The sequence below is a fragment of the Streptomyces chromofuscus genome (assembly GCF_015160875.1).
Lineage (GTDB): Bacteria > Actinomycetota > Actinomycetes > Streptomycetales > Streptomycetaceae > Streptomyces > Streptomyces chromofuscus.
In genome coordinates this window covers 3,091,053-3,320,869 of record NZ_CP063374.1, presented here as the reverse complement: position 1 = coordinate 3,320,869, position 229,817 = coordinate 3,091,053, and the positions used below count along the sequence as shown (strand labels likewise).

Annotated in this window: 190 protein-coding genes, 1 tRNA gene, 3 rRNA genes, 1 other RNA gene, 9 pseudogenes and 1 riboswitch (2 of these 205 cut by a window edge); of the genes and pseudogenes, 116 read left to right on the top strand and 88 right to left on the bottom strand. The window is 70.9% G+C overall.

What is annotated here, in order from left to right:
- On the top strand, positions 1-280 hold the final stretch of the coding sequence (hutI, locus tag IPT68_RS14850) for an imidazolonepropionase (RefSeq protein WP_194074091.1). It extends 935 nt beyond the left edge of the window; only the last 280 of its 1,215 coding nucleotides appear in the window; its start codon lies off the left edge, out of view; the stop codon is at positions 278-280.
- Between the two features lie 7 nt (positions 281-287).
- Here hutI and IPT68_RS14845 read toward each other — a convergent pair whose 3' ends face one another.
- Together IPT68_RS14845 and IPT68_RS14840 are read right to left on the bottom strand one after the other, a co-directional pair.
- Positions 288-2,099, bottom strand: coding sequence for an RICIN domain-containing protein (locus IPT68_RS14845; protein ID WP_189700379.1), 1,812 nt, complete (start codon positions 2,097-2,099; stop codon positions 288-290).
- Positions 2,100-2,311: 212 nt separating this feature from the next.
- Positions 2,312-3,262 carry an RNA polymerase sigma factor SigF gene (locus IPT68_RS14840; RefSeq protein WP_189700378.1) on the bottom strand — a complete coding sequence of 317 codons (951 nt, stop codon included), beginning with the start codon at positions 3,260-3,262 and terminating at the stop codon, positions 2,312-2,314.
- A gap of 239 nt (positions 3,263-3,501) precedes the next feature.
- Here IPT68_RS14840 and IPT68_RS14835 point away from each other — a divergent pair, with 239 nt between their 5' ends.
- The gene (locus IPT68_RS14835) at positions 3,502-3,885 is read left to right on the top strand and encodes an STAS domain-containing protein (protein ID WP_189700377.1); all 384 of its coding nucleotides are present in this window, start codon (positions 3,502-3,504) and stop codon (positions 3,883-3,885) included.
- 175 nt (positions 3,886-4,060) lie between these two features.
- Entirely contained in the window at positions 4,061-4,597 is a 537-nt protein-coding gene (locus IPT68_RS14830) for an ATP-binding protein (RefSeq protein WP_189700376.1), read from the top strand.
- A 439-nt stretch (positions 4,598-5,036) separates the two neighbouring features.
- Here the strand turns inward: IPT68_RS14830 and IPT68_RS14825 are convergent, their stop codons facing one another.
- Positions 5,037-6,530, bottom strand: coding sequence for a peptide MFS transporter (locus IPT68_RS14825; protein ID WP_189700375.1), 1,494 nt, complete (start codon positions 6,528-6,530; stop codon positions 5,037-5,039).
- Between the two features lie 489 nt (positions 6,531-7,019).
- On the opposite strand from IPT68_RS14825, the gene IPT68_RS14820 reads away from it, so the two are divergent.
- The gene (locus IPT68_RS14820; protein WP_189700374.1) at positions 7,020-7,697 is read left to right on the top strand and encodes a response regulator transcription factor; all 678 of its coding nucleotides are present in this window, start codon (positions 7,020-7,022) and stop codon (positions 7,695-7,697) included.
- A 51-nt stretch (positions 7,698-7,748) separates the two neighbouring features.
- Positions 7,749-9,020 (top strand): ATP-binding protein, encoded by a 1,272-nt coding sequence (locus IPT68_RS14815; protein WP_189700373.1) that lies wholly within the window; start codon positions 7,749-7,751, stop codon positions 9,018-9,020.
- 60 nt (positions 9,021-9,080) lie between these two features.
- Here IPT68_RS14815 and IPT68_RS14810 read toward each other — a convergent pair whose 3' ends face one another.
- Entirely contained in the window at positions 9,081-9,620 is a 540-nt protein-coding gene (locus IPT68_RS14810; RefSeq protein WP_189700372.1) for a GtrA family protein, read from the bottom strand.
- Positions 9,621-9,761: 141 nt separating this feature from the next.
- Between IPT68_RS14810 and IPT68_RS14805 the strand changes: the two genes are divergently transcribed.
- From IPT68_RS14805 to IPT68_RS14790, 4 genes are all read left to right on the top strand, one after another.
- A complete protein-coding gene (locus IPT68_RS14805) occupies positions 9,762-10,901 on the top strand; it encodes a 5-(carboxyamino)imidazole ribonucleotide synthase (protein ID WP_189700371.1) in 1,140 nt (379 codons plus the stop codon).
- Entirely contained in the window at positions 10,898-11,422 is a 525-nt protein-coding gene (purE, locus tag IPT68_RS14800) for a 5-(carboxyamino)imidazole ribonucleotide mutase (protein ID WP_189700370.1), read from the top strand. Before IPT68_RS14805 ends, purE begins: the two co-directional genes overlap by 4 nt.
- 47 nt (positions 11,423-11,469) lie before the next feature.
- On the top strand, positions 11,470-12,648 hold the full coding sequence (locus IPT68_RS14795) for a dipeptidase (protein ID WP_189700369.1): 1,179 nt from the start codon (positions 11,470-11,472) through the stop codon (positions 12,646-12,648).
- Between the two features lie 167 nt (positions 12,649-12,815).
- Positions 12,816-13,934: a dipeptidase gene (locus IPT68_RS14790; RefSeq protein WP_189700368.1), complete on the top strand. Its 1,119-nt coding sequence runs from the start codon at positions 12,816-12,818 to the stop codon at positions 13,932-13,934.
- A gap of 59 nt (positions 13,935-13,993) precedes the next feature.
- Here IPT68_RS14790 and IPT68_RS14785 read toward each other — a convergent pair whose 3' ends face one another.
- Together IPT68_RS14785 and IPT68_RS14780 are read right to left on the bottom strand one after the other, a co-directional pair.
- Positions 13,994-14,386: a VOC family protein gene (locus IPT68_RS14785; protein WP_189700367.1), complete on the bottom strand. Its 393-nt coding sequence runs from the start codon at positions 14,384-14,386 to the stop codon at positions 13,994-13,996.
- A 16-nt stretch (positions 14,387-14,402) separates the two neighbouring features.
- Positions 14,403-14,762, bottom strand: a complete 360-nt coding sequence (locus IPT68_RS14780; protein ID WP_189700366.1) for a VOC family protein — start codon at positions 14,760-14,762, stop codon at positions 14,403-14,405.
- A gap of 85 nt (positions 14,763-14,847) precedes the next feature.
- Between IPT68_RS14780 and IPT68_RS14775 the strand changes: the two genes are divergently transcribed.
- Complete coding sequence (locus IPT68_RS14775) at positions 14,848-15,354, top strand: CGNR zinc finger domain-containing protein (RefSeq protein WP_189700365.1); 507 nt, start codon at positions 14,848-14,850, stop codon at positions 15,352-15,354.
- Between the two features lie 797 nt (positions 15,355-16,151).
- Here the strand turns inward: IPT68_RS14775 and IPT68_RS14770 are convergent.
- Positions 16,152-17,495 (bottom strand): UDP-glucose dehydrogenase family protein, encoded by a 1,344-nt coding sequence (locus IPT68_RS14770; protein ID WP_189700364.1) that lies wholly within the window; start codon positions 17,493-17,495, stop codon positions 16,152-16,154.
- A 184-nt stretch (positions 17,496-17,679) separates the two neighbouring features.
- On the opposite strand from IPT68_RS14770, the gene IPT68_RS14765 reads away from it, so the two are divergent.
- Together IPT68_RS14765 and IPT68_RS14760 are read left to right on the top strand one after the other, a co-directional pair.
- Positions 17,680-18,837, top strand: coding sequence for an acyl-CoA dehydrogenase (locus IPT68_RS14765; RefSeq protein WP_189700363.1), 1,158 nt, complete (start codon positions 17,680-17,682; stop codon positions 18,835-18,837).
- A gap of 236 nt (positions 18,838-19,073) precedes the next feature.
- Positions 19,074-19,424 carry a four-helix bundle copper-binding protein gene (locus tag IPT68_RS14760; RefSeq protein WP_189700362.1) on the top strand — a complete coding sequence of 117 codons (351 nt, stop codon included), beginning with the start codon at positions 19,074-19,076 and terminating at the stop codon, positions 19,422-19,424.
- Between the two features lie 26 nt (positions 19,425-19,450).
- Here IPT68_RS14760 and IPT68_RS14755 read toward each other — a convergent pair whose 3' ends face one another.
- Both IPT68_RS14755 and IPT68_RS14750 read right to left on the bottom strand, forming a co-directional pair.
- Positions 19,451-20,074, bottom strand: coding sequence for an HAD family hydrolase (locus IPT68_RS14755; RefSeq protein ID WP_189700361.1), 624 nt, complete (start codon positions 20,072-20,074; stop codon positions 19,451-19,453).
- Complete coding sequence (locus IPT68_RS14750) at positions 20,067-21,365, bottom strand: LCP family protein (RefSeq protein WP_189700360.1); 1,299 nt, start codon at positions 21,363-21,365, stop codon at positions 20,067-20,069. The genes IPT68_RS14755 and IPT68_RS14750 overlap by 8 nt, the downstream gene beginning before the upstream one ends.
- A 119-nt stretch (positions 21,366-21,484) precedes the next feature.
- On the opposite strand from IPT68_RS14750, the gene IPT68_RS14745 reads away from it, so the two are divergent.
- Positions 21,485-22,051 (top strand): acyl-CoA thioesterase, encoded by a 567-nt coding sequence (locus tag IPT68_RS14745; protein WP_189700359.1) that lies wholly within the window; start codon positions 21,485-21,487, stop codon positions 22,049-22,051.
- 629 nt (positions 22,052-22,680) lie between these two features.
- Here IPT68_RS14745 and IPT68_RS14740 read toward each other — a convergent pair.
- Complete coding sequence (locus IPT68_RS14740; protein WP_189700358.1) at positions 22,681-24,144, bottom strand: LCP family protein; 1,464 nt, start codon at positions 24,142-24,144, stop codon at positions 22,681-22,683.
- A 135-nt stretch (positions 24,145-24,279) separates the two neighbouring features.
- Between IPT68_RS14740 and IPT68_RS14735 the strand changes: the two genes are divergently transcribed.
- Positions 24,280-25,314, top strand: a complete 1,035-nt coding sequence (locus tag IPT68_RS14735) for a glycosyltransferase family 2 protein (RefSeq protein WP_189700357.1) — start codon at positions 24,280-24,282, stop codon at positions 25,312-25,314.
- 40 nt (positions 25,315-25,354) lie between these two features.
- Here IPT68_RS14735 and IPT68_RS14730 read toward each other — a convergent pair whose 3' ends face one another.
- From IPT68_RS14730 to IPT68_RS14715, 4 genes are all read right to left on the bottom strand, one after another.
- Positions 25,355-27,058 carry an LCP family protein gene (locus IPT68_RS14730; RefSeq protein ID WP_189700356.1) on the bottom strand — a complete coding sequence of 568 codons (1,704 nt, stop codon included), beginning with the start codon at positions 27,056-27,058 and terminating at the stop codon, positions 25,355-25,357.
- Between the two features lie 63 nt (positions 27,059-27,121).
- On the bottom strand, positions 27,122-28,870 hold the full coding sequence (locus IPT68_RS14725; RefSeq protein WP_189700355.1) for an LCP family protein: 1,749 nt from the start codon (positions 28,868-28,870) through the stop codon (positions 27,122-27,124).
- Positions 28,871-29,116: 246 nt separating this feature from the next.
- Complete coding sequence (locus IPT68_RS14720; RefSeq protein WP_189700354.1) at positions 29,117-30,364, bottom strand: LCP family protein; 1,248 nt, start codon at positions 30,362-30,364, stop codon at positions 29,117-29,119.
- A 491-nt stretch (positions 30,365-30,855) separates the two neighbouring features.
- Positions 30,856-31,611, bottom strand: coding sequence for a TIGR03089 family protein (locus IPT68_RS14715; RefSeq protein ID WP_189702297.1), 756 nt, complete (start codon positions 31,609-31,611; stop codon positions 30,856-30,858).
- Between the two features lie 111 nt (positions 31,612-31,722).
- Here IPT68_RS14715 and IPT68_RS14710 point away from each other — a divergent pair, with 111 nt between their 5' ends.
- Positions 31,723-33,174: a peptidoglycan recognition protein family protein gene (locus IPT68_RS14710; protein WP_189702300.1), complete on the top strand. Its 1,452-nt coding sequence runs from the start codon at positions 31,723-31,725 to the stop codon at positions 33,172-33,174.
- Between the two features lie 242 nt (positions 33,175-33,416).
- Complete coding sequence (manB, locus tag IPT68_RS14705) at positions 33,417-34,499, top strand: mannose-1-phosphate guanylyltransferase (protein WP_189702296.1); 1,083 nt, start codon at positions 33,417-33,419, stop codon at positions 34,497-34,499.
- A gap of 420 nt (positions 34,500-34,919) precedes the next feature.
- Here the strand turns inward: manB and IPT68_RS14700 are convergent, their stop codons facing one another.
- The 4 genes from IPT68_RS14700 to IPT68_RS14685 form a co-directional block, all read right to left on the bottom strand.
- Positions 34,920-35,957 (bottom strand): DNA-3-methyladenine glycosylase family protein, encoded by a 1,038-nt coding sequence (locus IPT68_RS14700; RefSeq protein ID WP_373300774.1) that lies wholly within the window; start codon positions 35,955-35,957, stop codon positions 34,920-34,922.
- Between the two features lie 64 nt (positions 35,958-36,021).
- A complete protein-coding gene (locus IPT68_RS14695; RefSeq protein ID WP_189702294.1) occupies positions 36,022-37,317 on the bottom strand; it encodes a coenzyme F420-0:L-glutamate ligase in 1,296 nt (431 codons plus the stop codon).
- Entirely contained in the window at positions 37,314-38,294 is a 981-nt protein-coding gene (cofD, locus tag IPT68_RS14690) for a 2-phospho-L-lactate transferase (protein WP_189702293.1), read from the bottom strand. The genes IPT68_RS14695 and cofD overlap by 4 nt, the downstream gene beginning before the upstream one ends.
- Positions 38,295-38,335: 41 nt before the next feature.
- Positions 38,336-38,827 (bottom strand): cysteine dioxygenase, encoded by a 492-nt coding sequence (locus tag IPT68_RS14685; RefSeq protein WP_189702292.1) that lies wholly within the window; start codon positions 38,825-38,827, stop codon positions 38,336-38,338.
- A 713-nt stretch (positions 38,828-39,540) separates the two neighbouring features.
- On the opposite strand from IPT68_RS14685, the gene IPT68_RS14680 reads away from it, so the two are divergent.
- The 3 genes from IPT68_RS14680 to IPT68_RS14670 all read left to right on the top strand — a co-directional run bounded on the left by IPT68_RS14680 (position 39,541) and on the right by IPT68_RS14670 (position 45,206).
- Positions 39,541-39,804: a WhiB family transcriptional regulator gene (locus IPT68_RS14680; RefSeq protein ID WP_003975777.1), complete on the top strand. Its 264-nt coding sequence runs from the start codon at positions 39,541-39,543 to the stop codon at positions 39,802-39,804.
- A 237-nt stretch (positions 39,805-40,041) separates the two neighbouring features.
- Positions 40,042-43,746, top strand: a complete 3,705-nt coding sequence (locus IPT68_RS14675) for a glycosyltransferase family 2 protein (protein WP_189702299.1) — start codon at positions 40,042-40,044, stop codon at positions 43,744-43,746.
- The gene (locus IPT68_RS14670) at positions 43,743-45,206 is read left to right on the top strand and encodes a DUF5719 family protein (protein WP_189702291.1); all 1,464 of its coding nucleotides are present in this window, start codon (positions 43,743-43,745) and stop codon (positions 45,204-45,206) included. The genes IPT68_RS14675 and IPT68_RS14670 overlap by 4 nt, the downstream gene beginning before the upstream one ends.
- A gap of 16 nt (positions 45,207-45,222) precedes the next feature.
- Here the strand turns inward: IPT68_RS14670 and IPT68_RS14665 are convergent, their stop codons facing one another.
- The gene (locus IPT68_RS14665) at positions 45,223-45,672 is read right to left on the bottom strand and encodes a metallopeptidase family protein (RefSeq protein ID WP_189702298.1); all 450 of its coding nucleotides are present in this window, start codon (positions 45,670-45,672) and stop codon (positions 45,223-45,225) included.
- A gap of 294 nt (positions 45,673-45,966) precedes the next feature.
- Between IPT68_RS14665 and IPT68_RS14660 the strand changes: the two genes are divergently transcribed.
- The 7 genes from IPT68_RS14660 (at position 45,967) to IPT68_RS14630 (ending at position 53,769) form a co-directional block, all read left to right on the top strand.
- Positions 45,967-46,389 carry a DUF3499 domain-containing protein gene (locus IPT68_RS14660; protein ID WP_053760356.1) on the top strand — a complete coding sequence of 141 codons (423 nt, stop codon included), beginning with the start codon at positions 45,967-45,969 and terminating at the stop codon, positions 46,387-46,389.
- 132 nt (positions 46,390-46,521) lie between these two features.
- Positions 46,522-48,138 (top strand): L-lactate permease, encoded by a 1,617-nt coding sequence (locus IPT68_RS14655; RefSeq protein WP_189702290.1) that lies wholly within the window; start codon positions 46,522-46,524, stop codon positions 48,136-48,138.
- 102 nt (positions 48,139-48,240) lie between these two features.
- On the top strand, positions 48,241-49,605 hold the full coding sequence (locus IPT68_RS14650) for a phosphomannomutase/phosphoglucomutase (RefSeq protein WP_189702289.1): 1,365 nt from the start codon (positions 48,241-48,243) through the stop codon (positions 49,603-49,605).
- Between the two features lie 358 nt (positions 49,606-49,963).
- A complete protein-coding gene (locus IPT68_RS14645) occupies positions 49,964-50,134 on the top strand; it encodes a Trm112 family protein (protein WP_115508402.1) in 171 nt (56 codons plus the stop codon).
- 89 nt (positions 50,135-50,223) lie between these two features.
- Complete coding sequence (locus IPT68_RS14640) at positions 50,224-51,354, top strand: SIS domain-containing protein (protein ID WP_189702288.1); 1,131 nt, start codon at positions 50,224-50,226, stop codon at positions 51,352-51,354.
- A 150-nt stretch (positions 51,355-51,504) separates the two neighbouring features.
- Positions 51,505-52,656: a mannose-6-phosphate isomerase, class I gene (manA, locus tag IPT68_RS14635; RefSeq protein WP_189702287.1), complete on the top strand. Its 1,152-nt coding sequence runs from the start codon at positions 51,505-51,507 to the stop codon at positions 52,654-52,656.
- A 132-nt stretch (positions 52,657-52,788) separates the two neighbouring features.
- Positions 52,789-53,769 (top strand): cation diffusion facilitator family transporter, encoded by a 981-nt coding sequence (locus IPT68_RS14630; protein ID WP_194074089.1) that lies wholly within the window; start codon positions 52,789-52,791, stop codon positions 53,767-53,769.
- A 107-nt stretch (positions 53,770-53,876) separates the two neighbouring features.
- Here the strand turns inward: IPT68_RS14630 and lepB are convergent, their stop codons facing one another.
- Positions 53,877-54,545: a signal peptidase I gene (gene lepB / locus IPT68_RS14625; RefSeq protein WP_228040463.1), complete on the bottom strand. Its 669-nt coding sequence runs from the start codon at positions 54,543-54,545 to the stop codon at positions 53,877-53,879.
- A 644-nt stretch (positions 54,546-55,189) separates the two neighbouring features.
- Between lepB and ahcY the strand changes: the two genes are divergently transcribed.
- Both ahcY and IPT68_RS14615 read left to right on the top strand, forming a co-directional pair.
- A complete protein-coding gene (gene ahcY / locus IPT68_RS14620; protein WP_189702284.1) occupies positions 55,190-56,647 on the top strand; it encodes an adenosylhomocysteinase in 1,458 nt (485 codons plus the stop codon).
- A gap of 172 nt (positions 56,648-56,819) precedes the next feature.
- Positions 56,820-57,434 (top strand): hypothetical protein, encoded by a 615-nt coding sequence (locus IPT68_RS14615; protein WP_189702283.1) that lies wholly within the window; start codon positions 56,820-56,822, stop codon positions 57,432-57,434.
- 50 nt (positions 57,435-57,484) lie between these two features.
- Here the strand turns inward: IPT68_RS14615 and IPT68_RS14610 are convergent, their stop codons facing one another.
- Positions 57,485-58,492 carry an RDD family protein gene (locus IPT68_RS14610; RefSeq protein WP_189702282.1) on the bottom strand — a complete coding sequence of 336 codons (1,008 nt, stop codon included), beginning with the start codon at positions 58,490-58,492 and terminating at the stop codon, positions 57,485-57,487.
- A 132-nt stretch (positions 58,493-58,624) separates the two neighbouring features.
- Here IPT68_RS14610 and IPT68_RS14605 point away from each other — a divergent pair, with 132 nt between their 5' ends.
- The 4 genes from IPT68_RS14605 to rrf all read left to right on the top strand — a co-directional run bounded on the left by IPT68_RS14605 (position 58,625) and on the right by rrf (position 65,329).
- Positions 58,625-59,632, top strand: a complete 1,008-nt coding sequence (locus IPT68_RS14605; RefSeq protein ID WP_189702281.1) for a stage II sporulation protein M — start codon at positions 58,625-58,627, stop codon at positions 59,630-59,632.
- Positions 59,633-60,187: 555 nt separating this feature from the next.
- Positions 60,188-61,707: ribosomal RNA gene (locus IPT68_RS14600) — 16S ribosomal RNA — on the top strand.
- Between the two features lie 308 nt (positions 61,708-62,015).
- A 23S ribosomal RNA gene (locus IPT68_RS14595) occupies positions 62,016-65,131 on the top strand.
- Between the two features lie 81 nt (positions 65,132-65,212).
- Positions 65,213-65,329 (top strand): 5S ribosomal RNA (gene rrf / locus IPT68_RS14590).
- Together the 16S, 23S and 5S rRNA genes form the textbook arrangement of a ribosomal RNA operon.
- Positions 65,330-65,419: 90 nt before the next feature.
- On the opposite strand, the gene IPT68_RS14585 is transcribed toward rrf, so the two are convergent.
- The 5 genes from IPT68_RS14585 to IPT68_RS14565 are packed head-to-tail and all read right to left on the bottom strand — an operon-like array spanning position 65,420 to position 71,081.
- Positions 65,420-66,730 carry a DUF58 domain-containing protein gene (locus IPT68_RS14585; protein WP_189699194.1) on the bottom strand — a complete coding sequence of 437 codons (1,311 nt, stop codon included), beginning with the start codon at positions 66,728-66,730 and terminating at the stop codon, positions 65,420-65,422.
- Positions 66,730-67,719 (bottom strand): AAA family ATPase, encoded by a 990-nt coding sequence (locus tag IPT68_RS14580; protein WP_189699209.1) that lies wholly within the window; start codon positions 67,717-67,719, stop codon positions 66,730-66,732. Before IPT68_RS14580 ends, IPT68_RS14585 begins: the two co-directional genes overlap by 1 nt.
- Entirely contained in the window at positions 67,719-68,930 is a 1,212-nt protein-coding gene (locus tag IPT68_RS14575; RefSeq protein WP_189699193.1) for a DUF4350 domain-containing protein, read from the bottom strand. Before IPT68_RS14575 ends, IPT68_RS14580 begins: the two co-directional genes overlap by 1 nt.
- Positions 68,927-69,742, bottom strand: coding sequence for a DUF4129 domain-containing protein (locus tag IPT68_RS14570; RefSeq protein WP_189699192.1), 816 nt, complete (start codon positions 69,740-69,742; stop codon positions 68,927-68,929). Before IPT68_RS14570 ends, IPT68_RS14575 begins: the two co-directional genes overlap by 4 nt.
- Before the next feature lie 4 nt (positions 69,743-69,746).
- Positions 69,747-71,081, bottom strand: coding sequence for a glycerophosphoryl diester phosphodiesterase membrane domain-containing protein (locus IPT68_RS14565; protein ID WP_189699191.1), 1,335 nt, complete (start codon positions 71,079-71,081; stop codon positions 69,747-69,749).
- A 140-nt stretch (positions 71,082-71,221) separates the two neighbouring features.
- Here IPT68_RS14565 and mtnA point away from each other — a divergent pair, with 140 nt between their 5' ends.
- The 7 genes from mtnA to IPT68_RS14530 all read left to right on the top strand — a co-directional run bounded on the left by mtnA (position 71,222) and on the right by IPT68_RS14530 (position 80,331).
- Complete coding sequence (gene mtnA, locus IPT68_RS14560; protein WP_189699190.1) at positions 71,222-72,361, top strand: S-methyl-5-thioribose-1-phosphate isomerase; 1,140 nt, start codon at positions 71,222-71,224, stop codon at positions 72,359-72,361.
- Positions 72,362-72,535: 174 nt separating this feature from the next.
- The gene (mtrA, locus tag IPT68_RS14555) at positions 72,536-73,225 is read left to right on the top strand and encodes a two-component system response regulator MtrA (protein WP_187283109.1); all 690 of its coding nucleotides are present in this window, start codon (positions 72,536-72,538) and stop codon (positions 73,223-73,225) included.
- Position 73,226: 1 nt separating this feature from the next.
- On the top strand, positions 73,227-75,299 hold the full coding sequence (gene mtrB, locus IPT68_RS14550) for an MtrAB system histidine kinase MtrB (RefSeq protein ID WP_189699189.1): 2,073 nt from the start codon (positions 73,227-73,229) through the stop codon (positions 75,297-75,299).
- Positions 75,289-77,127: an LpqB family beta-propeller domain-containing protein gene (locus IPT68_RS14545; RefSeq protein ID WP_189699188.1), complete on the top strand. Its 1,839-nt coding sequence runs from the start codon at positions 75,289-75,291 to the stop codon at positions 77,125-77,127. Before mtrB ends, IPT68_RS14545 begins: the two co-directional genes overlap by 11 nt.
- Before the next feature lie 376 nt (positions 77,128-77,503).
- Positions 77,504-78,373, top strand: a complete 870-nt coding sequence (locus tag IPT68_RS14540; protein WP_189699187.1) for a ComF family protein — start codon at positions 77,504-77,506, stop codon at positions 78,371-78,373.
- Positions 78,374-78,686: 313 nt separating this feature from the next.
- Positions 78,687-79,379, top strand: coding sequence for a ribosome hibernation-promoting factor, HPF/YfiA family (gene hpf / locus IPT68_RS14535; protein WP_228040461.1), 693 nt, complete (start codon positions 78,687-78,689; stop codon positions 79,377-79,379).
- Between the two features lie 205 nt (positions 79,380-79,584).
- Positions 79,585-80,331 carry a response regulator gene (locus IPT68_RS14530; protein ID WP_189699185.1) on the top strand — a complete coding sequence of 249 codons (747 nt, stop codon included), beginning with the start codon at positions 79,585-79,587 and terminating at the stop codon, positions 80,329-80,331.
- A gap of 34 nt (positions 80,332-80,365) precedes the next feature.
- Here the strand turns inward: IPT68_RS14530 and IPT68_RS14525 are convergent, their stop codons facing one another.
- Positions 80,366-81,562: a winged helix-turn-helix domain-containing protein gene (locus IPT68_RS14525; protein WP_189699184.1), complete on the bottom strand. Its 1,197-nt coding sequence runs from the start codon at positions 81,560-81,562 to the stop codon at positions 80,366-80,368.
- Between the two features lie 76 nt (positions 81,563-81,638).
- Positions 81,639-82,217 (bottom strand): GNAT family N-acetyltransferase, encoded by a 579-nt coding sequence (locus IPT68_RS14520; protein ID WP_189699183.1) that lies wholly within the window; start codon positions 82,215-82,217, stop codon positions 81,639-81,641.
- A gap of 317 nt (positions 82,218-82,534) precedes the next feature.
- Between IPT68_RS14520 and secA the strand changes: the two genes are divergently transcribed.
- On the top strand, positions 82,535-85,345 hold the full coding sequence (secA, locus tag IPT68_RS14515) for a preprotein translocase subunit SecA (protein ID WP_189699182.1): 2,811 nt from the start codon (positions 82,535-82,537) through the stop codon (positions 85,343-85,345).
- Positions 85,346-85,533: 188 nt separating this feature from the next.
- Here the strand turns inward: secA and IPT68_RS14510 are convergent, their stop codons facing one another.
- A complete protein-coding gene (locus IPT68_RS14510; RefSeq protein WP_189699181.1) occupies positions 85,534-86,061 on the bottom strand; it encodes an Rv3235 family protein in 528 nt (175 codons plus the stop codon).
- A gap of 313 nt (positions 86,062-86,374) precedes the next feature.
- Between IPT68_RS14510 and IPT68_RS14505 the strand changes: the two genes are divergently transcribed.
- Both IPT68_RS14505 and IPT68_RS14500 read left to right on the top strand, forming a co-directional pair.
- Entirely contained in the window at positions 86,375-86,893 is a 519-nt protein-coding gene (locus IPT68_RS14505; protein WP_189699180.1) for a DUF6912 family protein, read from the top strand.
- 94 nt (positions 86,894-86,987) lie between these two features.
- Positions 86,988-87,653 carry an HAD family hydrolase gene (locus tag IPT68_RS14500; protein ID WP_189699179.1) on the top strand — a complete coding sequence of 222 codons (666 nt, stop codon included), beginning with the start codon at positions 86,988-86,990 and terminating at the stop codon, positions 87,651-87,653.
- Positions 87,654-88,183: 530 nt separating this feature from the next.
- Here IPT68_RS14500 and IPT68_RS14495 read toward each other — a convergent pair.
- A complete protein-coding gene (locus IPT68_RS14495) occupies positions 88,184-88,750 on the bottom strand; it encodes a DJ-1/PfpI family protein (protein WP_189699178.1) in 567 nt (188 codons plus the stop codon).
- A gap of 738 nt (positions 88,751-89,488) precedes the next feature.
- On the opposite strand from IPT68_RS14495, the gene IPT68_RS14490 reads away from it, so the two are divergent.
- A complete protein-coding gene (locus tag IPT68_RS14490; RefSeq protein ID WP_189699177.1) occupies positions 89,489-94,417 on the top strand; it encodes an NAD-glutamate dehydrogenase in 4,929 nt (1,642 codons plus the stop codon).
- A gap of 117 nt (positions 94,418-94,534) precedes the next feature.
- On the opposite strand, the gene IPT68_RS14485 is transcribed toward IPT68_RS14490, so the two are convergent.
- A complete protein-coding gene (locus IPT68_RS14485) occupies positions 94,535-95,386 on the bottom strand; it encodes an ABC transporter ATP-binding protein (RefSeq protein WP_189699176.1) in 852 nt (283 codons plus the stop codon).
- Entirely contained in the window at positions 95,379-96,308 is a 930-nt protein-coding gene (locus IPT68_RS14480; protein ID WP_189699175.1) for an ABC transporter permease, read from the bottom strand. Before IPT68_RS14480 ends, IPT68_RS14485 begins: the two co-directional genes overlap by 8 nt.
- Before the next feature lie 189 nt (positions 96,309-96,497).
- On the opposite strand from IPT68_RS14480, the gene IPT68_RS14475 reads away from it, so the two are divergent.
- Positions 96,498-97,124 carry a TetR/AcrR family transcriptional regulator gene (locus tag IPT68_RS14475; RefSeq protein WP_228040459.1) on the top strand — a complete coding sequence of 209 codons (627 nt, stop codon included), beginning with the start codon at positions 96,498-96,500 and terminating at the stop codon, positions 97,122-97,124.
- 105 nt (positions 97,125-97,229) lie between these two features.
- Here IPT68_RS14475 and IPT68_RS14470 read toward each other — a convergent pair.
- Positions 97,230-97,466: pseudogene (locus IPT68_RS14470) on the bottom strand (NAD-dependent epimerase/dehydratase family protein); the annotation flags it as partial.
- A 252-nt stretch (positions 97,467-97,718) separates the two neighbouring features.
- On the opposite strand from IPT68_RS14470, the gene IPT68_RS14465 reads away from it, so the two are divergent.
- Entirely contained in the window at positions 97,719-99,596 is a 1,878-nt protein-coding gene (locus tag IPT68_RS14465) for a glycosyltransferase family 39 protein (protein ID WP_308438788.1), read from the top strand.
- Here the strand turns inward: IPT68_RS14465 and IPT68_RS14460 are convergent.
- Entirely contained in the window at positions 99,535-100,017 is a 483-nt protein-coding gene (locus tag IPT68_RS14460; RefSeq protein WP_189699173.1) for a MarR family winged helix-turn-helix transcriptional regulator, read from the bottom strand. The genes IPT68_RS14465 and IPT68_RS14460 overlap by 62 nt on opposite strands.
- Before the next feature lie 122 nt (positions 100,018-100,139).
- On the opposite strand from IPT68_RS14460, the gene IPT68_RS14455 reads away from it, so the two are divergent.
- A complete protein-coding gene (locus IPT68_RS14455) occupies positions 100,140-100,553 on the top strand; it encodes an organic hydroperoxide resistance protein (RefSeq protein WP_189699172.1) in 414 nt (137 codons plus the stop codon).
- Here IPT68_RS14455 and IPT68_RS14450 read toward each other — a convergent pair.
- The 6 genes and pseudogenes from IPT68_RS14450 to IPT68_RS14425 form a co-directional block, all read right to left on the bottom strand.
- Positions 100,554-101,516 (bottom strand): annotated as a pseudogene (locus IPT68_RS14450) (glycosyltransferase family 2 protein); the annotation flags it as partial.
- A 413-nt stretch (positions 101,517-101,929) separates the two neighbouring features.
- A pseudogene (locus tag IPT68_RS34045) lies at positions 101,930-102,491 on the bottom strand (glycosyltransferase family 2 protein); the annotation flags it as partial.
- Positions 102,492-102,649: 158 nt separating this feature from the next.
- Positions 102,650-103,525, bottom strand: coding sequence for a carbohydrate ABC transporter permease (locus IPT68_RS14440; protein ID WP_189699171.1), 876 nt, complete (start codon positions 103,523-103,525; stop codon positions 102,650-102,652).
- A complete protein-coding gene (locus tag IPT68_RS14435; RefSeq protein WP_373300624.1) occupies positions 103,522-104,871 on the bottom strand; it encodes a carbohydrate ABC transporter permease in 1,350 nt (449 codons plus the stop codon). Before IPT68_RS14435 ends, IPT68_RS14440 begins: the two co-directional genes overlap by 4 nt.
- Positions 104,872-104,878: 7 nt before the next feature.
- A complete protein-coding gene (locus IPT68_RS14430; RefSeq protein WP_189699169.1) occupies positions 104,879-106,258 on the bottom strand; it encodes an ABC transporter substrate-binding protein in 1,380 nt (459 codons plus the stop codon).
- Positions 106,259-106,418: 160 nt separating this feature from the next.
- Positions 106,419-110,150, bottom strand: coding sequence for an FHA domain-containing protein (locus IPT68_RS14425; RefSeq protein ID WP_189699207.1), 3,732 nt, complete (start codon positions 110,148-110,150; stop codon positions 106,419-106,421).
- A 352-nt stretch (positions 110,151-110,502) separates the two neighbouring features.
- Here IPT68_RS14425 and IPT68_RS14420 point away from each other — a divergent pair, with 352 nt between their 5' ends.
- The 4 genes from IPT68_RS14420 to IPT68_RS14405 all read left to right on the top strand — a co-directional run bounded on the left by IPT68_RS14420 (position 110,503) and on the right by IPT68_RS14405 (position 115,712).
- The gene (locus IPT68_RS14420) at positions 110,503-112,182 is read left to right on the top strand and encodes a serine/threonine-protein kinase (protein WP_189699168.1); all 1,680 of its coding nucleotides are present in this window, start codon (positions 110,503-110,505) and stop codon (positions 112,180-112,182) included.
- Positions 112,183-112,290: 108 nt separating this feature from the next.
- Positions 112,291-113,523, top strand: a complete 1,233-nt coding sequence (locus IPT68_RS14415; RefSeq protein ID WP_189699167.1) for a serine/threonine-protein kinase — start codon at positions 112,291-112,293, stop codon at positions 113,521-113,523.
- Between the two features lie 132 nt (positions 113,524-113,655).
- Positions 113,656-114,762 (top strand): peptide chain release factor 2, encoded by a 1,107-nt coding sequence (prfB, locus tag IPT68_RS14410; protein ID WP_189699166.1) that lies wholly within the window; start codon positions 113,656-113,658, stop codon positions 114,760-114,762.
- Between the two features lie 296 nt (positions 114,763-115,058).
- Positions 115,059-115,712 (top strand): LPXTG cell wall anchor domain-containing protein, encoded by a 654-nt coding sequence (locus IPT68_RS14405; RefSeq protein WP_189699165.1) that lies wholly within the window; start codon positions 115,059-115,061, stop codon positions 115,710-115,712.
- Between the two features lie 92 nt (positions 115,713-115,804).
- On the opposite strand, the gene IPT68_RS14400 is transcribed toward IPT68_RS14405, so the two are convergent.
- Positions 115,805-115,996 (bottom strand): hypothetical protein, encoded by a 192-nt coding sequence (locus tag IPT68_RS14400; RefSeq protein WP_189699164.1) that lies wholly within the window; start codon positions 115,994-115,996, stop codon positions 115,805-115,807.
- 274 nt (positions 115,997-116,270) lie between these two features.
- Between IPT68_RS14400 and ftsE the strand changes: the two genes are divergently transcribed.
- From ftsE to IPT68_RS14370, 6 genes are all read left to right on the top strand, one after another.
- Positions 116,271-116,960: a cell division ATP-binding protein FtsE gene (gene ftsE / locus IPT68_RS14395; RefSeq protein ID WP_189699163.1), complete on the top strand. Its 690-nt coding sequence runs from the start codon at positions 116,271-116,273 to the stop codon at positions 116,958-116,960.
- Positions 116,961-116,999: 39 nt separating this feature from the next.
- Complete coding sequence (gene ftsX / locus IPT68_RS14390) at positions 117,000-117,917, top strand: permease-like cell division protein FtsX (protein ID WP_189699162.1); 918 nt, start codon at positions 117,000-117,002, stop codon at positions 117,915-117,917.
- A 67-nt stretch (positions 117,918-117,984) separates the two neighbouring features.
- Positions 117,985-119,148, top strand: coding sequence for a S41 family peptidase (locus tag IPT68_RS14385; protein ID WP_189699161.1), 1,164 nt, complete (start codon positions 117,985-117,987; stop codon positions 119,146-119,148).
- Between the two features lie 61 nt (positions 119,149-119,209).
- Complete coding sequence (gene smpB, locus IPT68_RS14380; RefSeq protein WP_189699160.1) at positions 119,210-119,689, top strand: SsrA-binding protein SmpB; 480 nt, start codon at positions 119,210-119,212, stop codon at positions 119,687-119,689.
- Between the two features lie 143 nt (positions 119,690-119,832).
- Positions 119,833-120,201, top strand: a transfer-messenger RNA (tmRNA) gene (gene ssrA / locus IPT68_RS14375).
- 107 nt (positions 120,202-120,308) lie between these two features.
- The gene (locus IPT68_RS14370; RefSeq protein WP_189699159.1) at positions 120,309-121,292 is read left to right on the top strand and encodes an extracellular catalytic domain type 1 short-chain-length polyhydroxyalkanoate depolymerase; all 984 of its coding nucleotides are present in this window, start codon (positions 120,309-120,311) and stop codon (positions 121,290-121,292) included.
- Between the two features lie 457 nt (positions 121,293-121,749).
- On the opposite strand, the gene IPT68_RS14365 is transcribed toward IPT68_RS14370, so the two are convergent.
- Positions 121,750-122,955 carry an MFS transporter gene (locus tag IPT68_RS14365; protein ID WP_189699158.1) on the bottom strand — a complete coding sequence of 402 codons (1,206 nt, stop codon included), beginning with the start codon at positions 122,953-122,955 and terminating at the stop codon, positions 121,750-121,752.
- 83 nt (positions 122,956-123,038) lie between these two features.
- On the opposite strand from IPT68_RS14365, the gene IPT68_RS14360 reads away from it, so the two are divergent.
- The 3 genes from IPT68_RS14360 (at position 123,039) to IPT68_RS14350 (ending at position 126,933) form a co-directional block, all read left to right on the top strand.
- Entirely contained in the window at positions 123,039-124,004 is a 966-nt protein-coding gene (locus tag IPT68_RS14360; RefSeq protein WP_189699157.1) for a LysR family transcriptional regulator, read from the top strand.
- Positions 124,005-124,271: 267 nt separating this feature from the next.
- Positions 124,272-125,657, top strand: coding sequence for a nitrate/nitrite transporter (locus IPT68_RS14355; protein WP_189699156.1), 1,386 nt, complete (start codon positions 124,272-124,274; stop codon positions 125,655-125,657).
- A 103-nt stretch (positions 125,658-125,760) separates the two neighbouring features.
- On the top strand, positions 125,761-126,933 hold the full coding sequence (locus IPT68_RS14350; RefSeq protein WP_189699155.1) for a uroporphyrinogen-III synthase: 1,173 nt from the start codon (positions 125,761-125,763) through the stop codon (positions 126,931-126,933).
- Here the strand turns inward: IPT68_RS14350 and IPT68_RS14345 are convergent.
- Positions 126,882-127,418 carry an anthrone oxygenase family protein gene (locus IPT68_RS14345; RefSeq protein ID WP_189699154.1) on the bottom strand — a complete coding sequence of 179 codons (537 nt, stop codon included), beginning with the start codon at positions 127,416-127,418 and terminating at the stop codon, positions 126,882-126,884. The two genes, IPT68_RS14350 and IPT68_RS14345, sit on opposite strands and share 52 nt — an antisense overlap.
- Before the next feature lie 246 nt (positions 127,419-127,664).
- Here IPT68_RS14345 and IPT68_RS14340 point away from each other — a divergent pair, with 246 nt between their 5' ends.
- The 6 genes from IPT68_RS14340 (at position 127,665) to IPT68_RS14315 (ending at position 134,950) form a co-directional block, all read left to right on the top strand.
- Positions 127,665-128,258: a CGNR zinc finger domain-containing protein gene (locus IPT68_RS14340; RefSeq protein ID WP_189699153.1), complete on the top strand. Its 594-nt coding sequence runs from the start codon at positions 127,665-127,667 to the stop codon at positions 128,256-128,258.
- Between the two features lie 268 nt (positions 128,259-128,526).
- Complete coding sequence (locus tag IPT68_RS14335; RefSeq protein WP_030167252.1) at positions 128,527-129,111, top strand: sigma-70 family RNA polymerase sigma factor; 585 nt, start codon at positions 128,527-128,529, stop codon at positions 129,109-129,111.
- A gap of 50 nt (positions 129,112-129,161) precedes the next feature.
- Positions 129,162-129,929: an anti-sigma factor family protein gene (locus tag IPT68_RS14330; protein WP_189699152.1), complete on the top strand. Its 768-nt coding sequence runs from the start codon at positions 129,162-129,164 to the stop codon at positions 129,927-129,929.
- A gap of 139 nt (positions 129,930-130,068) precedes the next feature.
- A complete protein-coding gene (locus IPT68_RS14325) occupies positions 130,069-132,414 on the top strand; it encodes a HelD family protein (RefSeq protein ID WP_189699151.1) in 2,346 nt (781 codons plus the stop codon).
- 382 nt (positions 132,415-132,796) lie between these two features.
- Positions 132,797-134,230, top strand: coding sequence for an NAD-dependent malic enzyme (locus tag IPT68_RS14320; RefSeq protein ID WP_189699150.1), 1,434 nt, complete (start codon positions 132,797-132,799; stop codon positions 134,228-134,230).
- Between the two features lie 438 nt (positions 134,231-134,668).
- The gene (locus tag IPT68_RS14315) at positions 134,669-134,950 is read left to right on the top strand and encodes an HU family DNA-binding protein (RefSeq protein WP_189699149.1); all 282 of its coding nucleotides are present in this window, start codon (positions 134,669-134,671) and stop codon (positions 134,948-134,950) included.
- 172 nt (positions 134,951-135,122) lie between these two features.
- Here the strand turns inward: IPT68_RS14315 and murA are convergent, their stop codons facing one another.
- Complete coding sequence (gene murA / locus IPT68_RS14310; protein ID WP_189699148.1) at positions 135,123-136,463, bottom strand: UDP-N-acetylglucosamine 1-carboxyvinyltransferase; 1,341 nt, start codon at positions 136,461-136,463, stop codon at positions 135,123-135,125.
- A 264-nt stretch (positions 136,464-136,727) separates the two neighbouring features.
- Between murA and IPT68_RS14305 the strand changes: the two genes are divergently transcribed.
- From IPT68_RS14305 to IPT68_RS14235, 15 genes and pseudogenes are all read left to right on the top strand, one after another.
- Positions 136,728-137,300 carry a YqgE/AlgH family protein gene (locus tag IPT68_RS14305; RefSeq protein ID WP_189699147.1) on the top strand — a complete coding sequence of 191 codons (573 nt, stop codon included), beginning with the start codon at positions 136,728-136,730 and terminating at the stop codon, positions 137,298-137,300.
- 51 nt (positions 137,301-137,351) lie between these two features.
- Positions 137,352-137,636, top strand: a complete 285-nt coding sequence (locus tag IPT68_RS14300) for a DUF3039 domain-containing protein (RefSeq protein ID WP_189699146.1) — start codon at positions 137,352-137,354, stop codon at positions 137,634-137,636.
- A 516-nt stretch (positions 137,637-138,152) separates the two neighbouring features.
- Positions 138,153-138,449 (top strand): annotated as a pseudogene (locus tag IPT68_RS14295) (sugar ABC transporter permease); the annotation flags it as partial.
- A gap of 14 nt (positions 138,450-138,463) precedes the next feature.
- Positions 138,464-139,290, top strand: a pseudogene (locus tag IPT68_RS14290) (carbohydrate ABC transporter permease).
- A gap of 4 nt (positions 139,291-139,294) precedes the next feature.
- A complete protein-coding gene (locus IPT68_RS14285) occupies positions 139,295-140,935 on the top strand; it encodes a beta-N-acetylhexosaminidase (protein ID WP_189699145.1) in 1,641 nt (546 codons plus the stop codon).
- Positions 140,936-141,292: 357 nt separating this feature from the next.
- Entirely contained in the window at positions 141,293-142,186 is an 894-nt protein-coding gene (locus tag IPT68_RS14280; protein ID WP_189699144.1) for an FAD binding domain-containing protein, read from the top strand.
- Complete coding sequence (locus IPT68_RS14275) at positions 142,183-143,955, top strand: 2Fe-2S iron-sulfur cluster-binding protein (protein ID WP_189699143.1); 1,773 nt, start codon at positions 142,183-142,185, stop codon at positions 143,953-143,955. The genes IPT68_RS14280 and IPT68_RS14275 overlap by 4 nt, the downstream gene beginning before the upstream one ends.
- Entirely contained in the window at positions 143,952-146,261 is a 2,310-nt protein-coding gene (locus IPT68_RS14270) for a xanthine dehydrogenase family protein molybdopterin-binding subunit (RefSeq protein ID WP_189699142.1), read from the top strand. Before IPT68_RS14275 ends, IPT68_RS14270 begins: the two co-directional genes overlap by 4 nt.
- A 388-nt stretch (positions 146,262-146,649) precedes the next feature.
- Entirely contained in the window at positions 146,650-147,828 is a 1,179-nt protein-coding gene (locus tag IPT68_RS14265) for an SUKH-4 family immunity protein (RefSeq protein ID WP_189699141.1), read from the top strand.
- A gap of 247 nt (positions 147,829-148,075) precedes the next feature.
- On the top strand, positions 148,076-149,539 hold the full coding sequence (locus IPT68_RS14260) for an MFS transporter (protein WP_189699140.1): 1,464 nt from the start codon (positions 148,076-148,078) through the stop codon (positions 149,537-149,539).
- Between the two features lie 48 nt (positions 149,540-149,587).
- Positions 149,588-149,926, top strand: coding sequence for a hypothetical protein (locus tag IPT68_RS14255; protein ID WP_189699210.1), 339 nt, complete (start codon positions 149,588-149,590; stop codon positions 149,924-149,926).
- Positions 149,923-150,327 carry a type II toxin-antitoxin system death-on-curing family toxin gene (locus IPT68_RS14250; RefSeq protein WP_189699139.1) on the top strand — a complete coding sequence of 135 codons (405 nt, stop codon included), beginning with the start codon at positions 149,923-149,925 and terminating at the stop codon, positions 150,325-150,327. Before IPT68_RS14255 ends, IPT68_RS14250 begins: the two co-directional genes overlap by 4 nt.
- A 177-nt stretch (positions 150,328-150,504) precedes the next feature.
- A complete protein-coding gene (locus tag IPT68_RS14245) occupies positions 150,505-152,295 on the top strand; it encodes a DEAD/DEAH box helicase (RefSeq protein ID WP_189699138.1) in 1,791 nt (596 codons plus the stop codon).
- Between the two features lie 326 nt (positions 152,296-152,621).
- Complete coding sequence (locus IPT68_RS14240; RefSeq protein ID WP_189699137.1) at positions 152,622-153,263, top strand: IclR family transcriptional regulator; 642 nt, start codon at positions 152,622-152,624, stop codon at positions 153,261-153,263.
- A gap of 57 nt (positions 153,264-153,320) precedes the next feature.
- Positions 153,321-154,112, top strand: coding sequence for a S16 family serine protease (locus IPT68_RS14235; protein WP_189699136.1), 792 nt, complete (start codon positions 153,321-153,323; stop codon positions 154,110-154,112).
- On the opposite strand, the gene IPT68_RS14230 is transcribed toward IPT68_RS14235, so the two are convergent.
- The 7 genes from IPT68_RS14230 to IPT68_RS14200 are packed head-to-tail and all read right to left on the bottom strand — an operon-like array spanning position 154,109 to position 159,142.
- Positions 154,109-154,297, bottom strand: a complete 189-nt coding sequence (locus IPT68_RS14230; protein ID WP_189699135.1) for a hypothetical protein — start codon at positions 154,295-154,297, stop codon at positions 154,109-154,111. The genes IPT68_RS14235 and IPT68_RS14230 overlap by 4 nt on opposite strands.
- Before the next feature lie 11 nt (positions 154,298-154,308).
- On the bottom strand, positions 154,309-154,881 hold the full coding sequence (locus IPT68_RS14225) for an ArsR/SmtB family transcription factor (protein ID WP_189699134.1): 573 nt from the start codon (positions 154,879-154,881) through the stop codon (positions 154,309-154,311).
- Positions 154,882-154,927: 46 nt separating this feature from the next.
- A complete protein-coding gene (locus IPT68_RS14220; RefSeq protein ID WP_189699133.1) occupies positions 154,928-155,887 on the bottom strand; it encodes a glycine betaine ABC transporter substrate-binding protein in 960 nt (319 codons plus the stop codon).
- The gene (locus IPT68_RS14215; RefSeq protein WP_189699132.1) at positions 155,884-156,744 is read right to left on the bottom strand and encodes an ABC transporter permease; all 861 of its coding nucleotides are present in this window, start codon (positions 156,742-156,744) and stop codon (positions 155,884-155,886) included. The genes IPT68_RS14220 and IPT68_RS14215 overlap by 4 nt, the downstream gene beginning before the upstream one ends.
- Complete coding sequence (locus IPT68_RS14210; protein ID WP_189699131.1) at positions 156,741-157,973, bottom strand: betaine/proline/choline family ABC transporter ATP-binding protein; 1,233 nt, start codon at positions 157,971-157,973, stop codon at positions 156,741-156,743. The genes IPT68_RS14215 and IPT68_RS14210 overlap by 4 nt, the downstream gene beginning before the upstream one ends.
- Positions 157,966-158,613 (bottom strand): ABC transporter permease, encoded by a 648-nt coding sequence (locus IPT68_RS14205; RefSeq protein ID WP_189699130.1) that lies wholly within the window; start codon positions 158,611-158,613, stop codon positions 157,966-157,968. The genes IPT68_RS14210 and IPT68_RS14205 overlap by 8 nt, the downstream gene beginning before the upstream one ends.
- 58 nt (positions 158,614-158,671) lie before the next feature.
- Entirely contained in the window at positions 158,672-159,142 is a 471-nt protein-coding gene (locus IPT68_RS14200) for an Lrp/AsnC family transcriptional regulator (protein WP_189699129.1), read from the bottom strand.
- 123 nt (positions 159,143-159,265) lie between these two features.
- Here IPT68_RS14200 and hppD point away from each other — a divergent pair, with 123 nt between their 5' ends.
- Positions 159,266-160,411: a 4-hydroxyphenylpyruvate dioxygenase gene (gene hppD / locus IPT68_RS14195; RefSeq protein WP_189699128.1), complete on the top strand. Its 1,146-nt coding sequence runs from the start codon at positions 159,266-159,268 to the stop codon at positions 160,409-160,411.
- A 190-nt stretch (positions 160,412-160,601) separates the two neighbouring features.
- On the opposite strand, the gene IPT68_RS14190 is transcribed toward hppD, so the two are convergent.
- Positions 160,602-162,068 (bottom strand): tetratricopeptide repeat protein, encoded by a 1,467-nt coding sequence (locus IPT68_RS14190; protein WP_228040452.1) that lies wholly within the window; start codon positions 162,066-162,068, stop codon positions 160,602-160,604.
- 92 nt (positions 162,069-162,160) lie between these two features.
- On the opposite strand from IPT68_RS14190, the gene IPT68_RS14185 reads away from it, so the two are divergent.
- Positions 162,161-163,567 (top strand): FAD-binding oxidoreductase, encoded by a 1,407-nt coding sequence (locus IPT68_RS14185; RefSeq protein WP_189699127.1) that lies wholly within the window; start codon positions 162,161-162,163, stop codon positions 163,565-163,567.
- A gap of 43 nt (positions 163,568-163,610) precedes the next feature.
- Here the strand turns inward: IPT68_RS14185 and IPT68_RS14180 are convergent, their stop codons facing one another.
- Entirely contained in the window at positions 163,611-164,021 is a 411-nt protein-coding gene (locus tag IPT68_RS14180; RefSeq protein ID WP_189699126.1) for an SsgA family sporulation/cell division regulator, read from the bottom strand.
- Positions 164,022-164,246: 225 nt separating this feature from the next.
- Between IPT68_RS14180 and IPT68_RS14175 the strand changes: the two genes are divergently transcribed.
- Both IPT68_RS14175 and IPT68_RS14170 read left to right on the top strand, forming a co-directional pair.
- A complete protein-coding gene (locus IPT68_RS14175) occupies positions 164,247-165,821 on the top strand; it encodes an RDD family protein (RefSeq protein WP_189699125.1) in 1,575 nt (524 codons plus the stop codon).
- A gap of 112 nt (positions 165,822-165,933) precedes the next feature.
- On the top strand, positions 165,934-166,662 hold the full coding sequence (locus IPT68_RS14170) for an RDD family protein (RefSeq protein ID WP_189699124.1): 729 nt from the start codon (positions 165,934-165,936) through the stop codon (positions 166,660-166,662).
- A gap of 73 nt (positions 166,663-166,735) precedes the next feature.
- On the opposite strand, the gene IPT68_RS14165 is transcribed toward IPT68_RS14170, so the two are convergent.
- On the bottom strand, positions 166,736-167,005 hold the full coding sequence (locus IPT68_RS14165; protein ID WP_189699123.1) for a hypothetical protein: 270 nt from the start codon (positions 167,003-167,005) through the stop codon (positions 166,736-166,738).
- 391 nt (positions 167,006-167,396) lie between these two features.
- On the opposite strand from IPT68_RS14165, the gene IPT68_RS14160 reads away from it, so the two are divergent.
- Both IPT68_RS14160 and IPT68_RS14155 read left to right on the top strand, forming a co-directional pair.
- The gene (locus IPT68_RS14160; RefSeq protein ID WP_189699122.1) at positions 167,397-169,751 is read left to right on the top strand and encodes an immune inhibitor A domain-containing protein; all 2,355 of its coding nucleotides are present in this window, start codon (positions 167,397-167,399) and stop codon (positions 169,749-169,751) included.
- 120 nt (positions 169,752-169,871) lie between these two features.
- Positions 169,872-170,213 (top strand): hypothetical protein, encoded by a 342-nt coding sequence (locus IPT68_RS14155; protein WP_189699121.1) that lies wholly within the window; start codon positions 169,872-169,874, stop codon positions 170,211-170,213.
- A gap of 822 nt (positions 170,214-171,035) precedes the next feature.
- On the opposite strand, the gene IPT68_RS14150 is transcribed toward IPT68_RS14155, so the two are convergent.
- Entirely contained in the window at positions 171,036-171,620 is a 585-nt protein-coding gene (locus tag IPT68_RS14150; protein ID WP_189699120.1) for an isochorismatase family protein, read from the bottom strand.
- A 213-nt stretch (positions 171,621-171,833) separates the two neighbouring features.
- Positions 171,834-173,171 (bottom strand): nicotinate phosphoribosyltransferase, encoded by a 1,338-nt coding sequence (locus tag IPT68_RS14145; RefSeq protein ID WP_189699119.1) that lies wholly within the window; start codon positions 173,169-173,171, stop codon positions 171,834-171,836.
- Positions 173,172-173,307: 136 nt separating this feature from the next.
- On the opposite strand from IPT68_RS14145, the gene clpS reads away from it, so the two are divergent.
- From clpS to IPT68_RS14115, 7 genes are all read left to right on the top strand, one after another.
- Complete coding sequence (gene clpS, locus IPT68_RS14140) at positions 173,308-173,625, top strand: ATP-dependent Clp protease adapter ClpS (RefSeq protein WP_189699118.1); 318 nt, start codon at positions 173,308-173,310, stop codon at positions 173,623-173,625.
- Positions 173,626-173,636: 11 nt separating this feature from the next.
- Positions 173,637-174,230 (top strand): DUF2017 domain-containing protein, encoded by a 594-nt coding sequence (locus IPT68_RS14135; protein WP_189699117.1) that lies wholly within the window; start codon positions 173,637-173,639, stop codon positions 174,228-174,230.
- A gap of 342 nt (positions 174,231-174,572) precedes the next feature.
- Entirely contained in the window at positions 174,573-175,991 is a 1,419-nt protein-coding gene (locus tag IPT68_RS14130) for an amino acid permease (protein ID WP_194074087.1), read from the top strand.
- Between the two features lie 132 nt (positions 175,992-176,123).
- The gene (locus tag IPT68_RS14125) at positions 176,124-176,546 is read left to right on the top strand and encodes a Mov34/MPN/PAD-1 family protein (RefSeq protein WP_189699115.1); all 423 of its coding nucleotides are present in this window, start codon (positions 176,124-176,126) and stop codon (positions 176,544-176,546) included.
- Positions 176,547-176,648: 102 nt separating this feature from the next.
- Complete coding sequence (locus IPT68_RS34815; protein ID WP_322734600.1) at positions 176,649-176,744, top strand: putative leader peptide; 96 nt, start codon at positions 176,649-176,651, stop codon at positions 176,742-176,744.
- A 113-nt stretch (positions 176,745-176,857) separates the two neighbouring features.
- Positions 176,858-177,136 carry a MoaD/ThiS family protein gene (locus tag IPT68_RS14120; protein ID WP_189699114.1) on the top strand — a complete coding sequence of 93 codons (279 nt, stop codon included), beginning with the start codon at positions 176,858-176,860 and terminating at the stop codon, positions 177,134-177,136.
- A 14-nt stretch (positions 177,137-177,150) separates the two neighbouring features.
- Positions 177,151-178,101: a PLP-dependent cysteine synthase family protein gene (locus IPT68_RS14115; RefSeq protein WP_189699113.1), complete on the top strand. Its 951-nt coding sequence runs from the start codon at positions 177,151-177,153 to the stop codon at positions 178,099-178,101.
- Positions 178,102-178,117: 16 nt separating this feature from the next.
- Here the strand turns inward: IPT68_RS14115 and IPT68_RS14110 are convergent, their stop codons facing one another.
- Positions 178,118-178,564: a type II toxin-antitoxin system PemK/MazF family toxin gene (locus IPT68_RS14110; protein ID WP_189699112.1), complete on the bottom strand. Its 447-nt coding sequence runs from the start codon at positions 178,562-178,564 to the stop codon at positions 178,118-178,120.
- 236 nt (positions 178,565-178,800) lie between these two features.
- Between IPT68_RS14110 and IPT68_RS14105 the strand changes: the two genes are divergently transcribed.
- The gene (locus IPT68_RS14105) at positions 178,801-179,553 is read left to right on the top strand and encodes an MBL fold metallo-hydrolase (protein WP_189699111.1); all 753 of its coding nucleotides are present in this window, start codon (positions 178,801-178,803) and stop codon (positions 179,551-179,553) included.
- Between the two features lie 80 nt (positions 179,554-179,633).
- Here the strand turns inward: IPT68_RS14105 and IPT68_RS14100 are convergent, their stop codons facing one another.
- Both IPT68_RS14100 and IPT68_RS14095 read right to left on the bottom strand, forming a co-directional pair.
- A complete protein-coding gene (locus IPT68_RS14100) occupies positions 179,634-180,899 on the bottom strand; it encodes a PTS transporter subunit EIIC (RefSeq protein WP_189699110.1) in 1,266 nt (421 codons plus the stop codon).
- Between the two features lie 164 nt (positions 180,900-181,063).
- Positions 181,064-182,350: a PTS transporter subunit EIIC gene (locus tag IPT68_RS14095; protein WP_189699109.1), complete on the bottom strand. Its 1,287-nt coding sequence runs from the start codon at positions 182,348-182,350 to the stop codon at positions 181,064-181,066.
- Positions 182,351-182,534: 184 nt separating this feature from the next.
- Between IPT68_RS14095 and IPT68_RS14090 the strand changes: the two genes are divergently transcribed.
- The 4 genes from IPT68_RS14090 to rdgB all read left to right on the top strand — a co-directional run bounded on the left by IPT68_RS14090 (position 182,535) and on the right by rdgB (position 184,806).
- The gene (locus tag IPT68_RS14090) at positions 182,535-182,768 is read left to right on the top strand and encodes a glucose PTS transporter subunit EIIB (protein WP_189699108.1); all 234 of its coding nucleotides are present in this window, start codon (positions 182,535-182,537) and stop codon (positions 182,766-182,768) included.
- Positions 182,769-182,863: 95 nt separating this feature from the next.
- Entirely contained in the window at positions 182,864-183,601 is a 738-nt protein-coding gene (rph, locus tag IPT68_RS14085; RefSeq protein WP_189699107.1) for a ribonuclease PH, read from the top strand.
- Positions 183,602-183,757: 156 nt separating this feature from the next.
- Positions 183,758-184,159, top strand: coding sequence for a hypothetical protein (locus IPT68_RS14080; RefSeq protein ID WP_189699106.1), 402 nt, complete (start codon positions 183,758-183,760; stop codon positions 184,157-184,159).
- 44 nt (positions 184,160-184,203) lie between these two features.
- The gene (rdgB, locus tag IPT68_RS14075; RefSeq protein ID WP_189699105.1) at positions 184,204-184,806 is read left to right on the top strand and encodes an RdgB/HAM1 family non-canonical purine NTP pyrophosphatase; all 603 of its coding nucleotides are present in this window, start codon (positions 184,204-184,206) and stop codon (positions 184,804-184,806) included.
- A 45-nt stretch (positions 184,807-184,851) separates the two neighbouring features.
- Here the strand turns inward: rdgB and IPT68_RS14070 are convergent.
- The 3 genes and pseudogenes from IPT68_RS14070 to bcp form a co-directional block, all read right to left on the bottom strand.
- Positions 184,852-184,934, bottom strand: a tRNA-Leu gene (locus IPT68_RS14070).
- Between the two features lie 15 nt (positions 184,935-184,949).
- A pseudogene (locus IPT68_RS34040) lies at positions 184,950-185,045 on the bottom strand (HNH endonuclease); the annotation flags it as partial.
- 158 nt (positions 185,046-185,203) lie between these two features.
- Entirely contained in the window at positions 185,204-185,671 is a 468-nt protein-coding gene (bcp, locus tag IPT68_RS14065; protein ID WP_189699104.1) for a thioredoxin-dependent thiol peroxidase, read from the bottom strand.
- A 93-nt stretch (positions 185,672-185,764) separates the two neighbouring features.
- Between bcp and IPT68_RS14060 the strand changes: the two genes are divergently transcribed.
- From IPT68_RS14060 to sugE, 3 genes are all read left to right on the top strand, one after another.
- Positions 185,765-186,094 (top strand): DUF3618 domain-containing protein, encoded by a 330-nt coding sequence (locus tag IPT68_RS14060; protein ID WP_189699103.1) that lies wholly within the window; start codon positions 185,765-185,767, stop codon positions 186,092-186,094.
- 44 nt (positions 186,095-186,138) lie between these two features.
- Positions 186,139-186,495, top strand: coding sequence for a GroES family chaperonin (locus IPT68_RS14055; protein WP_189699102.1), 357 nt, complete (start codon positions 186,139-186,141; stop codon positions 186,493-186,495).
- A gap of 107 nt (positions 186,496-186,602) precedes the next feature.
- Positions 186,603-186,670, top strand: a riboswitch (guanidine-III (ykkC-III) riboswitch).
- 34 nt (positions 186,671-186,704) lie between these two features.
- Complete coding sequence (gene sugE, locus IPT68_RS14050; protein WP_189699101.1) at positions 186,705-187,025, top strand: quaternary ammonium compound efflux SMR transporter SugE; 321 nt, start codon at positions 186,705-186,707, stop codon at positions 187,023-187,025.
- A gap of 11 nt (positions 187,026-187,036) precedes the next feature.
- Here the strand turns inward: sugE and IPT68_RS14045 are convergent, their stop codons facing one another.
- Positions 187,037-189,421 (bottom strand): transglycosylase domain-containing protein, encoded by a 2,385-nt coding sequence (locus tag IPT68_RS14045; RefSeq protein ID WP_189699100.1) that lies wholly within the window; start codon positions 189,419-189,421, stop codon positions 187,037-187,039.
- A gap of 197 nt (positions 189,422-189,618) precedes the next feature.
- On the opposite strand from IPT68_RS14045, the gene IPT68_RS14040 reads away from it, so the two are divergent.
- From IPT68_RS14040 to IPT68_RS14025, 4 genes are read left to right on the top strand one after another with little or no spacing between them, the layout of a single operon-like run.
- The gene (locus tag IPT68_RS14040; protein WP_189699099.1) at positions 189,619-190,419 is read left to right on the top strand and encodes an ABC transporter permease; all 801 of its coding nucleotides are present in this window, start codon (positions 189,619-189,621) and stop codon (positions 190,417-190,419) included.
- Positions 190,412-191,251 carry an ABC transporter permease gene (locus IPT68_RS14035; protein ID WP_228040450.1) on the top strand — a complete coding sequence of 280 codons (840 nt, stop codon included), beginning with the start codon at positions 190,412-190,414 and terminating at the stop codon, positions 191,249-191,251. The genes IPT68_RS14040 and IPT68_RS14035 overlap by 8 nt, the downstream gene beginning before the upstream one ends.
- Before the next feature lie 4 nt (positions 191,252-191,255).
- Positions 191,256-192,260 carry an ABC transporter ATP-binding protein gene (locus IPT68_RS14030; protein ID WP_228040448.1) on the top strand — a complete coding sequence of 335 codons (1,005 nt, stop codon included), beginning with the start codon at positions 191,256-191,258 and terminating at the stop codon, positions 192,258-192,260.
- Between the two features lie 33 nt (positions 192,261-192,293).
- Positions 192,294-193,022, top strand: a complete 729-nt coding sequence (locus tag IPT68_RS14025) for a DUF1707 SHOCT-like domain-containing protein (RefSeq protein ID WP_189699098.1) — start codon at positions 192,294-192,296, stop codon at positions 193,020-193,022.
- Between the two features lie 80 nt (positions 193,023-193,102).
- Here IPT68_RS14025 and IPT68_RS14020 read toward each other — a convergent pair whose 3' ends face one another.
- Positions 193,103-194,467, bottom strand: coding sequence for an SGNH/GDSL hydrolase family protein (locus tag IPT68_RS14020; protein WP_189699097.1), 1,365 nt, complete (start codon positions 194,465-194,467; stop codon positions 193,103-193,105).
- A 244-nt stretch (positions 194,468-194,711) separates the two neighbouring features.
- Between IPT68_RS14020 and IPT68_RS14015 the strand changes: the two genes are divergently transcribed.
- From IPT68_RS14015 to IPT68_RS14000, 4 genes are all read left to right on the top strand, one after another.
- Positions 194,712-196,103 (top strand): DUF445 domain-containing protein, encoded by a 1,392-nt coding sequence (locus IPT68_RS14015; RefSeq protein ID WP_189699096.1) that lies wholly within the window; start codon positions 194,712-194,714, stop codon positions 196,101-196,103.
- A gap of 72 nt (positions 196,104-196,175) precedes the next feature.
- Positions 196,176-197,675 carry an MFS transporter gene (locus IPT68_RS14010; protein ID WP_189699095.1) on the top strand — a complete coding sequence of 500 codons (1,500 nt, stop codon included), beginning with the start codon at positions 196,176-196,178 and terminating at the stop codon, positions 197,673-197,675.
- Positions 197,676-197,767: 92 nt separating this feature from the next.
- Positions 197,768-198,646: an alpha/beta fold hydrolase gene (locus tag IPT68_RS14005; protein WP_189699094.1), complete on the top strand. Its 879-nt coding sequence runs from the start codon at positions 197,768-197,770 to the stop codon at positions 198,644-198,646.
- A 37-nt stretch (positions 198,647-198,683) separates the two neighbouring features.
- Positions 198,684-199,046: a VOC family protein gene (locus IPT68_RS14000; RefSeq protein ID WP_189699093.1), complete on the top strand. Its 363-nt coding sequence runs from the start codon at positions 198,684-198,686 to the stop codon at positions 199,044-199,046.
- Between the two features lie 29 nt (positions 199,047-199,075).
- On the opposite strand, the pseudogene IPT68_RS13995 reads toward IPT68_RS14000, so the two are convergent.
- Both IPT68_RS13995 and IPT68_RS13990 read right to left on the bottom strand, forming a co-directional pair.
- Positions 199,076-199,345: pseudogene (locus IPT68_RS13995) on the bottom strand (hypothetical protein); the annotation flags it as partial.
- 83 nt (positions 199,346-199,428) lie between these two features.
- Positions 199,429-199,731 (bottom strand): hypothetical protein, encoded by a 303-nt coding sequence (locus tag IPT68_RS13990; protein WP_189699092.1) that lies wholly within the window; start codon positions 199,729-199,731, stop codon positions 199,429-199,431.
- A gap of 221 nt (positions 199,732-199,952) precedes the next feature.
- On the opposite strand from IPT68_RS13990, the gene IPT68_RS13985 reads away from it, so the two are divergent.
- Positions 199,953-200,372: an Hsp20/alpha crystallin family protein gene (locus tag IPT68_RS13985; protein WP_189699091.1), complete on the top strand. Its 420-nt coding sequence runs from the start codon at positions 199,953-199,955 to the stop codon at positions 200,370-200,372.
- Positions 200,373-200,568: 196 nt separating this feature from the next.
- Positions 200,569-201,054, top strand: a complete 486-nt coding sequence (locus tag IPT68_RS13980; RefSeq protein WP_189699090.1) for a DUF2267 domain-containing protein — start codon at positions 200,569-200,571, stop codon at positions 201,052-201,054.
- A 160-nt stretch (positions 201,055-201,214) separates the two neighbouring features.
- On the opposite strand, the gene IPT68_RS13975 is transcribed toward IPT68_RS13980, so the two are convergent.
- From IPT68_RS13975 to IPT68_RS13960, 4 genes are all read right to left on the bottom strand, one after another.
- Positions 201,215-201,808 (bottom strand): NAD(P)H-dependent oxidoreductase, encoded by a 594-nt coding sequence (locus IPT68_RS13975; RefSeq protein ID WP_189699089.1) that lies wholly within the window; start codon positions 201,806-201,808, stop codon positions 201,215-201,217.
- A gap of 133 nt (positions 201,809-201,941) precedes the next feature.
- Complete coding sequence (locus IPT68_RS13970) at positions 201,942-203,255, bottom strand: vanadium-dependent haloperoxidase (protein WP_228040446.1); 1,314 nt, start codon at positions 203,253-203,255, stop codon at positions 201,942-201,944.
- Between the two features lie 285 nt (positions 203,256-203,540).
- A complete protein-coding gene (locus IPT68_RS13965) occupies positions 203,541-203,759 on the bottom strand; it encodes a DUF397 domain-containing protein (RefSeq protein WP_189699087.1) in 219 nt (72 codons plus the stop codon).
- The gene (locus tag IPT68_RS13960; protein ID WP_189699086.1) at positions 203,756-204,604 is read right to left on the bottom strand and encodes a helix-turn-helix domain-containing protein; all 849 of its coding nucleotides are present in this window, start codon (positions 204,602-204,604) and stop codon (positions 203,756-203,758) included. Before IPT68_RS13960 ends, IPT68_RS13965 begins: the two co-directional genes overlap by 4 nt.
- Before the next feature lie 219 nt (positions 204,605-204,823).
- Here IPT68_RS13960 and IPT68_RS13955 point away from each other — a divergent pair, with 219 nt between their 5' ends.
- On the top strand, positions 204,824-205,423 hold the full coding sequence (locus IPT68_RS13955) for an ATP-binding protein (RefSeq protein ID WP_189699203.1): 600 nt from the start codon (positions 204,824-204,826) through the stop codon (positions 205,421-205,423).
- A gap of 234 nt (positions 205,424-205,657) precedes the next feature.
- Here the strand turns inward: IPT68_RS13955 and IPT68_RS13950 are convergent, their stop codons facing one another.
- Together IPT68_RS13950 and IPT68_RS13945 are read right to left on the bottom strand one after the other, a co-directional pair.
- Positions 205,658-206,089 carry a DUF5959 family protein gene (locus tag IPT68_RS13950; protein WP_189699085.1) on the bottom strand — a complete coding sequence of 144 codons (432 nt, stop codon included), beginning with the start codon at positions 206,087-206,089 and terminating at the stop codon, positions 205,658-205,660.
- A gap of 73 nt (positions 206,090-206,162) precedes the next feature.
- Positions 206,163-207,334: pseudogene (locus IPT68_RS13945) on the bottom strand (IS256 family transposase).
- Positions 207,335-207,727: 393 nt separating this feature from the next.
- Here IPT68_RS13945 and IPT68_RS34035 point away from each other — a divergent pair.
- On the top strand, positions 207,728-208,138 hold the full coding sequence (locus tag IPT68_RS34035; protein ID WP_228040436.1) for a VOC family protein: 411 nt from the start codon (positions 207,728-207,730) through the stop codon (positions 208,136-208,138).
- A gap of 3 nt (positions 208,139-208,141) precedes the next feature.
- On the opposite strand, the pseudogene IPT68_RS13940 reads toward IPT68_RS34035, so the two are convergent.
- From IPT68_RS13940 to IPT68_RS13900, 9 genes and pseudogenes are all read right to left on the bottom strand, one after another.
- A pseudogene (locus IPT68_RS13940) lies at positions 208,142-209,029 on the bottom strand (IS5 family transposase).
- A 64-nt stretch (positions 209,030-209,093) separates the two neighbouring features.
- Positions 209,094-210,446, bottom strand: coding sequence for a DNA cytosine methyltransferase (locus IPT68_RS13935; protein ID WP_189699084.1), 1,353 nt, complete (start codon positions 210,444-210,446; stop codon positions 209,094-209,096).
- 9 nt (positions 210,447-210,455) lie between these two features.
- Positions 210,456-212,282: a DNA cytosine methyltransferase gene (locus IPT68_RS34810; protein ID WP_322734599.1), complete on the bottom strand. Its 1,827-nt coding sequence runs from the start codon at positions 212,280-212,282 to the stop codon at positions 210,456-210,458.
- Between the two features lie 24 nt (positions 212,283-212,306).
- Positions 212,307-213,200 carry a hypothetical protein gene (locus tag IPT68_RS34020; RefSeq protein ID WP_228040434.1) on the bottom strand — a complete coding sequence of 298 codons (894 nt, stop codon included), beginning with the start codon at positions 213,198-213,200 and terminating at the stop codon, positions 212,307-212,309.
- Positions 213,197-215,179 (bottom strand): hypothetical protein, encoded by a 1,983-nt coding sequence (locus IPT68_RS13920; protein ID WP_189699083.1) that lies wholly within the window; start codon positions 215,177-215,179, stop codon positions 213,197-213,199. The genes IPT68_RS34020 and IPT68_RS13920 overlap by 4 nt, the downstream gene beginning before the upstream one ends.
- Positions 215,176-216,204: a PD-(D/E)XK motif protein gene (locus tag IPT68_RS13915; protein ID WP_189699082.1), complete on the bottom strand. Its 1,029-nt coding sequence runs from the start codon at positions 216,202-216,204 to the stop codon at positions 215,176-215,178. The genes IPT68_RS13920 and IPT68_RS13915 overlap by 4 nt, the downstream gene beginning before the upstream one ends.
- Complete coding sequence (locus IPT68_RS13910; protein WP_189699081.1) at positions 216,201-218,756, bottom strand: Z1 domain-containing protein; 2,556 nt, start codon at positions 218,754-218,756, stop codon at positions 216,201-216,203. The genes IPT68_RS13915 and IPT68_RS13910 overlap by 4 nt, the downstream gene beginning before the upstream one ends.
- A 277-nt stretch (positions 218,757-219,033) precedes the next feature.
- Complete coding sequence (locus IPT68_RS13905) at positions 219,034-219,426, bottom strand: very short patch repair endonuclease (RefSeq protein WP_189699080.1); 393 nt, start codon at positions 219,424-219,426, stop codon at positions 219,034-219,036.
- Between the two features lie 461 nt (positions 219,427-219,887).
- Complete coding sequence (locus IPT68_RS13900; protein ID WP_189699079.1) at positions 219,888-220,904, bottom strand: hypothetical protein; 1,017 nt, start codon at positions 220,902-220,904, stop codon at positions 219,888-219,890.
- A 241-nt stretch (positions 220,905-221,145) separates the two neighbouring features.
- Here IPT68_RS13900 and IPT68_RS13895 point away from each other — a divergent pair, with 241 nt between their 5' ends.
- Together IPT68_RS13895 and IPT68_RS13890 are read left to right on the top strand one after the other, a co-directional pair.
- Entirely contained in the window at positions 221,146-221,577 is a 432-nt protein-coding gene (locus IPT68_RS13895) for a VOC family protein (RefSeq protein WP_189699078.1), read from the top strand.
- Positions 221,578-222,165: 588 nt separating this feature from the next.
- Positions 222,166-223,023 (top strand): fumarylacetoacetate hydrolase family protein, encoded by an 858-nt coding sequence (locus tag IPT68_RS13890; protein WP_189699077.1) that lies wholly within the window; start codon positions 222,166-222,168, stop codon positions 223,021-223,023.
- 164 nt (positions 223,024-223,187) lie between these two features.
- On the opposite strand, the gene fmdA is transcribed toward IPT68_RS13890, so the two are convergent.
- From fmdA to IPT68_RS13855, 7 genes are all read right to left on the bottom strand, one after another.
- Positions 223,188-224,435 (bottom strand): formamidase, encoded by a 1,248-nt coding sequence (gene fmdA / locus IPT68_RS13885; RefSeq protein ID WP_189699076.1) that lies wholly within the window; start codon positions 224,433-224,435, stop codon positions 223,188-223,190.
- A 61-nt stretch (positions 224,436-224,496) separates the two neighbouring features.
- Positions 224,497-225,144, bottom strand: coding sequence for an AmiS/UreI family transporter (locus IPT68_RS13880; protein WP_189699075.1), 648 nt, complete (start codon positions 225,142-225,144; stop codon positions 224,497-224,499).
- 65 nt (positions 225,145-225,209) lie between these two features.
- Positions 225,210-225,488, bottom strand: coding sequence for an FmdB family zinc ribbon protein (locus IPT68_RS34985; RefSeq protein ID WP_189699074.1), 279 nt, complete (start codon positions 225,486-225,488; stop codon positions 225,210-225,212).
- A gap of 282 nt (positions 225,489-225,770) precedes the next feature.
- The gene (locus IPT68_RS13870; protein WP_189699073.1) at positions 225,771-226,199 is read right to left on the bottom strand and encodes a hypothetical protein; all 429 of its coding nucleotides are present in this window, start codon (positions 226,197-226,199) and stop codon (positions 225,771-225,773) included.
- A 167-nt stretch (positions 226,200-226,366) separates the two neighbouring features.
- On the bottom strand, positions 226,367-227,242 hold the full coding sequence (locus IPT68_RS13865; RefSeq protein WP_189699072.1) for an LLM class F420-dependent oxidoreductase: 876 nt from the start codon (positions 227,240-227,242) through the stop codon (positions 226,367-226,369).
- Between the two features lie 105 nt (positions 227,243-227,347).
- Complete coding sequence (locus IPT68_RS13860) at positions 227,348-227,863, bottom strand: heme-degrading domain-containing protein (protein WP_189699071.1); 516 nt, start codon at positions 227,861-227,863, stop codon at positions 227,348-227,350.
- A complete protein-coding gene (locus tag IPT68_RS13855) occupies positions 227,860-228,945 on the bottom strand; it encodes a Gfo/Idh/MocA family protein (protein ID WP_189699070.1) in 1,086 nt (361 codons plus the stop codon). Before IPT68_RS13855 ends, IPT68_RS13860 begins: the two co-directional genes overlap by 4 nt.
- Positions 228,946-229,015: 70 nt before the next feature.
- On the opposite strand from IPT68_RS13855, the gene IPT68_RS13850 reads away from it, so the two are divergent.
- Positions 229,016-229,817, top strand: partial view of an ROK family transcriptional regulator gene (locus IPT68_RS13850; RefSeq protein ID WP_229818428.1) — the 5' portion only. It continues 329 nt past the right edge of the window; the window shows 802 of its 1,131 coding nt (coding positions 1-802); its start codon is at positions 229,016-229,018; its stop codon lies off the right edge, out of view.

Below are 229,817 nucleotides of genomic sequence, written 5' to 3'. Positions count from 1 at the left end.
GCTGTCGACGGACTGCAACCCCGGCTCGTCGTTCACCTCGTCCGTCCCGTTCTGCATCGCCCTGGCGGTACGGGACATGCGGATGACCCCCGACGAGGCGCTCTGGTCCGCCACGGCGGGCGGCGCCCGTGCCCTGCGCCGCGACGACGTCGGCCGCCTGAGCCCCGGCGCCTACGCCGACCTGGCCGTTCTCGACGCCCCCAGCCACGTCCATCTGGCGTACCGGCCGGGGGTGCCCCTGGTGAGCGAGGTGTGGCGGCGCGGACGGCGGGCCGCCTGACCTGCGGTCACGCCGCTCCCGCCCGCCACCGCTGGTCCGGGTCCCCGTCCGAGTCGTCGAGCGAACGGAACACCAGCCCGTCCCCGCCGTCCGGCGTCACCGCCGTCTCCACGGCGATGGCGGGCCGGATCAGTCCGCTGTCGTCGACGACGAACTTCAGGTTCTGCGCGTTCCTGCCCTCCACCGAGGAGCAGGTCCAGATGCCCACACCCCGGTCGGTCGAGCCGCGGCTGTCCAGGCAGTAGTCCGGGTCGGCGGCCGACTGGAGCACGCCCCGCCCGGCGTCGACCCGCCAGCGCTGCGTCGCGGCCGACGAACAGGGCGCCGTGACGACGTCCACGCCCTTGTCCAGGACGCCGTCCCGGATGTCCAGGCACAGCCCCGAGGCGACGTTCACGACCTGGGCGTAGGCGCTGCCCGGCGGGTGCGTGGCCGGAGGCGGCGGCGGGGTCGGGGACGGCGTCGGCGGGCGGGTCGTGCGCGACGGGGTCGGACTCCCCGTCGGGGAGGGTGACTTGGAGTTCCTGGAGGGCGTCGGCGACGGGGTGGCCGAGGGCACCGGCACCGTCGCGGTCACCGTCACCGCGGGCGGCGGCACGGCGGTGATCAGGTCCGAGGCGTTGCCTGCGGGGGAGTCGTCCGGGGACAGCAGGAAGAACAGCAGCGGGGTGAGCGCCACACCCAGTCCCGCCGAGGCCAGCGCGCCCCGCCGCGACGGTGACCAGGCCCGCTCCCGCCCGTCACGGCCCCCCGCGGCCGTCGCACCGGACCACCCTCGCCCACCGGGGCCTCCCGTGCCCGTTCCCACGGACCACCCCCGCCCACCAAGGCCTCCTGCTCCCTGTTCGCCGGACCGCGACCGCGCGCCAGGGCCGCCCGCGCCCGTCGCGCCGGACCACCCCCGCCCGCCGCGGCCCTCCGACCCCGTTCGGCCGGACCGCTCCCACGCAGTACGGCCCCCCGCACCCGTCGCGCCGGACGGCTCCCCCTCCGTACGGCCTTCCGCCGTCGCCCCGCCGGTGATCCGCGCCGCGTACGCCGCACCGGCCCACGGCATCAGTCCCTCGGCCAGCGCGGTGCGCGGGGCGTCGCGCAGGGCGGTCAGTTCCTCGTATGCGGTCGTGCAGTGCGGGCAGCGCGCCCGGTGCGCGGCCAGATCGGGGCTGTGCCGGGGCGAGTCCGGCCGTACCGACTCCTCGATCAGCCGCTGGAAGTCCTGGCAGTCCGGGTCGTCGGAGGCGGCCAGCCGGGCCCGCAGCAGCGACCGGCCGAGCGCGCCCAGCGCCGGTTCGATCCCGTAGGTCACGTCCTCCGGGGTGACGCCCAGCAGTACGGCGGTCCGCTCGGCGCTCTCCTGCTCCACGACGCCGTACCAGATCAGTCCGCAGGTGCGGGCCGGCAGCGTCCGGTACGCGGCGAGCATGGGCGGTACGGGCCCGCCGGGGCCGGAGGTGTTGAGGACCAGCAGCAGGCCCGCGTCGAGGGCCGCCGAGCGGTCGCCCTCGGCCCACGTCGCGGCCACGCCGCCGGTCAGCAGCAGGAGTTGGTGCCGCCACGGGACGGCCGGATCGGTGCCGCGCGCCGTCTGACGGGCCGCCAGCGTGAATGCCTGGGCCGCCAACTGGCGGGCCGCCGCGTCGCCGGTCGTGCACAGCCGGGCATAGGCGAGGACCGACGCGCGATGGCGGGCGCGAAGTTCCTGCAGCGCGGGGTAGGCGACGGCGGTGTCGGCGCGCAGCAGTTCGGTCAGCCGCGCGTCGGACGTGCCGGAGTGCCCGCCGTGCGTCGCGTCGCCGTCGGTTCCCTCGGGCCGAGCCATGCACCCGCCTCCTCGCGTCCCCACCGGTGCCGGGCCGGGCACCTGACGTACCGGCCGGTTTGGCGGGTGACCATAGTGGTGGAGAGGAGCTCGTGGGGAAAGGCGTTACCGAGGGTAATGATCGGACGGGAGAGGTGAGTTCGGGGCGGCCTGGAAACGGCTCGTCCGGCGCCCGGGGGGCGCCGGACGGCAAGCCTTTCGCGGGGCCGGTGTCAGTCCTCGGCCGTCAGTCCCTTGCGCAGCCGCCCCAGGGTCCGCGACAGCAGCCGCGACACGTGCATCTGCGAGATGCCCAACTCCTCGCCGATCTCCGACTGGGTCATGTTGGCGACGAAACGCAGGGAGAGGATCTTCCGGTCCCGGTGCGGGAGTTCGGCGATCAGGGGCTTGAGCGACTCCACGTACTCGATGCCCTCGATCCCGTGGTCCTCGTAGCCGATCCGGTCCGCGAGCGCGCCCTCGCTGTCGTCCTCCTCGGGCTGCGCGTCCAGCGAGGAGGCGGTGTAGGCGTTGGAGGCGGCCATGCCCTCGACGACCTCGTCGTGGGACAGCCCCAGCCGCTCCGCGAGCTCCGCCACCGTGGGCGCGCGGTCGAGCTGCTGGGCCAGCTCGTCGCCGGCCTTGGCCAGGTCGAGCCGGAGCTCCTGCAGGCGGCGCGGGACGCGCACGGACCAGGAGGTGTCACGGAAGAAGCGCTTGATCTCGCCGATGATGGTTGGCATGGCGAAGGTGGGGAACTCGACGCCACGGCTGAGTTCGAAGCGGTCGATCGCCTTGATGAGGCCGATGGTGCCGACCTGGATGATGTCCTCCATCGGCTCACTGCGGGAGCGGAAGCGGGAGGCGGCGAACTTGACCAGGGCCAGATTGAGTTCGACGAGCGTGTTGCGCACGTAGGAGTACTCGAGCGTGCCTTCCTCGAGCGTTTCCAGCCGCTCGAAGAGGGTCTTGGACAGGGCCCGCGCATCGACGGGACCGACCTCGTCGTACGGGGGGATCTCCGGAAGTCCGGCCAGTACGTCGTCCTGGACGCCGGGGGCGTCCTCGTGGACCGCGTACGTCTCGCTGTCCTGCGCGATGGGATCCAGATGTTCCGAAGAGGGTGTCGACGTCGCCGTCCGGGTATGCGATGCGTCGAGCCGGGGTGACATGATGTCCTCCATCGTTCTCGGCATAAGGCTGCCGAAGCCAGTACGTGCACTGCGGTGTGCGGCGCCTCCGAAGCCGGCCGTGTCGGTTACGTGTCTCTACTAGCCCTACCCGCTTTCCTGAAGCCTTCGCAAGTGCGTTCTGTGGATATATGTCCGTTTCTGGGCGGATGTTCGGGTGTTGAAGGGCGTGGGGAAGGCGTAGTGTTCGATGGCGACAGTCAGCAGCCACGACCTCGGGAGAGAGAGACGGCATGGACCACGGGACGGTCGGCAGCGCACAGTCGGGCCGGCTTCTGGTGGAGGTGCGGGAAGAAGGCCGTAGTGCCGTCGTGACTCCGGCGGGTGAGCTGGACCACCACACCGCAGACCTGTTGCGCGAGCCACTCGACGAGTGCCTTGCCAAGGGATTCAGCCGCCTGGTCGTCGACTGCTCGCGGCTGGAGTTCTGCGACTCCACCGGGCTCAACGTGCTGCTCGGCGCCCGCCTGAAGGCGGAGGACGCAGGGGGCGGAGTGCACCTCGCGGGCATGCAGCCCGTGGTGGCTCGTGTGTTCGAGATCACGGGGGCGGACGCGGTCTTCACCGTGCACGACACGGTCGAGGAGGCCCTGGCCGACGAAGGCGAGGCCGACTGAGTGTGCCGGGTCGTGCCGAAGTGAGGGGTGTTCCCCCGGAACGGTCGGGCAGGAGACAACCTGAACATGTCGGCGGCGATCACGACCGAGCGCGCGGACACTGGTACTGAGCACCGACTTATTCGTAACTGAACTCTTGAATTGTGAACTGGTGAATCGGTGAGGTGAAGCGCTGATGAGCACCACCCGGCCCTACTCGCCGGGCGACCGCGGCCCGGAGCCCAGCGGCGCTTCGGGGGCGTCCGAGGGGGGCGTGCCGGGGACCGGGGCGTCCGCGGGGGGCGCGGCCGTGTCGTCGGGGGCGCGTCAGGTCCGCAGGCTGACCTTCGAGGGGGAGAGCGGCGTCGTGCCGCTGGCCCGCGACTTCGCGCGCCAGGCCCTGTACGCGTGGGGCTGGCTGCCGGCCGCGACCGCGGATCAGCGGGCGGCCGCCGAGGATGTGCTGCTCGTCGTGTCCGAGCTGGTCACCAACGCGTGCCTCCATGCCGAGGGGCCGGACGAGCTGTGGATCGCCTGTGACAACAAGGTGATCCGGATCGAGGTCTCCGACCGGGGCACGGGACAGCCGGCGCCACGGACGCCGCACCGGGCCGGACGGCCCGGCGGCCACGGCATGTTCATCGTGCAGCGCCTCTGCCTGGACTGGGGGGTCGTGCGGACTCCCGGTGTCGCCGGCAAGAAGGTGTGGGCCGAGCTGGGGGCTCCCGCCTGAATCGCCCGCGGTGAGCCGCGGGCTTCGTGCGTCGCTTGTCGTGTGGCCGTCCGCTCTGCGGCCGTTCGGTTCTGCGGCTGTTGTGTTCTGTGCTCATCCGCACGGTTCCCCGCACCCTCCTGAGGGGCGTCTTCCATTCCCACACGTTCCACCACGCATCGCGTCTTCCCCCCCACCGCGTCCTGGCGAACGCACCGCAGCGCTCGCGTCCGCGGCCCGGTCGAGTGGGCGAGGGTCCTGTCGGCGGGCGCGCTGTCACTGACGCGTCGGAACCGGGCGGTGGGAACGTGCCGCTGAGCCATCGTCAGCAGGCGGGATGCCGCCGGCCGTCGGAGCACGACCTCTGACGGGGGGTGATGCTGCATCCGGTTCCCGGGAACGACGCGGGCCACCGCATCCGGCGAGGATGCGGTGGCCCTGCGTGCTGTCGGGGCGTGCCTCAGCGCACGTCGCCCATGAGTTCCTTGACGCGCTTGCGGTACATGAAGACCGCCACGCCGGCGAGGACCGCGAGGGCGGCCTCCGCGGCCACGACGCCGGTCTTGTTCAGGTCGACGCCGTAGGTGGAGAGCAGACCGGTGACCGCGTCGCCCGCGGTGACCGCGAGGAACCAGACACCCATCATCTGGGAGGCGTACTTCGCGGGGGCCATCTTCGTGGTCACCGACAGACCCACCGGGGAGAGCATCAGCTCACCGGCCGTCTGGCAGAAGTAGATCAGGACGATCCACCACGGCGAGACCTTGCCGCCGTCGGACGCCACCAGGGGCAGCAGGAACACGAAGAACGAGATGCCGACGAGCACCAGACCGCCCGCGAACTTGGTGATCGTGCTCGGTTCCTTGCTGCCGCGGGCGAGCGACAGCCACACCGTGGCGAAGACCGGGGCCAGCGCCATCACCAGGACGGGGTTGACCGACTGGAACCAGGAGACCGGGAACTCCCAGCCGAAGACGTGGTTGTCGACGTGCTCGTCCGCGAAGAGCGACAGGGTCGAGCCGCCCTGGTCGTAGATCATCCAGAACACGGCCGCGGCCACGAAGAACCAGATGTATCCGGAGACACGGGACTGCTCCGCGCCGGTCAGCTCCTTGTCGCGCTTGATGCGCGCCAGGACGGTGATCGGGACGATGAGGCCGATGATGAGCAGCGGGACCGTCACCCAGTTCAGGGTGTAGTTGCCGGTGGCCACCACGACGGCGTAGAAGACCACCGCGATCAGCAGCCAGATCATGGACTTGCGCAGCGTGCTGTTGCGCTCGTCCCTGCTCAGCGGCTTCGGGACCACGCTGGAGCGGTCCGACAGGTGGCGGCTGCCGAGCAGGAACTGGGCCAGACCCAGCGCCATGCCGAGCGCGGCGAGCGCGAAGCCGAGGTGCCAGTCGACCTTCTGGCCGACGGTGCCGATGATCAGCGGCGCGGCGAAGGCACCGAGGTTGATGCCCATGTAGAAGACCGTGAAGCCGCCGTCGCGGCGCGGGTCGTTCGGGCTGTCGTAGAGATGGCCCACCATGGTGGAGATGTTCGACTTCAGCAGGCCGGAGCCGATGGCGACCAGCAGCAGGCCGAAGTAGAAGGTGCCCGAGGTGGGCAGGGCCAGGACCAGGTGACCAGCCATGATGACCGAGCCCGCGATCGCGACCGTCTTGCGCGGACCCCAGATGCGGTCGCCGAACCAGCCGCCCGGCAGCGCCAGCAGGTACACCGTCGAGACGTAGACGGAGTAGATGGCGATCGCCGTACCGGCGTCCAGGCCGAGCCCGGCGGGGGCGACCAGGTAGAGGGGAAGCAGTGCCCTCATGCCGTAGTAGGAGAACCGCTCCCACATCTCGGTCATGAAGAGAGTGGCCAGTCCGCGGGGGTGGCCGAAGAAGGTCTTCTCGGAACCGGGGGTGCCCGGTGAGACCGAGTCCTTCGTCAGGCTGGACGCCATGGTCGATCCTTGCTGGTCGGGACGCGCTCACAGAAGCGATGCGCGCCCGGTGGGGGACGGCCGGCACCGGCGGATCGGTCGTCCACCCCACGCCCACGGGGAGTCCGCTCCGCATCACGGAGCGGTGGACGGCGCCCACCGGGATCCACGCCTCGCGCGCCTCACTGCGCGCGCGGCCCGGCCACAGGTCATTCCTCTCAAGGCCGACCGGAGCCGGCCCGCACACAAAAGTGACCTCCGGCGCGAAAGCGTCGCCGAAGGTCCCCGTGGTGCTACAGGCGTTCAATCACCATACGTCAGAACAGTGTCGGAAATGGAAGGACTTGAGACGCGGATCACAGGTGCCGCGGGAACCGCACCCGCCCTTTCGAAGGTCATTGTCGTAATCACACGGTACGGCAAATGGTTCATACCATTGCAACTGCGGGTAAGAATCCGGGCCCGGCCATCGCCGCCCGGCTCCGGGCACGGGCGGACTACCATCACCTCATGACCCGTGTACTGCTCGCCGAGGACGACGCCTCCATCTCGGAGCCGCTGGCGCGCGCACTGCGCCGCGAGGGTTACGAGGTCGAGGTGCGCGAGGACGGACCGACCGCGCTCGACGCGGGCATCCAGGGCGGCGTCGACCTGGTCGTGCTGGACCTCGGGCTGCCCGGCATGGACGGTCTGGAGGTGGCCCGCCGACTACGTGCCGAAGGCCACACCGTGCCCATCCTGATCCTCACGGCGCGGGCCGACGAGGTCGACACCGTCGTCGGTCTGGACGCCGGCGCCGACGACTACGTCACCAAGCCGTTCCGCCTCGCCGAGCTGCTGGCCCGGGTACGGGCCCTGCTGCGGCGCGGCGCCGCCGAGCCCCAGCAGCCGCCCGCCACGCACGGGGTGCGGATCGACGTCGAGTCGCACCGCGCCTGGATGGGCGACGAGGAGCTCCAGCTCACCGCCAAGGAGTTCGACCTGCTGCGGGTCCTGGTCCGGGACGCCGGGCGGGTCGTCACCCGCGACCAGCTGATGCGCGAGGTCTGGGACACCACCTGGTGGTCGTCCACCAAGACCCTCGACATGCACATCTCCTGGCTGCGCAAGAAGCTGGGTGACGACGCCGCGAACCCCCGGTACATCGCGACGGTGCGCGGCGTGGGCTTCCGCTTCGAGAAGAACTAGCCCCGCGCCGGGCCCCCGGGTGAGCCGCGGGTAATACACGGGTAAGAGGACATGCGCCGCCGACTGATCCAGTCCACGCTCGCCGTGGTGCTCGTCGTGATCGCCGTCTTCGGCGTCTCCCTCGTCGTGGTGGAGACCCGGACGATCAGCGCCAGCGCCCAGGAACGCGTGGAGTCCGAGGCGGTGCGGCTGGCCGGCATCGTCGACAGCCGCATCCTCGGCCGCGAGCAGATCACCTCCGAGATACTGGTCGACCAGGTCGGCGACGACCGGTATGCCGTCGTGCGCATCCCCGGCCAGCCGCCCGTCGAGATCGGCCAGAAGCCGTCGGGCGACGTCATCGAGTCGACCCGGCGGGGCGAGGAGGGCGAGACGGTCACCGTGCAGGAACCGCGCTCCGCGGTGACCCGGGAGGTCGGGCGGACCCTGATGATCATCGGCGCGGTGGCGCTGCTGGCCGTCATCGCCGCCGTGCTGCTCGCCCTGCGGCAGGCCGACCGCCTCGCCTCGCCCCTCACCGACCTCGCGGAGACCGCCGAACGCCTCGGCTCCGGCGACCCGCGCCCCCGCCGCAAGCGGTACGGGGTCCCCGAGCTGGACCGCGTCGCCGACGTCCTGGACGCCTCCGCCGAACGCATCGCCCGGATGCTCACCGCCGAGCGCCGGCTCGCCGCCGACGCCTCGCACCAGCTGCGCACCCCGCTCACCGCGCTGTCGATGCGTCTGGAGGAGATCACCGTCACCGACGACCCGACCACCGTGAAGGACGAGGCGACCATCGCGCTCACGCAGGTCGAACGCCTCACGGATGTCGTCGAACGGCTGCTGACCAACAGCCGCGACCCTCGCACCGGCTCCGCGGTCACCTTCGACCTCGACGAGGTGATCCAGCAGCAGCTCGCCGAATGGCGCCCGGCCTACCGCAGCGTCGGCCGCGCGATCGTCAGCTCCGGCAAGCGGCATCTGAAGGCGGTGGGCACGCCCGGGGCGGTCGCACAGGTGCTGGCGGCGCTGATCGAGAACTCCCTGATGCACGGCGGCGGCACGGTCGCCCTGCGCACCCGCGTCACCGGCAACCAGGCGGTGATCGAGGTCACCGACGAGGGCCCCGGCGTCCCGGCGGACCTCGGCGCCCGGATCTTCGAGCGCGCGATCAGCGGCCGCAACTCCACCGGCATCGGCCTCGCCGTCGCCCGCGACCTGGCGGAGGCCGACGGGGGCCGCCTGGAGATGCTCCAGGCCAAGCCGCCCATCTTCGGGCTGTTCCTGTCACGGACGCCGGTGAAGAAGTCGTCGGAGGAGGAGGAGCGGACGGTCCGGTAGGAAGCAGGGGCAGGGGCAGGGGCAAGGGGCAGGACCTGATGCCGAGGCCGCGCCCCGGTCTCACACCCGGGCCCGCTGCGGCCGGACCGGCTCCGGGGCCTCCAGGAACGCTCCCGCGCTGTCCTTCACGCTGTCGACGACGTTCGCGCGGGACGGCACCCCCGCGGCCTCCCGCGGCGGCAGCGCCCGGAACACCCAGGTGCGGTAGGACCAGAACCGGAACAGCGTCGCGACACCGATGCCGAGGAACTTGAAGACGTTGCTCTGCAGCGGGCTGTCCCAGCCGAAGCCGTACGTCGCCGCGTACAGCACGCCGTTCTCGACCACCAGGCCGGCCGCGCTGAACAGCAGGAACAGCGTCAGCTCCCTCGTCCGGCCGCTCTTGTCGCGGTCGCGGTAGGCGAAGTAGCGGAAGCCCACGTAGTTGAAGGCGATCGCCACCACCGTCGCGATCACGCTCGCGCGCACCACCTGGAGGTCGGTCACGTGCCGCACCAGGTTGAACACGGCGAGGTTGACGAGAAGACCCGCGCCGCCCACGGCGCCGAACCTGGCGACCTCCCGCACGAGCCTGCGCAGCCCTGAGGAACCACGTCCCATGGTCGTACAGGCCCCCAGTCGGTCGGTTCCGTCAACTCCGCCATGCTAACCACCGCGCTTCTGTGATCGCCTGTGGATGACGTCACGGCCGTCGAAGGAGGCGGAAACCGGCCCACCCGGAGTGGCCGATACCCTGGGGGCGTGACGTTCCCGGTAGTCGGCATGGTCGGCGGGGGCCAGCTCGCGCGTATGACGCACGAGGCGGGCATCCCGTTGGGCATCAGGTTCAAGCTCCTCAGTGACACCCCGCAGGATTCCGCGGCGCAGGTGGTCTGCGATGTCGTCGTCGGCGACTATCGCGACCTCGACACGCTGCGTGACTTCGCGCGCGGGTGCGACGTGATCACGTTCGATCACGAACACGTACCCACCGAGCACCTACGCGCCCTGGAGGCGGACGGCATTCCCGTGCGCCCCGGGCCCGACGCGCTCGTGCACGCCCAGGACAAGGGCGTGATGCGCGCGAAGCTCGACGCGATCGGCGTGCCGTGTCCGCGCCACCGCATCGTGAGCGACCCGCAGGACGTCGCCGCGTTCGCGCAGGAGGGCGACGGCTTCCCCGTCGTCCTCAAGACCGTCCGCGGTGGCTACGACGGCAAGGGCGTGTGGGTCGTGGACTCCGTGGAGGAGGCCGCCGAGCCGTTCCGCGCCGGTGTCCCCGTCCTCGCCGAGGAGAAGGTCGACTTCGTACGGGAGCTCGCGGCGAACGTCGTCCGCTCCCCGCACGGCCAGGCGGTCGCGTACCCCGTCGTCGAGTCCCGCCAGGTCGACGGCGTCTGCGACACGGTCATCGCGCCCGCCCCCGACCTCGACGAGGCCCTCGCCCTCGAGGCCGAGCGGATGGCGCTGGACATCGCCAAGGAACTCGGCGTCGTCGGCCACCTCGCCGTCGAGCTGTTCCAGACCCGCGACGGACGGATCCTGGTCAACGAACTGGCGATGCGACCGCACAACTCCGGTCACTGGTCGATGGACGGCGCCATCACGTCCCAGTTCGCCAACCACGTCCGGGCCGTCCTGGACCTCCCGCTCGGCGACCCGCGTCCGCGTGCGAAGTGGACGGTCATGGTCAACGTCCTCGGCGGCGACTACCTCGACATGTACTCCGCGTACCTGCACTGCATGGCCCGCGACCCCAAGCTGAAGATCCACATGTACGGCAAGGACGTGAAGCCCGGCCGCAAGGTCGGCCACGTCAACACCTACGGCGACGACCTGGACGACGTTCTCGAGCGCGCACGTCACGCTGCCGGCTACCTGAGAGGCACGATCACCGAATGAGCCCCGTTGTTGGCATCGTCATGGGGTCGGACTCCGACTGGCCCGTCATGGAGGCCGCCGCCAAGGCCCTGGACGAGTTCGAGATCGCCTACGAGGTCGACGTCGTCTCCGCGCACCGCATGCCCCGCGAGATGGTCACCTACGGCGAGCAGGCCGCGGACCGAGGGCTGAAGGTGATCATCGCCGGGGCGGGCGGCGCCGCCCATCTGCCGGGCATGCTCGCGTCCGTGACCCCGCTGCCGGTGATCGGCGTCCCCGTCCCGCTGAAGTACCTGGACGGCATGGACAGCCTCCTGTCCATCGTGCAGATGCCGGCCGGTGTGCCGGTCGCCACGGTCTCGGTCGCGGGCGCCCGCAACGCCGGCCTGCTCGCGGCCCGTATCCTCGCCGCCCACGACGAGGAGCTCCTCGGCCGGATGCGCGACTTCCAGCAGGAGCTGAACGACCAGGCCACCGAGAAGGGCAAGCGCCTGCGCGCCAAGGTCGAGGGCGCGGGCGGCGGCTTCGGCTTCGGCAACTGACGGTGAGGACGTTCGGACAACCGATGGCGACAAACAGGGGGACGGCGATGACCGCACTGGACGAGGCCCGGGAACTGCTGCGCGAGTTCCCGGTGGTCGACGGGCACAACGACCTGCCGTGGGCGCTGCGCGAGCAGGTCCGCTACGACCTCGACGCCCGGGACATCGCCGCTCCCCAGGGCGCACACCTGCACACCGACCTGCCAAGGCTGCGCCGGGGCGGGGTCGGGGCGCAGTACTGGTCGGTGTACGTCCGCTCGGACCTGCCCGACGCGGTGCCCGCGACGCTGGAACAGATCGACTGCGTACGGCAATTGCTCGCCCGGTACCCGGACGACCTCGCGCCCGCCCTGACGGCCGCGGACATGGAGGCGGCGCGCGCCCAGGGCCGCATCGCCTCCCTCATGGGCGCCGAGGGCGGCCACTCCATCGCCGACTCCCTCGCCACGCTGCGGGCCCTGTCCGCGCTCGGCGTCCGCTACATGACGCTCACCCACAACGACAACGTGGCCTGGGCGGACTCCGCGACGGACGAGCCCGGCGTGGGCGGCCTGTCGGCCTTCGGCCGCGAGGTGGTGCGGGAGATGAACCGCGAGGGCATGCTGGTGGACCTCTCGCACGTGGCCGCGACGACCATGCGGGACGCGCTGGACACCTCCGCCGCGCCGGTGATCTTCTCGCACTCCTCCGCCCGCGCCGTCTGCGACCACCCGCGCAACATCCCCGACGACGTCCTGGAGCGCCTCCCCGCCAACGGGGGCGTCGCCATGGTGACGTTCGTGCCGAAGTTCGTGCTCCAGGCCGCCGTCGACTGGACGGCCGAGGCGGACGAGAACATGCGCGCGCACGGCTTCCACCACCTCGACACCACAGCCGAGGCGATGAAGGTGCACCGGGCCTTCGAGGAGCGCACCCCGCGCCCGGTCGCGACCGTGGCGACCGTCGCCGACCACCTCGACCACATGCGCGAGGTGGCCGGCGTCGACCACCTGGGCATCGGCGGCGACTACGACGGCACCGCGTTCACCCCCGAGGGCCTCAACGACGTGTCCGGTTACCCGAACCTGATCGCGGAGCTGATCGACCGCGGCTGGTCCCGGTCCGACCTGGCCAAGCTCACCTGGCAGAACGCGGTGCGCGTGCTGGGCGCGGCGGAGGACGTGGCCCGCGACCTCCGGGCCACGCGCGGGCCGTCCAACGCCACCATCGAGTCGCTCGACGGGTGACCGGAGAGGGCGGGGCGGTCGTCGAGGGCGGGGCGGCCGGCGCAGCGGCCCGGGGTCGCTGAACCGGGCCCCGCCCCTACTCCGAACGCCCCGCCCACCAGGAGCCCTTCGGCGGCCCGTGCGACGGTGACCGTACAGCGATCGCCCGCGCATGTATGGAGCCCGCCATGGCCGATCTCCGGAACGACCTGCACACCCCCACCGAGGTCGGCGAGTTCGACGCCCTGTCCCTGGAGCCCTCGTTCCCGGCGGATCCGTACCTCGTCGACGCCCCGGACAACGACCTGCTGGACCGGGCGCACGCCCTGCTCGCCGCCCACCCCGTCGCCGACGGCTACAGCGGACTGCCGTGGGCGCTGCGGCACCTGCCCTGGTACGACCTGGAGCTGGGGGAGATCGCCGTCGACACCGACGTCCCCCGGATGCGGCAGGGACACGTCGGCGCGCTGTTCTGCTCGCTGCACCTGCCCGAGGGACTCGCCGCCGACCGGGCCGTCGGCGCGACCCTGGAGCAGCTGGACCTGGTCCGCACGGTGATCGCCAACCACCCCGAGGGCCTGCGCCTGGCCCGCACCGCCGGCCAGGTCATCGACGCCCGCAACTGCGGCCGCACCGCCGTGCTGCTGGGCCCGGCCACCGCCGCCGCGCTGGACGACTCCGTGAGCCTGCTGCGCGTCCTGCACGCCCTCGGCCTGCGCATCCTGACCCTCGACGGCACCTCCTGGGCGAGCGAGGCGGGGCTGACCCGGTTCGGCGAGGAGGTCGTGCGGGAGATGAACCGCCTCGGTGTGCTCGCCGACCTCTCCGGCGCCTCCGACCGGACCGTCGAACGCGTTCTCGCCGCGTCCAAGGCCCCCGTGCTGTGCACCCGCTCCGGCGCCCGCGCCCTGCGCCCTCACCCCGCCAACCTCCCCGACGACCTGCTCGCCGGGCTGGGCAAGACCAAGGGGCTGTGCCTGGTACCGCTGACGGCGGAGCAGACCGGGCCGACGGTCCGGGACGTCGCCGACCACCTCGACCATGTCCGCACCGTCGCCGGGCCCGGCTGCGTCGGCCTGTCCGGCACCTACGACGCCGGCTGCGCACACCCGCAGGAGCTGACCGACGCCTCCTGCTACCCCCACCTCGTCGCCGAGCTGCTGCGCCGCGGCTGGTCGGAAACCGACCTGGCACTGCTCACCTGGGGAAACGTGCAACGCGTCCTGCGCACGGCCGACACCACCGCCCGGGCGGCCCAGGAGCGGCGCGCCCCGTCGACGGCACGCATCGCGGAGCTGGACGGCTGAGCGGCCACGGGAGCGGCGGGAAGAGAGGGCTGTCGATGCCAGGGACGCGGATCTCGACGTCAGGCGTGCTCGATCCGGCAGAGGCAGAACGGGTGCCCCGCCGGATCGGCGTAGACACGGAAGTCCTTGTTCTCGTAGTCCTCCGCGTCCAGTACCCGCGCGCCCAGTTCCAGCACCCGCTTCTCCGCCCGGTCCACCTGCTCCCAGGTGGACCCGGCGTCGATGTCGAGGTGGAACTGCTGCGCGTTGCGGTCGGCCCGCGGCCACTCCGGCGGCGTCAGGCCGTCCACGCGCTGGAAGGCCAGACGCGGACCGTCGGGGACGTGCAGCACCACCCAGTCGGGATCGGTGTCCTCCGGGGTGCCGCCGACGATCCCGGCGTAGAAGCGGGCGAGCCCGCGGGGGTCGGGGCAGTCGAGGACGACGGAGCGGAACCGTGCGACGGGCGCCATGGTGTTACCTCCCGGGTCAGCAGGCGCAGAGGCAGAACGGGTGCCCGGCCGGGTCGGCGTACACACGCCACGTGCGTGAGCGGTCCTCGGCGTCCAACACCCGGGCGCCCAGCGCCAGCACGCCCGCCTCGGCCGCGTCCAGGTCCTCGACCGTGAGGTCGAGGTGGTACTGCTGCGACTGCTCGGGGGACGGCCACTTCGGCGGGACGAATCCGGGGGCGGCCTGGAAGGCCAGTTGCTGCCCGCCGGGGACCTTGAGGTCCACCCACTCGCCGTTGTCCTCGATCGTGCCGCCCAGCACCTCGGCGTAGAAACCGGCCAGCGTGCGGGGGTCGGGACAGTCCAGGACGACGACACCGAGTTTCGCGAGAGCCATGACCACTCCTCTTCGAGTTACTCATAGACCGGATCGACCGGTAACGGTTACCCCATGCTCGCGCAGTGGGGGTAACGTCGCAAGCATGAGCGACAGATTGCCCGCGCCCGGCGGCCTCGCCCTGGTGGAGGCCCTGGTCAACACCGTCGACCTGGAATCGGGCAGGGACGCGCTCGACACGGCCGAGGGCAGGACGCCCTTCGGGATCGGTGAACGGGACCTGGCGCAGGCGCGCGAGCTGCGCGAATCCCTGCGCGCCGCCTGCCTCGCGCACGCCGGGCACCCCCCGCACCGCGCGGTGACCCCGCTGGGCGACCTCCTGGCGCGCGCGCCGCTCTACGTGGCCGTCGACGCACGGGACGGGTCGGCGCGCCTCACGCCGGTCGAGGAGGGGCCGCTGCTGTCACGAGTGGCCGGGGCGGTCGCACAGGCGCTCACCGAGGGCACCTGGCAGCGGCTGAAGGCGTGCGAGCTGCCCGACTGCCACTGGGCCTACTACGACCGCAGCCCGGCCGGCCGTGGCCGCTGGTGCTCGATGGCGGTCTGCGGGGCGCGCGCGAAGATGCGGCGGTACCGGGCGAAGGGCGCCTGAGGGGCGGGCCGGTGGTGCAGAATGCGTGAAGACGCCGGTTCGGCCGACTGAGCCTCGGCCGAACCGGCGTCGCCCGCCGCTGGGGGCGGGCGCTCGGCCCACGGTTCCGCCCGTCGTCCGCCCAGGCGATCGTCTGAACGGCGTCGCCCGGTGTGCGGGCCGGGTGGTCGGCTCAGCGATTGCGCCCGTCGTCCGGCCGAGCGGTCGGCTGGATGGTGTCGCCGGGTGTGCGCGCCAGGTGGTCGGCCCATCGGTTCTGCCCCGGCCGGACGGCCGACCGAACGGTGTCGCCCGTCGTCCGTGCGGGGCGCTCGGCCGACGGCGTTGCCCGTACTCCCCGGGTCGGATGGTCGCCCCAACAGGTTCTGCCCGTCGTCCGGTCGGCGCTCGACCGAACGCTCACGCCCGGTGTCCCGGTCGGGCGCTCGGCCTCACGGTTGCGCCGACGTCCGGGGTCAGGCGCTCGGCCTCACGGTTGCGCCGACGTCCGGGGTCAGGCGCTCGGCCTCACGGTTGCGCCGACGTCCGGGGTCAGGCGCTCGGCCTCACGGTTGCGCCGACGTCCGGGGTCAGGCGCTCGGCCTCACGGTTGCGCCGACGTCCGGGGTCAGGCGCTCGGCCTCACGGTTGCGCCGACGTCCGGGGTCAGGCGCTCGGCCTCACGGTTGCGCCGACGTCCGGGGTCAGGCGCTCGGCCTCACGGTTGCGCCGACGTCCGGGGTCAGGCGCTCGGCCTCACGGTTGCGCCCGGCGTCCAAGGCCAGGCGCTCGCCCGAGCGGTGTCGTCCGTCGGTCCGTCAGGCGGTCGGGCGGCCCATCGCTCGGTACGACCACCCCGCCCGCCGCCACAGCTCCGGGTCGAGGGCGTTGCGGCCGTCCAGGATGACGCGGGACTGCGCGACCTCGCCCAGCGCGGCCGGGTCGAGCTCGCGGAACTCCCGCCACTCCGTCAGGTGCAGCACGACGTCGGCACCCCGTACCGCCGCCCGAGCCGAGTCGGCGTACCCCAGCGTGGGGAAGAGGCGCCGGGCGTTGGCCATGCCCTTCGGGTCGTAGACCGTCACCTGGCCGCCCTGGAGGTGGATCTGCCCGGCGACGTTCAGCGCGGGCGAGTCACGGACGTCGTCCGAGTCGGGCTTGAACGCGGCGCCGAGCACCGCCACCCGCTTGCCCAGGAAGGACCCGCCGCCGAGCGCCTCCCGCGCCATCTCGACCATCTGCCCGCGCCGCCGCATGTTGATGGAGTCGATCTCCCGCAGGAAGGTCAGCGCCTGGTCGGCCCCCAGCTCACCGGCGCGCGCCATGAACGCCCGGATGTCCTTCGGCAGGCAGCCGCCGCCGAAGCCGATCCCGGCCCGCAGGAACTTCTTGCCGATCCGGTCGTCGTACCCGATCGCCTCCGCCAGCTTCACCACGTCGCCGCCCGCGGCCTCGCACACCTCCGCCATCGCGTTGATGAAGGAGATCTTGGTGGCGAGGAAGGAGTTCGCGGAGGTCTTCACCAACTCGGCGGTCGGGAAGTCGGTCACCACGAACGGCGACCCCTCGGCGACCGGCGTCGCGTATACCTCCCGCAGCAGCTTCTCGGCCCGGTCGCTGTGCACGCCGACCACGATCCGGTCCGGTCGCAGGGTGTCCTGCACGGCGAACCCCTCGCGCAGGAACTCCGGGTTCCAGGCCAGCTCGGCGTCCGCCCCGGCCGGCGCGTGCTCGGTGAGGTAGGCGGCGAGACGGTCGGCGGAGCCCACGGGTACGGTCGACTTGCCGACGACCAGAGCCGGGCCCGTCAGATGCGGGGCGAGGGAGGCGAAGGCGGAGTCGACGTAGCTCATGTCGCAGGCGTACTCGCCGTGCTTCTGCGGGGTGTTCACGCAGACGAAGTGCACGTCGCCGAACGCCGCCACCTCGGCGTAGTCCGTGGTGAACCGCAGCCGTCCGCTGGACCCCTCGATCCCGGCGACGTGCTTGCGCAGCAGCTCCTCGAGGCCCGGCTCGTACATCGGGACCTCGCCCCGACGCAGCATCTCCACCTTCTCCGGGACGACGTCGAGCCCCAGCACCTCGAACCCGAGCTCGGCCATCGCCGCGGCGTGTGTGGCGCCGAGGTAACCGGTACCGATCACGGTGATTTTGAGGGCCATGGGGACTCCACTGGGTAGCGTCGGCAGTGCGGGGCCGAGCATAGCCGTCGGGCCTGGCGGGCAGTTTTCCCGCTGTCGTCAAGCTCACGTACCCCCGGGCGTGGGACGACCCCTAAAATTTGGGTTACTTAACGGTAATTAGCGCCAGCAGCATCACAGCGTCTTCCTTGGAGCGTGAGAGACCTTGGCCGGATCGGCTGACTTCGACCTGTACCGCCCGTCCGAGGAGCACGAACTGCTCCGCGACACCGTTCGCGCGCTGGCCGAGGCGAAGATCGCGCCGTACGCCGCCGCCGTGGACGAGGAGGCCCGCTTCCCGCAGGAGGCCCTGGACGCGCTGGTCGCCAACGACCTGCACGCGGTGCACGTACCCGAGTCGTACGGCGGCGCGGGTGCCGACGCGCTCGCCACGGTGATCGTCATCGAGGAGGTGGCGCGCGTGTGCGCCTCCTCCTCGCTCATCCCGGCGGTCAACAAGCTGGGCTCCCTGCCGGTGATCCTCTCCGGCTCCGAGGAGCTGAAGAAGAAGTACATGACCCCGCTCGCCAAGGGCGACGGCATGTTCTCGTACTGCCTCTCCGAGCCCGAGGCGGGCTCCGACGCGGCCGGCATGAAGACGCGCGCGGTCCGCGACGGCGACCACTGGGTCCTCAACGGCGTGAAGCGCTGGATCACCAACGCGGGCGTCTCCGAGTACTACACGGTGATGGCCGTGACGGACCCGGAGAAGCGCTCCAAGGGCATCTCCGCCTTCGTCGTCGAGAAGTCGGACGAGGGCGTCTCCTTCGGCGCCCCCGAGAAGAAGCTCGGCATCAAGGGCTCCCCGACCCGCGAGGTCTACCTCGACAACGTCCGCATCCCCGCCGACCGCATGATCGGCGAGGAGGGCACCGGCTTCGCCACGGCGATGAAAACCCTGGACCACACCCGCATCACCATCGCGGCCCAGGCCCTCGGCATCGCCCAGGGCGCCCTCGACTACGCCAAGGGCTACGTCAAGGAGCGCAAGCAGTTCGGCAAGCCGATCGCCGACTTCCAGGGCATCCAGTTCATGCTCGCCGACATGGCCATGAAGATCTCGGCCGCCCGCGCCCTGACCTACCAGGCCGCCGCCGCCTCCGAACGCGGCGACGCCGACCTCACCTACCTGGGCGCCGCCGCCAAGTGCTTCGCCTCCGACGTGGCCATGGAGGTCACCACGGACGCCGTCCAACTCCTCGGCGGCTACGGCTACACCCGTGACTACCCGGTGGAGCGCATGATGCGCGACGCGAAGATCACCCAGATTTACGAGGGCACGAACCAGGTCCAGCGGATCGTCATGGCCCGCAACCTGCCGTAGTCGTCGAAGCCCTGGCCGCCCGGCCGTCGTCTGGCGGCCGTTCGGCCTATCGGCACGTCAGCCCCCGGAACTCGTCCGGGGGCGTTTACCGCTTTGCCGCACCTTTGTGCCGTTCGGCGCGCATCGCATTTGGGGGTGTATATCCCGTCCGCCCGATGGCGCGGTGCGGCGGTGGGGCGTACGACGGAAGGGCATGGGGTCCGACCACGGACCCCTCCCGCCCCACAGGAGGAGCCATGACCCAGCCCGGGACCATGACCGCGATGAGCAAGGCGATGCAGGACTGCGTCGAGGCGTGCATGTCCTGCCACACCGTGTGCGAGGAGACCATGAGCTCCTGCCTGCACATGGGCGGACAGGCCCAGATGCAGATCATGCGGGCCCTGATCGACTGCTCCGAGATGACCCGCATGTGTGCGGACATGATGATGCGCCGCTCGCCGATGTCGGCCGAGATGTGCGCGCTGTGCGCCAAGGCCTGTGACATGTGCGCCGAGGCGTGCATGTCCATGCCCGACGACGCGCAGATGATGCGCTGCGCCGAGTCCTGTCGCCGCTGCGCCGAGATGTGCCGCGCGATGGCGTGAGCCCCGCCGACGGGCCCTGGCGCCGCTCAGAGCAGCGGCGCCAGGGCCCGTCGCAGGTCGTCCGGTTCGCGGAAGTGCACGACGCTCATGCCGAGCGCTGCCGCCGTCTCGACGTTCTCCAGGGTGTCGTCCACGAACAGGCACCGGTCGAGCGGTACGCCCGCCAGATCGGCGGCGATGCGGTAGATCCGCGGGTTCGGCTTGACCAGCCCGACGCGGGCGCTACTGACGAGGTGGTCGGCGAGGTCGGACAGACCGAGGGCGTCCAGGTCGGCCTCCAGGGTCACCGGGGCGTTGCTGAGCAGGACCAGCGGCATCACGGTCCGGGCGCGGCGCAGCAGCGACACCACGGTGTCGTCGGCGTGGAAGGGCGCCTCGGCGAGCGCGGTGGCCAGTTCGAACGCCACCGGCTCGGGGGCGAGCCCGGCGAAGCCGGCCACCACCTCGTGCACCCACTCCTGCATGCCGATCCGGCCCAGCATCAGCGGATGGTCGGTCTCCGGCGCGAACGCCACCTTCATCGTGATGCCCTCGGCCAGCCCGGCGGCCCGTTCCAGCGCGGTCACCCGGGAGGCGTCGTAGAACCGGATCACGTTGTCGACGTCGCAGAGCACCGCGTCGAAGGGCCGCCGGCCCCGGGCGTCAGTCACCCGAGACCGTGACCTTCTCGTCGTTCTTCAGCTGCTCGACGAGGGTCTTCACCTTGTCCTTGTCCCACAGCAGGTTGCCGCCGGTGCTGCCCGCGAGCGGCATGTTCATCGACTTTCCGTCGCCGCCGCTGACGCCCTTCATCGCCCAGAACATGTCGGCCAGGTCGAACAGGCCCATCTCCTTGTCGACGATGAGCGAGTCGAGGCCGGCGCCCATGGTCGGGTACAGCTTGAAGGGGTTGAGGACCGTGCCCGGCGTGGCCACCTGGTTGGCGAGCGCGGCGAGGAACTTCTGCTGGTTCTTGGTGCGGTCGAGGTCGGAGCCCGCGAGCGCGTACCGGGTGCGGACGAACGCGAGGGCCTCCTCGCCGTTCAGGGTCTGCTTGCCCTTCTTGAAGTCCGCGCCGGACTTGGTGTCCTTGATGTCCTGCGGGATGTCCATCTCGACGCCGCCGACCGCGTCCACGATGTTCGCGAATCCGGCGAAACCGATCTCGACGTAGTGGTCGATGTGCAGCCCGGTGTTGAACTCGACCGTGCGGACCAGCAGTTCGGGGCCGTCCTCGGCGTACGCCGCGTTCAGCTTCACACGCCGGCCGGTGCCCTGGTACGTCTTGCCGGACTCGGAGCCGACGAACGTCGGGATCTCCACGTCCGAGTCGCGCGGCAGCGAGATCAGCGTCGGGGCGCCGCCGCCGGTGTGCAGGATCATCATCGAGTCCGTGCGCTTGCCCTCGGAGGAGCCGGTGTGCAGCGCCTTCTTCTGCTCGTCGGTCATGCCCTCACGGCTGTCGGAGCCGACGATGAGGTAGTTCGTGCCCTCGCCCGCCTCCGGTCTGTCGATCACCTTCGACAGGTCGACCTCGCGGTTGAGCTTGGAGTCGGCCCAGAAGTACGTGCCGACGAGCGTGACGACGAGCACGGTCACCACCGTGATCGACGTCACCTTGATGCGGCGCCGCCAGTTCGGCGCGGGCCGTGGCGCGCCCCCGCCGTAGCCGTCGCCCCCTCCGTCGGGGCCGCGGCCGCCCGGACTGCCGTAGACCTGGCCGGTGTTGTAACCGCTGTCGTAGGCGTCGTACTGGTCGTACCCGCCGTGTCCCTGCCCGTCGACGTACGACGGCTGCTGCGGGACTCCGTACGGCGGTGCCGACTGGCCGCCGGGCGGGACCCCCGGGCCGCGCCGCACCTGGCGCATCACGCGGGCACTTTCCGGCTGCGCGCCCGCGCTGCCGCTGCCGTACCGGGTGCCGCGGTTGTTGTCGGACCATCCCTGGGGCCAGTCATTCATGCGCCCCAGTGTGCAGGGCGCGGATATGTGCCTCACAAGGGGTGGCGGAAAATCACAGCGGTGCTGTTGCCAAGCTGACACAAAGTTCGCGGCCTCCGGCTCGGCATAAGGTGGAGGCCATGACAGACCAGGCCAGCGCCCCGGAGCCGGAAAACCCGGATGCTTCGGACATACCGGGTAAGCCCACTTCCGCGTCCCGGACCACTCTCAGCCACATCATGACCCACAACGACACGAACCTGCTGGGCACCGTGCACGGCGGCGTGATCATGAAGCTGGTCGACGACGCGGCGGGCGCGGTGGCCGGCCGGCACAGCGGCGGGCCCGCCGTCACCGCGTCCATGGACGAGATGGCCTTCCTGGAGCCGGTCCGCGTCGGTGACCTGGTCCACGTCAAGGCCCAGGTCAACTGGACCGGCCGGACCTCGATGGAGGTCGGCGTCCGGGTCCTCGCCGAGCGCTGGAACGAGTCCGCCCCGCCCACCCAGGTCGGCTCCGCCTACCTCGTCTTCGCCGCGGTCGACGCCGACGGCAAGCCCCGCCGGGTCCCGCCGGTCCTACCGGAGACGGAGCGCGACAAGCGCCGCTACCAGGAGGCCCAGATCCGCCGCACCCACCGCCTGGCACGCCGCCGGGCCATCATGGATCTACGGGCGAAGCGGGCGGCTCAGGGCTTCGAAGACTGAGCCGCCCCTACCGGCCGACAGCCCCCGGGCCGGGGGTCTGGCGGCCGGAGGTCTAGCGGGTCGGAGGTCTCGGGGGTCGGGAGTGTCGCGGGCGGAAGCCTCGTGGAAGTCGCGCCGACCGAACGCCTTACCGGCCGAGAGCCTCGCCGACCGAAAGCTCGGCGGGTCGAAGTCCGGCGAGCCGGAAGTCCCGTCGGCAGGCGCTCGCACCGAACGCGAGGCTCACCGGCCGGGAGTGCTTCCGGGTCGGAAGTGGCATTGGCCGGGGGCGGGGAGCCTGACGGGCCGGACGTGTCACGGGCCGGACGCCTCACTGGCCGGGAGTGCTTCCGGGTCGGAAGTGGCATTGGCCGGGGGCGGGGAGCCTGACGGGCCGGACGTGTCACCGGCCGGACGCCTCACCGGCCGGGAGTGCTTCCGGGTCGGAAGTCGTATTGGCCGGGGCCGGGGCCGGGAGCCTGACCGACCGGACGCGTCACCGGCCAGACATCATCGACCGGACGACGCGTCACCGGCCGGACACATCACCGACCGGACGACGCGTCAGCGGCCGGACACATCATCGACCGGACGACGCGTCACCGGACGGACGCCTGACCGGCCCCGAGTGCTTCGCCGGTCGCCGCGCGCTACGAGCACTTCACCTCGTCGCCCCGCACCACCCCGAACTCCCCCTCCCGGACGTCCGCCGCCTTGACCTTCCGCACCTGTCGGTAGTCCGTCCCGACGATCACCTTCAACGTCGGGCCCTGTCCCTTGACCGGACGCAGTTCGCTGCCGGGGAGGGCCGCCGCGAGGGACTTCGCCGAGCGGTCCCAGCGGGGGTCGTAGGCGACGACGGTCCGGCGTACGGAGCGGTTCGCGGCGTTCCTCGGCTGCCGGGTGGTGCGGAAGCCCGTCGCCGCGAGGGCGGCGTCGGCGCGGCGGGCGAGGCCCGGGGTCGTCGTACCGTTCTCGACCTGGACGCGGACCTGCTGGGGTGCCACGTCCACGCGCACCGACGTGTCCCGGGGGCGGTTCGCGGCCAGCGGCTTGTCCTCGCGCAGGGACTGGAAGAGGCGGCCGGACTTCACGGGGTCCCACTTCAGGGTCGAGCCGATGCCCTTCACCGCGTATCCCATCCGGCCGATGGGGACCGTCGCGAACTCCGAGGAGGACGGGGAGAAGTTGCGCATCGCCCGCCCCAGGTCGAGCAGTTCGTCCGTGCCGAAGCCCTTGTCCGCGCGCACCGAGCCGAGCACCGCCCGCGTCACGTCCCGGAACCTCATCGGGTTCAGCAGCACCCCGGACGAGGTCGACTGGTCGATCAGCGCGGCCAGGAAGTGCTGCTGGCGCTGCATCCGGCCGAGGTCGGACGCCCCGTCGACGTACCGGGCGCGGACGTACTGCAGGGCCTGGCCGCCGGAGAGCCGGTGCCTGCCGGCGGCGAGATTGAGACCGGTGTGCGAGTCCTTCAACGGGCGGGCGGTGCAGACCTGCACGCCGCCCAGCACGTCCACGGTCCGCATGAAGCTGGTGAAGTCGATCTCCAGATAGTGGTCGATCTTGACCCGTGTCATGTGCTCGACCGTCCGCACGGTCAGCTGCGGCCCGCCCTCCGCGTAGGCGGCGTTCAGCTTGACCGGATGCGCCGCGTGCGGCTTGCCGGTGTTGCGGTCGACGTGCGCCGGCAGCTCGGCGTAGGAGTCGCGCGGAAGGCTCACCACGCTGGCCCGTCCCCGGTCCTCCGAGATGTGCACGATCATGATCGTGTCGGTGCAGTGGCAGGGCGCCCCGCCGAGGCGGTACTTGCGCCGCTCGGCCTCGGAGATCTTGTCGCGGCCGTCGGTGCCGACCAGCAGCACGTTCATGCCGTGCCCGGCACGCGGCCGGTTCTTCATGTCCTTGAACGGGTCGATCCGCGAGATGCCCGCGTCCAGGCTGCTGACCACCGCGTGCCCGATCCCGGCCGAGGCGAGGATCACCACGGACAGCGTCGTCACCGCCCGCATGGCCCAGCGTGGCTTCTTCCGCCGTACGGGCGGACGCACCGCACGGCGGGGTTGCGGGCGGCGCTGCGGCCGTACCGGGGACCGAGGCGGCGAGGCGGGCATGGGTGGACCTCCGCTGGGGGCGCTGCGGCCGTACGTGGGATCATGAGCACCGTAGGCCCATACGATCTGTGGACCGCTGCACCGCCACGGGCGGGGCGGCTCGCTGTCCCCCGTTCGCGGTAACGTGAGCCCCCTATGAACGCCAATCCCGACGTGCAGCTCCCCGCCGTGTCCGTCATCATGCCCGTCCTCAACGAGGAGCGGCATCTGCGCGGCGCCGTCCACGCGATCCTCGCCCAGGAGTACGCCGGCGAGATGGAGGTCGTGATCGCCCTCGGCCCGTCCACGGACCGCACGGACGAGATCGCCGCCGAACTGGTCGCCGAGGACCCCCGTGTGCACACGGTCCCCAACCCGACCGGCCGGACCCCCGCCGCGCTGAACGCCGCGATCAAGGCCTCCCGGCACCCGATCGTGGTCCGCGTCGACGGCCACGGCATGCTCTCCCCGAACTACATCGCGACCGCCGTACGCCTCCTGGAGGAGACCGGCGCGCAGAACGTCGGCGGCATCATGCACGCCGAGGGCGAGAACGACTGGGAGCACGCGGTCGCCGCGGCGATGACGTCGAGGATCGGCGTCGGCAACGCCGCGTTCCACACCGGGGGACAGGCGGGGCCCGCCGAGACCGTGTACCTCGGCGTGTTCCGCCGCGCCGCCCTGGAGCAACAGGGCGGGTACAACGAGGAGTTCATCCGCGCCCAGGACTGGGAGCTGAACTTCCGCATCCGCGAGGCGGGCGGGCTGATCTGGTTCTCGCCCGAGCTGAAGGTGTCGTACCGCCCGCGGCCGAGCGTGCGGGCGCTGGCCAAGCAGTACAAGGACTACGGCCGCTGGCGGCACGTCGTCGCCCGCTACCACGCCGGCTCCATCAACCTGCGCTACCTCGCCCCGCCGACCGCTGTGTGCGCGATCGCGGCCGGGCTGGTCGTGGGCGCCGCGCTGACGCCGTGGGGGCTGGTGGTCCCCGGCGGCTATCTGGCGGCGATAGCCCTGGGATCCGTACCCGCGGGCAAGGGGCTGCCGCTGAAGGCCCGGCTGCAGATCCCCGTCGCCCTCGCGACGATGCACATGTCGTGGGGGTACGGCTTCCTGACCAGCCCCAGGTCCCTGGCGCGGCGGGTCATCGCCTCCCGCCGCCCGGCCGTGCGGGACTCCGCCACCGCGTGAGCGTGCGGGGGCGCGCCCGCCGGGCCCGCCCCCGCTGCGGCTACCAGCGGTAGGGCGCGTACACGTCCATGCACTGGCTGCGGTCCGACCCGTTGATCGCGCCCGCCGACTCGGGCACGTCCCCGGCCTCCGGCTCGGCCTGCTCCGGGTACGTCGTCCCGCTGCGCCAGTCGGCGCCCACGACGAGGGTGACCCCGGTGACGTCGGTCGACCTGCGCACCGAACTCGCCGGGATCCCGAGGGACTCGGCGACCCGCCGGGCGTCGCCCTCCAGTTCGGCGCTCGGGTAGCGCACGACCGTCTTCTCCGCGGACAGCCCGATCGTGGTGTCCGCCGCCGCCCGGGTGAAGCCCTTCCCCACCAGGGCCCCGGCCAGCGCGCTCGCCCGGCCGTCGACCGCGCCCTCGGCGTCGGTGCGGGTGGCGTTCTGCACCAGGACGCCGATCTCGGCGTCGTCCGCGGCGGGGTCGGCGGACGCCTTCTCCTTGCTCCCGTCCGTGTTCCGGGGTTTCTTGGCGGTGGCCTTGCCGTTCTTGTCGAAGGCCACGTCGTCCCGGATCATCGACCAGATCTTCTCGGCGTCCGCGTCGGCCGGCAGCAGATGGTTGGCGTTCTGCGGGTCGACCTTCGTCGGCATGGTCGTCATGGTGATGCGGTTCGTCGGCACCGTCTTCAACTGCATGGCGAGGTCGTACAGCTGCTTGACCGTGCCGATCTCCTCCGACACCTTCAGCGCCTCGGTGGCCGTCTCGGCGAGGTCCATCAGCCGGGTGGTGTCCGTGAAGACGTTCTGCTGCTTCAGGGTGCGGATCATCGAGTTCATGTACATGTGCTGGGCCTTGGCCCGGCCCACGTCGCTGTAGAAGGCGTGCCGGGTGCGCAGCCACTGCAGTGCCTGCTTGCCCTGCACCTTCTGCCTGCCGGACTCCAGCTTCAGTCCGGAGCCGCCGGGGACGCCGGGCAGCGGGCGGTCCCACACGTTCTGTTCCACACAGACCTCGACGCCGCCGACCGCGTCGGCCATGCTCACCACACCCGCGAAATCGATCATCATCCAGTGGTCGATGTAGACCCCGGTGAGGTTCTCCCAGGTGGCCAGCGTGCAGCCGGCGCCGCCGCGGGCGAGGGACTCGTTGATGATCCGGTTGGTCGCCGGGTGGGTGTCGCCGGTCTCCGGGTCCGTGCACTCGGGTATGTCGACCCGGGTGTCACGCGGAATGCTCACCACGGAGGCGCTCTCGCGGTCCGCGGAGAGGTGGATCAGCATCTGCACGTCCGCGAGCGGCTTGCTGCCGACGCTGCTCCTGCTGCCGCCGAGTTTCAGGTTCGCCGCCGAGTTCCGGCTGTCGGAGCCGATCACCAGGATGTTCAGCGGTGTCTGCCCGGCCGCGTTCGGCTGCGGCTTCTCGGCCTTGGAGTCGCCGTTGCTGCGTCGGCCGGTCTCCAGGTTGTCGTTGAGGTGCCGGTAGTAGAGGTAGCCCGCTCCCGCGGTGCCGAGTATGACCACCGACAGCACCGTCGCCGACCAGCGCAGCACACGCCGTCTGCGTGGGCTGCGCGCGGTGCCGCGACGCCCCCCGTCGCCGTGCCGTCCGCCGTCGTGCCGCCCGCGGCCGTTCGCCGCGTCCTTGAACTGCTCGTCCCGCGTGGTGAGGGACCCCGTGCCCTCGTCCTCCACCACGGGCACGTCTTTGCGCACACCTGTCTGCGCCACCTGCCTGCCCTCCCACCCCTGCGCCTTCATCAGTGAGTCCGCCCCGCGCCAAGTCAGACGCGCGACGGACCCTTTGGGTTACCCCCCAATTCACTACTCGGCGCACACGACCTTGTCCGCCGTGGACTTCTCGACGTCCGGCGCCTTCGTCGGAGCGGTGAGTGAGACGCCCGCACCCTTGAAGTCCTTGCCCAGCGTCAGCGTCATCGTGGGCAGGCCCTGGGAGTTCAGGACGCTTTCGCCGGGCTTCATCGCGGACCCGGACAGGCCCAGGATGTCGGCCAGTCTGCGCGCCTGGTCCGCCTGGTCGGGGGCGTACTCCAGGGTGGTCTTGCTCAGTTCGGCGTCGGCGTTGCCCGCGTTCTCGGACTTCGTGACGCCCTCGTCGTTCTGCAGCCAGGTGAGGGTCGCCGAGGCGCTGCCTCCCGGAGCGCCGCCGTTGAGAATCCGCACCCGCACCTCGGACGGGTCGGCCCTGGTGCCCTTCAACCGGGCGGCCACCTCGGCCTTCTCCTTGGCCTTCTCCTCGGCCTTCTGCTGCTTGACCTCGGTGAACGAGACGTCGTTCTTGATGGCCTCGAAGACCGCGGGCGCCATCGCAGCGTTGACCACGACGGTCGTCTTCACCGTCTCGGTCGGGTTGTCGAGGACCGGCACGGTGGTGAAGGTCAGGTTCTTGGTGTCGAGCTTGCCCAGCTCCAGACCGAGGTCCTTGAGCTTGCCGATGCTGTCGAGCTGGGAGTCGACGGTCAGCGCCTTGGTGCCCGCCTCGGCCAGCTTCAGCATCTTCGAGGGATCGGTGAGCGTGTCGTTGGACTTCAGCTTGCGCATCAGCGCGCTGAGGAACTGCTGCTGGAGGTTGATCCGGCTCAGGTCGCCGCCGGTGCCGACGGAGTGCCGGGTGCGGACGAAGGCGAGCGCCTGCTCGCCCGCGATGGTGTGCGTGCCGGCCGTCAGGTCGAGCTTGGAGTCCGGGTCGTCGATGTCCTTGCCCAGGCACACCTCTACGCCGCCCACCGCCGTGGTCAGCGTCTTCACCGCGTTGAAGTCGGCGACCATGAAGTTGTCCGGCTTGATCCCGGTCAGCTCGGTGACCGTGCGCATCGTGCAGGACGGCGTACGTCCGCCCTGGCCGAGGCTGGTGTTGAAGCGGACGCCGGTCGAGCCGGGGATCACCTCGGTGCTGCCGTCCTCCTGGGTGGTCGGGCAGTCCGGGATGTCCACGATGAGGTCGCGGGGGATGCTCAGCGCGGTGGCGTTGGAGCGGTCCTTGGAGACGTGCAGCAGGATCGTCGTGTCGGCATGGCCGGGGCTGCCCGCGTCGCCGTAGGACTCGTTGCCCGCGCCGGTGCGCTTGTCGGTGCCGATCAGCAGGATGTTGATGGCCTTGTCCTTCTGGAAGCCACCGGTGCTGGCACCGTCGTCGGCGACGGAGGTGATGTTGTCGTTGAGGTGCTCGATGTAGAGGTATCCGGCGCCCGCCGCCGCGACGAGGACGAACGCCAGGGTGCCGCCGGTCCACAGCACGGCCTTCTTCGCCTTGGTCTTCTTGGCGGGCCGGCGGCCGCGCCGGCCGGGCGGGGGTTCGGCGGGCGCGCCGCGTCGCCTGCGCGGCCCCGGCACCTCGCCGTCCGGCGCCTCCTGCTGCTCACGGGCGGGGCCCGGCCTGCGGGCGCGGGGTGCTCCGCCGGAGCCGCGGGTGCCTGCCCGGCGCGGACCGGGAACCCTCGACTGCGGTGCGGAAGGGCTCAGTCGCAGTTCGTATTCGCCGGTGTTCGGATTGAGTACCCACTGGTCTGCGGGGTCGATGTTCTCCGCCCGCCCACGGCCTTGCGCGTCCACGGTTGCCTGAATCCTCCGTCGGGGCCACGCGGCGCCTTCCCCCTCGAGGCGCTCGGTCTCGTACAAACCACGTAACACAGTGCGCGACCCCGGAAATGGACCGCGTGGCCGGGGGTCAGGTGCACGAAGCGCTCACACTATCCGCCCAGTTCGATGTCGAGCGACGACGGTGACGGATTCCACGTCCCTACAACTGGGCAATCCGCCCATTTCCTGGAACGAAAGTTTGCCGAGCCCGCTCGCGCTTCACTCGCAGCCGTCCTCGACGGCGGTTTTTCCGCTGAATGTGGGGGCCGGAGACGGGGGTGACAGAACGGAACGGGCGTACTCCCCGTAACCGAACGACTGCGCATCCGCACCATTGGCGCCCTCGTACGCGCTTGCGGTGGAATTGAGCGCGGCTTTTCCGGAGACCTGCACCGGTGCGTCGGAACGCAAGCGTTCGAACAATTGCTCGGCCGCGGGCTCCATCAACTGGTCGCGATTGACATTGCGGGCGTACGACTCCCGCGGCACCGTCAGGAACTGCACCCGTTCGGTGGGGATGTCACGCAGGCCGCGGACAAGATCGTACAAACCGCGCAGACTCGCCAGTCCCGGGTCCGTGGTGAGCGCCGAGGTGGCCGCGTCCAGAACCGGGTAGAGCTTCACGGGGTTCAGCAGTACGTCGTTGCTGCGCAGCTTCTGCACCAGGGCCGCGAGGAATTGCTGCTGGCGGTCCATCCGGTCGGTGTCGCTGCCGTTGCCGAGGGACTTGCGGGCGCGGACGTAGCCGAGGGCCTTCTCGCCGTCGAGCGTCACGGGGCCCGCGGGCAGCCGCAGCTTGGCCTCCTTGTCGACGATCGGCTCGGCCACGCAGATCCGTACGCCGCCGACGGCGTCGACCAGCTTCTTGAACCCGCTGAAGTCGACGACCACGTGATGGTCGATGCGGATGTCCGTCATCCGCTCGACGGTGCGGATGGTGCAGGCCGAACCGCCCGTCTCGAAGGCGTAGTTGAACATCGCGAACATCGGCTCGGTGCGGCGGCCGTCCGGGCGCAGGCAGCTGGGGACGTCCACCATCAGGTCACGGGGGATGGAGACGGCGGTGGCGCTGCGGCGCCCGGCCGACAGGTGCAGCAGGATGGTCGTGTCGCTCCGCTCGGTCCCGGAGTCCCGCCCGTACTTGCCGTTGTCCTCCCCGGCCCGGGAGTCCGACCCGATGAGCAGGATGTTCTGCGCGCCCCGCACCAGCGCGGTGGGCCGCTCCCGCTCGTAGCGCGCGAGCTCCGCGGCCGCGGCCTCGTCGGGCGTGATGTTCCGGTCGAGCTTCGTATAGACGACCCACCCGGCGACCAGCGCGCCGGCCAGCACCCCCGCGATCCCCGCCGTCCCGCCCCACGTCCAGCGCCGACGGCGCCTGCGTATGAGCCCGTCGCCGGTCGCCGACGCTCCGGCGCCCGGTCCCAGAGCCACCGCCGGCGTCTCGTCGTCCGGACCTCCGGATGGCACGACTGCGGTGTCCCTCACGACGGAATCCACCCCTCATGGAGTACGAGCGTGTACGAACGGTCGGAGCGTGTCGCGCTGCTCTTACTGCTGTTACGACCATGACCCGGATGGGGTGGGGACGCGGGTGGGGGTGAGCCGATCGGGTGACGCGGGAGTGTCGGACGCAGGGTCGCCGAGGCCCGGCCGGACCTGCCCCCAGCGGGCTTCTCGCCGAGGGCTGACCGACCGGCCCCGGTGGGTGGTTTTGCGGGGTCCGGCCGGAGTGGTTCTGGTGGGGGGTTTGCCGGGGTCTGGCCGGGGTGGTTCTGGTGGGGGGTTTGCCGGGGTCTGGCCGGGGTGGTTCTGGTGGGGGGTTTGCCGGGGTCTGGCCGGGGTGGTTCTGGTGGGGGGTTTGCCGGGGTCTGGCCGGGGTGGTTCTGGTGGGGGGTTTGCCGGGGTCTGGCCGGGGTGGTTCTGGCGGGCGGTCTCGCCGAGGCCCGGCCGGAGCGGTCCTAGCGGGCCGTCGCGGTGACGCGCTCGGACTCGATCCGCCTGGCCAGCGACTCGCCGTCGAGCCGGTCCAGGTTCCGGCACAGCACCACCGAGCCGCCGATGGAGAGCGGCGCGTACAGGCCGGCGCTCAGGCCCTCCCAGGTGTCGTACGGCAGCGCGCTCAGGATCCGCGATCCGGGCCCCGTCAGATCCAGGCCAGGTGCGTCGGCGCCCGCCCGCTCCACGACCTCGGCCCCGGTGTACTCGGCCCCGGCGACGATCAGCGCGGGCGCCTCCGGGTCCGCCGGCGCGTACGGCACGAACCGGTCGCCGTGACTCGGCACGTCCACGGCGTAGTCGGCGTACCCCTCGGGCGGCGTCGGGAAGCGCCGGCCCAGCGGCGCCAGCGACAGCGCGTACCGCTCGCCGCGGCAGGCGAGGCCGTCCTCGAACCGGCCGGGCCCGGCCACGACGTGGTCCGCCCGCGCCGGATCGCCGTCCATGTCCGCGAGGACTCCCACCGACGAACACGCCAGCAGCCACACCGCGGTCTGCCAGTGCGCGGGCAGCAGCAGCGCGATGCGGTCGCCGGGCTCGGCCGACAGTCCGTCCTGGATCAGGTTCGCTGTCTTGGCCACCCAATTGGCGAAGGTGGCCACGGACAATTCGACCCGTTCTCCGGTGGCGTCGTCGTAGAACGTGAGCAGGGGGCGCGCGGGGTCCGCGGCGAGCGCGGAACGCAGCAGGTCGGCAGGGGTGCGATCGGTGGCGTTCACCCGCGCAAGCGTACGCGCGCGGCCGGTCGCGCATCGAGCGGCGGGGCCACCGGATCGGGCGAACGCGCCCGGACGGAGCGTCAATTCCCCGATGGACAGATATGCATGGCTATGTCCAGGATCAGGAGCATGCGTAGACACCTTGCTTCCTCCATCGGCGTGACCTGCGCGGCCGCCCTCGCCCTGCCGCTGACCCTGCCCACGACGAACGCGAACGCGATATCCGGACCGGACGCGCGAGCGAGGACGAAGACCGTCGAGCGGACCGTGCCGCCCGGTGTCCCCGGCAACACCCAGTCGCTCCCCCTGGTCCCCCTGGCCGATGAGCGCGCCACGGGCGCACCCGCCGAACAGGGCCTGCCCCGCAAGGACGTACGGCCGTTCTCGCTCGTCGGCGTCGTCTGGGACGACCCCGGCACCGAACTGCACGGCCGCGTCCAGGTCCGTACCCGCGCCGCCGGAACCGGCGCCTGGTCCGACTGGCAGGACGTCGAGACCCACAACGCCGAGCACGCACCCGACCCCGGTACTCCCGAAGCCGCCTCCGACCGCCTGCGCGGCGCCACGGCACCGCTGTGGGTGGGGGACTCGGACGGCGTGGAGATACGCGTCCGGCCCGAGAGCTCCGCGCGCACCGCCGCCCCGCTGCCCGCCGGCCTCCGCCTCGAACTCGTCGACCCGGGCAGCGCGGTCCCCGACCGTGCGGGTGCGGCTACGGGCGAGGGTGCCGGTGCCGACGAGGGTGCGGGTGCGGGTGCCGACGAGCGTGCCGAGGCCGGAGACCCCCCGCTCAACGGTCCCCTGAGCGCCGAGACGACCGCCTCCTCGGCGGTCAACGTCCCGCTCGCGCCGCTCGGCGCCACCAAGATCCCGGAGTTGAACCAGGCGGACACCGAGGACGAGCTGGTCGTGCTGCGCCCCCCCGAACTGACCGAGGAACAGCTGGCCGATCCGCACATCGGCCCGCGCCCGGGCATCACCACCCGGCGAGGCTGGGGCGCCGACGAGAGCCTGCGCGAGAAGGGCTTCCTGTACACGAAGTCGGTCAAGGCGGCCTTCGTGCACCACACCGCCACCGGGAACAACTACACCTGCGCACAGGCCCCGTCCGTCATCCGCAGTATCTACCGCTACCACGTGGTGAGCATGGGCTGGCGGGACATCGGCTACAACTTCCTCCTCGACAAGTGCGGAAACATCTACGAGGGGCGCGCCGGGGGCGTGGCGAACGCGGTCATGGGCGCTCACACCCTCGGCTTCAACGACGACAGCATGGGGATCGCCGTTATCGGCACGTTCAACTCCACGTCACCGTCGGAGACAACGGTGAAGGCCATCGCGCAGTTGGCGGCCTGGAAGCTCGGCCTGTTCGGAGCGGATCCCGGAGCCAAGACCTACCTGAAGTCCGGGGGTGGCAACCTCTTCAAAAAGGGTACGAACGTGCGACTGAATGTGATCTCGGGCCATCGGGACGGTTTCGCGACGGACTGCCCAGGCAAGCTCCTGTACGGCAAGCTCGGAGCGATCCGTGAGCATGCGTCACGCTTCCAGGGGCGGCTCTGAGAGCCGGGAGCGTGTCGTGAGGCCGGGGCGTGCGGCGGGGGGGCGTGCGAAAGGGCGCATTCGACGGACGTGTTCGGCACAGATGCGCAGCGGGCGCACTTGGCGGACCCATGGGGCGGACATGTTCAGGGGAGGGCTTTCGGTGAGGGCGTACTGCCGTCGAAGGCACCGGACATCGGTCTGCATACACTGGCCGGCCGAAGGACACTTCGGCCGGTCCCGGCAGGAAGCAGAGACGACAGGTGACAGAAGCGATCCTCCTGGTCGGCGGCAAGGGCACCCGGCTGCGCCCAGTCACGGTGCACACGCCGAAGCCGATGATCAGGGCGGCGGGGGTGCCGTTCCTCACGCACCAGTTGGCGCGTGCCAGGGCGGCGGGCGTGGAGCACATCGTGCTCGCCACGTCCTATCTGGCGGAGGTCTTCGAGCCGCACTTCGCGGACGGCTCGTCGCTGGGACTGCACATCGAGTACGTCACGGAGGAGGAGCCGCTCGGCACGGGCGGCGCGATCCGGAACGTGGCGTCGCGGCTGCACTCCGGGCCTGACGATCCGATACTCGTCTTCAACGGGGACATCCTGACGGGGCTGGACATCAGGGCGCTGGTGCGCACGCACGAGACGACGGGGGCGGACGTCTCCCTGCACCTGACGCAGGTGACGGATCCGCGGGCGTACGGGCTGGTGCCGACGGACGAGACGGGGCGGGTGACGGCGTTCCTGGAGAAGCCGCAGACGCCGGAGGAGATCGTCACCGACCAGATCAACGCGGGGGCGTACGTCTTCCGCCGCTCGGTCATCGACACCATTCCGGTGGGCAGGCCGGTATCGGTCGAACGAGAGACCTTCCCGGACCTGCTGTCGGCGGGGGCGCACCTGCAGGGGATGGTCGACTCCACGTACTGGCTGGACCTGGGGACGCCGGCCGCGTTCGTGCGCGGCTCGGCGGACCTGGTGCTGGGCCGGGCGCCGTCCCCGGCGGTGCCGGGGCGTTGCGGCGACCGCCTCGTCCTTCCCACGGCGACGGTGGCGCCGGACGCGAAACTGGCCGGCGGCACGGTGGTGGGCGAGGGGGCGTTCGTCGCCGGGGGCGCGCGGGTCTTCGGCAGCACGATCCTGCCGGGCGCGGTCATCGAGCCCGGCGCGGTGATCACCGACTCCCTGATCGGGACCCGCGCCCGCATCGGCCAACGCTCCGTCCTCACCGGGACGGTCATCGGCGACGGCGCGGTCATCGGTCCGGACAACGAGCTCCGCGAGGGGGCTCGCGTGTGGTGCGACGCGCGTATTCCGGGGGGCGCGGTGCGGTTCTCTTCGGATCAGTAGAGGGCTGGTCGGGCGCGGGGGCCGGGGGTGTGCAGTGCCTGCGGCGGCCTGTCGCTGTGGGTGCGTGGTTGCTGCAGCGCCTACGGGCCGTGGGTGGGTCGGGGCCGCGCCGGGGGTTGTCCGTCCTTGGAACGGCGGATCGGTCACTCACCAACGCGCCCGGGGTGACGCGCCAACCGCTGCGGGCGGACATCCCCCGACACGTCCCCCTCCGTGCGTACGCGTGGGCGGCCGCAGCGGCAGGCCCGCCCGGTCGGCGTTCACGGCAGCCCCTGGCAGGTTCCGGGCCTCGGTGCCGGGTGGGGGCGTGACGGCGGACATGCGTGCGGCTGAGGCTGGCACGTCTGTAGGGTCATGGGCCAGAGCGCTCAGCAGGCTCCCGGCCTCGGCCGCCGTGTGTGAGCCGAGGTGCCGGGGCGGTCACAGTCGGCCGATGTCGCCCCTCGGCATTCGCGGTGCCCTTCTCGGTGGGACCCTGCCGCTCAGCAGGATCAGTCGGGCCGCGCGGTGCCGTTGCCCGGCGTAGGGCTCCAGCAGGGAGAGCATCACGGAGTCGTCCGCGTCACGGTCCCCGGCCAGCGCCCATCCGACGATGCCCGGCAGATGCAGATCCCCGACGGTGACCTCGTCCGGCGCCCCGTGGCTCCGTTGCACCGTCTCCGCCGACGTCCACGGACCCACCCCCGGCACGACCTCCAGCCGAGCCCGCGCGGCGCCGGGGTCCATCCGCGTCGTCTGCTCCAGCCGCGCAGCGACCCGTACCGCCCGCAGGATCGTGGACGCCCGCTTGTCGTCGACGCCGGCGCGGTGCCACTCCCAGGACGGGATCAGCGCCCACGTCCGCGGCGCCGGCATCACGTACATCCGCCCGGGCGCCGGCCCCGGCGCCGGCTCGCCGAACTTGCGTACGAGCAACCGCCACGCCCGGTACGCCTCGTCGGTCGTGACCTTCTGCTCCAGGATCGACGGGATCAACGACTCCAGCACCAGCCCGCTGCGCGTCAGCCGCAGACCGGGCCGTCGGTGCCGGGCCAACGCGACGATCCGGTGGCGCGGGGCGAAGAGGGAGGGGTCGTCCGAGGCGCCGAGCAGGTCGGGGAGCTGTTCCAGCAGCCAGTCCGCGCCGGGTCCCCATGCCTCGCCGCGCACCTGACCGCCGTGCGCCGACACCCGCAACGTCCCCGGCCCGGCCGGCGTGAGGCAGGCCCGCCACACCGACCCGTCCGGGGTCGCCCGGAACGTCGGGTCCCCCGGCCCCCGCCGCAACGGCCCCAGCACCAGGCCGAGGTCCAGCGGCCCGGCCGGCACCAGGGCCCGGACCCGCCCCGCCGTCCGCCCCGCCTGCCGCGGCACGCCCGCGGGCACGGCGGCCTCGCCACCGCGCACCGGCATGGGGGCCCCTCCCACGCCGTTCGGGCTGTGGGGGAGCGTGGGACGGGGAGCGAAACGTCCTGCCACGAATGTGATCCCGGGGAGAAGGGGCAAGGGCTGCTCTATGAGGGTAGGCGCCGAGGCGCCATGGTCACCGCACCTCGATGAACGTGCCCGCGTCCCGCTCGGGCCTCGGCCGCGGTTCCCCGGCCGGGTGGCCGACCGCCACCGCCCCCATGGGGTCCCAGTCCGCCGGCAGTCGCAGCACCTCGCGCACCGTGTCACGGCAGAACATCGTGGACGACACCCAGGCCGAGCCCAGCCGCTCCCCGGCCAGCGCCACCAGGAAGTTCTGCACCCCCGCCCCGGCGGCGACCACGAACATCTCCCGCTCGGCCCCGTCCCGCCGCGCGTCCCCATACGTGTGGGAGCCGTCCATCACCAGGCAGGGGACCACGAGGTACGGCGCGTTGCGCAGCACGTCCCCGCGGCGCACCCGCTTGGCGATGGACTCCTCCGTCTTGCCGTCCCGCCGCAGGTCCGCGATCCACGCGTCCCGCATCGCGTCCAGCAGCCGGGTCCGTGCCTCGGCGGACTCCAGCAGGACGAAACGCCACGGCGTCGTGTGGTGCGGCGCGGGGGCGGTCACCGCCGCGGCCACGGCTCGTCGCACCGCCCCGGGGTCCACCGGCTCGTCCGTGAACGAGCGGACCGTGCGCCGCTGGGTCACCGCCTCGCGTACCGCCTCCGAGGTGCCCAGCCGGAACATGTCGTCACGTGCGCCGCGTACCAAGGCCCGCGCTCCTTCCCCGTCCTCCTCGGCCACCGCGTGCTCCAGGCCGCGTACCACGGCGACCGGCAGCCCGGCCGCCTTGCCCTTCACCAGGTCGCCCGCGGCGGCGAGCTCGTCGGCGGTGGCGACGACGGTGGCGCTGAGCGGATTGCCGTGCGCGTCCGTGCCCCCGCGCAGATCGTCCAGCACGCGCACGCCGGCGGCGCCGATCGCCACGTCGGTGAGCCCCGAGCGCCAGGGTCGCCCGAACGTGTCGGTGACGATCACACCGACGTCGACGCCGAGCGCGTGCCGCAGGCCCTCGCGGATCGTCCGCGCCGACGCGTCCGGGTCCTCGGGGAGCAACAGCACGGTGCCGGCGGGCGTGTTGGAGGCGTCGACGCCGGCGGCCGCCATGATCAGGCCCTGCCGGTTCTCGACGATGCGCAGCGCCCCGCGCCGGGCCACCACCCGTACCGTCTCGGCGTCGATCGCGGCCTCCCGGTCGTCCGCCCGGACGATCCGTCCCTCCGCCTTGGAGACGATCTTCGAGGTGACGAGGAGCACGTCGCCGTCGGCCAGGCCCGGTTCGGCGGCGGCGATCAGCTTGGCGAGGTCGTCGCCGGGCGTGACCTCGGGGAGGCCGGGCACCGCCCAGACCCGGTAGCCGGTCATGCGGTCCGCACCTCCTGCGCCAGCGCCAGCGCCTCGCGGGCCATCCGCGCGGCCGCGTCCTCGTCGGTCATCAGCAGCGGGACGGCCCGGCAGCGGATGCCCGCCGCCTCGACGCGCTCCACCGCGCCCGCGTCCACGGTGTCCACGAGCCAGCCGTCGAGCAGCCCGGAGCCGTAGTGCTCGGCGACCGCCGCGGCCGTGGCCTCCACGCCGACCGCCGCGAGCACCTTGTCGGCCATCCCGCGCACCGGCGCGTTCCCGACGATGGGGGACAGGCCGACCACGGGCACCCCGGCGTCGGCGATGGCCTCCCGGATGCCGGGCACGGCGAGGATCGTGCCGATGGAGACGACCGGGTTGGACGGCGGGAAGAGGACGACGTCGGCCTGCGCGACCGCCTCCAGCACACCGGGCGCGGGCTTGGCCTGTTCCGCGCCGACCGGCACGACCGCCTCGGCGCGGACCGAGGCCCGCAGCCGAACCCAGTACTCCTGGAAGTGGATCACCTTGCGTTCGCCGCCGCCGGCGGAGCCGCCGTCGGGCACGGTGACGGCCACGTGGGTCTCGACGCGGTCGTCCGTCATGGGGATGAGGCGTACGCCGGGCTGCCAGCGGTCGCACAGGGCCTCGGTGACCGCGCTCAGCGGGTAGCCCGCGCCGATCATCTGCGTCCGCACGATGTGCGTGGCGAAGTCCCGGTCGCCGAGGCCGAACCACTCCGGCCCCACGCCGTACGCCGCGAGTTCCTCCTTGAGATGGAAGGTCTCGTCGGCCCGCCCCCAGCCCTGCTCCTCGTTGATGCCGCCGCCGAGCGTGTACATCACCGTGTCGAGGTCCGGGCAGACCTTCAGCCCGAAGAGGTGGATGTCGTCACCGGTGTTGCCGATGACCGTGATGTCCGCGTCCGGCACGGCCCGCTTCAGACCGCGCAGGAACCGGGCACCACCGATGCCGCCTGCCAGAACCACAATCCGCATGAGGCAAGTGTTGCAGGCGGGTACGACAACGTGGCGCGCGGTTACGGGAGCTCGGCGAGGGCCGTGCACTGGGGGGTGTGCATCGGCATCTCCGTCAGGCCCGGGTAGTAGACGTGCAGGCTCACCGCCGGTTCGAGGGCGTCGTTCACCACTTCGTGGACATAGCCCGGCGCGAACACCCGCTGCTCTCCCGGCCGCAACGCGCGCGTGCCCCGCCGGGTCCGCTCGGTGAGCGTGCCGTCCAGGACGGTCAGGACGCCGGAGGAGGGGCCGTGGTCGTGCGGGCCACTGCCCTGGCCGGGGACCCAGGACAGCAGCCAGACCTCGTAGCCGGGGCCTGTGCGCAGCCGGTGGTACCAGCGGCTGGTGGCGTCGTACTGGACGAGGTGCTCCCACTGGGAGCGGTCGGCGGCGAGGGAGCGGGCCAGGCCGACGAACTCGGCGACGGTGGCCGGGTGCTCGGGCGGGGGCTGGAGCAGGTGCGGGACTTCGAGGAGGTCGCCGGCGATCTGGAGGTCGCTGTCGCTGTTCATGGGGTGCGGTAGGTCCTCGGCGGAGAGAAGTGCGGGGCTGGATGTCACGTGCCGTCCGCCCGGGTCGCGGGCGAGAGGGGCGCCCTGGTGGGGGCGTGGGAACAGCAGCCGAGTCGCGGTGGACTCAGGGGCAGCCGGAGCGGCTTCGGCTCAACAGCTGGAACAGCGACAACAGCTACGGCGAGCGTGGGCAGCACCGGGGGACCCGGCGGAGCGGGTCGAGGTGGGCGCCAAGTTCGCGAGCATGCCCACAAGGACAGCGGCTCACACCTTGGCTGTCAACTCGACGCCCGATATGTGGGACATGTTTCACCTCTTCCGGTTCATCGCTCGGGTGAAAGGTTTGCTCAGGCCGTCACCGGGACACATGGGGGCTCAACCGGGCGCGCAAGCCTCGTTGCGATCCCGTGATCCGACTGTGATCCGGTTCGCTTCGGCGTGCGCGGCGGAACGAGATTGAGCCAGTGGGCGTCCTTCTCCGTAGTGGGTCCGTATGGGGTCGGTGACCTCCCGGGCCTCGGCGGCGTGTCAAGGTTTATGCCGATTTGAACACTTTCCGCATGGCCTTGGTTCCGCAGAGTGAATAAGGGGCCCAATAGCAGATCTCGGCTTGACTCGCCCGGAGCAGCACACTTGTAATTTCACTCGTGTCGTTCAGCCGGAATCGGTAACGGCTACATCACGGGGACGCGAAAGACAGACGAGGGGCGCACATGACCGAGCTGGTGCAGCAACTGCTGGTCGACGACGCGGACGAGGAACTCGGCTGGCAGGAGCGCGCGCTGTGCGCCCAGACCGACCCCGAGTCCTTCTTCCCCGAGAAGGGCGGCTCGACCCGAGAGGCCAAGAAGGTCTGTCTCGCCTGCGAGGTCCGCTCCGAATGCCTCGAGTACGCCCTGGCCAACGACGAGAGATTCGGCATCTGGGGCGGTCTGTCCGAACGTGAGCGCCGCCGCCTGAAGAAGGCGGCCGTCTGATCCGAACGGCAGGCATCGTCTTCGTACGTTCCGGGCGAACGGCCCGTCGCGGGTGGGTCGTCCACGGGCGGCGGGCCGTCGTCGCCCGCCCGTCGCCCGACCACCACCCCTCATCGAGGCGCTCCGCGCCGCCCCTCCTGGTTCTGCCGATAGTGTGGTCGCTCGTCCGAGACACCCCGCCGCAGACACGCGGCGCACGTGTCCACCGCAGTCCACCGAACCGGGGCCCGTACCTCGATGTCCGTGCACAGCCACACGGCAGCCCAGCACGATGCCGCTGCCACACCAGAGTTTCCGCGTCATGTGGTGACCGCGGTCCTCGTCTCCCACGACGGCGCCCGCTGGCTGCCCGACGCGCTGGCCGGGCTGGCCGGCCAGGAGCGGCCGGTTCAGTACGTCATGGCCGCCGACACCGGCAGCGCCGACGACTCCGCCCAGTTGGTCACCGACGCCCTCGGCCCCGACCGCGTGCTCCACCTCGCCCGGCGCACCGGCTTCGGCCAGGCCGTCGAGGAGGCCAACCGCACCGCGCCCCTCCTCACCCCGGAGGACCTGCCGTACCTGAAGCGCCCGAGCGGCTGGGACCCCGGCACCCGCACCTGGCGCGACGACGCCTACGACCTGCCCGACCTGCCGTACGGGGAGCCGGTGCAGTGGCTGTGGCTGCTGCACGACGACTGCGCCCCCGAACCCGACACCCTGGCCGAGCTGCTGCGGGTGGTGGAGAACGAACTCGTGCTGGGCCGTGACGACGTGGCCGTCGTCGGCCCCAAGCTGCGCGGCTGGTACGACCGCAGGCAGCTCCTCGAGGTCGGCGTCACCATCGCCAACTCCGGCCGCCGCTGGACCGGCCTGGACCGCCGCGAACAGGACCAGGGCCAACACGACCACGTACGGCCCGTGCTCTCCGTGTCCACCGCCGGCATGCTGATCCGGCGAGATGTCTTCGAACAGCTCGGCGGATTCGACCGGCGCCTGCCGCTGATGCGCGACGACGTCGACCTGTGCTGGCGCGCCCACGCCGCCGGCCACCGGGTTCTCGTCGCCCCCGACGCGGTGGTACGCCACGCCGAGGCGGCCTCCCGCGAGCGCCGCACCGTCGACTGCGCGGGCCGCACCACCGCCTCCCCGCACAAGGTCGACAAGGCCGGCGCCGTCTACACCCTGCTCGTCAACGCCCGTACGGCCACGCTGCCCTGGGTGCTGTTCCGCCTCGTCCTCGGCACGCTGCTGCGCACCCTCGCCTACCTGGTCGGCAAGGTGCCGGGGCAGGCGGTCGACGAGATCCGCGGTCTGCTGAGCGTGCTGCTGCGGCCCGAGCGGATCGTCGCGGGCCGCCGAAGGCGTGGCCGGCCGGTGGTCGACAAGGGCGAGCTGCGGCCCCTGTTCCCACCGCCCGGCGCGACCGTACGGGCCACCGTCGAACAGGTGGCGGGCAGCGTCGTCGGCCGCTCCGACCCGGAGGTCACCTCCGGCGCCGGACGGCACGGCGGCGCGGTCGAGTCCGGGCCCGGCGGCGACGACGCGGACTTCCTGCAGATCGAGCAGTTCGCCCGTCTGAAGCGCATCGCCCGCAACCCCGGCCCGATGCTCTTCCTGGTGCTGCTGTTCGTCTCGCTGGTCGCCTGCCGCCAACTCCTCGGCGGCGGCTCCCTCGCGGGCGGCGCCCTGTTGCCCGCTCCCGCCGACTCCGGTGAGCTGTGGTCGCGTTACCTCGACTCCTGGCACCCGGTGGGCGCCGGCGGGGACGCGTCCGCACCGCCGTACCTCGCGCTGGTGGCGATGCTGGCCTCCGTGCTGCTCGGTTCCACGGGCCTCGCGGTCACGGTGCTGCTGGTCTGCTCGGTGCCCCTGGCCGGGGTCACGGCGTACTTCGGCTCCCGCCCGCTCGTCGAGTCCCGGCTGCTGCGCGCCTGGGCGGCCGTCGTCTACGCCTTCCTGCCCGCCGCCACCGGCGCCCTTGCCGGCGGCCGGCTCGGCACCGCCGTCCTCGCCGTGCTGCTGCCGCTCCTCGCGCGGGCGGCCGTCGCGGCGAGCGGTCTCACGAACCCCACCGGCGCACGCGGCAGTTGGCGCGCCACCTGGGCGTACGCCCTGCTGCTGACCGTCACTACCGCGTTCACGCCGATCGTGTGGCCCGTCGCGCTGGTCCTCGGCGTCGCGCTGCTCGCCGTACGCCGCGGCGACATCACCGCCTACGGCCTGCGCTTCCTGACCCAGCTGGGCACCCCCCTGCTGGTCCTCGCCCCCTGGTCGCTGTCCCTGCTGCCGTTCGGCTTCTTCCGCGAGGCCGGTCTGGAGTACGGCGACTCGGCCGCCTCCGCCCTCGACCTGCTCGGCGCCAGCCCGGGCGGCCCCGGCACCGTCAGCGGCCTGATGCTGATCGGCATCGTGCTGGCCGCGCTGGCCGCCCTGCTGCGCGACGAGCGCCGCTCGGGCATCTGGACGGCCTGGGCCGTCGCCCTGGTGGGCCTGCTCTTCGCGGTGCTGTCCAACAGCTCCGCCTGGGCGGGTCCCGCCACCCTCGTCTACGGCATCGCGCTCCTCACGGCCGCCGTGATGGGCGCCGAGGGCGCACGCGAACGGGTGGCCGAGCAGAGCTTCGGCTGGCGCCAGCCGGTCGCCGCGCTGATCGTCTTCGCCTCGGCCGCGGGCCCGCTGCTCGTCGCCTCCGGCTGGATGCTCCGCGGCGCCGACAGCCCCGTGGAGCGCCGCGACCCGGTGCAGGTGCCCGCGTTCGTCGCCGAGGAGAGCAACACGCGTGACCAGGCCCGCACCCTCGTCCTCGACAGCGACTCGCCCGCCCACGTCGGCTACACCCTGGTCCGCGGCTCCGGCGCCCGCCTCGGCGACGCCGAGCTGGCCGCGGCCGACGGCTCCAACGCCGCCCTCGACAAGGTGGTCGCCAACCTCGTCGCCGGTTCCGGCGCCGACCAGGCCGACCAGCTCGGCGACTTCGCCGTGCGCTACGTCCTGGTGCACAAGGGCGCGCCCCGTGAGGTCAGCCGCGTCCTGGACGCGACGCCCGGCCTGAGCCGGCTCAGCCAGCAGGACGGCAGCGCCCTGTGGCGCGTGGACCGCCAGGTCGCGCGCGCGGTGATCGTCCCGGCCTCCGGCTCGGGCGACCCGGAGCCGGTCGCCGCCGGACCCGTCGAGATCCACACCAAGATCCCCGGCGGAACGGACGGCCGGGTCCTGCGCCTGGCGGACACCGCGTCCGAGGGCTGGACCGCCACCCTTGACGGCAGGCCGCTCACCCGCACCACCGTCGACGGCTGGGCCCAGGGCTTCGAACTCCCCACCGAGGGCGGCACGCTGGACGTCACCTACGACGACCCGGTCGGCCACACCGCCTGGCTGTGGGCGCAGGGCTTCCTGGCCGTCGTCCTCGTCGTGCTCGCCCTGCCCGGGCGGCGCCGCGACGTCGACGACGACCTCCCCGAGGAGCAGGCGATCCCCGCGCAGGCCGTCGCCGGTGAGGGCCGCCGCGCCCGCCGCCTGCGGGCCCAGGCCGAGGCCGAAGAGGCCGCCCGGGACGAGGAGTTCCCCTCTCCGGCGCAGCAGGAGACGCCGGTGCCGGTTCCCCAGCAGCAGTCGTACGCCATGGGGGTCCCCCCGGGCGAGGACGTCGGAGCCTGGCAAGGAGACACCACCGGCTACGCGGATGCCGAGTACGGCACGTACGCCGCGGAGCAGTACGAGGGCGCCGGCGGGCAGTACCCGGCGGACGGGTACGGGCAGCCGTACCAGAACGACCAGTACCAGGCGGACCCCTACCAGGGCGGGCAGTACGACCCGTACGCGTACGGGGGCTCGCCGCAGCCGGGGGCGTACGAGCAGTCGTACGACCAGTACCAGCAGGGCTATGACCCGACGTACGACCCGGCGCAGCAGCGCCCGCATGGCAGCGGCAGTGAGCGCCCCGACGGGAGTCAGCAGTGAACCGCACCACCCTGTCCCTGATCGCCGGCGTCGGCGCGCTCGCCGCCCTCACCGGGTTCGCCACGCTGTCCGCCCCGGAGGCGACCGGCACGGACACCGCAAGGGCGGCGGCCCGGTTGCCGGTGGAGCGCACGAGTCTGGCCTGCCCCGCGCCCAGCACCTCCGACCTCGCCGAGACGACGTACACCTCCTTCACACCGGTCACCGAGGGCACGGGCGCCCAGGGCAAGGGCGCGTTGCGGCCGGCCGGCGACGGCGAGGCCGGCAAACCCGTGCTGGAACCCGGGGAGCCCGGCTCGCCGGTCTCCGGAGAGACCTCGGGCGGCGACGCGCCCGCGCTGATCGGCACGGCGGAGGGCACGTTCGCGCCCGGGTGGACCGTCCAGGAGACGACCGAGGTCAGCGCCGGTGCCGGGCGGGGGCTGCTGGGGATCGCCTGCTCGGCGCCGGACACCGATTTCTGGTTCCCGGGCGCCAGTACGGCCGACGGGCGGACCGACTACGTGCACCTGACCAACCCGGACGACTCCGCCGCCGTGGTGGACATCGAGCTGTACGGCAAGGACGGCGCGCTGGAGTCCACGGTGGGCGAGGGCATCACCGTCGCGCCGAATTCCAGCGAGCCGGTGCTGCTGTCGACGCTGACCGAGGCCGCGGAGGCCGACCTCACGGTTCATGTGAACGTCCGCAGCGGGCGGGTCGGTGCCGCGGTGCAGGCCCTGGACGACGAGGCGGGCGGCGACTGGCTGGCGGCGGCCGCGGATCCCGCGGGGAGCCTGGTGCTGCCGGGGATCCCCAAGGACGCGACGGCAGTGCGGCTGGTCGCGTTCACGCCGGGGGACGCCGACGCGGACCTGGAGGTGCGGCTCGCCTCCCCGAACGGGCTGATCACGCCCGCCGGGCAGGAGACCCTGCACGTGAAGTCGGGCGCGACGACCGCGGTCGACCTCGGGGACGTCACCCGGGGCGAGGCCGGATCGCTGGTCCTGACGCCCACGGACCGGGCGGTGCCCGTGGTGGCGGCCGTGCAGGTGGTGCGCGGCAAGGGCGGCTCCCAGGAGACGGCGTTCATCCCCGCCGCCCGGGCCGTCGGGGCGCGGGCGACGGCGGTCGGCAACACCGCGAAGGGCGTGACCCTGTCGCTGGCGGCCGCGCCGGGGGAGTCGGCGCAGGTCAAGGTGACGGCGTCGGCGGGTACCGAGCCGGGCGCGGCGGAGTCGAAGACGTACACGGTCGAGGCGGGCACGACGCAGGACGTCGAGGTGCCGGTGCCGAGCGGCCTGAAGGGCACCTACGCGCTGACGGTGGAGTCGGTCTCGGGTGGCGCGGTCTACGCGTCCCGGACCCTCACGGCGACGCAGGACGGCGTCCCGGCCTTCACCATCCAGACGCTCCCCGACGACCGGGGGACGGTGGCCGTGCCGGAGGCGGAGCAGGACCTGTCGGTGGTGCAGAGGTAGGCGGCACGCCGCCGGCTCACTCCTCCCCGTACCGCGGATCCACCGTCTCCGGTGTCAGTCCGAGCAGCTCGGCGACCTGCTCGACGACGACCTCGTGCACCAGTGCCGCCCGCTCGTCGCGGCCCTTGGTGCGGATCTCGACGGGACGCCGGTAGACGACCACCCGCGCGGGACGCCCCTCACGGGCCGGAACGATGCCGCCGAGCGGCACCGCCTCGTCGTTCCACACCTGCCCGGGGCCGTCCAGCCTCGGCACTTCCAGGACGAGGAAATCGATGTCGGCAAGCTGCGGCCACCGCCGTTCCAGGCGCTCCACGGAGTCCTGCACCAGATCCGCGAACGCCTCGGCACGGCTCGCCGCGAGCGGCACCTGAGGGGGCGCGATCGGGCCGCGCATGCCCCGTCCGTGACGATCACGGCGGCGGGGCCCGGGGCCTGCGGCACGGGGCGGTACTCGGTTGTCCATCACTGGTGAAGCGTAGTCCTCGCGCCGGGCGCGTGCCCGGCGCCCACGCGTCATTCCGGACCTTCGCCCGCCGCCGCACGGCATGTCACAGGATGACCATTCCAGCCAAGGTTGGGCTCGATTCCATATCTCTCCGAGACCGGCGATCGTGAGGCAACTGGTGGCGTTTATGTGCGGTGTTGACCGGTTTCGTAGTCGTACGAGACACCGGGTGGGCCTGTCCGCGCAGGTCAGCCGGGTGTGGCGAGAGGGGCCTGTGGGGCCTCTCGCCACACGACACGGTGGAGTGACCTGGTGGAGAGTCGTCGCGGCCCGCTCAAGAGTGCGGTACCGTCCAACGTCGTGAGCCCTGTACGTCGCTGTTCGCGCACCGCTTGCGGCCGTCCCGCCGTAGCGACGCTGACGTACGTCTACGCCGACTCGACCGCGGTCCTCGGCCCGCTCGCCACCTACGCCGAACCCCACTGCTACGACCTGTGCGCCGAGCACTCCGAGCGCCTCACCGCCCCCCGCGGCTGGGAGGTCGTCCGGCTCCTCGACGGTTCGGCTCCGGCCCGCCCCAGCGGTGACGACCTGGAAGCGCTCGCCAACGCGGTGCGCGAGGCCGCCCGTCCGCAGGAGCGCGCGGCTCAGGCCGGCGGCGGTGGTCGCGCGGCGGACCCGATGGAGGTCGCGCGCCGTGGCCACCTGCGGGTTCTGCGCTCGCCCGACAACTGAGCGCCCGCTCCGCCTCTCCTTCCGTTTTTGTTGCATGCTGCACGCCCATTGACTGCGGCTTGTCGCGGACACGATCATTCCGTTTACCCGTGAGAAATCGTTTTCCGCATCGCGGAACCCGGGGAGGCGCTTGTGTACGTCCAGGAACTGGAACCCGTCGCCGGCTCACTCGGCCTGTCCGCCCTGGTGGCGGCCCTGCCCCTCGTGATCGTCCTGGTCCTGCTCGGCGGCGTGCGCATGAAGGCCCACCTGGCGGGCCTCGCGGGTCTGCTCGCGGCCGTCCTGGTCGCCTGGCTCGCGTACGGCATGCCGCTGGACCAGACGCTCTCCAGCGCCGCCCAGGGAGCCGTGTTCGGGCTCTTCCCCATCCTGTGGATCGTCGTCAACGCCCTGTGGGTGTACCGGATGACCGTCCGGACGCGGCACTTCGACATCCTGCGCCGGTCCTTCGGGCGGCTGTCCGACGATCCGCGCATCCAGGCGCTCGTCGTCGCCTTCTGCTTCGGGGCCCTGCTGGAAGCGCTCGCCGGGTTCGGTGCGCCGGTCGCGATCTGCTCGGTGATGCTCGTCGCCCTCGGCTTCGAACCGGTGAAGGCCGCGATCGTCGCGCTGGTCGCCAACACCGCGCCCGTGGCGTTCGGCGCCATGGGCACACCGGTGGTGACACTCGCGCAGGTCACCGGGCTGCCGCTGGAGGACGTCGCCTCCGTGGTGGGGCGTCAGACCCCGCTGCTGGCCCTCGTGGTGCCGCTGGTGCTGATCGGGCTCGTCGACGGGCGGCGTGGGCTGCGGGAGACCTGGGTGCCGGCCGTGGTGTGCGGAGTCGCCTTCGCCGTGGCCCAGTTCGCCGCCTCCAACTACCTCTCCGCGCAACTCGCCGACATCGCCGCCGCCTTGGCCGGCGCGGGCGCCCTGGTCGCCGTACCGCAGGCCCGCAGGCCCGCCGCGGAACCCGTCCGCGCGTCCGTGCTGACCGGCGTACGGAGCGAGGAACTGGACGAGGAGGACCCGCGCGCCGAGGTCGTGCGGGCGTACGCCCCGTACGCGCTGATCGTGGCCGTCTTCTCCGTGGCGCAGATCCCGGCGGTCAAGGACTGGCTGGCCCGGGCGACGCAGACGTACGACTGGCCCCTGCTGGACGTCCTCGGACCGGACGGGGAGCGGGTCGGCGGCAACGTGTTCACGTGGCCGATCGTCTCCACCGGCGGCACGCTCGTGCTGCTCGCCGGGGTGTGCACGGCGTTCGTGATCGGGGTGCACGCGCGCGTGGCGGTCAAGGAATGGCTCGCGACGGTGTACGAGCTGCGGTTCGCGATCCTGACGGTGACCTCCGTACTGGCCCTCGCGTACGTCATGAACCTCTCCGGACAGGCGGGCACCATCGGCCACTTCGTGGCGGCGGCCGGCGCGGGGCTGGCGTTCCTGTCGCCGGTCCTGGGGTGGTTCGGCGTCGCCGTGTCCGGTTCGGACACCTCGGCCAACGCCCTGTTCGGGGCGCTGCAGGTGACCGCCGCGCGCGAGTCGGGGCTGTCGCCGGAACTGCTGGCCGCCGCCAACAGCTCGGGCGGCGTCCTCGGCAAGATGATCTCCCCGCAGAACCTCACCATCGCCTGCGCTGCCGTCGGGCTCGCGGGCCGTGAGGGAGATCTGCTGCGCAAGGTGCTGCCCTGGAGTCTGGGACTGCTGCTCGTGATGTGTCTGATTGTGGTCGGCCAGAGTTCACCGGTGCTCGGCTGGATGCTGCCCTGACCTCAGGGTTACGTCTGGACGACCACTTTGCTTCCACACAGTGCGTTGTCAGCTCGGGCGGGTAGTTTGGGTGCACCGATAGGACTTTCAGGAGGGTTGGCCGTGGCTGCTGATCTGTCGCAGATCGTGAAGGCGTACGACGTTCGCGGGGTCGTCCCGGACCAGTGGGACGAGCCGCTGGCCGAGCTCTTCGGGGCGGCCTTCGTCCAGGTGACCGGCGCCGACGCGATCGTGATCGGGCACGACATGCGGCCCTCGTCCCCCGGCCTGTCCCGCGCCTTCGCGCGCGGGGCGGCGCTGCGCGGCGTCGACGTCACCGAGATCGGCCTCTGCTCCACCGACCAGCTGTACTACGCGTCGGGCGCGCTGAACCTGCCCGGCGCCATGTTCACCGCGTCGCACAACCCGGCCAAGTACAACGGGATCAAGATGTGCCGCGCGGGCGCCGCACCGGTCGGCCAGGACACCGGCCTCGCCGAGATCCGCGAACTCGTCGAGCGGTGGAGCGAGTCGGGCGCCCCCGAGCCGGTGGCGCAGCGGGGAACGATCACGCAGCGCGACACGTTGGAGGACTACGCGGCCCACCTGCGCTCCCTCGTCGACCTGACCTCCATCCGCCCCCTGAAGGTCGTCGTCGACGCCGGCAACGGCATGGGCGGCCACACGGTCCCCACGGTCTTCTCGGGCCTGCCCCTGGACCTCGTGCCGATGTACTTCGAGCTGGACGGCACGTTCCCCAACCACGAGGCGAACCCGCTGGACCCGGCCAACATCGTCGACCTCCAGGAGCGCGTGCGCGCCGAGGGCGCCGACCTCGGCATCGCCTTCGACGGCGACGCCGACCGCTGCTTCGTCGTCGACGAGAACGGCGACCCCGTTTCGCCGTCCGCCATCACCGCGCTGGTCGCCGCGCGCGAGCTGGCCAGGCACGGCGGCGAGGGCGTCGTCATCCACAACCTGATCACGTCCTGGACGGTCCCCGAGGTCGTGCGGGAGAACGGCGGCACGCCGATCCGCACCCGTGTCGGCCACTCCTTCATCAAGGCCGAGATGGCGCGCACCGGCGCGATCTTCGGCGGCGAGCACTCCGCGCACTACTACTTCCGCGACTTCTGGAACGCCGATACGGGCATGCTGGCCGCCCTCCACGTCCTGGCGGCGCTCGGCGGCCAGGAGGGCCCGCTGTCCTCCTTGGTCGACCAGTACGACCGGTACGCCGGGTCCGGCGAGATCAACTCCACCGTCGACGACCAGCAGGCCCGGCTGGCCGCGCTCAGGTCGGCGTTCGAGGGCCGCGAGGGCGTCACCCTCGACGAACTCGACGGCCTCACGATCACGGCCGAGGACTGGTGGTTCAACGTCCGCCCCTCCAACACCGAGCCGCTGCTGCGCCTGAACGCGGAGGCGCGGGACGAGGTGACCATGGCGAAGGTGCGGGACGAGGCTTTGGCGATCATTCGGGGATGAGCTGGTCGTGGGCGGGGGCCGGCTGGTCCTTGCCGGGCCGGGGCTGTGCTGATTCTTGCGGGCTGAGCCGAGCGCTGCGGGACTCATGCGGCCCAGGTGAGCTGGAGTGGGCGAGGGGAGCGCCAGGGGTCGCCGGCTGCGCCTGGAGCCGTCCCCTCTGCCCCAGTCGCTCTGTGCGCCTGTCACCCCTCCTCTCGGCCCGCCGCCCTGGCCTCCCGCAGCCGTCCCCCTCCGGCCGTGCCGACCGTGCCACCCGGATCCCGACACAGCCCGCCCCGACGGCGGTACCCTGACCAGGCACATCCGCACGACCACACGTACCCGCACGGGTACACACACCCGCCCGAAGGGACGCCCCATGCCGCTCGAAGCCGGCCTTCTGGAGATCCTCGCCTGCCCGGCCTGTCACGCTCCCCTCGAGGAGCGGGACACCGAGCTGGTATGCACCGGCCAGGACTGCGGCCTGGCGTACCCCGTCCGCGACGGCATCCCCGTCCTCCTCGTCGACGAGGCCCGCCGCCCGGCGTAACGGCCCGTAGACGCCCGCGCGCACCAGGCCGGCGCAAGACGGACCCGCCGCCCGCACAAACGACCCCCGGCGTTCGGAGGCTGCCGCCCATGCTCGACGAATCGCTGCTCGACTCCCCGGAGGGCCTCGCCCAGGCCGACCAGCGCGGCCTGCTGCGCGGCGCCGCCGAGGCCGGTGCCCGCGTCCGCACCGCCGCCCGGCACGCCACCGAGGCGGGAGTCGGCGAGCTGAAACCCGACGGTCGCCCGCGCGCCGTCCTCATCGCCGGCCCCGGTGCCGCCGCGACCCACGCCGCCGACCTGCTCGGCACATTGGCCGGTCCCGGCAGCCCCGTCGCCCGCCTCGCCCCCACCGGCGTCGCCCCCGCCGCGGGCGCCCTGCGCTGGGAACTCCCCGGCTGGGCCGGCTCCGTCGACCTGCTCCTGATCGCCACCCCGGACGGTACCGAACCGGGCCTGTCCCTGCTCGCCGAGCAGGCCTACCGCCGCGGCTGCACGGTGGCCGCCGTGGCCCCCGCCGGCACCCCGCTCGCCGATGCCGTCGCCGGCGCCGCCCACGGCCTCTTCGTACCGATGGCGACCGCCCCGTACGAGCAGGACGAACCCCTCGCCGCGTCCGCCCCCGGTGTGCTGTGGGCGCTGCTCACGCCGCTGCTCGCGCTGCTGGACCGCATCGGCCTGCTCGCCGCCGCGCCGGACGCCCTGGAGAAGGTCGCCGATCGGCTCGACCACATCGCCGAACGCTGCGGGCCTGCCATCGCGACGTACAGCAATGCCGCCAAGACCCTGGCCGCCGAACTCGCCGACGCGCTCCCGGTGATCTGGACGGAGGGCTCATCGGCCGGCCCGGCGGGCCGCCGTTTCGCCGCCGCGCTCGCCGAACTGTCCGGCCGGCCCGCCGTCGTCGCCGAACTCCCCGAGGCGCTCGCCGAGCACAGCGCCCTGCTCGCCGGCCCGCTCGCGGCCAGCGCCGACCCCGACGACTTCTTCCGTGACCGGGTGGAGGAGCCGCCTGCCCTGCACGCGCGCGTGGTGCTGCTGCGCGACCGCCCGATCGGCGGCCTCACCGCCGCTCCCGCCGCCCGTGACCTGGCCCTCAGCCACGACACGCCGATCAGCGAGCTGGAGCCGGAGGCCGGCGGCGAACTGGAGACCCTCTCCGAACTGATCGCCATCACGGATTTCGCCGCCGTTTACCTGGCGCTCACATCGAGGGCCTGATCTGATCCAGCACGCCCCGACCTTCGTACGAGAGGGAAACGGCGCCCGAACACGGAGAAGACCGACGTCGTACGCACGACGCCGTGCGCGAGGCGCCGGACGTCTTTCGTGCGCACGTCCTCCGCACACAGAACCGGCAGAGAGAACCGTATGGACCGCCTCGACAACACCGTCCGCCCCTACGCCTGGGGTTCCACCACCGCGATCCCGCAGCTGCTCGGCGTCGAGCCGACCGGCGAACCCCAGGCGGAGGTGTGGATGGGTGCCCACCCGGGCGCACCCTCGCGCACCGAGCGCGGCACGCTCGTCGACGTCATCGCGGCCGCCCCCGAGCAGGAGCTGGGCTCGGCCGCCGTCGCCAAGTTCGGTCCGCGCCTCCCCTTCCTCCTCAAGATCCTCGCCGCCGGCGCCCCGCTCTCCCTCCAGGTGCACCCCAACCTGCAGCAGGCCAAGGAGGGTTACGCCGAGGAGGAGCGCCGCGGCGTCCCCGTGGACGCCCCGCACCGCAACTACAAGGACGCCAACCACAAGCCGGAACTGATCTGCGCGCTCACCGAGTTCGACGGTCTGTGCGGCTTCCGCGCCCCGCACGAGGCCGCGGACCTGCTCGACGCCCTCGGCGTCGACTCCCTCAAGCCGTACGTCGACCTGCTGCGCGCGGACCCCGAGGACGCGGCGCTGCGTGAGGTCCTCACCGCCGTTCTCACCGCGGACCCGGAGAAGATGGCCCGCACGGTCGCCGAGTCCGCCGAGGCCTGCGCACGTCTCGGGGGCGCGCACGCCCCGTACGCCGACCTCGCCCACCACTACCCGGGCGACCCCGGCGTGATCGCCGCGATGCTGCTCAACCACGTCCGCCTCCAGCCGGGAGAGGCCCTCTACCTCGGCGCCGGCATCCCGCACGCCTACCTCGACGGCCTCGGCGTCGAGATCATGGCCAACTCCGACAACGTCCTGCGCTGCGGCCTGACCCCCAAGCACGTCGACGTCCCCGAACTCCTGCGCGTCGTCCGCTTCGAGGCGAGCGACCCCGGCGTCCTGCGCCCGGCGGCGTCCCCGGACGGCGAGGAGGTCTACGAGACTCCCATCGACGAGTTCCGGCTCTCCCGGTACGTGCTCCCGGAGGGCGGCGCCACCCGGGACCTCACGCGCCCGACCCCGCAGATCCTGCTGTGCACGGCGGGGTCGGTGCGGGCGGGCGAGCACGAGCTGACGGCGGGGCAGTCCGTCTTCGTACCGGCCGGTGAAAAGGCCGAAGTGTCCGGTACGGGAACGCTTTTCAGGGCGACCGTGGTGGCCTGATCCAGCGGGTGTACCGACCTGGCGCGCCGGTGTCGGACCGGGCTGCAACAATGGCCCACCGGCAAAGGACCGGCAAAGCCCGCGAGCGGGCGAAGCCCTGATGGACGGCATACGAAGGGACAACGCGAACACATGAGCGCGTCAGGCGGCACCAAGGCGATCGTGGCGGCACTGCTCGCCAATCTGTCGATCGCGGTAGCGAAGTTCGTGGCGTTCCTCTTCAGTGGCTCGTCCTCGATGCTGGCCGAGTCGGTGCACTCGGTGGCCGACTCCGGCAACCAGGGCCTGCTGCTCCTCGGCGGCAAGAAGGCCCAGCGCGAGGCGACTCCGGAGCACCCCTTCGGTTACGGACGCGAGCGCTACATCTACGCCTTCCTCGTCTCGATCGTCCTCTTCTCGGTCGGTGGTATGTTCGCCATCTACGAGGGCTACGAGAAGATCAAGCACCCGCACGAGATCGAGCACTGGTACTGGCCGGTCGGCGTCCTGGTCTTCGCGATCATCGCCGAGACGTTCTCCTTCCGGACGGCCATCAAGGAGTCCAACGCCCTGCGCGGCCGGAAGTCCTGGAAGGAGTTCGTCCGCCACGCCAAGGCGCCGGAGCTGCCGGTCGTCCTCCTGGAGGACCTCGGCGCGCTCGTCGGCCTGATCCTCGCCCTCGGCGGCGTCGGCCTGGCCCTGATCACCGGCGACAGCGTCTGGGACGGCATCGGCACCCTGTGCATCGGCGTCCTGCTCATTCTGATCGCGCTCGTCCTGGCCGCCGAGACCAAGTCGCTGCTGCTCGGCGAGGCGGCCGGCGTGGAGGACGTCAGGAAGATCGAGGCCTCGGTCGTCGACGGCACCACCGTCACCGGCGTCATCCACATGCGCACGCTGCACCTCGGCCCCGAGGAGCTCCTCGTCGCCGCCAAGATCGCCGTCCGCCACGACGGCACGGCCACCGAGATCGCCTCCGCCATCGACGCCGCCGAAGCCCGCGTCCGCGAGGCCGTCCCGATCGCCCGCGTCATCTACCTGGAGCCGGACATCTACAGCGAGGCGGAAGCGGCCAAGGGCCCGGACCGCGAGGCCAGCCCGGGCGGCCCGACCCCGCACGGCACCGGCCACTGATTCCGCACCGCATCGGTCACCGACCCGTACGACAGGGCCCCGCCGCTCCCACCGGAGCGGCGGGGCCCTGCCGTACGGCTTCAGCAGTGTTTCGCTGCTTCAGCGCTTCAGAAGTGCTCCGGCCACAGCCGCATCGTCGACGGCCGCCGTCGCACGTCCCGGGCCCCTGCCACGAGCAGCGCCGCGCCGAACAGCAGCAGGACCCCGACCAGGAGAAGCAGGGCGAGCAGCACCGGCACGACGTAGTCGCCCGTCACCCGGCCGACGACGGCCGAGCCGGGGACCGTGCCGCCGTGATCGGAGACGAAGGCCCGCGAGTCCCGTGCGTTCAGCCGGTAGTCACCGAGCACGAACAGCCGCCCCTCCGGCACCCGCACGTCGTACGGCCGATGCGTCCCGTCGGCGATGCCGCCCCGGACGTACGGCTCGACGAGCGGCGCCCCGTTGCGCACGATCCGCTCTTTGTCGGTCCCCGCCGCCCCCGCACAGCACACCACTCGGTCGCCGCCCAGGCCGACGACCCGCTGCAGGACGTGCGCGTCCTGGTAGCGCTCCGGAACCCGGTACAGCACGACATCGCCCCGCCGCACCTCCTCCGCGCCGACGCGCTCCACGACGACGGGATCACCGACGCCGTACGTGGGCGTCATGCTCTCCCCCTGCACGGTGACCAGCTTGTAGCCCGCCCGCAGGGACAGCAGAGAGGTGATCACCAGCACCGCCCCCAGGACCCCCACCAGCCAGCCCGCCACCATGACGCGACGTATCTCGTCCACCCCGCCGATCCCTCCCCACACGCGCAACATCCGCGGACACAGAGGCTAGCGACCGCACAACACCGAATCGCCCCCTGCCGGGCCGCACCGCATGCGCATCGGGCGCACGGGGCGGCGGGATCGCGCTGAGCGAAGACCGGCCGGACTCGTCACGTCGTTCCCCTTACACGGTCGTCACACAGGAACACGGTCCCGGAGCCCCGCACACACGACGGGACGCCCCGATCACCCGCGCATCTGCGACACCCGTCTCCTTCTCCGAAGCCAGGCCGCGAGGCGGAAGACCCGGTTCACCAGCTACGTCGACCCACATCGCTCCTTCGACGGTGTGCTGTCGCCGGCGTCCGGCGGTCCGCTGCCGACGGTGATCGGTTGATCGGTTGTCGCGATCGGCGTGAATTGTTCGTAGGCGGGCTGGGGGCGGTTGGGCCGCCCGGTGTAGCTTGGGACGGAGTCAGACGTCGCTGCTGATGGCGGTCGGGCGGTCCCTGATGGACCGGCCGAGGGAGAGAGGGCCTCCGACGGACTGCGCTGCGCGCACGCTGGCATGCCTGTGTGCTCTTCGGGCACCCTTGCACCTTTGTGTCCGCCGCCGCGCAGATCAGCCGTACCCACCTCGACCCAACCCCGAGGAGCAGCCCGCAATGACCACTGTCGACACCCGACAGGACTTCAAGGTCGCCGACCTCTCCCTGGCCGAGTTCGGCCGCAAGGAGATCACCCTCGCCGAGCACGAGATGCCGGGCCTGATGGCGATCCGCGAGGAGTACGCCGAGGCACAGCCCCTCAAGGGCGCCCGGATCACCGGCTCCCTGCACATGACCGTGCAGACCGCCGTGCTCATCGAGACCCTGGTCGCCCTGGGCGCGCAGGTCCGCTGGGCGTCCTGCAACATCTTCTCCACCCAGGACCACGCGGCCGCCGCCATCGCCGTCGGCCCGAACGGCACGCCCGACAACCCCCAGGGCATCCCGGTCTTCGCCTGGAAGGGCGAGACCCTGGAAGAGTACTGGTGGTGCACCGAGCAGGCCCTGACCTGGCCGAACACCCCCACCGGCGGCCCGAACATGATCCTGGACGACGGTGGTGACGCCACCCTCCTCGTCCACAAGGGCGTCGAGTACGAGAAGGACGGCAAGGTCCCCTCGCCCGACACCGCCGAGTCCGACGAGCACCGCATCATCCTCGAACTGCTCACCCGCACCGTGAGCGAGACCCCGCAGAAGTGGACCCAGCTGGCGTCCGAGATCCGCGGCGTGACCGAGGAGACCACGACCGGCGTCCACCGCCTGTACGAGATGCACCGCGAGGGCACCCTCCTGTTCCCGGCGATCAACGTCAACGACGCCGTCACGAAGTCGAAGTTCGACAACAAGTACGGCTGCCGCCACTCCCTGGTCGACGGCATCAACCGCGCCACCGACACCCTGATCGGCGGCAAGACCGCCGTCGTCTGCGGCTACGGCGACGTGGGCAAGGGCTGCGCGGAGTCCCTGCGCGGGCAGGGCGCCCGCGTGATCGTCACCGAGATCGACCCGATCTGCGCCCTCCAGGCGGCAATGGACGGCTACCAGGTCACGACCCTCGACGAGGTCGTCGAGACGGCCGACATCTTCATCACCACGACCGGCAACAAGGACATCATCATGGCCTCGGACATGGCCAAGATGAAGCACCAGGCGATCGTGGGCAACATCGGCCACTTCGACAACGAGATCGACATGGCCGGCCTCGCCAAGGTCCCCGGCATCGTCAAGGACGAGATCAAGCCGCAGGTCCACACCTGGGCCTTCCCTGACGGCAAGAAGATCATCGTCCTCTCCGAGGGCCGCCTGCTGAACCTGGGCAACGCCACCGGTCACCCGTCGTTCGTGATGTCCAACTCCTTCGCGGACCAGACCCTGGCCCAGATCGAGCTGTTCACCAAGCCCGACGAGTACCCGACCGACGTTTACGTGCTGCCCAAGCACCTCGACGAGAAGGTCGCCCGTCTCCACCTCGACGCGCTCGGCGTGAAGCTGACCACGCTCCGCCCCGAGCAGGCCGAGTACATCGGCGTCGAGGTCGAGGGCCCGTACAAGCCCGACCACTACCGCTACTGAGTCCGCAGCCGGCCCGCTGAGCTGCCGCCCGTGCACTGACGCGCAGCTCAGCAGCAGGTCCTCCGAGGCAGGCCCCCGCACCCCCGTGCCGGGGGCCTGCCCCTTTGGCCGTACCAGCTGTCACCGACTCGTCGCGGCGAACCGGACCAACCCGTCACACCTCAGGACCCCCATGCCCCGCGGTCGCTATTCGCTCCACGATCCGCACGATCACACCCCCCTCGCAGAAGAGCACTTCCACTGCGCCCCCGGCCCGTCCGGCTGGCGCTACGTCTCCCAGCTGACCACCCCCTCGGGCGATCACCGCGGCTCCGTCGACCTCGCCCTCGACGAACTCGGCCGCCCCATCCGTCTGGAACTGCACGCGGCGGGCTGGCAGGTGCGTGGTGCCGCCCTCGACGGCGTCACCTGGGTCCGCACGGACCCCACCGGCACGGATGCTGCGGAAGGCAACGCGCGCGCCCACGCCTTCACCGGCACCTCCCCCGCGTTCCTCATCGCCACCACCCGTCTGCTGCGCCTCACCCCTTCCGGCCCCGCGACGCGCGTACGCCTCGTCGCCTTCACGGACCCGGTCCTCGCTCCGCGCACCGTGGACCAGTCCTGGGCTCTGCTGAAAAGAGAAGCACACGGCACTGACAACGGCCCTCTGACCGTGGACGAGTACCAGGTCACAGCCATGGACACGGGCGAGCAGCACCTCGTGCACATCGCCGGAGACGTGGTCCTCGCAGCCCCCGGCATCGAGCTGGAGGACCTGGACTCGCCGCCGTCCGTTCTCCCCTGACCCGACGGCTTTCCGCAGGAGACCTGCCGGGTTCCGCGCACGCGCCGGGCTTACGCAGGCGGCACGAACCCCGTCGAGGGACGATCCGTGTCGTCAGGCTGCTTGCTTCGCTGTGACCCGGGCGGTGGCGTCTGCGCCGGCCCTTCGGTACTGCGCTCGCGCGGCGCTGCTTCATGCCCCACCTGCGCAGCCGCGGGGACCTGCCCGGCACCGGCAGGCGGCGTAGCGGCAACGGAGGGGTAGGGGTACGGCCCGGGCGTGGCACGACCCTCGTACTGCCCCTCACCACCAGGCCCACGGGTATCCGTCCCGCCCGCCGCGGCCCGTCGTATCTCCCGGGCCTGCCGCTCCTGCACGACCGCCGCCAGATAGACGGCCGGCGGTATCCCCTGCGGCACCGGAGCCCCGGTCCGCTCCGCGAGTTCGGAGGCCAGCCGTTCCGCCATGGCTGCGCCGACCTGCGGATCGAGCTGACGCATGCGCGTCAGGTACTGCCGTATCGCCAGCCACAGCCCATCCGGGACCGCCGACAGATCGAGGGCGGAGAAACGTCCCGCGAGCCAGGGCGGTGGCGGGGGAGAAAAGCGACCGTGGGCCGTGGGGATCCGTTCTCTCACGACGAGGGTTCCCGCGAACACATCTCCGAGCCGGCGTCCGCGCTCCGAAACGAGCGACGCGACACAGGCGATGACTCCGAGCGTCAGCAGGATCTCGATCACGCCGATGGCACCCCGCACCAGTGCGTGCCGGAACCGGATCGGCCCGCCGTCGTCGCGCACCACCCGCAGCCCGAACGCCATCTTCCCCAGCGACCGCCCATGACTGAGCGTCTCCACGGCGATCGGCGCACCCACCAGAACCAGCAGGAACGTCGCAATGGACACCGCGATCCGAGCGGCTTCGTCCAGAGAGGCCGTGGAGATCACCAGGACTACCGTCACGATCATGTACGCGGCAAACGCCACGACCAGATCGAGCAGGACGGCCAGCGCCCTGCTGGGCAGCCTCGCAGGGCGCAACTCCAGCGCCACCGCCTCGCCCGTCACCAGCTCACTCACGCCCGCCGTCCTTCCCCTGGCCTGCCCCCGAGATCGGCCAGTCTGCCAAGCTGAGGGAACCGAGCATCGCAGTACGACAAGCTGGTACTCACGACGGGCCCGCCGACGAGCAGCCGAGGAGCAGGCAAACCGATGGACCTCGACGTCTTCGTGTCCGCCCACCGGGCGGAATGGGACCGCCTGGAGGACCTGCTCCGGCGCCAGCGCAGACTCACCGGCGCCGAGACCGACGAACTCGTCGCGCTCTACCAGCGCACCGCCACTCATCTTTCCCTGATCCAGTCCAGCGCACCCGATCCCCAGCTGACGGGTCGCCTCAGCCAACTGGTGGGACGCGCGCGTAGTGCGGTGACGGGCACTCGACGTGCCTCATGGCGCGATGTCACCCGCTTCCTCGCCTACGGCTTCCCCGCCGCCGTCTACCGGTCGCGCCACTGGTGGGTTCCCACCGCGCTTCTGTCGACTCTCGTCGCGGCGCTGCTCGGCTGGTGGATCGGTACGCACCCGGAAGTGCAGGCCACCATCGCGGCACCGAGCGAACTGCGTGAGCTCACCCGCCCCGGCGGTGAGTACGAGAGCTACTACTCCACGCACCCCGCGGCGTCCTTCGCCGCCCGCGTCTGGACGAACAACGCCCAGGCCGCCGCGATGTGCCTGGTCTTCGGTGTCTTTCTGGGTCTCCCCGTCCTCTGGATCCTCTTCCAGAACATGCTCAACCTGGGCATCGGCTTCGGCCTGATGTCCTCAGCAGGACGACTCGACACCTTCCTCGGCCTTGTCCTTCCGCATGGGCTGCTGGAGCTGACAGCGGTCTTCGTAGCCGCCGGCACGGGGCTGCGGCTCGGCTGGACGGTGATCGACCCAGGACCACGCACGCGTAGACAGGCCCTCGCCGAGGAGGGCCGAGCCGCCGTCGGCATGGCGATCGGCCTCGCCCTGGTCCTCTTCGTCGCCGGCGCGATCGAAGGTTTCGTCACCCCTTCGGGCCTGCCGACCTGGGCCCGCATCGGCATCGGTGTCGTAGCCGAGATCGCGTTCCTCATGTACGTCTACGTGCTCGGACGGCGCGCTGCCCGAGCCGGGGAGACAGGCGACGTGGACGCGGCCGAGCGCAGCGCCGCCGTGCCGACCGCGGCCTGATGTGCGGACAGGCCTCCAAGACTGCTAGTCTCCTCTTCGCCCCACAGGAGCCGTTGACACGGAGCGCGTGGGGAGGTAGATTCAAACAGTTGCCTGGACTGGGGCTCAACCGGTCGGCACCTTGAGAAACTATCTGCTTCCAGAAACGTCAGTTTTGGCGAAGCTCCCCGACGAATCGGATGGTCGGTCGGTCAGCCCGGCTGAAAACCTCTGATAAAGTCGGAACCGCCGGAAAGGGAAACGCGAAAGCGGGAACCTGGAAAGCACCGAGGAAATCGGATCGAGAAAAGATCTGATAGAGTCGGAAACACCGAAGGGAAGCGCCCGGAGGAAAGCCCGAGAGAGTATCTCGGGTGAGTACAAAGGAAGCGTCCGTTCCTTGAGAACTCAACAGCGTGCCAAAAGTCAACGCCAGATATGTTGATACCCCGTCTCCGGTCATCAGACCGGGACGTGGTTCCTTTGAAGAAAACACAGCGAGGACGCTGTGAACGGTCGGGCTTATTCCGCTCGACGGTTCCGCTCCCGTGTGTGTCACCGGATCACCGGTAAACATTCACGGAGAGTTTGATCCTGGCTCAGGACGAACGCTGGCGGCGTGCTTAACACATGCAAGTCGAACGATGAACCACTTCGGTGGGGATTAGTGGCGAACGGGTGAGTAACACGTGGGCAATCTGCCCTGCACTCTGGGACAAGCCCTGGAAACGGGGTCTAATACCGGATACGAGCCTCCTCCGCATGGTGGGGGTTGGAAAGCTCCGGCGGTGCAGGATGAGCCCGCGGCCTATCAGCTTGTTGGTGAGGTAACGGCTCACCAAGGCGACGACGGGTAGCCGGCCTGAGAGGGCGACCGGCCACACTGGGACTGAGACACGGCCCAGACTCCTACGGAGGCAGCAGTGGGAATATTGCACAATGGGCGCAAGCCTGATGCAGCGACGCCGCGTGAGGGATGACGGCCTTCGGGTTGTAAACCTCTTTCAGCAGGGAAGAAGCGCAAGTGACGGTACCTGCAGAAGAAGCGCCGGCTAACTACGTGCCAGCAGCCGCGGTAATACGTAGGGCGCAAGCGTTGTCCGGAATTATTGGGCGTAAAGAGCTCGTAGGCGGCTTGTCGCGTCGGTTGAAAGCCCGGGCTTAACCCCGGGTCTGCAGTCGATACGGGCAGGCTAGAGTTCGGTAGGGGAGATCGGAATTCCTGGTGTAGCGGTGAAATGCGCAGATATCAGGAGGAACACCGGTGGCGAAGGCGGATCTCTGGGCCGATACTGACGCTGAGGAGCGAAAGCGTGGGGAGCGAACAGGATTAGATACCCTGGTAGTCCACGCCGTAAACGGTGGGCACTAGGTGTGGGCAACATTCCACGTTGTCCGTGCCGCAGCTAACGCATTAAGTGCCCCGCCTGGGGAGTACGGCCGCAAGGCTAAAACTCAAAGGAATTGACGGGGGCCCGCACAAGCGGCGGAGCATGTGGCTTAATTCGACGCAACGCGAAGAACCTTACCAAGGCTTGACATACACCGGAAACATCCAGAGATGGGTGCCCCCTTGTGGTCGGTGTACAGGTGGTGCATGGCTGTCGTCAGCTCGTGTCGTGAGATGTTGGGTTAAGTCCCGCAACGAGCGCAACCCTTGTCCCGTGTTGCCAGCAGGCCCTTGTGGTGCTGGGGACTCACGGGAGACCGCCGGGGTCAACTCGGAGGAAGGTGGGGACGACGTCAAGTCATCATGCCCCTTATGTCTTGGGCTGCACACGTGCTACAATGGCCGGTACAATGAGCTGCGATACCGCGAGGTGGAGCGAATCTCAAAAAGCCGGTCTCAGTTCGGATTGGGGTCTGCAACTCGACCCCATGAAGTCGGAGTCGCTAGTAATCGCAGATCAGCATTGCTGCGGTGAATACGTTCCCGGGCCTTGTACACACCGCCCGTCACGTCACGAAAGTCGGTAACACCCGAAGCCGGTGGCCCAACCCCTTGTGGGAGGGAGCTGTCGAAGGTGGGACTGGCGATTGGGACGAAGTCGTAACAAGGTAGCCGTACCGGAAGGTGCGGCTGGATCACCTCCTTTCTAAGGAGCACTTCTCACCGAGTCCTTCGGGACGAGGTCAGAGGCCAGTACATCAGCGAACGTCTGATGCTGGTTGCTCATGGGTGGAACGTTGACTACTCGGCCGGGTTCTGGGCCGGAGGCTGTTAGTACTGCTCGTCAGAGCGTGGAACGCATGATCTTCGGGTGGGAGCTGGTCGGGCACGCTGTTGGGTGTCTGAGGGAATGATGTTCCTTCAGTGCCGGCCCCAGTGAACTCGAGCCGATGGTTCGGGGTGATGGGTGGTTGGTCGTTGTTTGAGAACTGCACAGTGGACGCGAGCATCTGTGGCCAAGTTTTTAAGGGCGCACGGTGGATGCCTTGGCACCAGGAACCGATGAAGGACGTGGGAGGCCGCGATAGTCCCCGGGGAGTCGTCAACCAGGCTTTGATCCGGGGGTTTCCGAATGGGGAAACCCGGCAGTCGTCATGGGCTGTCACCTACTGCTGAACACATAGGCAGTGTGGAGGGAACGCGGGGAAGTGAAACATCTCAGTACCCGCAGGAAGAGAAAACAACCGTGATTCCGGGAGTAGTGGCGAGCGAAACTGGATGAGGCCAAACCGTATGTGTGTGAGACCCGGCAGGGGTTGCGCATGCGGGGTTGTGGGATCTCTCTTTCACGGTCTGCCGGCCGTGGGACGAGTCAGAAACCGTTGATGTAGGCGAAGGACATGCGAAAGGTCCGGCGTAGAGGGTAAGACCCCCGTAGTCGAAACGTCAGCGGCTCGTTTGAGAGACACCCAAGTAGCACGGGGCCCGAGAAATCCCGTGTGAATCTGGCGGGACCACCCGCTAAGCCTAAATATTCCCTGGTGACCGATAGCGGATAGTACCGTGAGGGAATGGTGAAAAGTACCCCGGGAGGGGAGTGAAATAGTACCTGAAACCGTGTGCCTACAAGCCGTGGGAGCGTCGGATGCAGCTTGCTGTATCTCGTGACTGCGTGCCTTTTGAAGAATGAGCCTGCGAGTTTGCGGTGTGTTGCGAGGTTAACCCGGGTGGGGTAGCCGTAGCGAAAGCGAGTCCGAATAGGGCGTTTCAGTAGCATGCTCAAGACCCGAAGCGGAGTGATCTAGCCATGGGCAGGTTGAAGCGGAGGTAAGACTTCGTGGAGGACCGAACCCACCAGGGTTGAAAACCTGGGGGATGACCTGTGGTTAGGGGTGAAAGGCCAATCAAACTCCGTGATAGCTGGTTCTCCCCGAAATGCATTTAGGTGCAGCGTCGTGTGTTTCTTGCCGGAGGTAGAGCACTGGATAGGCGATGGGCCCTACCGGGTTACTGACCTTAGCCAAACTCCGAATGCCGGTAAGTGAGAGCGCGGCAGTGAGACTGTGGGGGATAAGCTCCATGGTCGAGAGGGAAACAGCCCAGAGCATCGACTAAGGCCCCTAAGCGTACGCTAAGTGGGAAAGGATGTGGAGTCGCACAGACAACCAGGAGGTTGGCTTAGAAGCAGCCACCCTTGAAAGAGTGCGTAATAGCTCACTGGTCTAGTGATTCCGCGCCGACAATGTAGCGGGGCTCAAGCGTACCGCCGAAGTCGTGTCATTGCAGCATGAGGGCCAACGCCTGCTGTGATGGGTAGGGGAGCGTCGTCTGCCGGGTGAAGCAGCCGTGTAAGCGAGTTGTGGACGGTTGACGAGTGAGAATGCAGGCATGAGTAGCGATACAAACGTGAGAAACGTTTGCGCCGATTGACTAAGGGTTCCTGGGTCAAGCTGATCTGCCCAGGGTAAGTCGGGACCTAAGGCGAGGCCGACAGGCGTAGTCGATGGATAACCGGTTGATATTCCGGTACCCGCTGTGAAGCGTCAAACATCGAGCATCGTGATGCTAAGGCCGTGAAGCCGTTCCGGACCCTTCGGGGAAAGGAAAGTGGTGGAGCCGCCGGCCCAAGCGGTTAGTAGGTGAGTGATGGGGTGACGCAGGAAGGTAGTCCATCCCGGGCGGTGGTTGTCCCGGGGTAAGGGTGTAGGCCGTGCGACAGGTAAATCCGTCGTACTTGTGGCTGAGACCTGATGCCGAGCCGATTGTGGTGAAGTGGATGATCCTATGCTGTCGAGAAAAGCCTCTAGCGAGTTTCATGGCGGCCCGTACCCTAAACCGACTCAGGTGGTCAGGTAGAGAATACCGAGGCGTTCGGGTGAACTATGGTTAAGGAACTCGGCAAAATGCCCCGTAACTTCGGGAGAAGGGGGGCCACGCCTGGTGAGAGTACTTGCTGCTCGAGCTGGGGGTGGCCGCAGAGACCAGCGAGAAGCGACTGTTTACTAAAAACACAGGTCCGTGCGAAGCCGTAAGGCGATGTATACGGACTGACGCCTGCCCGGTGCTGGAACGTTAAGGGGACCGGTTAGCTCCATTTTGGTGGGGCGAAGCTGAGAACTTAAGCGCCAGTAAACGGCGGTGGTAACTATAACCATCCTAAGGTAGCGAAATTCCTTGTCGGGTAAGTTCCGACCTGCACGAATGGCGTAACGACTTCTCGACTGTCTCAACCATAGGCCCGGTGAAATTGCACTACGAGTAAAGATGCTCGTTTCGCGCAGCAGGACGGAAAGACCCCGGGACCTTTACTACAGTTTGATATTGGTGTTCGGTTCGGCTTGTGTAGGATAGCTGGGAGACTTTGAAGCGGCCACGCCAGTGGTTGTGGAGTCGTCGTTGAAATACCAGTCTGGTCGTGCTGGATGTCTAACCTGGGTCCGTGATCCGGATCAGGGACAGTGTCTGATGGGTAGTTTAACTGGGGCGGTTGCCTCCTAAAGGGTAACGGAGGCGCCCAAAGGTTCCCTCAGCCTGGTTGGCAATCAGGTGTTGAGTGTAAGTGCACAAGGGAGCTTGACTGTGAGACCGACGGGTCGAGCAGGGACGAAAGTCGGGACTAGTGATCCGGCGGTGGCTTGTGGAAGCGCCGTCGCTCAACGGATAAAAGGTACCCCGGGGATAACAGGCTGATCTTCCCAAGAGTCCATATCGACGGGATGGTTTGGCACCTCGATGTCGGCTCGTCGCATCCTGGGGCTGGAGTCGGTCCCAAGGGTTGGGCTGTTCGCCCATTAAAGCGGTACGCGAGCTGGGTTTAGAACGTCGTGAGACAGTTCGGTCCCTATCCGCTGTGCGCGTAGGAGTCTTGAGAAGGGCTGTCCCTAGTACGAGAGGACCGGGACGGACGAACCTCTGGTGTGCCAGTTGTTCTGCCAAGGGCATGGCTGGTTGGCTACGTTCGGGAGGGATAACCGCTGAAAGCATCTAAGCGGGAAGCCTGCTTCGAGATGAGGACTCCCACCCACTTGATGGGGTAAGGCTCCCAGTAGACGACTGGGTTGATAGGCCGGATATGGAAGCACGGTAACGTGTGGAGTTGACCGGTACTAATAGGCCGAGGGCTTGTCCTCAGTTGCTCGCGTCCACTGTGTTGGTTCTGAAACCACGAACAACCCCGCCCTGATGGGTGGTGCGGTTGTGTTTCATAGTGTTTCGGTGGTCATAGCGTGAGGGAAACGCCCGGTTACATTCCGAACCCGGAAGCTAAGCCTTACAGCGCCGATGGTACTGCAGGGGGGACCCTGTGGGAGAGTAGGACGCCGCCGAACAAATATTGAGAAAACCCCGCATCTTCGGATGCGGGGTTTTCTGCGTTTTCGGGGAATTGCAAGGCTTCGGGGGATGAAACCCCAGTCGGCTCACAACCTGCCCGAGGTTTTCAGGGCCAGGTAGGCATCCGCCAGTGCCGGCGCCAAGTCGTTCGGCGTCGCGTCCACCACCGAGACGCCGTATCGGCGGAGTTGTTCGGCGGTGCGGTGGCGTTCGGACTGGGCCTGGGCGGCGGCTGCGGCGTCGTAGATCGCCTCCGCGTTTCCTCTGGACGTTGCCATGCGGGCAATGTGGGGGTCTGCCACCGACGCCACGAGGACCGTGTGGCGTTGTGTGAGCTGAGGGAGGACCGGCAGCAGGCCTTCTTCCACTGGGGCCGCGTCGAGGGTGCTGAGCAGGACGATCAAGGAGTTGCGGGGGGCGGTGCGGAGGGCTGTGGCGGCGAGGCCTCGGGCGTCCGTTTCGACGAGTTCCGGTTCGACGGTCGCCATGGCGTTGACCAGGGAGGGAAGGACGTCGCCTGCGGTGCGGCCCTGGACCAGGGCGCGTACCCGTCGGTCGTAGGCGAGCAGGTCGACGCGGTCGCCGGCGCGGGAGGCGAGGGCGGCCAGGAGCAGCGCGGCGTCCATGGAGGCGTCCAGGCGTGGGGCGTCTCCCACTCGGCCGGCTGAGGTCCGGCCGGTATCGAGGACCAGAAGGATGTGACGGTCGCGTTCGGGGCGCCAGGTGCGTACCGCGACCGTGGTCTGGCGGGCTGTGGCGCGCCAGTCGATGGACCGGGTGTCGTCGCCGGGGACGTACTCGCGCAGGCTGTCGAATTCCGTGCCTTCGCCTCGTTGGAGGACGCTGGTGCGGCCGTCGAGTTCGCGGAGGCGGGCCAGTTTGGACGGCAGGTGTTTGCGGCTGGTGAAGGGAGGCAGGACGCGTACGGTCCAGGGAACCTTGTGCGTGCCTTGGCGGGCGAACAGGCCCAGCGGGCCGTAGGAGCGGATCGTCACGCGGTCAGCCTGGTGGTCGCCGCGGCGGGTGGGGCGTACGCGGGTGGTGACGCGGCGGCGTTCCCCCGGGGGGACCGTCAGGCGGTGGCGGGAGGCTTCTCCCTCGGTGCCCGGCTGCCAGCTGCTGGGGGGCCAGGCGTCGCGGAGCTGGGCGCGCAGTGGGCGGCGGGAAGGGTTGGTGAGCGTGAGGGTGACGTCGGCTGTTTCGCCCAGGCGTGCCGACGTGTCGCCGGAGCGGGTCAGCCCGAGGCGTCGTACTGGGGCGGCGAGGGCGTAGTCGCAGGCACAGGCGAGGGCCAGAGGGCCGTTCACGGCCAGAATGCCTGTCCAGCTGGGTTCCCACAGGCCGACGGGGAGAGAGCCCAGGGCCGCAAGGAGTGCGGCGCGTCCGGTGAGGGCCATCAGCGCGGGACCGGGACGTGGGAGAGGATCGCGGTGATGACGGAGTCGGCCGTCACGCCTTCCATCTCGGCCTCGGGGCGGAGCTGGACGCGGTGGCGGAGGGTCGGGAGGGCCAGCGCCTTCACGTCGTCGGGGGTGACGTAGTCGCGGCCGGTGAGCCATGCCCACGCGCGTGAGGTGGCCAGCAGGGCGGTGGCGCCTCGGGGGGACACGCCCAGGGTGAGGGACGGCGACTCGCGGGTGGCCCGGCAGATGTCGACGACGTACGCCGTGATCTCGGGGGACACCGTCGTCTTGGCGACGGCCGCGCGGGCGGCGTCCAGGACGGCGGTGCCCGCTACGGGGCGCACGCCGGCGGCGCGCAGGTCGCGCGGATTGAAGCCCTCGGCGTGGCGGGTGAGGACGTCGATCTCGTCCTGGCGGGAGGGCAGGGGGATGGTGAGTTTGAGGAGGAAACGGTCCAGCTGGGCTTCGGGAAGGGGGTAGGTGCCCTCGTACTCGACCGGGTTCTGGGTCGCGGCGACCAGGAACGGCTCGGGCAGAGGGCGGGGAATGCCGTCGACCGTGACCTGGCGTTCCTCCATGGCCTCGAGGAGGGACGACTGGGTCTTCGGAGGCGTGCGGTTGATCTCGTCGGCGAGGAGGAGGTTGGTGAAGACCGGGCCGGGCTGGAAGGAGAACTCGGCGGTGCGGGCGTCGTAGACGAGGGAGCCGGTCACGTCGCTCGGCATCAGGTCGGGGGTGAACTGGACACGCTTGGTGTCCAGTTCCAGTGCGGAGGCCAGGGCGCGGACGAGCAGTGTTTTGGCGACTCCGGGGACTCCTTCGAGCAGGACGTGTCCGCGGCAGAGCAGGGCGACGACGAGGCCGGTCACGGCGGGATCCTGGCCGACCACGGCCTTGGCGATCTCGGCGCGCAGGGCTTCCAGGGCCGCTCGGGCGTTGCCCGGGTCCCCGTTCTGCCCGGCGTTGTCAGTGGTCCGGTCCATCATGGACGGCGTACCTCTCTTTCGAGGGCGTCGAGTTGGTCGGCGAGTGCGATGAGGGCTGCGTCGTCGCTGGGCGGCGGGCCGAAGAGGAGGGTGTGCAGCAACTGTCCGTCGCCGTTGAGGTGGGTGGACAGGGCGGGGAGCAGAGCTTCGGGCGTGTGTGCCTGGGCGACGGGGACGCCTACGAGGGGGGCGAGGCGGGTGCGGGTGGTGGAGCGCAGAGCCGCGGCGGCGCGGTCGCGGGCGTTCGCCTTGCGGTAGAGGCGGGCGCGGCCTTCGACGGTTTCGGAGGCGCGGATGGCCACGGGGAGTTTTTCGGGCACGAGGGGGCCGAGTCGGCGTGCCCTCCACAGGGCGGCGAGGGCTGCGGCGATGAAGAGCTGCAGGGTGCCCCAGAGCCAGCCGGAGGGGAGCAGGCCGAAGAAGCTGCGCTCGTCGTCCGGGGTGGTGGCGTCGGACAGTGAGGGGAGGTACCAGACCAGATGAGGGCGGGAGCCGAGGAGTTGGAGGGCGAGCGAGGCGTTGCCGTGTTCGCCGAGGCGGTCGTTGTAGAGGATGTCGGGCGCGCCGAGGACGACGGTGTCGCCGCCCCCGGAGGGCTGCGGGACGCGGATCAGGCCGGCCAGGCGCTGGCTGGGGTAGCACTCGTTGGCGTCGAGGTGGGTCGTGGTGTAGCGCAGGCCGCCCGTGTCGGCGGCGCCCGCGCGCCGGGCCGCGGGGAAGTCGCAGTGGGGCTCGAGGGTGGACTCGAGGCTGGTGGCGGGGGCAGCCGTGACACCGGGGACGAGCTGTTCGACGGAGGAACTGCCGGCGGCGATGAGGACGGTGCGCCCGCCGGATGCGGCGAGTGTGGTGCGCAGCAGAGCTTTTTGACTGTCCGTCAACAGGTCGGGGACGGCGACCAGGAGGGTGGTGTCGGGGGTGGCTGCGGCGCGTGCCGCGTTCAGGGTGGTGACCACGCGCGTGGACACGCCGCGCTCGGCGAGGAGTTCGGCGACGGCGCGGCTGCCCTGGGGAGCGGTGGATCGCGGGTCGAGGGTGCCGCGTTGGGCGTCGGAGCGGACCAGGGCGATGACGACGGCTCCGGCCAGCAGGACGACGAGGGCGAGCACGATGCCTCGCGTGCGGGTCCACACCTGGCGTGGGGTGCGCGCGGTCGAGGTGCCGGGATGCGTGGCCTCGGTGGCGGGATGCGTGGCCTCGGTGGTCATCCGGCGGCTCCCTGGCGGGTGTTGTGGTCCGCGCTGAGGGTGCTGCTGGTGAGCTCTGGTTTGGTGCGCTCCAGGTCGCGGTCGAGTTCTGCCATGCGGCGGTACGACGTCTCGGTCGCGGCGTGGCCGCCGTACGTCACGTCGTCGAAGTCCCGGGCGGCGGCGTGCAACCGGTCCGCCCGGGAGGGCAGGGCCCGGCCCGCTTCGGCGGCCGCCTCGTCGGCGGTGCGGCCGGGGCGGGCGTCGAGCAGGGCGCGTTCCTCCAGTGAGCGGACGATCGCGCGCATGCGTTCCTGGAGGGCCTGGTTCCAGTGGCTCTGGGCGGCGTGGGCCTCGGCGGCCGCACGGTGTTCGGCGGCGCTGCGTGGGCGGTCGTCGAACAGGGTGGCGGAGGAGACCGGTTGGCGGCGCGGTGTGCCCAGGCGCCACCAGAGGGCCCCCAGGACCGCGAGGACGGCGACGATGACGACGACGAGGCCGAACGCGCCGCCGGGGGTCGCGTCGGAGGCGAGGCGCAGCAGCTTGCCGAGCCACTCCCAGAAGGCGTCGAGGGCGCGTTCGAACAGGCCGGGGTCGTCCTCGTGGTACATGCGCTTGGACAGCTCGCGGCGGGCCGCCTCTCGCGCGGGGGCGCGGGGGATCGTCAGCGGCGGCTCGTCGTCGGAGCCGGGCAGCGACAGCAGGGACGTGCCGCCGGTGCGGTGCGGCGGTCGTACGGCCAGGTCGCCCGCGCGCAGCCAGGCGCGTACGGCGGCCTCGCCGGCGCGCGGCGGTGCGGGCACCGCTGTGAGGACTCCCCCGGCCGAGTTCACCGCATCAGCTCCCGGGGGAAGGGTCGGGGGTGCCGGAGCCGTAGTCCTGGACACCGGCGGCGCGGGCCAGTTCGAGGTCGAGGGCCTCGCGGCGGATGCGCTGGTCGATGTAGAGGAGCACGGTCACGCCCGCCGTGATCGGGAACGTGATCATGGAGCCGATCACCGAGCCGATCCCGCTGATGATGAGGAAGGTCCAGCCGAAGTCGCCGGTGCCGTCGAGGAATCCGCCGACACCGTCGCCGCTGAGGGCCGCGGCGAGGAACGTGAAGGGGATGACGACGATCGCCGCGACGATGTTGGCGATGATCGTGGCGAGCAGCTGGATGCCGAAGACGCGCCACCAGGCGCCGCGGACGAGCTTGGCGGAGCGGCTCATCGCCTTCACGATGGACTGCTTCTCCAGCATCAGTGCCGGGGAGGCCAGGGAGAAGCGGACCATCAGCCACAGGGCGACCACGCCGGTGCACATGCTGCCCAGGACCGTGAGCGCGGCGCCGGCGGCGCCCGCGCCCGCCAGGGTCACGAGTATGCCGGGCACGGCGCCCGCGACGGCCACCCCGAGGGCGATGACGAGCAGCAGGAAGATCAGGCCGAACAGCTTCAGCACGCGGGGGCGTGCATCACGCCAGGCCTCACCGGTGGTGACCGGCTTGCCGAGGACGGCGCGGCTGGTGACGGTGGTCAGCAGCGCGGTAGCCGCGACGGTGCCGATCAGGGAGATCAGGAAGATGACACTGGAGCTGAGCAGCGCGTCGCCCAGGGCGCGGGTGAGTTCGCCGAGGGTGGCGTTCGGGTCCTCGAGGGCCTCGGCACTGGTCTGCTCGTCCAGGACGAACCCCTGGAGCAGGATGACGATGATCTCCGTGACGACGGCGACGGCGAGGGCGATGCCGAGTACCGTGCGCCAGTAGGTGCGCATGGTGGAGACGGCGCCGTCGAGGATCTCGCCGACGCCGAGCGGGCGGAGCGGAATCACGCCCGGCTTGGCCGCGGGCGGGGGACCGGCCCACTGGCCGCCCCAACCGCCGTGTCCACCGCCGGGTCCCGGCGGGTTGCCGTATCCGCCGGGGGGCCGACCGCCCCAGCCGGTGCCGGGCGGTGGGGGCTCCTGGCCGGGGCTCGGCGGGCCGGAGGGAGCGGACCACTGGGCGGGCGGCGGCTGTTCCTTGGACCACTTCGAGCCGGGGTCCGGCGCTTGGGGGCCTGGTCGGTCCGCGGGGTGCGAGGGCTGCGCGGCGCCGGGCCGGTCGGCCGGCTCGCCAGGGCCGGACGTGCCGGGCTCCTGTCCGTTGGACGGGGCGGATCCGGGCGAGGCCCAGCCCGGAGTGTCGTTCATCGTCGCTCCTTCACGGTGCCCTTCCGCTGTCGCGGCGGCAGGTTGGCAGCCATCGTGCCATGGGGGGTTCACCCATGGACCGGCGGCGGTATGCGCTGCACACCTTCAATTGTCCGTCGTGGAACGGGCAGACTGACCGCATGGCTGATCAGTACGCGCAATCCGGCGAGGACAAGTCCACCGGCATTCCGGCGATCCGCTGGGAGGAACCCCCCGAAGGACCGGTCGTGGTCCTTCTCGATCAGACGAGGTTGCCGGCCGAGGAGGTCGAGCTGGTCTGTACGGACGCCCCCGCCCTGGTGGAGGCGATCGGTTCGCTCGCCGTGCGGGGAGCGCCCCTGCTCGGCATCGCGGGAGCGTACGGCGTCGCGCTCGCCGCCGCACGCGGCTTCGACGTGGACGAGGCCGCGACCGCGCTGGCGGGAGCCCGGCCCACCGCGGTGAACCTGTCCGTCGGCGTGCGCCGGGCCCGCTCCGCCTACGACGCAGCGCTCGCCCGCGGTGCCGGTGGCGAGCAGGCCGCCGAGGCGGCGCTGGCAGCGGCGCGGCAACTGCACCGGGAGGACGCCGAGGCCAGTGCCCGGATGGCCGAGCACGGGCTGGCGCTGCTGGACGAGCTGCTGCCCGGCGGCGGGCACCGGATCCTCACGCACTGCAACACCGGGTCGCTGGTGTCGGGCGGGGAGGGGACGGCGTTCGCCGTGGCGCTCGCGGCGCACCGGGCGGGACGGCTGCGGCGGCTGTGGGTGGACGAGACGCGTCCCCTGTTGCAGGGGGCCCGGCTCACCGCGTACGAGGCGGCGCGCAGCGGTATGGCGTACACCCTGCTCACGGACAACGCGGCGGGTTCGCTGTTCGCGGCGGGAGAGGTGGACGCCGTGCTGGTCGGGGCCGACCGGATCGCGGCCGACGGCTCGGTGGCGAACAAGGTGGGGAGCTACCCCCTCGCCGTGCTGGCGCGGTACCACCATGTGCCGTTCATCGTGGTTGCGCCTGTGACGACGGTGGACGGGGACACCCCGGACGGGGAGTCCATCGAGGTCGAGCAGCGACCCGGATACGAGGTGACAGAGGTCGCGGCGCCCAACGTGCCGGTGACGGGTGCCGGGAGCGGAGTGCCGGTGGCGCCGCTGGGCACGCAGGCGTACAACCCGGCGTTCGACGTGACGCCGCCGGAGCTGATCACGGCGATCGTCACCGAGGAGGGTGCGGTCTCGCCGGTGACCGCCGAGGCGCTGGCCGAGATGTGCGACAGGTCGCGGGGAGTGGCGATCGGCTGAGAGGCAATGTCGGCCCGACCGACGCGCGGGCTCCGGGCCCCTCGACCTGCGGTGCTCCGTGGGGAGAGGGGCCGTGACATCTGACCGAGGGCAGACAGTAGTGACCCCGTACGACTATCGTCACTGGCCGGTGACCCTGCTCACCTGTGGCACCTTCACCGTTATGAGAATGGGATGATGTCGTTTATGAAGGGACGAGTCCTTGTCGTCGACGACGACACCGCACTGGCCGAGATGCTCGGCATTGTGCTGCGTGGTGAAGGTTTTGAGCCGTCTTTCGTAGCCGACGGCGACAAGGCGCTGGCCGCGTTCCGGGAGGCCAAGCCGGACCTGGTGCTGCTCGATCTGATGCTGCCCGGACGGGACGGCATCGAGGTGTGCCGGCTGATCCGGGCGGAGTCCGGGGTGCCGATCGTGATGCTCACCGCGAAGAGCGACACCGTCGACGTCGTCGTGGGGCTCGAGTCCGGAGCCGACGACTACATCGTCAAGCCGTTCAAGCCCAAGGAGCTCGTGGCCAGGATCCGGGCGCGCCTGCGCCGGTCCGAGGAGCCCGCGCCCGAGCAACTCGCCATCGGTGACCTGGTCATCGACGTGGCGGGGCACTCGGTGAAGCGGGACGGGCAGTCGATCGCGCTGACGCCGCTGGAGTTCGACCTGCTGGTCGCGCTGGCCCGCAAGCCGTGGCAGGTGTTCACCCGCGAGGTGCTCCTGGAGCAGGTGTGGGGCTACCGGCACGCGGCGGACACCCGCCTGGTCAACGTCCATGTGCAGCGGCTGCGCTCCAAGGTCGAGAAGGACCCGGAGCGGCCGGAGATCGTGGTGACCGTGCGCGGTGTCGGTTACAAGGCCGGGCCGAGCTGACGTGTCCAAGGACAGTGCCGCTTCGGCGCCCGGCGGTTCCGGGACCCGCGCGGGGCGGCCTGTCGGCCGGAAGGCGGCGGGCTCCCGCTGGGGACGATTCCTCGAGAGCGGGCTGCTCCAGGGCGGAGTCCAGGGCAGCCCGGTCCTGAGGCTGTTCGCGCGCTGGGTGCGACGTCCGCTGCTGCCCGTCATGCGGCTGTGGCGGCGCAACATTCAGCTCAAGGTCGTGGTCACGACCCTGCTGATGTCGCTGGGTGTCGTCCTGCTGCTCGGCTTCGTGGTCATCGGACAGGTGCGCAACGGCCTGCTGGACGCCAAGGTGAAGGCATCGCAGAGCCAGGCCACTGGCGGTTTCGCGGTGGCCAAGCAGCGGGCCGACGAGGCGGCGAGCGGTACCGGGGAGGACCCGTCCACGGTCGACGGGCAGTCCTCGCAGAACGTCATCCAGTGGATGAGCGACCTGGTCTCCTCGCTCTCCAGCGGTGGTCAGGGCGCCTTCGACGTGGTGACCCTTCCCGCGGGCGACAACAGCGGCGGCGGGCGCGGCCCGCGCGCCTCGGGTGGCGTCGACCCCAACAAGAGCGTGCCGGAGGACCTGCGCGCGCGGGTCAACGACAGCACGACGGCGGCGCAGAGCTACACCCGCATCATCTACAGCGGCGACAAGGGCACCCAGCCCGCACTGGTCATCGGCAAGCAGATCAACGATCCCAACGGTGACCCGTACCAGCTGTACTACCTCTTCCCGCTCACGCAGGAGGAGAAGTCGCTGAGCCTGGTCAAGGGGACCCTGGCGACGGCCGGCCTCTTCGTCGTCGTACTCCTCGGGGCCATCGCCTGGCTCGTGGTGCGGCAGGTCGTCACGCCGGTGCGGATGGCGGCCGGGATCGCCGAGCGGCTGTCCGCGGGGCGGCTGCAGGAGCGGATGAAGGTCACCGGCGAGGACGACATCGCGCGGCTCGGCGAGGCCTTCAACAAGATGGCGCAGAACCTGCAGCTGAAGATCCAGCAGCTGGAGGACCTGTCGCGGATGCAGCGGCGGTTCGTGTCGGACGTGTCGCACGAGCTGCGCACGCCGCTGACGACGGTGCGGATGGCCGCCGACGTGATCCACGAGGCGCGGGTGGACTTCGACCCGGTGACCGCGCGGTCGGCGGAACTGCTCGCCGACCAGCTGGACCGGTTCGAGTCGCTGCTGTCGGACCTGCTGGAGATCAGCCGCTTCGACGCGGGCGCGGCGGCCCTGGAGGCGGAGCCGATCGACCTCAGGGAGGTCGTGCGGCGCGTGGTCGGCGGGGCCGAGCCGCTCGCCGAGCGCAAGGGCACGCAGATACGGATCGTGGGCGACCAGCAGCCCGTCGTCGCCGAGGCGGATGCCCGGCGGGTCGAGCGGGTGCTGCGCAACCTCGTCGTCAACGCCGTGGAGCACGGCGAGGGCAAGGACGTCGTCGTCAAGCTCGCCGCGGCGGGCGGGGCGGTCGCGGTCGCCGTGCGCGACTACGGCGTCGGGCTCAAGCCCGGGGAGGCGACCCGCGTCTTCAACCGCTTCTGGCGGGCCGACCCGGCACGCGCGCGGACGACGGGCGGTACGGGCCTCGGTCTGTCCATCGCCCTGGAGGACGCGCGGCTGCACGGCGGCTGGCTGCAGGCCTGGGGTGAGCCGGGCGGCGGCTCCCAGTTCCGGCTGACGTTGCCGCGGACCGCGGACGAGCCGCTCAGGGGCTCGCCGATACCGCTGGAACCCAAGGACTCGCGACGTAATCGCGGCCTGGACGACGCCGGGCTGCCGCGTGGCGGCGAGAAGACCGCGACCGTGCCGGCCCAGTCCACGGGCAGCGGCCAAGGGCCGGTGCGGGACCCGATCACACCCCGGTCGGCCGCCGTGGCACCGACGGCCGATCCGACGGCGCTGCCCGGCAACGGCGCGCGCGTGGTGCCCCGGCCCGCGGGAGCGCATCGGCGGCAGGGCGAGCAGCCGGTCGCGGAGGTGGCACGCAGTACCGCTCCGACCGGCTCCGTGGGCGCCGGGGTGGAGGAGTCGAACGACCAAGGGGAGGCATTTCGTGGGCGCTGACCGCGAGGGGGGCTCCCGGCGCACGCCGGGGCGCGCGGTGGCGTACGGCGTGTGTGGCGTCGTACTGCTGACGGGATGCGCCTCGATGCCCGACAGCGGTGACCTGCGGGGCGTGGAGTCGACCCCGCGCCAGGAGACCCAGGTGCGGGTCTTCCCCATGCCGCCGCGCGAGGACGCACCGCCGTCGGAGATCGTCCAGGGCTTTCTGGAGGCGCTGACCAGCGACGATCCGCGCTATGCGACGGCGAAGCAGTACCTGACGTCGGCGGCCGCGAAGACCTGGCAGCCGGAGTTGTCCACCACGGTGCTCGCGGACGGGCCGGACACCCAGGCCGGCTCCGGGGGAAGCCGACAGGACGGCCTCGACTTCTCGTTCACCTTGACCGGCACCAAGGTCGCCCTGGTGGACGCCCAGCAGTCGTACACGCCGACCGATGGGTCGTACAGCAGGCAGGTGCACCTCGCGCGGAACAAGAAGAGCGGGCAGTGGCGCATCGACGAGCTGCCGCAGGGCGTCGTCATGGGCCAGTCGGACTTCCAGCGCAACTACATGTCCGTCAACAAGTACTATTTCGCCTCGGACTCCGCGGTGGAGGCGTCCTCGCACCCCGCGGCGGTCGCCGACCCGGTGTACGTGCGCCGGCGCGTGGACCCGATGACGCAGATGGTGCGCTCCCTGCTCAACGGGCCGACGACCTGGCTGGGACCCGTGGTCAGGTCGAGCTTCCCCACCGGTACGGCGCTGAAGAAGGGCGTCGGCACGTTGACCCCCGACGACCGGAACCGGCTGACCGTGCCGTTGAACGACAAGGCCGCCCGGGTCGGACCCGCCAAGTGCAACGAGATGGCCGCCCAACTGCTGTTCACCCTGCAGAACCTTTCGCCCGCGGTGGACGAGATCGAGTTGCAGGCGGGGGGTGCGCAGCTGTGCGTGCTCACCGAGGACGGGGCGGCGACGGTCGCCGCGCACGGGTCGGCCAGGCGCGCCGACTACCTGTACTTCGTCGACGGGGAGCACCGGCTCGTACGGATCCCGGCCGGCAGCCGCAGCGCGAAGGCCGAGCCGGTGCCGGGCGAACTGGGCGAGGGCGCACGGGCGCTGCGCTCGGCGGCGGTCTCCCGCGACGAGCACACCGCGGCCGGTGTCGCCCTGGACGGCAAGGCGCTGTACGTCGGGTCGCTCACGTCGGGCGGTTCGCTCGGGGAGCCGGTGGTGAGCAGTGCGGGCCGGACCGAGAAGGACCGGCTGACCACACCGAGTTGGGACGCACGGGGCGACCTGTGGGTGGCCGACCGCAACCCGGACCAACCGCGGCTGCTCATGCTCCCGGAGGGCAAGGAGGCGCCGGTGGAGGTGCGGGTTCCGGGGCTGGACGGGCGAATCCAGTCGGTGCGGGTCGCGGCAGACGGTGTACGGATCGCGCTGGTCGTGGAGAAGGACGGCAAGCAGTCCCTGCAGGTCGGGCGGATCGAGCGGGGCGGTGAGGACCCGGTGACCCGGCAGCCGGGGGTTTCGGTGCTCGAACTGCGGTCCGCGGCACCCCAGTTCGAGGAAGTCACCACGATGTCCTGGGCCGGTGACGGCCGGCTCGTGGCGGTGGGGCGCGAGGAGGGGGGCGTGCAGCAGATGCGGTACGTCCAGGTCGACGGGTCCGTGCCGGAGGTTCCGGCGCCCGATGCGCTGACCGGGGTGAAGGAGATCGCCTCCTCCGAGAGCGACCGAATGCCGCTGGTGGCGTACTCGGTGGACGGCATCGTGCAACTGCCGGACGGGGCGCAGTGGCAGACGGTGGTGAAGGACGGGTCGGCGCCGGTTTATCCGGGGTGACGGTTAGGGGTTGTTCGCCGTGCGGTGAGGGCTTGTCGGTTGTCGACCGCTTCCAGTGGTCGCGGCGAGGTGAATGAGCGTTCCCCGAATGCACGTTCGGGACGGTCGCTTTCGTCGGGCAGTGTGCCTGGCGGGGCGGCCGTTTCTGCTTGTCGGCTGCTTGTCGGGCTGTTTGGCGGGGCTGCTGGCCGGGGTTGCTGGTCGGGCATGGCGGGGCCGCTGATCGGGCTGCTTGGCGGGGCTGGGTAGGCCTGATGTCCGGTTCGGCTTCTGCCCGTCGAGCAGCACCGCGCGGGCCCTGCGGGGAGTTGTCCACAGGCGGTTGGTTGTCCACAGGGGTGGCGGGGGCGGCGCGGTCGTTGGCACAGTGATGGGCATGCGGGGGTGGTGGCAGGACCTCACCGACCTGGTGCTTCCGGCCGAGTGCGGGGGCTGCGGCAGGCCGCGCACGGTGCTCTGCCCGGACTGCCGTGTGGCCCTGTGCGGGGCTGCGCCACGCCCGGTGCGACCGGTGCCGGAGCTGCGCGGGCTGCCGGTCGTGCACGCGGCGGCACCGTACGCGGACGAGGTGCGGGCCGTGCTGCTGGCGCACAAGGAGCGCGGTGCGCTGCCGCTCGCCCGGCCGCTCGGCGTGGCTCTCGCGGGAGCCGTGCGGGCGGGTCTGTCAGGGGTGCTCGACGGGCCGGTGCTGCTCGTACCCGTGCCGTCGGGGCGCCGGGCGGTGCGCGCGCGGGGGCATGATCCGGCCCGGCGGATCGCTCTCGCGGCGGCGGCCGAGTTGCGCCGTACGGGGACGCCCGCTCGGGTGCTCGCGGTGCTGCGGCAGCGGCGGCCGGTCGCCGACCAGGCGGGACTCGACGCCCGGCAGCGGCTGGAGAACGTCGCGGGCGCGCTGTCGGTGGCCGCCGGCGGTGCCGGGCTGCTGCGCGCCGGTCCGGTGGTGCTGGTGGACGACCTGATGACCACGGGCGCCTCACTGGCCGAGGCGGCGAGGGCCGTGCGAGCGGTGCCGGCAGAGGGAACGGCTGGTTACAGCGGTGCGGCGTCCGGGACGCGCGGAGATGTGGTGACGGCCGTGTACGCGGGAGCCAATGGGGAAAGGAGAGGGGAACGGATGACTGGATCAATGGAAGAGAGCACGGGCCCGGAACGGGTCGTGCCGGGAAAGGCGAACCACGCCCCTGACCTGATCTGTGCTGCGGTGATCGCGGCACCGCCGGATTCTTTCGAAATAAACCGGAGCTGACTGCGAGGTTGCGTCGTTGCAGGTAGTGACAGGGCGAATTCACCGGAACGGAGGTACGCGGCAGTAGAGGGTGACGCCGTCCGTCCGGGCGAGATATGTTCGGTTGTGAGGGAAAGCCGCAGGCCACACCTCGCTTATCCGAATGCCGTGCCGCGGGTTTTCTGTAATCACCCGCGCCGGCCGGGTGGAGATCTTGCTTCTGGGGGAGGAGGTGGACGTCACCGAAGTCCGAGGTTCCGGGGCTGACCGGGACCTGGTGCACAAGGGAGATGCTCCGCCAGTGAAGCGGAGCGATCCGGGAACGGAGTTCTGCGTGGACATCGTCGTCAAGGGCCGCAAGACCGAGGTGCCCGAGCGGTTCCGCAAGCACGTGGCCGAGAAGCTGAAGCTGGACAAGATCCAGAAGCTCGACGGCAAGGTGATCAGCCTCGACGTCGAGGTGTCCAAGGAGCCCAACCCCCGACAGGCCGACCGCTGTGACCGGGTGGAGATCACCCTGCGCTCCCGCGGTCCGGTGATCCGGGCGGAGGCAGCGGCGAGCGATCCCTACGCGGCGCTCGACCTGGCCGCGGAGAAGCTGGATGCCCGGCTGCGCAGGCAGCACGACAAGCGTCACACGCGCCGGGGGGTGCGCCGACTGACGGCAGCAGAGGTCGCCGACCATGTTCCGGGCGCGGCGACGCTCAACGGCAATGGCGGTACCTTCCTGGCCGACGAGCCGGACGCAGTACCCAAGAAGAAGATCGGCTCGCTGGAAGTACAGGGCGAAGGCCCCCTCGTCGTTCGTGAGAAGACACACGCCGCAGCACCCATGACTCTCGACCAGGCGCTCTACGAGATGGAGCTGGTCGGGCACGACTTCTATCTGTTCGTCGACTCCGAGACGAAGGAACCGAGTGTCGTCTACCGGCGGCACGCGTACGACTACGGCGTGATCCACCTCAGGACGGACACGATGGTCACTCAGGCGCCCTCTCCTGATGCGGGGGGTCCGCTGGGCGGCTGACCTACTCCGGACGACAACTGATCCGGGTGCCCCTGGAGTGCGCGTGCGCTCCCAGGGGCACCCGTGTGCGACCACATGACCCGTCGCTTCGTCACCGCAGTGTCGTCCGGGCATGAAATCATGGCCGCAACGGCCCAACCGGTGGGCCGTTGCCTTGGGTTGGCGATGGCAGGACCACGGGCCACAGCCTTCAGGGGGAGGAACGATGGCGGACAGCTTCGGACCGATGCATGCCGAGGGCGCCGGCGACGGCGTCGGCGGCACGGGCCCGGACGGGGGTGCCGCGCGCCAGGAGCCCATCCGTGTCCTGGTGGTGGACGACCACGCTCTCTTCCGACGGGGCCTGGAGATCGTGCTCGCGGCCGAGGAGGACATCCAGGTCGTGGGGGAGGCGGGCGACGGGGCCGAGGCCGTGGAGAAGGCCGCCGACCTGCTGCCGGACATCGTCCTGATGGACGTACGGATGCCGAAGCGGGGCGGGATCGAGGCGTGCACCTCCATCAAGGAGGTGGCCCCCAGCGCCAAGATCATCATGCTGACGATCAGCGACGAGGAAGCCGACCTCTACGACGCCATCAAGGCGGGGGCCACCGGATACCTCCTGAAGGAGATCTCCACGGACGAGGTGGCCACGGCGATCCGCGCGGTGGCCGACGGGCAGTCGCAGATCAGTCCGTCCATGGCGTCGAAGCTGCTGACCGAGTTCAAGTCGATGATCCAGCGGACCGACGAGCGGCGGCTGGTGCCCGCGCCCCGGCTGACCGACCGCGAGCTGGAAGTGCTCAAGCTGGTCGCCACGGGGATGAACAACCGGGACATCGCCAAGGAGTTGTTCATCTCGGAGAACACCGTGAAGAACCACGTGCGCAACATCCTGGAGAAGCTGCAGCTGCACTCCAGGATGGAGGCGGTGGTGTACGCGATGCGCGAGAAGATCCTCGAGATCCGCTGACTGCGGCCGTCCTCTTCCCGCCCCAGCACTCGGGTCAGCCGACGAGTCGGGCGAGTTCCCCGATGAGCGGCTCGCGCAGATCCGGGGCGTCCACTCGTTCCACACGGACGTGCGTGCAGTCCACCCAGCTCGCCGCCTCGGTCAGGGCCTGGGCCACCGCCGCCACCGCCTTCGGGCCGTCCAGCGTGACCTGCTTGGCCACCAGGGTGCGGCCCTCGCGGGCCGGGTCCACACGGCCCACCAGGCGGCCACCCGAGAGCACGGGCATCGCGAAGTAGCCGTGGACCCGCTTGGGCTTGGGGACGTAGGCCTCCAGGCGGTGGGTGAAGCCGAAGACGCGCTCGGTGCGGGCGCGCTCCCAGATCAGGGAGTCGAACGGGGACAGCAGGGTGGTGCGGTGGCGGCCGCGCGGCGGCGTCCGCAGGGCCGTCGGGTCCGCCCAGGCCGGCTTGCCCCAGCCCTCGACGGTGACCGGGACCAGGCCCGAGTCGGCGATCACCGCGTCGACCTGCTCAGCCCTGAGGCGGTGGTAGTCGGCGAGGTCCGCGCGCGTGCCGACGCCGAGCGACTGGCCCGCCAGACGGACCAGGCGGCGAAGGCACTCGGTGTCGTCGAGTTCGTCGTGCAGCAGGTCCTCGGGGACCGCGCGTTCGGCGAGGTCGTAGACGCGCTTCCAGCCGCGGCGCTCCACGCACACCACCTCGCCGTACATCAGGGCGCGTTCCACGGCGACCTTCGTGCCGGACCAGTCCCACCACTCGCTGGTCCGCTTGGCCCCGCCCAGCTCCGTGGCCGTGAGGGGGCCCTCGGCGCGCAGCTGCTTGATGACCTGGTCGTACACGCCGTCCGGGAGCTCGTGGTTCCAGTGGGGGCGGTTGCGGTAGGCGCGACGGCGGAACGCGAAGTGGGGCCACTCCTCGATGGGGAGGATGCACGCGGCGTGCGACCAGTACTCGAACGCGTGAGGCCGTGCCGCAGGCGCTCCCGCGGCCGTCGGCTTCCAGTACGCGTCCTCGACGGTCCTGCGGCCGACCGCGCCCAGGCGGGCGTACGGGACGAGCTCGTGGGAGCGGGCGAGGACGGAGATGGTGTCGAGCTGGATCGCACCCAGGTGGCGGAGTGTCCCGCGCACGCCTGCCCTGCGGTCGGGCGCGCCGAGGAAGCCCTGGGCGCGAAGGGCGATGCGTCGGGCTTCGGCTGCGGAGAGTTCCACGGGGCGCGGGATCGTCATGCCGTCGAACGATAGGGGGTGGGACTGACAGTGCGGGACGAGCTGGGGTTTTGTGAAGGGGCCGCCCGAGACCGGCCTACGTGGCCGGCGCCCGGGCCGGCAGGTACGGCGCCGCCGACGGCAGCCCCAGGTCCGAGGGCAGCAGGGAGCCCACCCAGCAGTCGCGGCGTACGCCGTTGTTGTTGAGGGCCGCCCTCAGGGTGCCCTCCATGGTGAAGCCGGCGTTCTCGGCCACCGCGCGGGAGGCGGTGTTGCCCACCTCGGCGCGCCACTCCAGGCGGTCCACGCTCTGCTGGACGAAGGCCCAGCGGGAGGCGGCGCGGGTGGCCTCGGTCATGTAGCCGTTCCCCCGGTGCCGCCTGGCCGTCCAGAAACCGATCTCGCCCACCCCCAGGGAGCGCATGGTGACGCCGAGCATGCCGGCCAGTTCCCCGTCGGGGAGGAAGAGGCCGAAGGTGAACATCGAGCCGTCGGCCCAGCCCCGGGGGACGTCGTGCTCGGTGAAGGACCGGGCGTGCTCGCGGAGATAGGGCGAGGGGATCGTCGTCCAGCGCTGGATGTCCGTGTCCTGGCACGCGGCGTACACGGCGTCGGTGTCGTCCGGGCCCACGGTGCGCAGCCGGAGGCGAGGGGTGGGAATCGTGTCGGGCTCCATCGCCCGATTCTGCTCGTGCGGGCGGGTGCGCCGCCATCGCTTTGGCCGTGCGTGAGCGCGCCATCACGATTCGCGCAAATCGTCGGCGTGACGCGGCACCATCCGGGGCCCTGGTCCGTTGTCCCGTGTGAAGACAGATTCGACGGCGATTCTCGAAGGCAGTTCGACGGAAGATCCGACCCCGAAGCACGACGGCGGACCGTGATGGTCCGGCAGGCCTCCCGGCGCGGCCGGGTCCTCGCATACGATGGCCGTTGCTCAGTACGTCAGAAGGAAACCGACCGTCCCAGGCCCGACCGGCAAGGAGACCAACCCCCGTGTCCGTCCTCTCGAAGATCATGCGTGCAGGCGAAGGCAAGATCCTGCGCAAGCTGCACCGCATCGCGGACCAGGTCAACTCCATCGAAGAGGACTTCGTCGACCTCTCCGACGCCGAGCTCCGGGCCCTCACCGATGAGTACAAGCAGCGCTACGCCGACGGTGAGAGCCTGGACGACCTGCTGCCCGAGGCGTTCGCCACGGTGCGCGAGGCCGCCAAGCGCGTCCTCGGCCAGCGGCACTACGACGTGCAGATCATGGGCGGCACCGCCCTGCACCTCGGCTACGTCGCCGAGATGAAGACCGGTGAGGGCAAGACGCTGGTCGGCACGCTCCCCGCGTATCTGAACGCGCTGTCCGGCGACGGCGTCCACCTGATCACGGTCAACGACTACCTGGCCGAACGCGACTCCGAGATGATGGGCCGCGTCCACAAGTTCCTGGGCCTGTCCGTCGGCTGCATCCTGGCCAACATGACGCCGGCCCAGCGCCGCGAGCAGTACGCGTGCGACATCACGTACGGCACGAACAACGAGTTCGGCTTCGACTACCTGCGCGACAACATGGCGTGGTCGAAGGACGAGCTCGTCCAGCGCGGCCACAACTTCGCCATCGTCGACGAGGTCGACTCCATCCTCGTCGACGAGGCCCGTACGCCGCTGATCATCTCCGGCCCGGCCGACCAGGCCACCAAGTGGTACGGCGACTTCGCCAAGCTCGTCACGCGCCTCAAGCGCGGTGAGCCCGGCCAGCCGCTCAAGGGCATCGAGGAGACCGGCGACTACGACGTCGACGAGAAGAAGCGCACGGTCGCCATCCACGAGTCCGGTGTCAGCAAGGTCGAGGACTGGCTGGGCATCGACAACCTCTACGAGTCGGTGAACACGCCGCTGGTGGGCTACCTGAACAACGCCATCAAGGCGAAGGAGCTCTTCAAGAAGGACAAGGACTACGTCGTCATCGACGGCGAAGTCATGATCGTCGACGAGCACACCGGACGTATCCTCGCCGGCCGCCGCTACAACGAGGGCATGCACCAGGCGATCGAGGCGAAGGAAGGGGTGCCGATCAAGGACGAGAACCAGACGCTCGCCACGATCACCCTGCAGAACTTCTTCCGCCTCTACAACAAGCTCTCCGGCATGACCGGTACGGCGATGACCGAGGCCGCCGAGTTCCACCAGATCTACAAGCTCGGCGTGGTCCCGATCCCGACCAACAGGCCGATGATCCGCAAGGACCAGTCGGACCTGATCTACCGCACCGAGGTCGCCAAGTTCGACGCGGTCGTCGACGACATCGCCGAGAAGCACGAGAAGGGGCAGCCGATCCTGGTCGGCACCACCTCGGTCGAGAAGTCCGAGTACCTCTCGCAGCAGCTCAGCAAGCGCGGTATCCAGCACGAGGTGCTGAACGCCAAGCAGCACGACCGTGAGGCGCAGATCGTCGCCCAGGCCGGCCGCAAGGGCGCCGTGACCGTGGCGACCAACATGGCCGGCCGCGGCACGGACATCAAGCTCGGCGGCAACCCCGACGACCTCGCCGAGGCCGAGCTGCGCCAGCGCGGTCTCGACCCCGAGGAGCACATCGAGGAGTGGGCCGCCGCGCTGCCCGCCGCTCTGGAGCGGGCCGAGAAGGCGGTGCGGGCCGAGTTCGAAGAGGTCAAGGACCTCGGCGGCCTGTACGTGCTGGGCACCGAGCGGCACGAGTCGCGGCGTATCGACAACCAGCTGCGCGGTCGTTCCGGCCGTCAGGGCGACCCGGGCGAGTCCCGCTTCTACCTCTCCCTCGGCGACGACCTGATGCGGCTGTTCAAGGCGCAGATGGTCGAGCGCGTGATGTCGATGGCGAACGTCCCGGACGACGTGCCGATCGAGAACAAGATGGTCACGCGCGCGATCGCGTCCGCCCAGTCGCAGGTCGAGCAGCAGAACTTCGAGACCCGTAAGAACGTCCTGAAGTACGACGAGGTCCTCAACCGGCAGCGCGAGGTCATCTACGGCGAGCGGCGCCGCGTCCTGGAGGGCGAGGACCTGCACGAGCAGATCCAGCACTTCATGGACGACACGATCGACGCCTACGTGGCCGCGGAGACCGCCGAGGGCTTCGCCGAGGAGTGGGACCTGGACCGGCTGTGGGGCGCCTTCAAGCAGCTCTACCCGGTGAAGGTCACCATCGAGGAGCTGGAGGAGGCGGCCGGCGACCGTGCCGGGCTCACCGCCGACTTCATCGCCGAGTCCATCAAGGACGACATCCACCAGCAGTACGAGGCGCGTGAGACGCAGCTCGGCTCCGAGATCATGCGTGAGCTGGAGCGCCGTGTCGTGCTGTCGGTCCTGGACCGCAAGTGGCGCGAGCACCTCTACGAGATGGACTACCTCCAGGAGGGCATCGGCCTGCGCGCGATGGCGCAGAAGGACCCGCTGGTCGAGTACCAGCGCGAGGGCTTCGACATGTTCACCGCCATGATGGACGGCATCAAGGAGGAGTCCGTCGGCTACCTGTTCAACCTGGAGGTCCAGGTCGAGCAGCAGGTCGAGGAGGTCCCCGTCGAGGAGGCCAAGCCGACCCTGGAGAAGCAGGACGCGGTGCCCGCGCAGGCGGGGCCCCGCCCCGAGATCCGCGCCAAGGGCCTGGAGGCCCCGCAGCGGCGGAACCTGCACTTCACCGCGCCGACCGTGGACGGTGAGGGCGGCACCATCGAGGGCGACTTCAGCGAGGACGGCGAGCCCGTGCGCTCGTCGGCCGACGGCCTCACGCGCGCGGAGCGCCGCAAGCAGGCCAAGGGCGGACGCCGCCGCAAGAAGTGACACCGTCCAGGAATGTCGAAGCGGTCGAAGCGGTCGTAGCGTTCGAAGCGTCGTAGCGTCCTGATCAGGCGAAGGGCCGGAGCACCTGGGGTGCCCGGCCCTTCGGCATGCGGGCTACGGCCGGCCTGTCCTTCGGATGAGCCGAAGACGCGGGCTCCTCTTCCCATGTTCCGAACGTCAGGACCTAGCTAGTCGTCGTCGGCGGCCCGGGTGCCGCCGAGTTCCACCGCTGTGCAGCGCCAGCGGTTGTCCCGGCCCAGTTCCAGGCGGAAGGCCATGGCGCGCAGGCGGTCGCCGGTGCCGATGCGGGCGAAGGCCTCGATGGCGCCAGGGCGGGGTTCGCAGTAGCCGATGTCGCGGATGACGGGCCGGGGGCCGCGGGCACGCAGGGGGCCGTGCTCGGCGAGGCGGGCCAGGTCGTCGTAGGCGGGTCCGGCGGTGTAGCCGAGCATGGCGTGGACGGGGCGCCGTCCGCTGAGGACGAGGAGCAGGCGGTCGGCGAAGAGGTCCGTGGGGCGCGGCTGGGGGACGGCAAGGGGGCGCGTGACGGCGGACGCCGATCGGGCGGGGCCCGTGCGCGTGACGGCGGACGCCGATCGGGCGGGGCCCGTGCCCTGGGCCCGTGGTGGGCTGCCGCCGGGGCGGCGCGTGTCGCGGCGGGAGGGGGGACGGGACGCGGGGTGGCGCTGGGCGGTCCTGGTCATGACCTTGTTCATGGGGAATCCCGTTTCACTGAGCCCGGCCAGGCGTTCGTACCGGGCAGTAACTTGCTGTTGGGGATCTTGTACGGGGCTGGCTCCTGGGGCGGCAAGCCGAGGGGGCCGGGGTCGAGGGGGTCCGGAATCTTCACTTATCCGGGTGACGGGCGGGGCTGGAAGCCCGAGAACACGGGGGTGCGCCGGGTGAATCCACGGCGCGGGGTGGACGCTCGACGGGGTGCGGGGAGGGACTCGAAAGGGGACCCCGCACGTATCCTGAAGGCCCTTTACGCGGGCTTGCGGAGCCCTCCGACCACGAAAGCGGCCAGCCATGCGCGTCTACGTCCCCCTGACCCTCCCCGGTCTCGCCGAGGCGTACAAGGCGGGCGAGGTGGGAGCCGGACCGCTCGTCGCGTACGCCGTCACGCCCGCGCTGCGCGAGTGGTACCTCTCCGACGACATCGAGGAGCTGGAGTACGCGGCGCTGAGCCGGGCGGCGCTGGCCTCGCTGCGGCTGCTCGCGGCGGACCCGGGAGCGCCGCGGCGCCGCGTCGTGGTCGCCGTTGACGTGCCCGACGGGGAGGCGAGCGCCGACCCCGGGCGAGGGCTCGACCCGGCGGCGCTGGGTGAGGTGCGGGTCGCGGGTGCCGTGCGGCTGGCCAAGGTGGCGTCGGTGCACGTCGACTCGGCGGACGCGGAGGCGGACGTGGCCGCGGCGGCCGGGGCGATGGAGGCGGCGGACGGCGGGGACGACGACGCGCGGTTCGTCGTGGACGGCGCCGAGGACCACGAGCTGCTGTGGTACGCGACGCAGGAGATCCCGAACCTGGTGGGGCCGGGGGGCGACTGACGGCGCGCGGCGTCGCGCCCCGTCACCGGCCCGTCGGACCGCGCTGACCGGCGCGTCTCTCGATTGTCGGTGGGGGCGGGTAACGTTTTCGGGCATGGGGATGCAGGGAGCAGCGCACATTGTGTGGGACTGGAACGGCACGCTGTTCCACGACAATGACGCGATCATCGGGGCGACGAACGCGGCGTTCGCCGAGCTGGGGCTGGAACCGATCACGATGGCGCAGTACCGGGCGCTGTACTGCGTGCCGGTGCCGAAGTTCTACGAGCGGCTGATGGGCCGGCTGCCGACCGAGGCGGAGTGGCTGGTGATGGACGAGACCTTCCACCGGTACTACGCCGAGCACCGGGTGCGGTGCGGGCTGACCGAGGGAGCGGAGCGGCTACTCACGGAATGGGTCGCCGGCGGGCGCAGTCAGTCGATCCTGAGCATGTACGTGCATGAGGAACTCGTGCCGCTGGTGCGGGGGTTCGGGATCGAGCCGCACTTCCTCCGGGTCGACGGGCGGACCGGGCCGTCCGGGGGCAGCAAGGCCGAGCACATGGTGCGGCATCTGGCGGCGCTGGCCGGGGTGGACCCGACGCGCACGGTGGTGATCGGGGACGCCGCGGACGACGCGCTGGCGGCTCGGCACGTGGGGGCGAAGGCCGTGCTCTACACCGGGGGGTCGCACGGGCGGGCCAGTCTGGAGGGGGCCGGGGCGCCGGTGGTGGACTCGCTCGTGGAGGCGGTCGCCCTGGCGGAGGAGATGGCCGCCTGAGCGGTGCGGGCTGCCGTCGCGGAGAGGACTGGGACGCGCTGGGCGTGTCCCCGCCGCGACTCGACCCGGGGCGTGTCCCGGCGTTTCCGCGGGACTTCCGCTGGTCGTCGCGCCGGACATGGTTCGGCGCTTCCGCCGGGAAAGGGAGCGGCGGCGCTCCTGCCGGACGTTTCCTGCGTCCACCGGCCTGTCCCGGCGCTCCTGCCGGGCGTGTCCTGCGTCCACCGGCCTGTCCCGGCGCTTCTGCCGGACGTTTCCTGCGTCCACCGGCCTGTCCCGGCGCTTCTGCCGGACGTTTCCTGCGTCCACCGGCCTGTCCCGGCGCTTCTGCCGGACGTTTCCTGCGTCCACCGGCCTGTCCCGGCGCTCCTGCCGGGCGTGTCCTGCGTCCACCGGCCTGTCCCGGCGCTCCTGCCGGGCGTGTCCTGCGTCCACCGGCCTGTCCCGGCGCTCCCGTCGGACGTGTCCCAAGGCGGCGCGGCGTCCCGTTCGACGCCGCGTCGCCTCGGTGGTGGGGGCAGGGGCCGGGGTCAGGTCACCGGGGCCTTGGCGCGCAGCACCGTGAGGAACTCGCGCATCCAGGCCGGGTGATCCGGCCAGGCGCGGGAGGAGACAAGGGTGCCGTCGACGACCGCCTCGGTGTCCTGGAAGGTGGCGCCGGCCGCCTGCATGTCGAGTTCCAGCGCGGGGTACGCGGTGACACGGCGTCCGCGGAGGCTGTCGACCGCGGCGGTGAGGAGGGGGCCGTGGCAGATCTGGGCCACGGGCTTGTCGGAGTCGAAGAAGGACTTGAGGATCTTGCGCAGTTCGGGATCGTTGCGGAGGTACTCCGGGGCACGGCCGCCCGGGATGACCACGGCGACGTACTGGCCGGGGTCCACCTCCGAGAAGGCGAGATCGGCGGGCCAGGTGTAGCCGGGCTTCTCGGTGTAGGTGTCGAAGCCGGGTTCGAAGTCGTGGACGACGAACTGGAGCTTCTTGCGGGTGGGGGCGGCGATGTGAACCTCGTAGCCCTCTTCGCGCAGTCGCTGGTAGGGGTAGAGGACCTCGAGGGACTCTGCCGCGTCGCCCGTGAGGATGAGGATCTTGGCGGTCATGGCGGTTGCTCCCCTTTGAGTGGCTTTTGCGGGTGCGTCGCTTTCCACTGCCAACGTGCCTCGGGGGTGCGGGCTTGCCTAGGGGACGCGCCGGTTTTCGGGCGAGCGGCGCCGGTGGAGGGTGCGGGCGACCGCGGCGTAGGGTCGGGTGACCGGCCGGCGGCGTCGCGTCGGGCCCTGGAGGGAGCGGCCGGACCGGCAACGCAGAGGAAGTCCCATCGGCCCCAGCGCTCTCGCCGGTCCCATCAGACCCGGTAGCAGCGGTATCGGCCCGCCGCCCGCCCGGATACGACGCCGCTCGCTTCCCCGCCCCTGTGCAGACTGTCAAAGTTCCACCCCCGGTTTTGTACACATACGGCTCATGACGGGCCCCCGGTGAGGAGCGATAGCCTTGTGGCGTGATCAGCGCGATAGTTCGCGGGGGCCTCCACGTCCTCGCTCCGCGCCCGGAGAGCATGGAAGACATCCGTGTCCGGGCGGCAGTCGCTGGTCTTCGCGGGCGGGCCGGAGCTTACGAGGGCTCCGTGGTTTCGCGCACACCCTGGGAGCGGACGCCGTCGAGAGCAGCGTCACATGCCCCGAGCGCGTGGGAAATGGCTGATATCACCCCGCTCATCTCACCTTGCGGCATAGCGTCGGAGCAGACCGGACACCCCGCGTCACGACGTCGCGTCGGAAGGCCGGAGACCGTACTTCCTTCTACGTCACGCAACGGCGCGCGACAGGAGCCAGAGGACAATGCAGACCAAGCTGGACGAAGCCAAGGCCGAGCTGCTCGATCGGGCCGCCCGGGTAGCTGAGAACAGCCCGGTCGGGGGGCACCTACCGACTGGGACGACGGAACACGGCACGCCCGACCGGGACGCCGTGCTCGCGTTCCTCCAGCGCTACTACCTGCACACCGCCCCGGAGGACCTGACCGACCGCGACCCGGTCGACGTCTTCGGAGCCGCCTACTCCCACTACCGACTGGCCGAGAACCGCCCCCAGGGCACGGCGAACGTCCGGGTGCACACCCCGACGGTCGAGGAGAACGGCTGGACGTGCAGCCACTCCGTCGTCGAGGTCGTCACCGACGACATGCCGTTCCTGGTCGACTCCGCCACCAACGAGCTGACCCGGCAGGGCCGCGGCATCCACGTCGTCATCCACCCGCAGATGGTGGTGCGCCGTGACGTGACCGGCAAGCTCCTCGAGGTGCTCACCACCCCGCCCACCGGCGACCTTCCGCACGACGCGCACGTCGAGTCCTGGATCCACGTCGAGATCGACCGCGAGACCGACCGGTCGGACCTGAAGCAGATCACCGCCGATCTGCTGCGCGTCCTGTCCGACGTCCGCGAGGCCGTCGAGGACTGGGGCAAGATGCGGGACGCGGCGCTGCGGATGGCCGAGGGGCTGCCCGGGGAGCCCGTCGCCGGTGACCTGCCGGAGCAGGAGATCGAGGAGGCCCGCGAGCTGCTGCGCTGGCTGGCCGCCGACCACTTCACGTTCCTCGGCTACCGCGAGTACGAGCTGCGCGGGGACGACTCCCTCGCCGCGGTCCCCGGCACCGGGCTCGGGATACTGCGCGCGGACCCGCACCACGAGGCCGGCGAGAGCCACCCGGTCAGCCCGTCCTTCGAGCGGCTGCCCGCGGACGCCCGCGCGAAGGCACGGGAGCACAAGCTGCTCGTGCTGACCAAGGCGAACAGCCGCGCGACCGTGCACCGGCCGTCGTACCTGGACTACATCGGCGTCAAGAAGTTCGACGAGCAGGGCAACGTCGTGGGGGAGCGGCGCTTCCTGGGCTTGTTCTCCTCCGCCGCGTACACCGAGTCCGTCCGCCGGGTGCCCGTCATCCGCCGCAAGGTCGACGAGGTGCTGAGCCGCGCCGGGTTCTCGCCCAACAGCCACGACGGGCGCGACCTGCTGCAGATCCTGGAGACGTACCCGCGCGACGAGCTGTTCCAGACGCCGGTCCACGAGCTCCAGGCCATCGTCACGTCCGTGCTGTACCTGCAGGAGCGGCGTCGGCTGCGGCTCTACCTGCGCCAGGACGAGTACGGCCGCTACTACTCGGCCCTCGTCTACCTGCCCCGCGACCGCTACACCACCGGCGTCCGGCTCAGGATCATCGACATCCTGAAGGAGGAGCTCGGCGGCACCAGCGTCGACTTCACCGCCTGGAACACCGAGTCGATCCTTTCCCGGCTGCACTTCGTGGTCCGCGTCCCGCAGGGCACCGAGCTGCCGCAGCTGTCCGACGCCGACAAGGAGCGCATCGAGGCCCGCCTGGTCGAGGCCGCCCGCTCCTGGCTGGACGGGTTCGCCGAGGCGCTCAACGCCGAGGTCGGCGAGGAGCGCGCCGCCGAGATGCTGCGCAGCTACCACAACGCCTTCCCCGAGGGCTACAAGGCCGACCACACCCCGCGCGCGGCGGTCGCCGACCTGGGTCATCTCGAACGGCTCGACGAGGAGAACAACTTCGCGCTCAGCCTGTACGAGCCCGTGGGCGCCGGCCCGGACGAGCGCCGCTTCAAGATCTACCGCAAGGGCGACTCCGTCTCCCTGTCCCGCGTGCTGCCGGTGCTGAACCGGCTCGGCGTCGAGGTCATGGACGAGCGGCCGTACGAACTGCGCTGCGCCGACCGCAGCGTCGCCTGGATCTACGACTTCGGCCTGCGCATGCCCAAGGGGCAGAACGGCACCGACTACCTCGGCGACGACGCCCGTGAGCGGTTCCAGGAGGCCTTCGCCGCCAGCTGGACCGGCAAGGCGGAGAACGACGGCTTCAACGCCCTCGTGCTGAGCGCCGGGCTGACCTGGCGGCAGGCGATGGTGCTGCGGGCGTACGCGAAGTACCTGCGCCAGGCGGGGTCGACCTTCAGCCAGGACTACATGGAGGACACCCTCCGCAACAACGTCCACACCACCCGGCTGCTCGTCTCCCTGTTCGAGGCACGGATGTCGCCGGAGCGCCAGCGCGCCGGCCACGAGATCGTGGACGCCCTGCTGGAGGAGCTGGACGCCGCCCTGGACCAGGTCGCCAGCCTCGACGAGGACCGGATCCTGCGGTCCTTCCTCACCGTGATCAAGGCGACCCTGCGCACCAACTTCTTCCAGCGGGCGCGGGGCGGCGTGCCGCACGAGTACGTGTCCATGAAGTTCGACCCGCAGGCCATCCCGGACCTGCCGGCCCCGCGGCCGGCGTACGAGATCTGGGTGTACTCGCCGCGCGTCGAGGGCGTGCACCTGCGCTTCGGCAAGGTCGCGCGCGGCGGACTGCGCTGGTCGGACCGGCGCGAGGACTTCCGTACCGAGATCCTCGGCCTGGTCAAGGCGCAGATGGTGAAGAACACCGTCATCGTGCCGGTCGGCGCCAAGGGCGGCTTCGTCGCCAAGCAGCTGCCGGACCCGTCCGTGGACCGGGACGCGTGGATGGCGGAGGGCATCGCCAGCTACAAGACGTTCATCTCGGCGCTGCTCGACATCACCGACAACATGGTGGCCGGCGAGGTCGTCCCGCCCGCCGACGTCGTCCGGCACGACGAGGACGACACGTACCTCGTGGTCGCCGCCGACAAGGGCACGGCCACCTTCTCGGACATCGCCAACGAGGTCGCCCAGCAGTACGACTTCTGGCTCGGCGACGCCTTCGCCTCCGGCGGCAGCGCCGGCTACGACCACAAGGGCATGGGCATCACCGCGCGCGGCGCCTGGGAGTCCGTCAAGCGGCACTTCCGGGAGCTGGGCGTCGACACCCAGACCGAGGACTTCACGGTCGTCGGCATCGGTGACATGTCGGGTGACGTGTTCGGCAACGGCATGCTGCTCAGCGAGCACATCCGCCTGGTCGCCGCCTTCGACCACCGGCACATCTTCATCGACCCCGACCCGGACGCGGCGAGCTCGTACGCCGAGCGGCGCCGCGTGTTCGAGCTGCCCCGCTCGTCCTGGGAGGACTACAACACCGACCTGCTGTCGGCGGGCGGCGGCGTCTTCCCCCGTACCGCCAAGGCGATCCCGGTCAACGCGCACATCCGCGCCGCCCTCGGCATCGAGGACAAGGTCACCAAGCTGACCCCGGCCGATCTGATGCGGGCGATCCTCAAGGCGCCGGTCGACCTGCTGTGGAACGGCGGCATCGGCACGTACGTCAAGGCCTCCACCGAGTCCCACGCGGACGTCGGCGACAAGGCCAACGACGCCATCCGCGTCGACGGCAAGGACCTGCGCGTCAAGGTCGTCGGCGAGGGCGGCAACCTGGGCCTGACGCAGCTCGGCCGGATCGAGTTCGCCCTGCACGGCGGCCGGATCAACACCGACGCCATCGACAACAGCGCGGGCGTGGACACCTCCGACCACGAGGTGAACATCAAGATCCTGCTGAACGGCCTGGTCACGGACGGCGACATGACGGTCAAGCAGCGCAACAGGCTGCTCGCCGAGATGACCGACGAGGTCGGCGGTCTGGTGCTGCGCAACAACTACGCGCAGAACACGGCGATCGCCAACGCCCTCGCCCAGTCCAAGGACATGCTCCACGCCCAGCACCGGTTCCTGCGCCACCTGGTGCGCGAGGGCCACCTCGACCGGGCGCTGGAGTTCCTGCCGACCGACCGCCAGATCCGCGAACGGCTCGCCCAGGGCCAGGGCCTGACCGGCCCGGAGACGGCCGTCCTGCTGGCGTACACGAAGATCACGGTCGCCGAGGAGCTGCTGGCCACCTCGCTGCCGGACGACCCGTATCTGCGCGGGCTGCTCCACGCGTACTTCCCGACGGCGCTGCGGGAGCAGTTCTCCGAGCACATCGACAGCCACCCGCTGCGGCGCGAGATCACCACGACCGTGCTGGTCAACGACACGGTCAACACCGGTGGCACGACGTACCTGCACCGGCTGCGCGAGGAGACCGGTGCGTCGCTGGAGGAGATCGTCCGGGCGCAGACCGCGGCCCGTGCGATCTTCCGCTCAGCGGCGGTGTGGGACGGCGTGGAGGCCCTCGACAACAAGGTCGAGGCCGCCGTCCAGACCCGTATCCGGCTGCACTCGCGCCGGCTCGTCGAGCGGGGCACGCGCTGGCTGCTCAACAACCGACCGCAGCCGCTCCAGCTCGCCGAGACGGTCGACTTCTTCGCCGAGCGCGTCGAGCAGGTCTGGTCGCAGCTGCCCAAGCTGCTGCGCGGCGCGGACCTGGAGTGGTGGCAGAAGATCTACGACGAGCTGACCGGCGCCGGCGTGCCGGACGAGCTCGCCACCCCGGTGGCCGGATTCTCCTCCGCCTTCCCGACGCTGGACATCGTCTCGGTGGCCGACCACATGGGCAAGGAGCCGATGGACGTCGCCGAGGTGTACTACGACCTCGCCGACCGGCTGACGATCACCAAGCTCATGGACCGGATCAGCGACCTGCCCCGCGCTGACCGCTGGCAGTCCATGGCCCGCGCCGCCATCCGCGAGGACCTGTACGCCGCCCACGCGGCCGTCACGTCGGACGTCCTGGCGGTGGGCAACGGCTCGGCGACGCCCGAGCAGCGGTTCAAGGTGTGGGAGCAGAAGAACGCGGCGATCCTGGGCCGGGCGCGGACGACGCTGGAGGAGATCCAGAGCTCCGACGCGTTCGACCTGGCGAACCTGTCGGTGGCGATGCGGACGATGCGGACGCTGCTGCGGACGCACTCGTAGGCCGCGGTGCGACGCGACGGTTCCCGACCCACTACGACGGCGTAGGTCCGGTCCCGGCAGGACACCGAGGGCGCCCCGAGCCGTGAGGCCCGGGGCGCCCTCGGGCGCGTACGGCGGTCAGGACGGCTGGGGCACCTTGGGGGCCGTCGCCCGTGGCTTCGGCTTGGGCTTGTTGTCCCCGGTGAAGGCCTCGTACTCCTTCATGACCTCCTCCGTGGGCCCGTCCATGCGCAGCTCACCGCGTTCCAGCCACAGCACCCGGTCGCAGGTGTCGCGGATGGACTTGTTGTTGTGGCTGACGAGGAACACCGTGCCGGCCTGCTTGCGCAGCTCGCGGATGCGGGCCTCGGAACGCTTCTGGAAGGAGCGGTCGCCGGTGGCGAGGGCCTCGTCGATGAGCAGGACGTCGTGGTCCTTGGCGGCGGCGATGGAGAACCGCAGCCGGGCGGCCATGCCGGAGGAGTACGTCCGCATCGGCAGGGTGATGAAGTCGCCCTTCTCGTTGATGCCGGAGAAGTCGACGATCTCCTGGTAGCGCTCCCTGACCTGCTCCCGGCTCATGCCCATGGCGAGGCCGCCGAGGTGGACGTTGCGTTCCCCGGTGAGGTCGCTCATCAGGGCGGCGTTCACGCCGAGGAGGGAGGGCTGGCCGCCGGTGTAGATCCGGCCGTTCTCCACGGGGAGCAGACCGGCGACGGCCTTGAGCAGGGTCGACTTGCCGGAGCCGTTGGTGCCGATCAGGCCGATGGCCTCGCCCCTGTACGCCGCGAAGGACACGTCCCGGACGGCGTGCACGGTGCGGACGCCGGCCGCCTTCTCGGCCTGCCCCCGGCGCAGGATGCGGTTGAGGGCGGCGGTGGCGGAGCCGCGGCCGGCGCCGGTGCCGTTGACCCGGTAGACGATGTCGACGTGGTCGGCGATGACGGTGGGGATCGGGTCGGGAGCGGTCCCGTTGGGGTTCTCAGCCACGGCCGTACGTCTCCTCAGCCTTCCAGAAGTAGATGAAGCCGCCGACGCCGGCGAGCAGGGACCAGCCCGTGGCGAGCATCCAGACGTGGTCGGGCAGCTGGCTCGCGCGGAAGCTGTCGATCAGCGCGAAGCGCATCAGGTCGATGTAGACGGCGGCGGGGTTGGCCTGGAGCACGGGGCCGACCCAGCCCGGCAGGTCGTTGTGCCGGCTGAGCAGGTGGTCGATGCTCCACATCACGCCGGAGACGTACATCCAGGTGCGCAGCACGAACGGCATCAGCTGGGCGATGTCCGGCGTCTTGGCGCCCACCCGGGCCATGACCATGGACACGCCTGCGTTGAACGTGAACTGCAGGACCAGGGCCGGGATCGCCAGCAGCCAGGACGCGGCGACCGGGACGCCGAAGACGAGCAGGATGACGACCAGGGCGGCCATCGAGAACAGCAGCTGCTGCAGTTGCTGGAGGCAGAAGGAGATCGGCAGGGCCGCGCGCGGGAAGTGCAGGGCGCGGACGAGGCCGAGGTTGCCGGAGATGGCGCGGGTGCCGGCCAGGATCGAGCTCTGCGTGAAGGTCCAGATGAACACGCCCGTGACGAGGAACGGGACGTAGTCCGGCACGCCGTCCTTGGTCTGGAGCAGCACACCGAAGATCAGGTAGTAGACGGCCGCGTTCAGCAGGGGGGTCATGACCTGCCAGACCTGGCCGAGCTTCGCCTGGCTGTACTGGGCGGTGAGCTTGGCGGTCGAGAACGCCGCGATGAAGTGGCGGCGCGCCCACAGTTGGCGGACGTACTGGGGCAGGGAGGGGCGGGCGCCGCTGACGGTGAGGCCGTGGCGGGCGGCGAGGGCCGTGAGGTCGTCGTCGGCCGGGGCCGTGGTGCGCGCCGTCGTCGGGGGCGGTGTGTCGAGGACCTGGCTCACATCCGCTGCTTTCGGTCGGGGGTGGGGGGTGCGTCCGTGCGGCCCGTGCGGGCGCGTCGTCCGGCGTTTTCCTACGCGTCTCTTCACGTTTTCTTACGTCGCGACGGGACCGTATCGTCGCAACGCGAGCGTAGGCCTTACGGACGTCGGAACGCAACCGTTTCGTCGTAACGCCCTATGCTGGTCCGCATGACGACGAACGCCGACGGGCCCCAGCCGCGACCGCGCCGCCGGACTCCCGCCGGGGCGGCCGTGCTCCGGGCGGACGTGACCGACGCCATCCGGGCGGCCGTCTTCGAGGAGTTGGCGGCCGTCGGCTACGCCCGGATGTCCATCGAGGGCATCGCCCGCCGGGCCGGGGTCGGCAAGACCGCGGTGTACCGGCGCTGGCGTTCCAAGCTGCACCTGGTGCTGGACGTCGTGTCGGCGATCGCGGTGCAGGGCCTGCCCGCGCCGGACACCGGGTCCCTGGAGACGGACCTGCGGCTGCTGTACGAGGTGACGTCCCGCGCGCTGCGTCATCCCGTGGCCTCGCAGATCATCCCCGACCTCCAGGCGGAGGCGGCCCGCAATCCGGAGATCGCCGACGCCCTCCAGAAGGCGCTGCGCGAGGGGCAGGAGGGCGTCGCCAGCAAGATCGTGGCCGCGGCGGAACAGCGCGGCGAGGTGGGCTCGGGCTACGACCCCGACCTGGCCCTCGACCTCATCTCGGGCCCGCTCTACTGGCGCTCGGTGGTGATCCGCAGCCCGAAGCTGCCCAAGGGCTACCTGGCGACCCTGGCCAGGTCCACGGCGGCGGCCCTCAAGGCGCTGTAGGCGTCACAGCCCCGGACGCGCCGAGCGCACCGACGCCCCGGCGAAGCCCTCAACACTCAGCCGCCGACCCAGTTCCCCCAGCTCCACCGCCCGCAGCGCCCGCCCATCGAAGACCATGGGGACGAGGTTGAACACGCCCAGGTCCGCCAGCTCCGGGCTCGCCGCGCCCGCCACGTTGAAGTAGCGCAGGGACGCCGTGGCCAGCCCGGTGGCCCGGCCCGTCGCCCGGACCAGCCACTCGCCGGCCAGCTTGGTCTCGCCGTAGGGGCTCATCGGCACGCACGGCGTTGCCTCCGTGACCAGGTCGACGTCCGGCGTGCCGTACACCGCCGCCGAGGAGGAGCCGGGCGAGCACCTCGTACCAGCGGTGGTACGTGACCCACACCTCGCGCGCCACCGCCCCGTGGCCCAGCGGGGGCAGCGAGTCGTGCGCCAGCAGCCACAGCATCAGGGCGCGGGTGACGAGCCAGGCCGCGGCGAAGGCGAGAGGGCTACGTCTCATCACCGGCGGATCGTAAGCCGCGGGAGGGGTGTGTCCGGGTTGATACGCCGTCAATCCTCAAGACTCGTCAGTAAATAGTACAAACTGGCTCCGTGGTGCGCGGGGAGAGGGAAGCGAAAGGAATCAGCCGGGTCGGCGTCGTGGCCGTCGCGGCGCCCGCGTCCGTGATGCTCGTCGTCGGGCTGTGGGGGCTCGACCGGGGCGGGATGTGGCGCGACGAGGCCGTCACCTTCCAGGTCGCCCGGCGCTCGCTGCCGGAGATCTGGCGGCTGCTGCACAGCGTGGACGCCGTGCACGGTCTGTACTACCTGCTCATGCACCCCGTCCTCGCCCTGCGCGCCGACGAGGTCGTCCTGCGCCTGCCGTCGGTGTGCGCGGCCGCCGCCACCGCCGGTCTGGTCGGGGCCCTCGGCACACGGCTCGCCCGGCCGCGCGTCGGCCTCTGGGCAGGGCTGCTGTACGCGGTGACCCCCATGGCGGGCCACTTCGCGCAGGAAGGGCGCTCGTACGCGCTCGTCGCCGCCTGCGCGGCCGGGGCGACGCTGCTGCTGGTGCGGGCGGTCGCGGGGGCCGCCTGGTGGCCGTACGGGACCGTCGTCGCCGTCGCCTGCCTGCTGCACGAACTGGCGGTGCTGGTGCTGGTGGCCCACGCGCTGACGCTCGCGCACGCGCGCGTGCCGGGTGCCGTGTGGGGCCGGTGGGGGCGCGCGGCCGGGGGCGCGGTGCTGGCGCTGGTGCCGCTGGCCGTCGTCTCGCGGACGCAGGCCGGGCAGGTGGCATGGCTGCCGGTGCCGCGCCTGGGCACCGTGGAGCGGCTGCTGCGATCGTTCACCGGGTGGGAGGGGGAGGTCTTCTGGGCGTACGTCGTGCTGATCGCCGTCGCCCTGTGGCCGGCGCGGGGACGCGGAACGCTCGCCGGGACGCCTCCCGGGCCGTCCCTCGCGGGCGTCGCCCTGCCCCTGATGACCGTGCCGCCCCTCACGCTGATCGCGGTGTCGCAGTTCCAGCCGATGTACGACGACCGGTACGTGCTGTACGCCCTCGCCGGAGCCCCGCTGCTGGCCGCCTCCGGCGCCGACCGGCTGGTGCGGGGCGTCGGGCGCTCCCCGCTGGCGACCGTCACCGGCGTCGTCGCGGTGGGGCTCGCGTTCGCCCACCAGTTCCCCCTGCACCGCCAGGACCGCACGCCCTCCGTGCGCGCCGACAACCTCGCCACCGTCTCCGCCGTCGCCGCGCGCGAGCTGGGCCCCGGCGACCCGGTGCTGTTCGTCCCGGCCATCGGGCGGCGAGCCGCACTGGCCTACCCCGAGGCGTTCCGGGGCGTCTGGGACGTGGCGCTGCGCGTGTCCGCGCCGGAGTCCGGGACGCTCTACGGGGAGGAGGTCGACGCCGCCGAACTGCGCCGACGACTCTCCGGCCTCGACCGGCTGTGGGTGGTGGCCGAGCCGAACGCGTGGCGGTCGCGCCGGTTCCCCCGGAACTCGGCCGAACGGGTGAAGCTCACCGTCGTGCGGGAGCAGTTCGCGCCGTACCTGCCCGTGCGGCACCTCGCACACGGTGGCGCGACGTTGCGGCTCCACGTCCGCAGGGCGGGGGTCGCGGGCATCACGGCGCTCACGGGGAGCGAGCCGGGTGTGGCGACGGCGGGGAGCGGGCCGGGTGCCCCGAGGGGCGGGGCGGTGACGTGGAGCGGGCCGGGTGCCCCCGTGCCGTATGCCGCCGCAAGCTCGGTAACGGCGGGGAGCGCGCCGGGCATCGCCTTAAGTCCCGCGTCGACGAGAGGCGCGCCGGGCACACCCGCCGGCCCCACGACGGCGCCGGGCACGCCGGCCGCCCCCGCGAGCCCGTCCACCTCAGGCGTCAGGCTGGACCCCGCCGGGAGGGCGGTGCCGGCGGCCAACCCCGGCCTTATCGCGACTCCGCAGCCCGTGCGGCCTCCGCCCGCGCCGCCGCGTCGAGCGCCGTCGTGAGTTCGTCGAGGCGGGCGCGCAGCCCGCGGATCTCCTCGACGTCGAACCCGGTCGCCGCGGCGATACGCACTGGCACCTCGAGCGCCTGCTCGCGCAGCGCGACCCCCTCCTCGGTCAGCCGCACCTCCACCGAGCGTTCGTCGCGCGCGCTGCGCTCCCGGCGTACCAGTCCGGCCGCCTCCAGCCGCTTGAGCAGCGGCGACAGGGTGCCGGAATCGAGCCGCAGCTGCTCGCCCAGCTTCTTCACCGGCAGGTCCCCGTGCTCCCACAGCACCAGCATCACCAGGTACTGCGGGTAGGTGAGCCCGAGGTCTTTGAGGATCACGCGGTAGACGCCGCCGAAGGCGCGCGCGGCCGAGTGCAGGGAGAAGCAGATCTGCTCGTTGAGCCGCAGCCAGTCTGCCGTGGGCGTGGTGGTCATGCCTCCAGGGTAGCTCTTGCCCCGCCACTTAGTTGTGCGCAATTGAATTGCGTGCTTTACTTCTGGGGTCGGGTCGGCCGAACGGGCCGCCGGTACACCACGTGAGAGGAATGGGTTTCGTCATGGACGCGCTCTACACCGCTGTCGCCACCTCCACCCACGGCCGCGAGGGCCGTGCCGTCTCCTCCGACGGCAGGCTCGACCTCCAGCTGGCCCCGCCGGTGGAGATGGGCGGCAACGGACAGGGCACCAACCCCGAGCAGCTCTTCGCCGCCGGGTACTCCGCCTGCTTCGCCAGCGCCCTGGGCCTGGTCGGCCGGCACGCCAAGGTCGACCTGAGCGAGGCGGCCGTCACCGCCGAGGTCGGCATCGGCAAGCAGGGCGAGGGCTTCGGGCTGGCCGTCACGCTCCGCGTCGAGCTGCCCGACACCGTGGACGAGGCGACCGGCCGCCAGCTCGTCGAGCAGGCCCACCAGGTCTGCCCCTACTCCAACGCCACCCGCGGCAACATCCAGGTCGACCTCGTCGTCGAGTAGCCGGCCGCACGGCGGCAGCGCGCGGAACGCCGTGTAGGCGCCGGCCCCCAGCAGCCACGGCCGCACCCCCGGCGGCCGGTGCCCGGCGGGCCGGTAGTGCCGGTACAGCGCACCCGCCCGCCGGAAGAAGACGCGCCGCCGGTGCGGGGGCAGACGCCGCGCATCGGCCGCCACCCCCACCACCACGGCGAACAGCTGGTCGAACAGCGCCCGCAGCCGCGCCGCCGACACCCGCTCGGCGCCGGCCTGGAACAGCACCGGTTCGACCTGGTCCAGCAGGTCGAACTGGTGCTCACCCGGAACGTCGAGCAGGCTCCCCGGCGACCGCACCACATGCCGTACGGCCACCGTCGGCAGCACCGCCACCCGCTCCGCCCGCACCGTGACCACCCCGCCCCATCCGAGGTCCGTGAAGTGGCCGCAAGGAAATGCGATTTGGTGGACCGCCAGGAATCCGCGGCGGTAGGCGGCGCTCCACACCGGCCGGTTCACGACCGTGAGCCACGGTGCCGCGTCGGGATGGAAGGTTCCTGCGGGGGCCGGGGGGAGGGCGACGAGCCGGGCGGCCGGCCGCTGGCCCGCCGCCCGGGCCGGCACCCGCTCGTGTGCGAAGTGCAGGACGTCCACCGGCCCGGTCTCCCGCAGCCCGGCGTCCAGTGCCGCCAGCGCCCCCGGTAGGAGGACGTCGTCCCCGTCCAGGAACAGCAGATAGGCGCCGCGGGCCGCACGCAGCCCGGTCGTGCGGGCCGCACCCAGGCCGGCCGTGGGCGGTGAGTACGCCGCCGTCACCCGGCGGTCCCGCTCGGCGTACCCGGCGGTGATGCCCGCCGCGGGAGCCTCCGGCTCGTCGCACACCGTGATCAGCTCGAGGTCGTCGAAGGACTGCGCCAGAACCGACTCCAGGGCCCGGGCCAGCCGGCCCTCGACCCCGTGCGAGGGAACGATGATGCTGAAACGGGGCATGTCGCTCTTTCCGTTTTCGTCATCCTTGCTCGGCGGGAGGCGCGCGCCCCGGGCCGTGGAGTTCGCGCCGGGCGGCTCGCCGCGGGCCGGTCGCCGAGCGGCCGGGCCGCCCGGACGGCCGCCAGGTGGACGGCCGCGTCGGGGTGGGCCGCGACGAGTTGCGGGGCATACGGACTCCCGGTAGGTGAAACGGTGGTCAGTGGCTTTCGGTGACGGGGAAGTGACCGGAAGGTTGCGGAATGGTGGCTGCCGGGGGGTTCGCCCGTGATGCCGCGGCCGGCGGCGCGGGTCGGCGCTCCTGCGGTGGCACGACCGGCGGGAGGTCCGCCTCGGTCTCCCCGAGCACGACACCGCGTACGACGCGCTCGGCGGCGCGGCCGTCGTCGTACGGGCACCAACGCGTAAAGGCGGACCGCAGCTGTGCCGAGCGGGAGCCCCGCCCGTGGCCGGTCGTGAAGACGGGCCGCGACCGACTCGGCGGTCAGCGGCGCACTGAGGGAGAAGGGCGTGTGCTCGTGCCGGCCGGGCGGGAAGGTGAGGGCCTCGCGGTCGAGGCACGCGCGCCGGTGCGCCCGCGTCCAGGCGGGCACCGGCGGGCCGGGGCGGAGCGGGCCGGTGAGGGGGAGGGCGGGCTCGCTCCGGACGGGCGCCCCGGTCCAGTCGGTGCGCGCGTGGTCGTAGGCGAGGAGGTCCGGCTCGCCGGTCTCCTTCAGGCGGTCGGCGATCGCGCGCAGGGCGTGCGGGGGCGGCGTTGCGGGCTGGGGCGGGGCCCCGGTTGGCCGGCAGGTGCACGGCCTGGACGCGCGGGTCGCGCGCCGCGTACTCGTCGAAGATCTCGCCGCAGGCGTCCGGCGAACGGCCGTCGACCGCGATCAGTTCCAGATCGGAGTACGACTGGCGGAGCACCGCGTCCAGGCACTCGTGCAGGTACGCCTGCACCTGGTACGCGGGGACGACGACACTGAACCTGGGCACGGGACATCCATGGGTCGGCGGGTCTGCGCGGGCGTTCTGCCCCGGGAACGGCCGATGGAGTGAATGGGTTACGTTCCGTAGTGCACGCGGGGGATTCCGCCGTGAACGCGAAGGGGCGGACCGTTGCCCGGCCCGCCCCGACGTCGTTGTCCCTGCCGCTACTTCACCGCGCCCGCCATCACGCCGGACACGAACTGCCGCTGGAACGCGAAGAAGACGGCGAGCGGGATCACCATCGAGATGAACGCGCCGGGCGCCAGCACGTCGATGTTGTTCCCGAACTGCCGCACCTGCGTCTGCAGCGCCACCGTGACGGGCTGGCTGCCGGAGTCGGTGAACACCAGCGCGACCAGCATGTCGTTCCACACCCACAGGAACTGGAAGATGCCCAGGCTCGCGATCGCCGGCCCGCCGAGCGGCATCACCACGCGGGCGAACAGCCGCAGTTCACCGGCGCCGTCCAGCCGGGCCGCCTCCAGCAGCTCGCGCGGGATCTCCGCGAAGAAGTTCCGCAGCAGGAACACCGCGAAGGGCAGACCGAAGCCGACGTGGAACAGGATCACGCCGAGCATCGAGCCGAACAGCCCCAGCGTGCCGAAGAGTTCGGCGATCGGGATGAGCGCCACCTGCACGGGGACGACCAGCAGGCCGACCACCCCCAGGAACCACCAGTCCCGGCCCGGGAACTCCATCCACGCGAAGGCGTACCCGGCGAGCGAGCCGATGACCACGACCAGCACGGTCGCCGGGACCGTGATCAGGACCGTGTTCACCAGGGAGTCGGTGATGTCGCCGTTGCTCAGCAGCTTGTCGTAGCTGTCGAGGGTCAGCCGGGCCGGCTCGGTGAACACCGTCCACCAGCCGCTCTCGTTCATGTCCGCCGGAGTGCGCAGGGAGGAGAGCAGCAGGCCGATGGTCGGCACCAGCCAGAACAGGCCGACGACGATCAGGAAGACGCGCACCAGCCCGCCGCTGACGCCCGCTGCCAGGCGCGCGCCGAGCGACGCCTTGCCCTGCACGGACTGGCTGGTCATCGCCGCACCTCCCGCCTGAGCCTGCGGATGTTGAACCACATCACCGGGATCACCAGCAGCAGCAGGAACACCGCGATGGCGCTCGCGACGCCCGGCTGGTCCTCCGAGAAGCCCTTGCGGTACAGCTCCAGGGCGAGCACGTTCGCGTCGTCCTGGGAGGAACCCGGGGCGATGATGAAGACCAGGTCGAAGATCTTCAGCACGTTGATCATCAGGGTGACGGTGACCACCGCAAGGACCGGCGCGAGCAGCGGCACGGTGACCCGTCTGAACACCTGCCACTCATTGGCCCCGTCGACGCGCGCCGCCTCCAGCAGCTCCCGCGGCACCCCCGCCAGCCCGGCGGCGATCAGCACCATCGCGAAGCCCGCCCACATCCAGATGTACGACCCGATGATGGCCGGTGTGACCAGCGACGGGCCGAGCCAGTCCAGGCCGTTGTACGGCTCCTTGAAGTTGTCGGCGGGCAGCCGCAGCAGGGCCCCGTCGGCGGCGGCCGGCAGGGCGAAGGTGCCGTCGTCCGCGGCCGTGGTCGAGGCGACGACCTTCCCGTCCTTGACCGCCTCGATCCGCATGCCGGGATAGCCCAGCTCGGACGGGTCGGGGGCGCCGAGGGTGCCGACGCCCTCGCCGCGCGTGAAGTCCTGCCAGGTCGTGCCGGTGACCTTGCCCGGGTCGGGCTTCGCCGCCACGGCCCGCGCGGCGCCGTCGGGCATCTGGTCGGGGGCGACACCCACCAGGGGCAGGGCGACCGGCTGCCCCAGGCGCACCGGCTCCTCGGTGACGAAGCCGCCCTTGTCCGCCGTCAGCGGCGACTCCCGCCCCGGGTGCGCCTTCGGGAACGCCGACGACTGGGCGAACGTGTCGTGCACGCCCACCCAGACCGCGTTCGCGACGCCCTTGTCCGGGTCCTGGTCGTAGACCAGGCGGAAGATGATGCCCGCCGCGAGCATCGAGATCGCCATCGGCATGAAGACGACCAGCTTGAACGCCGTGCCCCAGCGCACCCGTTCGGTCAGCACCGCGAAGATCAGCCCGAGCGCGGTCGCGACCGTCGGCGCGAACACCACCCAGATGATGTTGTTCTTCAGCGCCGTGCGGATGCCGTCGTCGGTGAACAGAGCCCGGTAGTTGTCGAATCCGGCGAAGCCGTCGCCGGACTGGTCGTAGAAGCTGCGAACGACCGAGTACCCGATCGGGTAGACCACGAGCGCGCCGAGCAGCACCAGGGCGGGCAGCAGGAACAGCGCCGCCACGGTCCTGCGGGTGCCGGTCACGCTCTTGCGACTCCGGGGAGGGGGCCCGGCCTTCGTCGGCGGGACCCCTGCCGTGGATGCCGACGCCATGGCCGGCTCAGTCTCCGTACGCCGCGGCCGCGTCGGCCTCCAGCTGTTCCTGGGTGCCCTTGATGTCCTCCGGGTTCTTCAGGAAGTCCTGCAGCGCCTTCCACTCACCCTTGCCGGGCGTGCCGCCGAAGGCCTGCGGGGCCTGGTCGGACATGTCGAAGCGGAAGTCGTCACCGGCCGCGACCAGCGACTTGGCCATCTCCTGCTGCACCGCGTTCGGGTACGCCGACGGGTCCACGTTCTTGTTCGGCGACAGGTAGCCGCCGAGCCCCGCCTGGATGGTCGCCGCGTCCGACGAGGCGAGGAAGGTGGCCAGCGCCTGCGCCGCCTTCGAGTCCTCGAGGATCACCGCCGCGTCACCGCCGGAGACGACCGGCTCGGTGTCCCCGACCTTCGGGAACGCGAACACCTTGGCGTCCGTGCCCACCTCCGCGTCCGTCTCCGCGATGTTCACCTGCACGAAGTCGCCCTCGAAGACCATGCCGGCCTTCGGCTGGTCGCCGCCGGTGAAGGTCTGCGTGACGGAGGCCGGGAACTCGGTCTGCAGCGCGCCGTTCGCGCCGCCCGCGATGTAGTCCGCCTTGCCCCAGATCTGGGCGAGCGTGGTGAGGGCCTCGGTGACGGACGGGTCGGTCCACTTGATCTCGTGCTTGGCCAGCTGGTCGTACTTCTCCGGGCCCGCCTGCGAGAGGTACACGTTCTCGAACCAGTCGGTCAGCGTCCAGCCGTCGGCGCCGCCCACGGAGAACGGGGTGACACCCGAGTCGTAGACCGTCTGCGCGGTGGTGAGCAGGTCCTCCCAGGTCTTCGGCTCCTCGGCGCCCGCGTTCTCGAAGACCTGCGCGTTGTACCAGATCAGGGACTTGTTGGCGGCCTTGTAGTACACGCCGTACTGCTTGCCGTCGACCTTGCCGAGGTCCTGCCAGCCTTGTGAGTAGTTCTTGCCCAGCTGCTCCTGGGCCTCCGCGCCGACCGGCTTGGCCCAGCCCTTCTCCACGGCCTGCTGGATGGCCCCGACCTGGGGGAGCATCGCGATGTCCGGCGGCGCCCCTCCCGCGATCTTCGAGCCGAGGAAGTTGATGATCGGGTCCTGCGCGGGCACGAAGGTCACCTTGGCGCCGGTCCGCTTCTCGAACTCCTGGAGCACCTTCTTGAAGTTGGCCTGCTCCGGGCCGGTCCAGACGGCGGCGACCTCCAGGGTCTCGCCGTCCAGCTTGGGGAGGGTGACGGTGGTGGCGGTCTCGTCCGTGCCGCCGCCGCCTTCGTTCCCGCTGTCGTCGTCGCCTCCGCAGGCGCTGAGCGAGAACGCCAGCGCTCCCGCCAGTACGGCCGCGGCGGCGCGGGTCCTGCGTGTCCGGGTGCGGCTGATGGTGATGCTGCTGTGCATTACGGCCCCGTTCTTCGTATCTCGTCGAACGTCCGAGCGCTGTCCCGTGGGACTGGTCTACGCCGGGTCTGTGGGGTCGGCAAGAGCGCCTGCCGTGTCAAGACGGTGATCGTGACCGCGTCGTGATGGTGGGGCCGAGGCTCGGGCGGGCCGGGGCGGCCTACAGCAGCGACGGCACCTGAGGGGCGGACACCTCCCGGGCCGCCCGCTCCAACGCGCTTGCCAGCAGTGCGAGATCGGTGGGTCCGTTGCCCAGTTCGCGGACCGGGCGGCGGGCGGGCGGGTCGCCCATCCGGTGCCACTCCAGTGGGACGACGGTCGGGCGCAGGGTCGCCGTACGCGGGATGCGCCCCGTGACCCGGCCGCCCTGGAAGGGCGTGATGCGTCCGTCGGGGTGGGTCAGACGGCCCCGGCCGGGCGCGGGTTCGTCGGGTCCCGGTGCGGGAGCGTCGAGGGCGACGCGCAGCGTGGCCCGTCGGACGGGTTCCGTCTCCGCGGTACGGCCGCCCGGTCCGGCGGCGGCCACCAGGTGCACGCCGAGCCGCTCGCCGTCGCGGGCCACCGTCTCCAGCGCGCGCATCACCGACCCGGCCGCCGGCCGGCCCGGGGAGCCCAGCGGGGGCGAGACCAGCGCGTCCAGGTCGTCGACGACCACGACGAGGCGGGGCAGCGGGGGCACGTCGTCCGTGGGGCGGCGCGGGGCGGCGGGCCGCAGGCGCAGGGTGGCACTGGGTGGGGTGTCCAGGTCGGCGGCGCCGCTCGCACCGGAGGCGGGTGCCGGGCGCTGGCTGACCATACGGCCCGACACCTCGCGTCCGGTGTGCCATTCGGTGAAGTCCGAGCGGCCGAGCAGCTCGGCGCGCCGCTTCAGCTCGGCCGTCAGGGACTGGGCGAACTCCCGCATGCGCACGGGGTCGTTGGCGAGCAGGTGCGTGGTGACGTGCGGGATGTCCAGGCAGAGGTACAGGCCGTCGCCGTGGCCGCTGCCCGCGCCCACACTGTCCCGGCCGTCCATCAGCGCCAGGCTCAGCCGGTCCGGCCGCTCGGCGGCGGCCAGCGAGGCCACGACGGCCCGCAGCAGCTCCGTGCGTCCGCTGCCGGGCGGACCTTCGACCAGCAGGTGCGGTCCGTCGGCGACGAAGTCCACGGCGACCGGGCCGCGGGGGCCGGCCCCGAGGACGGCGTGCGCCCGGCCGCCGAGGGCGTCGGTGTCGTCGGCGGCGTCGGCCCAACGGGCCATGAGCGAGGCGGGCGTGGCCCGGGCGAGGCCCAACTCGTCGAGCAGGCGGGCGGCCTGCGGGAGGGGGGCGCTGACGCGCGCGTGCCGGGTGCCGGTCGCGTCGGTGCGCAGGGGGGCGAGGGCCCGGGCGAACCGCTCGGCCCAGGCGGGGGAGACGGCGTCCACCGTGCCCACCGTGCCGTGACCGACGGGGGCGGGGTGGTCGGTGCCGGAGCGGGAGAGGGAACCGGCTCCCGCTCCGGTCCGGGCGACCCGGAGCAGGCGGAGTGCTGTCGCCACGTCGCCACTGAGCAGGGCGACGGCTCCGCACTCGCGGAACACGGGGGCCGTGGCGCAGGCCGCCTCGAAGGTGTCGGTGACCGGGGACGCCGGCGAGGCCGGGGCGGTCTCGGCGAGGCAGACGACGTGGATGCCGGCCCGCGGGCCTTCCAGGGCCAGCCGTGCCACGGCCTCGCGCAGCCCGGCACCGCCGGGGTCCCCGTCGACGACGAGGACGGTGTGCGGGCCGGAGAGGGAGGAGTGCGCGGCGCCGGCGGGCAGGTCGTCGTCGGAACGGGCCCAGGAGGGGTGGCGGGCCGCGCCGGCCGTGGCCGGGGCCGACACCCCGGCGCTCTTGGCATGCGGCTGGTCGGGCTCCCCGGTGCGCCCGGCGTGCGGCTGGTCGGGCGCGTGGGCGCTCATGACGTGAGGGTGGTTCGGCGTCCCAGCAGGGTCGGCGTGGCGCTGGTCCGGCTCCACGGTGGTCTCCGCCCGGTGTTGATCCGCCGTCGCCGCCGGTGCGGTGGCCTGCCCGGTGGTGCGGCGTCGCTCGGCGAGGTGGTCGTCCAGGCGGCGGAGGAGTTCGTCGGTGCGGGCCGCGGCCTGTTCGCGGTCGTGGGCGAGGAGCAGACGGCAGTCCTGGCCGTGGGCCGGGCGCAGGTGCGGGAGCCAGCCGAGCCAGGACCACTCGGCGGTGCGCTCCTCCAGGGAACGCGCGCGGTCCGTGCTGATCAGGACGATCTCCAGGGCGTCCGGCGAGTGCAGCGCGGCGAGCTGGGCCAGCACCGCGCGCGCGAGCCCGGCCAGGCGGGGGCGCGGACCCGCCAGCCCCAGGGCGCCGACCTCCCGCAGATCGGCGGTGACCGGAACGGCGGGCAGCAGCCCCGAACCGTCCGGCGCCACCCGGTCGGCCGTACCGAGCCGCACCGTGAGCGCTTCCGGATGCCCCGGCTCGCGCTCCCACAGCCGGGGCCCGGGGCCCAGCGCGGTCAGCAGCAGCGCGGCCGGGTCCGGCCACGCCTCCGGCGCGTCCGCGCGGACGGGCGGCTGCGCGCCTGCGTCGGCCGGCTCGTCGTCGTACGGCCCGTGTCCGGCCGTCTCCTGCTCGCCGCCGCGTCCACCGGCCAGCCGCCGCGCCCACGCCGTGAGCCCGCCCCGCCTGCGCACACCCGGCGGTACGTCGGTGCCGCGCAGCGGCGTGCCCTTGCGGCGGCCGGTCTGCGTGGCGGTGGGGTCGGCCGCGCCGACGCCCGCGCGTCCCCCGTGCGTCCCGTCTCCGGAGGGCGCGGCGGGTCCCGGCCCCGGATGCGGGCCCTGCGGACCGGCGTCGCGGGTCTCGATGCGGGGCGGGCCGCCCTGCTCGGGCACGAGGGGCGGCGCCACGGGCGGGTGTTCCCTGGCGCGGGGGTCGGGGCGGGCCGCGCCGGTGTGTCGGTCGTGCGGGGCCGCGCCCGGGTGTGCCGCTCGCGGGTGTTCCTCCTGGTCCGTACGCGCCGGGTGGTGGGCCGCGCCCGGCGCACCGGCCTCACGGTCCGTCCGGGCAGCACCCCGCCCCTCATCCGAACCCGGCTCCTCGGAACGGGCCGAACCGCCCCCCGGCGTCCCCCGTCCCGCGGCAGCCCCGTACGCGTGCCCCGTCCTCCCGGACGGCCCGCTCGCGCGCGCCCCCGACGACCCGGCCGCGGACGCCTCCCCGTCCGTCACCCCGACCCGCACGCACCCCTCCCCGTCCGGCGCGGTCCCCACCCGCCGGCCCGGCCCCCCGGCCGGCGCCAGCCGCAGGGTGGACTCCCCGATCCGCAGCAACGCCCCGGGCGTGAAGCGCACGGGACGGGTCCCCACGCGCGTGCCGTCGAGCGTCGTGCCGTTGGTGGAGTCGAGGTCGGCGACCGAGACGCGGCCGTCCGTGCCCAGGGTCACCGCGCAGTGCACGCGGGAGACGTCCGGGTCGTCGAGCGGGACGTCGGCCTCGGCGGAGCGGCCGACGCGGATCTCACCGCCGTGCAGCAGATGCACGCCGCCGGCGTCCGGCCCGGCGATCACGTCGAGGCGGGCCGGGGCGTCGTCCAGCTCGGGGTGAGGCTCGGGAGCGGCCGGGCCGCCCACCGCGAGCACGGCGCCGTCGAGCAGCGGCGGCTCGCCCAGGGTGCAGCGCTGCGGGTCGAGCCGCTCCGTACCGGCGTACAGCACGGCGGGCCCGGACGGGGTGTCGCCGGAGACCGCCGCGGCCAGCGCGGAGGCCACCGCGGACAGGGCCGTCCCGGCGGGCGCCGTGACCAGCACGTCGCGGCTCGCGACCCGGCCGCGCGGCGACGGCGGTCCCTGCTCGGGGGAAGCCGAGAGCTCGGGGGAGGGCAAGCCCAGCGGGTCTACGACGGTCAGCCGGATCTGCATCGCCGTCAGCGGTCCCTTCTGCGCGGGCGCGGAGTCCCCCACCCCGCACGAGCACGTCGGCCAGTACTGCACGCATCCTCGCACCTGCCGCTGACAACGCGCCCGCCGCTCGGGGACAAGTGATCTTGATTGGTCGGCTCTGCCCGTAAAAGTGCCTGCCGGGGAGGGCTCCCGCGACCGGTTGAGATCGGTCACGTCCACTTTCGGCAACCTCGAGACCGAGCCGTGCGTCTTTCCTTCGAACGCGTGCGGGATGGAGTACGGAGGACCCACAGCGAGACGACGGCCCCGTCCCGCCCGTGCGGCACTACAGTGGGTCGGACCATGCAAGCAAGCAGCAGGGAGCCATGACGTGCGGCCGGTAGGGAGCAAGTACCTCCTTGAGGAGCCGCTTGGACGCGGCGCCACAGGCACCGTCTGGCGCGCCCGCCAGCGGGAGACCGCGGGGGCCGAGGCGGCTGTGCCCGGGCAGCCCGGTGAGACGGTCGCGATCAAGGTCCTCAAGGAGGAGCTCGCGAGCGACCCCGACATCGTGATGCGGTTCCTGCGGGAGCGGTCCGTCCTGCTGCGCCTGACCCACCCGAACGTCGTCCGGGTCCGCGACCTGGTCGTCGAGGGCGATCTGCTGGCCCTGGTCATGGATCTCGTCAGCGGCCCCGACCTGCACCGTTACCTGCGCGAGAACGGCCCGTTCACGCCGGTCGCCGCCGCGCTGCTCACGGCGCAGATCGCCGACGCGCTGGCCGCCAGCCACGCCGACGGCGTCGTCCACCGCGACCTGAAACCGGCGAACGTCCTGCTCAGACAGGACGGCGGTCAGATGCACCCGATGCTGACCGACTTCGGCATCGCCCGCCTTGCCGACTCGCCCGGCCTCACCCGCACCCACGAGTTCGTGGGCACGCCCGCCTACGTCGCGCCGGAGTCCGCCGAGGGCCGCCCGCAGACCTCCGCCGTCGACATCTACGGCGCCGGCATCCTGCTGTACGAGCTGGTCACCGGCCGTCCTCCGTTCTCCGGCAGCTCCGCGCTGGAGGTTCTGCACCAGCACCTGAGCGCCGAGCCGCGCCGCCCTTCCACCGTCCCCGAGCCGCTGTGGACGGTCATAGAACGCTGTCTGCGCAAGAACCCCGGCGAGCGGCCCAGCGCCCAGAACCTCGCGCGCGGGCTGCGGGTCGTCGCCGAGGGCGTCGGCGTGCACGCGAATTCCGCGCAGATCGCCGCCGCCGAGGGCGTCGCCGCGCTCCTCGCACCCGACCCGGCTCCCGCGCCGGTCCCCGGGACGCCCGGCGCCTCCGACCCGACGCAGGTGCTGCCGCACGGCGCGCCCGGGTACGACCCGAACGCGGCGACCAGCGTGCTGCCGCACACCGGGGGCCCGGCCGGCGCCGCCGACCCCACCGCCGTACTGCCGAACACCGGCCCCCAGGGCGCCGACCCGACCCAGGTGCTGCCGCAGGGGCAGCAGCCCGAGCAGCCGCACCCCTGGCAGACCCAGTTGCGCGCCGCGCGCGACCGCAACGAGCAGACGCAGGTGCAGTACCTCGACCCCGACCAGGACCCGCTGCGCCGCCGCCCGCAGCGGCAGGTCGCGCGACCGCAGCAGCAGCCGCGGCCCCAGCAGCGCCCGCAGCAGCGTCCCCCGCAGGGACCGCCGCAGGGATACGGCTACCCCCAGCAGCAACAACCGCAGCAGTACGCCCCGCAGCGCCGGCAGCAGCCCCAGCAGCAGCCCCAGCGCTACGCCCCACCGCCCACGCCCGAGCCGCAGCGACCGGCGCGGGAACCGCGGCAGCGCAGCGCCAATCCGATGCGGATCCCGGGGCTGGGCTGTCTGAAGGGCTGCCTGTTCACCGTCGTCATCCTGTTCGTGGCCGGGTGGCTGATCTGGGAGCTGAGCCCGCTTCAGGAGTGGATCGGCACCGGCAAGGGCTACTGGGACCAGCTCACGGACTGGTTCGGCACCGTGACCAGTTGGATCGGGGAGCTGGGCGGGGACTCCGGAGGCACCGGGGGCACGTCCACCCAGTAGCGGGTGTGTTGATTTGTCGACACCCGGCGGGTGATTTCCGGCTCCGCGGTGAAGGTTGGCTCTCCGGACGCGTAGTTTTAGCGACAACACGCGTCTGTAGGAGCAGTCTTGGCACGGAAGATCGGCAGCCGGTACACCGCGCACCAGATCCTGGGGCGGGGCAGCGCCGGGACGGTGTGGCTGGGCGAGGGACCCGAGGGGCCCGTCGCCATCAAGCTGCTGCGGGAGGATCTGGCGTCCGACCAGGAGCTCGTCGGACGCTTCGTCCAGGAGCGGACGGCCCTGCTCGGCCTCGAACACCCCAACGTCGTCTCCGTCCGCGACCTGGTCGTGGACGGCAACGATCTCGCGCTGGTCATGGACCTGGTCCGGGGCACCGACCTGCGCACCCGGCTGGACCGGGAGCGGCGACTGGCGCCCGAGGCGGCGGTCGCGATCGCGGCGGACGTCGCGGAAGGGCTGGCGGCGGCGCACGCGGCGGGGGTCGTGCACCGGGACGTGAAGCCGGAGAACGTCCTGCTGGACATGCAGGGCCCGCTCGGACCCGGCGGCTCGCACCGCGCGCTGCTCACGGACTTCGGCATCGCCAAGCTGATCGACTCCCCACGCCGCACCCGTGCCACCAAGATCATCGGTACGCCGGACTACCTGGCCCCGGAGATCGTGGAGGGCCTCCCGCCCCGGGCCGCCGTGGACATCTACGCGCTGGCGACGCTGCTGTACGAGCTGCTCGCCGGTTTCACCCCGTTCGGCGGCGGCCACCCGGGCGCGGTCCTGCGCCGCCATGTCACGGAGACGGTCGTGCCCCTCCCCGGTATCCCGGAGGAGCTGTGGCAGCTGCTGGTGCAGTGCCTGGCCAAGGCGCCGGCGTCGCGGCTGCGGGCGTCCGAGCTCGCGGCGCGGCTGCGGGAGCAGCTGCCGACGTTGCGGGGGATGCCGCCGCTCGACGTGGACGAGCCGGACGCGGAGCCGGAGGAGGCGGCCGAGACGCCCGACGCCGGGGAGCCGCAGACCCCGGTACGGGCACGCCGCGGCGCGGTCCCGCTGGTCCCCGGCGCGAAGACGGACTCGAACCGCGACACCCACACGTCGATGAGGGTCCCGGCCCCCGACGAGCTGGCGGGTGGCGCCCGGGGCACCGCACGGGCCCCCCGCGCCGCGGGCGCTCCCCGCCCGGGCTCGGCCCGCCACCGCGCCGCCACCCGGCGCCGTCGGCTGATCATGGCCGGCGCGGCGGTCGCCCTGGCCGCGGCCGCGGGCACCGGCGCCTGGCTGGCCACGTCGGGCGAGGACGCCGCACCTGCGCAGGACACGAAGAACACGGCACCGGCGTCTCCGTGACCGACCCAGGGGCTTCGCCCCCTGCCCCCGCGCCCCGCTCGTTCACCTTCGGTCAACCGACGACCCCTCTCGGTCACCGTCCCGGCCCGCGGCACGGCCAAGGCCGGTTGCCACAGCCGTTACGCTGGAGGCGTGGCAGTCGTCGATGTATCCGAAGAGCTCAAGTCCCTCTCCTCGACCATGGAGTCGATCGAGGCCGTCCTGGACCTGGACAGGATGAGGGCAGACATCGCCGTGCTCGAGGAGCAGGCGGCCGCGCCGTCCCTGTGGGACAACCCGGACGAGGCGCAGAAGATCACCAGCAAGCTCTCCCACCTCCAGGCCGAGGTCAGGAAGGCGGAGGCGCTGCGCGGGCGGATCGACGATCTCGCGGTCCTGTTCGAGATCGCCGAGGAGGAGGACGACCCGGACACCCGCGCCGAGGCGGAGTCCGAGCTCGCCGCCGTCCGTAAGGCCCTCGACGAGATGGAGGTGCGGACGCTTCTCAGCGGTGAGTACGACGCCCGGGAAGCGCTCGTGAACATCCGCGCCGAGGCCGGTGGCGTCGACGCCGCCGACTTCGCCGAGCGGCTCCAGCGGATGTACCTGCGCTGGGCCGAGCAGCACGGCTACAAGACCGAGATCTACGAGACGTCGTACGCGGAGGAGGCGGGCATCAAGTCCACCACCTTCGCCGTGCAGGTGCCGTACGCCTACGGCACCCTCTCCGTCGAGCAGGGCACGCACCGTCTGGTGCGTATCTCGCCGTTCGACAACCAGGGCCGCCGCCAGACGTCCTTCGCCGGCGTCGAGGTGCTGCCCGTCGTCGAGCAGTCCGACCACGTCGAGATCGACGAGTCCGAGCTGCGCATCGACGTCTACCGGTCCTCCGGGCCCGGCGGTCAGGGCGTCAACACGACCGACTCCGCGGTGCGCATCACGCACATCCCGACCGGCATCGTCGTGTCCTGCCAGAACGAGCGCTCGCAGATCCAGAACAAGGCCACCGCCATGAACGTCCTCCAGGCCAAGCTGCTGGAGCGGCGCCGCCAGGAGGAACAGGCCAAGATGGACGCCCTCAAGGGCGACGGCGGCAACTCCTGGGGCAACCAGATGCGTTCGTACGTGCTGCACCCTTACCAGATGGTCAAGGACCTGCGCACCGAGCATGAAGTCGGCAACCCCGAGGCCGTGTTCAACGGTGAGATCGACGGGTTCCTGGAGGCCGGAATTCGCTGGCGCAAGCAGCGGGAGAAGTAACAGCAGCCCTTTGTCGACAAGGCAACTGCCGCCCGCCGGGCGGCAGTTGCCTTTTCCGCGCCCGGATGTCCGGGTTTTACATCACACTCACAGGCTTCAACCCCAGGCAAAGAACTCGTACCTGGACATCGCGCACGCAACGGCCTTGACGTTGTTTCGAAAAGTGGGAAGGGTGAAGCGTGGCATGCGTATCTCTGGGGCGCATGTGAACCGGGGGGCTTCACTGCAGCTACTCCCGTCGATCACGGCCCCGAACGCCGCCTCGATGACGATCAGCTACTGGGGGTAGCAAACACATGACCAACAAGACGCGCGTCCGTATCGCGCGGATCGCGGCCGGCGCCGTGATCGCGGCCGGAGCCTCGCTGACCGCCGCGGGCGCAGCCTCCGCCACCGAGGCCGAGGACTGCTTCGTCGGCATCCTGTGCGACGCGGACGCGGACAAGCCGGGGGACCCGGGGCCGGAACTGCCCACGGCCTCGCCCACCACCCCGACGGCCCCGCCCACCATCCCGACGAACTCGCCGACCGAGCCCACTGAGCCGACCGAGCCCACCGAGCCGACCGAGCCCACCGAGCCCACGGAGCCCTCCGAACCGTCCGAGCCGGGTGAGCCCTCCGAGCCCGGCAACGGCAATGGCGGTGGCAACGGCAACGGCGGTGGCAACGGCAACGGCGGCAACGGGAACGGCGGTGTCGGCGGTGGCGACAACACCGACCCCGACGGTGGCGCCTCCGCGCAGGACGACGGCTCTTCGTCCCTGACGGACACCGGTACGGAGATCCCGGCGGCCGACACCTCCGCCCAGGGCGGCGGCGACGAGCTCGCCGAGACGGGTGCCGCGCAGACCACGTTCCTGTTGATCGGCGCCGCGACGATGATCGCCGGCGGCGTCGGCTTCCGGGTGCTGCCGCGCCTGGTGAGCGGCCGTGGCGGTGCGGCTGCCTGACGGTAGCCGAACGTCATCGCCCGAGGGCCCGGAGTGACACACTCCGGGCCCTCGCGTGTGGGTCCGCGACCGTTACGCGGCCGGCTGCGTCGTCACGCGGTCTGGTGCGCGAGGAGCGCAACCGCCGCGATCAGCACCACGAGCAGGGCGATCAGCGCCATGGGGTTGAGGGCCGCGAAGGGGTTCTCCTGCTGCAGCCGCTCGCGGTTTGCCCGGCACACGGGGCATCGGCCCTGGTTCACGGGCGCGGCACAGTTCGCGCACACCAGCCGGTCGTACGTCATGTGCTCGCCTCCTTGCACCGGTACCAGTTCGTCGTGACAACGCCTGGAGGAACGCAAACGTTCCCCCTCCACTGTGCCAGGTTCCTCCGAGGGGCGCGCGGGTCGCTCGAAGAGGGGTGGTTCACATTGTCCCGCGGCCGCGGTACCGGTGCGACGCCCGTCCGTCGGGGACAAAAGCGCACAAGGAATGCGCAACCGCTACCGGTGCCTGCGCTTGCGCACCCGCTTCGCGTATGGTCACGCACATCTACCCCCGGCGACTCGTGGTGTATCCGTGATCCGATTCGACAACGTCTCCAAGGTCTACCCCAAGCAGACCCGCCCCGCTCTCAGGGATGTCTCCCTCGAGGTGGAGAAGGGCGAGTTCGTCTTCCTCGTGGGGTCCTCCGGCTCCGGAAAGTCCACCTTCCTGCGGCTGATCCTCCGCGAGGAGCGGTGCAGCCACGGCCAGGTGCACGTTCTGGGCAAGGACCTCGCCCGTCTCTCCAACTGGAAGGTGCCGCAGATGCGACGCCAGTTGGGGACGGTGTTCCAGGACTTCCGGCTGCTGCCGAACAAGACGGTCGGCGAGAACGTCGCCTTCGCGCAGGAGGTCATCGGCAAGTCGCGCGGCGAGATCCGCAAGTCCGTGCCGCAGGTGCTCGAACTGGTCGGGCTCGGCGGCAAGGAGGACCGGATGCCGGGCGAGCTGTCCGGCGGTGAGCAGCAGCGCGTCGCCATCGCGCGGGCCTTCGTCAACCGGCCCAAGCTGCTGATCGCCGACGAGCCGACCGGCAACCTCGACCCGCAGACCTCCGTCGGGATCATGAAGTTGCTCGACCGGATCAACCGGACGGGCACGACCGTGGTGATGGCCACCCACGACCAGAACATCGTGGACCAGATGCGCAAGCGCGTGATCGAGCTGGAAAAGGGCCGCCTCGTCCGCGACCAGGCCCGCGGCGTCTACGGCTACCAGCACTGAGACAGCAGCGAGATCCCGGAAAGGCTTGAAGCAGACGCCATGCGCGCCCAGTTCATTCTGTCGGAGATCGGTGTCGGTCTTCGCCGCAACCTGACGATGACCTTCGCGGTCATCGTCTCCGTCGCCCTGTCCCTGGCCCTGTTCGGCTGTTCGCTGCTGATGAGTGACCAGGTCAACTCCATGAAGGGCTACTGGTACGACAAGGTCAACGTCTCGATCTTCCTGTGCAACAAGAGCGACGCCGAGTCCGATCCCGCCTGTGCCAAGGGCGCGGTCACCACGGAGCAGAAGGAGCAGATCAAGACCGACCTGGAGAAGATGTCGGTCGTCGACACGGTGTCGTACGAGTCGCAGGACCAGGCGTACAAGCACTACAAGGAGCAGTTCGGCGACTCCCCGCTGGCCAGTTCGCTCACGCCGGACCAGTTGCAGGAGTCGTACCGCATCAAGCTGAAGGACCCGGAGAAGTACCAGGTCATCGCGACCGCCTTCAACGGGCGGGACGGCGTGCAGTCCGTGCAGGACCAGAAGGGCATCCTGGACAACCTCTTCGGGCTGCTCGACGGCATGAACTGGGCCGCGCGCTCCATCATGGCGCTGATGCTGGTGGTCGCGCTGATGCTGATCGTCAACACCGTGCGCGTCTCGGCGTTCAGCCGCCGGCGTGAGACCGGCATCATGCGCCTGGTCGGCGCCTCCGGCTTCTACATCCAGGCGCCGTTCATCGCCGAGGCGGCCGTGGCCGGCCTGATCGGAGGCCTGGTGGCCTGTGCCTTCCTGGTGGCCGCGCGGTACTTCATCATCGACCACGGCCTGGCCCTCTCCGAGAAGCTCGACCTGATCAACTTCATCGGCTGGGACGCGGTCCTGAGTACCCTTCCGCTCATCCTCGTCACCAGCCTGCTGATGCCTGCCCTGGCCGCTTTCTTCGCGTTGCGCAAGTACCTGAAGGTGTGACGCATACCAAGAGGGCCGTACGGTCAACCGACCGTACGGCCCTTCGCGTTGTCCTAGACTCACCGGCATGTCAGGTCGTGACCTGCTCTGTCAGCCCCGCCGCTTCGGCCGCGGGGCCGCCCTGACATTGGTGTTCGCGAGCGTGCTCGTCGCCGGTGCCGCGACCGGCTCGCTGCCGGGGGACGAGCGCGCGCCCGCCTCCGGCACGACGCCCTCCACGGCCCCCGTCGGCAGCCAGCAGGCGGTCGCCCGTGCCGCCGCCGAGGCCATGGCCGAGGGCAAGTCCCCCATCGAGGCCGCGCAACGCGCCGTCAGCCGCAGCGGCAACCGGTGGGACGCCGTCTACTCCCGGGGCGAGTACGAGGAGTTCGAGGAGGCCCTCGACGGCGAGTACACCGGCGTCGGCCTGTCCGCCCGCCGCGAACGGGACGGACGCATCGAGGTGACGGACGTGGCCGACGGCTCGCCCGCCGCCGGGGCCGGGATCCGCGCCGGGGACCGGCTGCGCAGCGTCGACGGGGAGAACGTCGACGGGCGTCCGGTCACCGACGTGGTCGCCCTGCTGCGCGGCGACGCCACTCACGCGGGCGCGGGCACACCCGTCCGCCTCGGTCTGCAGCGCGGCACGCGCGCGTGGACCGAGACCCTGTTCCGGGCCCGCCTCTCCACGGACTCCGTGACCGTCCGCACCCTTCCCGACGGCGCCACCATGATCAGGATCGCCGCCTTCACCAAGGGCTCCGGTGAGGTCGTGCGCGACGCCGTACGGGATGCTCCGGCCGCCTCCGGCCTCGTCCTCGACCTGCGCGGCAACTCGGGCGGCCTGGTCACCGAGGCCGTCACCGCCGCCTCCGCCTTCCTCGACGGCGGTCTCGTCGCCACCTACGACGTCGACGGCGAGCAGCTCGCCCTGCACGCCGAGCCCGGCGGCGACACCACCAGACCCCTGGTCGCGCTCGTCGACGGCGGCACGATGAGCGCGGCCGAGCTGCTCACCGGCGCCCTGCAGGACCGCGGCCGCGCGGTCGTCGTGGGCTCCCGCACCTTCGGCAAGGGCTCGGTCCAGATGCCCAGCCGGCTGCCCGACGGCTCCGTCGCCGAGCTGACCGTCGGCCACTACCGCACCCCGTCCGGCCGCGGCGTCGACGGCCTGGGCATCTCCCCCGACCTGGAGGCCGACGAGCAGGCCCTGGAGCGGGCCCGGACCGTCCTGAGCGGTCTGGGCCGGTAGCGCCCCGGTCGGTAATCGGCTTTCCCCGGACCCCCTCCGTAGTGCGAAAATGGTGGGCACTATGGCTAAGGAAAAAGGGCGCAAGCTGATCGCGCAGAACAAGAAGGCGCGGCACGACTACCACATCCTCGACACCTACGAGGCCGGTCTGGTCCTCACGGGCACCGAGGTGAAGTCACTGCGCCAGGGCCGGGCCTCGCTGGTCGACGGCTTCGTCCAGATGGACGGCAACGAGGCGTGGCTGTACAACGTGCACGTGCCGGAGTACAGCCAGGGCACCTGGACCAACCACAGCGCCCGGCGCAAGCGCAAGCTGCTGCTGCACCGCGCGGAGATCGACAAGCTGGAGTCGAAGTCGGGGGAGACGGGGCACACCATCGTGCCGCTCGCCCTGTACTTCAAGGACGGCCGGGCCAAGGTCGAGATCGCGCTGGCCAGGGGCAAGAAGGAGTACGACAAGCGGCAGACCCTGCGGGAGAAGCAGGACCGCCGGGAGGCCGAGCGCGTCATGTCGGCGGTGCGGCGCCAGCAGCGGGCTTGAGGAAGAATCTGCCGGCGGTGGGCGGCGTTGAACCCCGTGGGACGGCGGGGTGGCCGCCGGGAATACGGTGGCATCGGCGGAGGTTGATCCCGTACGATGGCATCTGCACCCCACAGCGGGTGCGGGGTTTGAAAAATCAACATGGGGATGATCGGTTTCGACAGCGGCTGTCGAAGCAGGGGAAGCGTGTCGAGGAAGCGGCCATGATCTCGTAAACCACAGGCCGAAAAAAATAATCGCCAACACCAAGCGCGATTCCTTCGCCCTCGCTGCCTAAGTAGCGACTCGCGAAGTGTCAGCCCGGGGCTGTTCCCGACCCGGATCCTGGCATCAGCTAGGGAACTAAACCTTGATCCCGGTCACGGGGTGAAGAGGGAAACCACACAGTGACTGAGCCCGTCGGAGACTTGTCCGCGTGATCTCCGGGGCCGAGAAAAGCACAGCGGACTGCACACGGAGAAGCCCTGGTTCCACACCGTTGGACGCGGGTTCGATTCCCGCCATCTCCACAATCTCCATGTGACGAGGGCCCGGTGGTGTACAACCACCGGGCCCTCGTCGTGTTTATGGGGTCCCACTCCATGTCGAGGGGTTGTTCACGGTTCTACGGTCCCTCCCCATGACACAGACCAGAGCCGCACACCCCCGCATCGCCGTCCTGGCGACCCTGCTGGTCGCCCTGATCGCCGCCGTCCTCACCCCGGGGCGGGCGTCGGCGGCCTCCCTCCAGGAGGTCACCGGATTCGGAACCAACCCCGGGGCGCTGAAGATGTACCGGTACGTGCCCGACGGGCTGCCCGCCGGGAGGCCCGTCGTCGTCGCGCTGCACGGATGCACCCAGAACGCCTCCGGGTACGGCACCGGCAGCGGCTGGCTCCAGCTCGCCGACCGCTGGGGCTTCTCCGTCGTGCTGCCGCAGCAGCAGAGCGCCAACAACCTCTCGTCCTGCTTCAACTGGTTCCAGGCCGGTGACATGGAGCGCGGCCAGGGCGAGGCCGCGTCCCTCGCGCAGATGGTCGACCGGCAGCTCGCCGACGTCTCCGGCGACCCCCGCCGCGTGTACGTCACCGGGCTGTCCGCAGGCGGCGCCATGACCGCCGTGATGATGGCGACGTACCCGGAGAAGTTCGCCGCGGGCGGTGTCGTCGCCGGGCTGCCGTACGGGTGCGCGCAGGCCGCCGGGTCGCCGTACGTGTGCATGTACGTCGGCGCCACGCAGACCGCCAGGCAGTGGGGCGACCGGGTGCGCGCCGCGCGGCCCGGGTACACCGGCCCCTGGCCGACGCTCACCGTCCTGCAGGGCACGGCCGACTACACCGTCAAGCCGGTCAACATGACCGACCTCGTCAAGCAGTGGACCGACGTGCACGGCGCCGACCAGACGGCCGACGTCAGCGACACCGTCGCCGGGTATCCGCACCAGGTCTTCCGGGACGCGGGCGGGCGCGCGGTGGCCGAGACGTACGCGATCACGGGAATGGGGCACGGACAGCCCGTCGACCCGGGGACCGGGAGCACGCAGTGCGGGACCGCCGGGGCGTACCTGCTCGACGTGAACCTGTGCGCGGCGTACCGGCTGGGGCTGACCTGGGGGCTGGGCTGACGCCGCGCACCGAACGGAACTCACTCGGAGGACTCGGCTGACGCCGCGTGCTGACGTGAGCTGACCCGGGGGCTGGGCTGACGCCGCGTGCCGAGTCGGGCTGAGCCGAGGGCTCGGACGACATCGCGTGCCGAGTCGGGCTGAGCCGAGGACTCGGACGACGGCCGGGGCGAGCCGATGTCCGCTCACGCCGCACGCGGTGCCGGGCTCGCCCGTACCGTCGGGCGGGGCGCGAGCAGCGTCGCCTGACGGTACGGGCGCGCGGTCCAGCTTGCGCATCGCCGGCTCCACCGCCCGCGTACCGATCTCCGCGGCCGGCTGCGCGACGGACGTGACCGGGACGCGGAACCGGCGCGGGCGGTCCGCTCGCCGACGGCCGGCCGGCGTCGCCGGATCGGTTCGACACACCTTGTCGAAGCGTTTCGACCGGCGAGGGCAAGGGGGTACCGCGGGCGCGTCAACGGCGTGCTCGGGAACTGAGCGTGATGAGGAGGGCCAGGGCGGCAGCGGTGACCGGTATGCCGAACCCGGTGACCGCCGAGGCGCGCTCCACCGTCCAGCCGCCGAGTGCGCTGCCGGCCGCGACGCCGCCCAGGAGGGCGGTCACGGCGAGGGTCATGCCCTCGTTGAGGCGGTCGGCGGGGGTGCGCTGCTGGACGAGCGCCATGCCGGTGACCATCGTCGGGGCGGTCGCCATGCCGGCCAGCAGCAGGGCGGGGGCGAGGAGCAGGAGCGACGAGGTCAGGGCGGCGGCCAGGAGAGGGAGGGTCATCAGCGCGGCCATGGCGGCCGTGCACCAGGGGAGGCGGCTCTCGGCCGGTCGCCTGAGCTTCAGCGTGCCGAAGAGCAGACCGGCCGCGCAGGAGCCCGCCGCCTGAAGGCCGAGCAGGACGCCCGCCGCCGTGCGATGGCCCCGCTCGTCCGCGAACGCGATCGTCACCACCTCCATCGCGCCGAACACCGCGCCGGTGGCCAGGAAGGCGGCGAGCAGCGACGGCATGCCCGGGGAGCGCAGGGGCGAGCGGGCCTTCGTGCGAGGCGCGACAGGGGGTTCCGTCGCGCGCTGGGCGGTGAACAGGAACATCCCGGTGAGCAGCAGCACGCCCCCGACCAGCGTGCCCGCCTCCGGGAAGAAGGTCGCGCAGAGGAAGGCCGCGAGCACCGGACCCAGCATGAAGCACAGCTCGTCGGCGGCCTGTTCGAAGGAGTTGGCGGTGTGCAGGGCGTCGGGGTCGCCCTCCAGGAGGTGGGCCCAGCGGGCGCGGGACATGCCGCCGATGTTGGGGGTGGTGGCGGTGGCGGCGTAGGCGGCGAAGAGGGTCCAGTCCGGGGCGTCGTAGTGCAGGCAGAGCAGCAGGGCCACTCCGCCCAGGGCCGCGAACAGGGTGGCGGGGACGGCGACGCGGGCCTGGCCGTGCCGGTCGACGAGGCGGGCGACCCAGGGGGCGACCAGCGCGGTCGCGGCGAGCCCGGTCGCGGTGACCGCGCCGGCGAGGGCGTAGGAGCCGCGGGCGTCGGCGATCATCACGACCGCGCTGACGCTGAACATGCCCATGGGCAGGCGGGCGACGAGGTTGCCGAGGGTGAAGGCGCGGGTGCCGGGGTGGGTGAACAGGCGGCGGTAGGGCCCCAGTCGGTGGTGGGTCGGCGTCGGGTGCGGCATGCGGCAACCGTCGCCCGTGAAAGATCACGAGGTCCAACACCTTCTCGGTACCGATTCACGCACCTGTGTTGTAAGTTCGCGCCATGTCCGCTCCCGCCCACCTCGACCCCCGGCTCCTGCGCGCCTTCGTCACGGTCGCCGAGGAACTGCACTTCACCCGTGCCGCGGCCCGGCTGTACGTCGCCCAGCAGGCGCTGAGCAGGGACGTGCGGCGGCTGGAGCGGGACTTGGGCGCCCAGTTGTTCGTGCGGACGACCCGGCAGGTGACGTTGACGGCGGACGGTGAGCGGCTGGTGCCGTACGCGCGCCGGGTGCTCGCGGCGCAGGAGGAGCTGCTCGCGGCCTTCGGGCAGGCCAGGCCGCTCCTCGTCGATCTGAACTCGCCGGGCCTCGGGACTCCGCGCCGGGTGCTGCACCGGGCCCGCGAACTCGCCCCGGAGCACGAGCTGATGGCCCGCTACGAGAGTGGGCTGACCGGGGCGGGGGCGGAGCTGCTGGCGGGGCGGATCGACGCGTCGTTCGGCCGGTTCGCGGGGCTGGACCCGTTCCTGCGGCGCCAGTTGGCGCACCGGATCGTCCGGTACGAGCCGATGGCGATCGTGCTGCCGGAGAACCATCGGCTCGCGCCGCTGGAGGAGGTGCCGCTGGCCGCGCTGGCGGGGGAGACCGTGTACGCGGGGGCCGGCAATCCCCGGACGCCGGAGTGGACCGACCTGGCACGGCGGCTGTTCGAGGGGCGGGACATCGAGGTCGCGGCGCCCCTGCCGCTGGCGGTGGGGGACGAGGAGTTCCAGCGGGTGATGGCCAGGACGGGGTGTCCGGTCCTCGCCGTGGTGGACTTCCCGCCCATGCCCGGGGCGGTGCGGCGGCCGCTGGTGGACCCCGTTCCCTTGTCGCCGGTGTCGTTGGTGTGGCGCAAGGGGCTGGCGCATCCGGCGCTGGAGGCACTGCTGCGGGCGGCCGCCGAGGTCGGTCGGGAGGACGGGTGGCTGCGCGTGCCGGACGGCGGGTGGCTGCCCGAGGCGGACCGGTCCGCGTCCCACGGCTGAGGCGCCGGCGGCTTCGGGGGCCCGCACGCCTGTGACCGACTGCGGCGGCGCCGCTCAGGTGAACGAAGTGATCGGGGGACTTCGAGAGGGCCCCGCAGCCCCCACAAAGCTGCCCGGTCGGTGACCTCTCATCCCGTGTGCGCCGGGGGTGAGAGCAAAGTTCCTTTCCGGTCACCCAGTGCCACAGGCCGGAAACGCGCCCTCCCTACCTTCGGGACTCAGCCACTGAGAGCGGCACCACCGAGCCCGGAGCACCGTGGAGGCGTCATGACAGCCCCGAGTACAGCCCCCGCACCCAGCAGCAGGGGAGGCCGCTGGATCGAGCACTGGGATCCCGAGGACGAGACCTTCTGGCAGCAGACCGGGGAGAAGGTCGCCCGCCGCAACCTGCTGTTCTCCGTGCTGTCCGAGCACATCGGTTTCTCGATCTGGACCGTGTGGTCGGTCATGGTGCTGTTCATGGGCCCGGAGTACGGCCTCACCCCGGCCGACAAGTTCGTCCTGGTGTCGATGGCCACGCTGGTCGGCGCGATCGTCCGCGTCCCCTACACCTTCGCCGTCGCCGTCTTCGGCGGGCGGAACTGGACGATCGTCTCGGCGAGCCTGCTCCTCGTCCCCACCGTCGCCGCCTTCCTCGTGATGGAGCCGGGCACCTCGTTCACCACCTTCCTGGTCTGCGCCATGCTCGCCGGCGTCGGCGGCGGCAACTTCGCCTCCTCCATGACCAACATCAACGCCTTCTTCCCGCTGCGGAAGAAGGGCTGGGCCCTCGGCCTGAACGCGGGCGGCGGCAACATCGGCGTGCCGGTGATGCAGCTCGTCGGCCTGGCCGTGATCGGTGCGAGCGGTGGTCCGCGGGTGCTGCTCGGGATCTACATCCCGCTGATCGTCGTCGCCGCCGTGCTCGCCGCGATGTACATGGACAACATCGCGTCGCTGAAGAACGACTCCGGCGCCGCCAAGGAGGCCGTGCGGGCCGGCCACACCTGGATCATGTCCTTCCTCTACATCGGCACCTTCGGCTCGTTCATCGGCTACAGCTTCGCCTTCGGGCTGGTGCTCCAGACCCAGTTCGGGCGCACGCCGCTGCAGGCCGCGTACGTCACCTTCATCGGCCCGCTGCTGGGCTCGCTGATCCGGCCCGTGGGCGGCGCGCTCGCCGACCGGTACGGCGGCGCCAGGATCACGCTGTGGAACTACGTCGCCATGGCCGCCGCCACCGCCGTGATCGTCCTGGCGAGCATGCGGGAGTCGCTGCCCCTGTTCACGACCGCCTTCATCGCACTGTTCGTGCTGAGTGGCCTCGGCAACGGGTCGACGTACAAGATGATCCCCGGCATCTTCCAGAACAGGGCCCTCGCCATGGGGCTCGAGGGGGAGGCGGCCGCGGCCTACGGACGGCGGCTGTCCGGGGCGTCCATGGGACTGATCGGCGCGGTCGGCGCGCTCGGCGGGCTCGGCATCAACCTGGCCTTCCGGCAGTCGTTCCTGAGCGTGGGCTCCGGCACCGCGGCCTTCGTCGCCTTCCTCGCCTTCTACGGACTGTGCTTCGTGGTCACCTGGGCCGTATACCTTCGCCGCCCGGCCGGCCGGGCGGCGGCCGCCCACCCCGCCACCGAGGCGAAGCCGCAGCTCAGCTACGCCGAGGTGTGACGTAACACCGTCGACATCGAGCCGAACCGAGCCTGTCACGCGCCGTTGACAGGCTCGGTCGGCATGTAGGTGCAACGACTCGGGCGCGGGACGAGAGTTGGTTATGTACGAGCGACAGCAGCGAGCGGAACAAGCGGAGCGCGGGGCGCAGCACGGGCCCCTCGCCGGGTTCACCGTGGGTGTGACGGCCGCGCGCCGGGCCGATGAGCTCGGGGCGCTGCTCGGGCGGCGCGGGGCCGCCGTGCTGCACGCACCCGCCCTGCGGATCGTGCCGCTCGCCGACGACAGCGAGCTGCTGGCCGCCACCAAGGAACTCCTCGACCGGACGCCGGACGTGGTCGTGGCGACGACCGCGATCGGTTTCCGCGGGTGGATCGAGGCCGCCGACGGGTGGGGACTGGGGGTGGCGCTGCTCGACCGGCTGCGGGGCGTGGAGCTGCTCGCCCGGGGGCCGAAGGTGAAGGGCGCGATCCGGGCCGCGGGACTGACCGAGGACTGGTCGCCGTCCTCCGAGTCCATGGCCGAGGTGCTCGACCGGCTGCTGGAGGAGGGCGTCGACGGGCGGCGGATCGCCGTACAGCTGCACGGTGAGCCGCTGCCCGGGTTCGTCGAGTCGCTGCGGGCGGGCGGGGCCGAGGTGGTCGGCGTGCCCGTCTACCGGTGGATGCCGCCGGAGGACCTCTCGCCCGTGGACCGGCTGCTGGACGCCACCGTCTCGCGCGGTGTCGACGCCCTCACCTTCACCAGCGCCCCCGCCGCCGCGTCCCTGCTGTCCCGCGCCGAGGAGCGCGGGCTGCTGCCGGAACTGCTCGCCGCCCTCCACCACGACGTGGTGCCGGCCTGCGTCGGCCCGGTCACCGCGCTGCCGTTGCAGGCCCGCGGCGTGGACACCGTGCAGCCCGAGCGTTTCCGGCTCGGCCCCCTCGTCCAGCTCCTGTGCCAGGAACTTCCCGGCCGGGCACGCTCGTTGCCGCTCGCCGGGCACCGGGTGGAGATCCGCGGCCACGCGGTCCTGGTGGACGGCGAGCTCAAACCCGTGCCGCCCGCCGGGATGTCCCTCCTGCGCGCCCTGTCCCGCCGCCCCGGCTGGGTCGTCGCCCGGTCCGAGCTGCTGCGGGCGCTGCCCGGGGCCGGGCGGGACGAGCACGCCGTGGAGACGGCGATGGCCCGCCTGCGCACGGCCCTGGGCGCGCCGAAGCTGATCCAGACCGTGGTCAAGCGCGGCTACCGGCTCGCCCTGGACCCGGCTGCGGACACCAAGTACGCCGACGTCTGACGGCCGTACCGGACCAGCGCGCGGGTCAGGCAGGCCAGGGCGAGCGTCGAGAGCACGGCCCGCACGACGTTCCAGGCCGTCCACCGGTCCTCGAACCGCTCGCGCACGAGTGCGGGCGGGGCGCCGGACGAGGCGAGTCCGTCGTTGAGCGGGACGTTCACCGCGACGGTGACGAGGAGGGCGAGGCCGTACGCCACCAGCGCGGCCCACACCCACCACCGGCAGGGCTCGCCGCGCAGCCGCCAGGCGGAGACCCCGGTCAGCAGCGGCGCGCCGAGGAAGGCGAGCAGGAACACCGGGTTCTGGATCACGTCGTTGATGTTCCGCACGACCTCGACGTACACCGCGTCCTCGCTGCGGGCCAGAGCCGGCATGACCGCGCACGCGAAGACGGAGAAGACCCCGGCCATCAGGCCGGTGGCGATCGTGGCCGTGCCCAGGACGCACGTGTCGGCCGTACGCCGGCCTGTGCTGTTCCGCGTCATGCCCGTCAGTCAACGCCGCGGACCCGCCACGGGACATGGCCCACGCGCGCGTGCGCATACGCGGGCGTCCAGGAGCCACGGCAGCGGCCTTCCGGTTGCCGGAGCGGGCGGGCACATTGTGGGGGAACGGTTCTCCCGCCTGCCTTCAGGCGCGGGGGCGACCGCGCGACCGGCCACGGTGGCGCCGCAGACGGTCGGCGGCACATCGCGGCACTTCCAGCCGAGCGCTGAGGCGGTGACGCACGCATGGCACTGGATACGGGCACGCCCCTCCACGAGCTGCGGTTCGACGCCGGACGGGTCTGTCTGGACCTGCTCGCGACCACCCATCCCACGGAACGGCTCGGCTCGGTGGAGGTGCTGCGGGCCTGGATCACTGGCTCGGGGCTCGTCCCGCCGGGCACCCCCCTCGCGCACGCCGACGGCTCCTGGCTGGCGGACGTGCGTGAACTGCGGTGTTCCGTGGCTCACTTGGTGCACGGGAGACTGACGCCCACGGCACCGTCGTACGACCACGCGCTCACCCACGTCAACGCCACCGCCCGCACCGCGCCCCCGGCTCCGCGCGCCCGGCGCTGCCAGGACGGCACGCTGGTGCGCGAGTTGGCCGATCCGCCGCAGTGCGCGGCGCTGCTCGGCGCGATCGCCCGGGACGCCGTGGAGTTGCTCACCGATCCGGTGGCGCGGGCGAGCCTGCGGCAGTGCGCCGGGGACAACTGCCCCATCGTGTACGTCGACACCTCGCGCGGGCGGCGCAGGCGCTGGTGTTCCAGCGAGGTGTGCGGGAACCGGGAGCGGGTGGCCCGGCACCGGCGGCGTGCCGCGCTGTCGCAACCTTGACGGGCCGTCATGCGGCGTGTGCGGCACGGGCACTGACCCGGCGCCGCCGTGATGTTGGCAACACGCCGTTGCGGACTCCCGGCCCCTATTGCCGTCAACACCCGTGCTGATGTGGCGCAAATGTAAAGCTGATGCGGGGATAATGTGCGCCCATGTCCCTCTCGTCACGCCGGGACGAAGAAAACCGTCACCTCGCTTTGAACACGCGACGCCCTCCGTCCGTACCCCGTGGCGAGCGACCGACTGGGGGAACCCCCGGACACCGGAGGTGGGCGTGCGCAAGGATGCGGCCGTGGCCAATGAACGTGGATCGAGGGCCCGACATCGCATGTCCTCACAGCCCTCGGAACCTGACGAGGAGCTGATGCGTGCCCTGTACCGCGAGCACGCCGGACCTCTTCTCGCGTACGTCCTCAGGCTGGTCGCCGGCGACCGGCAGCGCGCCGAGGACGTCGTGCAGGAAACGCTCATCCGTGCCTGGAAGAACGCCGGTCAGCTCAACCGGGCGACCGGTTCGGTACGCCCCTGGCTGGTGACGGTCGCACGCCGCATCGTCATCGACGGCCACCGCAGCCGGCAGGCCCGGCCGCAGGAGGTCGACCCGTCGCCGCTGGAGGTCATCCCCGCGGAGGACGAGATCGACAAGGCGCTGTGGCTGATGACGCTGTCGGACGCGCTCGACGACCTGACCCCGGCCCACCGGGAGGTGCTCGTCGAGACGTACTTCAAGGGGCGTACCGTCAATGAGGCGGCCGAGACGTTGGGCATCCCCAGTGGCACCGTCCGCTCGCGGGTGTTCTACGCCCTGCGTTCGATGAAGCTGGCACTGGAGGAGCGGGGGGTGACGGCGTGATGAACACATACGGGGGATACGGAGCGGGGGGTCCGGGTATGTCTGGCCCCATGCAGGGATCAACGGGCCCGAACGAACACGAGACCGTCGGCGCCTACGCCCTCGGAATCCTCGACGACGCCGAGGCAACCGCTTTCGAGGCCCATCTCGCGACCTGCGAGTGGTGTGCCCAGCAGCTCGACGAGCTCGCCGGGATGGAACCGATGCTGGCCGCGCTCGCCGACCTCCCCGGCACCGGCACCCCCTCGATCGGCGAGTCGCTGTCCGCCAGGCCGAGCCCCCGGCTGGCGGAGAAGCTGGTCGACGAGGTCGCCGAACGCCGTGCCCAGAAGCGCCGCCGCGGCATGTACATGGTCGCGGCCGCGGCCGCCCTGATCGTCGGCGGCCCGCTGGTCTCCGTGGCGGCGACCGGCGGCGACGACTCCGGGGGCGGCAACCGGCCGCTCCAGGCGTCCAGCCCGGCCCAGGAGGCGTTCAGGAAGATGCCCGACCGGGTCACGGCGACCGATCCCCGGACCGCCGTCAGCGCCACCGTGGCCATGCAGGAGAAGGCCTGGGGCACCGACGCGGTCCTCGAGCTCAAGAACGTCAAGGGCCCCGAGAAGTGCTCGCTGATCGCCGTGGGCAAGAACGGCGAGCGGGAGACGCTCAGCAACTGGTCCGTCCCGAACTGGGGCTACGGCCTGTCCGGCGCCACCAGCGAGCAGGCCAAGAACCCGCTCTACATTCAGGGCGGCGCCGCCTTCTCCCCGAACGAGATCGACCACTTCGAGGTCATGACCTTCGACGGCGACCTGCTGGTGGAGATCGACGCGTAAGGCGGTACGACGACTGCTGCAAGCGGTTACGACACGAGCCCCGGGTCCGTCGGGTGACGGACCCGGGGCTCGTACGTAGCCTTCAGGGGTCCCTTTCGCGTACGGTGGACGGCTGCCCAGCACGTCAGAAGGGGGCCCGGTGGCCGCTCAGGCTCAACAGGAAACCGCGCTCGACCCCGCCCGGGACTCCGTACGCGACCGAGAGATCGGCGTGGAGCAGGAGCACCTGGACCGGGTGTACCGCCGCCTGGAGGAGAAGATCCACGAGGCGGAGTTCCTCATGCACGACGCGGCCCAGCGCGGTCACGTCGGCACGCCCGGCGCGCTCGCCGAGCGCGACGCCCAGGTCTTCCGGGCGGGCGTCCACCTGAACCGGCTCAACAACGAGTTCGAGGACTTCCTCTTCGGCCGCATCGACCTGCTGCCCGGCAAGGACGGCAAGAAGGGGCCCGACGGCGCCTACACCGCCGTGGAGCCGGCCGAAGGGGCCGTGCGGCCGGACAACACGGCCGACATCGCCGAGACCCTGCACATCGGGCGCATCGGCGTCCTGGACGAGGAGTACGCGCCGCTGGTCATCGACTGGCGGGCGCCCGCCGCCGCCCCCTTCTACCGCTCCACGCCGGTCGACCCCGGCCGGGTCGTGCGCCGCCGGGTCATCCGCTCCAAGGGCCGCCGGGTGCTCGGCGTCGAGGACGACCTGATGCGTCCCGAGCTCACGGCGTTCCTCGACGGGCACGCACTGCCCGTCATCGGCGACGGCGCCCTCATGGCCGCCCTCGGGCAGGCCCGCAGTCACACCATGCGGGACATCGTCGCCTCCATCCAGGCCGAGCAGGACCTGGTCATCCGCGCCCCCGCCGCCTCCGTGACGTACGTCGAGGGCGGCCCCGGCACCGGCAAGACCGCCGTCGCCCTGCACCGGGCGGCCTACCTGCTCTACCAGGACCGGCGCCGGTACGCGGGCGGCATCCTCATCGTCTCGCCGACCCCGCTGCTGGTGGCGTACACCGAGGGCGTGCTGCCCTCGCTCGGCGAGGAGGGCCAGGTCGCCATCCGGGCGATCGGCTCGCTCGTCGACGGCGCCGAGGCCACCCTGTACGACTCCCCGTCGGTGGCCCGCGCCAAGGGCTCGTACCGCATGCTCAAGGTGCTCCGGAAGGCCGCCCGTGGGGCGCTGGAGCCGAACGATTCACCACAGCGCCTGCGGGTCGTGACCTTTGGCCGGCGTCTCGAACTCCAGGCCGAGGAGCTGGGGCACATCCGGCGCACCGCGCTGGGCGGCACCGCCCCGGTCAACCTGCTGCGCCCGCGCGCCCGCAAGCTGCTGCTCGACGCCCTGTGGGAGCGGTCCGGCGCGGCCGGCCGGCACGCGGACCCGGAGCTGGCGGCCGAGCTGCGGTCGTCGTTCGACGAGGACGTCACCTCCGAGGACGACTTCATCGCCTTCCTCGACGCCTGGTGGCCGGAGCTGACCCCGCGGACGGTCCTGGCGGCCATGGCCGACGAGCGGCGGCTCGGCCGCTGGGCCCGGCGCATCCTGAACCCGGGCGAGGTGCGCAAGGTCGCCCGGTCGCTCAGGCGCGACGGCCACTCGGTGCACGACATCGCCCTGCTCGACGAGCTCCAGGCGATCCTCGGCGTCCCCGCCCGCCCGCGCAAGAAGCGCGAGCTGGACCCGCTCGACCAGCTGACCGGCCTGGAGGAGCTGATGCCGGTGCGCGAGGAGACGCAGCGGGAGCGGGCCGAGCGGCTGGCGCAGGAGCGCGTCGAGTACGCCCACGTCATCGTCGACGAGGCCCAGGACCTCACGCCGATGCAGTGGCGCATGGTGGGGCGCCGCGGCCGCCACGCCACCTGGACGGTCGTCGGCGACCCGGCTCAGTCCTCCTGGTCCGACCCGGACGAGGCGGCCGAGGCCCGCGACGAGGCCCTGGGCACCCGTCCGCGCCGCCGCTTCCGGCTCACCGTGAACTACCGCAACCCGGCCGAGATCGCCGAGCTGGCGTCGAAGGTGCTGGCGCTGGCCATGCCCGGCTCTGCGTCCCCGACGGCGGTGCGCTCCACCGGTGTCGAGCCGCGTTTCGTCACGACGCACAAGGAACACGTGGTGACGGCGGACGCAGAACACGGCCCGGAGGTGCGCGAGGACCTGGGACGGACCGTGCGCGAGGAGGCGGCCCGGCTGCTGGAGCGGGTCGACGGCACGGTCGGCGTGGTGGTGGCCATGAACCGGCGCGAGGAGGCCCGCCGCTGGCTGGCCGGGCTCGGCGACCGGGTCGTGGCGCTCGGCAGCCTGGAGGCCAAGGGCCTGGAGTACGACGCGACGGTCGTGGTCTCACCCGCGGAGATCGCCGACGAGTCGCCCGCCGGCCTGCGCGTGCTGTACGTCGCACTGACCCGGGCGACCCAGCAGCTCACGATCGTCTCCGGGGCGCGGGACGAGCCGGACGCGGCGGGGGTGCCGGACCTGCTCAGGGACTGATCCGGGAATCGAGTCCCGGGACGGGAATGGCCGTACGGGATCCGTTTGTTAGCCTGGGTGTGACACCGGCCCGATCCAAGCCCCCGGGCCCAACCTTCGTCGCTACGAGCGACCACTTGCCGCGAGGCGAGCATGGCGGGTCGGTGTCACTGAACGAGAAAAGAGGCCCACGTCCGACTGTGACGTGGGCCTCTTTCCTTGCCTGATCGTCTCTCGTATGGTGGAAGATGTTTTCCGAAAGCTTCTCGCCTGCCCATGCATCCCGGCCGTTCGCCTGTGAACTCAATGAGCGCAACCCAGGTCGGCTACCACGTACTCAGCGGTAGGTGCGACGATCGGACGGCATAAATCGGCGACACGGTGAAAGCAGAGGAAGTCGGCCATGGCAACGGCGCCCAGCGTCTCCTACTCGATGACCATCCGGTTGGAGGTGCCCGCGAGCGGAACCGCCGTCTCGCAGCTCACCACCGCGGTGGAATCCACCGGAGGCTCGGTGACCGGCCTCGACGTCACCGCGTCCGGACACGAGAAACTCCGCATCGACGTCACGATCGCGGCCAGCTCCACCGCGCACGCCGACCAGATCGTCCAGCAGCTGCGCGGCATCGAGGGCGTCACGCTGGGCAAGGTCTCGGACCGTACGTTCCTGATGCACCTCGGCGGCAAGATCGAGATGCAGTCCAAGCACCCCATCCGCAACCGTGACGACCTCTCCATGGTCTACACGCCGGGTGTGGCCCGGGTCTGCATGGCGATCGCCGAGAACCCCGAGGACGCCCGCCGCCTCACCATCAAGCGCAACTCCGTTGCGGTCGTGACCGACGGCTCCGCCGTGCTGGGCCTCGGCAACATCGGCCCGAAGGCCGCGCTGCCCGTGATGGAGGGCAAGGCGGCCCTCTTCAAGCGGTTCGCCGGCATCGACGCCTGGCCGATCTGCCTGGACACCCAGGACACCGACGCCATCGTCGAGATCGTGAAGGCGATCGCCCCCGGCTTCGCCGGCATCAACCTCGAGGACATCTCCGCGCCCCGCTGCTTCGAGATCGAGGCCCGGCTGCGCGAGGCCCTCGACATCCCCGTCTTCCACGACGACCAGCACGGCACGGCGATCGTGGTGCTGGCCGCGCTGACCAACGCACTGCGCGTCACGGGCCGGGGAATTGAGGACATTCGCGTCGTCATGTCCGGCGCGGGCGCCGCGGGCACGGCCATCCTGAAGCTGCTCCTCGCCGCGGGCGTCAAACACGCCGTCGTCGCCGACATCCACGGTGTCGTGCACGCAGACCGCAAGGACCTGGTCGACGCCGCCCCCGACTCGCCGCTGCGCTGGATCGCCGACAACACCAACCCCGAGGGCATCACCGGAACCCTCAAGGAGGCCGTGCGCGGCGCGGACGTCTTCATCGGCGTCTCCGCTCCCAACGTCCTCGACGGCGACGACGTGGCGGGCATGGCCGACGACGCCATCGTGTTCGCGCTCGCGAATCCCGACCCCGAGGTCGACCCGGCAATCGCCCGTCAGACCGCGGCAGTTGTGGCCACCGGCCGTTCCGACTTCCCGAACCAGATCAACAACGTGCTGGTCTTCCCGGGTGTCTTCCGCGGCCTGCTGGACGCGCAGTCCCGTACGGTGAACACCGAGATGATGCTCGCGGCCGCGAAGGCGCTCGCGGACGTCGTCAGCGAGGACGAGCTCAACCCGAACTACATCATCCCGAGCGTGTTCAACGACAGGGTCGCGGGCGCGGTCGCGGGAGCGGTGCGGGAGGCCGCGAAGGCGGTCGGGGCGGCGCCGAACGACTCGTCCGCCCTCTGATCCGGTACGCCGGGCTGTGAGGCTCGCCACGGCCGCGCTGATCACCGGCGCGTCGTGGAACCTCGCACCGTCGGCCGCCCTCTAGGGTGGGCGGCCAGGGCCGTCCGGCGGATCATGTCGCAGCGAACGAACGGTGATTGATCAACGCGGGTGAGCGGGGCGTGTCGGGTCCCGCTTCTGCGGCCGGGTCCGTCGGACAGGCCCCTGGTCAGTAGTGCTCGTCGTGTGACTCCCAAGGGTGTTCTCACGACTCCTGCGGGTGCCGGATTGGCATTCCCGCCGCAGGTGGGGGCAGGATGCGTCCCTGGGCGCGAGCGTCTGACGACGGACCCGGGTCCGGGTACCGTCCGAGGACCCTGGCAGCATCGGCTTTGTGCCCGATATGCGGCTCCGCCGCGTGGCACGCCTCAATGGCAAGAAGAACACGGGAGTAACAACATGAACCGCACCGAGCTGGTGGCCGCGCTGGCCGACCGCGCCGAGGTGACCCGCAAGGACGCCGACGCCGTGCTGGCCGCGTTCGCCGACGTCGTCGGCGAGATCGTCTCCAAGGGGGACGAGAAGGTCACCATCCCCGGCTTCCTGACCTTCGAGCGCACCCACCGTGCCGCTCGCACCGCGCGCAACCCGCAGACCGGTGACCCGATCCAGATCCCGGCCGGTTACAGCGTGAAGGTCTCCGCGGGCTCGAAGCTCAAGGAAGCGGCCAAGGGCAAGTAAGCCCCGGCGCGTCGGCGCCGGGTCGGCTCGGCGCCGCGGGCGGCCGCCCGGCCGTCGTGGTTTGTCGCGCCGTTCCCCGCGCCCTCCCGGGCGCTGCACACAACGCCGATGGGGCGGTCACCCGAGTCCGGGTGACCGCCCCATCGGCGTTCGTGCGGAGCCTGCCGCGAGGTCAGCCGAGCGCCTTGCCGGGCAGCTCGACCTTCGCCCCGAGTTCCACGAGCTTGTCCATGAAGTTCTCGTAGCCCCGGTTGATCAGGTCGATGCCGTGCACCCGGGACGTGCCCTGGGCCGCCAGCGCGGCGATGAGGTACGAGAAACCGCCGCGCAGGTCGGGGATGACCAGGTCGGCGCCCTGGAGGCGGGTGGGGCCGCTCACGACCGCCGAGTGCAGGAAGTTGCGCTGCCCGAAGCGGCAGTTCGAGCCGCCGAGGCACTCGCGGTAGAGCTGGATGTGGGCGCCCATCTGGTTGAGCGCGGAGGTGAAGCCGAGGCGGGACTCGTAGACCGTCTCGTGGATGATGGACAGACCCGTGGCCTGCGTCAGGGCGACGACCAGCGGCTGCTGCCAGTCCGTCTGGAAGCCCGGGTGGACGTCCGTCTCCAGGGCTATGGACTTCAACTGCCCGCCGGGGTGCCAGAAACGGATGCCCTCGTCGTCGATCTCGAAGGCCCCGCCCACCTTCCGGTAGGTGTTGAGGAACGTCATCATGGACCGCTGCAGCGCGCCACGGACGTAGATGTTGCCCTCGGTGGCGAGCGCCGCGGACGCCCAGGAGGCGGCCTCCAGCCGGTCCGGGAGGGCGCGGTGGGCGTAGCCGCCGAGCTGGTCCACACCGGTGATGCGGATCGTGCGGTCGGTGTCCATCGCGATGATGGCGCCCATCTTCTGCAGCACGCAGATGAGGTCCTCGATCTCCGGCTCCACGGCCGCGTTCGAGAGTTCCGTGACGCCCTCGGCCAGCACGGCCGTCAGCAGCACCTGCTCGGTCGCGCCGACGGACGGGTACGGCAGCCGGATCTTGGTGCCGCGCAGCCGCTGCGGGGCCTCCAGGTACTGCCCGTCCGCGCGCTTCTCGATCCGCGCGCCGAACTGCCGCAGCACGTCGAAGTGGAAGTCGATGGGCCGGCCGCCGATGTCACAGCCGCCGAGACCCGGGATGAACGCGTGGCCGAGGCGGTGCAGGAGCGGGCCGCAGAAGAGGATCGGGATGCGGCTGGAGCCGGCGTGGGCGTCGATGTCGGCGACGTTCGCGCTTTCCACCCGCGTCGGGTCGAGCACCAGTTCTCCAGGCTCCTCGCCCGGACGCACCGACACGCCGTGCAGCTGCAGCAGACCGCGGACCACGCGGACGTCACGGATGTCCGGGACGTTGCGCAGCCGGCTCGGTGCGCTGCCGAGCAGGGCGGCGACCATGGCCTTCGGCACGAGGTTCTTCGCACCGCGGACACGGATCTCGCCCTCCAGCGGGGTTCCGCCGTGGACAAGCAGGACATCGTCGTTGACGGTCATGTATCTCGCGTTCCGATGAGTTGGGCAAGGGCCGGAGAGACAGAGTAATCGCCGCCGACCCCCCTCCCGTAAGCCCAAGGACCGCTCATCTCTGTCATAGCTCTGTCACAACACGAACCGTTCCGTACCGGGCACATGGGGTCACTGGAGCCCTCCGCCCGGCGGTCGTGCGCCGGGGGACGCTTCCGTCCACCCTGAGCTGCATTCACTCCCCTCGCCGGATTGGCTCCCCACGTGACGGCAAGATGCGGGATCATGTCTGGCATGACCGAGGTGTCCTCGCTCACAGGGCGGCTGCTCGTGGCCACCCCCGCCCTGGCGGACCCGAACTTCGACCGTGCGGTGGTGCTCCTCCTCGACCACGACGAGGAGGGCTCGCTGGGTGTCGTCCTCAACCGGCCCACCCCGGTGGACGTCGGCGACATCCTGGAGGGCTGGGCGGATCTGGCAGGTGAGCCAGGCGTCGTCTTCCAGGGCGGACCGGTCTCGCTGGACTCCGCCCTCGGCGTGGCGGTCATCCCCGGCGGCGCGTCCGGCGACGTCGCCCCGCTCGGCTGGCGCCGGGTGCACGGCGCGATCGGCCTGGTCGACCTGGAGGCCCCGCCGGAGCTGCTGGCCTCCGCCCTCGGCTCACTGAGGATCTTCGCCGGGTACGCCGGCTGGGGCCCCGGCCAGCTGGAGGACGAACTGGTCGAGGGCGCCTGGTACGTCGTGGAGTCCGAGCCCGGCGACGTCTACTCGCCCTTCCCCGAACGACTCTGGCGCGAGGTGCTGCGCCGGCAGCGCAACGAGCTGGCGATGGTGGCCACGTACCCGGACGACCCCTCGCTCAACTGACGGACGCCCTTCGCTCAACCCTTGCCTGCCGGCTTCAGTACCCTTGGCGCTATGAGCACTCTCGAGCCCGAGCGCGGGACTGGTACGGGGACACTCGTAGAGCCCACGCCGCAGACTTCCCACGGCGACGGTGACCACGAGCGCTTCGCCCACTACGTCCAGAAGGACAAGATCATGGCGAGCGCTCTCGACGGTACGCCCGTCGTGGCGCTGTGCGGCAAGGTCTGGGTGCCGGGCCGCGATCCCAAGAAGTACCCCGTGTGTCCCATGTGCAAGGAGATCTACGAGTCCATGGGTGCCGGCGGAGACGACAAGGGCAAGGGCGGCGACAAGTAACCGCCTGACCGTTCCCTGAGTGATGTCCGGGAGGCCCCCGGGGCGCGTGCCCCAGGGGCCTCTTCGTCATGTCCCGAAGTGGTGGAGACCTCTTGTGGGCATGTTCATGTAGCTCCGAGTCTCTGGCTTGTCGTTGTGCAGAGCGAAACAGTTATTGCACATATCGCAACGCATGTCCCACGCCATGGTGCGACACCCCCTACGGAGGCACTCCACCAAGCTGTCCGTCCGACTGGCCGCCGTCGCGGCCGTCCTCGTCACCGCCGCCTGCGCCCGCAAACCTCCGGCAACTCCTCCTCCGGCAAGGACGAACAGAGCCGACGCTGCGCGTCTGGCTGTTTCAGGAGGTCAACGACGAGCCCAAGGAGCAGGTCGTCCGGTCCGTGGTGGACGGCTTCGAGCAGGCCCACGAGGGCACCGAGGTCACCGTCGAGGACATCCCGGAGACCCGCGCCCAGCGGATCAAGGCCGCGTTCAACGACCCGGCGAGCGCCCCGACGTCATCGAGTACGGCACGCGCAGTGGCGGATCTGGCGCTCGGTGCCGGCGCCGATGCTCCGCCCGATCCTGGCGATCGTCACCGTCCAGTCGGTGATCTGGGACTTCAAGGTCTTCACGCAGATCTACGTCATGACGAACGGCGGCGGCATCCCCGGACGGAACCTGCTCCTGAACGTCTACGCGTGTCAGCAGGCGTTCGCGTCCTCGCAGTACGGCCTCGGCTCGGCGATCGGCGTCGTGATGCTGCTGGTCCTGCTCGCGGTGACGCTCGTGTATCTGCGGTTGCTGCGCAGACAGGGGGAGGAGCGGTGAATCTTTTCGGCGGCATGCCGCGGCGGCCGGGGCGGGCGGCCGCCGAAGCAGCGGCGTTGCTGATCGCGGCGGTGGTCGCCTTCCCCTTGTACTGGATGGTGCTGAGCGCCTTCGGAGCGGCCGGGGAGATCGAGTCGACGACCCCCCGGCCGTGGACCTCGCAACCGTCCCTGGATTCCTTCCGGAGGGTGTTCGGGCAGCAGGAATTCGGCCGGTACTTCGTCAACGGCCTGGTCGTCGCGGGCACCGTCGTGATCGTCTCGGCACTGATCGCGTTTCTCGCCGCGACCGCCGTGACACGATTCCGGTTCCGCTTCCGGACCGCCCTCCTGATCATGTTCCTGGTGGCCCGGACGGTGCCGGTGGAGGCGCTGGCGATCCCCCTGTTCTTCCTCATGCGCGACCTCGGCCAACTGAACACGCTGGGGTCACTGATCCTGCCGCACATCGCCTTCTCCCTGCCCTTCGCGATCTGGATGCTGCGGGGGTTCGTGAAAGCCGTGCCGGAGGCGCTGGAGGAGGCCGCCTACATCGACGGGGCGAGCCGGGCGCGATTCCTGCGGCGGATCCTTTTCCCCTGGTCTTCCCGGGGCTGGTGGCCACGAGCGTGTTTTCCCTCATCTCGGCCTGGAACGACTTCCTGTTCGTCAAGTCCTTCCCTGTGAGCGACACTTCGCAGTCCACCCTGCCGATGGCTCTGCTCGTCTTCTGCAAGCCGGAGCGGCCCGACTGGGGTGGCGTGATGGCGGTGTCCACGGTGATGACGATTCCGGTGCTGGTGTTCTTCGTACTGGTGCAGCGCCGACTGGTGTCGGGGCTGGGTGGAGCGGTAAAGGACTGATGTGGTGGACGTGATTCCCGAGCCCCTTCGAGTCGGGACCGGCGAGGCCGGATCCTTCGAACTGGGCCCGCTGACGCGGTTGGCGGCGCACGACGGAACGGAGCGGACGGAACGCTGGCTGCGGGCCACGCTGGGCGCCGCCACCGGCCTGCCGCTCCCGCCCGCGCAGGGACCCGGGGAGGACGTCATCGGGCTCTCGGTCGATCCGGCCGTCACCGGGGAACTCGGGCCCGAGGGCTACCGACTCACCGTCGCGCGGACCGGCGTGCACCTGATGGGCGGCGGCCCCGCCGGGCTCTTCTGGGGCGCCCAGACGCTACGTCAGCTGCTCGGCCCCGACGCCTTCCGGCGCGCCCCGTTGCCCGGCCGGACGTGGCGGCTGCCGCTCACGCGGGTGGAGGACGCGCCGCGCTTCCGCTGGCGCGGTCTCATGCTCGACGTCGCCCGGCACTTCATGCCCAAGGAAGGCGTGCTGCGCTACCTGGACCTCATGGCCGCGCACAAACTCAACGTCTTCCACTTCCACCTGACGGACGACCAGGGCTGGCGTCTGGAGATCGAGCGGTTTCCGAGGCTGACCGAGATCGGATCCTGGCGGGCACGTACCAAATTCGGTCACCGGGCCTCACCGCTGTGGGAGGAGAAGCCGCACGGTGGCTACTACACCCACGACGACATCCGGGAGATCGTCGCCTACGCCGCCGAGCGGCATATCACCGTCGTCCCGGAAATCGACGTACCGGGACACTCGCAGGCCGCGGTCGCCGCGTATCCGGAACTGGGCAACACCGACGTCGTCAACGCGTCCATGGCCGGGGACACCGCCCTCTCCGTCTGGGACAACTGGGGGATCTCTCCGAACGTACTCGCCCCCACCGACAACACCCTGCGCTTCTACGAAGGCGTGTTCGAGGAAGTCCTCGACCTGTTTCCCTCGGAGTTCATTCACGTCGGCGGCGACGAATGCCCGAAGGAGCAGTGGCGGCAGTCGCCCACCGCGCAGGCGCGGATCAGGGAACTGGGGCTGGCCGACGAGGACGAGTTGCAGGCGTGGTTCATCGGCCACTTCGACACGTGGCTCGCCGCGCGCGGGCGCCGGCTGATCGGCTGGGACGAAATCCTGGAAGGTGGCCTGGCCGCGGGAGCCGCGGTGTCGTCGTGGCGTGGATACGCGGGCGGAATCGCCGCCGCCCGGGCCGGTCACGACGTCGTGATGTGCCCCGAACAGCAGGTGTACCTGGACCACCGCCAGGCCGACGGCGCGGACGAACCCGTACCGATCGGCTACGTGCGCACCCTGGAGGACGTCTACCGCTTCGAGCCGGTCCCTCCGCAGCTCGACGGGGAGCAGGCCCGTCGTGTGCTGGGCACGCAGGCCAACCTGTGGACCGAGGTGATGGAGGACCAGGCACGCGTGGACTACCAGGCCTTCCCGAGGCTCGCCGCCCTCGCCGAGGTCGCCTGGAGCGCCCTGCCGGCCCCGGACGCACGGGACTTCGCCGGCTTCGAACGCCGGATGACGACGCACTACCGGCGACTTGACGCGCTGGGCGTCGCCTACCGGCCGCCCACCGGACCGCGGCCCTGGCAGCGGCGCCCCGGCGTCCTCGGCCGCCCGATCGACGGTCCGCCGCCGGACAGGTAGGCGGTGCCGCGGGGCGAGGCTCCGGGCCGGGTGACGGGTGAGCGTCCGGGCCGGGCGGCCGGGTGGTGGGTGAGGTTCTTCACCGGTCGCGGCCGCGAAAGGCGGCGGGTCTCGAACAGACAGGAAAAAAAGCGGACAAGGGTCACCGAAGAGTGGCAATTCCAGCTGACCAGCGATGCGCGGTGATGTTTGTACAAATCAGGCGATCTCCCCGATGAGGTGGGCGAACGTCTCCTAGCGGACCCCTGTCTTCGGGTCCTGCGAAGATGTGCCAGAGTTGCCACGTCCGCCCTGTCGGCACGTACCGTACGGCCACACGGGCGGGACCAGGTGGGGCAGCGGGAAGGGGCAGCCGGTTTGACCACGCACGCACCGCAGGCGGCGCAGGCCGTCACCCTGCCTGCCACGCTGGACGAGGCCGTGGCGGCGCTCGCCGCCATGCCCGCCGCCGTGCCCGTGGCGGGCGGTACCGATCTGATGACCGCCGTCAACTCCGGTCAGCTCAGGCCCGCCGCGCTGGTCGGCCTCGGCCGGATCAGCGAGATCCGCGGCTGGCAGTACCAGGACGGCCACGCCCTGCTCGGCGCCGGCCTCACGCACGCGCGTATGGGCCGCCCCGACTTCGCCGCCCTCATCCCGGCGCTCGCCGCCGCCGCGCGCGCCGCGGGCCCGCCGCACATCCGCAACGCCGGCACCCTGGGCGGCAACATCGCCACCGCGGCCCCCACGGGCGACGCGCTGCCCGTACTGGCCGCCCTGGAGGCGACGTTGATCATCGCGGGCCCGGGCGCGGCCCGCCGGGAGATCCCCGTGTCCCACCTGCTGGCAGGCGTGGACATGCTGCGTGCCGGTGAACTCATCGGGTACGTGCGCGTGCCGCTGCTGCACGCCCCGCAGGTCTTCCTCAAGGCGACCGGCCGCACCGGGCCCGGGCGCGCCGTGGCCTCCGTGGCGCTGGTCCTGGACCCGGCCCGGCGCGGGGTGCGGTGCGCCGTGGGCGCCATAGCGCCGATGCCGCTGCGGCCCCTGGAGGCCGAGCAGTGGGTCGCACAGCTCATCGACTGGGACAACAGCCGCACGATCGTCCCGGAGGCGCTCGCCGCCTTCGGCGAGTACGTCGCCGCGGCCTGCATCCCCGACGCGCCCCCGGCCGAGGACGGCTCCGTCGCGCAGCTTCCGCCCGCCGTACTGCACCTGCGGCGCACCGTCGCCGCGCTGGCCCGACGAGCACTGGGGAGGGCGCTGTCGTGACCGACGACCAGCACGGAGAGGGCACGTCCCAGGGCGGCGGCCGCTGGGACCCGCTGCCCCAGGGCGACTACGACGACGGCGCGACCGCCTTCGTGAAGCTCCCGGAGGGCGGCATCGACGCGCTCCTGGCCTCCGCCGACAGCCCCCTGGCCGCGCCCGGCCACGGCTATGTGCCGCCGCCGATAACGGTCACGCCCGCCACCGGCACCGACCCCGCGGCGACCGGCGGCTGGGGCGTGCCACCGGGGGGCGCGCAGTGGCCCGACCAGAACGCCGCGCACCAGGGCGGTGCTCAGGACCGGTTCGCGTACGAGCCCGGGCACACCGGGCAGTGGAGCTTCGACGAGGCCGACCGGCAGCATGCGGACCAGGCGCATCCCGGTCAGCCGCACGCGGGCCAACCGTACGGGGACCAGTCCCACGCGGACCAGCCGCACGGGGAGCAGTCTCACGCCGGTCAGCCGTACGGGGACCAGTCCCACGCGGACCAGCCGCACCCGGGCCAGTCGCAGCCCGCCCCGGCCCCCGGTCACGACGTGACCGGGCAGTGGTCGATCCCCGTCGCGAACGGTGATCTTCCGGACGAGTCCGGCGAGTTCACGACGTCGGCACTGGTGGAGCAGTGGGGCGGCACGCCGCCCGCCACGCTCCCCGGAGGCGCGTCCGCCCCCTGGGCCACCGGGGCGCCCGGGCAGCCCTGGGGCCACCCCGACGCGCAGGAGCACGGCACGGGGCACGACACCGGGCACGGCACGGGACACGACGCGGCGCACGACACCGGGCACGACCCGGGGCAGCTGCTCTACGCCGGCGCGCCCACCGGCGAGGAGCCGCCCCACCACGCTCACGAGGCGCCGAGGGCTCACGAGGTCGCGGAGGCGGCTGAGAGGCCCGCTGCGGCACCGGAGGGCGTACCGGGCCGGCCGGGGGGCCTGGAGGGCGCTGAGGGGCCGTCCGAGGGCCTTGGCGAGGGCCTTGCCGAGAGTGCCGGGAGTTCCGCCGGTGGATCCGTCCCGGCCGAGGGCGCCGAAGCCGGGCCGGAGTCCGGAGAGGAGCCGGTGCCCGACGGTCGCGCGGGCGAGCCGGACGCTCCGGCCGAGCCGTCCGCCACGGCCTCGCACGAGGAACACCCCCTCGCCTCCTACGTGCTGCGCGTCAACGGCGCCGACCGCCCCGTCACCGACGCGTGGATCGGCGAGTCGCTGCTGTACGTGCTGCGGGAGCGGCTGGGCCTCGCGGGCGCCAAGGACGGCTGCTCGCAGGGCGAGTGCGGGGCCTGCAACGTCCAGGTCGACGGACGGCTCGTCGCCTCCTGCCTGGTGCCCGCGGTCACCGCGGCCGGCAGCGAGGTGCGCACCGTGGAGGGCCTGGCCGTCGACGGGCAGCCGTCGGACGTGCAGCGGGCGCTCGCCAAGTGCGGTGCGGTGCAGTGCGGTTTCTGCGTGCCGGGCATGGCGATGACCGTGCACGACCTGCTGGAGGGCAACCCGGCGCCGACCGAGCTGGAGACCCGCCAGGCGCTGTGCGGCAACCTCTGCCGCTGCTCGGGCTACCGGGCCGTGCTGGAGGCCGTCCAGGACGTCGTGGCCGAACGCGAGGCGCACTCCGCGGCCGACGCGCCCGAACCGGAGGCCGGCGAGCCGCGTATTCCTCACCAGGCGGGCCCCGGGGCCGGCGGCGTCAACCCGTCGGCGTTCGAGACCCCCGGGACACCGCCCGGACCGCATGACCAGCCGTACGGACAGGGCCAGGACGGAGGCCAGGCGTGAGCAACGAAGCCGCCACCGCGACCACCACCGCGGAGGCCGTGCCCGCCGCGGAGCCGCTCCCGCACGGCCTCGGCGCCTCCCTGCCCGCCGCCGACTCCCGCGCGAAGACCGAGGGCACCTTCCCGTACGCCGCCGACCTGTGGGCCGAGGGCCTGCTCTGGGCGGCCGTACTGCGCTCACCCCACCCGCACGCGCGCATCCTGTCCATCGACACCTCCCACGCGCGCGAGATGCCCGGCGTCCGGGCCGTCGTCACCCACGAGGACGTGCCCGGCTCCCCGTTGCACGGCCGCGGCAAGGCCGACCGCCCGGTGTTCGCCTCCGAGGTCGTACGCCACCACGGCGAGCCCATCGCCGCCGTCGCCGCCGACCACCCGGACACCGCGCGGATGGCGGCGGCGGCCGTCATCGTCGAGTACGAGGTGCTCGACCCGGTGACCGACCCGGAGCAGGCCTTCGAGGCCGAGCCGCTGCACCCCGACGGCAACCTGATCCGGCACATCCCGCTGCGGCACGGCGACCCGGACGCGTCCGGCGAGGTCGTCGTCGAGGGCCTGTACCGCATCGGCCGCCAGGACCCGGCCCCCATCGGCGCCGAGGCCGGCCTCGCGGTGCCGCGGCCCGACGGCGGCGTGGAGCTGTACCTGGCGTCCACCGACCCGCACACCGACCGCGACACCGCCGCCGCCTGCTACGGCCTGGAGCCCGAACGCGTCAAGGTCGTCGTCACCGGCGTGCCCGGCGCCACCGCCGACCGCGAGGACCAGGGCTTCCAGCTCCCGCTGGGCCTGCTGGCGTTGAGGACCGGCTGCCCGGTGAAGCTCACGGCGACGCGCGAGGAGTCCTTCCTGGGCCACACGCACCGTCACCCCACGCTGCTGCGCTACCGCCACCACGCCGACGCCGAGGGCAGGCTGGTGAAGGTCGAGGCGCAGATCCTGCTGGACGCGGGCGCGTACGCGGACACCTCGGCGGAGGCGCTGGCCGCGGCGGTGGCGTTCGCCTGCGGCCCGTACGTCGTCCCGAACGCCTTCATCGAGGGCTGGGCCGTCCGCACCAACAACCCGCCCTCCGGCCACGTGCGCGGCGAGGGCGCCATGCAGGTCTGCGCCGCCTACGAGGCGCAGATGGACAAGCTGGCCAAGAAGCTCGGCGTCGAACCGGCGGAACTGCGCCTGCGCAACGTCATGGCCACGGGCGACGTGCTCCCCACCGGCCAGACGGTGACGTGCCCGGCGCCGGTCGCGGAACTGCTCCAGGCGGTACGGGACTTCCCGCTGCCCGAGCTCCCCAAGGACACCCCCGAGGACGAGTGGCTGCTGCCCGGCGGCCCCGAGGGCGCGGGCGAACCGGGCGCGGTGCGCCGGGGCGTCGGCTACGGCATCGGCATGGTGCACATGCTCGGCGCGGAGGGCGCCGACGAGGTCTCCACCGCCACCGTGAAGGTCCAGGACGGCGTGGCGACCGTGCTGTGCGCGGCCGTCGAGACCGGGCAGGGCTTCACGACGCTGGCGCGCCAGATCGTCCAGGAGACGCTCGGCATCGACGAGGTGCACGTGGCCCCCGTCGACACCGACCAGCCGCCCGCCGGCGCGGGCTGCCGAGGCCGTCACACCTGGGTGTCGGGCGGTGCGGTGGAACGCGCGGCGAAGATGGTCCGCACGCAGCTGCTGCAACCCCTGGCGCACAAGTTCGGCATGTCCACCGAGCTGCTCCAGATCACCGACGGCAAGATCACGTCGTACGACGGCGTGCTGTCGACCACCGTCACCGAGGCGCTGGACGGCAAGGAACTGTGGGCGACGGCCCAGTGCCGCCCGCACCCCACCGAGCCGCTCGACGCGACCGGGCAGGGCGACGCCTTCGTCGGGCTCGCCTTCTGCGCGATCCGCGCGGTGGTGGACGTCGACATCGAGATCGGCTCGGTACGGGTGGTGGAGCTGGCGGTCGCGCAGGACGTCGGGCGGGTGCTGAACCCGGCGCAGCTCGCGGCGCGCGTCGAGGCGGGCGTCACCCAGGGCGTCGGCATCGCCCTCACGGAGAACCTGCGCACGCCGCGGGGCGTGATACGGCATCCCGACCTCACCGGCTACGTCCTGCCGACGGCGCTGGACGCGCCCGACATCCGGATCGTGAAGCTGGTCGAGGAGCGGGACGTGGTGGCGCCCTTCGGGGCGAAGGCGGTCAGCGCGGTGCCGGTCGTGGCGTCACCGGCGGCGATCGCGTCGGCGGTGCGGGCGGCGACGGGCCGCCCGGTGAACCGCCTCCCGATCCGCCCGCAGGCCGCGGTGGTGACCGGGCAGTGACCCGGTGAACGCCGGTTCCTGAGGGCGGTGTTCGGCGGTGACGTCCGTCGGGGGAGCGTAAGGCGTGCCGTTCGCCGGGTGACGTCGGCGAGGGCCCGGGAGGTGTGCCGTTCGGCGGGTGACTTCCGGCGGAGGCCCGGGAGGTGTGCCGTTCGGCGGGATGTGCGGCGCAGGAGTGGGAGACCGCGCCGTCCGGCGCTTGGCGCGTGACGCTCGGTCGGTGACGTGCGGCCGGGGACGCCTGCCGTTCGACGGACGTCGTTCTCTCGGTGTTTCCGCAGGTCCGAGCGATTGTCAGTGGTGGCGCGTAGTGTTCTGGGCAGTGGGGACGGCCGCTCGGGCACGGCGGGCGGGCGTACCTCCTGGACGAGCACGCGCGGGGGAAGCCATGAGCACGATCGACGCCGCTGCCGCGGTGATCACGTTGACCGAGGACCAACTCGACCCGTACGTCACCCATGCGCCCACGCGCAGCTGGCTGACGGGTCCCGGACTGCCGGGCGACAGCCACCTGTTGACGTTCGAGGTACTGCGCAGTCACGGCCTGCGGACGGTGGCCGACGTGACGGCCGACCCCGACCGCCTGATGACCCGGCTGCGCGAACAGCTGGTCATAGGCGGACTCCTGGCGCCCGACGGCCTGGAGCCGGAGTCGGTGCTGCTCGACGGCGCGACCGGCGAGGTCTCGACGACCTGTTTCTTCCCGGACCGCCCCGACCTGATGGACAGCCGCCCGCTGGCGCCGTCCCTGCGGACGCTGGTCCGGTTCGCCGCGGCGACGGAGGAACTGGCGGATCTGCGCGGTCAGTTCGCCTCGTACGCCGGCCGCGTCGGGCCGAAGGCGGTGGCGGAGGCGACCCGGCAGCTGCTCGCGGTGTTCGAGGAGGGGACGGGACCGGACGGTGAGGTGTCGCCGTACTGGCGGATGGCGGCACTGATCCGCCCGCTCGCCCTGATGGCGGGCCCCGGCACCGTGTCCGGCCTGACCCTGGACCTGCCGCCACGTCTGCTGGACCAGGAGTTCGGCCCCGGCCGGATCGCCCGCTTCGAGGACGTCGACTTCCCCGCGACCCTCACCCACGAGCCGACCCGCCGCTTCCTGCGCGAGACGGGCCTGCCCGAGGACGGCTTCCTCTTCCACCTCGACACGGACGTCCCGCTCCCGACCCTCACCGAGTACTGCACCGAGGAACGCCCCGGCGACTTCCCGGCCGACAGGCTCCCCGCCCGCGCCGACCACTTGATACGCCTCGGCTACCTCATCGAGGACAACAGCCTCGTCGTCGACGGAGCCACCGGCGAGGTGCTGAACTGGAGCGAGCCCGAGGCGAGGCTGTACCCCCTCAACACGGACATCTCCACCCTCGCGTTCACCCTCTGGCTGCTGCACCGCGAGAAGGCGATCGACGCCGCCTCGGACCACGAACTGACCACGGAGGCCTACGACCAGCTGGCAGCGACGATGATCGACGTCCTGCGCAGGGTCGACCCGACGGGCACGGTCGACCGCACGGGCTGGCACTACTGGACGGAACTGTTCCAGGACGAGGCGGGCGGGGTGCTCTGAGGCACCTCAGGACGCGTCGCGGAAACCGTGGCGGGATGCGAAGCCGCGTACCTCTGGTCCCAGGGACGCGCCTGTGCGGCATCCATCAGCGGACTCCGCCCGCGGGGCGGGTCTCGAGGAGAGGCGGCGTGCCGCAACGGGCCTGCCACCCGACGTTCACGAACGGGCGGGTGTACGACCAAGGGCTGAGGCGGGCCCCATCTCCCGACAGGGGCCATATCCGGTTGTGCCCCTTACGCTGGCGTACATGGCTGCCCCGAACCCCCGCGACACCGACGTCGCAGACGCCTCGACCGTCCCGCCGAGACCCGACGGCGAGGGCGTACTGAGCCGGTCGTACCGGGCGCTGAGCGTGGGCATCGTCTCGGTCGTGCTGCTGATCGCCTTCGAGGCGACGGCCGTGGGCACGGCGATGCCGGTGGCGGCGCGGGAACTGGACGGGGTGCCGCTGTACGCGTTCGCGTTCTCGGGGTACTTCACGACGAGTCTGTTCGCCATGGTGCTCGCGGGGCAGTGGTCCGACCGGCGCGGCCCGCTGGGCCCGCTGACCACCGGGATCGGCGCCTTCGCCGCGGGCCTGCTGCTGTCCGGGACGGCGGGGGCGATGTGGCTGTTCATCCTCGGGCGGGCGGTGCAGGGGCTCGGCGGCGGAATGGTGATCGTGGCGCTGTACGTCGTGGTCGGGCGGGCCTATCCGGAGCGGCTGCGGCCGGCGATCATGGCGGCGTTCGCGGCGAGCTGGGTGGTGCCCTCGGTGGTGGGGCCGCTCGCGGCGGGAGCGGTGACCGAACAGCTCGGCTGGCGCTGGGTGTTCCTCGGGATACCGGTGCTGGTGCTGCTCCCGCTGGCGCTCGCGCTGCCGCAGCTCCGCACCCGGGCGACGGGCCCGGTGGCGGACGGGAAGGACGGGAAGGACTGCAAGGGCGGGGGCTCCTTCGACCGCCGTCGTATCCGTCTCGCGCTCGGCATCTCGTTCGGCGCCGGGCTGCTCCAGTACGCGGCCCAGGACCTGCGCTGGCTCTCCGTGCTGCCCGGCGTGGCGGGCGCCGCGCTGCTGGTCCCGGCGGTCCTGGGTCTCCTCCCGCGCGGCACCTGGCGGGCGGCCCGCGGCCTGCCCTCCGTCGTGCTGCTGCGCGGCGTCTCGGCGGGGTCGTTCATCGCCGCGGAGTCCTTCGTGCCGCTGATGCTGGTCACGCAGCGCGGGCTCTCCCCGACGCTCGCCGGTTTCTCGCTGGCGGCGGGCGGGGCCACCTGGGCGCTGGGCTCCTGGGCGCAGTCGCGGCCACGCCTGGAGCCGTACCGGCAACGCCTGATGACGCTGGGCATGCTGCTGGTCGCCGCGGCCATCGCCACCGCCCCGAGTGTCCTGCTCGACGCCGTCCCGGTCTGGATCGTTGCCGTCGCCTGGGCCTTCGGCTGCCTCGGCATGGGCCTGGTCATCTCCTCCACCAGCGTCCTGCTCCTCCATCTCTCCGCTCCCGACCAGGCCGGCAGCAACTCCGCCGCCCTGCAGATCTCCGACGGCCTGTCCAACGTCCTGCTCCTGGCCGCGGGCGGTGCCGCCTTCGCGGCCCTGGGCGGCGGCGCGGTGACCCACCCGACGACCGAGACCACGGCCTCCCATCCGGCGGCGTTCACGGCGGTGTTCCTGCCGATGGCGGGGGTGGCGCTGGTGGGCGCGTGGGTGACGACGCGCCTGCGGGAGCGGTGACCCGTGAAGCGAGCGCCTCCGGGCGACCTCTCCCCCTGGTCTCGCCGCATGCACGAGCTCACCCTTCCCCTCCCCGCCGATCTCCGGGAGGCAGTGGACGACCTCGCGGATCCCCCTGGTCTCGCCGCATGCACGTCCGGCGGCAGCCCGTCGGCCGCCGACCGCGCACGTGCGGCCCGCGACAGCGACGCGCCGCTCGCCCTTCCCCTCCCCGCCGATCTCCGGGAAGCAGTGGACGACCTCGCGGACGCGTGCGGGCGCGGGCCCGAGGACATCGCGCTGGAAGCCGTACGCGCCCATGTGCGCGGCGAGGGCGCGACCGTGCGCGCCGCCGCCGAGCGGCTCGCCTCGCCGCATGCCGAACTGCTGCCGAGGCTGGGGGAATGACGCGGCACCTGACCGTCGCCGACGTGACCGCCCTCGCGCGGATCGCCTTCGGCGGACGCGCGCCCGAGGCCCTGGATCCGGGGCTGCTCGCCTCGGCGGTGCACCGGCCACGCGCCCGGATGTTCGGCACGGCCGCCTACGACGACCTGTACGAGCAGGTCGCCGCTCTGCTCGACGCCCTCGCGACCAACCATCCGCTCGTCGACGGGAACAAGCGCACCGGGAACAAGAGCACCGGGAACAAGCGCACCACCTGGCTCGCGGCGGCGACGTTCCTGGCCGTCAACGGGGTGGACTTGGCGGCGTGCGACCAGGACGCGGCGTACGACCTCGTCGTCGATGTGGCCTCCGGCGTGGAGGGCGACGTGAGGCGGATCGCGGGACGGCTGAGGGAGCTGTGACGTCGATCCCACCCGTGGGCGACCCGGGGTGGTTGGGCCGTTGCGGGGAGGGGGCCGCCGGTAGGGTGGCCCGGTTGTCGTACCCAGACCGGACGCTCTACCCCCACGGAGACCGTGACTACCGCCCGCCCGTCGCCCGCCACCACCCTCAACGGAGGGCCCTCCGGGCCCGTTGCCATGTCTGCTTCCTCCTCGTCCTCCCATCACCTCTCACCCGCGTTCCCCGGCCGCGCGCCCTGGGGCACCGCCAGCAAGCTGCGTGCCTGGCAGCAGGGTGCGATGGAGAAGTACGTCCAGGAGCAGCCGCGTGACTTCCTGGCGGTCGCCACGCCCGGCGCCGGCAAGACGACCTTCGCGCTGACGCTGGCGTCCTGGCTGCTGCACCACCACGTCGTGCAGCAGGTGACCGTGGTCGCGCCCACCGAGCATCTGAAGAAGCAGTGGGCGGAGGCCGCGGCGCGCATAGGGATCAGGCTCGACCCCGAGTACAGCGCCGGGCCGCTCGGCAAGGACTACCACGGGGTCGCGGTGACGTACGCGGGTGTCGGCGTGCGGCCCATGCTGCACCGCAACCGCGTCGAGCAGCGCAAGACCCTCGTCATCCTCGACGAGATCCACCACGCCGGTGACTCCAAGTCCTGGGGCGAGGCCTGTCTGGAGGCCTTCGAGCCGGCGACCCGGCGGCTGGCGCTGACGGGTACGCCCTTCCGGTCGGACACCAACCCCATCCCCTTCGTGACGTACGAGGAGGGAGCCGACGGCATCCGGCGCTCCGCCGCCGACTACACCTACGGCTACGGCTCCGCGCTCGCGGACGGCGTCGTGCGGCCCGTCATCTTCCTCTCCTACAGCGGCAACATGCGCTGGCGCACCAAGGCCGGTGACGAGATCGAGGCGCGGCTCGGCGAGCCGATGACCAAGGACGCGATCAGCCAGGCCTGGCGCACCGCGCTCGATCCGCGCGGCGACTGGATGCCGGCCGTGCTGCGCGCCGCCGACCAGCGGCTCACCGAGGTCAGGAAGGCGATCCCGGACGCCGGCGCCCTGGTCATCGCCTCCGACCAGGATTCGGCGCGGGCGTACGCCAAGCTCATCCGGGACATCACGGGCCACAAGGCGACCCTGGTGCTCTCCGACGACGCCGGGGCGTCCGACCGCATCGACGAGTTCAGCGGCAACACCGACCGGTGGATGGTCGCGGTGCGGATGGTGTCCGAGGGCGTCGACGTCCCGCGGCTCGCGGTCGGGGTGTACGCCACCACCATCTCGACGCCCCTGTTCTTCGCGCAGGCCGTCGGCCGCTTCGTACGGTCGCGCCGGCGCGGCGAGACCGCGTCCGTCTTCCTGCCGACCGTGCCCGACCTGCTCTCCTTCGCCAACGAGATGGAGCGCGAGCGCGACCACGTGCTCGACAAGCCGAAGAAGGACGGCGAGGAGGACCCGTACGCCGAGGAGGACAAGCTCCTCAAGGAGGCGGAGCAGCAGAAGGACGAGGACACCGGCGAGCAGGACATGCTGCCCTTCGAGGCCCTGGAGTCCGACGCCGTCTTCGACCGGGTCATGTACAACGGCGCCGAGTTCGGGATGCAGGCGCATCCGGGGAGCGAGGAGGAGCAGGACTACCTCGGCATCCCGGGTCTGCTGGAGCCGGACCAGGTGCAGTTGCTGCTCCAGAAGCGGCAGGCGCGGCAGATCGCGCACAGCCGCAAGAAGCCGGACGCCGAGGCCGATCTGCTCGAACTGCCCGCCGAGCGGCGGCCGGTGGTCAGCCACAAGGAACTGATGGAGCTGCGGCGGCAGCTCAACAACATGGTCGGCGCGTACGTCCACCAGAGCGGCAAGCCGCACGGTGTCATCCACACCGAACTGCGCCGGGTGTGCGGTGGGCCGCCGAGCGCCGAGGCGACGGCGGGTCAGCTGCGCCAGCGGATCGCCAAGGTGCAGGAGTGGGCCACGCGGATGCGATGACGCCGGGCGCTGTGCCCGGCCGGGGTCTGCTGCGCGTCGGTGGCGCTGCGCGCGTCGTACGTATCAGGGCAAACCGGAGTACCCCATACCGGTCCCTGACCGGATTCTGGACGGAGACTTCCGCTCAGCGAACCGGCTCGCTACTGTCCCGCTACGCACACGCCCCGTGGCAGCGCCGCCGCGGAGCGCAGCCGTGAAGCGACTGGGCCCGGACGACCGGCCGGGCCGTCAGCCGATCGGCAGCCTCTGAAGCGCGTCGCTGACGGGACTCGGTGACGCATCCGCCGCGAGGGGCTGCCGACCTCACCACTTAAGGAGTGGGCGTCGTGACCGCGGAGACCTCTCAGACGCTCGACCGGGGACTGCGCGTCCTCAAGCTGCTCGCCGACACGGACCACGGGCTGACCGTCACCGAACTGTCCACCAAGCTGGGCGTGAACCGGACCGTCGTCTACCGCCTGCTCGCCACGCTGGAGCAGCACGCGCTGGTACGCCGTGACCTGGGCGGGCGCGCCCGGGTGGGGCTGGGTGTGCTGGGACTCGGGCGGCAGGTGCATCCGCTGGTGCGGGAGGCCGCGCTGCCGGCGTTGCGGGCGCTGGCCGAGGACATCGGGGCGACGGCGCACCTGACGCTGGTGGACGGGGCGGAGGCGCTGGCCGTCGCCGTGGTGGAGCCGACGTGGACCGACTACCACGTGGCCTACCGGGCCGGCTTCCGGCACCCGCTGGACCGGGGCGCCGCCGGCAAGGCGATCCTGTCGGCGCGCCAGCGTCCCGAGTGCGACCCCGGCTACACCCTCACCCAGGGCGAACTGGAGGCGGGAGCATGCGGCGCCGCCGCCCCGCTGGTCGGTGTGACCGGTGTGGAGGGCAGCGTCGGCGTGGTGATGCTGGCGGACGCGGTGCCGGAACGGGTCGGGCCGAGGGTGGTGGACGCGGCCCGCGAGGTGGCCGAGGCGCTGCGCTGACCGGACGTGCTCCGCACCGGCGAGGGGTCGAACGCGTTCGCGCGTTAGATTGGCCTCGTGCTCTCGCGTCTCTCACGTACCCAGGCCCTCGCCGTCTGCGCCGTGCCCGTCGTCGGTCTGGTCGCCGCCGCCGTGTTCGTGCCGTTGCCGTTCTCGGTGGCGCAGCCGGGCATGACGGCGAACGTGCTCGGCGAGGACCGGGGCACGCCGGTGATCACGATCTCCGGCGCGCCGACCCGTGAGACCAGCGGGCAGCTGCGGATGACGACGATCGAGGCGACGAGTCCGGACACGCGCGTCTGGCTCGGCGATGTGATCGACGCCTGGTGGAGGACGGACCAGGCGGTGATGCCCCGCGACGCGGTCTACCCGACGGGCGACAACGTCAGGGAGATCGAGCGGCACAACGAGGCCCAGATGCGCCAGTCCCAGAACGCGGCGACCGACGCCGCCCTCGCCCACCTGGGCCTCGACGACAAGAACATCAAGGTCGACCTCGAACTCGCCGACGTCGGCGGCCCCAGCGCCGGCCTGCTGTTCTCCCTCGGCATCGTCGACAAGCTCGAGGGCGACGGCAGCGGCGGCGACCTCACCGGCGGCCGCACCGTCGCCGGCACGGGCACCATCGACGCCGACGGCACGGTCGGCGCGGTGGGCGGCGTCGCCCTGAAGACCCGGGCGGCCCACCGTGACGGCGCGACGGTCTTCCTGGTGCCCAGCGCCGAGTGCGCCGACGCCACGTCGGAACGTCCCGAGGGCCTGCGCCTGATCCCGGTCAAGACCCTCAAGGACGCCATCCAGTCCCTGACCGCCCTGGAGAAGGGCACGGGCACGGTGCCCAGCTGTTAGCCCGCGAGGACCCGCTTCGGCGGGACGGCGAGTCTGAGCCCCATTTCCACGAGGGCCCAGCCGAGCCGCGCGCGCAGTTCTACCGGGCGCCCGGCCCTGCCGGCGAGACGATGGGCGTCCGCCTCGGCGCGGAGGTCGGCGGCGCGCGCGTCGTGGAGGGCGAGAAGGACGGCGGGGTTCGTCATCGGGGCCTCTCTCAGTCCGTACTGATGGGGAAGGCGTGCGTGTGGACGCGGACCCGTTCCGCTCCGGGGGCGTCCTCGTCCCGGTAGCGCTCCAGCAACTCGTGCACCTCGCCGATGAGTTCACGGGCCCGTTCGGGGGTCAGCCGTAGCGTCCAGTCGCTCATGTCGGTGGACTGGGCCCATGCGGGCAGCCAGTCCTCGCGGGTGCCCACCCAGGTGGCCAGCTCACGGGCATGGGTGGACGCGACCTCGTGCAGGAAGGCGTCGGCAGCGCCACGGGTGGCCGCGTCCGTCGCGCCGAGCAGGCTCTCGTCGAAGCTGATCCCCTGGTCGGCCGCCTGCCACCACCGTTCCCGTCCCTTGCCGCGCTCCGGCGCGTCCTGGACGAAGCCGTGCGCGGCGAGCTGCCGCAGGTGGTAGCTGGTGGCCCCGCTGGACTCACCGAGGCGTTCGGCGAGCATGCTCGCGGTGGCGGGCCCGCCCTGCCGGAGGGCGCGCAGCAACTGCATGCGCAAGGGGTGGGCGAGGCCCCGCAGGGAGCGGGCGTCGAGACTGCGGAGCTGCGGATCCCGGGGCTCTGTCATGCGTACAAAGATATGGTTGCAAAGAAATCTTTGCAAGACCCCCGGCTCAGCCCTCCCGCACGAACCCCTCCTTCACCAGCCAGTCCAGTGCCACCTGGTGCGGGTCCTCGCCGTCGACGTCGACCTTCGCGTTGAGGGTCTGGGCCACCGAGTTGTCGAGCCTCTTCGTGATCGGGTCGAGGATCTGCGGGATCGCGGGCCATTCCTCGAGGGTGTGGGTGTTGATCATGGGGGCGGCGTTGTAGTTGGGGAAGAACTTCTTGTCGTCCTCCATCACCGCCAGGTTCATCGACTTGATGCGGCCGTCGGTGGTGAAGACCTCCCCGAAGGTGCAACCGCCCTTCGCCGTCTGGGTGTAGATGATGCCGGTGTCCATCTGGGTGACTTGGGACGGCGGGATGTCCATGCCGTAGGCCCGCTCCATGCCCGGCAGCCCGTCCTCCCGGTTGGCGAACTCGCCCTCCACGCACAGCGTCACCGCCCCGGGATCGGACTTCGCCAGTTCCGCCACGTCCGAGAGGGTCTCGGTGCGGTACTTCCGGTGGTTGGCCTGGTTCATGGCGAGGGCGTAGGTGTTGTTCAGGGCCGACGGGGCCAGCCAGGTCACGCCGTTCCTCACGTCGGCGTCGCGCACCGCCTGCCACTGCTGCCGCGGGTCGGGGATGGGTTCGCTGTTGCCCAGGTACGTGATCCAGGCCGTGCCCGTGTACTCGTACCCGCCGTCCGCCTCGCCGCTCTTGACCGCCTCCCGCGACCCCACCGACCCCTGGATGCCGGTCCGGTCGAGGACGTTCGCGCCCGCCGCCTCGAAGGCGATCCCCATGATGGCGCCCAGGATCAGCTGCTCGGTGAACTCCTTGGACGTGACCGTCAGATCGGCGCCCTTCAGCGGCTCGCCCTGCCCGATCGACCCGGGCCGCACGTCGTCGACCATCGGCGAGCCGCTGGTCAGCCCGCAGCCGGAGGCCAGCACGAGCGCCGCGGCCGGGCCGAGGATCCGCCTCATCTCCCCACCTCCAGCCCTCGCGGCCGCAGCAGCACTTCCGCGAGCGAGGCCAGCCAGTCCACCAGCAGGGCGAGCGAGACGGTCAGGACGGATCCCAGGACCAGCACGGGCATCCGCTGACTGGTGATGCCGGTGGTGATCAGCGTCCCCAGGCCGCCTCCGCCGCCGAAGGTCGCCAGCGTCGCCGTCCCCACGTTCAGCACCAGCGCCGTACGGACGCCCGCCAGGATGAGCGGGACCGCCAGCGGCAGCTCCACCCGGGTCAGGACCCCCGTCGGCGACATGCCGATGCCCCGGCCCGCCTCCAGCAGCGTCGGATCGTTCGCCCGCAGGCCGGCGATCGTGTTCGACAGCACCGGCAGGATGGCGTAGACGATGATGCCGATCAGGGCCGACCTGCGGCCGATGCCCAGCCAGATCACCAGCAGCGCGAGCAGACCGATGGCCGGTGCCGCCTGGCCCATGTTGGCGAACGCCATCGCCACCGGGGTGACCTTGCGGAACGTCCGGCGGGTCAGCAGGATGCCCAGCGGGATCGCGATGATCAGCACGAAGAACGTGGAGATCGCCGTCAGCTGGATGTGCTCCCACAGCGCCTCGGACACCCGGCCGCCCGACAGCGCGTTCTGGGAGATGCTGTCCAGGTCGGCCTGCTGGAACCACAGCCAGGTCGCGAGCAGGACGGCCACCACGAAGGCCGGCACGAACGACAGCTTCTGCCAGCCGACGCGGGGACCTGCCGGCCCCGGCGGGGGAGGCGGCTCCTGGTCGCCGGGCACCTCGCCCTCGTCCCGGTAGACGTGCCCCCTGACGTCGTGCTCGCCCGGGGGACGGTTCTGTTCCGAAGAGGTGGTCACGCCTTCGGCTCCCCTCCGTGCCCCTCCTGTTCCGCGTGCGTCTGCGCGGAACGCGTCTCCTCCAGTTCGTGCTGGTGCTCCATGGCCTCCAGCCGGTCCGCCTCCAGCAGTTCGTGCACGGAGTTCATCAGCGTCTCCATGTCGACGACGCCGGTGTACTCGCCCCGCCGCCCGGTCACCGCCACCCGGCCGGTGTTGTCCGTCAGGACGGCCTCCAGCGCGTCCCGCAGGGTCGCGTCCCTCGTCACCGTGTCGTGCACCAGGGTCCCGGCCCGCGCCAGCGAGCCCTTCGCCCGCATCAGGTCGCCCCGCCTGAGCCACTTGTAGGGGCGGCCCCGCTTGTCCAGCAGCAGGATCTCGTTCGTACCGCTGGAGCGCAGCCGGTTGAAGATGCTCTGGAGCGGGTCGTCCACGGTCACCGTCGGGTAGTCGGTGATCTCCACGTCCCGTACACGGCTGAGGTTCAGCCGCTTCAGCGCCGCCCCGGCGCCCACGAACCCGGACACGAAGTCGTCCGCCGGGTTGGTGAGGATCGCCTCCGGTGTGTCGAACTGCGCGATGTGCGAACGCTCCCGCAGCACCGCGATCCGGTCGCCCAGCTTGATCGCCTCGTCGAAGTCGTGCGTGACGAACACGATCGTCTTGTGCAGCTCGCGCTGGAGCCGGATCAGCTCGTCCTGCAGGTGGTCCCGCGTGATCGGGTCCACCGCGCCGAACGGCTCGTCCATCAGCAGCACCGGCGGATCGGCGGCCAGCGCCCGCGCCACGCCGACCCGTTGCTGCTGCCCGCCCGACAGCTGGCGCGGATAGCGCCCGTGGAACTCGCCCGGGTCGAGCCCGACGAGATCGAGCATCTCCTCGACCCGCTCCCGGACGCGCGACTTCGACCAGCCGATCATCTTCGGCACCAGCGCGATGTTCTGGGCGACCGTCATGTGCGGGAACAGGCCGGACGCCTGGATCGCGTAGCCGACCTTGCGGCGCAGCCCGACCGGGTCGATGTGGGTCACGTCCTGCCCGCCGATCCGGATGCGACCGCCGGACGGCTCGATCAACCTGTTGATCATCTTGAGCGTCGTCGACTTGCCGCACCCCGACGGGCCGACGAAGATCACCGTCTCGCCCGCCTTGATCTCCATGCTGACGTTCTCGACGGCGGGCTGGGGATTGCCGGGGTAGCGCTTGGTGAGGTTCTCCAGCTCGATGGACGCGCCGTGGGACTCAGACACGGATCCCCCTCGAAATGGTCAGGCGACCGATCAGCACGTACGCGGCGTCGAACAGCAGCGCCAGGACGAGGATCCCGAGCGTGCCCGCGAGCACCTGGTTCAGCGCGTTCGCGCTGCCCAGCGACGCGAGCCCGCGGAAGATCAGGTTGCCCAGCCCGGGACCGGAGGCGTACGCCGCGATGGCGGCGATGCCCATCAGCATCTGCGTCGAGACCCGGATGCCGGTCAGGATCGGCGGCCAGGCGAGCGGCAACTCGACCCGCACCAGCCGCTTGATCCGGGACATCCCGATGCCCGTGGCCGCGTCCACCAGTGTGGGATCGACACCGCGCAGCCCCACGATCGCGTTGCGGACGATCGGCAGCAGCCCGTACAGCGTCAGCGCGATCACGGTCGGCGGCACGCCGAGCCCCACCACCGGGATCAGCAGACCGATCATGGCCAGCGACGGAATGGTCAGGATCGTGGAGGTGGCGAGGGTCGCCAGGTTCCCGGCCCACTCGGAGCGGTAGGTGACCACGCCGATCAGCACACCCAGCGCGGTCGCCACGACCATGCACTGGAAGACGACGCTGGCGTGCTGGTAGGCGTCCACGAAGAACTGCTGGTAACGGCTGCCGAGGTACTCCCAGAAGTTCACCCGCCATCACCCCTCAGCCTCGATCACTCCCGTCGTCGCCTTCCCGGTGATCGTTGGCTCATTCCTGGAGCGCCGCCTGCTCCACCAGCGGGATGATCCGCAGCGGAACGGGGTTCTCCATCACGATCGCCGTCGCGGCCCGCACGATGCCATCAAAACCGACGACCAGGTCGATCACACGCTGAAGATCGGCGTTCGAGCGGGCGACCAGCCGGCACAGCATGTCCCCGCTGCCGGTCGTGGTGTGCAGTTCCAACACCTCCGGCACGGTCGCCAAGTGGGCGCGCACGTCCGCCCCTTGACCCTGCCGGATCTCCAGCGTGGCGAAGGCGGTGACCGGGTAGCCGAGGGCCGCCGGGTCGACCTGCGGGCCGAATCCGCGGATGACGCCATTCGACTGAAGCCGGTCCAGCCGGGCCTGCACGGTGCCCCGCGCGACCCCCAGCCGGCGGGACATCTCCAGCACGCCGATCCGCGGCTCGCGCGCGAGCAGCACGATGATCCGCCCGTCCAGTCGATCGATCGCCACATCAGCCTCCCGGGGTGGTCATCCTGTACAGAGAGTCCGCCATCGCCGCCGTATCACTGAACAGATTGCCCAGTCGAAACGCAAACTATTGCGCACCTTGCGTGGCCGGGAGACGCTGCCGCTATGACGCAGACCACACACCACGCTCCCGACACCGCACGGCAGGCCGACCCCTTCCCGGTCAAGGGAATGGACGCGGTCGTGTTCGCCGTGGGCAACGCCAAGCAGGCCGCGCACTATTACTCCACCGCCTTCGGTATGAAGCTGGTCGCCTACTCCGGACCGGAGAACGGCAGCCGCGAGACCGCGAGCTACGTGCTGGAGAACGGCTCCGCCCGGTTCGTGTTCACCTCGGTGATCAAGCCCGCCACCACCTGGGGTCACTTCCTCGCCGAGCACGTGGCCGCGCACGGCGACGGCGTCGTCGACCTCGCCATCGAGGTCCCGGACGCGCGGGCGGCGTTCGCCCACGCCGTCGAGCGGGGCGCCCGCCCGGTCGCCGAGCCGTACGAGCTGAAGGACGAGTACGGCACGGTCGTCCTCGCCGCGATCGCCACCTACGGCGAGACCCGGCACACCCTGGTGGAGCGGTCCGGCTACGACGGCCCCTACCTGCCCGGCTACGTCGCCGCCGAGCCGATGGTCGAGCCGCCCGCCCAGCGCACCTTCCAGGCCATCGACCACTGCGTCGGCAACGTCGAACTCGGCCGGATGAACGAGTGGGTCGGCTTCTACAACGACGTCATGGGCTTCACGAACATGAAGGAGTTCGTGGGCGACGACATCGCGACCGAGTACAGCGCGCTGATGTCCAAGGTCGTGGCCGACGGCACGCTCAAGGTCAAGTTCCCGATCAACGAGCCCGCCATCGCCAAGAAGAAGTCACAGATCGACGAGTACCTGGAGTTCTACGGCGGCGCGGGCGTCCAGCACATCGCGCTGAACACCAACGACATCGTCCAGACGGTCCGGACGATGCGCGCGGCCGGCGTGCAGTTCCTGGACACGCCCGACTCCTACTACGACACGCTGGGGGAGTGGGTCGGTGAGACCCGCGTGCCGGTCGACACCCTGCGCGAGCTGAAGATCCTCGCCGACCGCGACGAGGACGGCTACCTGCTGCAGATCTTCACCAAGCCGGTCCAGGACCGCCCGACCGTCTTCTTCGAGATCATCGAGCGGCACGGCTCCATGGGCTTCGGCAAGGGCAACTTCAAGGCCCTGTTCGAGGCGATCGAGCGCGAGCAGGCCAAGCGCGGCAACCTCTGACGGGGCCCGACCCCGACGGGTGCCAGTGCCGCGACAGGCAACGTTCACCCCGTCGCGACGCCCGGCACGCCCTCTCGCCGCACCGGCCGGAGGCCCCAGTACATCCAGTACGAGGGCTTCCGGCCGGAGGGACCCCCGGAGCACGCACCGGACGCCGCTCCTTGCCGGACACACGTTGCCTGCCGCGGCACTAGGCCGCCGGAGGCTCCACCTGCGGCGGCTCGCCCAGTTCGTCGAGCGCCTCCCGCGCCGACGGCGCCCACAGCGGCGAGAAGTAGGGATTGATCAGCAGCGCCTCCCGCAGGTGCCGCCGGGCGGGCCCGTGGAGACCGAGCGTCTTCTCGATCATCCCGCGGTGGTAGGCGTACAGCGCACTGCGCACGCCGCCACCGTGCTCCTTGTCGGTCGCCCGCTCCGCGAACCGCAGCGCCTCCTCGTGCTCCTGCGCCCGGTGCAGCGCCCAACCCAGCGCGTCGGCCACCGCGATGCCCGGCTGCTTGCGCCACTCGGCGCGCAGCCGCAGCACGGCCTCGTCGGGATCGCCGTGGTCCGCCTCCAGACGCCCCAGCACCAGCTCCTCGTCCACCCCGCCGGCCGCCGCGTTGCGGACCTGCGCGCGCAGCATGTCGTACTGCACCTGGGCCGCCTGGTCGAGCCCCAGCGACTCGTACAGCTCGCCCAGCTCCAGCGCGTAACCCGGCGACGGCTGCTCGGCGAGCGCCACCCGGTACGCGTTCAGCGCCTCCGTCGTGCGCCCCAGCGCCGCCAGCGCGCGCGCCTGCCCGGCCTGCGCGGCCCGCAGGTCGGGATCGAGGCGCACCGCCTCCTCCAAGTGCTGCAGGGCGACCTCCCGGTCCCCGCGCTCCCAGGCGAGCTGCCCGGCCCGCTCCAGCCAGGCCGCCCGTTCCGCCGGCGCCCCGGCGCTCGCCGCCGCGTCCGACAGGGTGGCCGCCGCGTCCTCGCGCCAGCCCCGGTCCCAGTACACGGCGGCCGACCGGGCCATCACCGCCGTACCGGAGTGCAGTTTCTGGAGCCGTTCGAGGGTGCTCTGGGCGGCCTTGTAGTCGTTGAGGCCGGTGTACGCCTCGATCAGCAGCGAGTGGGTGGTCCAGCGCTTGCGGTCCACCTTCAGCGCGGCCTCGCCCCACGTCCGCGCCGCCCGGAAGTCCCGCCGCGCGTTCGCCAGCGCAGCCATGCCCTCCAGGGCACCGGCGTTGCCGTGCGGCAGCAGCCTCATCGACGTCCGCAGCGCCCGCTCGGCGGTCGGGTAGTGGGCGGCGTCGGCGGTCCGCCGCCCCTGTTCCACGTACGCCAGCCCCAGCAGCGCCCACGCCCGCGCGTCTTCGGGACGCGTCCGCAGGTGCCGCTCACGCTCGGCGATCAGCGCCGCCAGATGCGGCAGCGCGGCCGGCACCCCGGAGGTGACCGCGGCTGTCGCGAGCTGGGCGGGGCCGGGCTCGGGGGGCGGAGCCGGCAGCGGCTGCGGGCGCGTCAGCCACAGCAGCCCGCCCGCGCCGACGCAGGCGACGAGCAGGCCGAGCAACACGCCCGTGACCAGCCGGGCACGTCGCCGCCCGGAACCCCTGCCCGCGCCGCGCGGGTCGTTCGCCCCGTTTCCCGTGCCGGTCTCGATGGCCGTCTTCACACCGGTCTCCATGCCGCACACTGTGCGTCAGTACCGGGACGTCGTCCCGTCAGGCGAAGGGTGCCGCAGACGGGGTTCACACCGATGGCCCCGGGTGACACTCTGTGATCATGAGCCGTATCCAAGCCCCTCCCGACGAAGCGCAGGGCAACCTCACGGACCGGCTGCTGGCGGGTCTGCCGGCCGAGGCCGTCCTCACCGATCCCGACGTCACCGCCTCCTACGCCAACGACATGGCGAGCTTCTGCCCGGCCGGCACCCCGGCCGTGGTGGTGCTGCCACGCACCGTCGAACAGGTGCAGCACGTCATGCGCACCGCCACCGAACTGTGCGTCCCGGTGGTTCCCCAGGGCGCCCGCACCGGCCTGTCGGGCGGGGCCAACGCCACCGACGGCTGCGTGGTGCTGTCGCTGACGAAGATGGACCGCGTCCTGGAGATCAGCCCCGTCGACCGCATCGCCGTCGTGGAACCCGGCGTCGTCAACGCCGACCTCGCCCGCGCCGTCGGCGAACACGGCCTCTATTACCCGCCGGACCCCTCCAGCTGGGAGATGTGCACGATCGGCGGCAACATCGGCACCGCCTCGGGCGGCCTGTGCTGCGTGAAGTACGGGGTGACGGCCGAGTACGTCCTCGGACTCGACGTCGTCCTCGCCGACGGCCGCCTGATGTCCACCGGCCGCCGCACCGCCAAGGGCGTCGCCGGGTACGACCTCACCCGCCTGTTCGTCGGCTCCGAGGGCTCCCTCGGCATCGTCGTACGGGCCGTCCTGGGGCTGAGGCCCAAGCCGCCGCAGCAGCTGGTGCTGGCCGCCGAGTTCGCCTCCGCGGCCGCCGCCTGCGACGCCGTGTGCCGGATCATGGCCGGCGGGCACGTGCCCTCCCTGCTGGAACTGATGGACCGTACGACGGTCCGGGCCGTCAACGACCTGGCGCACATGGGGCTGCCCGAGTCCACCGAGGCCCTCCTGCTCGCCGCCTTCGACACCCCGGACCCGGCCGCCGACCTCGCCGCCGTCGGGGCGTTGTGCGAGGCCGCCGGCGCCACCGGGGTCGTCCCGGCGGACGACGCGGCCGAGTCCGAACTGCTGCTCCAGGCGCGGCGGCTGTCGCTCACCGCGCTGGAGGCGGTCCGGGGCACCACGATGATCGACGACGTGTGCGTGCCCCGCTCCCGGCTCGGCGACCTGATCGAGGGCGTCGAGCGCATCGCCGACAAGTACCGGCTCACCATCGGGGTCGTCGCCCACGCGGGTGACGGCAACACCCACCCGACCGTGTGCTTCGACGCCCAGGACCCCGACGAGTGCCGGCGCGCCCGCGAGTCCTTCGACGAGATCATGGCCCTCGGCCTGGAGCTCGGCGGCACGATCACCGGCGAACACGGCGTGGGCGTGCTGAAGAAGGAGTGGCTGGCGCGCGAGATCGGCCCCGTCGGCGTGGAGATGCAGCGGGCGATCAAGCAGGTGTTCGACCCGCTGGGCATCCTCAACCCCGGCAAGCTGTTCTGAGGCCTCACCTCCCGTCTCACCGGCTTGACCGGTTCGACCGCCCTCACCGGGCGAGCAGCTGGGCCAACCCGTCGTCGATGCCCAGCTGCTCGCCCTCACTGCCGGGGGGCACCACCCGCAACGTGCGCTCCAGCCAGGCCGACACCTGGGCCGCCGGCGCCTGAAGCAGCGCGTCCCCGTCGGGCGAACTCAGCGCCATCACCACGACGTCGCGCCCGCCCACCTTCGCCGGCCATACCCGCACGTCCCCGTGCCCGCGCGGCCGGAACACCCCCTCCACCAGCAGATCGCGGGCGAACGCCCAGTCGACGGGGTGGTCGGAGTGGATGTGGAAGCTGATGTGGACGGCGTACGGGTCGTCGGTGCGATAGCCCAGCCGGGCCGGCACCGGGATGCCGTGCTCCGGCGACAGGATCAGTCGCAGCTCCAGTTCGCGTTCCACCACGGTGTGCATCTCGTGGCTCTCCCTTCGGTCCGCGGGGCCCCTGGGGCGGGCCCGTACGAGGAGGGAGCGGGGGAGTGCGGCGGCATTACGCGGGTTTCCCGAACTTCTTCCCCCGCCCGTAGCACAACCGTGCTCGAAAGGGGTGGGTCCAGCGGGACGGGCGGTGGCGGTTGCGCCGGTCTGATAGATGTGGAGGCCCCCATCACATCCCCGAGCAGATACGGGACGACGGACATGAGCGCCCCAACCCCGGCACCCGGCGACGACCGGCCCCGCGAGGGCTACTACCCGGACCCCTCCATCCCTGGATATGTCCGGTACTGGAACGGAGCCGCCTGGGTCCCGGGCACCAGCCGCCCGGCCCCGGCCGACGGCGCGCCGCTCGCCCCGCCGCCCGGTGTGCGCCCCGCGCGGCCCGCCGTCGAGGAGACCGGGCCGCACTTCTTCGACGAGGACCCCGAGCCCGTACGCCAGGACCCCTCCGACGCCCAGCACGGCAGCCGCCCCGAGCCCGCCTCGGCCTGGGGCGCCGACCGGTCCCGGCAGTCCGGCTTCGGCGGCGACCAGGACCGGCGCGTCTCCTGGCCCGCGGCCCAGGGCTCCGACCCGCGCGTCCCGGCCGACCCGCCCGTGCAGCCCGAGGGCAGCGCCGCCCGCACGGACGGCACGGCGTCCTCCCTCCAGCACCCGGCTGCGCCCGGACGGGCGGGAGCGCCGTCGCCCGCCGGATCCGAGCCGGCGGGCTCCGGCAACACGTTCGTCTTCCGCCGCCCGGCCGCCGACTCCCGGGGCACGAGCGGCGCTGAGGACGCCGCCGAGGACCCGGGCACCATGACGTTCCGCGCGCTCACCCCGCGCACGGGGCAGGGGGACGGGGCGGCGGCGCAGGGCGGGGGCGCGCGGGTGCCGGGGCCGACGGCCACGCCGCACACGGGCGCGTCCGGCCCGGCGACGCCCGGCCCCGCCGCGTCCGGCGGCCAGGGCAACCCCGGCTGGACGGCCCCGCCCCCCGGCCCGCCCGCCCAGACGCCCGCCCAGAACGCCGGCGGTCCCGGTTTCGGCGCCGGGAAGGCGGCCGCCGCGCGCGCCTCGGCGGACCGGTCGGCCCCGGTCGCGGGGCCCGCCCCGCAGTCCCCCGGCGTCCCCCATCAGGCCCAGGCCTCCGTTCCCGCCACCCCGGTCACCTCGGGCCCCGGCGGCGGCCAGTCCTCCTGGGCGCAGCAGGTGCACCGTCTCGCCGGCGCCTCCACCCCCGACGAGCAGCCCGTGGCCCCCTGGAAGCCCCCGGTGGAGGACGTCTTCCAGGCGGCGGCGAGGCGTCAGGCCGCGGCCCGCCCCGCCGGGCTCGGCAAGCGGCTGGTGGCGCGGTTGATCGACACCCTGGTCGTCGCGGGCGTCACCGCGGTCGCCGCCGTACCGCTCGGCGCGCGGGCCCTCGACCACATCCAGGGCAAGATCGACGAGGCCAAGCTGTCCGGCCAGACGGTCACGGTGTGGCTGCTGGACGGCACGACGTCGACGTACCTGGCCGTCGTCCTCGCCGTGCTCCTCCTGGCCGGCGTCCTCTACGAGGCGCTGCCCACCGCCACGTGGGGCCGCACCCTGGGCAAGAAGCTGCTGGGCCTCGAGGTGTGGGACATCGAGGCGCACGAGGCCCCGTCCTTCGGCGCGGCCCTGCGCCGCTGGCTCGTCTACAGCGTGTCCGGGCTGCTCTGCTTCGGCCTCGTCGGCGTCCTGTGGTGCCTGTTCGACAAGCCGTGGCGCCAGTGCTGGCACGACAAGGCCGCGCACACGTTCGTGGCGGGCTGACCGGGCGGCGGCGGGCGGCCGTCCGCGCGAGCGGGGCGTCCGTGGGCGACGGGGTACTCCGGACGGCCCCTCGCCGGATGCGGACGGGCGGGGTTCGCGGTCGACTCTGCCCATGAGCACCGAACCGCCCCCCGGTTCCGGCGGACAGCCGCCGGAGGACGACCCGTTCAAGAAGCAGCCCCCGCCCGGCGAGGGGGCCGGCTCGCCGTACGACAGGCCGCCCGGGAGCGGTGAGCAACCCCCGCCGTACGGCGGCGGCCAGCCCCCGCCCGGTGGTGCCCAGCCCCCGCCCGGTGGGGGCGGGCCCTACGGCGGCGGCCCGTACGAAGGCGGCCCGTACGGCGGCGGTCCGTACGGCGGCGGTGGCGACTACCCCTCCGACCCGCTCGCCGGTATGCCCCCGCTCGCCGACAGCGGCAAGCGCACGCTGGCCCGGCTGATCGACATGGTGCTCGTCGGCATCGTCGCCTGGCTCATCGCCGTGGGCTTCAACGTGGACGAGTACCAGATGAACGCCGAGAGGGTCGACGTCGGCGACTCCGTGGCGCAGTCCGTCATCGCGGCCGTGCTCTTCACGGCGTACGACACGATCATGATCGCCAGGTCCGGGCAGACGCTGGGCAAGAAATGGCTGAACATGCGCGTGGCACAGCTCGACAACGGAGCCACGCCCTCGGTGCAGACGTCCCTGCTCCGCTCGCTGGTGCTGTGGATCCCGTTCGCGTTCTGCTGCGCCTGTGTCTGGACCGCGGTCTGCGGCGGCTGGAGCTTCTTCGACAAGCCCTACAAGCAGGGGCTGCACGACAAGGCGGCCAAGACGGTCGTGGTCAGCACGAGTTGACGCACGGCAGCACGGCGGGCCCGTCACCCTCGGGTGGCGGGCCCGCCGTGCCGTGCGCTGCTCACGACTGTTCTCAGTGGGCCGTGGGTTCCCGTACGGGCCTGCGGGCCGCCGTGGCCGGCATCGGCGACGCCACCTCGGCGGCGGGCCGCTGCGCGGGGGCCGGGGTCCGCTTCGGCATGGGCACCGTCATGGCGACCAGCAACCCGAGCAGGAGCGCCGCGACGGCGACGACCGCGATCCCCACACCCGAACTCGTCTGTGACAGCAGCAGCATGGCGAGCGTCGAGAAGATCACGGTGCACGAACCGTAGGCGAGCTGTGCGGCGGTCGGACGAGGCATGGCAATCGTGTCCTCGAAGAATGGGGGTGGACTCCCCCCGTGCCTCTCGCTGCCGGGGGAGGTGCGGACAAATCTATTCGCGTGCATGCCCGAGTGGAACGAACCGTAAGCGTGACCTGACCAACAGTGCCGGTGCACAGGGGGCGCACCGAGTCATGTCGGCCACCGAATCGGCCGTCCCGCGCGCCCGTCGGACGAACGCCCCAGTTGTTCGGTAAGCGAAACGTCGTCTCCGCATAGTGCAGTTGTCTTGCTCAAGTCAAGGTCTGTCTTTTCCCCGCAACCTCTAGTCAAATGTCGGCACTTGACTACACGCGTCGATCAGGCGCGCGCGGACGCACCACCACCATCGCCCCCTCTCCGCGCGCCCGGACGCTGGGGAGGAACTCAAGTGACCAGTAGACCCTGGACGTTGAGAGCGGCCGCGACAGCGGTGGCGCTCGCCGCGGCCACCGCCACGATCTCCGGCCTCACCGTGGCCCAGGCCGACTCGACCGGCCCCGCGGCCGCGCCCGCCGCCGACCGGCAGGACCCGGCGTCGCCGGAGAACCACGAGGAGCGCGCGCACGACCTCGACGGCCCGCTGAGCAAGACTCAGGAGGCCCAGCGCGAAGAGGCCCTGAGGCAGGTCATATCCGGCCAGGCCGAGGTCGAGAAGCGCGCGGGCTCCAAGGTCGTCGAGCTCGAGAGCCGCGGCGGTGACAGCAAGTACGTCGAGCTGGGCCGGGAGAAGACCGACAAGATCTTCACCATCCTGGTCGAGTTCGGCGACCAGATCGACCCGCGCTACGGCGGCACCCCGGGCCCGCTGCACAACCGGATTGCCGAGCCGGACCGTTCCAAGGACAACAGCACGGCCTGGCAGGCGGACTACAACCGCGAGCACTTCCAGGACCTGTACTTCGGTGACGGCGTCGGCTCGATGAAGACGTACTACGAGAAGCAGTCCTCGGGTCGCTACTCCATCGACGGCGAGGTGACCGACTGGGTCAAGGTGCCGTACAACGAGGCCCGTTACGGCTCCAATGCGTGCGATCCCGACAACTGCGCCTGGTTCGCGGTGCAGGACGGCGTCAACGCCTGGGTGGACCAGCAGAAGGCGGCAGGGAAGACCACCGCCGAGATCAGCGCCGCGCTCGCCGAGTACGACCAGTGGGACCGCTACGACCACGACGGCGACGGCGACTTCAACGAGCGCGACGGCTACATCGACCACTTCCAGATCGTGCACGCCGGCGAGGACGAGTCCGCGGGCGGCGGCGCGCAGGGCGAGGACGCGATCTGGGCCCACCGCTGGTACGCGTTCGGCACCGACGCGGGCGCCACCGGCCCCGACTTCAACAAGCTCGGCGGCACTCAGATCGGCGACTCCGGCGTCTGGGTCGGCGACTACACCATCCAGCCGGAGAACGGCGGACTCGGTGTCTTCGCCCACGAGTACGGCCACGACCTCGGTCTGCCGGACCACTACGACACCGCGGGCGGCGAGAACTCCACCGGTTTCTGGACGCTGATGTCGTCCGGCTCCTGGCTCGGTACCGGTGAGGACACCATCGGCGACATGCCCGGCGACATGACCGCCTGGGACAAGCTGCAGCTCGGCTGGCTCGACTACGACGTGGCAAAGGCCGCGACCGCCTCGAAGCACAAGCTGGGTGTGGCCGAGTACAACACCGTGAACCCGCAGGCTCTCGTGGTGCAGCTGCCGCAGAAGGCGGTCACCACCGAGATCGTCGCCCCGGCCGAGGGCTCCAGCCAGTGGTGGAGCGGCTCCAGCAACGATCGCCGCGCCACGCTCGCCCGCTCCGTCGACCTGACCGGCAAGGCCTCGGCCGCGCTGACCCTGGACGGCTGGTGGGAGATCGAGAAGGACTACGACTACCTCTACACCGAGGTCTCCACGGACGGCGGCAGCAGCTGGACCCCGATCGACGGCACCGCGGACGGTGCCCCGATCACCCGTGACGGCAGCGACCAGCCCGCCCTCAGCGGTGTTTCCGGCGGGCACAAGCAGCTGTCGTACTCGCTGGACGCCTACGCCGGTCAGAAGATCGACGTCCGCTTCCGCTACGCCACCGACGGCGGCGTGTCCCTGAAGGGCTTCACCGCCGACCGGATCACGCTCACCGCCGACGGTGCCCCGCTGTTCAGCGACAACGCGGAGAGCGCGGACGCGGCCTGGACCGCGAACGGCTTCTCGCGCATCGGCGCCTCCTTCACCAAGGACTACGCGCAGTACTACATCGCCGAGAACCGTCAGTACGTGTCGTACGACAAGACCCTGCAGGTCGGCCCGTACAACTTCGGCTTCTCCAACACCCGTCCGGACTGGGTCGAGCACTTCCCGTACCAGGACGGTCTGTTGATCTGGAAGTGGGACACCTCGCAGCAGGACAACAACACCAGCGAGCACCCCGGTGCCGGTCTGCTGCTGCCGGTCGACTCGCACCCGACCGCGACGAAGTGGTCCGACGGCACGCTGATGCGCAACCGCATCCAGACGTACGACTCGCCGTTCAGCTGGTACCCGACGGATGGCATCACGCTGCACAAGGCGGGCGTGCCGACCAAGATCCGCCCGTCCCTGGGTGTGCCGGTCTTCAACGACCACACGAACACCTACTACGACGAGGCCAACCCGCTGGGTGGTGTCAAGATCACTGACACCAATACCAAGATCAAGATCGTTCAGCAGCCGCTCAGCGGCTCGACGATCACGGTCCAGGTCGGCCCCGCGGTGAAGTAGTCAGCAATTCCGCAGGTCAGACGCGTATCGGCGGCAGCCCCTTGGCGGGTTGCCGCCGATCGTGTTTAGGTGCGTCCTGTGGTTCTCTTATTGACATCGGCTGACACGGGGGTGTGACGCATGGCCGCAGGAGGTTTCTGCAAGCTGCCGAACGGCACGGTGGTGGTGGCGCTGAACCTGCCCAGCCCCGCCGCCGGCGGGCCCGCCGGAGTACGGGTGCTCGTCCACGCCCAGAACCGGGCACGCGCCCTGACCAGGCTGCGCAACCTGGGGCTGCGGGCGGTCTACCTGCGAGGCAACGCCGCCCCGCCGACCCCGGACGAGATCACCGCCGTCCTGCACCACCCCGACGGCCTGATATGGCGCACGGCCCCCGACACGACCCTCGGCGGCCCGGAACTCGTCCAGGAACTGTGGCACCCGATCCGCTCCCTGCTGCGCCGCCCGACCGCCCAGATGTGATCAGGGAGCCCGCTGCACCGTTGACCGCTTCCGGACCCGCCCCGAGCCCTTCACGGGTCTCCGGGAGCCCGACGGGCTCGGCCCGATGACGGGGACGGCCCGCCGACGGTTCACCCCCCTCCCGGAACGGGCCTTCGGCGATGGGCGCGGGCGCTCGGACGGGCTGCCGGTGTGGGCCTGGGGAAGGGCGATGCGTGTCGCCCGGCCGCGGGACGGGCCGCTGAGGTTCGCCCGCCTCCCGGGACGGGCCTTCGGCGATGGGCGCGGGCGCTCGGACGGGCTGCCGGTGTGGCTCTGGGGAAGGGCGGTCGGCGTCGCCCGGCCGCGGGGACGGGCCGTCGACGTTCGCCCGCTTCCTGGGACGGGTCCAGGGCGATGGGCGCGGGCGCCCGGGCGGGCCGCCGGTGTGGGCCTGGGGAAGGGCGGTCGGCGTCGCCCGGCCGCGGGGACGGGCCGCTGAGGTTCGCCCGCCTCCCGGGGCGGGCCTTCGGCGATGGGTGCGGGCGCTCGGACGGGCTGCCGACCGGTTCGCCCGGGCCTCGAGACGGGCCCTCCGCGGTTCACCCGGGTATCCGGGAGGGCCGTCGGCCGGGTTTTCGGTCCTTGGGGGTGGGCCGTCAGGTACTCATGCGGGTATCCGGGCGGGCCGTGGGCCGGGTTTTCGGTCCTTGGGGGTGGGCCGTCAGGTACTCATGCGGGTATCCGGGCGGGCCGTGGGCCGGGTTTTCGGTCCTTGGGGGTGGGCCGTCAGGTACTCATGCGGGTATCCGGGCGGGCCGCCGGCCCGTTTCACCCGGTGGGCCGGGTGCGGGTCCGGCAAGGTCAGACGACGGGCTTTCCGGACAGTTCCACTCCCGCCTCGCGCAGTTCCTCCAGCGCCCGCTCCGTGGTCGCCTCCGCGACGCCCGCCGTGAGGTCCAGCAGGACGTGGGTGCGGAAGCCCTCGCGGACCGCGTCCAGGGCGGTCGCCCGTACGCAGTGGTCGGTCGCGATGCCGACCACATCCACCTCGTCGACCTGCCGCTCGCGCAGCCAGTCGGCCAGCGGCACCCCGTTCTCGTCGACGCCCTCGAAGCCGCTGTACGCCGCCGCGTACGCGCCCTTGTCGAAGACGGCGTCGACCGAGCCGGAGGCGACGGCCGGGGCGAAGTTCGGGTGGAACCCGACCCCCTCCGTGCCCGCGACGCAGTGGGCGGGCCAGGAGTGCACGAAGTCGGGGTTGTCCGCGAAGTGACCGCCCGGCGCGATGTGGTGGTCGCGGGTCGCCACCACGTGGCGGTAACCGGCGGGGGCCTGCCCGATCAGCTCGGTGATCGCGGCGGCCACATCGGCACCCCCGGCCACCGGGAGGCTGCCCCCCTCGCAGAAATCGTTCTGCACGTCTACGACGATCAAGGCGCGGCGCATGGTGGGAGTCCTTCGGCTATGGGTTCTCGCGTGCTGTGGGTCGGGGCGGTTCGGTACGGGTCGGTGGGGAGCCTGGTGCGGAGGGGGTGCGGGCCCGGCCGGTGCGTGAACCTGAACCTCCGAGCCTAGAGACTTCGGCGACGCTGCGGGAGGGGGCGCTACGGGGCGCGCGCCCACGCGCCCCGCCGGGCCGGTGGGCCGGTGGGACACCGCCTAGCCCTCGGTCGCGTACTCCGTCGGGATGACCGCGTCCCCGCGGGACAGCTGGGTCGCGGACATCGGCAGGCCGGCGCGGGCGGCGATGTGCCGCTCGCGCACGGCGTCGAGCGGCTCGCGGGCCACCACTTCGCCGCCCTTGACCAGCTCGACGAGCAACTGCCGGTCGACCAGCTGCGCCGGGACGGGCCCGGTGCCGACCACCTCGGCCTCGGCCACCCCGTACGCGTCCAGTCGGCGCGCGGCCCACTTGCGGCCGCCGATGGAGGTCTTGCCGCCGGACGACTTCTTCGCCACCGCCACCAGCGGCGCCTTCGGGTCCTCGGACGCGGCGCGGGCGACCAGCTTGTAGACCATCGAGGCCGTCGGGTGCCCGGAGCCGGTGACCAGCTGGGTGCCGACGCCGTACGCGTCCACGGGCGCCGCCGCCAGCGAGGCGATGGCGTACTCGTCGAGGTCCGAGGTCACGATGATCCTCGTGCCGGTGGCGCCCAGCTCGTCCAGCTGCTGGCGCACCCGGTGCGCGACCAGCAGCAGGTCGCCGGAGTCGATCCGCACGGCCCCCAGCTCAGGACCGGCGACCTCCACCGCCGTGCGGACGGCCTCCGCGACGTCGTACGTGTCCACCAGCAGGGTCGTCCCCCGGCCCATGGAGTCGACCTGGGCCCGGAAGGCGTCGCGCTCGCGGTCGTGCAGCAGGGTGAAGGCGTGCGCCGAGGTGCCCACCGTCGGGATGCCGTAGCGGAAGCCGGCGGCCAGGTCGGAGGTGGAGGCGAAGCCGCCGACGTACGCGGCGCGCGCGGCGGCGACCGCGGCGAGCTCGTGGGTGCGGCGGGCGCCCATCTCGATCAGCGGCCGGTCCCCGGCGGCCGAGGTCATGCGGGAGGCGGCCGCGGCGATCGCGGAGTCGTGGTTGAGGATGGACAGGATCACGGTCTCCAGCAGCACGCACTCGGCGAAGCTGCCCTCGACCCGCATGATCGGCGACCCCGGGAAGTACACCTCGCCCTCGGGGTAGCCCCAGATGTCGCCGGAGAAGCGGTAACCGGCGAGCCATTCGAGGGTGTCCTCGCCGACGATGGCCCGTTCCCGCAGGAAGCGCAGGACGTCCTCGTCGAAGCGGAAGTTCTCGACGGCGTCCAGGACCCGGCCGGTCCCGGCCACCACGCCGTACCGTCGCCCCTCCGGCAGCCGCCGGGTGAAGACCTCGAAGACACTGCGCCGCTCGGCCGTTCCGGCCCGCAGGGCGGCCTGGAGCATCGTCAGCTCGTACTGGTCCGTGAAGAGGGCGGTCGAGGGGACGTCCACCGGCAGCCCAAGGTCCGCTGTGCTCACCAAAGCTCTCCTCGCCATACGTCGCCGGGTACCCCTGCCCGGCCGGAAGCCCGGGGGTCGCCCCCCGGAAGATGCGGCATGCCAGGATGCTACACCCCATTTCGTCAGTGTGACGATTTGTGAAGCCCATGGCAGCATGGGAGGCGTGACGTCAGCCGCTCCCATCGAGATCGAACGCACCGAGTCGGCGGAGGAGGTCTCTGCCGTACCCGAGCCGGACGTCCCCTGGGTCACGATCGTCCACAACGACCCGGTCAACCTCATGAGCTACGTGACCTACGTCTTCCAGTCGTACTTCGGCTACTCCAAGGACAAGGCCACCAAGCTCATGCTCGACGTCCACCACAAGGGCCGGGCGGTCGTCTCCAGCGGTAGCCGCGAGGAGATGGAGCGCGACGTGCAGGCCATGCACGGCTACGGTCTGTGGGCCACCCTCCAGCAGGACCGGAAGTAGCGATCGCCTCCATGCCAGGAACCTTCGAACCGCTCCCCGACGGCGGCGCGGCCGTCGCCCTCGACGACGTCGAGATCTCCATCATCCGGTCGCTGGCCGTCCAGTTGCTGGAACTCATCGGTCCCGGCCCCGGCGAGGACGCCTCCGCCGACCCGCTCGCCGAGCTGTTCGCCGAGGGCCCGAGCGAGCCGCCCTCCGACCCGGTGCTCCGGCGCCTGTTCCCGGACGCCTACGGCGACCCCGAGCAGCCCGCGGAGGACCTGGAGCAGAAGGCGCACTCCGCCGAGTTCCGCCGCTACACGGAGAACGACCTGCGCGCCGGCAAGCGCGACAACGCCCTCGCGGTGATCCGCTCCCTGGACGAGCTGGCGTCCGCCGGGGACGGCGGGGCGGTCCTGGAACTGACGCCCGAGCAGTCCCAGCAGTGGCTCGGCGCCCTCAACGACCTGCGCCTGGCGATCGGCTCCCGGCTGGAGATCGTCGACGAGGACGACACCGATCTGCTCTACCGGCTGCCGGACGAGGACCCGCGCAAGCCGATGGTGATGGCCTACCTCTGGCTGGGCGGGCTTCAGGAGACCTTGATCTCCACTCTTATGCCCTGAATGCGGAGATGGTGTGTTCGCTCAGCGGACACTCAAATCCGGATAACGATCCTGTCACCACTGCGGCCTGTTATGCGCCCTTGAGTGCGCTTTTGTCCGATTCTTCCTGTGTGGTGCCTCACATGTCGTCCGGGCGATCAGTCTTGCGGCCGTGATAAATCTTCACGACCGCCCGGCGAACACCACCCTTATGTCGCGCCGGGTGCGCCACCGAGCCGGCGACCGCCGGCCAGGCACGAGCGGCCCAGGGAGGGCTGCTCAACTCCATCAATCCGGGGGGATCGAAACCCGATCCGAGGCCGACGAGAGGCCCGGGTCGGCATGGAGAAAGGCGCACTACTCATGGCCTCTGAGAGGGTCACCGACGCTCCTGAAGAGGGTTACGAGCGCGGGCTCGGCAGCCGTCAGGTCCAGATGATCGCGATCGGCGGCGCCATCGGCGTCGGCCTCTTCCTGGGAGCCGGGGCGAACATCGCCAAGGCCGGTCCCAGCCTGATCCTGATGTACGCCCTGGCCGGCGTGATCATCTTCTTCATCATGCGGGCGCTCGGCGAGCTCCTGCTCTACCGCCCCGTCTCGGGGTCCTTCGCGGAGTACTCCCGCGAGTTCCTCGGCCCGTTCTTCGGCTACTTCACCGGCTGGACGTACTGGCTGATGTGGGTCGTCACCGGCATGGCCGAGCTGACGGCCGCCGCGATCTACGTCAACTACTGGTTCCCGTCCATCCCGCAATGGGTGACGGCACTGGTGTTCCTGGTGATCCTGTTCGGGGTCAACCTGATCTCCGTGAAGCTCTTCGGCGAGCTGGAGTTCTGGTTCTCGATGGTCAAGGTCACCGCCCTGATCGGCATGATCGTGATCGGCCTGGGCGTGCTCACCTTCGGCTTCAGCAGCGCCGGTGACACGGCGGCCGTGTCCAACCTCTGGGCCTTCGACGGCTTCTTCCCCAAGGGCATCGGTTCGTCCCTGATGACCCTCCAGGGCGTCATGTTCGCCTACCTCGCCGTCGAGCTGGTCGGTGTCACGGCCGGCGAGTCCGAGAACCCCGAGAAGACCCTCCCCAAGGCGATCAACACCCTGCCGTGGCGTATCGCCCTGTTCTACGTCGGTGCCCTCACCGTCATCCTGTGCGTCGTGAAGTGGACGGAGTTCGCGCCGGGCGTCAGCCCGTTCGTCGAGGCCTTCGCGCAGATCGGCATCCCGGCGGGCGCCGCCATCGTCAACTTCGTCGTGCTCACCGCGGCGCTGTCGTCCTGCAACTCCGGCATGTACTCGACCGGCCGCATGCTGCGGAACCTGGCCGAGAGCGGCGAGGCCCCCAAGGTCTTCACCAAGCTGTCGTCGACCAAGACGCCCGCCCTCGGCATCTTCGTCTCCGTGTGCTTCATGGGCATCGGCGTGGTCCTGAACTACGTCGTACCGGAGAAGGCCTTCGGCTACGTCACCTCCATCGCCACCGCGGCCGGCATCTGGACCTGGCTGATGATCCTGATCAGCCACGTCCTGTACCGCCGCGCGGTCGAAGCGGGGCGTCTGCCCGCCTCTTCCTTCCCGGCGCCGGGCGGCGCGAAGTGCTCGTACGTGGCCATCGCGTTCCTGCTCTTCGTGACCGGCATCATCGCCTACGACGCCGACGCCCGCGTCTGCCTCTACGTGATGGCCGGCTGGGCGGTCGCCCTCGGCATCGGCTGGATGGTCCTCAAGGCCCGCAACCCGCAGATCGCCGAGCGCCGCACCGCGGAGTTCGAGAAGGTCGGCTGACCAACGTCAGGACGTCCGGCGGCGGGGAGTACTCGTGGCACTCCCTGCCGCCGCCGCTCAGGACGTCCGGCATGTGGGCCGTCCCGTACCACCCCTCGGTACGGGACGGCCCTTCTGCTTATCCTGACGAGCATGCTGACCATCACCCAGGCGCTGTACGACCAGATCGTGGCCCACGCCCGCGAGGACCACCCCGACGAGGCCTGCGGCGTGGTCGCGGGCCCGGTGGGCGAGGGCCGACCCGAGCGCTTCGTCCCGATGCTGAACGCCGCCCGCTCGCCCACGTTCTACGAGTTCGACTCCGGGGACCTGCTCAAGCTCTACCGGGAGATGGACGACCGTGACGAGGAGCCGGTGATCATCTACCACTCCCACACGGCGACCGAGGCCTACCCCTCCCGCACGGACATCTCCTACGCCAACGAGCCCGGCGCGCACTACGTCCTCGTCTCCACCGCGGACACCGACGGGCTCGGCGACTTCCAGTTCCGCTCCTTCCGGATCGTCGACGGTGAGGTGACGGAGGAGGAGGTCAAGGTCGTGCAGGCCTACTGATCCGGACCGGATCCGCATCCCCGTCCCGGGATTCGGTCAGAATTCATCCACCATCCGAGATCACCTACCAGGACCCGGACCGGGAATCGATACGATGAGCCCATGGTTTTCCTCGACGTGAGCGACAAGACGCCGGGCACGCTGCTCGTGGCGCGGCTGCACGTCGACCTGTGCAGGCTCGCCAGCGCCATCTGTTGACGCCGACCCTGCCGCCGTACGGCCGTGAGCCGCGGCGCCCTACGCACAATCTGCCGTATCTGCGCTGCCGCGCGTCCTATCGACCTGACTTCTCCCGACAGGAGCCCTGAGCCATGGCCATCGAGGTCCGCATCCCCACCATCCTCCGCCCGTACACCGACGGCCAGAAGGCAGTCGAGGGCACCGGGGAGACCCTCGCCGAGCTGTTCGCCGACCTCGACGCCCGGCACGCGGGCATCCAGGCCCGCATCGTGGACGGCGACCAGCTGCGCCGCTTCGTCAACGTCTACCTCAACGACGAGGACGTCCGCTTCCTCGACGGCATCAACACCAAGCTCGCCGACGGCGACAACGTCACGATCCTGCCGGCCGTGGCCGGCGGCATGGCCTGAGGCCCGAACCCCCGATGCGCTACGACTCCCCGCTGGCCGCGGTGGGCAACACCCCGTTGGTGCGCCTGCCGCGGCTCTCGCCGTCCGCCGACGTCCGGATCTGGGCGAAGCTGGAGGACCGCAACCCCACCGGCTCGGTCAAGGACCGCCCCGCCCTGCACATGATCGAGCAGGCGGAGAAGGACGGCCGGCTGACCCCGGGCTGCACCATCCTGGAGCCCACCTCCGGCAACACCGGTATCTCCCTCGCCATGGCGGCCAAGCTCAAGGGCTACCGCATGGTGTGCGTGATGCCCGAGAACACCTCGCAGGAACGCCGGGACCTGCTCGGCATGTGGGGCGCGCAGATCATCTCCTCGCCGGCCGCGGGCGGCTCCAACACCGCCGTACGGGTCGCCAAGGAACTCTCCGCCGAGCACCCGGACTGGGTGATGCTCTACCAGTACGGCAACCCGGACAACGCGGGCGCGCACTACGCCACCACCGGCCCGGAGATCCTCGCCGACCTGCCCTCGATCACCCACTTCGTCGCGGGCCTCGGCACCACCGGCACCCTCATGGGCGTCGGCCGCTACCTGCGCGAGCACAAGCCGGACGTCAAGATCGTCGCCGCGGAGCCGCGCTACGACGACCTGGTGTACGGCCTGCGCAACCTCGACGAGGGCTTCGTGCCCGAGCTGTACGACGCCTCCGTGCTGACCACCCGCTTCTCGGTCGGCTCCGCCGACGCGGTCACCCGGACGCGTGAACTGCTCCAGCAGGAGGGCATCTTCGCGGGCGTCTCCACCGGCGCCGCCCTGCACGCGGCGATCGGCGTCGGAAAGAAGGCGCTGAAGGCCGGCGAGAGCGCGGACATCGTCTTCATCGTCGCCGACGGCGGCTGGAAGTACCTCTCGACGGGCGTCTACACGGCGGCGACGACGGAGGAAGCGATCGCGACCCTCCAGGGCCAGCTCTGGGCCTGAGCGGCGCCGGCCGGCCTCAGGTCGCCAGGTGGCGGACCTGGTCCCACAGGACCGGGTCCACCACCCCCACCCGCCGCCGGAAGTCCCACACCGCGACCTCCCGCAGCTCGTCCGTCTCCAGGAAGCTCGCCCGGCCCTGGGTGTCCCCGACCGAACCCGGCGGCAGCGGGATCACCCCGGCCCGCTCGTCGTGGAACCTGCTGGTGATCTTCGCGACCGTCGCCCGCCGCCCGTGCACCGCCAGCACCAGGCACGGCCGGTCCTTCGCGCCGGGCCCGTCCTCGTAGGGCACGTTCGCCCACCAGATCTCCGCCGCACGCGGCCGGGCGGCCGGTCCCTCGGCGCGCCCCGGCGGACGTGTCCGCCGGCCCTCGGGCCGTCGCCGCCCCCAGCCGTCCACGAGCGCGGCGACCAGCGCGAGCAGCACCACCGCTGCGAGTGCCAACCACCAGGACGTGTCCATACGATGACGTTACCGGCGTACGCACCCGCACGCGCGCCCTCCGCCACGTCGTGTGCTCCCCCACAGCCCAAAAGGCGTGGGGGCACCCCCATCGCGTCCAGCCGAACCGGTGACAACACAGGTGAGTTCCCCCACAACGGCCCCTGGCGGAGGAGCGACCGGACGTTTTGCGCCTTACGCTCGACGGACCCGCACGACCCCCGTTTCTCCATACCGCCCGCGGAGGTTTCTGCTTCATGAAGCTCACCGTCGTCGGCTGCTCGGGGTCCTTCCCGTCCGCGGAATCGGCCTGTTCGAGCTACCTCGTCGAGGCCGACGGCTTCCGGCTGCTCCTCGACATGGGCAATGGCGCCCTGGGCGAGCTGCAGCGCCACTGCGGTCTCTACGACCTCGACGCGATCTTCCTCAGCCATCTGCACGCCGACCACTGCATCGACATGCTCGGCTACTTCGTGGCGCGCTACTACCGGCACGACGGCGGCCGCTGCGCCCCGCTGCCGGTCTACGGCCCCGAAGGCACCGAGCACCGGCTGACCACCGCCTACGCCGACACCCCTTCGGCCTCCTCGATGAGCGAGGTCTTCGACTTCCACACGGTCAAGCCGTCCACGTTCGACATCGGCCCCTTCACCGTGCACACCGAACGGGTGGCCCACCCCGTGGAGGCCTACGGCATCCGCCTCGAGCACGCCGGACGGACTGTGACGTACTCCGGCGACACCGGGGTCAGCCCCGCCCTGGACGAACTCGCCCGGGACGCCGACCTCTTCCTGTGCGAGGCCGCTTTCACGCACGGCAAGGAAACCGTCCCCGACCTGCACCTCAACGGCCGCGAGGCGGGCGAGACGGCCGACCGGGCGGGCGCCCGCCGGCTGCTGCTGACCCATATCCCCCCGTGGACCGACCCGCAGGTCAACCTCGCCGACGCCCGCGCGGTGTACGGCGGCCCGGTGGAGCTGGCGACGCCCGGGAAGTCGTACGAGATCTGAGATCCGGCCCGCAGGACGCGACGAAGGCCCCCGGAGCGACCGAGCTCCGGGGGCCTTCGTGCGGTCGTGACCGGCCAGGCCTACTTCGCCTCGGCCTTCTGCAGTTCCGCCAGTTCCTCGTCGGACTCGCGGCCCGGCGTCGGCAGGTTGAACTTGGTGATCGCGAAGCGGAAGACCACGTAGTAGACCGCCGCGAAGCACAGCCCGACCAGCGCCAGGCCCCACGGGTTGGTCGCGATGCCCAGGTTGAGGGCGAAGTCGATGGCGCCGGCCGAGAAGCCGAAGCCGTCCTTCATGCCCAGCGCCCAGGTCAGCGCCATCGAGACGCCGGTGAGCAGCGCGTGGATCGCGTACAGGACCGGAGCGATGAACATGAAGGTGAACTCGATCGGCTCGGTGACACCGGTGAGGAACGAGGTCAGCGCGAGGGAGAACATCATGCCGCCGACGACCTTGCGGCGCTCGGGGCGGGCGCAGTGGACGATCGCCAGGCACGCGGCGGGCAGGGCGAACATCATGATCGGGAAGAAGCCGGTCATGAACTGGCCCGCGGTCGGGTCACCGGCCAGGAAGCGGGCGATGTCGCCGCTCTTGCCCTCGAACTCGCCCGCCTGGAACCACGGGAAGGAGTTCAGCAGGTGGTGCATGCCGATCGGGATCAGCGCGCGGTTGGCGACACCGAAGATGCCCGCGCCGGCCGCGCCGGAGCCGACCAGCCACTCACCGAAGTTGTGCAGACCCGTGCCGAGGACCGGCCAGATGTAGCCGAAGACGATGCCGATGACCAGGCCCGCGAACGCCGCCAGGATCGGGACCAGACGGCGGCCGCCGAAGAAGCCCGCCCAGTCGGGCAGCTTGGTGCGGTAGAAGCGCTGGTAGAGCAGGGCGACGACGAGGCCCATGACCACACCGCCGAGCACCTTGGCGTCCACCGCCTGCTCGACCATGACGATCTTGCCGTCGACGATGGCTTCCTTCTTCGGCAGGCTGCCGTCGGTGAACGTGGCCAGCACGTTCTTGAAGACCAGGTAGCCGACGACGGCCGCGAGGGCGGTCGAGCCGTCCGACTTCTTCGCGAAGCCGATCGCGATGCCCACCGCGAAGAGCAGCGCCATGTTGTCGAGGATGGCGTTGCCGCCGGCGGTCATGAAGCCCGCGATCTTCGTCAGGAAGGCCGGGAACGACGGGTCGCCGAGCATGTCGGGGTTGCCGAAGCGGACCAGCAGCGCGGCGGCGGGCAGCACGGCCACCGGCAGCATCAGGCTGCGCCCGATACGCTGCAGGACAGCCATCGCGCCGGAGCCCTTCTTCTTCTCGGCCGCTGCTGCGGCGCTGGCCGTGGACACAACTTCCTCCATTGGGCATGGCGCCGCCCGGGGACAAGGGAAGGGGGACGGCGGCGTCCGGTGGTCTACACCACTCAGTGGTGTAGACCTTTTGTAGCACGTGAAGGTGGCATAAGGAACCCGCGATTCCTGCGACGGAACCGCTACCCGCAGTGCCCGGAAGGTCAGGACTTGGCGACGTCCTCCACCTCGTCCTCCGACTCCCGCCCCGGTGTCTTCAGATCGAACCTCGTGATCGCGAAACGGAAGACCGCGTAGTACGCGACCGCGAAACCCAGCCCGATCGGCATGAGCAGCCAGGGTTTCGTCGCCAGGTTCCAGTTGATGAGGTAGTCGATCAGACCGGCGGAGAAACTGAACCCGTCCTTCGCCCCGAGCCCCCACGACACCGCCATCGACACCCCGGTCAGCAGCGCGTGGACCACGTACAGCACGGGCGCGACGAACAGGAACGAGTATTCGAGCGGCTCGGTGATGCCCGTGACGAACGACGTCAGCGCCACCGACAGCATCAGACCGCCGACCTCCTTGCGGCGGTCCGGCCGGGCGCAGTGCGTGATGGCGAGGGCCGCTGCAGGCAGGGCGAACATCATGATCGGGAAGAAGCCCGTGGTGAACTGGCCCGCGTCCGGATCCCCCGCCAGGAACATGTTGATGTCGCCGTGGACCACCGTGCCGTCGGGCTCGGTGTAGGTGCCGAACTGGAACCAGATGGGCACGTTCAGGAACTGGTGCAGGCCGATGACCAGAAGCGCGCGGTTCGCGACGCCGAAGACGCCCGCGCCCCACGCGCCCAGGTCGCTCAGCCAGTCGCTGAAGCTCTCCAGCGCGGCACCGACCGGCGGCCACACCCACAGGCACAGCACCGCGAACGCGATCGCCACGAACGCCATGACGATCGGCACCAGCCGCCGACCGTTGAAGAAACCGAGCCAGTCCACCAGCCTCTTGCGGTGGTAGCGCTGCCAGAAGTAGGCGGCCAGCAGACCCATCACGATGCCGCCGAAGACGCCCGGGTTCTGGTACGTGAAGGCCGACACCGTCCCGTCGTTCGCCTGACAGCCCGCGGCGACCACCCGCGCCCCGACCGGGCACTCCTGCGGGAACTGGCGCAGCACCGCGTAGTAGACGAGGAACCCGGCCACCGCCGCGAGCGCGGTCGAACCGTCCGACCTCTTCGCCATGCCGATCGCCACACCGACGCAGAACAGCAGGGGAAGGCCGAGGGAGCTGTCGAGCAGCGCCCCGCCCGCGCCCGCCATCACCTTGGACACATCGGTCCAGCCGAGCCCCTCGTCGCCGAACACGTCCGGCTGGCCGAGCCGGTTGAGGATGCCCGCGGCCGGGAGGACGGCGATGGGGAGCTGAAGACTGCGCCCCATCTTCTGCAGGCCCTGGAAGAGAGTGCTCCAGCGGCTGTGAGCGGGACGGGCGGCGCTGTCGGCACTCATCGGACTCCTCCCGGAGGGACCGGGTTTGGCGACCGTCCGCCCGGTGGTGTAGACCAGTCGGCGGAAGGTTCCGCTGTCGTGACGCCATCATTCGGTACGTACGCCATGACCGCTCGCGAAGCTGGGCCAACTGTGGGTTACTGCGACAAAGCGCTTCGGACCAGGTCGGATCAGGGAGAAGGACATGGCCAGCAAGGCTGAGAAGATCGTTGCCGGGCTCGGCGGCATCGACAACATCGAAGAGGTCGAGGGCTGCATCACGCGGCTCCGCGTCGAGGTGGCCGACCCCTCGCTGGTCGACGACGCCGCCCTCAAGGGCGCCGGCGCCCACGGCGTCGTGAAGATGGGCAGCGCCATCCAGGTCGTCATCGGCACCGACGCCGACCCGCTCGCGGCGGACATCGAGGACATGATGTGAGGACCGCCTCACACGCGAGGGGCCCTTCCCGCACCGGGAAGGGCCCCTTCCGCATCGGGGGCCGAGCAGCCGGGACGGGCGGCTAGGCTCGACGCATGTCTCGAATCGACGGCCGCACTCCCGAACAGCTCCGCCCGATCACCATCGAACGCGGCTGGAGCAAGCACGCCGAGGGCTCCGTCCTCGTCTCCTTCGGCGACACCAAGGTCTTCTGCACCGCCTCGGTCACCGAGGGCGTCCCGCGCTGGCGCAAGGGCAGCGGCGAGGGCTGGGTCACCGCGGAGTACGCCATGCTGCCCCGCTCCACCAACACCCGCGGCGACCGCGAGTCGGTCAAGGGCAGGATCGGCGGCCGTACGCACGAGATCTCCCGCCTCATCGGCCGCTCCCTGCGCGCGGTCGTCGACTACAAGGCGCTCGGCGAGAACACCATCGTCCTCGACTGCGACGTCCTCCAGGCCGACGGCGGCACCCGCACCGCCGCCATCACCGGCGCGTACGTCGCCCTGGCCGACGCCGTCGCCTGGGCCCGGGCCAAGAAGCTGATCCGCCCCGGACGCCAGCCCCTCACCGGCTCGGTCAGCGCCGTCTCGGTCGGCATCGTCGGCAAGGTCCCCCTGCTCGACCTCTGCTACGAGGAGGACGTGCGCGCCGAGACCGACATGAACGTCGTCTGCACCGGCGACGGACGGTTCGTCGAGGTCCAGGGCACCGCGGAGGCCGAACCCTTCGCCCGCGAGGAGCTCAACGCGCTGCTCGACCTCGCGGTGGCCGGCTGCGCGGAACTCGCCCAGCTGCAGCGGGCGGCGCTCGACGCGGCGCTCCAGAAGTAGCGCACCGAAGGTAAAGGGCGCACAAAAAGCGGTGGTCGGTGCGGGCAACCGAACCGACCGTCGTCGCGTCTCATGAGATACGGGCGCACGGCTCATCCCTGTGCGCCCGGCCAGCAACCGGGCCCGCCGGGCCCGACCCGAGGGAGGGACCGTTCCATGTCCGCGAGCCGCCGCCGACGCCGTACCTCAGCCGTCGCCGCCACCCTGGCGGCCGTCGCGCTGACCGCCGGGCTCACCACCGGCTGCGACGCCGTGAACAAGGCACTCGACTGCGTCCAGACCGCCGACGCCATCGCCGACAGCGTCACGGACCTCCAGCAGGCCGTCGAGAGCGCGGCGAACGACCCGACCCAGCTCCAGGAGTCCCTCGACTCCATCGAGCAGAACCTCGGCGAGATCGGCGACAAGACGGACAACGCCGACGTCAACAAGGCGGTCGACGACCTCCAGAAGGCCGTCGACAACGTCCGTACGTCGGTGCAGAACGGCGACGAGACCCCCGACATCAGCCCCGTCACGGACGCGGCCGGCGAACTCACCAAGGTCTGCACGCCGTAACCCGTGCGCGGCGGGCCGGGCCGGCGGGCCTGGATACTGAGGGCATGACCCGCTTGATCCTCGCCACCCGCAACACCGGAAAGATCGCCGAGCTGAAAGCGATCCTCGCCGACGCCGGCCTCCGGCACGAACTCGTCGGCGCGGACGCCTACCCGGACGTCCCCGACGTCCGGGAGACCGGCGTCACCTTCGCCGAGAACGCCCTGCTCAAGGCCCACGCGCTCGCCCGGGCCACCGGCCTGCCGGCGGTCGCCGACGACTCGGGCCTCTGCGTCGACGTCCTCGGCGGCGCGCCGGGCATCTTCTCGGCCCGCTGGTCGGGCAAGCACGGGGACGACAAGGCCAACCTGGACCTGCTCCTGGCCCAGTTGTCGGACGTCCCGACCGAACACCGCGGCGCCCACTTCGCCTGCGCCGCGGCCCTCGCCCTGCCGGACGGCACGGCTCGCGTGGTCGAGGGCCGCCTGAAGGGCGTCCTGCGCCACAAGCCGGCCGGCACCCACGGCTTCGGCTACGACCCGGTCCTCCAGCCCGACGGCGAGACGCGCACCTGCGCGGAAATGAGCCCCGACGAGAAGAACGCCATCAGCCACCGGGGGAAGGCGTTCCGGGGGTTGGTGGCGGTGGTGCGGGAGCTGCTGGGCTGAGAGACGGACGAGGGGCCGCTTGTCCGAGCGGCCCCTCTGCTCGCGTGCGGCCGATGGGAGTCGAACCCACATGGGCAAATGCCCCGAGGCACCTAAAACCTCTGCTTATACCATTCAGCAACGGCCGCTTGTGCCCGCCCATGCTACCGGGGATCAGTACGGCTTCGATTCCCGCCCCTGCACCAGGTGCTGGTGATCGCGTGACAATTGGGGCAGAGGAGCCGGAGATTCTCCCGCCGGCTCGTGTACACACTGGCCCCCATCGGTCCCCCTCCGTTCTCGACCACCCGTTCGTGGCCTCGTACTGAGTAACGAACCGCCTTCCGGGCGGTCACGCGGGGAATGCGAAGCGGCCCGCGCCAGGGTCACCCCGCTGCGAGCCGCCGCTGTGCGTTTCTCAGATCCCCAGGTCCTTGATGATCTTGGCGACGTGGCCGGTGGCCTTGACGTTGTAGAGGGCGCGCTCCACCTTGCCCTCCTCGTCGACGATCACCGTGGAGCGGATGACGCCGACCACGGTCTTGCCGTAGAGCTTCTTCTCGCCGAAGGCGCCGTACGACTCCAGCACCTGCTTGTCGGGGTCGGCGAGCAGGGTGACCTTCAGGGACTCCTGCTCCCGGAACTTCGACAGCTTCTCGGGCTTGTCCGGCGAGATGCCGATCACGTCGTAGCCGGCGCCGGCCAGCAGGTCGAGGTTGTCCGTGAAGTCGCAGGCCTGCTTCGTGCAGCCTGCCGTCAGCGCGGCGGGGTAGAAGTAGACGATGACCTTGCGGCCCCTGTGGTCCGCGAGGGACACCTCGTTGCCGTCGGCGTCGGGCAGGGTGAAGGCGGGGGCCACATCCCCGGGCTGGAGTCGTTCGCTCATCGAACCAGCGTAACCGGGGGTCCTGACCGTGCGGTCGCCCGCGGAACTGACAGACTGTCCGGAACAGCATCAGCAGACTTCGGAGGCCGTACGGTGGCGGACACGTCGGACACCAGAACCCCGGCGCAGATCGAGGCGGACATCAGGCGCCGCCGCGAAGTGCTGGCGGAGACGCTCGACGAGATCGGGGTGCGGGTGCACCCGAAGACGATCGTCGGGGACGCGAAGGCCAAGGTCGTGTCGAATGTCGATCACACCCTTGGACGGGCGTACGTCCAGGTCAACCGGGTCATGAGCGACGTCAGGCGGCAGTTCGTGGACGAGGAGGGCTCGCCCCGGATGACGCGGGTGCTGCCCGTCGCGCTGGTCGCCGTCGGCGTCGTCGGACTGCTCGCGCTCGGCACCCGGCGCCGCAAGCGCTGACCCACCGGCGTACGAAAGTTGTGGATGCAGGTAGGTTCAAGAGCGTGAGCGGTAAGAGAAACGACCACAGCACCCATCCCGACAAGCTGCCCATCCGGATGCTGCACGACCGTGTGCTCGTGCGGCAGGACACCAGCGAGGGCGAGCGGCGTTCCGGCGGCGGCATCCTGATCCCCGCCACGGCGGCCGTGGGCCGTCGCCTGGCGTGGGCGGAGGTCGTCGCGGTGGGGCAGAACGTACGCACCGTGGAGCCGGGCGACCGGGTCCTGTACGACCCGGAGGACCGCGCCGAGGTGGAGGTGCGCGGCGTCGCGTACGTCCTGATGCGCGAGCGCGACCTGCACGCGGTGGCCGCGGACCGGTTCGAGGGGTCCGAGGACTCCACGGGGTTGTACCTGTAGAACGAGCGGGGCGAAGGGGCTGGTGACCGTTGTCACCGGCCCTTTCGGCTGTCGACGGGCAGGGGTGCCGAGGGGCCCGCCGGGAGCCTGGCCGGGGAGACTTCCGCCTTTTGCTACGTTGGGAAGGCACCCGACGAGACGCGCCGTACCGGGTCGAAGGCAAAGACGACGCACCGCCGTCAGTCCGCCCGTCTCCGGAGGTGCCTCTCATGGCCTGGGTTCTGCTGCTCGTCGCCGGCCTGCTCGAAGTCGGCTGGTCGATCGGGATGAAGTACACCGACGGCTTCACCCGGCTCGTCCCCAGCCTGTTCACCGGCGCCGGCATCGTCGCCAGCATGCTGCTGCTTTCGTACGCCGCGAAATCCCTGCCCATCGGCACCGCCTACGGCGTCTGGGTCGGGATCGGGGCGGCGGGGTCGGCGGTGCTCGGCATGGTGCTGCTGGGCGAGCCGGCCACCGCCGCCCGGATCTTCTTCGTCTGTCTGCTGCTGGTCGCCGTCGTCGGCCTGAAGGCGACCTCCGGTCACTGACCCGTCGGGGCTCACTCCCCGCGGGTGGTCTGCGTCCCCGAGGTCGTCGTCCCCGTGGACGTTCCGCCGCCGGTGATGCCGCCCAGGGTGCCGCCGGAGCTCGTGCCGCCCGTGGTCGTGTCACCGCCGGTGGTGGTGCCCCCGTCGGTCGTCGTGCCGCCGTCGGTGGTGGTGCCGCCGTCCGTGGTGGTCCCGTCGGTCTCCCCGCCGGTCGGCCCGCCGTCCGTGGGCGTGCCCCCGGACGTCGTACCGCCGTCGGCCGTCGCCCCGCCGTCGGTCGTGCCGCCCTGCGCCTCGCCCGGGGTCGCGGGATCGCCGGTGCCGGCGGTCTCCTCGTCCCCGGGAACGTCGGTCTCCCGGTCGCCGGCGGGCGGGGCCGGGGGCTGGTACACCACGTCGGCGCCGTCCTGGAGCCGCAGGTCGAAGTCGGTGACCGGGGTGCCCTTGAGGGCGTCCTTGGTGAACTGGGCCCAGATCTCGGCGGGCGCCCCGCCGCCGTTGACGCGCTCCAGGCCCATCGCGCCGTACAGCGACTCGTGGTCGGCGGTGACCGGGTCCTGGCCCATCACGGCGACGACGGTGGCGAGGTCGGGTGTGTAGCCGGCGAACCAGGCCGCCTGGTCCTCCTCCGCCGTACCGGTCTTGCCGGCGGCCGGGCGGCCGGCGGCCTGCGCGGCGGTGGCGGTGCCGTTCTCCACGACGCTCTGGAGGACCGCCGTCGTGGTGTCGGCGGCCTCGCGGCTGACGGCCTGGGTGGTGCGCCGCTCGGGCAGCTCGACGACCTCGGAGCCCTGCCGGGTGATCTTCTCGATCAGGGTGTACGTGCCGTGCTCACCGTGGTTCGCGAGCGTCGCGTACGCCTCCGCCATGTCCAGGACGCTCGCGTGCGCCACGCCGAGCGCGATCGACGGGTACGGGCCGAGTTCCGGGGTGCTGGAGGGCAGGCCGAGGTCGACCGCGGTCCGCACGACCTTGTCGGGGCCGACGTCGACGGCCATCTGCGCGTACACGGCGTTGACGGACTTGTCGGTGGCCTCGCGGACCGTGATGTCGCCGTACGACACCTGGTCCTCGTTCTCCGGCGCGTAGGCGTCGCTCCAGCCCTGTACCGGGCGCTTGTTGGTGCCGTCGTAGTAGGTGTTGGGGGTGATGGGCGTGCCGTTCTGGGTGGCGGAGCCGTTCTCGACGGCCGAGGTGAAGACGAACGGCTTGAAGATGGAGCCGACCTGGAAGTCCCGCCGGGTCGCCCCGTTGGTGTACTGCTTGACGTAGTCGATGCCGCCGTACATCGCGACGACCTTGCCCGTCTTCGGGTCGACGGCGGCGCCGCCCGCGCGGACGTAGGTGTCGACCTTGCGGTTCTCCTTGTCCAGCTTGGAGATCAACTGGTCGTTCACGGCCTTGACGAAGGCGTCCTGCCTGGGCTTCTGCAGGGTGGTGGTGATGCGGTAGCCGCCCGCTTCGAGGGAGTCCGCGTCGACGACGTCGTGGGCGACGAGGTACTGCTTGATCGCGTCGACGACATAGCCGCGCTGCCCGGACATGCCGGTGGAGACGGTGGCCTCCTTCGGCATCGGGAACTTCAGGCCGGCCCGCTCGGACCGCGTGAGCCAGCCCTCCTTGACCATGCCGTCCAGGACGTAGTTCCAGCGGGCCTGCGCGGCCCGCTTGTTCTCCGGGTGGGCGACGACGTCGTACTCACTGGGCGCGTTCAGCAGCGCGGCGAGGTAGGCGCCGCGGGCCGCGTCCAGTTCGGTGGCGTCCATGCCGTAGTAGGCCTGGGCGGCGGCCTGGATGCCGTAGGCGTTGCGGCCGAAGTAGCTGGTGTTGAGGTAGCCCTCCAGGATCTCGTTCTTGCTCTTCTCCTGATCGAGCTTGATCGAGATGAAGAACTCCTTGACCTTCCGGGTGACCGTCTGTTCCTGGGCCAGGTAGTAGTTCTTCACGTACTGCTGGGTGATCGTGGAGCCGGACTGCTTGCCCTTGCCGGTCGCCGTGTTCCAGGCCGCCCGCACCATCGCCTTGGGGTCGATCGCGGACTCGGTGTGGAAGTCGCGGTCCTCGGCGGCCAGCACGGCGTGCTGCGCGTCCTTGGAGATCTGGGCGAGGGCGACGTTCTCCCGGTTGACCTCGCCGTCCCGGGCGAGCTGGGAGCCGTCGGCGTACAGGTAGACGTTGCTCTGCTTGGTCGCCAGCGCGTTCGCGGGCGGGATCCTGACCAGTGAGTAGCCGAGGTAGAACAGGCCGATCAGCAGCAGGACGCCGACGACGCAGGTGACCAGCACCGTGCGCCAGGTCGGGATGATCCGGCGCCAGCCGGTGCGCCTCGGCCGCTCGGGTCTCCCCTCCCCGGGCCCGCCCTGGTTCGGCTGCTGCGGCTGCGGCTCGTCGCTCATGTCGTGCACGAACTCCTGTTTTTTCCCTCGTTGGTCATCTGTGCCCCCAAGCGAAGACACGTGTACCGGGCGTTCCGTTCCCGGATCCGGGCAGCGAATCCCGCAGCTGAACGCCGGAAAACGCCTGGCAGGCCTTCCCGTCCGCGTACTAGGCTCCTGCGCTTCGGTGTCGGGCTGGTCGGGGACGGTGGTTCGGTGTGGGCACGGGACGGTTGTACGCGGCCGTCGCGGTGGGGAATTTCCGACGGTACGCGACCTATCGGGCGGCCACGGCCGCCGGGGTGTTCACCAACACCGTCTTCGGGCTGATCCTCGTGTACACCTACCTCGCCCTGTGGGACGAGAGACCGCAGCTCGGCGGGTACGACCAGGCTCAGGCCGTCACCTACGTGTGGCTCGGGCAGGCGCTGCTGTCGACGCTCGCGATCGGGGGTGGCGGTTTCGAGACCGAGCTGATGGAACGCATCCGTACGGGTGATGTCGCGATCGACCTGTACCGGCCGGCCGATCTCCAGTTGTGGTGGCTGGCGAGCGACGTGGGCCGCGCCTTCTTCCAGCTGCTGGGGCGCGGCGTGGTGCCCTTCGCGTTCGGGGCGCTGGCCTTCGACGTCGCGCTGCCGTCCGACCCGGTGACGTGGGCCGCGTGTCTGGTGGCGGTGCTGCTCGGGATGGTGGTCAGCTTCGGGATCCGGTACCTGCTGGCGCTGAGCGCGTTCTGGCTGCTCGACGGGACCGGGGCGACGCAGATGGCGTGGCTGCTGGGCTTCTTCTGCTCGGGCATGCTGCTGCCGCTGAACGTCTTCCCGGGCATGCTCGGCGAGGTCGTGCGGGCCCTGCCCTGGTCGTCGCTGCTGCAGGCGCCGGCGGATGTGCTGCTGGGCCGGGCCGATCCGGTGGGCACGTATCTCTTCCAGGGCGCGTGGGCGGTGGCGCTGCTGGCGGCGGGGCGGCTGGTGCAGTCGGCGGCGACGCGGCGGGTGGTGGTCCAGGGTGGGTGAGACCGTGCGGGCGGCGCGGGCCGGCCGGGTCGCCGAGGGGCTGCGGGTCTACGGACTGATCGTCGTGATGTGGATCAAGTCCACGATGGCCTACCGGGCCTCCTTCGTGATGACGACGGCCGGGAACTTCGCGGCGACCGCGCTGGACTTCGTGGCGATCCTGCTGATGTTCTCCCGCGTGGACGCGCTCGGCGGCTGGACGCTGCCCGAGATCGCCTTCCTGTACGGCCTGAGCGGCATCGCCTTCGGGCTGGCCGACCTGGCCATCGGCTCGATGGAGCGGCTGGGGCGCCGGGTGCGGGACGGCACGCTGGACACGCTGCTGGTGCGTCCGGCGCCGGTCCTCGCGCAGGTCGCCGCCGACCGGTTCGCGCTGCGCCGGCTGGGCCGGGTCGTGCAGGGAGCGCTGGTCCTCGGCTTCGCGCTGGCGCACCTGGACATCGACTGGACACCGCTGAAGGTGCTGCTGATGCCGGTGATGCTGCTCAGCGGCGCGGCGATCTTCAGCGCGGTGTTCATCGGCGGCGCCGCCTTCCAGTTCGTGGCGCAGGACGCCTCCGAGGTGCAGAACGCGTTCACCTACGGCGGTACGACCCTGCTGCAGTACCCGCCGACCGTGTTCGGCAAGGAACTGGTGCGCGGCGTGACCTTCGTCCTGCCGCTCGCCTTCGTCAACTGGCTGCCCGCGAGTCACATCCTGGAGCGGCCGTATCCGCTGGACCTGCCCGACTGGGTGGCCTTCACACCGCCGCTGGTGGCGGTCGCGTGCTGTGCGCTCGCGGGGCTGGCCTGGCGGGCGGGGCTCATGTCGTATCGCAGTACGGGGAGTTAGGCCGGTGACAGTGACGCGGACCGTGGGCGCGGGTAGCGAGGACGTCGAGGGCTTCATCGAACTCGACGGGGTGGAGAAGGTCTTCGACGTGCGCAGGAAGACCGGACGGCTGAAGCGGGAGCGGCGGCAGGTGCGGGCCGTCGACGGGATCTCGTTCCGCGTGGCGCGCGGCGAGATGGTGGGTTACATCGGGCCGAACGGCGCCGGGAAGTCGACCACGATCAAGATGCTGACCGGCATCCTCACCCCCAGCGGCGGGCGGCTGCGGGTCGCGGGCATCGACCCGTCCCGGGAGCGGACGCGGCTGGCGCACCGCATAGGGGTGGTGTTCGGGCAGCGGACGACGCTGTGGTGGGACCTGCCGCTGATCGACTCCTACCGCCTGATGCACCGCATGTACCGCATCCCCGACGCCCGTTACCGCACGAACCTGGAGCGATGCGTCGAACTGCTGGAGCTGGGCGAGCTGTTGCACGTGCCGGTACGGCAGCTCTCGCTCGGCCAGCGGATGCGCGGGGACATCGCGGCGGCGCTGCTGCACGACCCCGAGGTGCTGTACCTCGACGAGCCGACCATCGGCCTGGACGTCGTCTCCAAGGCCCGGGTGCGGGAGTTCCTGCGCGACCTCAACGCCGAGCGGGGCACGACGGTGCTGCTCACCACGCACGACCTGCAGGACATCGAGCAGCTCTGCTCCCGCGTGATGGTCATCGACCACGGGCGCCTGATGTACGACGGCCCGCTCGCCGGACTGCACGAGGTGGGGGAGAGCGAACGGACCCTCGTCGTGGACCTGGAACGCGAACTGCCGCCGATCGAGGTGCCCGCGCCCGCGCGGGTGGTACGGGTGGAGGGGCCCCGGCAGTGGCTGGCCTTCCCGGCTGCCCAGTCGGCGGCGCCGCTGGTGGCGCGGATCGCCGCGGAGCACCCGCTGGTGGACCTGTCGGTGCGGGAGCCGGACATCGAGGCCGTGATCGCCCGGATGTACGAGGAGCGGGCGAGCGCATAGTGCCGGGGGCGGCGAAACCGTAGGCTGCTGTCCATGACCGACGATGTCCCGGAGCTGCGTGCCTCCGACGCCGATCGTGAGCGAGTCGCCGAAATCCTGCGGGACGCCCTCGCGGAGGGGCGCCTGGACATGGCGGAGTTCGAGGAGCGGCTCGACGCGACGTACGAGGCACGGACGTACGGGGAGCTGGCGCCGATCACACGGGACCTGCCGGTCGCGGGCGGCACGTCGGGGCCGTCGGTGTCGATGGTCAAGGAGCCCGCCGAGCGGGGGAGTTGGGCGGATCGGATTACCGGGGGCGAGGGGTCCTCGACGGCGGGCGTCGCCGTGATGTCCGGGTTCCAGCGCAAGGGGCGCTGGACCGTGCCGAAGCGGTTCACGTGCTTCACGTTCTGGGGCGGCGGGGAGATCGACCTGCGCGAGGCGAACTTCGCCGACCGCGAGGTCGAGATCAGCTGCGTGGCGATCATGGGCGGCGTCAATATCGTCGTACCGCCCGGAGTGGAGGTCGTCGTCCGCGGTATCGGCATCATGGGCGGCTTCGACAGCCGCGAGGACGGAGTGCCGGGCGACCCGGGCGCCCCGCGGGTGATCGTCTCCGGGTTCGCCTTCTGGGGCGGGGTGGGCGTGGAGCGCAAGCCCACGCGCGACCGGCGGCGCCGCGAGCAGCGGGAGGCCGAGGGGAGCGACCGGCGGATGCTGGGGCACGGCGACCCGACGCACGGCTGGGGGCACGAGCGGCGGCGCGGGGACGCGGAGTAGCGCGGCGGGGGATGCCGAGCGGCACTGTGAGGGACATGGCACACGCGCCGCGAGGGACGCCGGAGGGAGTCCCGTCACGGTCACAGTCGCGTCGGGGCCGAGCCCTTCAGCGTCGTCAGGTCGAACTCGTGTGCCATCCGGTCGTAGCCCCGGTCGTTGGGGTGCACATGATCGCCGGAGTCGTAGTCCGGGTGGAAGCGCCGTGGGTCGTACGGGTCCCGCAGCGCCTCGTCGAAGTCGACCACCGCGTCGAAGACCCGCCCGGACCGGATCTCGGCGTTGATCTCCTGACGCACCGCCTCCCGGTCGGCGCTGTGGCCGCGGTGGCCGCCGAAGGGCATCAGGGTCGCGCCGATCACCCGGATGCCGCGGGCGTGGGCCTGGCCGACCAGGGTGCGCAGGCCGTCGAGGATCTGGTCGGCGTCGGTGACGGACGGGTGGCGCAGGATGTCGTTGACGCCGAGGTCGATGACGACGGCCTTGACGTTCGTCCGGCCCAGCACGTCACGCCCGAAGCGGTCGAGGCCGCTGGGGTTGTCGGCGGGGCGGCCCAGACCGCCGGTCAGCACGCGGTTGCCGCCGATGCCCTGGTTGACGACGCCGTACCGGGGCACGTCCAGGTCCGCCAGGGCCGCCTCGCGCAGCCGCTTCGCCAGCACGTCCGGCCAGCGCCGGTTGGCGCCCACGGTGGAGGAGTGGCCCTCGGTGAGGGAGTCGCCGAAGGCCACGAGGGTGCCGTCGGACTCCCTGCTGAGCACGTCCAGGGCGGTCAGATAGCGCCAGGCCTCGACCCGCTGGGTGTACGGCGCGCCGGTCACGTCCTCGGCGTGGTCGCCCCGCGCGGCGTACGAGATCTGCCGCACCTTCGTGTGCACGGTGACCGGGCCCGGCTCGGCCGGGGCGTACGTGGTGATCAGGACGTCGCTGTCGTGGGGGACGGTGATGCGCACCGCGTCGCTCATCGCCTGCTGCCCCGGCGGGATCACGACCGTGGGGACGCCGTTGAACGCGAGCCGCCGCATCGTGTCCGGCGCCGCGGCCGCGCTGTCGTCGGCGGCGGCCAGGGCGATCGTGGCGTGCGTGATGGTCAGCGGCAGCCGGCCGTAGAGGTTGGACAGTGTGATCCGGGCAGCCGTGCCGCCGACGCTCGTGTGGACGACGTTGCGCACGGACCGGTCGTGCAGGCCGGCCGCCTCGGTGCCGGGCTCGGCGGCGGACGGGGACGTCGACCAGGCGCCGACCCACGTGCCGGTGGAGGCGGGGGCGGCGGGGTCGTACGGCGGGCGCGGACCTGGGAGCGCGCGCTGTGCCGTTCCGACGTCGGAGGCGGCTCCGGCGTACAGGGCGACGGACACGGCCACGATCAGCGAGACGATCGCGGCGAGTAAGGCGCTGAGCTTCGTGGGGGACACCCCCACGCCCCCGGCGTGATGGCGCCTGGTCATGCGGTGCCTGTCTCCTCGGGCGGAAGGGGAGCCCGCGGCTCCGATGTGATCACCCCATGATGCGCCACGGAGTCCGGGGGAGTGGGGTGGAACTCCGGGGACGGAACCCGTTCGGCCGCGCCAGTTCACACGCCGTTCGACTCGCACGCCACCCCCTCAGGAGACGCCGGGAACTCTCGTCCCGTTCCAGGAGTCGGTCAGGAAGGGACAATGTGGAGTGGAGGCTCGGGAACGGGTGGAGCGGATGGAACGCACAAAACCGGATCAATCAGGTGAAACAGGAGCAGCTGCCGTAGAGCAGCATGCCCGGCCGGACGCCGCCGGTAACCGCGCCGGCGGCACGCGAGGCGTACCCGCGTCCGCCGTCCGGGCGATGACGACGTTCAGCCCCGCCGACGAGGAGAAGCGGCGCGGGGTGCGCCGGATGAAACTCACCGCGACCGGCCTGCTGCTGTTCGTGGCCGTGGTGTACGTCCTGGCCAAGTGGGCCTCGAACGCGGGCGCCGGCCCCTGGGCGGGCTACGTCGCCGCCGCCGCCGAGGCCGGCATGGTCGGCGCGCTGGCCGACTGGTTCGCCGTCACCGCCCTGTTCCGCCACCCGCTCGGCATCCCCATCCCGCACACCGCGATCATTCCGACGAAGAAGGACCAGCTGGGCGTCTCACTGGGCGAGTTCGTCGGCGAGAACTTCCTCTCCGAGGACGTCGTACGCCAGCGGCTGCGCGCCGTCGGCATCGGCAGCCGCCTCGGCGCCTGGCTCGCCGAACCGCAGAACGCCGACCGGGTGACCGCCGAGCTGGCGACCGCCCTGAGAGGCGCGCTGACCGTGCTGCGCGACTCCGACGTGCAGGCGGTGGTCGGCGAGGCGATCACCCGGCGGGCGGGCGTCCAGGAGATCGCGCCCGGGATGGGCAAGATGCTGGAGAAGGTCGTCGCCGACGGCGGCCACAAACGCGTCGTCGACCTGGTCGTCTCCCGCGCCCACGACTGGCTGGTGCTGCACAGCGACTCCGTGATGGACGCCGTGCAGGGCGGCGCGCCCGGCTGGACGCCGCGGTTCGTCGACCGCAAGGTCGGCGAGCGGGTCTACAAGGAGCTGCTGCGCTTCTGCGCCGAGATGCGGGACATGCCCTCCCACCCGGCCCGCGGTGCCCTGGACCGCTTCCTCTCCGACTTCGCCTCCGATCTCCAGTCCGACACCGACACCCGCGCCAAGGTCGAGCGGCTCAAGGGCGAGGTGCTCGGCCGGGGCGAGGTCCAGGACCTGATCGCCTCCGCCTGGACGGCCGTGCGATCCATGATCGTCTCCGCTGCCGAGGACGAGCGCAGCGAGCTGCGGCTGCGCGTGCGGGCCTCGCTGCTGTCCCTGGGCGCCCGGATGGCCACCGAACCCAAGATCCAGGGCAAGGTGGACAGCTGGGTGGAGGGCGCGGCGGTGCACGTCGTGACGACGTACCGCAGCGAGATCACCCTGCTGATCACTGACACCGTGGCGGGCTGGGACGCCGAGCACACCACGAAGAAGATCGAGGCGCACATCGGCCGTGACCTGCAGTTCATCCGGATCAACGGCACCGTGGTGGGCTCCCTGGCCGGGCTGCTGATCTACACGGTCACGCGCATGGTGGGGGCGTAGCCCCGGGCCTCTCCGGCGTGACCTCCCGCTTTCCGGGCACACGAGAGGGGGTCGTTCAACGGAGAGGGAGCCATGACAGCAGCTTCGTCGTCGCCGGCCTCTGTGCCCGCCTCCACCGGAACCGTCACCACGTCCGTACCGGCCCGCCTGGACCGGCTGCCGTGGTCCCGGTGGCACTGGATGATCGTGATCGGCCTCGGCACCGTCTGGATTCTGGACGGCCTCGAAGTCACCATCGTCGGCAACGTGGCCGGCCGGCTGGCGGAGGACGGCAGCGGGCTGGACATCACCGCCGCCCAGGTCACCGGCATCGCGGCGGCACTGTACGTGGCGGGCGCCTGTGCCGGCGCCCTCTTCTTCGGCCGGCTGACCGACCGCTACGGCCGCAAGAAGCTGTTCATGGTGACCCTGGCGGTCTACCTGGCGGCGACGGCCATGACGGCCCTGTCGTTCGAAGCCTGGTGGTTCTTCCTCTTCCGCTTCCTCACCGGCTTCGGCATCGGCGGCGAGTACGCGGCGATCAACTCCGCGATCGACGAGCTGATCCCGTCCCTGTACCGGGGCCGGGTCGACCTGATCATCAACGGCAGCTACTGGCTCGGCGCGATCGGCGGCGCCCTGCTGTCGATCGTCATGCTGGACACGGCGATCTTCCCGAAGGACCTCGGCTGGCGGCTGAGCTTCGCGCTGGGCGTCGTCCTGGGCCTGGTCATCCTGCTCGTACGACGCCATGTCCCGGAGTCGCCACGCTGGCAGTTCATCCACGGCAAGGGGGACAAGGCGGAGGCCCTCGTCACGTCGGTGGAACGCGAGATCGAGCAGGAGAAGGGCGAGCCGCTCCCGCCGCCGGCCGGTGAGATCACCATCCAGCAGCGCAAGAGCATCGGCTTCGGTCTGATCGCCAGGACCGTCTTCGCCCGCTACCCGCGCCGCGCGGTGCTCGGCCTCGCCCTCTTCATCGGGCAGGCGTTCCTGTACAACGCCATCACCTTCGGCTTCGGCACCATCCTCAGCACCTTCTTCGACGTGCCGACGGGCAACACGGGCTACTACTTCGCCGTCATCGCGGCCGGCAACTTCCTCGGCCCGCTGCTGCTCGGCCCGCTCTTCGACACGGTGGGCCGGCGGGTGATGATCTCCTCGACCTACCTGCTGTCCGGCCTGCTGCTGTTCGGCACGGCCTGGCTGTTCGACCGGGGCTCCCTGACGGCGACGACGCTGACGGCGTGCTGGTGCGCGGTGCTGTTCTTCGCGTCGGCGGGCGCGTCCAGCGCCTACCTCACCGTCTCCGAGATCTTCCCGATGGAGACCCGGGCCATGGCCATCGCCTTCTTCTACGCCCTCGGCACCGCGGCGGGCGGCATCAGCGGCCCGCTGATCTTCGCCGACCTGACCGAGTCCGGCGTGGTGTCCGACACGGTGATCGCCTTCCAGATCGGCGCGGCGCTGATGTGCGTGGCCGGGCTGGTGGCGGCGTTCCTCGCGGTGAAGGCGGAGCGACGCTCGCTGGAGGACATCGCGACGCCGCTGTCGGTGACGACGGGGGCGCAGACGTCGAGGGCGACGGCCTAGGGGGTGGCTGGAGGGGCTCGGGGGAGGGCTTCAGGGGGGCCGGACCGACGGAGCCCCCCACCGGGGGCCCGCATCGAAGGAGGTGCCCGGACATGCCGGCACTCGTCCCTGTCGCTCACCGGACCACCGAGATCGACGGCATCGAGGTGTTCTACCGCGAGGCCGGGCCGCGCGACGCGCCGGTGGTGCTGCTGCCGCACGGCTACCCGTGCTCGTCGTTCCAGTTCCGGCACCTCATGCCGGCGCTGGGCGACCGCCTGCGGCTCGTCGCACCCGACCTGCCCGGCTTCGGGTACAGCGGGACGCCGGACGGGACCCGGTTCTCGTACACCTTCGACGGCTACGCGGACTTCCTCCAGCGCTTCACGCAGGCCCTGGACCTCCCGCGTTACGCGCTCTACCTGCACGACTACGGCTCCCAGTTCGGCCTCCGGCTCGCCCTGCGCGCGCCGGAGCGGGTCGCCGCGCTGATCATCCAGAACGGCGACATCTACGAGGACGCCTTCGGCCCCAAGTACGCCACCCTGAGGGAGTTCTGGGCCCGCCCTACCCCGCAGGGCCGGGAGCGGCTCGCCGCGAACGTCAGCGAGGAGGGCTTCCGCGACGAGTTCGTCGGGGAACTCCCCGCCCGCCTCGCCGAGCGCGTCAGCCCCGACCTGTGGAAGCTGCACTGGCAGCTGATGCGGACGCCGGAGCGGCGCGCGAACGTCGTCGCCCTCTTCGAGGACCAGGCCACCACCCTGGCCGACTTCCCCGGTCAGCAGGCCTACCTGCGCGAGCACCGGCCGCCGACCCTCATCGCCTGGGGACCGCACGACGGCTACATGCCCGAGGCCGCCGCCCGCGCCTACCTGCGCGACCTGCCGGACGCCGAGCTGCACCTCCTCGACGGCGGCCACTGGGCCCTGGAGACCAACCTCGACGAGATCGTCGCGCTCACCCGCGACTTCCTGGGACGCGTGCACCATTGACAGCCAGTGGTGGCCCGACGGGTGAGGAGCCGTACCGATGACCGTGCGCAGGATCGTCCCCGACTGCAAGGTCCCGTCCGAGGAGGAGATGGACGGCAACCGCGACTTCTACGGCCTGCTCGGCCTGGAGGAGGTCATGAACCTGGGCTGGGTGATGACCCTGGCGTCCCCCGCCAACCCCACCGCCCAGCTCATCTTCGTCACCGAGGACCGCACCGCACCCGTCGTCCCCGACCTGAGCGTCGAGGTCGAGGACGTCGACGCGGTGTACGCACGGATGGTGGCGGCGGGCGCGGAGGTCGTACGGGAACTTCGCGACGAGGAGTGGGGCGTACGGCGCTTCTTCGTACGGGACCCCAACGGTCGGGTGGTGAACGTGCTCACCCACACCGGAGGTTGACGTGCCCGCGCACCCGCGACCGGGGTCGCTCAGGCCCCGGTCGTCGACCCGGGCCGGACGATCATCAGCACCGTCACCACCGCCCACAGCAGGTTGAAGACGCCGGTGAACATGGCGAGCCGCACGGTCGTCTCCCGCGTCCCGCCGCCCTCCACGAGCGCGTCCTGCCGGGGCAGCACCAGGGCGACGAGCACGACCGCGGCCAGGGCGGTCAGCCCGATGGACACGATCAGCTACGCGTCGCCGAGCACGCCCATGGCGCTTGCCGTGGCGAACCCGAACACGGGCACGACGACGCCGTTAGGAACGGTACCGGGGGGCGTTCAGGTCGGCGCCGTAGGAGCAGGTTCGCGCCGTCACGCCCGTCGGTCGGCGACCGCCGTCACGCCCGTCGGTCGGCGACCGCCCAGGACGCCAGCGCGACGGCGCCGGCCACCCCGAACACGGCGGGCCAGGCGCCCACCTTCTTGGCCAGCGGGTGCGACCCGGCGAAGGCGGCGACGTACGCGGCGGTCAGCGCCCCCGCGGCCGTCCCGCCGGCCCGCTCCCGCCACTGCTGCGCCGCCGCGGCACCCGCGGCGGCGAGGACGACCCCGCCCAGCTGACGCTTCTTCGTCCAGCGTGCGACACCGTACCCACCGACGAGCCCGCTCGCGGCGACGAGCGCGCTGGGAACCCTGGCCATCTCTTGTCTCCTCACCCGACAGCCCGACAGCGGGGACCGCTGGTCCTCGGCCCTCGGTCCTCAGTAGTCCGATCGTCTCACCGCGCGTCGCGGACGTCCTCCCCCGTCCCCCCGGCGGCTGACTCAACTTGAGTCTGAGCTTGTCAGGTTTCCTCCCGCGAGTTATATAAGAAGCCGTAGGGCATCGCACACCAGCCCCTCCGAGAAAGGAGTGACCCGTGATGCTCATGCGTACCGACCCGTTCCGCGAATTCGACCGTCTCGCGCAGCAGGTCTTCGGCCCCACCCGCCCGGCCGCGATGCCGATGGACGCCTACCGGTCCGGGGACGACTTCGTCGTCCACTTCGACCTGCCCGGCATCGACCCCGAGACGATCGAACTGGACGTCGAACGCAACGTCCTGAACGTCCGCGCCGAGCGCCGCAACCCCGCTCCCGAGGCCGCGGAGATGATCGTCGCCGAACGCCCCACGGGCACCTTCACCCGTCAGCTGTTCCTCGGCGACACGCTCGACACGGACCGCATCGACGCCTCGTACGAAGCCGGCGTCCTGACGCTGCGCATCCCCGTGGCGGAGGCGGCCAAGCCGCGCCGCATCCAGATCACCGGCGGCGACAGCCGAAGGCAGATCAGCGGCTGACAGCAGCGGCGGAGGTCAGCGCCGCCCAGAAGCGTCCCGCAGGCACAGCGGCCCGTCTGCGGGACGCGCCCCATGTCCCAAGGACCCGCCGACCCGCCACGCCCTCACCCAGACGCCGCCAACTCGCCCGAGGACCCGCCACGTCCTCACCGCGACGCCACCGACTCGCCCACGGACCCGGAGGAGAACCCCCACGATGACCGCGCCGACGCTGTCACCTCTGACGACGCCCGCGCCCCACCCCCGCCCGGCCACCACCTGGGCGGATCTGATCACGGCAGTACAGGACACGGGCCAGTACCCGACGAGGGCGGAGGCGGAACGCATCACCCGCATCGTCCTCTCGGCCCTGGGCGGCCACGTCACGGGGGACGAACGAGTGGCCCTGGCCCAGGCCCTCCCGGAGGAAGCGGCGAGGCTCGTCGCCGCCCATATACCGGTGACCCGCCCCCTCACGGCCCCGGAGTTCGTCGACCGGACGGCCGCCCGCATCGAGGGCGCCACCCCGGCAACGGCCCGTTGGGACGTCAGCTCGGTGCTGTGCGCCCTGCCGCCCCTGCTCGGCGACGCCCTGGTGGACGACATCCTGCGCCAACTCCCGCCGGGGTACGCGCTGCTGTTCGGCCGGGCGGAGCTGGGCGCGGGGGCCCGGCCGGGGAGTGCGGGCCCGGCCGGGGAGTGACGGGGAGCGACACGCGGACGGGAGCCCCACCGTCGGGGCCCTCACCGTCGGGACCTTCACCGTCGGGGCCCCGCCGTCGGCCCGCCGGCCAAGGCACCGACGCCACGGGCGACACGGCTGCCACCGCCGCACCGACGGCGAGGCCCCGCCCACCTCCGGCTCACCCCACCAGCGCGGCAGCCTCCCGCCGAGCCCGCGCAAGCCACTCGGCGCGCACGTCGTCCGCCGAGTCGCTGACGGTACGGAACACCACCCGCCGTACATCGACGACGCCCACGTACGGCAGGACGCAGGCGGCCCAGACCCGCTCCAACGGATCCCCGAACTCGCTCGCCTCCCGCTCGGCGGGCGTGTCGGACGTGTTCAGCACGAGCGCCCGCCCGGCCCGCAACAACCCCGCTGGCTCCCCCTCCGCACTCCCCAACTTGTAGGCGACTCCCGGCACGAACACCCGCTGCACCCACCCGACCAGCACGGCGGGCGGCATGCCCCACCAGTTGGGATGCACGAACACCATGGCGTCGAGCGTGCCGACCTCACGCCGATGTGCCGCGACCCGAGGATCACCCGCCCGTGCGGCTGCCCGCACGGTCTCCGTCTCCTCCGCGCCCAGCACGGCCGGAAACCCCTCGGCGCAGAGATCATGCGCGACGACGTCACATCCCCGCCCGCGCAACTCCTGCACCACGGCCTCGAAGAGAGCGTGATTGAAGCTCCCGACCCGCGGATGCGCGAGATACACCCCGACACGCACGACTTGGCTCCCCCCAAGTGGTCCTGCACAGCCGGGAAATCATGACAGAGCCCCCCACGGGAACGGGACCGTCGGCGGGTGCACGCCTCGGCAGGTACCCGCCGACGGTCCTGGCCGGAAAGGTGTCAGGGCATCAGCGCATGCCGGTCTGCGGGCACGTGGGCCGTGCCGTCGGCGCGGCCTGGGCGTGCGAGGACCGCAGCGGTTGGAAGTAGTGGGTGACCGCCCAGACGCCGATGCGGTTGCCGGCCCGGCACCCGGCCACATCCGCGGAGCGGACGTGGATCCCGGCCCAGACGCGCGCGTTGATCATGTCCTCGTTGAGCCGGTGGGCGTGGTCGTAGTGCCGTGTGGTGCCGGTGGCCTCGGAGAAGAAGGTGAGGTCGAGACGCAGGGTGCCGAGCAGTCCGCTCAGGGTCTGGGTTACGGCGCCGGCGACCGCGGCATGGCCGCTGAGGTAGTCGGGGTGCGGCGGCGTGACGAGCAGCGGCTGCCACTGCGGGTCGGGCGCGGCCGCGGGGTTGCCGTCGGTGTGCGCCAGATGGATGGCGGTGATCGGCCGCCAGCGTCCGTAGTGGAGTTTGGCGTCCCAGGAGGCGACGACGGCGTCGGTGGCCGAGGTGTTCGCCGCGGCGAACAGCCGTGCCGTCTCAGCGATCCCCAGGCGGTGCCGAGCCGTGTGGTCCCGGAGCGCCGCCTGGACCTGCACCGCCAGGTTTCCCCCGAAGAACAGGGCGGTCTCGGTCTGGAACGCGGTGCGGGACGACCCGGTCCTCGCCCCCATGGTCCGCACCTCGTTCACCTCCCGGGCATAGCGGGCCGACGACAGTGCGGGCGGGGGTCCAGGACGGAACTGGGCCGGGTCGGTGAGCAGCATCGGGCGCAGCCGGCCGAGCCAGGGGTCGATGAAGGGCAGGTGGCCGGGTGGGGTGGGCCGCCAGACGCCGGGCGCGGGCGGGGTGGTGAACTGCACCGGCGCACCCCGGCCGTCGCCTTCGCGCAGGTCGATGAGGTGCGCGGCGGCCCGCTCCCCGAAGGCCACGCCCTGAGTCTTGGCGCTGCCCGCGGGGATCCTGGCGAGGGATTCGGCGTAGGCGGCGTCGAGCGACGCCTGGGAGGCGGGGAAATAGGTGACCAGCACGCGGTGGGCCGCGGCCACGGCGGCCGCCTCGGGCGACGCGCCGGCGGGACCGCGCACCCGCCACTTGTAAGGGGCGTAGTCGCCCCGGATGCCCACCACGGCGTTGTAGACGGCGGCCGAGACGAACCCGTGCCAGATGACCACCTGGCCCGAGGGCCGGGTGGCACCGAGGTTGGCGCTGATGGTGTCGGTGGCGATCGTGTTCCATTCACGGATCGCTGCGGGGTCCGCCGCGGGCGGCACGTGGCTGCCGGCGGAGGCCGGGGGGCCGTTCAGGACGGTGACGAGGAGGAGGATGAGTGACATGACGGCGCCTACGGCAGCCGGTCTCCCTGAAGTGGAAGCATGCATAACCGGCGTAACCGTTCACGCGTGCGGATGGTCACGCGCATGTAGCTGCCCGGCGCTGACGCCGGGTCGGACACCGCGCGCCAACCGCGCGGACCCGGCGGCGCGACCCGGGGCGGGCCCCAGTGACAACCTCCGTGCTCGCACCCGCAGCCGTAGGCAGGGCGAGCACTCCACCCGCCGACAGGGACCGTCGTCGGGGTGGGCGAAGACCACGACCAGGCTCGGCACGGGCATGGCAGATCACGTCTGAGAGACGGTCCCGCTCTTCACAGCCCGTACGAAGCAGCTCCACGTCTCGCGTCCCACGGTGACAACGGAACCTCCCACCCTCTTGGAATCGCGTACAAGAGCGCCCGCATCGGTCAGCGCGCACTCCACGCACTCACCTCCGGCACCGTTGCTGTAAGACGACTTGAACCACACCGGACGGCCGTGGTCACGCGACTCTGCACTGCTCATCCTGCGTATTCCTTCAGAACGGACTTGATCAACCGAGCGGACCGCTGAGGACTCAGAGCTGCGGCTCGCAAGCCGTCGAATGCCCGTGCGTACTCCCGAACATGATGCTCGCCCTCCAGGTACACGGCATCAGTGATTCCGTCGCGGTACACCAGGTCCGGGTCTTCTCGAGCAGGGAAACCGAGCATGGTGAACGAGCCCGTAGCCGGGTAGGTGCCAGAGTCGAAAGGAAGTACCTGCACCGTGACGCTCGACAACTCCGCTGCGTCCAGGACGCGTTCGAGTTGGTCCCGCATCAGCGACCGGTCTCCGATGACGTTGCGTACAGCGGCCTCATTCACGATGAACCACGCATCGGGGGCGTCTGGTCCTGTGAGCATGGCCTGGCGCTCCATGCGCACACGTACGGCTCTGTCGATGTCCTGAGCGGACATGTGTGCGCCGGTCGTGTGGAGCTCGCGGGCGTACGCCCCGATTTGCATGAGGCCGGGAATCAGCTCGCACTGGTACTGGCGGATGGTGGAGGCGTCATGCTCCAGACCGATGTAGATGTTGAACCACTCGGGAACGCCGGCACCGTGCACCTGCCACCAACCACGAGTCTTGGCCTGCCGGGCCAGTGACTTGAGGAAGTCGCGCAGCTCGTCACTGGTGCCGTAGAAGCGGCACAGGGCATCGATGTCGGATGGTTGGACCCGGCCGCTCCCCGTCTCCATCCGGTTGACCTTGGAGCCGCTCCAGTCCAGAGCCTCTCCGACCTGGGCGCAGGTGAGGGCGCTCTTCTCGCGGAGCTTCTTCAGCTCGATCGAGAGACGACGACGGCGTGCCGTCGGAGAGCCGGCCATCTCGAACCTCTTTCTCGTAACGGGCGTTCAGTCTCGCGCCAAGGCTTGTGCTTGCCAATCACTCAAACGTGGGATTCCCGTTGTGCACATTGCATGCCGGGATGAGCGAGCCGCATGCTTGCCGCGGTGCCACTTACCGTGAACGTTCTTGACGCTGAGTGGCTTGTGACGGAGTCAGGGGTTGAGAAAGGTGGGCTTTTCGTGATCCAGGAAGCGTGCATGCGACGAAAGCCGTGGGACTTGGCGTTCACGGCCGAGCCTGAGGAGGTGGCAGCCCTACGGCGGATCATGAAGCTGCACCTGGGGATCTGGGGACTGCGCGAGGTCGCCGACGAGGCCCAACTCTGTGTCAGCGAGCTGGTGGCCAACGTCATTACGCACGTTGGCCACGGCACGCCCGCCACGCTGGCGGTCTCGATGAACGACGCGTATCTGCGCATTGAGGTCCACGACCCGGACACCCGAGCTCTGCCCACCTTGGTTCAGGTTGGAGCCGACTGCGAAGACGGTCGCGGGATGACCCTCGTCGCAGCGGTCGCGGATCGCTGGGGCGTCGAACTGCGAGCGGATCGGAAGGTGACGTGGTGCGAGTTGGCGACGGGCCTCGCCGACAGCACTCTGCCCGCTGGCAGCATCGCTTCTACCCACGTGGTGATCGGCGGTTCAGGCCCGCTCGGTATGGCCTTGGTCGAGAAGGCCGCCGTCGACGTCATCGCCGGTGTGCTCCACTGGCTCCGAGCACATGGTTGTGACCCGGACGAGTTTCTCGACCGGGCTCAGACGCACTTCGAGGCGGAGACCGAGGCCCGGCTCGGTTGAACTCGGTGCTCAGTCCAGCAGCGTCCCCTTAGGCGTCGCTTCTTTTGGAGCGCGAGACCTAGGCCCATGGTCCGACGTGTTCTCCGATGTGTTCTCATCACGTCTGCTGGTCCGATAGTGGAGTGAGGGATCTTATGAACGAGCCAGGGCCGGCCGGAGTAATAGTCAAGACCTGTGGATCAAGCGCGTGGTGAGTCCCCAGCCTCAATGATCTCGTTCGTTGGCCATGGGGGTTCAGTCTTCGATCATGGGCCAGGTCTCCCAGACCAAGTCCAGGCGTCGGTATGCGTCGTCGAACCAGGCGTCGGCCAATGGGACGGTGACCGTCACCGTTGTGAGGGACATGGAGTAGTCCTTGATCGTGACCTGGCACCGGTCGTCGTCTTCGTCGAGTTCGATGAACAGCCACGGAGCGCGTTTTCCCTCACGCCAGGCGATGTCCTGGCCCGCGTCGAGCAAGTCCAGGGCCTGCTGCCACTGCCGCAGGTCCTCGGGGAAGAGCCAGGTCTTGAGGGTGCCACGGACGAAGGCCGTATCGACCACGAACTCTCCGACCAGGGCATTGGCCTCGGTGGGAGGCTTTCGCTCCTCCTTCCCCGTGATCCGGAGAATGACGCTATTGCCATCCCCCTCCAGGCGGATCAGGTCGATCGGATCCTCAGCCATGACTGCCCCTCCCGACTCGCGCATGTTGCCGAAGGCTAATCGTCGGCACGGACATAGGGTCGGTTGAGGTGTGTCAGGCCACGTGGGCTTCGGGGCGTTCGACGAGGTGGCCGCGTTCGAAGCGGGCTCCGGCGCGGACGAGGGCGACGAGGTGGGGCGCATTCACGGCCCGCCACCGCTGCTGGGCGGACTCGACGAGCTCAAAGACCATGGCCAGGGCGGCGGTGCGGGAGCCGGCGCCGCGGGTGACCTTGGTCCGCAGCCGGACGGTGGAGAAGGTCGACTCAATGGGATTCGTGGTGCGCAGATGGATCCAGTGCTCGGCCGGGAAGTCGTAGAACGCCAGCAGCTGGTCCTGCGCGTCGCTGATCTTTTTGACCGCCTTGGGAAACTTCGGGCCGTAGAGCTGGGTGAACGTCTTGATCGCCGCCTCAGCATGGTCGCGGTCCTCGGCGTTGTAGATGTCCTGCATGGCCTTCTTGGCGCCTGGCTGCGCGGACTTCGGCATGGAGTCGAGGACGTTGGCCGCTTTGTGAACCCAGCACCTGTGTTCACGGGTTTCGGGAACACCTCGGCCAGCGCCTTCCAAAAGCCCAGGGCGCCGTCCCCGACCGCGAGCACCGGGGCGCGCATGCCCCGGCGGGCGCAGTCCCGCAGCAGGTCAGCCCACGACTCGCCCGATTCACGGTAGCCGTCCTTGAGGGCGACCAGTTCCTTGGAGCCGTCGGCACGGACCCCGATGAGCACCAGAACGCAGGCTTTGGCCTCCTCCAGGCGGACGTTGAGGTGGATGCCGTCGGCCCGCACGTAGACGTAGTCGACCTCGGGCAGGTCGCGACCCATGAAGGCGGCGTGGTCGGCCTGCCACTGTGTCGTCAGCCGGGTGACCGTCGCCGCCGAGAGCCCGGCGGAGGAGTCGAGGAACTGCTCCAGGGCGGGTACGAAGTCGCCGGAGGACAAGCCGTGCAGGTAGAGCAGCGGCAGCACCCCGCTGGTCTTCGGCGACTTGTGGCACCACGGCGGCAGGATCGCAGACGAGAACCGCTTGCGCTCGCCCGTGGCCTCATCGACGCGCTGATCGTTCACCCGTGGCGCCTTTACCTCGACCGCGCCGGCCGCGGTGGTGACCTGCCGAGCCTGGTGACAGCCGTAGCGGACCACCAGGCGGCGCCCCTTGTCGTCGCGCTCATCGGCGAACTCGGCCATGTAAGAGTTGACTTCGGCCTCCAGCGCGACGGCCAGCATCCGCCGTGTGCCTTCCCGGACAATCTCATCCAGCAGCGAACTGCCGCTTGGCGTGGCGCCGTCCTCGTTGACTACCGTAAGCACGGGCGTGCCTTCCCGACCGACGCGGCAACGTCGGCCTTGCTCGATGACCTATCGATCGATCCATCGGGAAGGTACGCCCCCTTCCGCCAGGAGTGATCCACAGGATCTGAGCATTGCTCGGCCGGCCGTCCGTCTGCGCTTAGGGCGTGTATCGAAAGTGCGGGTCAGGGCCGTTAGGTTCTCGGTAACCAGGACTAGGACCAGCGCCCGATGGCGCATGGTCACTTGACCTCTAAGCTCGCTGCCACCCATGTCCACAGACATGGCCGCTGGTTCACGCTGGGCCCGCCCCGATCAGGAGGTACAACAATGCCGGCTGACGCCGCAGCTCACATCCGCATAGCTCGGCCCTCACGCGATCTCCGGGCAGCAGAACACTTCTGGGTCTCGGGCCTCGGCCTCGACGTCCTGTACCAGCATGCGGCGGACGGCACCCCAGGCCGGAGCTCACTTCTCATGGTTGGCTGGCCCAATGCCGGCTGGCATCTGGAACTCGTTCACGATCCCGCTGCTCCCTTGGAGCCGCGGCCGACCCCCGAAGACCTACTGGTCGTCTACCTCGGCGAACCAGTGCCCGACTCCCTAGTGGAACAGCTCGAGCGGCACGGCGGGAAGCGAGTGCCAGCTCATAATCCGTATTGGGACACCTGGGGTGTGACTCTCCAGGACCCCGACGGCTATCTGCTGGTGCTGTCCACCCGAGCCTGGTCCAACTCGTAGACTTCACAATCCTGCTGGCCACAGCCACTCGTTGATGGCCGCGACGAGAACAGTCGCCTCGTAACGGACCGCGAGCTTGTCGTACCTCGTCGCCACGGCCTGGTGCCGCTTGAGGCGGTTGATCCGCACTCGACCGCGTGGCGGGCCTTGTAGTCCTCGGGATCGAATTTCGGCGGACGACCGCCGCACGAGCCGCGTTTCTTGGGGTTGCGGGCCTGATCTACCTTGTCCGGGATCGTGCAGCGGATGCCGCGCCGCCACAGGTAAGCGCGGTTCTTACGGGAGGCGTACGCCTTGTCGGCGCGCACCCGCCGCGGCCGGGTGCGCGGCCTACCCGACCCCAGGCGGGGCACCCGGACCCGCCCAGGACGGCCTCGCACTGCGGGGAGTCCCCACGCTGCCCGGCGGTGACCACGATGGACATGGGCTACTGCCCCTGCTCGACCGCCAGATGCAGTTTGGTGGCCAGGCTGCCGCGCGAGCGCCGCAGCCCGTGGTCATCTGGCTCGACGGCGACGCCGCCGGGTGGTTCCTTCTGCAATTCCCCCTTTTCCTCGCGCCGGCGGCGTGCTGGTGGGCCCGGCACACCGTGGAGTCGACGTTGAGGGCCCACGTGATCAGATCCTTGGCGTCGGCCCGGGCCTGGAGCTGGGTGAAGATGCGCTGCCAGATGCCGTTGCGCTGTCACCGGCGGAACAGGTCATACACCCGGCCCCAAGGCCCGTACTGCTCGGGCATGTCCCGCCACGGGATGCCGGTACGGACCCGGAACCGTATGCCGTCGATCAGCTGCCGCCGGGTCCATATCGGCGGCCGGCCGGGCTTCTTGCCCCTCGGCAACAGCGGCTCGAATACCGCCCACTGCTTGTCCGTCAGGTCTCCACGCGCCACGAACCAAGATCGGCGTGGTACTGGGGCGCGGCACCAAGTTGCGTCGGGCGGCGTGATGAGGGCGTCAGCCTCGAAGAAAGGAATAGATCGCCTGAGCAATCGCCGTGCCAAGCGGGATGGGTACTGCATTGCCAATCTGCGTGGCAATCTCTGTCTTCTTTCCGCACCAGCGGAAATCAAGAGGGAACCCCTGGATTCGGGCGGCCTCAAAATGAGTGATCGGGCGGTTCTCCGTCGGGTGAAGGTATCGACCCTTCTCCGGTTTGTAAAATTCGGTCCGAATGGTTACCGATGGCTCGCCCATGCGAAGGCGGCCCATGACGTCTCCGGTGCCGGTTTGGTGATTGTCCCAGCTCTCCGTCGAAAGGTACTCCACCGGAGTTCTTACGCCCGGCGGGTTGGGCTCCAGGAAAAAGTGGATCTTCCCGAACTCGTCCTCCGTGTACCACTTGCCGCGCAAGTGCTTCCGGTTACCCCCTTCTGGAATAGCAAGATACCGAGCCCTTGAAAGAGGCTTTGGGTTGCGGCCGAAGTGCAAGTCGAGCGTTGTGAAGATACCTTCAATTTTGGCGTCTACTTCGGGGATGAAGTCCGTGCCGTCCGGGAGTTCGGTGCCCCGTAGTTCGAGCTGACGCGACTCGCGGAAGATGTCGTCCACGGCCTTCCAGTACGAGATCGTCGTGTCCACGCCGTCCAGAGGCTGGGCGGGGAGTCGGGAGCTGCTCTTCGGTCGGCGGACGTGCGTCCTGGCGGGGTATGCCATCGTGCGCCCGATTTCCATGTCGCTGCGGACGCCGATGACGATGGCCCGCGGGCGCGCCTGGTGGGCTCCGTAGTCTGCGGCGTTGAGGAGGTAACGCTTTGAACGCTCCTCCGCACTGTCGGCCGGCCCATGGCCAGGAGGATCGACAAGAACGTAGTCCTCCAGGCGTCCTCCGGGGCTGACTTCGCTCAACAGGTTCTGGAACTCGTCCGATTTGAGGAAGCGGTCGACGTTCTCAATGACAAATACCTTGGGACGAATGTGGGCAACAATCCGAACGTATTCCTCCCACAGGCGGTTGCGCTCACTGCCCTTCTTCTTGCGGTTCAGTGCAGAGAATCCCTGGCAGGGCGGACCTCCGACCACGACATCCGCGTGGAGAGCTTCCGGGGTGGGGTTCCAGACCTCGATGTCTCCGACGTGGACGTGAGCAGGTGGCACCCGTCGGTCTGGCCGAAGGTCTCCGAAGTTGGCGGCGTAGGTGGCTGCCGCGGCCACGTTGTGTTCCACTGCGGCGATGCTGTGGAACACAGGGCCGTCGTCAACTGCGTTCGCCGGGCGGAACTCGTGGAAGCCCTGGGTGAAGCCCCCGCAGCCGCTGAAGAGGTCTACGACTGTGATGGGTTCTGAGGCAACCGGTCTGGGCGTACGCATGGAGGGATCTTAGCTGCGCAGAGCGGTTGCGATGGCATGTCCCACCGCAGTCGCGAGCGGTGGCGGCATGGCGTGGCCCACCTGACGATACCTCGACGTCTTTCCGCCGGAGAACATCCAGTCATGCGGGAACGCCTGGATCATGGCGGCCTGCTCAACGGTCAGCTTGGGATGGTCGTCGACGGGGAAATCGGTACCGGGCGGCTCGTCACCAAGGCTGTTGCCGTTCACACCCAGCGCGGCCCAAGCCTTCTTGCTGCCAGTGGGGCCAAGGTCTGCGCCTCCTCTTCGATCGGAGCCTCCGACGAGGGCAGGAGCGATGCGATCGGCATTCTTGATCCATCGCTCCGCGCCTGGCCATCCACGGGAGGCCATCGAGGGCCCCAGAACCTGACCCACGGTCGGCGGCCGCAGCTCATTCGGTCGTGGCCAGGAGAAGGCACGGAAATACGGGTTCTGCATGGCCACAAGAAAACCGCTGTTGCGGTTCTGCGGTACCCCGAAGTCCGCGGCATTGAGGACACTCCAGGCGGCACGAAGGCCAGAGCGATGCAACTCGTTCTCGATCCAGGCGCGATCTGCTTCAAAATCCGAGCTCTGGACGAGCTCAGGAACGTTTTCGAAGAGCACTGCTTTGGGCTCGATTTCGCAAGCCAGGCTGATTGCTGCCCGTAGCACTCGGCGCTCCTCGCTGTCCTCGGCACGGGCGATCGTCGCCAGGGATTTCACACGAGGCAAACCACCGCTGAGGAGATCCACCCCCCGCACCTCGGGGCGCATGTTCGGACGAAACTGCACGATGTCCATGCAGATGACGTCCCATGAGGGCCGATTGCGGTCGATGGTGAAGCAGGCATCGGCCTTGCTGTCGATCAACAACAGTGGGTCGAACCCCGCGGCTTCGAGGCCCAGGGCCTGGGCTCCTGCACCGGCGCAGATTTCGACGAACGTGAACCGACGGAGTGCAGCCGACCCGGAATGGCGGTCTTGTGATGGCTCGACGCTGACTGCGTACGAGGAAACGTCGGCCGATGCTTCGCCCTTATCGGCAAAGTGAGTCTGGTGGCTTGGGGTCCCGGCGGCTGGGACCACAGTTGATGCGGGGCCTCCGCGCTGGGCGTCGACGGACTCCTGGGCAACGAAGCGCAACTCTTGGTCCAGAGCGTGCTCCGCAATGCCGTCGAAGAGCACGAAGGGGGCGAGGCGAAGCAACCGCTTCAGAAAGTCGCGCAGGGTTTCGCGTTCGTTCAGGCCTCTCAGGTCGAGGTCCTTCCAGACGCGCAGGATGGCACGCACCAAGTGCGGGCTACCGCCAAGTGCCGCGCGACGGGCGTAGATCTGGTCGAACGCTGCCTCCCCGAGGTTCTTGAGAGCGTGGTACGGCTCCGGCTCGCCGGGGGAGCGAACGAGTTGAGCCCGCCACCACAGTCGACCGAAGACGTGACGCGTCAGGTCTGTGCCGAGGATGCGGTCCCTGGGCGGTTGGGGGTAGCGCCAGTAGGCGACGTCCGGGAGCAGGATCAGGGCGAGAAAGGCCCATACGTCTCGCGACGCAGCCTCCGCCGGCACCATGCCCATCTCGGCGTGCAACAAGGCTGCCAATTGCAGGTCGAACTCCGCATTGCGCGCGCGGTCGGAGTCGTCCGGGAATCCACTCCGCTTGGCGAGGCCGAGTACGCCGTCACGCAATTCTTCGAGGTGATCGGCCGAGACCCGGTCGCCGCCCGTTGCAACGTACACCGACGACTCGTGAGCCAGGGCCACTCGCTGTGAGAGCTCGACGACGCTGAGACTCCCGTACTCGTCGAAATACGGTCTGGCCTGCTCAGGGAGCAAACGAGGGTAGAGTAGGCTCATTACTTAAACCTCGAAAATCTTGACGGCCGCCTGCAGGTCCGATCCGAACAGGGCGGGTGATTGCCTCTGACGGAGCCGGATGTCAGTGATCGACTGTCCGGGGAAGAGTTGGTCGAACAGGCTCAGCAGGGTGGCACCCAACGACCCGTCCGGATAGTCCGATTCTTCGGTGAAGTCCTCATGCTTCAGAGCGTGCTCGACCATGATGCGAGCGGCGTCCGCGTACACAGCAGAGAGCACGATCCGGTCGATCGGACGGGGCCTTGCCGCGTTCTGGAATGCTGCGGTGGTGACCGTGTTCCGCTCGTTCACCAGGAGCAGCAGGGATCCCATTGTCGCGCTTTCGAGGCCACCGCTGATGTGGAGGTGCCATGCCGCGCTGTCCGGGAACGACGTCCTCTCGAAGTCGATCACAGCCATGGGGAACTGGGGAGCGTCGCCCTGGAGGCGCACGGCCTGCCGCTCACTCCACAGCACGGACCCGGCACGTCGCGGCGCGGAGGGACGAGCGTCGGTCCTGCGCTCGGCGAGTAGAAGCGCGGTGTCGAGGAGGAGGAGACCGCCGAGATCGGAGCCGAGTAGACGGATGTCGAACTCGACTGTGCTCGAGCCCCCTTCGGCCAACCTGATGTGCTGGGCAGGGCCACTCAGGTTGGAGCCAGTGGCCGTCCACACGGCCGAGAGCACGAGTGCTGCGTTCATGGGGAGCCCGGAATCCCGTCGGGCTCGATCGAGATCGACACGGACGGATCTGCGCACGTGCAGATCCATTCGGTAGTCCCAGTCGGGTATCGCTTCTGGCAGAGCGACCTCGCCGTCCTCGACGACGAGTCGCCAGGGCTCGGCGGCGACGACATGCTGCGCGGGAACGCGATAAGGAAGAACACGCCGTGTCACGGAGTCCTCACCGCCTCGACCATGATGCTGATCTCAGTCATCGTGTCGGGAGCCGGTTGGACCAACGCCCGCCAGACAGACTCGCCACCCTCGATCACGTATGGATCCTCGGCGTGGAGGCGTCCCGCCTCGTCCTCCCACCCGACGAGTACTGGCATGCTGGCACCGAGGGGCGGGTCCGTCTCGCGCCCACCCGTACCGGGCAGCGTGACGGCAAGGTCGATGTGTACTCGCTGCGGTCCGGGCACAGGCAGCCGGAACTCCTGGACCAGCAAGGAGGCGTCACCCCGGTCGTGGTAGTAGGGCTCGCCGACATATTGCACGCGAGGCCGCCGCCGATGCGTTGTGGAGGCGTCACCGATGAAGGGATCAACTGGCGTCCCGTTGTCTCCCTGGAAAACCCCCGACCCACCGACGGCTGACGTGACGGATCCGCGACCCGCAGGTACGCGACTGCCTCGTGGCGCGCGTTGCGTGCCTTCCTCGGCCTCGTCGGTCTTCGACGGCCGGGTGGCGGTGCTGCCCGGCTTGGAATAGTCGGTCGCTCCGCCAATTCCCCAGGCGCCACCCACGAGTCCTGAGAAAAGCGAACTGGCAGCACCGAGAGCGACGTTGCTGGCACCGGTGCGCGCGCCACCCCCGAGGGACAGCAGACCGTTCAGGGCCTCGTCGATCCGGCGGAACGTGGTGTGCACGTAAGTGCTCTCTGGTCGGTCGAGTGAATGCGGATTCCAGGCATCGTGCGTGGGGGGTTCGGCCTTGGCGTAGACGTCGTCCATCGACTCGTCGGCTCGAAAAACACCCGCGTAACCCTGATTCGCGCTCGGCGGCTTGGGCCCTGGGCGGTACGTGACGACAAGCTCCGCCGGACGCATAAGACATACGTGATGAATCAGATCTTCGATGTCCAACATGCGCTGTGCACGGGTCGGTTCCAGCGCCGGCATGATGCGCTTCACGAGCCCGAGCCGACCCAGGTACTTCCTGGGCTTCAGGCATTCGAGCTCGTGACCGTTCGGGCCCGCCATCGCCTCGTAGGCCGCGACGAACATGTTGAGAGGGCGGGTGGTGCGCGGATCCGGCACGGGATGTTGTACCCCGTCGCAGGCGACGGAGAAGCGCATGGCGGATGGCTTGCCGTCCGTCGAGATCATCTTCGGCCAGAGATGCCACACGATGGTGTCGGCCAGGTAGTCGGCTGCGTCGGTCGGTTCCAGGCCGTCGAGATTCGGATCGATGACAACGACGGTGGTGCCCGTTTCCTCATCGGTGAATGGGCGCAGACCGAGACGCTGGACCACTGTTTCGGCTGCTTGCCCGACCAACGGTTCGACAACGTCGCTCGAGGTGTCGCCCCACCAATGCCTGCCGGTGTAACGACGGGTGCCCTCTGTCTCGGTCGTCACGTAGCTCTTCCAGAGCGTGCAGCCGATGAGGCGCGTCTCCAGGTCGCCCTGCGGAGTGCGGCAGCGTGAGTGCACCAGCACTGTTCCTGGCTTGGACAGCAGGTAGAAGATGCCCTTGCCGAACCCGTAAGTGCCGCCGCCGAGGGCCGTGTCCCGGGGCTCCCCGATATTGCGGACGAACGACACGAAGTCGCGTTCCGGCCCGACGGCGTCGTTGGCGCGCGTCGGCCCGCCGAGTCCTCGCGTCCCGCGATCGGAGACGGCCAAGACGCGGACAGGGCCTCGCCTGAGCGTGTCCTGCAGGGGGAAGTTGTCGGTGCCGGCGGGCGCACCTGCCTGGAGGAGGGTGCGCCAAGCCGCAACGTGTGCGGGACCCACCGTCCACATGTCGATCCGAAAGTCGACGGGTTGGTTTGAGAGCGGAAGGCGGGCGTCCCAGCTGTTCTGGGCGGACTCCCGGACCAAAATGGTGAGTAGGTCAAGCTCGGGACGGCCGAGTTGGTTACGGATGCCCTCGGCGGCGCTTGCGCCCTCGGGGGGATAGGGCTGCGAGTACCAGCGTGGTTCGGTCACGCGGACTCCTCAACGATGCGATCGATCACGTGGGACACCTCGTCGGGTGTCATGGCGACGGGGGCGTCACCGGAGAGGTCGATGGTGTATTCGACGTCCATGACCGACACGGGCGACCGCCCAGCCGCAAGGAGTGCACTACCCGTCAGTCTGGGGAAGGCCGTACCTACCTCGTACCACTTCTCTTCTCCGACGGTGAAACGTACGTCTCGATAGCGGTCCGCTTCGAAGGGGCGATAGCCGGCCTCGGCGAGGAGGCCGATCAGGGCGCCTTCGTCGTCGCACTTCTGAAGCGTCCGTTTGACCAGCTCCAGGAAGCCGATGCCCGACCCCGATACTGTGACGCGGTGCAGCCCGAACCAAACCAGACAGAGGCTGCCGTCCGCTGGAACTTCGAGCTGATCCAGTCCATGTATGCGAGGCTTTCGCCCACTTACATCCGTGCCGGCCTTCACCTCGAATGCCGCGTTCCCGGTCGAGAAGTCGTGACGATGTCCTTTCGGGCCGAGCCAGAGTCGATGAGCGCTGGGGTCCCGGTCCAGAAGCTGACCGAGAACCAGCAACTCAGCGAAGAGACCGGCGAGTTGCTCGGGCCCCAAGGTGGGCCCTTGCGTCTGAAAGAGGGCCTTCCAGCGATCGAGGACGTGGTAGAGAGCTTTGACCGGGTTCTCGGGAGCCCGGTCGACAGCGGTCAGCACGTCCACGCACACCCCTGTGAACAGATCGTTCAGATCTCCGCGCAGGCAGGCGAGGTCGGCGTACACCTGGTAGGTGTCCTCGTCCTCCAACGGTCGTTTGCGCAATTGCAGGACGGGACCGTCGAGGCCGGAACGTATTTTTCGGTGTGTGTTTATGGGAACCAGCAGGTGGCGGTGTCCCTCGTGGTCGACAGCCGCAGTCAAGGGGCCCTGGTCCGTCATGACCGGCAGGTGCGACACACGCAGGCGATTGTCGCCGGTGGTCGGCCGGGCTCCGAGCGCCGACCAGTGTTCCTCGACGAGTGTGCGGAGTGATTCGCCGCTCACGAGTCCTCACCTTCGAGAAGGCTGCTGAGGTCTTCGTCCTCAATACGGACACCCGACAGATCGGCGGAGATGTACTTCTCCACCGTGCTGTCGCCGTGGCGGGGCTCGGGGAAGACGAGGCCGACACCAATGACGTGCTCCTGCGCGTTGAGGGGAGCACGAAGATTCTTCCCCGGGCCGGGCGCGGATGTCTTGTCGATCGGGTACAGCAGCAGGAGCCCCGTGTCCGGGAGCTGAGCGCTGCGGGCGTCCTTGAGTGCCCTCTCATTCACCTTTGTCGTGATGCCGCTGAGGTCGACGGCGGCGTCCCGGGGGCCCAGCAGCGACTTGATGTCGGCGAAATCGGGGTCGGGGTTGGTCACGGCGAGGCGCGAACGCGTGACCCGCCCTACTGTCACGCTCGGAGCGAAGGTGAAGGGCTCTCCCTCGGGATTACCGATGATGGCGACGTTCCACCGGCGTAGCGAGTCCGCTGCCGAAACCCGCTTCTGGATGTAGGCACTGATCAGGTCGGGGTCGTTCTCCGGCGACTTCTCGTGGAACTTGTAGGAGGCCAGGAAGTTGGTTACCACGTCGTAGGGAACATCACGGAAGATGAAGCGGCCTTCCTGGGAGCGGTCCTCCACTCTGACGGCGTTCGCGGCCGCCGCGGCAACAAGCTCCTGCGAGGCAACGATGTTCCCTCGGAGCCATTCTGCGTTCGTGTGGAAGTAGTGAGTCTGGACTCCCCTGCCGCCGTACGACGAGGAGGCGGTGACTGCCGATCGCATCTTGGCGGCTGCGGTGACGCGAAGAGCGGGGTGGGTGCGCAGCCGGACGGCAAAGGTGAGCGGTGTCTCGGCTTCGGTCATGTAGATGTCGATGTCGCGACGCATCTCGGTCTCGACCGTGGCCAGGTGGCGGAACCATTCGGCCAGTTCGTCGGTCATCCAGATCCTGGGAAGGTCCGCGTAGCCGTTCCGGAAGCCGAACCAACGGCCCATCTGCAACAGCGTGTCGTAGGCCGAGACGGCGCGAACGAAGTAACTGACCGCCAGGCCTTCGAGGGTCAAGCCTCGGGAAAGGGTGTTGCCGCCTACTGCGATCGCGACGACCGGGCCGTTCTCGTAGTCGAGTCGGTCCTCGCTGCTGGAGTTGTCCATAATGACACGGCAGTTGCGCAGTACGCCGGGCAACTCGGCCAACAGCGAGTCGAAGGGTACTTTCGTCTCACAGAAATCCTCGGCGCGAACACGTGCCGTCTCCTCGTCCCACAGAGTCCGCAGACGTCTGAGAACAGTCTTCTCGGCAAGCGACTTGGCCGTCGTCTCCCGCAGGTGTTCCAGAGGTCGTTTGAAGCTGTTGTGCACAGAGGTGTTGACGCTGGTGTGAATCAACATCGTGCTGTGCGGGTTGCCCGAGCCGCGAACGCGACGAGCGGCCGTGACCAGCCAGAAGTACTCGATTGCTTTGCGCAGGGTTTCGGTGATGACCGGCTCGAAGCCGTCGACATCGGCCTTCGTCTCGGGGCGCACGCAGGGTATGTCGTCGACCGGGACTGAGCGGATCATGTCGTGGCCGTCATCGACGTCGTCCTCGTTCTCGCCGTCCAGCGCATAGCGTCCGAACAGAACCTCGGTGCCGAAGTGACCCCGCGGCTTTGGCAGGTTGACGATGAAGTCGCGCGGGTAGAGGTCCTCGGCGCTCGGATCGATCAGCAGGTTGGCGAACGGAGATGCCGTGTACCCCACGTATGCGGAGCGCGGAAGGCTGCTCATGATGCTGAGGATCAGTGGATTGATGGACTTCGTGGCCACCGTGGCCTGGTCGGCCTCGTCGTCGATGATCAGCGCGGGACAGTCCTTCAGGTAGTCCGAAGCCTTGTCCAGCCAACGGGCGAGCTTGCGCAGGACGGTGGCGTTCTTCTTCACCACACACAAGACGTGCGTCTTGTTGCTCTTGCCGAAGTAGGAAGCGGGGTTCTCCTGCGGAGTGAAATCCTTCTCAAGCCCGGTCAGTTGGGACCACATCGAGGGATTGGGCTCCACGAGCTGTTGGACGAGTCGGGCCTGGGTCTGGCGCCGCAGTCCGTTGTGGATGCCGGCCAGAACGATGAAGAGCTTGTATCCACGGTCGGCGGCCTTGGCCATGACCGACGTGAAGTTGGTCGTCTTTCCCGACTGCACGTACCCGACGACGAGGCCCCGAGTGGAGAATGCCCTCTCCTTGGGGTGGTTCAACAACGAGACGACTCGGGTCGAGGAGTCGTCGAGGTCCCGAATGGCGGGCTCCTCCGGCCAACCGTCCTTTCGGAGCAGCTTCACGATCGCGGGCCAGCACTTGTCCTTTACCTGCGGGCCCGTGTACCAGGTGTCCCGGTTGCCCATGACGACCGCGTGCGGTTCTTCGAGCTCCTTGATGCGGATCATCTGCTGCTCGTGCCGCTCACGGATTCGCTCGACGACGTCTTGCTCAACGCCCAGTATCTCCAGCCGCTTCACGGCCTCCGAGGGAGGGAACGTCTCCACGAGCGCCTGGAACGTCTCGTACATCGCGTCGAAATCGTCGGTCATGAGGTCGACCGCCCCCGCTCTCTTTCGTTCCGCCGACTGGTCCGCAGGGTCCTCGGTCGGATGAACCGGCTCATGCGTCACCGACATTGAGACCCAGACCCAGGGCCTGCGTTCACAAGTCCCACACATTATTGGGTGGGGCTGTCATCGATAAGTCAATCAACGCCACAACTGCGCGCGAGAGCAGGATTTTTGCCCCGCCCGCAGGGAAACTGCTGTGATATCCGGTGAAAGTGGACACAACGTCAAGGTCTCGGAGTTGCTTCCGGGCTCGGCGTCAGTGCTTGTTGGTGGCCGCCCGCTTCGCCGCCACGGTGGCGGTGACTTGGCGGGTGATGTCCTCAACCGATTCGTGTTCCCAGAAGCGCAGTACGGTCCACCCTTCCGAGGTCAGGTGCTTAGTGGTCTCGATGTCCCGCGCCATGTTCTTGTCGAGCTTCACTCGCCACCACTCCGAGTTGGCTTTTGGATGCGTTGCGTGTTGGGGGCAGCCGTGCCAGAAGCAGCCGTCAAGGAAGATCGCGATCTTGGCCTTGGGGAAGACGATGTCGATGGTGCGGCGGGGCATGCCGGGCACTGGCACATTCACGCGGTAACGCAGACCCGATGCGTGCAGCAGCCGTCGGACCGCCACCTCGGGGGCCGTGTCGCGGGAAAGCTGGCGGCTCATGCGGGCGGAGACTGCGGGTGAGGACGGGACGGCGTCTGGCACGTGAGCATTCTGCCGGCGTCGCCCCGGTGGCGGGGAGGTGATGCACTCTTCGAAAGAGGCCGCCCTGGCAAGATGGCACGGGCGATTGACTTGATCGCGTTCGTAAGTGCTGTGGGGGCCGCCCGCTTCTTGGCCAGTGTCGTGCTTCCGCGGTCCGCGTCAAGGGCGCTCCGCTGACGCTCCGCGTCGGCTTCGCCGATGGCCCTGCGGGCCACCCTGGACCCGGACCGCTCCAGCACGGCGAAGAAGCGAGCGAGCGGCCCGGGAAAGCGGGCCCAGAGGTCGGTGGGCGCTATGCCTCGTTGCTCAGTGGCCTGCGGGGCGGGGACGCGTCAGCATCTCGGAGGCACGCCAGGTGGGCTCAGCGGCTATCGACCGGTGGGCGGGGTAATGAGGACCGTGGTAGGTGGAGGGCGGCCTCAAGACTCCACCCCATGACACTCGCCGTACGAGTTCCCCGTCCCGCACCAGCACGCACCAGCCCGCTCCGGTGGCCATGCCACCGCTCGGCCTCGGGCCGCCAGGGTCGTCGCGTACTGAGGGAGGAGTGTTGTGTCGTCCGGGGTCGTGCCCTCCGATGCCGCGAAGGCCTCGTAAGAGGGGACCGTGCCCGTGACGACTCCCAGGTTGGGTGTGCCGGAGGCGGACAGTTCGCGCAGGGAGGCCTCTATCGTCGACAGGTGCTCCTCGTGCGAGGGGTACTCCGAGGTCAGGGACGGGTACGCCGTCAGCAACTCCGTCAGCTCGCCCTCCGGCCAGTGCAGTATCGCCACCGGGAACGGGCGGGAGAGGGCCTCCCTGTAGGCGCCCAGCTCGGCTCGAAGGCGGGAGATCTCCGCCTCCAGCTCCGCCGGGTTGTTCGAGCCCAGGGACCACACGCGCTTCGGGTCGTGGAGTTCGTCCAGGGAGACCGGCATGGAGTGCAGGGTGTCGGCCAGGGCGTCCCAGTCGTCGTGGGGGAGGCCCAGCATGCGCCGTACGCGGTGGCGGCCGAAGAAGAGGGGGTGAGCGGACCGTGGGGGTTTCGGCGCGTCCCCGGACAGGAGACGGGTGGCCTCCGTGAAGATCTCCTGCGCCGTCTCCAACTCGTCGTGGGCCTCCAGGGCCTCGGCCACGATCACCCAGGGGGCCGGGTCGCGCGGGGACGCCGTGCGGATGCCGTCGATGATCGCCCGGGCCTCCGCCTCGTGGCCGTACTCCCAGAGGTTCGAGGCCTTCAGGGCGCGGATCAGGTGCGGGTGCTCCAGGTCGTCCCCGGAGGAGAGCAGGCGGTCGTAGAGCGCGGTGGCGGCGGGGCGGTCGCCGGACAGTTCCAGGTGGGCCGCGGCCCGCAGCAGCAGGGCCTCGGTGTCCTCGGGGTACAGGCCGGCGGTTCGCTCCAGGCGGGCCGCCTCGGCGGTGTGGTCGACGTTCTCGGCAGGCGTGTCGGGGCGCATGGGGGACACCGTACTGCCGCGTGGTGACAAAGGAAGGTGAGACAGGCGCCGGGCCGCCTCCCGACAGGGCCGCCCGCCCCCACAGGGCCGCCCCGCCTCCCGACAGGGCCGCCCGCCGCCACAGGGGGACGCGTCGCCTCCCGACAGGGCTGCCCCGCCTCCCACAGGGCCGCCCCGCCTCCCGACAGGGTCGCCCGCCGTCCGACAGGACCGCCCCGCCCGGCTGCGGCACAGTGAGGGTATGGACACGGACGCGTTGGATCTGCTGGCCCGCGGGCGTGTGGCGACCCGGCTGCCCGCTCAGGATCTGGAGCGCGCCCGGCGCTTCTACTCCGAGAAGCTCGGGCTGGAGCCCCTCGACGAGCGGCCCGGTGGGCTGCTGTACCGGTGTGGTGGCGTGGAATTCGCCCTGTTCGAGTCGGAGGGGGCTTCGCCCGGAACGTTCACGCAGATGGGGTGGCAGGTCGATGACATCGACAGGGTGGTGGCCGCGCTCAGGGAGCGCGGGGTCGAGTTCGAGGTCGTCGACCTGCCGGGGCTGCGGACGGGGGACGACGGGATCGCCGACGTCGAGGGGAACTATCCGAGCAAGGGGGCGCGGGGCGAGCGTGCCGCCTGGTTCCGTGACAGTGAGGGCAACATGATCGGGATCGGGGAGCCTGTCCCGGCTTAGCCGGCCGTTCCCCCTTGAGGAAGTGCTCGAGCAGCCTGGTCGCGGCCCTCAGGCGCGCGGGGTGGCGGGCGACGCCGACGCGGCCGGCTGCTCGAACGGGGATGCGACTGCATCCGTCGTCCGTTACGCCGCGGTAGGGCATGTGAGGGCTTGCTCCCAGCCCTCGGCCGCTCTCGGCGTCTGCTCCAAAAGCACCACCGTCGAGGGCGGCTCAGCCCTGCGCGCGTCGCACGGCCCTCAGTGATCATGGGTTCAGCAGTGCGGGAAAACGCCGTCCGCCGGCATCTCCGTCCCGGCGGACGGCGAGCGGCTGCCCGGCCTCGGCGCCGTCGCCCGGGTCATGCCGTTCCTGTCCTTCGTCACGCTGGTCACCGTGGCGGTGGTGCCGCTCGCGGCCGCCCTGTACGTGGTGATCGGTACGACGTGGAGCGCGGTGGAGCGGGCGGTGCCCCACCGCTGACCACCTGGAGCTACGGTCCAGTACGTGAACGGGGTGTTGCGGACTGGACCGTCACCTTGGACGATCGATCAGTCCTCCGACGGCCGCACACGTCGGCGGGCGCCCCGCGATCGAGGGAGATGGTGACCATGAAGCTGCTGCGAGTCGGTACGGCCGGGGCGGAGCGGCCCGCGCTGCTCGACGGCGAGGGCGTGCTGCGGGACCTGTCCGGTCTCGTGCCGGACATCGACGGCGGGCTGCTCGCCGACGACGCCGCGCTCGACCGGATCCGTGCGGCCGCCGGCACCGGGGAGCTGCCGGTGCTGGAGGGGGCGGGGCTGCGGATCGGACCGCCGCTGGGGCGGATCGGCAAGATCGTGTGCATCGGGCTGAACTACCACGACCACGCCCGGGAGACCGGGGCCGAGCCGCCCGCCGAGCCGGTGGTGTTCTTCAAGGCCCCGGACACGGTGGTCGGGCCGGACGACACCGTCCTCGTGCCGCGGGGCTCGCGCAAGACCGACTGGGAGGTGGAGCTCGCGGTCGTCATCGGGCGTACGGCCCGCTACCTGGAGTCGGCGCGGGACGGGCTCGCGCACGTCGCCGGGTACGCGGTGGCGCACGACGTGTCCGAGCGGGAGTTCCAGATCGAGCGCGGGGGAACCTGGGACAAGGGCAAGAACTGCGAGACGTTCAATCCGCTGGGCCCGTGGCTGGTGACCGCGGACGAGGTGCCGGATCCGCAGCGGCTGTCACTGCGGCTGTGGGTCAACGGGGAGCTGAAGCAGGACGGGACGACCGCCGAGCAGATCTTCTCCGTGGGCGAGGTCGTGCGGTACGTGAGCCACTTCATGACCCTGTACCCGGGGGACGTGATCAACACCGGCACGCCCGCGGGCGTCGCGATGGGGCACCCGGAGCCCAAGCCGTATCTGCGGGCGGGTGATGTGGTGGAGCTGGAGATCGAGGGGCTGGGCCGGCAGCGCCAGGAGTTCAAGGACGCCTGACGGGTCGGGGACCGCTCCGTGCGCCGCCGTCGGTCACGCACGCACAGGCCCCCGGGCCGGGCCTCCGGGCGGCTGGTGGCGGTCCGGAGTGGCAGCCCGGCGAGGGGGCGGGGCGACCCCTCGCCGAGTGGGAGCCCGGCGAGGGGGCGGGGGTGACCCTCGGCTCAGGTGGTCACCGCGCACTGACCGCGGTCCGCGGACTTCGGCCCCTCCGAGGTGGGACGGACGTCGAAGTCGAAGATCGAGGTCGGCAGGTACAGGGAGCAGCAGGCGTTCGGGATGTCGACGATCCCGCTGATGCGTCCCTCGATGGGGGCCGCGCCGAGGAGCAGATAGGCCTGCTCTCCGGTGTAGCCGAACCTCTTCAGGTACTCGACGGCGTTGAGGCAGGCGCGGCGATAGGCGACCGTCGCGTCCAGGTAGTAGTTGGTGTCGGTGTCGTGGTCGACGGAGATCCCGATGAAGGACATGAACTCCGAGTACCGCGGCTCGACGTTGCCCGGCATGAAGACCGGGTTGGTCGTGACACCGTACTTCTCCATGCCGCCCTTGATCAGATCGACGTGGAAGTCGATGAAGCCGCCCATCTCGATGGCGCCGCAGAAGGTGATCTCACCGTCTCCCTGGCTGAAGTGCAGATCACCGCCCGACAGCTTGGCGTCCTTGACGTGGACGGGGTAGAAGACGCGCGAGCCACGAGTGAAGTTCTTGATGTCGTGGTTGCCGCCGTTCTCCCGCGCGGGAACGGTGCGGGCCCCTTCCTGGCAGATGCGGTCGGCGTCCGATCCGCTCGCCTGCCCGGCCAGCGCCTGATCGGGGTCGGGCGTGAGTCCCAGGGGCGGGATGCGGTCCGGGTCGGTGTCGATCAGGGCCTGCTCGCGCCTGTTCCACCGTTCCAGCAGCTCCGCGGACGGCGCGGTGCCGAAGAGGCCGGGGTGGGTGATGCCGGTGAAGCGGACACCGGGAAGGTGCCTGGTGGTCGCCACCTGCCCGTGGAACTCCCAGATCGCCTTGTAGGCGTCCGGGAAGTAGTCCGTCAGGAAGCCGCCACCGTTGGCCTTGGCGAAAACGCCGGTGTAACCCCAGCCTTCGCCCGGTGCGTCGCCGACCTTCTGCGGGACCGGCCCGAGGTCGAGGATGTCGACGACGAGCAGGTCGCCCGGCTCGGCGCCTTCGACGCCTATCGGCCCACTGAGCATGTGCGCGCGCTTCAGGTCGACATCGCGAACGTCGTTGGCGGAGTCGTTGTTGAGGATCTGCGCGTCGGTCCACTCCCGGCATTCGACGCGGAACTCGTCCCCCGGGCGCACCATCGCGACGTTCGGGATATCCGGATGCCACCTGTTGTGTCCGGGGACATCCTGGTCGCGCATCGACTTTGACTGGTCGACGCTGAAGATTACTTCTGGCATGTGAATCCCTCATGTTCTTTTGTCTGGGGTGGCGGTCACGAGACGGCGGCGAGGCGAGGGCCTAGCCGTGGCTGCCGGCCGCATAGGCGTCGTACTCCTGCGCGGGCCTGCCTGGCCGCCTGTGGCGCAGTGCGAACCACAGCCCGCCGAAGGTCACCACGGCGAACGCGCCCAGAGCGATCGCGATCTCGTAGAAGTTCTCCGCGACCCAGTAACCGGACAGCAGCAGGAATGCCGGAATGACACCGGTCACCCAGCCCTGGATGGCGGTCACCCAGCCCACATAGGGCGTCAGCGCCTCCATCTTCAGACCCAGGAGCAGGAAGAAGAGGAACCACAGGAACGCCCAGTAGAGCCAGATGGCTCCGAAGGGCTGATCGCCGAACTGCCGGAAACTGACGAAGGAATAGCCGAGCGCCACGATGGACACGAACAGCGAGTAGTAGCCCACGCCCGTCGTGTCGAGGCCCATCAGCAGCCCGATTCCTACATACAGGTAGGTGAAACCGAAGAGGAAGATGCCGGATGCCAGCAGAATGCGCTGGGGGTCCTGGTTCGCGGCGATGATGAGATAGGTGGGAGTGAGGACCTGAAGTCCGCCCACGAACAGGTTGAAGATGGCGGCCGACCGGCTGTCCACCTTCCCCAGCAGCATCAGTCCGTTCAGGAACAGCACCGCGCCCACGAAGAGAAGCCCGACATTGGCCAAGGGACACACCTCCCGATAACTCGCCCTCGACGAAGGGCGCTACCGGCCGGTCCGCGACTTCCCGGTCAGGGCCGGGGAAGCCGGGCGTGGGCCGGATGGGTCGGCCTCGGCGCCGCCTCCTTGGGAGGCACCCGCGTGACCACCGCGGGGTTTTCCCGAGACTCTTCCTCCCGCTCGCGCAGACGCGCGACCGCGGGCGACGTGAAGGCAGTTCCAGGGGAGGTGTACACGCGCCGAGCCCTGCGCGAGCACCGCGGGCAGAATTCCTCGGCCGAAGTGGTGCCGATGGGTCGCCGCACGTCGAAAGAACCGCAGCGATTGCAGGAATACTCGTACGTCGCCATAAATCTTCGCCGCCCGTTTCCAGCCGTTGGCCAAGGGCGCGGATCCGACCGATCCGGACACACCTTGGAAAGCTGCCTCACATTCCAGGCAACTCCTCCTACGACGGCGTGTCAAGGCGAGTTGGGAGTGCCCTGGGAGCCGCCGCGCGCCGCCGTTCGGGCCTTGGCCGCGCGGTGGTTCGGGCGGTGAAAAACGTCGGGCGCGGCCACAGCGACCGCGCTCGACGTCGTACGTACGACCGGGGCCGGGCCGGCGTCAGGTGCCGGACCGGCCCCGGTTGGTCAGGGTGCGCCCGCGATGGCGCAGGCGCGGCACGGGGGCCGGCCGCAGGTGCACTGGAGGATGGCGTCCAGCACGTCGCGGTCGTGGTAGAGGCACTCGTCCCGGCAGGTGTGGCGGGGGATGAAGCCCGCCTGGAGCTCGTCCGGCCAGGGCTCCTCGCCCTCCCGGCAGCGCGCGAACCGCTCCGGGTCCGTGGAGTGCAGCTGCTGCATGCTCTCCCGGGCCTGGCCCTCGAGGTCGCGCGTTTCGGCGACCATCGCCTTCAGCTGGTCGGCGAGACCGGAGAACCGGGCGTCGCCGGTCCTCACATGGGCGGCGCTCAGCGCCATGACGGCGTTGCCGAGGAATCGTCGGGCGTCCTGCAGATTGGTGACGTGGTGCAGTTGGATGCCGGTCACACCCCGCACCCACACGGCGTCTTCGCTCACTTGTCCACCTTCCGGGGCGGGCGGCCGTCCGCGAGGTCACTCCCCTGGCAGGCTCGCATTGCTCATTTCCCGCATTGCTCTTTTAGGGAAACTAAATCTGCGATGGGCACGAGTCCAGCCATTCCCTCGTGAAATGTCTCACAAGGTGATCATTTAGTGCTTTTCGATCACGCCAGGAGATCGGCGAGGCGGCGCCACGCCGCGCGCGGCAGGGCGTCGCTCGGGCCTCCGTCCACCACCTGCAGCGCGACGTGGTCCGCGCCCGCCGCGTGGAAGGCCGTCACGCGCTCCCGCACGCGGCTGTCGTCGCCCCAGGCGAAGACCGCGTCGATCAGGCGGTCGCTGCCGCCGTCCGCCAGATCCGACTCGGTGAAGCCGTGGCGGAGGAAGTTGTCCGTGTAGTTCGGCAGTGAGAGGTACATCGCCAGGTAGTCCCGGGCCACCCCGCGGGCCCGCTCCGGGTTCCGTTCCAGGACGACCTTCAGCTCGGGCGCGAGGAGCGGGGCGTCGCCCAGGATGTCGCGGGCGTACGCCGTGTGTTCCGGTGTGGTCAGGTACGGGATCGCGCCGGCCGCCCGGTCCCGGGCCAGCTCCAGCGTCTTCGGGCCCAGCGCCGCCAGCACCCGGCGTTCGGACGGCACGCCGGCGGCGTCGAGTGCGTCGAGGTAGCCGACGAGGGCCGAGTACGGGCGCCGGTACTGCTCGGCGAGCTTGGCGTGGCTCACGCCGAGGCCCAGCACGAACCGGCCGGGATGGGCCGCCTCCAGCTCGGCGCGAGCCGCGGCGGCGACGGCGGGCTCGTGCTGCCAGATGCTCTGGATGCTGGTGCCGACGGTGATGCCCTGGGTGGCCCTGATGAGGGGGGCGGCGTTCGCGGCGGAGCTGTTGCCGCCCAGCCAGAGCCCGCCGAAGCCCAGTTCCTCCAGCTCGACGGCCGACTCGTCGACCTCGGCGCGGCGGCCGGGGTCCTCCGAACGCAGGCCCACGCTCCAGATGCCGTACCGTCCCAGCCGCTCCTTCAGCGAGGCTGCGGGGTTGTCCATGGGTGCGATCCCTCCGGTTGCCGTGACGGCTGCTCCTCGGTGGCAACCGGAGGGTCGCGCGCCTTAATCCCCGGCCCCCGGGCCGGGATCAGGTCGTCCGGTGACTCAGAGCTGCTCGCCCAGGACGTGCTCCAGCGCCTCCACCACGAGGCGGTGGTCCTGGAGCTGCGGCAGGCCGGAGACCGTCACCGCGCCGACGACTCCGACGCCCTCCACGGTGATCGGGAAGGAGCCGCCGTGAGCGGCGTAGGTGTCGGGGTCCAGCCGGGAGGACTCCTCGAAGGTCGTGCCCTTGGCCCGGAAGCGGGCGCCGACCAGGTACGACGCGGAGCCGTAGCGCTCCACCACCCGGCGCTTGCGGGCGATCCAGGCGTCGTTGTCGGGCGTGGAACCGGGCAGGGCGGCGTGGAAGAGCTGCTGGCCGGCGCGGTGGATGTCGATGGCGACCGGGGCCTGGCGTTCCCGGGCCAGCTCCACCAGCAGCGAGCCGAGCGCCCAGGCGTCGTCGTGGGTGAACCGGCGGAACACCAGGCGGCGTTCCTGGGCCTCCAGCTCCTCGACGGAGGGCGTCAGTTCGGGGGCGATCTTCGGGGTCGTCGCGCTCTTGCGGCTGTTGGTCACAGGGTCACCGCCACTCCGTCTCGGGCCGAACGGCGGGCCGCTTCCAGGACGTCGAGGGCGGCGGCCGCCTCCAGGGCGGTCACCGGGTTGGGGGCGCCGTCGCGCAGGGCCGCGGCGATCGCGGCGTAGTACGCGGGGTAGTCGCCGGGCAGGGTGCGCAGCGGGCGGCCGCCGTCGGTCAGCGGGGACTCTCCGGAGCCGACGCGGCCCCACAGCGACTCGGGCTCGGTGCCCCAGTCGGCGGACGCGGAGGGGCGCTGCCCGTCCCGCAGGGCCGCTTCCTGCGGGTCCAGGCCGTACTTGACGTAGCCCGCCCGCGAGCCCAGCACCCGGAACCGCGGGCCGAGCTGGGCGGTCGTCGCGGAGACGTAGAGGTGGGAGCGGACGCCGCTCGCGTGGGTGAGGGCGATGAAGGTGTCGTCGTCCGTCTCGGCGCCCGCGCGGCGGAGGTCGGCCTCGGCGTAGACCGAGGTGGCCGGGCCGAAGAGGACCAGGGCCTGGTCGACGACGTGGCTGCCGAGGTCGTAGAGCAGACCTCCGATCTCCGCCGGGTCGCCGGACTCCCGCCAGCCGCCCTTCGGCTGCGGCCGCCACCGCTCGAAGCGGGACTCGAAGCGCCATACGTCGCCCAGCTCGCCCTCGGCGAGGAGGTGGCGCAGCGTCAGGAAGTCGTTGTCCCAGCGGCGGTTCTGGAAGACGGAGAGGAGCACGCCGCGCTCGTCGGCGAGGGCGGCCAGCTCCCGGGCCTCGGCGGCGGTGCCGGCGAGGGGCTTGTCGACGACCACCGGCAGGCCGGACTTGAGGGCGGTGGTGGCGAGGGGGACGTGCGTCCGGTTCGGGGACGCGACGACGATCAGGTCCAGGTCGTCGGCCCGCTCGAACAGCTCGTCCGGGGTGGCGGCGACCCGCACGCCCGGGTACTCGGCGCGGGCCTGCTCCTGCCGCTCGGGGTGCGAGGTGACCACCGTGTCCAGGGCCAGGCCCTCGGTGGTGGCGATCAGCGGGGCGTGGAAGACGGAGCCCGCCAGGCCGTAGCCGACGAGGCCGACGCGGAGGGGCGAGCCAGGGGGTGTGCCAGTCATGCGTCCACTTTCGCAACGCTGTTGCCAAAGTGCAAGCGGCGGAGACAATGGGAGCGTGAACAGGACGGACATGACCACCGGAGCGGGCGTGCGGCACGGCGCTCAGCAGGGCGTGCGGCAGGGAGCGAACCTGCCGGCGCTGCGCAGCCACAACGCCGCGCTGGTCCTCGAACTCCTGCGCAGGGCCGGGACGGAGGGCGTCAGCCGGCTGGAGCTCGCCGAGCGGACCGGGCTGACCCCGCAGGCCGTCAGCAAGATCACCGGGCGGCTGCGGGACGAAGGGCTGGTGACGGAGGCCGGGCGGCTGGTGTCCACCGGGGGCAAGCCGCGCACGGTGCTGCGGCTCGTGCCGCAGGCCGGGCACGCGGTGGGCGTGCATCTGGACCGGGACGAGCTGCGGGTGGTGCTCGTCGACCTGGCGGGCGTGGTGGCGGAGGAGCGGTGCGCGGCGACGGACCTCGGGGCGGGGGCCGAGGCCGTGGTGGGGCAGGTGGCCGCCCTCGTCGCGGACGTGCTCGGCGGTAACGCGGGGGCCGGCGTCCGCACGCTGCTCGGCGCCGGGGTCGCGCTGCCCGGGCCGCTCGACCACGTCCGCGGGGTGCTGCACCGAGTCACCGGGTTTCCCGAGTGGGACGGTTTTCCGCTGCGCGACGTGCTGGAGCGGCGGCTGGAACTGCCCGTGGTGGTCGACAAGGACACGAACGCCGCCGCGCTGCGGCTGGCCGTGGGGGGCGGGACCGGATCCTTCGCGTACCTGCACTTCGCGGCGGGGCTCGGCTGCGGGCTGGTGATCGGGGGCGCGGTGCATCGCGGGACCCGGACGGGGGCGGGGGAGTTCGGGCACCAGGTCGTGCAGCTGGACGGACCGGTGT

Excerpts from the sequence above, each read along its gene's own strand:
- IPT68_RS14125 (WP_189699115.1), top strand. The coding sequence starts at position 176,124 with ATGCTGACCATCACCCAGGCGCTGTACGACCAGATCGTGGCCCACGCC.
- IPT68_RS14225 (WP_189699134.1), bottom strand. The coding sequence starts at position 154,881 with ATGACAGAGCCCCGGGATCCGCAGCTCCGCAGTCTCGACGCCCGCTCC.
- IPT68_RS13895 (WP_189699078.1), top strand. The coding sequence starts at position 221,146 with ATGGACACGGACGCGTTGGATCTGCTGGCCCGCGGGCGTGTGGCGACC.
- IPT68_RS14175 (WP_189699125.1), top strand. The coding sequence starts at position 164,247 with ATGAGCGCCCCAACCCCGGCACCCGGCGACGACCGGCCCCGCGAGGGC.
- IPT68_RS14405 (WP_189699165.1), top strand. The coding sequence starts at position 115,059 with ATGACCAACAAGACGCGCGTCCGTATCGCGCGGATCGCGGCCGGCGCC.
- IPT68_RS14455 (WP_189699172.1), top strand. The coding sequence starts at position 100,140 with ATGGACGCGCTCTACACCGCTGTCGCCACCTCCACCCACGGCCGCGAG.
- cofD (WP_189702293.1), bottom strand. The coding sequence starts at position 38,294 with ATGCGGATTGTGGTTCTGGCAGGCGGCATCGGTGGTGCCCGGTTCCTG.
- IPT68_RS14115 (WP_189699113.1), top strand. The coding sequence starts at position 177,151 with ATGCGCTACGACTCCCCGCTGGCCGCGGTGGGCAACACCCCGTTGGTG.
- IPT68_RS14180 (WP_189699126.1), bottom strand. The coding sequence starts at position 164,021 with ATGCACACCGTGGTGGAACGCGAACTGGAGCTGCGACTGATCCTGTCG.
- IPT68_RS14330 (WP_189699152.1), top strand. The coding sequence starts at position 129,162 with ATGCAGGGATCAACGGGCCCGAACGAACACGAGACCGTCGGCGCCTAC.
- IPT68_RS14010 (WP_189699095.1), top strand. The coding sequence starts at position 196,176 with ATGACAGCAGCTTCGTCGTCGCCGGCCTCTGTGCCCGCCTCCACCGGA.
- IPT68_RS14355 (WP_189699156.1), top strand. The coding sequence starts at position 124,272 with ATGACAGCCCCGAGTACAGCCCCCGCACCCAGCAGCAGGGGAGGCCGC.
- IPT68_RS14520 (WP_189699183.1), bottom strand. The coding sequence starts at position 82,217 with ATGGAGCCCGACACGATTCCCACCCCTCGCCTCCGGCTGCGCACCGTG.
- IPT68_RS14120 (WP_189699114.1), top strand. The coding sequence starts at position 176,858 with ATGGCCATCGAGGTCCGCATCCCCACCATCCTCCGCCCGTACACCGAC.
- IPT68_RS13900 (WP_189699079.1), bottom strand. The coding sequence starts at position 220,904 with ATGCGCCCCGACACGCCTGCCGAGAACGTCGACCACACCGCCGAGGCG.
- IPT68_RS14385 (WP_189699161.1), top strand. The coding sequence starts at position 117,985 with ATGTCAGGTCGTGACCTGCTCTGTCAGCCCCGCCGCTTCGGCCGCGGG.
- IPT68_RS13960 (WP_189699086.1), bottom strand. The coding sequence starts at position 204,604 with ATGGCCGGCTCTCCGACGGCACGCCGTCGTCGTCTCTCGATCGAGCTG.
- IPT68_RS14605 (WP_189702281.1), top strand. The coding sequence starts at position 58,625 with ATGGACCTCGACGTCTTCGTGTCCGCCCACCGGGCGGAATGGGACCGC.
- IPT68_RS14785 (WP_189700367.1), bottom strand. The coding sequence starts at position 14,386 with ATGGCGCCCGTCGCACGGTTCCGCTCCGTCGTCCTCGACTGCCCCGAC.
- IPT68_RS14005 (WP_189699094.1), top strand. The coding sequence starts at position 197,768 with ATGCCGGCACTCGTCCCTGTCGCTCACCGGACCACCGAGATCGACGGC.
- IPT68_RS14265 (WP_189699141.1), top strand. The coding sequence starts at position 146,650 with ATGAGCACGATCGACGCCGCTGCCGCGGTGATCACGTTGACCGAGGAC.
- smpB (WP_189699160.1), top strand. The coding sequence starts at position 119,210 with ATGGCTAAGGAAAAAGGGCGCAAGCTGATCGCGCAGAACAAGAAGGCG.
- IPT68_RS13950 (WP_189699085.1), bottom strand. The coding sequence starts at position 206,089 with ATGGCTGAGGATCCGATCGACCTGATCCGCCTGGAGGGGGATGGCAAT.
- IPT68_RS13935 (WP_189699084.1), bottom strand. The coding sequence starts at position 210,446 with ATGCGTACGCCCAGACCGGTTGCCTCAGAACCCATCACAGTCGTAGAC.
- IPT68_RS34815 (WP_322734600.1), top strand. The coding sequence starts at position 176,649 with ATGGTTTTCCTCGACGTGAGCGACAAGACGCCGGGCACGCTGCTCGTG.
- IPT68_RS14150 (WP_189699120.1), bottom strand. The coding sequence starts at position 171,620 with ATGCGCCGCGCCTTGATCGTCGTAGACGTGCAGAACGATTTCTGCGAG.
- IPT68_RS14525 (WP_189699184.1), bottom strand. The coding sequence starts at position 81,562 with ATGACGATCCCGCGCCCCGTGGAACTCTCCGCAGCCGAAGCCCGACGC.
- ahcY (WP_189702284.1), top strand. The coding sequence starts at position 55,190 with ATGACCACTGTCGACACCCGACAGGACTTCAAGGTCGCCGACCTCTCC.
- IPT68_RS14615 (WP_189702283.1), top strand. The coding sequence starts at position 56,820 with ATGCCCCGCGGTCGCTATTCGCTCCACGATCCGCACGATCACACCCCC.
- IPT68_RS14495 (WP_189699178.1), bottom strand. The coding sequence starts at position 88,750 with ATGACCGCCAAGATCCTCATCCTCACGGGCGACGCGGCAGAGTCCCTC.
- manA (WP_189702287.1), top strand. The coding sequence starts at position 51,505 with ATGGACCGCCTCGACAACACCGTCCGCCCCTACGCCTGGGGTTCCACC.
- purE (WP_189700370.1), top strand. The coding sequence starts at position 10,898 with ATGAGCCCCGTTGTTGGCATCGTCATGGGGTCGGACTCCGACTGGCCC.
- IPT68_RS14630 (WP_194074089.1), top strand. The coding sequence starts at position 52,789 with ATGAGCGCGTCAGGCGGCACCAAGGCGATCGTGGCGGCACTGCTCGCC.
- IPT68_RS13865 (WP_189699072.1), bottom strand. The coding sequence starts at position 227,242 with ATGGACAACCCCGCAGCCTCGCTGAAGGAGCGGCTGGGACGGTACGGC.
- fmdA (WP_189699076.1), bottom strand. The coding sequence starts at position 224,435 with ATGCCAGAAGTAATCTTCAGCGTCGACCAGTCAAAGTCGATGCGCGAC.
- mtnA (WP_189699190.1), top strand. The coding sequence starts at position 71,222 with ATGGCTGATCAGTACGCGCAATCCGGCGAGGACAAGTCCACCGGCATT.
- IPT68_RS14820 (WP_189700374.1), top strand. The coding sequence starts at position 7,020 with ATGACCCGTGTACTGCTCGCCGAGGACGACGCCTCCATCTCGGAGCCG.
- bcp (WP_189699104.1), bottom strand. The coding sequence starts at position 185,671 with ATGAGCGAACGACTCCAGCCCGGGGATGTGGCCCCCGCCTTCACCCTG.
- IPT68_RS14315 (WP_189699149.1), top strand. The coding sequence starts at position 134,669 with ATGAACCGCACCGAGCTGGTGGCCGCGCTGGCCGACCGCGCCGAGGTG.
- IPT68_RS13965 (WP_189699087.1), bottom strand. The coding sequence starts at position 203,759 with ATGAGCAGTGCAGAGTCGCGTGACCACGGCCGTCCGGTGTGGTTCAAG.
- IPT68_RS14350 (WP_189699155.1), top strand. The coding sequence starts at position 125,761 with ATGTACGAGCGACAGCAGCGAGCGGAACAAGCGGAGCGCGGGGCGCAG.
- rph (WP_189699107.1), top strand. The coding sequence starts at position 182,864 with ATGTCTCGAATCGACGGCCGCACTCCCGAACAGCTCCGCCCGATCACC.
- IPT68_RS14220 (WP_189699133.1), bottom strand. The coding sequence starts at position 155,887 with ATGAGGCGGATCCTCGGCCCGGCCGCGGCGCTCGTGCTGGCCTCCGGC.
- IPT68_RS13905 (WP_189699080.1), bottom strand. The coding sequence starts at position 219,426 with ATGAGCCGCCAGCTTTCCCGCGACACGGCCCCCGAGGTGGCGGTCCGA.
- IPT68_RS14500 (WP_189699179.1), top strand. The coding sequence starts at position 86,988 with ATGGGGATGCAGGGAGCAGCGCACATTGTGTGGGACTGGAACGGCACG.
- mtrA (WP_187283109.1), top strand. The coding sequence starts at position 72,536 with ATGATGTCGTTTATGAAGGGACGAGTCCTTGTCGTCGACGACGACACC.
- IPT68_RS14260 (WP_189699140.1), top strand. The coding sequence starts at position 148,076 with ATGGCTGCCCCGAACCCCCGCGACACCGACGTCGCAGACGCCTCGACC.
- IPT68_RS14640 (WP_189702288.1), top strand. The coding sequence starts at position 50,224 with ATGCTCGACGAATCGCTGCTCGACTCCCCGGAGGGCCTCGCCCAGGCC.
- IPT68_RS14530 (WP_189699185.1), top strand. The coding sequence starts at position 79,585 with ATGGCGGACAGCTTCGGACCGATGCATGCCGAGGGCGCCGGCGACGGC.
- hppD (WP_189699128.1), top strand. The coding sequence starts at position 159,266 with ATGACGCAGACCACACACCACGCTCCCGACACCGCACGGCAGGCCGAC.
- IPT68_RS14360 (WP_189699157.1), top strand. The coding sequence starts at position 123,039 with ATGTCCGCTCCCGCCCACCTCGACCCCCGGCTCCTGCGCGCCTTCGTC.
- IPT68_RS14250 (WP_189699139.1), top strand. The coding sequence starts at position 149,923 with ATGACGCGGCACCTGACCGTCGCCGACGTGACCGCCCTCGCGCGGATC.
- IPT68_RS14460 (WP_189699173.1), bottom strand. The coding sequence starts at position 100,017 with ATGACCACCACGCCCACGGCAGACTGGCTGCGGCTCAACGAGCAGATC.
- IPT68_RS14565 (WP_189699191.1), bottom strand. The coding sequence starts at position 71,081 with ATGAACGACACTCCGGGCTGGGCCTCGCCCGGATCCGCCCCGTCCAAC.
- IPT68_RS13985 (WP_189699091.1), top strand. The coding sequence starts at position 199,953 with ATGCTCATGCGTACCGACCCGTTCCGCGAATTCGACCGTCTCGCGCAG.
- IPT68_RS14045 (WP_189699100.1), bottom strand. The coding sequence starts at position 189,421 with ATGAGCGACGAGCCGCAGCCGCAGCAGCCGAACCAGGGCGGGCCCGGG.
- IPT68_RS14110 (WP_189699112.1), bottom strand. The coding sequence starts at position 178,564 with ATGGACACGTCCTGGTGGTTGGCACTCGCAGCGGTGGTGCTGCTCGCG.
- IPT68_RS14340 (WP_189699153.1), top strand. The coding sequence starts at position 127,665 with ATGGCACTGGATACGGGCACGCCCCTCCACGAGCTGCGGTTCGACGCC.
- IPT68_RS14015 (WP_189699096.1), top strand. The coding sequence starts at position 194,712 with ATGGAACGCACAAAACCGGATCAATCAGGTGAAACAGGAGCAGCTGCC.
- IPT68_RS14020 (WP_189699097.1), bottom strand. The coding sequence starts at position 194,467 with ATGACCAGGCGCCATCACGCCGGGGGCGTGGGGGTGTCCCCCACGAAG.
- IPT68_RS14810 (WP_189700372.1), bottom strand. The coding sequence starts at position 9,620 with ATGGGACGTGGTTCCTCAGGGCTGCGCAGGCTCGTGCGGGAGGTCGCC.
- IPT68_RS14585 (WP_189699194.1), bottom strand. The coding sequence starts at position 66,730 with ATGGCCCTCACCGGACGCGCCGCACTCCTTGCGGCCCTGGGCTCTCTC.
- IPT68_RS14795 (WP_189700369.1), top strand. The coding sequence starts at position 11,470 with ATGACCGCACTGGACGAGGCCCGGGAACTGCTGCGCGAGTTCCCGGTG.
- IPT68_RS14770 (WP_189700364.1), bottom strand. The coding sequence starts at position 17,495 with ATGGCCCTCAAAATCACCGTGATCGGTACCGGTTACCTCGGCGCCACA.
- IPT68_RS14740 (WP_189700358.1), bottom strand. The coding sequence starts at position 24,144 with ATGCCCGCCTCGCCGCCTCGGTCCCCGGTACGGCCGCAGCGCCGCCCG.
- IPT68_RS14165 (WP_189699123.1), bottom strand. The coding sequence starts at position 167,005 with ATGCCTCGTCCGACCGCCGCACAGCTCGCCTACGGTTCGTGCACCGTG.
- IPT68_RS14780 (WP_189700366.1), bottom strand. The coding sequence starts at position 14,762 with ATGGCTCTCGCGAAACTCGGTGTCGTCGTCCTGGACTGTCCCGACCCC.
- IPT68_RS13910 (WP_189699081.1), bottom strand. The coding sequence starts at position 218,756 with ATGACCGACGATTTCGACGCGATGTACGAGACGTTCCAGGCGCTCGTG.
- IPT68_RS14230 (WP_189699135.1), bottom strand. The coding sequence starts at position 154,297 with ATGACGAACCCCGCCGTCCTTCTCGCCCTCCACGACGCGCGCGCCGCC.
- IPT68_RS14320 (WP_189699150.1), top strand. The coding sequence starts at position 132,797 with ATGGCAACGGCGCCCAGCGTCTCCTACTCGATGACCATCCGGTTGGAG.
- IPT68_RS14135 (WP_189699117.1), top strand. The coding sequence starts at position 173,637 with ATGCCAGGAACCTTCGAACCGCTCCCCGACGGCGGCGCGGCCGTCGCC.
- IPT68_RS14825 (WP_189700375.1), bottom strand. The coding sequence starts at position 6,530 with ATGGCGTCCAGCCTGACGAAGGACTCGGTCTCACCGGGCACCCCCGGT.
- IPT68_RS14665 (WP_189702298.1), bottom strand. The coding sequence starts at position 45,672 with ATGGACAACCGAGTACCGCCCCGTGCCGCAGGCCCCGGGCCCCGCCGC.
- IPT68_RS14735 (WP_189700357.1), top strand. The coding sequence starts at position 24,280 with ATGAACGCCAATCCCGACGTGCAGCTCCCCGCCGTGTCCGTCATCATG.
- IPT68_RS14745 (WP_189700359.1), top strand. The coding sequence starts at position 21,485 with ATGACAGACCAGGCCAGCGCCCCGGAGCCGGAAAACCCGGATGCTTCG.
- IPT68_RS14080 (WP_189699106.1), top strand. The coding sequence starts at position 183,758 with ATGTCCGCGAGCCGCCGCCGACGCCGTACCTCAGCCGTCGCCGCCACC.
- IPT68_RS14490 (WP_189699177.1), top strand. The coding sequence starts at position 89,489 with ATGCAGACCAAGCTGGACGAAGCCAAGGCCGAGCTGCTCGATCGGGCC.
- IPT68_RS13855 (WP_189699070.1), bottom strand. The coding sequence starts at position 228,945 with ATGACTGGCACACCCCCTGGCTCGCCCCTCCGCGTCGGCCTCGTCGGC.
- IPT68_RS14695 (WP_189702294.1), bottom strand. The coding sequence starts at position 37,317 with ATGACCGGCTACCGGGTCTGGGCGGTGCCCGGCCTCCCCGAGGTCACG.
- IPT68_RS13955 (WP_189699203.1), top strand. The coding sequence starts at position 204,824 with ATGCGACGAAAGCCGTGGGACTTGGCGTTCACGGCCGAGCCTGAGGAG.
- IPT68_RS13980 (WP_189699090.1), top strand. The coding sequence starts at position 200,569 with ATGACCGCGCCGACGCTGTCACCTCTGACGACGCCCGCGCCCCACCCC.
- IPT68_RS14730 (WP_189700356.1), bottom strand. The coding sequence starts at position 27,058 with ATGAAGGCGCAGGGGTGGGAGGGCAGGCAGGTGGCGCAGACAGGTGTG.
- IPT68_RS14095 (WP_189699109.1), bottom strand. The coding sequence starts at position 182,350 with ATGAGTGCCGACAGCGCCGCCCGTCCCGCTCACAGCCGCTGGAGCACT.
- ftsX (WP_189699162.1), top strand. The coding sequence starts at position 117,000 with ATGCGCGCCCAGTTCATTCTGTCGGAGATCGGTGTCGGTCTTCGCCGC.
- IPT68_RS14400 (WP_189699164.1), bottom strand. The coding sequence starts at position 115,996 with ATGACGTACGACCGGCTGGTGTGCGCGAACTGTGCCGCGCCCGTGAAC.
- IPT68_RS14090 (WP_189699108.1), top strand. The coding sequence starts at position 182,535 with ATGGCCAGCAAGGCTGAGAAGATCGTTGCCGGGCTCGGCGGCATCGAC.
- IPT68_RS14435 (WP_373300624.1), bottom strand. The coding sequence starts at position 104,871 with ATGGCGTCGGCATCCACGGCAGGGGTCCCGCCGACGAAGGCCGGGCCC.
- IPT68_RS14710 (WP_189702300.1), top strand. The coding sequence starts at position 31,723 with ATGTCCAGGATCAGGAGCATGCGTAGACACCTTGCTTCCTCCATCGGC.
- IPT68_RS14105 (WP_189699111.1), top strand. The coding sequence starts at position 178,801 with ATGAAGCTCACCGTCGTCGGCTGCTCGGGGTCCTTCCCGTCCGCGGAA.
- IPT68_RS14000 (WP_189699093.1), top strand. The coding sequence starts at position 198,684 with ATGACCGTGCGCAGGATCGTCCCCGACTGCAAGGTCCCGTCCGAGGAG.
- IPT68_RS14760 (WP_189700362.1), top strand. The coding sequence starts at position 19,074 with ATGACCCAGCCCGGGACCATGACCGCGATGAGCAAGGCGATGCAGGAC.
- IPT68_RS14510 (WP_189699181.1), bottom strand. The coding sequence starts at position 86,061 with ATGAACAAGGTCATGACCAGGACCGCCCAGCGCCACCCCGCGTCCCGT.
- IPT68_RS14255 (WP_189699210.1), top strand. The coding sequence starts at position 149,588 with ATGCACGAGCTCACCCTTCCCCTCCCCGCCGATCTCCGGGAGGCAGTG.
- IPT68_RS14305 (WP_189699147.1), top strand. The coding sequence starts at position 136,728 with ATGACCGAGGTGTCCTCGCTCACAGGGCGGCTGCTCGTGGCCACCCCC.
- IPT68_RS34985 (WP_189699074.1), bottom strand. The coding sequence starts at position 225,488 with ATGGCGACGTACGAGTATTCCTGCAATCGCTGCGGTTCTTTCGACGTG.
- IPT68_RS14790 (WP_189700368.1), top strand. The coding sequence starts at position 12,816 with ATGGCCGATCTCCGGAACGACCTGCACACCCCCACCGAGGTCGGCGAG.
- IPT68_RS14440 (WP_189699171.1), bottom strand. The coding sequence starts at position 103,525 with ATGACCAGCCAGTCCGTGCAGGGCAAGGCGTCGCTCGGCGCGCGCCTG.
- IPT68_RS14430 (WP_189699169.1), bottom strand. The coding sequence starts at position 106,258 with ATGCACAGCAGCATCACCATCAGCCGCACCCGGACACGCAGGACCCGC.
- IPT68_RS14680 (WP_003975777.1), top strand. The coding sequence starts at position 39,541 with ATGACCGAGCTGGTGCAGCAACTGCTGGTCGACGACGCGGACGAGGAA.
- IPT68_RS14425 (WP_189699207.1), bottom strand. The coding sequence starts at position 110,150 with ATGCAGATCCGGCTGACCGTCGTAGACCCGCTGGGCTTGCCCTCCCCC.
- IPT68_RS13970 (WP_228040446.1), bottom strand. The coding sequence starts at position 203,255 with ATGTCACTCATCCTCCTCCTCGTCACCGTCCTGAACGGCCCCCCGGCC.
- IPT68_RS14685 (WP_189702292.1), bottom strand. The coding sequence starts at position 38,827 with ATGAACAGCGACAGCGACCTCCAGATCGCCGGCGACCTCCTCGAAGTC.
- IPT68_RS14365 (WP_189699158.1), bottom strand. The coding sequence starts at position 122,955 with ATGCCGCACCCGACGCCGACCCACCACCGACTGGGGCCCTACCGCCGC.
- IPT68_RS14505 (WP_189699180.1), top strand. The coding sequence starts at position 86,375 with ATGCGCGTCTACGTCCCCCTGACCCTCCCCGGTCTCGCCGAGGCGTAC.
- IPT68_RS14645 (WP_115508402.1), top strand. The coding sequence starts at position 49,964 with ATGCCGCTCGAAGCCGGCCTTCTGGAGATCCTCGCCTGCCCGGCCTGT.
- IPT68_RS14835 (WP_189700377.1), top strand. The coding sequence starts at position 3,502 with ATGGACCACGGGACGGTCGGCAGCGCACAGTCGGGCCGGCTTCTGGTG.
- IPT68_RS14300 (WP_189699146.1), top strand. The coding sequence starts at position 137,352 with ATGAGCACTCTCGAGCCCGAGCGCGGGACTGGTACGGGGACACTCGTA.
- IPT68_RS14750 (WP_189700360.1), bottom strand. The coding sequence starts at position 21,365 with ATGAATGACTGGCCCCAGGGATGGTCCGACAACAACCGCGGCACCCGG.
- IPT68_RS14345 (WP_189699154.1), bottom strand. The coding sequence starts at position 127,418 with ATGACGCGGAACAGCACAGGCCGGCGTACGGCCGACACGTGCGTCCTG.
- IPT68_RS14580 (WP_189699209.1), bottom strand. The coding sequence starts at position 67,719 with ATGGACCGGACCACTGACAACGCCGGGCAGAACGGGGACCCGGGCAAC.
- IPT68_RS13990 (WP_189699092.1), bottom strand. The coding sequence starts at position 199,731 with ATGGCCAGGGTTCCCAGCGCGCTCGTCGCCGCGAGCGGGCTCGTCGGT.
- IPT68_RS14170 (WP_189699124.1), top strand. The coding sequence starts at position 165,934 with ATGAGCACCGAACCGCCCCCCGGTTCCGGCGGACAGCCGCCGGAGGAC.
- IPT68_RS14540 (WP_189699187.1), top strand. The coding sequence starts at position 77,504 with ATGCGGGGGTGGTGGCAGGACCTCACCGACCTGGTGCTTCCGGCCGAG.
- IPT68_RS14025 (WP_189699098.1), top strand. The coding sequence starts at position 192,294 with ATGACCGACGATGTCCCGGAGCTGCGTGCCTCCGACGCCGATCGTGAG.
- IPT68_RS14840 (WP_189700378.1), bottom strand. The coding sequence starts at position 3,262 with ATGGAGGACATCATGTCACCCCGGCTCGACGCATCGCATACCCGGACG.
- IPT68_RS14155 (WP_189699121.1), top strand. The coding sequence starts at position 169,872 with ATGGCCGCAGGAGGTTTCTGCAAGCTGCCGAACGGCACGGTGGTGGTG.
- IPT68_RS13890 (WP_189699077.1), top strand. The coding sequence starts at position 222,166 with ATGAAGCTGCTGCGAGTCGGTACGGCCGGGGCGGAGCGGCCCGCGCTG.
- murA (WP_189699148.1), bottom strand. The coding sequence starts at position 136,463 with ATGACCGTCAACGACGATGTCCTGCTTGTCCACGGCGGAACCCCGCTG.
- IPT68_RS14575 (WP_189699193.1), bottom strand. The coding sequence starts at position 68,930 with ATGACCACCGAGGCCACGCATCCCGCCACCGAGGCCACGCATCCCGGC.
- sugE (WP_189699101.1), top strand. The coding sequence starts at position 186,705 with ATGGCCTGGGTTCTGCTGCTCGTCGCCGGCCTGCTCGAAGTCGGCTGG.
- IPT68_RS14830 (WP_189700376.1), top strand. The coding sequence starts at position 4,061 with ATGAGCACCACCCGGCCCTACTCGCCGGGCGACCGCGGCCCGGAGCCC.
- IPT68_RS14370 (WP_189699159.1), top strand. The coding sequence starts at position 120,309 with ATGACACAGACCAGAGCCGCACACCCCCGCATCGCCGTCCTGGCGACC.
- IPT68_RS14675 (WP_189702299.1), top strand. The coding sequence starts at position 40,042 with ATGTCCGTGCACAGCCACACGGCAGCCCAGCACGATGCCGCTGCCACA.
- IPT68_RS14845 (WP_189700379.1), bottom strand. The coding sequence starts at position 2,099 with ATGGCTCGGCCCGAGGGAACCGACGGCGACGCGACGCACGGCGGGCAC.
- IPT68_RS14130 (WP_194074087.1), top strand. The coding sequence starts at position 174,573 with ATGGCCTCTGAGAGGGTCACCGACGCTCCTGAAGAGGGTTACGAGCGC.
- clpS (WP_189699118.1), top strand. The coding sequence starts at position 173,308 with ATGGGAGGCGTGACGTCAGCCGCTCCCATCGAGATCGAACGCACCGAG.
- IPT68_RS14775 (WP_189700365.1), top strand. The coding sequence starts at position 14,848 with ATGAGCGACAGATTGCCCGCGCCCGGCGGCCTCGCCCTGGTGGAGGCC.
- IPT68_RS14245 (WP_189699138.1), top strand. The coding sequence starts at position 150,505 with ATGTCTGCTTCCTCCTCGTCCTCCCATCACCTCTCACCCGCGTTCCCC.
- IPT68_RS14475 (WP_228040459.1), top strand. The coding sequence starts at position 96,498 with ATGACGACGAACGCCGACGGGCCCCAGCCGCGACCGCGCCGCCGGACT.
- IPT68_RS14190 (WP_228040452.1), bottom strand. The coding sequence starts at position 162,068 with ATGGAGACCGGTGTGAAGACGGCCATCGAGACCGGCACGGGAAACGGG.
- IPT68_RS14815 (WP_189700373.1), top strand. The coding sequence starts at position 7,749 with ATGCGCCGCCGACTGATCCAGTCCACGCTCGCCGTGGTGCTCGTCGTG.
- IPT68_RS34035 (WP_228040436.1), top strand. The coding sequence starts at position 207,728 with ATGCCGGCTGACGCCGCAGCTCACATCCGCATAGCTCGGCCCTCACGC.
- rdgB (WP_189699105.1), top strand. The coding sequence starts at position 184,204 with ATGACCCGCTTGATCCTCGCCACCCGCAACACCGGAAAGATCGCCGAG.